Annotated in this window: 200 protein-coding genes, 2 tRNA genes and 1 riboswitch (2 of these 203 cut by a window edge); of the genes, 113 read left to right on the forward strand and 89 right to left on the reverse strand. The window is 59.3% G+C overall.

Annotation, left to right across the window (positions count from 1 at the left end; all coding sequences use genetic code 11):
* From IPP95_13990 to IPP95_14030, 9 genes are all read left to right on the forward strand, one after another.
* Positions 1 to 1408, forward strand: partial view of a sodium:solute symporter family protein gene (locus IPP95_13990; protein ID QQS72262.1) — the 3' portion only. 62 nt of this gene lie to the left of the window's left edge; only the last 1408 of its 1470 coding nucleotides appear in the window; its start codon lies off the left edge, out of view; the stop codon is at positions 1406 to 1408.
* Positions 1398 to 1829, forward strand: a complete 432-nt coding sequence (locus tag IPP95_13995) for a GNAT family N-acetyltransferase (protein ID QQS72263.1) — start codon at positions 1398 to 1400, stop codon at positions 1827 to 1829. The genes IPP95_13990 and IPP95_13995 overlap by 11 nt, the downstream gene beginning before the upstream one ends.
* Entirely contained in the window at positions 1826 to 2020 is a 195-nt protein-coding gene (locus tag IPP95_14000) for a hypothetical protein (GenBank protein QQS72264.1), read from the forward strand. The genes IPP95_13995 and IPP95_14000 overlap by 4 nt, the downstream gene beginning before the upstream one ends.
* Positions 2020 to 2964 carry an amidohydrolase gene (locus tag IPP95_14005; GenBank protein ID QQS72265.1) on the forward strand — a complete coding sequence of 315 codons (945 nt, stop codon included), beginning with the start codon at positions 2020 to 2022 and terminating at the stop codon, positions 2962 to 2964. Before IPP95_14000 ends, IPP95_14005 begins: the two co-directional genes overlap by 1 nt.
* On the forward strand, positions 2964 to 4124 hold the full coding sequence (gene alr, locus IPP95_14010; GenBank protein ID QQS72266.1) for an alanine racemase: 1161 nt from the start codon (positions 2964 to 2966) through the stop codon (positions 4122 to 4124). Before IPP95_14005 ends, alr begins: the two co-directional genes overlap by 1 nt.
* A 2-nt stretch (positions 4125 to 4126) precedes the next feature.
* Entirely contained in the window at positions 4127 to 5197 is a 1071-nt protein-coding gene (locus IPP95_14015; protein ID QQS72267.1) for an alanine/ornithine racemase family PLP-dependent enzyme, read from the forward strand.
* A gap of 211 nt (positions 5198 to 5408) precedes the next feature.
* Positions 5409 to 6533, forward strand: coding sequence for an HRDC domain-containing protein (locus IPP95_14020; protein QQS72268.1), 1125 nt, complete (start codon positions 5409 to 5411; stop codon positions 6531 to 6533).
* A gap of 111 nt (positions 6534 to 6644) precedes the next feature.
* Complete coding sequence (locus IPP95_14025) at positions 6645 to 7448, forward strand: sulfite exporter TauE/SafE family protein (protein QQS72269.1); 804 nt, start codon at positions 6645 to 6647, stop codon at positions 7446 to 7448.
* Positions 7449 to 7518: 70 nt separating this feature from the next.
* Positions 7519 to 8931 (forward strand): MBL fold metallo-hydrolase, encoded by a 1413-nt coding sequence (locus tag IPP95_14030; GenBank protein ID QQS72270.1) that lies wholly within the window; start codon positions 7519 to 7521, stop codon positions 8929 to 8931.
* Between the two features lie 72 nt (positions 8932 to 9003).
* On the opposite strand, the gene IPP95_14035 is transcribed toward IPP95_14030, so the two are convergent.
* Positions 9004 to 9651, reverse strand: a complete 648-nt coding sequence (locus IPP95_14035; protein ID QQS72271.1) for a peroxiredoxin — start codon at positions 9649 to 9651, stop codon at positions 9004 to 9006.
* A 151-nt stretch (positions 9652 to 9802) separates the two neighbouring features.
* Between IPP95_14035 and IPP95_14040 the strand changes: the two genes are divergently transcribed.
* Genes IPP95_14040 through trxA form a run of 5 tightly spaced genes read left to right on the forward strand, consistent with a single transcriptional unit; the run spans position 9803 to position 11059 of the window.
* Positions 9803 to 10003 carry a DUF2892 domain-containing protein gene (locus IPP95_14040; protein QQS72272.1) on the forward strand — a complete coding sequence of 67 codons (201 nt, stop codon included), beginning with the start codon at positions 9803 to 9805 and terminating at the stop codon, positions 10001 to 10003.
* A complete protein-coding gene (locus IPP95_14045) occupies positions 10000 to 10209 on the forward strand; it encodes a hypothetical protein (protein QQS72273.1) in 210 nt (69 codons plus the stop codon). The genes IPP95_14040 and IPP95_14045 overlap by 4 nt, the downstream gene beginning before the upstream one ends.
* Positions 10210 to 10515 carry a rhodanese-like domain-containing protein gene (locus tag IPP95_14050; GenBank protein QQS72274.1) on the forward strand — a complete coding sequence of 102 codons (306 nt, stop codon included), beginning with the start codon at positions 10210 to 10212 and terminating at the stop codon, positions 10513 to 10515.
* Positions 10515 to 10751, forward strand: a complete 237-nt coding sequence (locus IPP95_14055; protein QQS72275.1) for a hypothetical protein — start codon at positions 10515 to 10517, stop codon at positions 10749 to 10751. Before IPP95_14050 ends, IPP95_14055 begins: the two co-directional genes overlap by 1 nt.
* 2 nt (positions 10752 to 10753) lie before the next feature.
* Positions 10754 to 11059: a thioredoxin gene (trxA, locus tag IPP95_14060; protein QQS72276.1), complete on the forward strand. Its 306-nt coding sequence runs from the start codon at positions 10754 to 10756 to the stop codon at positions 11057 to 11059.
* A gap of 100 nt (positions 11060 to 11159) precedes the next feature.
* On the opposite strand, the gene IPP95_14065 is transcribed toward trxA, so the two are convergent.
* Positions 11160 to 11804, reverse strand: a complete 645-nt coding sequence (locus IPP95_14065) for a Crp/Fnr family transcriptional regulator (protein ID QQS72277.1) — start codon at positions 11802 to 11804, stop codon at positions 11160 to 11162.
* Positions 11805 to 11831: 27 nt separating this feature from the next.
* Positions 11832 to 12239: a DUF983 domain-containing protein gene (locus tag IPP95_14070; GenBank protein ID QQS72278.1), complete on the reverse strand. Its 408-nt coding sequence runs from the start codon at positions 12237 to 12239 to the stop codon at positions 11832 to 11834.
* Between the two features lie 60 nt (positions 12240 to 12299).
* Between IPP95_14070 and IPP95_14075 the strand changes: the two genes are divergently transcribed.
* From IPP95_14075 to IPP95_14115, 9 genes are all read left to right on the forward strand, one after another.
* On the forward strand, positions 12300 to 12920 hold the full coding sequence (locus tag IPP95_14075) for a hypothetical protein (GenBank protein QQS72279.1): 621 nt from the start codon (positions 12300 to 12302) through the stop codon (positions 12918 to 12920).
* Positions 12921 to 12923: 3 nt separating this feature from the next.
* Entirely contained in the window at positions 12924 to 13793 is an 870-nt protein-coding gene (locus IPP95_14080; protein QQS72280.1) for a hypothetical protein, read from the forward strand.
* 140 nt (positions 13794 to 13933) lie between these two features.
* Positions 13934 to 15235 (forward strand): kynureninase, encoded by a 1302-nt coding sequence (kynU, locus tag IPP95_14085; protein QQS72281.1) that lies wholly within the window; start codon positions 13934 to 13936, stop codon positions 15233 to 15235.
* A gap of 120 nt (positions 15236 to 15355) precedes the next feature.
* On the forward strand, positions 15356 to 16711 hold the full coding sequence (locus tag IPP95_14090; protein ID QQS72282.1) for an FAD-dependent monooxygenase: 1356 nt from the start codon (positions 15356 to 15358) through the stop codon (positions 16709 to 16711).
* A gap of 96 nt (positions 16712 to 16807) precedes the next feature.
* A complete protein-coding gene (locus tag IPP95_14095; GenBank protein QQS72283.1) occupies positions 16808 to 17104 on the forward strand; it encodes a hypothetical protein in 297 nt (98 codons plus the stop codon).
* Positions 17101 to 17400: a type II toxin-antitoxin system RelE/ParE family toxin gene (locus IPP95_14100; protein QQS72284.1), complete on the forward strand. Its 300-nt coding sequence runs from the start codon at positions 17101 to 17103 to the stop codon at positions 17398 to 17400. Before IPP95_14095 ends, IPP95_14100 begins: the two co-directional genes overlap by 4 nt.
* A gap of 352 nt (positions 17401 to 17752) precedes the next feature.
* Positions 17753 to 18370, forward strand: coding sequence for a transposase (locus IPP95_14105; protein ID QQS72285.1), 618 nt, complete (start codon positions 17753 to 17755; stop codon positions 18368 to 18370).
* A complete protein-coding gene (locus IPP95_14110) occupies positions 18367 to 18789 on the forward strand; it encodes an IS110 family transposase (GenBank protein QQS72286.1) in 423 nt (140 codons plus the stop codon). The genes IPP95_14105 and IPP95_14110 overlap by 4 nt, the downstream gene beginning before the upstream one ends.
* Before the next feature lie 178 nt (positions 18790 to 18967).
* Positions 18968 to 19816, forward strand: a complete 849-nt coding sequence (locus tag IPP95_14115; protein QQS72287.1) for a hypothetical protein — start codon at positions 18968 to 18970, stop codon at positions 19814 to 19816.
* Between the two features lie 41 nt (positions 19817 to 19857).
* Here IPP95_14115 and IPP95_14120 read toward each other — a convergent pair whose 3' ends face one another.
* Both IPP95_14120 and IPP95_14125 read right to left on the reverse strand, forming a co-directional pair.
* Entirely contained in the window at positions 19858 to 20106 is a 249-nt protein-coding gene (locus tag IPP95_14120) for a DUF2132 domain-containing protein (protein ID QQS72288.1), read from the reverse strand.
* A gap of 750 nt (positions 20107 to 20856) precedes the next feature.
* On the reverse strand, positions 20857 to 21717 hold the full coding sequence (locus IPP95_14125; GenBank protein ID QQS72289.1) for a transglutaminase domain-containing protein: 861 nt from the start codon (positions 21715 to 21717) through the stop codon (positions 20857 to 20859).
* Positions 21718 to 22123: 406 nt separating this feature from the next.
* On the opposite strand from IPP95_14125, the gene IPP95_14130 reads away from it, so the two are divergent.
* Positions 22124 to 23122, forward strand: coding sequence for an IS110 family transposase (locus tag IPP95_14130; GenBank protein QQS72290.1), 999 nt, complete (start codon positions 22124 to 22126; stop codon positions 23120 to 23122).
* 30 nt (positions 23123 to 23152) lie between these two features.
* Here IPP95_14130 and IPP95_14135 read toward each other — a convergent pair whose 3' ends face one another.
* Positions 23153 to 23788, reverse strand: a complete 636-nt coding sequence (locus IPP95_14135) for an MBL fold metallo-hydrolase (GenBank protein QQS72291.1) — start codon at positions 23786 to 23788, stop codon at positions 23153 to 23155.
* Between the two features lie 83 nt (positions 23789 to 23871).
* Here IPP95_14135 and IPP95_14140 point away from each other — a divergent pair, with 83 nt between their 5' ends.
* Positions 23872 to 27087: a PD40 domain-containing protein gene (locus IPP95_14140; protein QQS72292.1), complete on the forward strand. Its 3216-nt coding sequence runs from the start codon at positions 23872 to 23874 to the stop codon at positions 27085 to 27087.
* Positions 27088 to 27090: 3 nt separating this feature from the next.
* On the forward strand, positions 27091 to 28329 hold the full coding sequence (locus tag IPP95_14145) for an amidohydrolase (protein ID QQS72293.1): 1239 nt from the start codon (positions 27091 to 27093) through the stop codon (positions 28327 to 28329).
* 217 nt (positions 28330 to 28546) lie between these two features.
* Here the strand turns inward: IPP95_14145 and recQ are convergent, their stop codons facing one another.
* Entirely contained in the window at positions 28547 to 30736 is a 2190-nt protein-coding gene (gene recQ / locus IPP95_14150; protein ID QQS72294.1) for a DNA helicase RecQ, read from the reverse strand.
* Positions 30737 to 30951: 215 nt separating this feature from the next.
* On the opposite strand from recQ, the gene tatC reads away from it, so the two are divergent.
* The 4 genes from tatC (at position 30952) to IPP95_14170 (ending at position 35694) form a co-directional block, all read left to right on the forward strand.
* The gene (tatC, locus tag IPP95_14155) at positions 30952 to 31785 is read left to right on the forward strand and encodes a twin-arginine translocase subunit TatC (protein ID QQS72295.1); all 834 of its coding nucleotides are present in this window, start codon (positions 30952 to 30954) and stop codon (positions 31783 to 31785) included.
* Between the two features lie 23 nt (positions 31786 to 31808).
* On the forward strand, positions 31809 to 34286 hold the full coding sequence (locus IPP95_14160; protein QQS72296.1) for a carboxypeptidase-like regulatory domain-containing protein: 2478 nt from the start codon (positions 31809 to 31811) through the stop codon (positions 34284 to 34286).
* The gene (gene lptB, locus IPP95_14165) at positions 34287 to 35030 is read left to right on the forward strand and encodes an LPS export ABC transporter ATP-binding protein (protein QQS72297.1); all 744 of its coding nucleotides are present in this window, start codon (positions 34287 to 34289) and stop codon (positions 35028 to 35030) included.
* 76 nt (positions 35031 to 35106) lie between these two features.
* Positions 35107 to 35694: a nicotinamide mononucleotide transporter gene (locus tag IPP95_14170; protein ID QQS72298.1), complete on the forward strand. Its 588-nt coding sequence runs from the start codon at positions 35107 to 35109 to the stop codon at positions 35692 to 35694.
* Here the strand turns inward: IPP95_14170 and IPP95_14175 are convergent.
* Positions 35684 to 37528 (reverse strand): T9SS type A sorting domain-containing protein, encoded by a 1845-nt coding sequence (locus IPP95_14175; protein ID QQS72299.1) that lies wholly within the window; start codon positions 37526 to 37528, stop codon positions 35684 to 35686. The genes IPP95_14170 and IPP95_14175 overlap by 11 nt on opposite strands.
* Positions 37529 to 37606: 78 nt before the next feature.
* Between IPP95_14175 and IPP95_14180 the strand changes: the two genes are divergently transcribed.
* Positions 37607 to 38125 (forward strand): ATP-binding protein, encoded by a 519-nt coding sequence (locus IPP95_14180; GenBank protein ID QQS72300.1) that lies wholly within the window; start codon positions 37607 to 37609, stop codon positions 38123 to 38125.
* Between the two features lie 21 nt (positions 38126 to 38146).
* Positions 38147 to 38237, forward strand: a riboswitch (TPP riboswitch).
* Positions 38238 to 38273: 36 nt separating this feature from the next.
* Positions 38274 to 40658: a TonB-dependent receptor gene (locus IPP95_14185; GenBank protein QQS72301.1), complete on the forward strand. Its 2385-nt coding sequence runs from the start codon at positions 38274 to 38276 to the stop codon at positions 40656 to 40658.
* A gap of 126 nt (positions 40659 to 40784) precedes the next feature.
* Here IPP95_14185 and IPP95_14190 read toward each other — a convergent pair whose 3' ends face one another.
* Positions 40785 to 41525 (reverse strand): geranylgeranylglyceryl/heptaprenylglyceryl phosphate synthase, encoded by a 741-nt coding sequence (locus IPP95_14190; protein ID QQS72302.1) that lies wholly within the window; start codon positions 41523 to 41525, stop codon positions 40785 to 40787.
* A gap of 178 nt (positions 41526 to 41703) precedes the next feature.
* On the opposite strand from IPP95_14190, the gene IPP95_14195 reads away from it, so the two are divergent.
* Positions 41704 to 43017 carry an adenosylhomocysteinase gene (locus IPP95_14195; protein ID QQS72303.1) on the forward strand — a complete coding sequence of 438 codons (1314 nt, stop codon included), beginning with the start codon at positions 41704 to 41706 and terminating at the stop codon, positions 43015 to 43017.
* Positions 43018 to 43353: 336 nt separating this feature from the next.
* Here the strand turns inward: IPP95_14195 and IPP95_14200 are convergent, their stop codons facing one another.
* Positions 43354 to 43872, reverse strand: a complete 519-nt coding sequence (locus IPP95_14200; GenBank protein QQS72304.1) for a hypothetical protein — start codon at positions 43870 to 43872, stop codon at positions 43354 to 43356.
* Here IPP95_14200 and IPP95_14205 point away from each other — a divergent pair.
* The 6 genes from IPP95_14205 to IPP95_14230 all read left to right on the forward strand — a co-directional run bounded on the left by IPP95_14205 (position 43871) and on the right by IPP95_14230 (position 54403).
* Positions 43871 to 44170, forward strand: coding sequence for a hypothetical protein (locus IPP95_14205; GenBank protein QQS72305.1), 300 nt, complete (start codon positions 43871 to 43873; stop codon positions 44168 to 44170). The two genes, IPP95_14200 and IPP95_14205, sit on opposite strands and share 2 nt — an antisense overlap.
* 255 nt (positions 44171 to 44425) lie before the next feature.
* Positions 44426 to 48133, forward strand: coding sequence for a carboxypeptidase regulatory-like domain-containing protein (locus IPP95_14210; protein ID QQS72306.1), 3708 nt, complete (start codon positions 44426 to 44428; stop codon positions 48131 to 48133).
* Between the two features lie 24 nt (positions 48134 to 48157).
* The gene (locus IPP95_14215; protein QQS72307.1) at positions 48158 to 52351 is read left to right on the forward strand and encodes a T9SS C-terminal target domain-containing protein; all 4194 of its coding nucleotides are present in this window, start codon (positions 48158 to 48160) and stop codon (positions 52349 to 52351) included.
* Between the two features lie 36 nt (positions 52352 to 52387).
* Complete coding sequence (locus tag IPP95_14220; protein ID QQS72308.1) at positions 52388 to 53437, forward strand: PorV/PorQ family protein; 1050 nt, start codon at positions 52388 to 52390, stop codon at positions 53435 to 53437.
* A 103-nt stretch (positions 53438 to 53540) separates the two neighbouring features.
* On the forward strand, positions 53541 to 54014 hold the full coding sequence (gene greA, locus IPP95_14225; GenBank protein QQS72309.1) for a transcription elongation factor GreA: 474 nt from the start codon (positions 53541 to 53543) through the stop codon (positions 54012 to 54014).
* The gene (locus tag IPP95_14230; GenBank protein QQS72310.1) at positions 54014 to 54403 is read left to right on the forward strand and encodes an HIT family protein; all 390 of its coding nucleotides are present in this window, start codon (positions 54014 to 54016) and stop codon (positions 54401 to 54403) included. The genes greA and IPP95_14230 overlap by 1 nt, the downstream gene beginning before the upstream one ends.
* Positions 54404 to 54588: 185 nt before the next feature.
* On the opposite strand, the gene ruvC is transcribed toward IPP95_14230, so the two are convergent.
* On the reverse strand, positions 54589 to 55113 hold the full coding sequence (gene ruvC / locus IPP95_14235) for a crossover junction endodeoxyribonuclease RuvC (protein QQS74282.1): 525 nt from the start codon (positions 55111 to 55113) through the stop codon (positions 54589 to 54591).
* A gap of 97 nt (positions 55114 to 55210) precedes the next feature.
* Here ruvC and IPP95_14240 point away from each other — a divergent pair, with 97 nt between their 5' ends.
* Positions 55211 to 56173: a flippase-like domain-containing protein gene (locus tag IPP95_14240; GenBank protein ID QQS72311.1), complete on the forward strand. Its 963-nt coding sequence runs from the start codon at positions 55211 to 55213 to the stop codon at positions 56171 to 56173.
* A complete protein-coding gene (locus IPP95_14245) occupies positions 56170 to 57333 on the forward strand; it encodes a glycosyltransferase (protein QQS72312.1) in 1164 nt (387 codons plus the stop codon). Before IPP95_14240 ends, IPP95_14245 begins: the two co-directional genes overlap by 4 nt.
* Before the next feature lie 96 nt (positions 57334 to 57429).
* On the opposite strand, the gene IPP95_14250 is transcribed toward IPP95_14245, so the two are convergent.
* Positions 57430 to 57816: a DUF3127 domain-containing protein gene (locus IPP95_14250; GenBank protein QQS72313.1), complete on the reverse strand. Its 387-nt coding sequence runs from the start codon at positions 57814 to 57816 to the stop codon at positions 57430 to 57432.
* 32 nt (positions 57817 to 57848) lie between these two features.
* On the reverse strand, positions 57849 to 58745 hold the full coding sequence (locus IPP95_14255; GenBank protein QQS72314.1) for a flavin reductase family protein: 897 nt from the start codon (positions 58743 to 58745) through the stop codon (positions 57849 to 57851).
* A 103-nt stretch (positions 58746 to 58848) separates the two neighbouring features.
* On the opposite strand from IPP95_14255, the gene IPP95_14260 reads away from it, so the two are divergent.
* The 5 genes from IPP95_14260 to IPP95_14280 all read left to right on the forward strand — a co-directional run bounded on the left by IPP95_14260 (position 58849) and on the right by IPP95_14280 (position 63807).
* Positions 58849 to 58930, forward strand: a tRNA-Leu gene (locus tag IPP95_14260).
* A gap of 105 nt (positions 58931 to 59035) precedes the next feature.
* Complete coding sequence (gene tig, locus IPP95_14265; protein QQS72315.1) at positions 59036 to 60391, forward strand: trigger factor; 1356 nt, start codon at positions 59036 to 59038, stop codon at positions 60389 to 60391.
* Between the two features lie 156 nt (positions 60392 to 60547).
* A complete protein-coding gene (gene clpP / locus IPP95_14270) occupies positions 60548 to 61216 on the forward strand; it encodes an ATP-dependent Clp endopeptidase proteolytic subunit ClpP (protein ID QQS72316.1) in 669 nt (222 codons plus the stop codon).
* A 393-nt stretch (positions 61217 to 61609) separates the two neighbouring features.
* Positions 61610 to 62845, forward strand: coding sequence for an ATP-dependent Clp protease ATP-binding subunit ClpX (gene clpX, locus IPP95_14275; GenBank protein ID QQS72317.1), 1236 nt, complete (start codon positions 61610 to 61612; stop codon positions 62843 to 62845).
* 125 nt (positions 62846 to 62970) lie between these two features.
* Positions 62971 to 63807, forward strand: coding sequence for a DUF2911 domain-containing protein (locus tag IPP95_14280; protein ID QQS72318.1), 837 nt, complete (start codon positions 62971 to 62973; stop codon positions 63805 to 63807).
* A gap of 98 nt (positions 63808 to 63905) precedes the next feature.
* Here the strand turns inward: IPP95_14280 and IPP95_14285 are convergent, their stop codons facing one another.
* The 8 genes from IPP95_14285 to IPP95_14320 form a co-directional block, all read right to left on the reverse strand.
* Complete coding sequence (locus tag IPP95_14285) at positions 63906 to 65825, reverse strand: T9SS type A sorting domain-containing protein (protein QQS72319.1); 1920 nt, start codon at positions 65823 to 65825, stop codon at positions 63906 to 63908.
* A gap of 172 nt (positions 65826 to 65997) precedes the next feature.
* A complete protein-coding gene (locus tag IPP95_14290) occupies positions 65998 to 67911 on the reverse strand; it encodes a T9SS type A sorting domain-containing protein (GenBank protein QQS72320.1) in 1914 nt (637 codons plus the stop codon).
* A 223-nt stretch (positions 67912 to 68134) separates the two neighbouring features.
* A complete protein-coding gene (locus IPP95_14295; GenBank protein QQS72321.1) occupies positions 68135 to 69358 on the reverse strand; it encodes a T9SS type A sorting domain-containing protein in 1224 nt (407 codons plus the stop codon).
* On the reverse strand, positions 69246 to 70052 hold the full coding sequence (locus IPP95_14300; protein QQS72322.1) for a hypothetical protein: 807 nt from the start codon (positions 70050 to 70052) through the stop codon (positions 69246 to 69248). The genes IPP95_14295 and IPP95_14300 overlap by 113 nt, the downstream gene beginning before the upstream one ends.
* Before the next feature lie 315 nt (positions 70053 to 70367).
* A complete protein-coding gene (locus tag IPP95_14305; protein QQS72323.1) occupies positions 70368 to 72200 on the reverse strand; it encodes a T9SS type A sorting domain-containing protein in 1833 nt (610 codons plus the stop codon).
* 150 nt (positions 72201 to 72350) lie between these two features.
* Positions 72351 to 74075 carry a sodium:solute symporter gene (locus IPP95_14310; protein QQS72324.1) on the reverse strand — a complete coding sequence of 575 codons (1725 nt, stop codon included), beginning with the start codon at positions 74073 to 74075 and terminating at the stop codon, positions 72351 to 72353.
* A 269-nt stretch (positions 74076 to 74344) separates the two neighbouring features.
* On the reverse strand, positions 74345 to 74716 hold the full coding sequence (locus IPP95_14315; protein ID QQS72325.1) for a four helix bundle protein: 372 nt from the start codon (positions 74714 to 74716) through the stop codon (positions 74345 to 74347).
* 116 nt (positions 74717 to 74832) lie between these two features.
* On the reverse strand, positions 74833 to 77337 hold the full coding sequence (locus IPP95_14320) for a PIG-L family deacetylase (GenBank protein QQS72326.1): 2505 nt from the start codon (positions 77335 to 77337) through the stop codon (positions 74833 to 74835).
* 172 nt (positions 77338 to 77509) lie between these two features.
* Between IPP95_14320 and IPP95_14325 the strand changes: the two genes are divergently transcribed.
* Positions 77510 to 81787, forward strand: a complete 4278-nt coding sequence (locus tag IPP95_14325; protein QQS72327.1) for an FG-GAP repeat protein — start codon at positions 77510 to 77512, stop codon at positions 81785 to 81787.
* A 536-nt stretch (positions 81788 to 82323) separates the two neighbouring features.
* Here the strand turns inward: IPP95_14325 and IPP95_14330 are convergent.
* The 16 genes from IPP95_14330 to IPP95_14405 form a co-directional block, all read right to left on the reverse strand.
* Entirely contained in the window at positions 82324 to 86544 is a 4221-nt protein-coding gene (locus IPP95_14330) for a T9SS type A sorting domain-containing protein (protein QQS72328.1), read from the reverse strand.
* Between the two features lie 192 nt (positions 86545 to 86736).
* Positions 86737 to 88431: a choice-of-anchor L domain-containing protein gene (locus tag IPP95_14335; protein QQS72329.1), complete on the reverse strand. Its 1695-nt coding sequence runs from the start codon at positions 88429 to 88431 to the stop codon at positions 86737 to 86739.
* Between the two features lie 104 nt (positions 88432 to 88535).
* A complete protein-coding gene (locus IPP95_14340; GenBank protein ID QQS72330.1) occupies positions 88536 to 91148 on the reverse strand; it encodes a PKD domain-containing protein in 2613 nt (870 codons plus the stop codon).
* 42 nt (positions 91149 to 91190) lie between these two features.
* Positions 91191 to 92993, reverse strand: coding sequence for a PKD domain-containing protein (locus IPP95_14345; protein QQS72331.1), 1803 nt, complete (start codon positions 92991 to 92993; stop codon positions 91191 to 91193).
* A gap of 92 nt (positions 92994 to 93085) precedes the next feature.
* The gene (locus IPP95_14350; protein QQS72332.1) at positions 93086 to 93865 is read right to left on the reverse strand and encodes a response regulator transcription factor; all 780 of its coding nucleotides are present in this window, start codon (positions 93863 to 93865) and stop codon (positions 93086 to 93088) included.
* On the reverse strand, positions 93862 to 94953 hold the full coding sequence (locus tag IPP95_14355) for a histidine kinase (protein ID QQS72333.1): 1092 nt from the start codon (positions 94951 to 94953) through the stop codon (positions 93862 to 93864). Before IPP95_14355 ends, IPP95_14350 begins: the two co-directional genes overlap by 4 nt.
* Positions 94954 to 95384: 431 nt before the next feature.
* The gene (locus IPP95_14360) at positions 95385 to 96200 is read right to left on the reverse strand and encodes a hypothetical protein (protein ID QQS72334.1); all 816 of its coding nucleotides are present in this window, start codon (positions 96198 to 96200) and stop codon (positions 95385 to 95387) included.
* A 65-nt stretch (positions 96201 to 96265) separates the two neighbouring features.
* Positions 96266 to 96766 carry a dihydrofolate reductase gene (locus IPP95_14365; GenBank protein ID QQS72335.1) on the reverse strand — a complete coding sequence of 167 codons (501 nt, stop codon included), beginning with the start codon at positions 96764 to 96766 and terminating at the stop codon, positions 96266 to 96268.
* The gene (locus IPP95_14370) at positions 96763 to 97557 is read right to left on the reverse strand and encodes a thymidylate synthase (protein QQS72336.1); all 795 of its coding nucleotides are present in this window, start codon (positions 97555 to 97557) and stop codon (positions 96763 to 96765) included. The genes IPP95_14365 and IPP95_14370 overlap by 4 nt, the downstream gene beginning before the upstream one ends.
* 209 nt (positions 97558 to 97766) lie before the next feature.
* Entirely contained in the window at positions 97767 to 98621 is an 855-nt protein-coding gene (locus tag IPP95_14375; protein ID QQS72337.1) for a chloride channel protein, read from the reverse strand.
* Entirely contained in the window at positions 98618 to 99181 is a 564-nt protein-coding gene (locus IPP95_14380) for a chloride channel protein (GenBank protein ID QQS72338.1), read from the reverse strand. Before IPP95_14380 ends, IPP95_14375 begins: the two co-directional genes overlap by 4 nt.
* A 210-nt stretch (positions 99182 to 99391) precedes the next feature.
* Complete coding sequence (locus IPP95_14385) at positions 99392 to 100654, reverse strand: NupC/NupG family nucleoside CNT transporter (protein QQS72339.1); 1263 nt, start codon at positions 100652 to 100654, stop codon at positions 99392 to 99394.
* A gap of 333 nt (positions 100655 to 100987) precedes the next feature.
* Positions 100988 to 102106 (reverse strand): flippase-like domain-containing protein, encoded by a 1119-nt coding sequence (locus tag IPP95_14390; GenBank protein QQS72340.1) that lies wholly within the window; start codon positions 102104 to 102106, stop codon positions 100988 to 100990.
* Positions 102107 to 102164: 58 nt separating this feature from the next.
* Entirely contained in the window at positions 102165 to 102752 is a 588-nt protein-coding gene (locus tag IPP95_14395; GenBank protein QQS72341.1) for a bifunctional nuclease family protein, read from the reverse strand.
* 198 nt (positions 102753 to 102950) lie between these two features.
* Positions 102951 to 103898 carry an electron transfer flavoprotein subunit alpha/FixB family protein gene (locus tag IPP95_14400; protein ID QQS72342.1) on the reverse strand — a complete coding sequence of 316 codons (948 nt, stop codon included), beginning with the start codon at positions 103896 to 103898 and terminating at the stop codon, positions 102951 to 102953.
* Positions 103899 to 103992: 94 nt separating this feature from the next.
* The gene (locus IPP95_14405) at positions 103993 to 104733 is read right to left on the reverse strand and encodes an electron transfer flavoprotein subunit beta/FixA family protein (GenBank protein QQS72343.1); all 741 of its coding nucleotides are present in this window, start codon (positions 104731 to 104733) and stop codon (positions 103993 to 103995) included.
* A 153-nt stretch (positions 104734 to 104886) separates the two neighbouring features.
* Between IPP95_14405 and IPP95_14410 the strand changes: the two genes are divergently transcribed.
* The 6 genes from IPP95_14410 to IPP95_14435 all read left to right on the forward strand — a co-directional run bounded on the left by IPP95_14410 (position 104887) and on the right by IPP95_14435 (position 116654).
* A complete protein-coding gene (locus IPP95_14410) occupies positions 104887 to 105819 on the forward strand; it encodes a YihY/virulence factor BrkB family protein (GenBank protein ID QQS72344.1) in 933 nt (310 codons plus the stop codon).
* 130 nt (positions 105820 to 105949) lie between these two features.
* Positions 105950 to 106462 carry a hypothetical protein gene (locus IPP95_14415; GenBank protein QQS72345.1) on the forward strand — a complete coding sequence of 171 codons (513 nt, stop codon included), beginning with the start codon at positions 105950 to 105952 and terminating at the stop codon, positions 106460 to 106462.
* 758 nt (positions 106463 to 107220) lie between these two features.
* Positions 107221 to 112713, forward strand: a complete 5493-nt coding sequence (locus IPP95_14420; protein ID QQS72346.1) for a T9SS type A sorting domain-containing protein — start codon at positions 107221 to 107223, stop codon at positions 112711 to 112713.
* Between the two features lie 215 nt (positions 112714 to 112928).
* The gene (locus IPP95_14425) at positions 112929 to 113912 is read left to right on the forward strand and encodes a pyruvate dehydrogenase complex E1 component subunit beta (protein QQS72347.1); all 984 of its coding nucleotides are present in this window, start codon (positions 112929 to 112931) and stop codon (positions 113910 to 113912) included.
* Between the two features lie 187 nt (positions 113913 to 114099).
* Positions 114100 to 116325 (forward strand): sodium-translocating pyrophosphatase, encoded by a 2226-nt coding sequence (locus IPP95_14430; protein QQS72348.1) that lies wholly within the window; start codon positions 114100 to 114102, stop codon positions 116323 to 116325.
* 143 nt (positions 116326 to 116468) lie between these two features.
* A complete protein-coding gene (locus IPP95_14435; GenBank protein ID QQS72349.1) occupies positions 116469 to 116654 on the forward strand; it encodes a hypothetical protein in 186 nt (61 codons plus the stop codon).
* 338 nt (positions 116655 to 116992) lie between these two features.
* Here the strand turns inward: IPP95_14435 and IPP95_14440 are convergent, their stop codons facing one another.
* From IPP95_14440 to IPP95_14455, 4 genes are all read right to left on the reverse strand, one after another.
* The gene (locus tag IPP95_14440) at positions 116993 to 119887 is read right to left on the reverse strand and encodes a gliding motility-associated C-terminal domain-containing protein (protein QQS72350.1); all 2895 of its coding nucleotides are present in this window, start codon (positions 119885 to 119887) and stop codon (positions 116993 to 116995) included.
* Between the two features lie 129 nt (positions 119888 to 120016).
* Entirely contained in the window at positions 120017 to 120724 is a 708-nt protein-coding gene (locus IPP95_14445; GenBank protein ID QQS72351.1) for a deoxynucleoside kinase, read from the reverse strand.
* 147 nt (positions 120725 to 120871) lie between these two features.
* Complete coding sequence (locus tag IPP95_14450; GenBank protein QQS72352.1) at positions 120872 to 121651, reverse strand: hypothetical protein; 780 nt, start codon at positions 121649 to 121651, stop codon at positions 120872 to 120874.
* 23 nt (positions 121652 to 121674) lie between these two features.
* A complete protein-coding gene (locus IPP95_14455; protein ID QQS74283.1) occupies positions 121675 to 123156 on the reverse strand; it encodes a GH3 auxin-responsive promoter family protein in 1482 nt (493 codons plus the stop codon).
* 55 nt (positions 123157 to 123211) lie between these two features.
* On the opposite strand from IPP95_14455, the gene IPP95_14460 reads away from it, so the two are divergent.
* On the forward strand, positions 123212 to 124057 hold the full coding sequence (locus IPP95_14460; GenBank protein QQS72353.1) for a DUF2797 domain-containing protein: 846 nt from the start codon (positions 123212 to 123214) through the stop codon (positions 124055 to 124057).
* Positions 124058 to 124208: 151 nt separating this feature from the next.
* Here IPP95_14460 and sppA read toward each other — a convergent pair whose 3' ends face one another.
* Positions 124209 to 126032: a signal peptide peptidase SppA gene (sppA, locus tag IPP95_14465; GenBank protein ID QQS72354.1), complete on the reverse strand. Its 1824-nt coding sequence runs from the start codon at positions 126030 to 126032 to the stop codon at positions 124209 to 124211.
* Positions 126033 to 126368: 336 nt separating this feature from the next.
* The gene (locus IPP95_14470; GenBank protein QQS72355.1) at positions 126369 to 127613 is read right to left on the reverse strand and encodes a metallophosphoesterase; all 1245 of its coding nucleotides are present in this window, start codon (positions 127611 to 127613) and stop codon (positions 126369 to 126371) included.
* An 80-nt stretch (positions 127614 to 127693) separates the two neighbouring features.
* On the opposite strand from IPP95_14470, the gene IPP95_14475 reads away from it, so the two are divergent.
* The 8 genes from IPP95_14475 (at position 127694) to IPP95_14510 (ending at position 137608) form a co-directional block, all read left to right on the forward strand.
* On the forward strand, positions 127694 to 129157 hold the full coding sequence (locus IPP95_14475) for a hypothetical protein (GenBank protein ID QQS72356.1): 1464 nt from the start codon (positions 127694 to 127696) through the stop codon (positions 129155 to 129157).
* A gap of 9 nt (positions 129158 to 129166) precedes the next feature.
* Positions 129167 to 129877, forward strand: coding sequence for a hypothetical protein (locus IPP95_14480; GenBank protein ID QQS72357.1), 711 nt, complete (start codon positions 129167 to 129169; stop codon positions 129875 to 129877).
* Positions 129878 to 130051: 174 nt separating this feature from the next.
* A complete protein-coding gene (locus tag IPP95_14485) occupies positions 130052 to 130909 on the forward strand; it encodes a polysaccharide deacetylase family protein (GenBank protein QQS72358.1) in 858 nt (285 codons plus the stop codon).
* Positions 130906 to 131976: a glycosyltransferase family 4 protein gene (locus IPP95_14490; protein QQS72359.1), complete on the forward strand. Its 1071-nt coding sequence runs from the start codon at positions 130906 to 130908 to the stop codon at positions 131974 to 131976. The genes IPP95_14485 and IPP95_14490 overlap by 4 nt, the downstream gene beginning before the upstream one ends.
* Entirely contained in the window at positions 131969 to 133108 is a 1140-nt protein-coding gene (locus IPP95_14495; GenBank protein ID QQS72360.1) for a glycosyltransferase family 4 protein, read from the forward strand. Before IPP95_14490 ends, IPP95_14495 begins: the two co-directional genes overlap by 8 nt.
* Positions 133105 to 133740, forward strand: a complete 636-nt coding sequence (gene wcaF, locus IPP95_14500; protein ID QQS72361.1) for a colanic acid biosynthesis acetyltransferase WcaF — start codon at positions 133105 to 133107, stop codon at positions 133738 to 133740. The genes IPP95_14495 and wcaF overlap by 4 nt, the downstream gene beginning before the upstream one ends.
* On the forward strand, positions 133737 to 134504 hold the full coding sequence (locus IPP95_14505) for a glycosyltransferase (protein QQS72362.1): 768 nt from the start codon (positions 133737 to 133739) through the stop codon (positions 134502 to 134504). Before wcaF ends, IPP95_14505 begins: the two co-directional genes overlap by 4 nt.
* A gap of 179 nt (positions 134505 to 134683) precedes the next feature.
* A complete protein-coding gene (locus IPP95_14510; GenBank protein QQS72363.1) occupies positions 134684 to 137608 on the forward strand; it encodes an insulinase family protein in 2925 nt (974 codons plus the stop codon).
* Positions 137609 to 137707: 99 nt separating this feature from the next.
* Here IPP95_14510 and IPP95_14515 read toward each other — a convergent pair whose 3' ends face one another.
* From IPP95_14515 to IPP95_14610, 20 genes are all read right to left on the reverse strand, one after another.
* Positions 137708 to 138055: an MmcQ/YjbR family DNA-binding protein gene (locus tag IPP95_14515; protein ID QQS72364.1), complete on the reverse strand. Its 348-nt coding sequence runs from the start codon at positions 138053 to 138055 to the stop codon at positions 137708 to 137710.
* Between the two features lie 44 nt (positions 138056 to 138099).
* Complete coding sequence (locus IPP95_14520; GenBank protein ID QQS72365.1) at positions 138100 to 139059, reverse strand: MCE family protein; 960 nt, start codon at positions 139057 to 139059, stop codon at positions 138100 to 138102.
* A gap of 2 nt (positions 139060 to 139061) precedes the next feature.
* Entirely contained in the window at positions 139062 to 139841 is a 780-nt protein-coding gene (locus tag IPP95_14525; protein ID QQS72366.1) for an ATP-binding cassette domain-containing protein, read from the reverse strand.
* The gene (locus tag IPP95_14530; GenBank protein QQS74284.1) at positions 139841 to 140593 is read right to left on the reverse strand and encodes an ABC transporter permease; all 753 of its coding nucleotides are present in this window, start codon (positions 140591 to 140593) and stop codon (positions 139841 to 139843) included. Before IPP95_14530 ends, IPP95_14525 begins: the two co-directional genes overlap by 1 nt.
* 123 nt (positions 140594 to 140716) lie before the next feature.
* Positions 140717 to 141568, reverse strand: a complete 852-nt coding sequence (locus IPP95_14535; GenBank protein ID QQS72367.1) for a lamin tail domain-containing protein — start codon at positions 141566 to 141568, stop codon at positions 140717 to 140719.
* Between the two features lie 131 nt (positions 141569 to 141699).
* Positions 141700 to 143316, reverse strand: coding sequence for an adenine deaminase (gene ade / locus IPP95_14540; protein QQS72368.1), 1617 nt, complete (start codon positions 143314 to 143316; stop codon positions 141700 to 141702).
* A gap of 145 nt (positions 143317 to 143461) precedes the next feature.
* Positions 143462 to 144010, reverse strand: a complete 549-nt coding sequence (locus IPP95_14545; GenBank protein QQS72369.1) for a transposase — start codon at positions 144008 to 144010, stop codon at positions 143462 to 143464.
* Between the two features lie 166 nt (positions 144011 to 144176).
* A complete protein-coding gene (locus IPP95_14550; GenBank protein ID QQS74285.1) occupies positions 144177 to 144761 on the reverse strand; it encodes a TIGR00730 family Rossman fold protein in 585 nt (194 codons plus the stop codon).
* Between the two features lie 71 nt (positions 144762 to 144832).
* Entirely contained in the window at positions 144833 to 145639 is an 807-nt protein-coding gene (locus tag IPP95_14555) for an SDR family oxidoreductase (protein ID QQS72370.1), read from the reverse strand.
* A gap of 143 nt (positions 145640 to 145782) precedes the next feature.
* Positions 145783 to 147378 carry a T9SS type A sorting domain-containing protein gene (locus IPP95_14560; GenBank protein ID QQS72371.1) on the reverse strand — a complete coding sequence of 532 codons (1596 nt, stop codon included), beginning with the start codon at positions 147376 to 147378 and terminating at the stop codon, positions 145783 to 145785.
* A 115-nt stretch (positions 147379 to 147493) separates the two neighbouring features.
* Positions 147494 to 148228 carry an acyl-CoA desaturase gene (locus IPP95_14565; protein QQS72372.1) on the reverse strand — a complete coding sequence of 245 codons (735 nt, stop codon included), beginning with the start codon at positions 148226 to 148228 and terminating at the stop codon, positions 147494 to 147496.
* A 331-nt stretch (positions 148229 to 148559) separates the two neighbouring features.
* On the reverse strand, positions 148560 to 149687 hold the full coding sequence (gene dnaJ / locus IPP95_14570; protein QQS72373.1) for a molecular chaperone DnaJ: 1128 nt from the start codon (positions 149685 to 149687) through the stop codon (positions 148560 to 148562).
* A gap of 87 nt (positions 149688 to 149774) precedes the next feature.
* Complete coding sequence (locus IPP95_14575; protein ID QQS72374.1) at positions 149775 to 150383, reverse strand: nucleotide exchange factor GrpE; 609 nt, start codon at positions 150381 to 150383, stop codon at positions 149775 to 149777.
* A 152-nt stretch (positions 150384 to 150535) separates the two neighbouring features.
* Complete coding sequence (locus tag IPP95_14580; GenBank protein ID QQS72375.1) at positions 150536 to 151102, reverse strand: TlpA family protein disulfide reductase; 567 nt, start codon at positions 151100 to 151102, stop codon at positions 150536 to 150538.
* A 76-nt stretch (positions 151103 to 151178) separates the two neighbouring features.
* Positions 151179 to 151808: a TlpA family protein disulfide reductase gene (locus IPP95_14585; GenBank protein QQS72376.1), complete on the reverse strand. Its 630-nt coding sequence runs from the start codon at positions 151806 to 151808 to the stop codon at positions 151179 to 151181.
* 187 nt (positions 151809 to 151995) lie between these two features.
* The gene (gene murA, locus IPP95_14590) at positions 151996 to 153303 is read right to left on the reverse strand and encodes a UDP-N-acetylglucosamine 1-carboxyvinyltransferase (GenBank protein QQS72377.1); all 1308 of its coding nucleotides are present in this window, start codon (positions 153301 to 153303) and stop codon (positions 151996 to 151998) included.
* Positions 153304 to 153393: 90 nt separating this feature from the next.
* A complete protein-coding gene (locus tag IPP95_14595; protein ID QQS72378.1) occupies positions 153394 to 153684 on the reverse strand; it encodes a hypothetical protein in 291 nt (96 codons plus the stop codon).
* 522 nt (positions 153685 to 154206) lie between these two features.
* The gene (locus IPP95_14600) at positions 154207 to 154887 is read right to left on the reverse strand and encodes a DUF4290 domain-containing protein (protein QQS72379.1); all 681 of its coding nucleotides are present in this window, start codon (positions 154885 to 154887) and stop codon (positions 154207 to 154209) included.
* Between the two features lie 142 nt (positions 154888 to 155029).
* A complete protein-coding gene (locus IPP95_14605) occupies positions 155030 to 157438 on the reverse strand; it encodes a UvrD-helicase domain-containing protein (GenBank protein ID QQS72380.1) in 2409 nt (802 codons plus the stop codon).
* Between the two features lie 227 nt (positions 157439 to 157665).
* Positions 157666 to 158664: a Fic family protein gene (locus tag IPP95_14610; protein ID QQS72381.1), complete on the reverse strand. Its 999-nt coding sequence runs from the start codon at positions 158662 to 158664 to the stop codon at positions 157666 to 157668.
* 273 nt (positions 158665 to 158937) lie between these two features.
* On the opposite strand from IPP95_14610, the gene IPP95_14615 reads away from it, so the two are divergent.
* The 35 genes from IPP95_14615 to eno all read left to right on the forward strand — a co-directional run bounded on the left by IPP95_14615 (position 158938) and on the right by eno (position 179987).
* Positions 158938 to 159327 (forward strand): 30S ribosomal protein S12, encoded by a 390-nt coding sequence (locus IPP95_14615; protein QQS72382.1) that lies wholly within the window; start codon positions 158938 to 158940, stop codon positions 159325 to 159327.
* Positions 159328 to 159345: 18 nt separating this feature from the next.
* On the forward strand, positions 159346 to 159810 hold the full coding sequence (gene rpsG / locus IPP95_14620) for a 30S ribosomal protein S7 (protein QQS72383.1): 465 nt from the start codon (positions 159346 to 159348) through the stop codon (positions 159808 to 159810).
* Between the two features lie 25 nt (positions 159811 to 159835).
* Positions 159836 to 161941 (forward strand): elongation factor G, encoded by a 2106-nt coding sequence (gene fusA / locus IPP95_14625; protein ID QQS72384.1) that lies wholly within the window; start codon positions 159836 to 159838, stop codon positions 161939 to 161941.
* Between the two features lie 15 nt (positions 161942 to 161956).
* Positions 161957 to 162262, forward strand: a complete 306-nt coding sequence (gene rpsJ / locus IPP95_14630; protein QQS72385.1) for a 30S ribosomal protein S10 — start codon at positions 161957 to 161959, stop codon at positions 162260 to 162262.
* Positions 162263 to 162345: 83 nt separating this feature from the next.
* Positions 162346 to 162963 (forward strand): 50S ribosomal protein L3, encoded by a 618-nt coding sequence (rplC, locus tag IPP95_14635; GenBank protein QQS72386.1) that lies wholly within the window; start codon positions 162346 to 162348, stop codon positions 162961 to 162963.
* Position 162964: 1 nt separating this feature from the next.
* Positions 162965 to 163603: a 50S ribosomal protein L4 gene (gene rplD / locus IPP95_14640; GenBank protein QQS72387.1), complete on the forward strand. Its 639-nt coding sequence runs from the start codon at positions 162965 to 162967 to the stop codon at positions 163601 to 163603.
* Positions 163600 to 163893, forward strand: a complete 294-nt coding sequence (gene rplW, locus IPP95_14645) for a 50S ribosomal protein L23 (protein QQS72388.1) — start codon at positions 163600 to 163602, stop codon at positions 163891 to 163893. The genes rplD and rplW overlap by 4 nt, the downstream gene beginning before the upstream one ends.
* Before the next feature lie 20 nt (positions 163894 to 163913).
* A complete protein-coding gene (gene rplB / locus IPP95_14650; protein ID QQS72389.1) occupies positions 163914 to 164750 on the forward strand; it encodes a 50S ribosomal protein L2 in 837 nt (278 codons plus the stop codon).
* A gap of 14 nt (positions 164751 to 164764) precedes the next feature.
* Positions 164765 to 165034, forward strand: a complete 270-nt coding sequence (rpsS, locus tag IPP95_14655) for a 30S ribosomal protein S19 (GenBank protein QQS72390.1) — start codon at positions 164765 to 164767, stop codon at positions 165032 to 165034.
* A gap of 1 nt (position 165035) precedes the next feature.
* Complete coding sequence (gene rplV / locus IPP95_14660; protein ID QQS72391.1) at positions 165036 to 165452, forward strand: 50S ribosomal protein L22; 417 nt, start codon at positions 165036 to 165038, stop codon at positions 165450 to 165452.
* On the forward strand, positions 165452 to 166324 hold the full coding sequence (gene rpsC / locus IPP95_14665) for a 30S ribosomal protein S3 (GenBank protein QQS72392.1): 873 nt from the start codon (positions 165452 to 165454) through the stop codon (positions 166322 to 166324). The genes rplV and rpsC overlap by 1 nt, the downstream gene beginning before the upstream one ends.
* A gap of 5 nt (positions 166325 to 166329) precedes the next feature.
* On the forward strand, positions 166330 to 166752 hold the full coding sequence (gene rplP, locus IPP95_14670; GenBank protein ID QQS72393.1) for a 50S ribosomal protein L16: 423 nt from the start codon (positions 166330 to 166332) through the stop codon (positions 166750 to 166752).
* A gap of 9 nt (positions 166753 to 166761) precedes the next feature.
* Positions 166762 to 166974, forward strand: coding sequence for a 50S ribosomal protein L29 (gene rpmC / locus IPP95_14675; protein ID QQS72394.1), 213 nt, complete (start codon positions 166762 to 166764; stop codon positions 166972 to 166974).
* Complete coding sequence (gene rpsQ, locus IPP95_14680) at positions 166971 to 167267, forward strand: 30S ribosomal protein S17 (GenBank protein ID QQS72395.1); 297 nt, start codon at positions 166971 to 166973, stop codon at positions 167265 to 167267. Before rpmC ends, rpsQ begins: the two co-directional genes overlap by 4 nt.
* A gap of 19 nt (positions 167268 to 167286) precedes the next feature.
* On the forward strand, positions 167287 to 167655 hold the full coding sequence (gene rplN, locus IPP95_14685; protein QQS72396.1) for a 50S ribosomal protein L14: 369 nt from the start codon (positions 167287 to 167289) through the stop codon (positions 167653 to 167655).
* 40 nt (positions 167656 to 167695) lie between these two features.
* Entirely contained in the window at positions 167696 to 168025 is a 330-nt protein-coding gene (gene rplX, locus IPP95_14690) for a 50S ribosomal protein L24 (protein ID QQS72397.1), read from the forward strand.
* Positions 168025 to 168576 carry a 50S ribosomal protein L5 gene (rplE, locus tag IPP95_14695; protein QQS72398.1) on the forward strand — a complete coding sequence of 184 codons (552 nt, stop codon included), beginning with the start codon at positions 168025 to 168027 and terminating at the stop codon, positions 168574 to 168576. Before rplX ends, rplE begins: the two co-directional genes overlap by 1 nt.
* A 38-nt stretch (positions 168577 to 168614) precedes the next feature.
* On the forward strand, positions 168615 to 168884 hold the full coding sequence (rpsN, locus tag IPP95_14700) for a 30S ribosomal protein S14 (protein QQS72399.1): 270 nt from the start codon (positions 168615 to 168617) through the stop codon (positions 168882 to 168884).
* A gap of 70 nt (positions 168885 to 168954) precedes the next feature.
* Complete coding sequence (gene rpsH, locus IPP95_14705) at positions 168955 to 169350, forward strand: 30S ribosomal protein S8 (GenBank protein QQS72400.1); 396 nt, start codon at positions 168955 to 168957, stop codon at positions 169348 to 169350.
* Between the two features lie 14 nt (positions 169351 to 169364).
* Entirely contained in the window at positions 169365 to 169919 is a 555-nt protein-coding gene (gene rplF, locus IPP95_14710) for a 50S ribosomal protein L6 (protein QQS72401.1), read from the forward strand.
* An 8-nt stretch (positions 169920 to 169927) separates the two neighbouring features.
* Positions 169928 to 170281: a 50S ribosomal protein L18 gene (locus tag IPP95_14715; GenBank protein ID QQS72402.1), complete on the forward strand. Its 354-nt coding sequence runs from the start codon at positions 169928 to 169930 to the stop codon at positions 170279 to 170281.
* A 16-nt stretch (positions 170282 to 170297) separates the two neighbouring features.
* Entirely contained in the window at positions 170298 to 170816 is a 519-nt protein-coding gene (gene rpsE / locus IPP95_14720; GenBank protein ID QQS72403.1) for a 30S ribosomal protein S5, read from the forward strand.
* A 4-nt stretch (positions 170817 to 170820) separates the two neighbouring features.
* Positions 170821 to 171000 (forward strand): 50S ribosomal protein L30, encoded by a 180-nt coding sequence (rpmD, locus tag IPP95_14725; protein QQS72404.1) that lies wholly within the window; start codon positions 170821 to 170823, stop codon positions 170998 to 171000.
* Between the two features lie 20 nt (positions 171001 to 171020).
* Positions 171021 to 171482, forward strand: a complete 462-nt coding sequence (rplO, locus tag IPP95_14730) for a 50S ribosomal protein L15 (GenBank protein QQS72405.1) — start codon at positions 171021 to 171023, stop codon at positions 171480 to 171482.
* Entirely contained in the window at positions 171479 to 172807 is a 1329-nt protein-coding gene (secY, locus tag IPP95_14735) for a preprotein translocase subunit SecY (GenBank protein QQS72406.1), read from the forward strand. Before rplO ends, secY begins: the two co-directional genes overlap by 4 nt.
* A 1-nt stretch (position 172808) precedes the next feature.
* Complete coding sequence (gene map / locus IPP95_14740; GenBank protein QQS72407.1) at positions 172809 to 173609, forward strand: type I methionyl aminopeptidase; 801 nt, start codon at positions 172809 to 172811, stop codon at positions 173607 to 173609.
* Between the two features lie 69 nt (positions 173610 to 173678).
* On the forward strand, positions 173679 to 173900 hold the full coding sequence (gene infA, locus IPP95_14745; protein QQS72408.1) for a translation initiation factor IF-1: 222 nt from the start codon (positions 173679 to 173681) through the stop codon (positions 173898 to 173900).
* A gap of 25 nt (positions 173901 to 173925) precedes the next feature.
* Positions 173926 to 174042, forward strand: coding sequence for a 50S ribosomal protein L36 (gene rpmJ / locus IPP95_14750; protein QQS72409.1), 117 nt, complete (start codon positions 173926 to 173928; stop codon positions 174040 to 174042).
* A gap of 13 nt (positions 174043 to 174055) precedes the next feature.
* Positions 174056 to 174433 carry a 30S ribosomal protein S13 gene (rpsM, locus tag IPP95_14755; GenBank protein QQS72410.1) on the forward strand — a complete coding sequence of 126 codons (378 nt, stop codon included), beginning with the start codon at positions 174056 to 174058 and terminating at the stop codon, positions 174431 to 174433.
* 44 nt (positions 174434 to 174477) lie between these two features.
* Entirely contained in the window at positions 174478 to 174885 is a 408-nt protein-coding gene (gene rpsK, locus IPP95_14760; protein QQS72411.1) for a 30S ribosomal protein S11, read from the forward strand.
* Positions 174886 to 175020: 135 nt separating this feature from the next.
* Complete coding sequence (gene rpsD / locus IPP95_14765) at positions 175021 to 175629, forward strand: 30S ribosomal protein S4 (GenBank protein QQS72412.1); 609 nt, start codon at positions 175021 to 175023, stop codon at positions 175627 to 175629.
* Positions 175630 to 175656: 27 nt separating this feature from the next.
* On the forward strand, positions 175657 to 176682 hold the full coding sequence (locus tag IPP95_14770; GenBank protein QQS72413.1) for a DNA-directed RNA polymerase subunit alpha: 1026 nt from the start codon (positions 175657 to 175659) through the stop codon (positions 176680 to 176682).
* A 67-nt stretch (positions 176683 to 176749) separates the two neighbouring features.
* A complete protein-coding gene (rplQ, locus tag IPP95_14775) occupies positions 176750 to 177262 on the forward strand; it encodes a 50S ribosomal protein L17 (protein QQS72414.1) in 513 nt (170 codons plus the stop codon).
* A gap of 103 nt (positions 177263 to 177365) precedes the next feature.
* Positions 177366 to 178523 carry a glutamine-hydrolyzing carbamoyl-phosphate synthase small subunit gene (gene carA / locus IPP95_14780; protein QQS72415.1) on the forward strand — a complete coding sequence of 386 codons (1158 nt, stop codon included), beginning with the start codon at positions 177366 to 177368 and terminating at the stop codon, positions 178521 to 178523.
* 177 nt (positions 178524 to 178700) lie between these two features.
* Positions 178701 to 179987, forward strand: coding sequence for a phosphopyruvate hydratase (gene eno, locus IPP95_14785; protein ID QQS72416.1), 1287 nt, complete (start codon positions 178701 to 178703; stop codon positions 179985 to 179987).
* Between the two features lie 6 nt (positions 179988 to 179993).
* Here the strand turns inward: eno and IPP95_14790 are convergent, their stop codons facing one another.
* Together IPP95_14790 and IPP95_14795 are read right to left on the reverse strand one after the other, a co-directional pair.
* Positions 179994 to 180260 (reverse strand): hypothetical protein, encoded by a 267-nt coding sequence (locus tag IPP95_14790; protein ID QQS72417.1) that lies wholly within the window; start codon positions 180258 to 180260, stop codon positions 179994 to 179996.
* 177 nt (positions 180261 to 180437) lie between these two features.
* The gene (locus tag IPP95_14795; protein QQS72418.1) at positions 180438 to 182825 is read right to left on the reverse strand and encodes a M1 family metallopeptidase; all 2388 of its coding nucleotides are present in this window, start codon (positions 182823 to 182825) and stop codon (positions 180438 to 180440) included.
* Between the two features lie 130 nt (positions 182826 to 182955).
* On the opposite strand from IPP95_14795, the gene IPP95_14800 reads away from it, so the two are divergent.
* Positions 182956 to 184494, forward strand: a complete 1539-nt coding sequence (locus IPP95_14800) for a hypothetical protein (protein QQS72419.1) — start codon at positions 182956 to 182958, stop codon at positions 184492 to 184494.
* 25 nt (positions 184495 to 184519) lie between these two features.
* Here IPP95_14800 and IPP95_14805 read toward each other — a convergent pair whose 3' ends face one another.
* From IPP95_14805 to IPP95_14870, 14 genes are all read right to left on the reverse strand, one after another.
* The gene (locus tag IPP95_14805) at positions 184520 to 186439 is read right to left on the reverse strand and encodes an OmpA family protein (GenBank protein ID QQS72420.1); all 1920 of its coding nucleotides are present in this window, start codon (positions 186437 to 186439) and stop codon (positions 184520 to 184522) included.
* Complete coding sequence (locus IPP95_14810) at positions 186439 to 187371, reverse strand: type IX secretion system membrane protein PorP/SprF (protein ID QQS72421.1); 933 nt, start codon at positions 187369 to 187371, stop codon at positions 186439 to 186441. Before IPP95_14810 ends, IPP95_14805 begins: the two co-directional genes overlap by 1 nt.
* A gap of 19 nt (positions 187372 to 187390) precedes the next feature.
* Positions 187391 to 196768 carry a choice-of-anchor L domain-containing protein gene (locus IPP95_14815; GenBank protein ID QQS72422.1) on the reverse strand — a complete coding sequence of 3126 codons (9378 nt, stop codon included), beginning with the start codon at positions 196766 to 196768 and terminating at the stop codon, positions 187391 to 187393.
* Between the two features lie 20 nt (positions 196769 to 196788).
* Positions 196789 to 197142: a hypothetical protein gene (locus tag IPP95_14820; protein ID QQS72423.1), complete on the reverse strand. Its 354-nt coding sequence runs from the start codon at positions 197140 to 197142 to the stop codon at positions 196789 to 196791.
* A gap of 189 nt (positions 197143 to 197331) precedes the next feature.
* Positions 197332 to 198081, reverse strand: a complete 750-nt coding sequence (gene rlmB / locus IPP95_14825; protein QQS72424.1) for a 23S rRNA (guanosine(2251)-2'-O)-methyltransferase RlmB — start codon at positions 198079 to 198081, stop codon at positions 197332 to 197334.
* A gap of 126 nt (positions 198082 to 198207) precedes the next feature.
* Complete coding sequence (locus IPP95_14830; protein QQS72425.1) at positions 198208 to 199488, reverse strand: GWxTD domain-containing protein; 1281 nt, start codon at positions 199486 to 199488, stop codon at positions 198208 to 198210.
* Entirely contained in the window at positions 199485 to 200804 is a 1320-nt protein-coding gene (gene rmuC, locus IPP95_14835; protein QQS72426.1) for a DNA recombination protein RmuC, read from the reverse strand. The genes IPP95_14830 and rmuC overlap by 4 nt, the downstream gene beginning before the upstream one ends.
* A gap of 137 nt (positions 200805 to 200941) precedes the next feature.
* The gene (locus IPP95_14840; GenBank protein QQS74286.1) at positions 200942 to 201445 is read right to left on the reverse strand and encodes a L,D-transpeptidase; all 504 of its coding nucleotides are present in this window, start codon (positions 201443 to 201445) and stop codon (positions 200942 to 200944) included.
* 291 nt (positions 201446 to 201736) lie between these two features.
* Positions 201737 to 203431, reverse strand: a complete 1695-nt coding sequence (locus tag IPP95_14845; protein ID QQS72427.1) for a hypothetical protein — start codon at positions 203429 to 203431, stop codon at positions 201737 to 201739.
* Positions 203431 to 204132, reverse strand: coding sequence for a uracil-DNA glycosylase (ung, locus tag IPP95_14850; protein QQS72428.1), 702 nt, complete (start codon positions 204130 to 204132; stop codon positions 203431 to 203433). The genes IPP95_14845 and ung overlap by 1 nt, the downstream gene beginning before the upstream one ends.
* Positions 204133 to 204422: 290 nt before the next feature.
* Complete coding sequence (locus IPP95_14855; GenBank protein ID QQS72429.1) at positions 204423 to 204830, reverse strand: OsmC family protein; 408 nt, start codon at positions 204828 to 204830, stop codon at positions 204423 to 204425.
* A 436-nt stretch (positions 204831 to 205266) separates the two neighbouring features.
* Positions 205267 to 205512: a transposase gene (locus IPP95_14860; protein ID QQS72430.1), complete on the reverse strand. Its 246-nt coding sequence runs from the start codon at positions 205510 to 205512 to the stop codon at positions 205267 to 205269.
* Between the two features lie 79 nt (positions 205513 to 205591).
* On the reverse strand, positions 205592 to 205894 hold the full coding sequence (locus IPP95_14865; protein QQS72431.1) for a hypothetical protein: 303 nt from the start codon (positions 205892 to 205894) through the stop codon (positions 205592 to 205594).
* Between the two features lie 55 nt (positions 205895 to 205949).
* On the reverse strand, positions 205950 to 206417 hold the full coding sequence (locus IPP95_14870) for a transposase (GenBank protein QQS72432.1): 468 nt from the start codon (positions 206415 to 206417) through the stop codon (positions 205950 to 205952).
* Between the two features lie 91 nt (positions 206418 to 206508).
* Between IPP95_14870 and IPP95_14875 the strand changes: the two genes are divergently transcribed.
* Genes IPP95_14875 through IPP95_14890 form a run of 4 tightly spaced genes read left to right on the forward strand, consistent with a single transcriptional unit; the run spans position 206509 to position 207548 of the window.
* Positions 206509 to 206754, forward strand: coding sequence for a transposase (locus IPP95_14875; protein ID QQS72433.1), 246 nt, complete (start codon positions 206509 to 206511; stop codon positions 206752 to 206754).
* A gap of 8 nt (positions 206755 to 206762) precedes the next feature.
* Positions 206763 to 207119 carry a transposase gene (locus IPP95_14880; GenBank protein QQS72434.1) on the forward strand — a complete coding sequence of 119 codons (357 nt, stop codon included), beginning with the start codon at positions 206763 to 206765 and terminating at the stop codon, positions 207117 to 207119.
* Positions 207120 to 207126: 7 nt separating this feature from the next.
* The gene (locus tag IPP95_14885; GenBank protein ID QQS72435.1) at positions 207127 to 207282 is read left to right on the forward strand and encodes a transposase; all 156 of its coding nucleotides are present in this window, start codon (positions 207127 to 207129) and stop codon (positions 207280 to 207282) included.
* A complete protein-coding gene (locus tag IPP95_14890) occupies positions 207249 to 207548 on the forward strand; it encodes a transposase (protein ID QQS74287.1) in 300 nt (99 codons plus the stop codon). Before IPP95_14885 ends, IPP95_14890 begins: the two co-directional genes overlap by 34 nt.
* Here the strand turns inward: IPP95_14890 and IPP95_14895 are convergent.
* Together IPP95_14895 and IPP95_14900 are read right to left on the reverse strand one after the other, a co-directional pair.
* Positions 207536 to 209059 carry a T9SS type A sorting domain-containing protein gene (locus tag IPP95_14895; protein ID QQS72436.1) on the reverse strand — a complete coding sequence of 508 codons (1524 nt, stop codon included), beginning with the start codon at positions 209057 to 209059 and terminating at the stop codon, positions 207536 to 207538. The two genes, IPP95_14890 and IPP95_14895, sit on opposite strands and share 13 nt — an antisense overlap.
* On the reverse strand, positions 209056 to 209361 hold the full coding sequence (locus IPP95_14900; GenBank protein QQS72437.1) for a T9SS type A sorting domain-containing protein: 306 nt from the start codon (positions 209359 to 209361) through the stop codon (positions 209056 to 209058). The genes IPP95_14895 and IPP95_14900 overlap by 4 nt, the downstream gene beginning before the upstream one ends.
* 212 nt (positions 209362 to 209573) lie before the next feature.
* On the opposite strand from IPP95_14900, the gene IPP95_14905 reads away from it, so the two are divergent.
* Genes IPP95_14905 through gap form a run of 3 tightly spaced genes read left to right on the forward strand, consistent with a single transcriptional unit; the run spans position 209574 to position 212221 of the window.
* On the forward strand, positions 209574 to 210284 hold the full coding sequence (locus IPP95_14905) for a hypothetical protein (GenBank protein QQS72438.1): 711 nt from the start codon (positions 209574 to 209576) through the stop codon (positions 210282 to 210284).
* Positions 210281 to 211156: a lipoyl synthase gene (gene lipA / locus IPP95_14910; GenBank protein QQS72439.1), complete on the forward strand. Its 876-nt coding sequence runs from the start codon at positions 210281 to 210283 to the stop codon at positions 211154 to 211156. Before IPP95_14905 ends, lipA begins: the two co-directional genes overlap by 4 nt.
* A gap of 60 nt (positions 211157 to 211216) precedes the next feature.
* Positions 211217 to 212221, forward strand: a complete 1005-nt coding sequence (gene gap, locus IPP95_14915; GenBank protein QQS72440.1) for a type I glyceraldehyde-3-phosphate dehydrogenase — start codon at positions 211217 to 211219, stop codon at positions 212219 to 212221.
* 9 nt (positions 212222 to 212230) lie between these two features.
* On the opposite strand, the gene IPP95_14920 is transcribed toward gap, so the two are convergent.
* The 6 genes from IPP95_14920 to lpxK all read right to left on the reverse strand — a co-directional run bounded on the left by IPP95_14920 (position 212231) and on the right by lpxK (position 220813).
* Entirely contained in the window at positions 212231 to 213028 is a 798-nt protein-coding gene (locus IPP95_14920; protein ID QQS72441.1) for a UDP-2,3-diacylglucosamine diphosphatase, read from the reverse strand.
* A 127-nt stretch (positions 213029 to 213155) separates the two neighbouring features.
* Complete coding sequence (locus IPP95_14925; protein QQS72442.1) at positions 213156 to 216143, reverse strand: M1 family metallopeptidase; 2988 nt, start codon at positions 216141 to 216143, stop codon at positions 213156 to 213158.
* Between the two features lie 3 nt (positions 216144 to 216146).
* Complete coding sequence (locus tag IPP95_14930) at positions 216147 to 217289, reverse strand: AhpC/TSA family protein (GenBank protein ID QQS72443.1); 1143 nt, start codon at positions 217287 to 217289, stop codon at positions 216147 to 216149.
* The gene (gatB, locus tag IPP95_14935; protein QQS74288.1) at positions 217286 to 218791 is read right to left on the reverse strand and encodes an Asp-tRNA(Asn)/Glu-tRNA(Gln) amidotransferase subunit GatB; all 1506 of its coding nucleotides are present in this window, start codon (positions 218789 to 218791) and stop codon (positions 217286 to 217288) included. The genes IPP95_14930 and gatB overlap by 4 nt, the downstream gene beginning before the upstream one ends.
* A gap of 158 nt (positions 218792 to 218949) precedes the next feature.
* Positions 218950 to 219762, reverse strand: coding sequence for a purine-nucleoside phosphorylase (locus IPP95_14940; GenBank protein QQS72444.1), 813 nt, complete (start codon positions 219760 to 219762; stop codon positions 218950 to 218952).
* On the reverse strand, positions 219734 to 220813 hold the full coding sequence (lpxK, locus tag IPP95_14945) for a tetraacyldisaccharide 4'-kinase (protein ID QQS72445.1): 1080 nt from the start codon (positions 220811 to 220813) through the stop codon (positions 219734 to 219736). Before lpxK ends, IPP95_14940 begins: the two co-directional genes overlap by 29 nt.
* A 106-nt stretch (positions 220814 to 220919) precedes the next feature.
* Between lpxK and IPP95_14950 the strand changes: the two genes are divergently transcribed.
* Together IPP95_14950 and IPP95_14955 are read left to right on the forward strand one after the other, a co-directional pair.
* Positions 220920 to 222014, forward strand: coding sequence for a Nif3-like dinuclear metal center hexameric protein (locus tag IPP95_14950; GenBank protein QQS72446.1), 1095 nt, complete (start codon positions 220920 to 220922; stop codon positions 222012 to 222014).
* Positions 222015 to 222016: 2 nt separating this feature from the next.
* Positions 222017 to 222826 (forward strand): hypothetical protein, encoded by an 810-nt coding sequence (locus IPP95_14955; protein ID QQS72447.1) that lies wholly within the window; start codon positions 222017 to 222019, stop codon positions 222824 to 222826.
* Positions 222827 to 222908: 82 nt separating this feature from the next.
* Here IPP95_14955 and IPP95_14960 read toward each other — a convergent pair whose 3' ends face one another.
* Both IPP95_14960 and IPP95_14965 read right to left on the reverse strand, forming a co-directional pair.
* A complete protein-coding gene (locus IPP95_14960; GenBank protein QQS72448.1) occupies positions 222909 to 224408 on the reverse strand; it encodes a hypothetical protein in 1500 nt (499 codons plus the stop codon).
* Between the two features lie 17 nt (positions 224409 to 224425).
* Complete coding sequence (locus IPP95_14965; GenBank protein ID QQS72449.1) at positions 224426 to 225304, reverse strand: hypothetical protein; 879 nt, start codon at positions 225302 to 225304, stop codon at positions 224426 to 224428.
* A 92-nt stretch (positions 225305 to 225396) separates the two neighbouring features.
* Here IPP95_14965 and IPP95_14970 point away from each other — a divergent pair, with 92 nt between their 5' ends.
* From IPP95_14970 to IPP95_14995, 6 genes are all read left to right on the forward strand, one after another.
* Positions 225397 to 226866: a proline--tRNA ligase gene (locus IPP95_14970; protein ID QQS72450.1), complete on the forward strand. Its 1470-nt coding sequence runs from the start codon at positions 225397 to 225399 to the stop codon at positions 226864 to 226866.
* Entirely contained in the window at positions 226866 to 227576 is a 711-nt protein-coding gene (locus IPP95_14975; GenBank protein QQS72451.1) for a hypothetical protein, read from the forward strand. Before IPP95_14970 ends, IPP95_14975 begins: the two co-directional genes overlap by 1 nt.
* A gap of 81 nt (positions 227577 to 227657) precedes the next feature.
* Positions 227658 to 227729 (forward strand) — tRNA-Glu (locus IPP95_14980).
* A gap of 336 nt (positions 227730 to 228065) precedes the next feature.
* A complete protein-coding gene (locus IPP95_14985) occupies positions 228066 to 228839 on the forward strand; it encodes a polysaccharide export protein (GenBank protein ID QQS72452.1) in 774 nt (257 codons plus the stop codon).
* A gap of 84 nt (positions 228840 to 228923) precedes the next feature.
* Positions 228924 to 229076, forward strand: a complete 153-nt coding sequence (locus tag IPP95_14990) for a hypothetical protein (protein QQS72453.1) — start codon at positions 228924 to 228926, stop codon at positions 229074 to 229076.
* A 31-nt stretch (positions 229077 to 229107) separates the two neighbouring features.
* A protein-coding gene (locus IPP95_14995; GenBank protein ID QQS72454.1) for a polysaccharide biosynthesis tyrosine autokinase crosses the window boundary here: on the forward strand, positions 229108 to 230686 show its 5' portion. Its footprint extends 485 nt past the window's final position; the window shows 1579 of its 2064 coding nt (coding positions 1–1579); its start codon is at positions 229108 to 229110; the stop codon falls past the right edge of the window.

Genomic DNA, 230686 nt, shown 5'->3' on the forward strand with positions numbered 1-230686 from the left:
GTACTTCATGCGGAAGAACACGGACCAGGAGGATTACTTCGTCGGCGGCCGGGGGATGGGCCATTGGCACATCGGGCTTAGCGTGGTGGCCACCGACGTTGGCGGCGGCTTCTCCATCGGCCTCGGCGGACTTGGATTCGTTATGGGCCTTTCCGGCGCTTGGATGCTTTTCACTGGACTGGTCGGGGCTTGGCTTGCGGCGGTGTTCCTGATCCCGCGCGTGTACGACCTTGCCCGGCGCGAGAAGTTCCTCACTTTCCCGCAGCTCATCGGGCACCACTACAACGGCCGGGCCGCGTTCGTTGCCGGCATCATCTGCGCTATCGGCTACTTGGGCTTTACCAGCTCGCAGCTGCTGGCGGGGGCGAAGCTGGCCTCCTCCGCCTTTGTCGGCCTGGACATGGGCACGGCGCTGTTGATCATGGGCGCCATCATCGTAGGCTACACGGTGATGGGCGGCATGAAGGCAGTAGTCTACACGGACACGGTGCAATGGATCGTGCTCATCGCCGGGCTTTCCTTGGTGGGCTTGCCGATGGCGTGGTATGCCGTGGGCGGTTGGGAAGGCATCCATGCCTCGGTGACGCCGGAGCAGCTTTCACTGACCAACGTGGGGCCGGTAACGCTCATCAATTGGATGGTCACCATCGTGCCGATCTGGTTCGTGGGGATGACGCTCTACCAACGGATCTATGCCAGTCGCAGCGAGCGATCCGCCAAGAAAGCGTGGTACATCGCGGGCTTCCTGGAGTGGCCGCTGATGGCCTTCATGGGCGTTGCGCTCGGCTTGCTGGGCCGTGTGGCCGCTGATCAAGGGCTGCTGGTGCACCTGATAGGCGGCGATGTCAACACCATGGACCCCGAGCTGGGCCTGCCCCTCTTGCTGCGCGCGGTGCTGCCCGTAGGATTCCTCGGTCTCGTGCTCGCGGCCTACTTCTCCGCCATTCTCAGCACAGCGGACAGCTGCTTGATGGCCGCCAGCGGGAACGTGCTCACCGACATCGTGGGCCGCTTGCGGAAGAAGGAGCAAACCACCGAACAAGTGCTGAGGTTCTCGCAAGTGCTCACGCTGGCCTTGGGCATTTTGGCCATGGTGATCGCAGCGAACATGGAGAACGTGCTGAGCCTGATGCTTGCCTCATACGCCTTCATGGTGAGCGGTTTGTTGGTGCCGTTACTCGCCGCCGTCTTCCTTGGGAAACGGAATGCCAACGCGGCTTTGGCAGCCATGATCGGCGGTGGCCTCACCACCATTCTGCTCGGCAACCTGCCGATCGACCTTCCGCTGGGGCTCGACCCTAACGTTTTTGGGATCACCACTTCCGCGATCCTCTTTTTCATCACCGACCGCCTGTTCCCCGCCAGTACCTTGCAGGCTGTCCCGACACCTCTTCGCAATGAACATTGAACTCCACACCCCGGAGAAACCGGCCGACGAGGCCACGCTCAAGGACATTTCTTCTTTTCTGGTGAAGCATTTGGAGCGCTTCGGCGACCCTGAGGAGCACATCCGCATGGCCATGACTTATTCCCTCGACCCCGTACGCGGCGGCTTCGTGGTGGTCGGCCGGGATGAAGGCCAGATCATCGGCGCGGTGGTGGTGAACGACACGAAGATGGGCGGATACATCCCGCAGAACATCCTGGTCTACATCGCTGTGGATGCTTCACAACGCGGCAAGGGCATCGGCCGGAAGTTGATGCAGGCGGCCATCGACAAGGCTACCGGCGGCATCGCGCTGCACGTGGAGCCGGACAATCCCGCCAAAAAGCTGTACGAATCGCTCGGCTTCACCAATAAGTACCTTGAAATGCGCCTGCAGCAATGAGCACCGCCATCGACCTCAAAGCCTTCCGCCGCGACCTGCACGCGCACCCGGAAATTTCCGGTGAAGAGAAGGAGACAGCCAAGCGTGTACTCGCCGTGCTGAATACCCTGAAACCGGACGCACTGCTGACGGAAGTGGGCGGCACGGGCATCCTGGCCACGTTCGGTACGGACGAAAAGGTCCGCAGGTGATGGTGCGCTGTGAGCTGGACGCCTTACCGATCCAGGAGGTGAACACCTTCGGACACAAGTCCGTGAACAAAGGCGTATCGCACAAGTGCGGGCACGACGGGCATGCGACGATCTTGACCGGGCTGGCAGAAAAACTTGCTGCGAAAAGGCCGGCAAAAGGACGTGTCCACTTACTCTATCAACCTGCGGAAGAGAACGGCGCCGGTGCCGCTGCCGTGCTGAAGGACCCGCGCATGCAGGACAAGCACTTCGACCTCGTGCTCGCGCTGCACAACCTACCGGGCTACAAGCTGGGCAGCACCGTGGTGCGCAAAGGGGCATTCACCGCCAGCGTAAGCAGCATGGTGATCGCTTTGGAAGGCCGCACGTCCCATGCCGCTGAGCCGGAGCATGGCAACAATCCTGCACTGGCTGTGGCCGAGATCCTTACCGGCGCGCTCGCACTGCAACACAACGTGCCCACGGAGGACGGCCTGCGCGTGGTCACGGTGGTGCATGTCAACCTCGGCACCAAGGACTATGGGATCTCCGCCGGAAGCGCCGAGGTACACCTCACCGTCCGCTGCTGGACCGACGCCGAACTGAAGAAGCTCGAACAGGACATCGAGGACCTTTCCCGTCAGGTGGCGAAGAAGCACAAGCTGGGCGTGGACATCAGCTATTGCTTCACGTTCAAGGCCAACCAGAATGATGATGCCGCCGCAGACCTGGTGAAGGCAGCGGTCAACTCCACCGGCCATGAATTGATCGGTCGCGACCACCCGTTCAAATGGGGCGAGGACTTCGGGCTGTTCACCGCGAAATACAAAGGCTGCATGTTCGGCTTGGGCTCCGGAGAGGACATGCCCGCGCTGCACAACCCGGACTACGATTTTCCCGACGAGCTGACCCCGCACGGGGTTGAACTCTTCGAAACGGCGGTGCGTTCCTTCCTGAAGGGCTGATGTTCAACGTTTCCACCATAGAGCTCAGTGCAGAGGCGCTACGGAATAACTTGGCGTTCATCCGCAAGGTCATAGGACCCGGCACGAAACTGTGCAGCGTGGTGAAGGGCAACGCTTACGGCCATGGCATCGGTACGTTCACGGCCATGGCCCAACGCTTGGGCGCGGAAATGTTCGCGGTGTATTCCGCTTCGGAAGCCTACGAGCTGAAGAAGCACTTGACGAACGGTGCGGAGATCTACATCATGGGCGACGCGGACGGCAATGCGCTGGACTGGGCCGTGGAGCATGACATTGCCTTCAATGTCTTTGAGTCGAACCGGCTTTCACAGGCTATTCATTCCGCCAAAGCACAAGGCAAAAGCGCCCGGATACACATCGAAATAGAGACCGGCATGCACCGTACCGGCTTCACCGTCGGCGATCTTCCCGCCGTGCTGGAGCGGTGCCGCAGCCATTCGGACGCGATCGAGATCAAGGGTATCTGCTCGCATTTGGCGGGCGCGGAAAGCCAAGCCAACCGCTTGCGTATCGATGCCCAGAAGGCCCGGTTCCGCGAAGCGATCGCCATCGCTGAGCTGCACGGACAGTCAATCGGGCTTCGCCACTTGGCCTGCTCGGCGGCCATCCTCAATGAGCCGGACACTTTGTATGACATGGCCCGCGTGGGCATTCTGCACTATGGCTTCTGGCCGAACAAAGAGACATGGGACCGCTACTCCAAAGCGCATGGCTTCACCGAAGACCCGCTGATGCGCGTGATCCGTTGGTGGAGCCGGGTGATGTCCGTGTCCACCGTGCCCGCTGGCGGCTTCGTGGGCTACGGGAACGATTTCCAGGCACAGAAGGAAACGCGCATCGCGACCATCCCCATGGGCTATGCCTACGGCTATTCGCGCAGTCTCAGCAACACCGGCCATGTATTGATCCGCGGCAGGAAGGCGCCCGTGCGCGGCATCGTGAACATGAACTGCATCACCGTGGACGTCACCGGCATCGAGGGCGTGGAGAAGGGCGATGAGGCCGTGCTGATCGGCACACAGGACGGCAACAGCATCAGCGTCGCCTCCTTCGGCGATCTCAGCGACCAGTTGAACTATGAACTGTTGACCCGGCTTCCTCACTCCATCCCGCGCGTGGTGGTGGAAAAACACCTTTGAATATGGCCTTCCTCGAACTCTATCGCGACAAGCTCCGGCACAACCACCGCTTCCTGTCCAAGCTCTTCAAGGAGAACGGTATTGAATGGGGTATTGTCACCAAGCTGCTCTGCGGCAACGAAACGTTCATCAAAGAAGTGGTGGCACTGGGCGAGAACGAGTTCCATGATACGCGCATCAGCAACCTGCGCATGGTGAAAAAACTCGCGCCAAATTCGCAGACCGTCTACATCAAACCGCCCGCCAAGCGCGGCATTCCCAACCTCGTGCGCTTCGCCGACGTCAGCTTCAACAGCGACCTCTCCACCATCAAGGCGTTGAGCGCCGAGGCCGTGAAGCAGGGCCGCACCCACAAGGTGATCATCATGGTGGAGATGGGCGACCTCCGCGAAGGCGTGATGGGTGACAGCTTGGTGGATTTTTACGCGCAGGTGTTCCAGCTTCCCAACATCGCCATCGTGGGCTTGGGCACCAACCTCAACTGCCTCAACGGCATCATGCCCACGCAGGACAAGCTGATCCAGCTTGGCCTGTACAAGCAGCTCATCGAGACGAAGTTCAACAAGAAGATCCCTTGGATCACCGGCGGTACCAGCGTCACCATACCGTTGCTGTTGAAGAAGCAGTTGCCCAAGGGCATGAACCATTTCCGCATCGGCGAGGCGCTGTTCTTCGGCAAGGACCTCTTCACCGACGGGATGATCAAGGGCATGCGCAACGACGTCTTCAAGCTGCACGCGGAAGTGATCGAGCTCTATGAAAAGCCCATGACGCCTACCGGCGAGCAGCGCACCAACGTGGCCGGCGTGAAGCCTGAAGTGAAGGAAAGCGACATCGGCCGGACGGCCTTCCGCGCCATCATCGACATCGGCCTGCTGGACGTGGATCCCAAAAACCTGACCCCGCTGACCAAGGGTGTCACCATCATCGAAGCCAGCTCGGACATGCTCGTGCTGGACTTGGACCACAACGAGGCCAAGTTGCATGTTGGAGACCTTATCTCCTTCAGTCTCAATTACATGGGAGCGCTGGGCATCATGAACTCCAAATACATTGACAAGGTGGTGAAGTAGTGTTGAAAGCTGAAAGTTGAAGGCTGAAACTGGAAACGGGAGCAGCAGTGGTACAGTTGGCAGACGGCAGTGGCAGTTGGCAGTGGCAGTCGTCCTATCACCTATCACTTATCACCAGCCATCGATCACCAGTCCCTATGCCTCAGCGGGTTATCTTTTCTGTCGGATCGCACTGTCCACTTGCCCTCGGATGCCTTCCTTTGCAGGCTACATGGAGGAAGCCCCGCTCATAGCCACCCCCGGCCCGTTCAATGACCTGATGGGTAGGCTGGTCAGCGAGTCCTGCATCGCATTGGACACTGAGGCGAGCAGCTTCCACCGGTTCCATGAACGCATCGGCCTGATCCAGCTTTCCGACCGAAGCGATACTTGGCTGTTGGATCCCATGGCCCTGCACGAAGTGCCGAAGCTGGGTGACATCCTCGGCTCGGAGTCCAACGAGATCGTGATCCACGATGCCGATTTCGACCTGCGGTTGCTGAAGCGCATGTACGGCTTCCACGTCCGCAAGATCTTCGACACGCTGATCGCCGCGGAACTGATCAACGAACCCGAACTGGGCTTGGCGTCGTTGATGCTGAAGTACTTCGACATCAAGTTGGACAAGCGCTTCCAGAAGGCGGATTGGTGCAAGCGCCCGCTCACCCGCGATATGCTCAACTATGCCGCCATGGACACCCGCAACTTGATCGCCCTGCGCGACCGCTTGGCAGAACAGTTGATGGCGAAAGGGCGCTGGGAATGGGCCATGGAGGAATTCGGCCTGCTCACCGAAGTGCCCTTCCAGGAAAAGGAGGACCATACGCCGGGCTTCCTGCGGATCAAAGGGGCCAAGGCGCTGAAGCCAAGGGAATTGGCAGTGCTGAAGGAGCTGCAGGATTGGCGTGTTTCCGTGGCATCCCAACTGGACCGTGCCTCGTTCATGGTCCTGGGGAACGATGTGATGCTCGCGCTGGCGAAAGAACCGGTGACCTCGATCGAAGCATTGTCCAAACTGAAGGGGGTAGGGCCTTCCACAGTTGACAAGTACGGCAGGGACATCCTCGCGGCGATCGACAAAGGGATGAGCACGCCCAAGGAGCAGTGGCCGCGCATGGAGCGCCCCAAGCGCTTTCCCCGCGACCCTAAATTGGAGGACTCCGTGAAGCGGATGAAGGCCGTCCGGGACAAGCTGGCCTTGGACCATGAGCTGCGCCCCGGCATCATCGCGGCCAATCAACTGCTTTTGGACATGGGAAGGGCCCGGCCAACGAACATCGACGAATTGCTGGCGATCCCAGGTCTTCGCCGCTATCAGGCGCGGGAATTCGGCCCGGCACTGCTTGCCGTATTGTGAGCGCCTTCTTCTGGACGGTATGAGTTGTCACCGTTGGGTGCGGTGCAGGTCGGTAGTTTTGCGGGCGATGATGGACCACGGCATTCGGATCGAACGATCCGGCTTACACGTATGAGCTGGGAGTTGCTCGGTTATGCCGGAGCGGTGCTCATGGGCCTTTCACTCGGCCTGCTCGGCGGTGGCGGTTCGATCCTCACCGTGCCGATCCTCGTTTACCTGTTCGGCCAAGATCCCGTCACGGCCACGGGTCTGTCGCTCTTCATCGTGGGGACCACCAGCGCTGCCGGTTTATTCTCGCATCACAAGCAGGGGAATATCGAGTGGCGCACGGCAGGGGTGTTCGGCGCGGCCTCCATCCTTAGCGTCTTCATCACCCGGCGCTGGTTGGTGCCTGCCTTGCCGGACCCCTTGATCCATGTGGGTGCTGTGGAAGTCGGCAAGGGCACCGCGATCCTCGGCTTGTTCGCCATTGTGATGCTGATCTCCGCATGGTCGATGATCCGCGGAAGGAAATCCATAACACCCGGGTCGAACGGCAAGCGGCACCTGCCCTCGCTGCTGCTCATCGGCCTCCTCGTGGGCTTGCTCACCGGTGTGCTCGGGGCGGGCGGCGGTTTCCTCATCGTCCCTTCCTTGGTGCTGCTCGCCGGCGTGGACATGAAGCGCGCCATCGGCACTTCGCTGCTCCTCATCACCGTGAACTCGTACATCGGCTTCCTCGGCGACCGGCGCGTCCATTTGGCGGACTATTCGACGATCCTGCTGCCATTCTTGGCACTGGCCATCATCGGCATCGTTCTTGGGAGCCAACTCTCCAAGCGCATGGGCAATGCGAAACTCCGGCCGACGTTCGGCTGGTTCGTGCTGGCCATGGGCACATATATCATCATACGCGAACTTTATGCGCTCGCCTGAAGACGGGAGCGCATAAAGTTGTACGGGCGCGAGATCTCGCGCCCCATCGATCCAGAAAAAGAAGCAGAACATGAAAATCGAACAGATCTACACCGGATGCCTCGCACAAGGGGCCTACTACATCGAGAGCAACGGCGAAGCGGCCGTGATCGACCCGCTGCGTGAATCACAACCTTACATCGACCGTGCCGAGAAGAGCGGCGCGATGATCAAGTACGTGCTGGAGACGCACTTCCATGCTGACTTTGTGAGCGGCCACGTGGACCTCGCCAAGCGCACCGGGGCCACCATCATCTACGGCCCCAATGCCAACCCCGACTTCACCGCACACATCGCGAAGGACGGCGAGGAACTGAAGGTAGGTAAGGTCACCATCAAGGTGTTGCACACGCCGGGGCACACCATGGAAAGCACCACCTATCTGCTGCTGGATGAGAGCGGGAAGCCGCATTGCATCTTCAGCGGGGACACGCTCTTCATCGGCGATGTGGGCCGCCCCGACCTGGCGCAGAAAATGGGCAGCCTCACCATGGAGGACCTCGCCGGCCACCTCTATGATTCCTTGCACACCAAGATCATGACCCTGCCGGACGACGTGATCGTCTATCCGGCGCACGGCGCGGGCAGTGCTTGCGGCAAGAACATGAGCAAGGAGACCTGGGACACCTTGGGCAACCAGAAGAAGGTGAACTATGCGCTGAAGGCCGCGACGAAAGAGCAGTTCATCAAGGAGGTCACCGACGGGATCATGCCGCCACCGGCCTACTTCCCGCAGAACGTGGCGATGAACAAGGGTGCGATCCCCAGCCTGGAGACCGTGAAGGAGAAAGGTCTCCGTGCGCTGACGCCCGACCAAGTGGAGCTGATCGTGGAGAGCGAAGGCGCCTTGGTGCTGGACACCCGCGATGCCCAGGTTTTCAAGGATGGATTTGTGCCGCGCAGCATCAGCATCGGCTTGCGGGGCGACTTCGCACCTTGGGTCGGCGCGATGATCCCCGATGTGAAGCATCCGCTGGTGGTGGTGACCGATGCAGGCGGCGAGGACGAGGTGGTAACGCGCCTGGCCAGGGTGGGTTATGACAATGTGCTGGGCTTCCTCAAGGGCGGCATCAGCGCATGGAAGAACGCCGGGCGTGATGTGGATTCCCTGGAGAGCATTTCCGCGGAAGAATTCGCAAAGCGCATGAGCGCGGACAAACTGAACGTGTTCGATGTGCGCAAGCAAGGCGAATGGGACGGGGAACATCTGGAGCACGCCAAGCATGCCTCCCTGCAGTTCCTGAACGATCACTTGGCCGACTTCAGCAAGACGGAACCCAACTACCTGCATTGCGCCGGTGGCTACCGGAGCATGATCGCGGCATCCGTGCTCAAGGCACGCGGCTATCACAACGTGGTGGAGATCGCCGGTGGTTTTGAAGGGATCAAGAAGACAGGCTTGCCGATCACCGAATTCGTTTGTCCAAGCACGCTTGCGAAATAGCCTGTCGAACGTTAGCAGCATACAATGAAAAGGGCGGCCCGTGGGCCGCCCTTTTCCATAATGCCCGATCGCTCAGGCCAATTCCTTCTTCGCTAAGTAGAAGTCGACCAGCTCGATGTTCTTCTCCCCCAGTCGCGCATCCAGATCCTTCAAGGTCTTTGGTGGGGACAAGATCACTTTATCGCCCTTCCTCCAGTTCAGCGGCATGGCGGTGCCGGGGTTAGCATCGACGGCCTGCATCGCCTCCAACACGCGCTTGATCTCGTCCATGTTGCGCCCCACGTTCAGCGGGTAGTACATGATCAAGCGGATGATGCCTTTCGGGTCGATGAAGAACACGGCCCGCACCGCAGAGGTGTTGCTGGCGTTCTCGTGCAGCATGCCATAGAGGTTCGCCACCTTCATGTCGATGTCCGCGATGATGGGGAAGTCCATGAAGACACCGGTCTTCTCGCGCACGTTCTGCACCCAGGCCACATGGCTGTGGATGCTGTCGATGCTTTCGCCGATCAGTTTCGTATTGTGCTCCGCGAACCACTTCTTCTCTTTGGCAAAGCCGGAAAGCTCCGTGGTGCATACGGGCGTGAAATCCGCCGGGTGTGAGAAGAGGATGGCCCAGCTATCCTTGATGTACTCGCTGAAGCGCAGGGGACCTGTCGTGGTCAACGCTTCGAAATCCGGGGCTTGGTCGCCGATCCTCGGCATGCTCGTTCCTTCCATTTTTCTGTTGGGTTTTAGGTTCAGTACAAAGAGACGCAAGACCGTTCAACTAGCAGGTGACATCCCTCACCGGGGCCCTTTGTTCCCGTGTGATGATCCTCACATTGGGAACCACGGCCGGTCCTGACCTTTGCATTGACCTAGAACGAAGATGAAAAACAATATGGGAGGGATGGACCGAACGGTCCGCATCATCGTGGCGCTTGTGATCGGGGTGCTCACCTACTTGGGGGTGCTCCATGGAATACTGGCGATCATTCTGCTGTTGCTCGCCACGGTCTTCGTGCTCACCAGCTTTGTGGGCTTTTGCCCGCTATATGCGCTCTTCGGTATCAGTACCTGCAAGAAATGAAGCGCATCTGGTTGCTCACCACTATCGGTGTCATCCTCGGTGCCGTAGCCGGTTGGTTCTACTGGAGCCAATGGGGATGCATCGCGGGCTGCTCGATCACGGGCAGCCCGGTGAACAGTACACTGTATGGCGCGTTCATGGGCGGACTGCTCGTGAATTCGGTCAGGAAGGAGAAGAAAAACGAACAACCAAAAAACAACAACTGAATGTTCCGCACACTTTTCGGAATGGGTCCCAAGGTGGACCTGAAAGAGATCAAGAGCAACGGGGCGACGATCCTGGACGTCCGCACCACGGGTGAATTCGCAGGAGGCCATGTGAAGGGCTCCATCAACATCCCGCTGGACAGGCTCCAGGGACAGCTGAAAAAACTGCCCAAGGGCAAGCCCGTGATCGCTTGCTGCCTCAGCGGGGCGCGCAGCGGTAGTGCGGTCTCCATCCTGAAGTCGGAGGGATACGAGGCCTACAACGGAGGTGGCTGGTCCGGTCTGGATCGCGAGCTCAATAGCTGATGAAGGACCTGCTGAGCAACTGGAACTTCGCCCGCTTGCTGCGCTTGGTGCTTGCCGGGGCGTTCCTCGGGGCAGCGGTCTCCAGCGGCGAATGGGTCGCCTATGTTGTCGCGGCGGTATTCGGCTTGCAAGCCATCCTCAACGTGGGCTGCTGCGGTACCTCATGTGCAGCCCCGCCGGCGGACCGGAAGACCGGGAACATTGTTCAGGAAGTGGATTACGAAGAATTGCATTGACGATGGCTGAAAAAACAGGCTTCAAGGAATTGATCAACGGCGACAAGCCCGTGGTCGTGGATTTTTTTGCCGAATGGTGCGGGCCGTGCAAGACGATGAAGCCCATCCTCGACGCGTTCAAGGGTGAAGTGGGCGACAAAGCGGTGGTGATCAAGGTGGACATCGATAAGAACCCTGCGGCGGCCCAGGCATACAAGGTGCGTGGCGTGCCCACGTTGGCGATCTTCAAGAAAGGACAGGTGGTGTGGAGGCAGAGCGGCGTGATGAGCGCAGCGCAGATGCAGGAGGCGCTGCGCCCATTCCTGTGAGGTCGGACCGGACAGGTGGCGTGGACAGGATTGCAGGATTTACAGGATCTGACCCGCCGAACGGCGGGAGGTGATCAGCTCCGAAGTTGCCGCCCGGACTCTATTCGGTCACTCCAAGTCGACCATTTGGGAGCGGCTCTCCCACCGCGGTAAGGTGTACTTCGATCACCCCGCGTGAAAGCGTCACCATCCCACGTCGCTGCAACTGTTGTAGCAGGCGCGTCACCACTTCGCGTGGTGAGCCGAGTTCCTGCGCAATGTCCTGATGCGTGGCCTTCAACGCGGTGTTCCCCGTGGCCTGCACACGTTTCACAAGGTAGTCCCAGAGCTGTTCGTCCATTTTGAGGAAGGCCAATTTTTCAATGGTCTCCAACAGCTCCCCGAAGCGTTGTGCCTGCGCCGCGCCCACGTACCGGCGCCATTCCGGATAGACCATCCATTCGTCGGCATAGCGCGCGGGGATCATCAGCAGCTCGGCTTCCTCCTCCACCACGGCCATGACGGCGCTGGTCTTCCGGGCTTCACAGCAGGTCAGTGAAAGTGAGCAGGTCTCGCCCGGCATGATGTGGTAGAGGAAGCGCTCCTTGCCCTCCTCGTCCTGTGCAAGGATCCGCAGGCTTCCCTTTTCCACGATCGGTATTTGGGTAATGACGTCCCCAACGTTCATGATCACCGCGCCGACGGGGAATGAACGCCGCACGGCCACGCTGTCGAATGCCTCCTTCAATGCCTGCTCCATGAACATGGACGCAAGGTACAGATCGACCGGGGATCAACCTTCAGACCGTCCGGGTTTCTCCTTTACCACGCCCGGACCCTTGTACTCGAAGAACATGTTGGCCCACGTGATCTTGCTGAGCGCGTAGAACAGTGGTGCGCCGAGAAACAGCACCATGCCGATCAGTCCAATTTGCCAGTGCAATGCAAGGTCCGGCGCCAACACTTGAATAGCCACCCAGATGCTCACGGCCACCGCCACGGTGATGGCATAGGAAACATACATGGCCCCGAAGTAGAAGCCCGGCTCTATACTGTACTTGCGCTGGCAAGCGGGGCACCGCTCCAACAGGTCGCCGGCGCGCCTCAGGTTATACGGATGGGCCACGAAGAATTGGCCCTCATGGCAGAAGGGGCACTTGAAGTTGAGGATGCTATAGAGCTTGGTGACTTTCCATTCCATGCTGCAAAGATCGCATAAGGCAACGCGCTTCCGCCGGTTTGCACCAACTTCGCGCTCCACATGCGCATCCTTCTGCCCGCCTTCCTGCTGCTTTTGATGTCCGGCGTTCAAGCACAGGACAAGATCAGCCTGATGAACGGGCAGGTGCTGGAGGGCAAGGTGATCGGACAGAGCACCTTGGAGATCCGCTACTTGGTGCCGAAAAGGCACAAGATGGTGGAGCGCTCCGAGCCCACCAGCAGTGTTTTCAGCGTCACCGACAGCTTGGGCGATGAGAAGGTATGGTACTTCAAGGACACCCTTTTCGGCAACGACTATACCATACCGGAAATGCGCTGGTTCATGAACGGGGAGCGGGATGCGCGGAAGGGCTACAGGCCCATCCTGCCCATGCTTGGTGGCTTTGCGCTCGGTGCAGGTCTTACCATGGCCTTGGACCTCGAGGTGAACTCGTTGATCATCCCTCCGGTTTATGCCGGCATCATGGCATGGCCCCGCGTTTACGTCACCCGCGGCTCCATCTCGGACCCGAACATGGAGGGCGACCCTGTATATGCAACAGGCTACAGCGCTGCGGGGCGGCCCAAGCGAGTGGTGCGCAGCCTGCTTTCCACGGCCGTGGGCGTCGTGTTCGGCTTGGCGATGAACCGCTATGTGATCAACCCCGCGCAGAACCGGTAGGCTATGAGGGGCGAGGTCCGCAACCCGGTGTTGCAGTGGCTGATCTATGGCCATGTCTGGGTAGCCCTCGCGGTCGCGGCACAGATCCTATGGACCACGATGTTCCTGCACGAGGGAGCGCTCGCACAGCGCTATGCCTTGGCGGCTTTTCTTGGCTCGTTCACCGCATACGGGGTGATGCGCTTGGCGCGGATCAAGGGGCCTGAGGGCGAGGAATATGCGAACCTGATCTGGTACCGCTCCAACAAGATGGTGATGAACGTGCTGGTGGGCCTGTGCGGTATCGCGGCGTTCCTCTTGCTGTGGCCGCTGTGGTCGAAGATCTGGCAGATGATGGTCCCGGCCGTGGTGCTGACGTTCTTCTATGTCACGCCGTTCACCTCCTCCAAGGGCATCGGTATCGGCCTGCGCATGGTGCCCTTCCTGAAGGCCCTGCTGATCGCCGGGCTGTGGGCCATCGTCACCGTGGCCATACCGCTGCATCTCGATCCGGTAGGTTTCACCGGTTTCACCGTGATCGCGCTCACCTGCATGCGCGTGCCGCTGATCCTCTCCCTGGCCATCCTCTTCGACGTCCGCGACCAGGCCAGCGACGATCCCGCCCTGCGCACCGTGCCCATCGTTTTCGGCACCCGGGCGGCGAAAGGCATCGCGCTGTTCTTCCTGCTGTGCTCCGCAGCGTTCGAGGTGATCTTCCTGCGCGGCCTCGGCTACATGACGGCCTCGTGGGTGATCCTGATCGGCTATACGTTCGGGGTGGTGCTCACCGTGCGCGCCAAACCCGAGCGTGACGCGTTCTACTACGCCATCCTCGTGGACGGTGTGATGATCGCCGTACCGCTGTGCGCATGGGCGGGGGTGATGCTGGGGTGAAGGACGACCACGAAGGACACCAAGCGTTGAACGTACAGTCGGCAGTTGGCAGTGGCAGTCGGCAGTAGGATTTCATCTTTGTGTCCTTCGTGTCCTTAGTGGTAGAAACCAAACGATGCCCGCTACATTCGCAGCACCCCATGACGCTTCCCGAAAATACCGTAGCCTCCGCCCGCCAATGGGACGCAGAGGATCCGCTCCGTGCCTTCCGCAGTGAATTCCTTATCCCGCAAGACAACGGAAAAGATGCTGTCTACTTCACCGGAAACTCGCTCGGCTTGCAGCCCAAGGGGGCAGAAGCCGCGCTGAAGCAGGAGCTGGAGGATTGGGCGCGTTTCGGTGTGGAAGGCCACTTCGAGGCGAAGCATCCTTGGTACAGTTACCACGAAGAACTCACGGATGGCGCTGCGAAAGTTGTCGGCGCGCGCACTGAGGAGGTGGTGATGATGAACCAGCTCACGAGCAACTTGCACTTCCTGCTCGTCAGCTTCTACCGGCCGAAGGGAAAGCGCGTGAAAATCCTCACTGAGCAGCGTCCCTTTCCGAGCGACACTTACGCGCTGGCCTCACAGATCGCCTTCCACGGCCTCGATCCGAAGCAGCATCTCGTGGAGGTGCAGCCGCGCAAAGGCGAGCACATCTTGCGCACGGAGGATATCCTCGCGAAGATCGATGAGCTGGGCGATGAGCTGGCCTTGGTGCTGATCGGCGGCGTGCAGTTCTACACGGGCCAGGCGTTCGCACTGGAAGCTATCACTGCCAAAGCGCATGAGTTGGGTGCCATCGCAGGCTTCGACCTGGCGCATGCCGCAGGCAACATGCCGGTGCAACTGCACGACTGGAACGTGGACTTCGCCTGCTGGTGTACCTACAAATACCTCAACAGCGGTCCGGGCAGCGTGGGCGGCGCGTTCATACATGAGCGCCATCTGAAGGCCGATCTTCCGCGCTTCGCAGGTTGGTGGGGCCACGACAAGAACACACGCTTCCAGATGGGGCCGGAGTTCAGTCCGATGCCGACCGCGGAAGGCTGGCAGGTGAGCAACGCAGCGGTCTTCAACATGGCGATCCACCGTGTTTCATTGGAGCAGTTCGGTCGTGCGGGGATGCAGCGCTTGCGCGCGAAGGCGTTGCTCTTAACGGGCTATGCCGAAGCCATCATCCAAGGCATCAACAAAATGCACAACGTCCAACTGGAGATCATCACGCCAAGTGATCCGGAACAGCGCGGATGTCAATTGTCCATCTTCGCACACGGCATGGGCAAGGACCTCTTTGATAAACTCACCGCGCAAGGAATTTCCTTGGATTGGCGAGAACCGAACGCTTCGGCCCCGCTCAGCGCGGGTGTGATCCGCATTGCGCCGGTGCCGATGTACAACAGCTTCGAGGACGTTTGGCGGTTCGGGGAAGCATTGGGATCACTGATGAAAGAGCGGTGATCTCTGACCATCTCAGATCTGCGTATATCAAAACGATCAGCGTCATCCGCGTTCCAAACGCCAAATTCAAATCAGCGTAGATCAGCTCTTTCAGCGTCATCTGCGTTCTATTCACCAGCAATGAAGAACATCACCATCGTCGGCGGCGGATTGGTAGGTAGCCTGCTCGCCGTGCTCATGGCCAAGCGGGGCCACAAAGTGGATGTCTACGAGCGGCGTAGCGACCCCCGCACCGCCGACCAGTACGCGGGCCGCTCCATCAACCTCGTGGTGAGCCATCGCGGATGGACGGCCTTGCGCGTAGCGGGCATCGATGAGCGTATCCGCGAGATCACGGTGCCGGTTTATGCCCGGATGACGCACGATCCGCAAGGCAAGACCAACCGACTGCCGTACAGCATCGAGAACAAGGCCATTTACTCAGTGAGCCGTGGGGAACTGAACAACCGCCTGCTGTCCGAAGCGGAGCGGATACCGGGCGTTACGCTGCATTTCGGCTATCGCTGCGATGACGTGGACCTGGATAACGCAAATTGCACCTTCAGCCGGAAAGGGGAGGAGCCGAAGACCGTGAAGGCCGACGTGGTGCTGGGCTGCGACGGCGCGTTCAGCGCGGTGCGGGCCAAGATGCAATACGGCCGCTTCAACTACAGCCAGGAATACATCGAGCACGATTACAAAGAGATCGCCTTCCCCGCCGGGCCGGACGGCAGCCCGCTGATGGACCCGCAATGCCTGCACATCTGGCCGCGCCGCTACTACATGCTCATGGGCTTGGCCAATCAGGACGGCGGCTTCACAGGTACGCTCTTCATGCCGCACAACGCCGGTCCCGAGGCACCCGACGCCGGTTTCGACAAGGTGCGCACCGAGGCCGAGGCTGATCGTTTCCTGAAGCAGCACTTCCCGGATGCCTACGCGCTGATCCCGGATATGACGCAGCAGTACATGCGCCATCCGCAGAGTACGCTGGTGGTCATCCGCTGCAGCCCGTGGACGCACGGTTCCACGGCCGCCCTCTTCGGCGATGCCGCCCACGCCATGGTGCCTTTTTACGGCGAAGGGATGAACGCCGGCTATGAGGATTGCAAAGTGCTGAACGATCTGCTGGATGAACACGGCGACGACAACTGGGGCGCGGTGCTCCACGCCTATGACCAGCATCGCGTAGCGAACGGCCACGCTATCGCGGACCTCAGCCTGCGCAACTTCACGGAGATGCGCGACCTCGTCGCCGACCCGAGGTTCATCCTCCGGAAGAAGATCGAAGGTCGCATCCAGGCCAAGCACCCGGACCAGTGGCTGCCGCTGTACACACAAGTGAAATTCACCGACATCCCCTATGTGGATGCGCTGCGTGAAGGCCAGCGGCATGACCGCATCATGGAGGAAGTACTGGCGATGCCGGGTATTGAAAGCAAGTGGGAAAGCGAGGAGGTGGAGCGGAAGGCGCTGGAGTTGTTGAAGCGGGTTTGAACAGCATGGACACGAATGTGAGGAGAATGTGCCTGCCAAGAGCGAAACAGTCTGCCTAACTTTGAGCGACCCCCCGGACCGATGACAACTGCCGCGTTGAAGAAGAAGATCAAAGCCCTTGTGGACAAGGAGACCAATGAAAAGAAATTGGTGAAAGTCCATTCCACGCTTGTGCAGGAAACAAAGGCCGAAGCGGTCAAAAGGCGCATGTTGGAGGTAGCGAAAGAATCGGAACGCGATATCAAGGCCGGGCGGACCATGGGCATTGATGAGTTGCACGAAGACATGGAGCGGTACATCACTGAGATCTACTCCGGTAAACAAGGAAAAGTAGCTGCAGCGCGGAGGCCAAAAGCACAGCGCAGTCGCAGCACCAAAACAGACCCGCAGTGAATGTTGTTCTCACTGTTGCAGCGCGAGGTCGATTTCGCGAAGCGCTAAAGTTCTCTCGCGGATACATGACCGCGAGAGAGGCTCGCAAGGTGAATGCGGAAGTGAGGAAGGCTTTGAGGTATTTGGAAGGGCATCCGGTTTGGGGGGCCACGGAGGACTTGATGGGTGGTTCCCGGTATCGGTATCGACGGATCATTGTCGGGCACATCAAGATAATCTATCGGGTTGGGCGCACCATCATTCACGTCACCGACATCTTCGACAGCCGTCAAGACCCCGGCAAAATGAAGGGCTGAGTGCCTGCAATCCATGCATCAGTAGGGTCTCGCTAACAGGCTTCTCTGACAGATAGCGGACCCTTTTATGTTTGCCGAAGTGAAGACGACGGAGTTCTCCGTTCAGTCCGATCCGGGTGGTTACATTGATGTTCATACATGATGTGCCGCCTCGGCGTGTAAGGCCATGGGACCCTAGGTGAGCACTCCGCTACACCGTGACGCAGGAATGGCCTGCACGCTTGGCATCTTCAAGAGAAGGAACAGTACTTAAGGCCGAGCGATCGAGCCCGAATAAAGTAAAAGGAATTTCGATAGGGAGATGGGTGACATGTCGTGGATCCGTTCGATCACAGTTCAAACCCCCAACACGATGAAAGTACAATGCGTAGGAGTAGACATCGCCAAAAATGACTTCAAAGTGGCCTTTGCCACCAAAGGAGAAGATAACAAGCTGTCCTGTACCACGGCGAAGAAGTTCGACAATGCGAAGACAGGCTTCAACCAACTGGTGAGATGGGCAACCAGTGAGATGGACAAAAATGCACCATTGGTGTTCCTGATGGAGGCCACAGGAGTGTATCATGAAAAGCTGGCACATCACCTTCATCGTCTTAGCAAGCAGGTGCATGTAGTGCTGCCCAACAAATTCAAGCACTTCGCAGCAAGCCTGAATTCGAAGTCGAAGACCGATGCGATCGATGCCAAGTTGTTGGCCCGCTTCGGTGTGGAGCGAGAGCATCGGCCATGGAATCCGGCTGAACTCGTCATCAAGCGGATGCGCGATTTCAGTCGCTACCGGGTACAGCTACAAGAACAGAAGACGGCCATCACCAACATCCTTCATAGCAAGGATTATGCGCATGGTGTACCAGCGGATATCAAGAAGAGCAGCAAGAAGGTCATTGCCGTGCTGGAAAAGGAAATCGCGATACTCAGTAAGGAAATGGAGAAAGTGGTGAAGAGCGATCCGAAATTGAAGCCAAGGTGAACAAACTTCGCACCATTCCGGGATGCGGCATCACCACAGTGGCGGCCATAGTGGCGGAGACCAACGGGTTCAAAGAGTTCAAAAGCGCCAAGCAGCTCACCAGCTATGCTGGCTACGACATCGTACACAATGAATCGGGCACATCAGTGCTAAGCAAGACGCGTATCTCCAAGAAGGGCAACAGGTACATGCGCCACCACATGCACATGCCCGCCTTGAGCGCATCCAAGCACATTCCCGAGTTCAAAGCGTTGAAAGAGCGCATTAAGGCCAAAACGGGGATACCGATGAAGGCGCAGGTGGCCGTCCAGCGTAAACTACTGATCCTGATGTACACCCTCTGGAAAAACGACTTGGTCTATGAGAAGGACTACCACCAAAAAGGTAGCCCGGAACAATGCCCAGGCTACACAGGATAGTGCTTTGCAGCAACTTCCTTTGGAGGTTTAAAGATAGTTGAAAATAAATCGACAGGACACTTGCATGTTAACACAGTACCTGCGTCCACGGGGTCCGACCGCCCTTCACAACCCTTCGTTGACACTTCCCACCGCATTCCCACGTTCTAAGGGCATGCCCCGTACTTCCTTTGGAACGATGAACCGCGCCCTCACCATCGCCTTCGGCTTCCTCTTCGCCAACTCGCTCTGCGCGCAGGGCATCTATGGCCGCAAGAGACCGGAGATCTTCCCCACAGACGGCAAGATGCGGCGCGGCGGCTTTTACTTCGCACCAGGCATCACCTATACGCTGACGCGCTTCAAGGACAAGGAGGAGACGGTCTTCAGCAACGGCGACACCAGCTACACCGCTCTTTTCGACCCCAACGGAAAGATCGGGCTCTACTTAGAAGCCGGTTGGTTCGTCTCCACGCGCGATCCGATCATTCTCGACTACTGGGATTTCGGGCTGGCCTACAAGCAGCTCAAAGGCACCGAGGATTTCACCGGCACCTTGATCCGCGGTGACAGCATCGGCATACTTGCCGGAAGTGGCGCCTTCAACGACCAGCATCTCACCGCACATGTCAATGCCAACAAACTCTTTCAAACACGGGACTACCAGTTCGTGCAGCTCAGCCTCGGCGCGAACCTGGACTGGCGCTTCGGCACCGGCCGCAGCTACACCGCCGACCTCACCGCGCTGAACCGCTGGGCCTTCCCACCGGATCTCATTGGGCAGGTGCATGTGAAGGTGGGCTACGGCTTCAAGCTCACCAAGCGATTGATGATCATCCCCGCACTCGAAACGCCGGTCTTCAGCATCACGCCGGAGGACGGCGGCAACTTCGGCAAGATGCAATGGTTCAGCAGCACCTACCGCCCGCTGATCCTCAGCGTGCGCTTCCTCTTCCTGCGCTACCCCAAAGGCTTTGACTGTGTGCCGGTGAAGAACAATGCCTTCGAGAAGAGCAAGGTGGTGAACCCGAGCTACGAGCGGAAGTAGACGAGGTTGCCTGCGGGATGGCGGGCATGGCTCACCAGCTTTTACCGTTCCCTTCTCCCCCTCAGTTCCAGATAAAGCGCTTCAACCTTGTCCCTGGCCCATGGTGTTTTCCGCAAGAACGTAAGGCTGGACTTTATCGAAGGGTCACTTTTGAAACAGTTGACGTTGACCTTGGCTGCCATGCTCTCCCAGCCATAGTGTTCCACCAAGACCTCTAGGATATCGGCCAGCTTTACCCCGTGCAGTGGGTTATTGGGTTGTTCTTTCCGTGGAGTGGGTTCGTTGTCCATTGCTGTGTCAATCAATTCGCCTTATCGCTCCCGCAAGTCTTCCCGGCTAACAAAGCTTTGGCTCGGTACGGATAGCCGGGGCGACTTGTGGGTACTGCACAACGCTTCATCCATACTTCTCCGTGAAGTCTTCGGACTTCACACCATCAAGTCCTTTAAGCGAGGGTGCTCAACGCTTCATGCTTGCGCTCCGAAGTTAATTCCGCGCGGCAGTCTGAAGACTGCTGGAAGCTTCTGTGCCATTATCGGCCTCCTGAGACCAGAACCACAAGTCGCCCCGGCCTGTAGCGTTCAGGAGCTCACTTTATCGTTTGGCCGGGAAGACTTGCGGGAGCGCGGGGAGGCAGATTCTTTGTCCATTGGTTTGGCGATCATTCCTTTCAAGACTCGTGAGAGCAGAACCACAAGTCCCATCGCTCCCGCAAGTCTTCCCGGCTAACAAGCCTTTGCGCTCAACAAGGATAGCCGGGGCGACTTGTGGGTACTGCACAATGCTTTCATCCAGACTTCTCTGTGAAGTCTTCGGACTTCACACCAGCACGTCCTACCAGCACGTCCTTAGATCGAAGTTGCTCAACGCTTCCTGCTTGCGCTCCGAAGTTAATTCCGCGCGGCAGTCTGAAGACTGCTGGAAGCTTCTGTGCCATTATCGGCCTCCTGAGACCAGAACCACAAGTCGCCCCGGCCTGTGGTGTTCAGGAGCCCACTTTATCGTTGGGCCGGGAAGACTTGCGGGAGCGTCGGGTTGCTTTAGTTATGAGGTAGCGATTTTGTAATATCAATGGTCTCCTTCAAATTTATTGGATCCCCCATATATCGATAGGTGTAAAAGTATCCATTTCTCAATATTTTATCATTTCGTACATCAGATATTTGGATGTACATATTTTTCAACTTGTCAAACTTTATGGATTGGTACGGTGTAGGGTCAAATCTTATCCATCCATATTCATTCGTATATGCTTCGGCCCAAGCATGTCTTGGGTTAGACCCATATTCGGTTAGGAACCCATATACCACACGTGCTGGAATATCATTCGCTCTGCATAATGATACGAATAAGTCTGAAAATCCGGAACAATCACTTCTTTTTGTTTCAAGGGCATTAAGTGCCCCGTTATCTGTATTCGTGTATTGAGTATATTTTACTTCATTCAGGGTGAATTTATATATATTCTTTATCGTCCTTATTTTGGTTTTGGATAGAAGGAGATTTGCTGTAGTTTTAATTTGGGCACTATCCTTTTCTAAATATTTTTCACTGATCAAATAATCCTCTAAAGGATAGCTGTTTAGTGTGATCGATTTATCTATTTTGGCCATTTTAAGATCGAACTCGTAAATATCAACTGTAGTATTTATTTCAATGTATTTTTTAGCGGAAAGTGAATCGATGGTGAATATGGCGTATTCATTGTCGTTATTGCGAATAATCGTATCCGGTTGAGGGGCATATTCTGTCTTAATTACTTTTTGAGCCTTGTCAATGGTTTTTGGAATCAAAACAGTAAGCTCAGCTTTAATAGTGGTTTCTGTTGATGAGATCTCATATTTCATTTTTAATACTGCAGTACGCCTTTCCTGCGCATAACCAGAAATGCTACTGGTCAAGATATAAATTAGAACTAGGATGTATCTCATCAATGTGGGTTTCGTCAAAATTGCACTGGGCTGTTGGGTCGTACCTGTTATGCGGATTATTCTCGGGCTTGATCCGTGATTGGAGTGAGTTCCATTGCGATTTTGGGACACGTAAAGCTATGCCATTGCTTCTCACCCCAAAACTCGCGCGACTCTAGACTTGCACCGATAGATCACTGAAGAGGACTGAGCGGGACATCAGGTGAACCAGCTCGCGCGAGAGGTTTACGGCCTATGACGCTTATCGGGACCTGTTGTCTCCTCGGACCTGAGGCTCGAATAGAATTTGAGGCTTCCAGGCCTGTTAGAGTCATCAAGCACAGGGTCCTTTGCTCAGCCCCTCCAGGATCATTGGTCAAACCCAAATCTAATGGAGATGAAGTATGTTGGAATTGATGTGAGCCAGGACCATCTGGACTTCGCCTTGCTCAACAGCGAAGGCGATCATGTGGAAAGCGCCCGGGTGCGCAATGATGAACGGGCCATCACCAAGCTGGTGAATGCTTGGATCAGGAAGTGGAAGTTGGACCTCCCGCAGAGTTTGTTCTGTCTGGAACCCACAGGTCATTATTCACACTTGCTTTTGACCGTACTGGTCGATCTGCAAGTGCCGGTCTGGCTTGCGCATCCGATGAACATCAAGCAGGGAATGGGCATCGCACGTGGCAAGAACGACGAGATCGATGCGGTGCGTATCGCTCAGTACGCGCGCAGGTTCCGTGACCAAGCGCGCATGTTCACCGCCGATCACTTGCGCATGAGCAAGCTCAAGCAGCTCCTGATGAAACGTCGGCAACTGGTGGAAAGCAAGGTCAAGCTGAAGATCCAACTTGGGAACGTGAACCGGCACATGCACAAAGACCTGCGCAAGACCTTCAATCAGTTGGACCAGGCGCAGATCCGCACGATCGACAGGTTGCTGAAGAAAGTGGAGTTCATGATCGCCGAGGAGATCAACGCGGATCCTCAGGTCAAGCACCAGTATGACCTGATCAGCTCCGTGCCCGGCGTTGGTCCTGTTCTGGCCTCCAACCTTCTCGCCTTGACAGATGCTTTTTCAAGGTTCTCGACGCCGCGACAACTCGCCTGTCACGCAGGAGCGGCACCTTTTGAAAGCACATCGGGTTCCAGCGTACGCGGGAGAACCCGCACATCCCGAAAGGCGAATGCAGGACTGAAAAGCTTGTTGCACATGGCAGCACTGGTCGCCATCCGCAATGATGCGGAACTAGGCACATACTACAAGCGGAAGGTTGCGGAGGGAAAGCCCAAGCTGTGTGTGATCAACGCTGTCCGTGGCAAGATCGTCCATCGCGTCTGTGCCGTCCTGCGCAAGGATCATCTGTACGAGAAAAGACCCTTGCTTTTGTCATAGAATAAGCGTCCACGCTCGTGCGCTTCCACCTCACCCCCGCACAAAAGGATTCATCCTCTTCTCCTCCCCGATCGTAGTCTCTGGCCCATGGCCACTGTAAACTACGACGTCATCGCCCAAAGGATAGAACTCCTCCCGGATGCTTTTCAGCAGTGTATCCATATCGCCGCCGGGCAGGTCGGTGCGGCCGATGCTGCGGTGGAAGAGCACGTCGCCGCCCAGTAGGAATTGCTGCTTCGGGTTGTAGAAGGCCACATGCCCGGGGGCGTGGCCGGGCACGAAGAGCACGTCCAAGTGTTCCTTGCCCAAGGTGATCACCTGTCCCTCTTCCAAAAATGCTTTCGGCGCGGGCACGGGTTCGCAGGCCACGCCGAACATGGCGCCTTGCTGCACCGCCAGTTCCAAGATCGGCAGGTCCTTGCGGTGTACTTCCGTCAGCAGGCCGTAGCGCTCCTTCAGCCAGGCGCAGCCCATCACGTGGTCGATGTGGGCGTGGGTGAGCAGTACGCGCGTGGGCCGCACGATGTTATCCGCTAACCACGTTTCCAGCTCCCGTTGCTCGTTCTTGTCAGAGCATCCGGGGTCGATGATGATACCTTCACCTGCCGCGTGCAGCACGTAGGTGTTCTCCTGGAACGGATTGAAAGTGAATTTTTTGATGTGCATGCCTGCGGAAAAAGCGTGAACTTCGCGACTCCCACAAAAGTACCCCACACCCGCCGTGAACCGCCTATCCCGCTTCCTGATCCTTGTCGTTCGCGGCCCTGCTTGCCGTGGACGGCAGCGCCCAGTTCTACAACGGCAGCCAGCAGCAGTTCGGCAAGAACCGTGTGCAGTACAAGGATTTTCTTTGGTCGAGCTACCGCTTCCCGGAGATCGAGACCTACTTCTACAAGGAAGGCCGCGACGTGGCGAAGTACGTCTCCATCAGCGCCATGCGGAACAAGCAGGACCTGGAGAAGTTCTTCGACTACTCCATCGACGAGCGGGTGCAGTTCGTGGTGTACAATTCGCAGAGTGATTTCCGCCAGAGCAACATCGGCATCACGGATGATGAGCAGTACAACATCGGCGGCGTTACGCGGATCGTGGGCACCAAGGTGTTCGTGTACAACGAGGGCGACCGGGCACTGCTGGACCGGCAGGTGCGCTCCGGCGTGGCGCAGGTGATCTTGGACCAGATGATGTTCGGCGGCAACTGGCGCCAAGTGCTGAAGAACAGCACCCTGATGAACCTGCCGACGTGGTACACCAAAGGCCTGGTAGGCTATTGCGGCGGCCCTTGGAGCGCTACGGACGAGGGGCGTGTGCGGGACGGTGTGATCAGCGGGCGGTACGATAAGTTCAACCGCTTGGAAGGAGAGGATGCCGAGCTCGCCGGGCAGGCGCTTTGGAGCTATGTGGCCGATGTTTACGGTCCGGCGGTGATCCCGAACATCCTGTACATGACGCGGGTGAGCCGCAATCCGGACAGCGGCTTCATGTACGTGCTGGGCGTCTCGCTGAAGACCCTCACGGACGAGTGCTTCGGGCATTACCGGGCGCGCTTCACAGAGCAGGATCTGCAACGCAAAGCCATCGCATTGGACGAGCTGCATGTGAAGACCAAGAAATCCCGCACCTATTCCCAGTTCAAGCTGAGCCCGGACGGTAGCCGAGCGGCCTGGGTGAGCAATGAGCTGGGCCAATACAAAGTGTGGCTGTACGACTTCGGGACGAAGAAGGTGAAGAAGATCGCGAAGGGCGAGAAGAAGATCGACCGGATCATCGACACAAGCTACCCGGTGCTGGCGTGGCACCCCACGGGCAGCGCGCTCACTTGGACCACCGAACGCAAAGGCGAGCTTTACCTGAACACCTACACCACGGAGGATAAGAAGATCACGCGGAAGCCGGTGTTCATGTTGGACAAGATCCTCAGCATGAGCTACAGCGCGGACGGGCGCAACATGATCTTCAGCGGGGTGCGTGAAGGACGCACGGACCTCTACCTCTACTACGTGATCGGGAACCGGCAGGAGCAGCTCACGGACGACCAGTTCGATGACCTGGACCCGGCCTTCGCCGATGATGGACGTTCGGTCATCTTCAGCAGTGACCGGACCGACGACACCCTTCGGGCCAATGCCGAACCGCAGTGGTGGGAGACCTCGAAGGACATCTTCCGGTACGACCTGGCCGACCGTTCCAACCTGTTGACGCGCCTTACGAACACGCCGGGGGTGAACGAGCGGCAACCGGCCATGTATGACAGCACGAGCTACACCTGGCTCAGCGATGCGAACAAGCTGCAGGACCGCTGGGTGGCCCATTACGACAGTACGGTGAGCGCCGTGGACACCACCATCCACTACCGCTACTTCACCGTGGCCGAGCGGGCCTCCGACAACAAGCGTGGCATTCTGGAGCAGGACGTGAATGCTTCCCGCGGACGGTACTCGGAGCTGAACTACAGCCATGGGAAGTACCATTTCCACATCGGCTCCACGGCCGAGCGCAAACCGACGGAGGGTGGATCCGACGGGACAGGGCCGGGCGGCAAGAAGGATCAGGTACCGGGTTCGGTAACGGATGACATGAGCACCGTGGTGAAAGTGGATGTACCGGCGCCGGTGGACACGGGGGCCAACGCGGTGGACATCGGGAACTATCGTTTCAGTGATGAGGCCGCTGCCCCGGAACGCAAGGAAAGCACCGCCGAAACGCAGGAGGTGCCCACCATCGGGCTGCCCACTGTGGCCGCGGACAGCGCACGGATCACCACGTTACAATTCCCGGAACAGCGGAACTACAACGTGAACTTCTCCACGGACGAGGTACTGACGCAGTTGGACAACAGCTATGATTCGCAATTCTACCAGCCGTTGATCGGGCCGGATGCGCTCAACCCCGGCCTCAGCGGATTGACCAAGATGGCCATCAGCGACCTCTTCGAGGATTACAAGATCGTCGGCGGCTTCCGCTTGGCGCTGGACCTGAACAACAACGCCTACATGCTCAAATTCTCCAACCTCCGCAGACGGTTGGACAAGGAGATGATCTTCCAACGGCAGGCGACACAGGGCCTGAGCAACCTCGGCGTGGTGAAGTTGCACACGCACATGGCCACCTACCGCGTGTCCTGGCCGTTCAGTGAGCTGGCGTCACTCCGGGGATCCGTCACCTATCGGAACGACCGGTACGTGACGCAGAGCATCGACCAGTTCTCCCGTGCTGAGCCGAACGTGAACGACCAGACGGCGAGCGCGAAGCTGGAATACGTGTACGACAGCAGCCGGCCCCGCGGGCTCAATCTCTACACGGGCTGGAAGGCGAAGGTGTTCGGTGAGTACTACAAGCAGCCCGATGGCGCGAAGACCGACATGCAGGTGCTGGGCTTCGACATCCGCAACGGGATGACCATCCACCGCGACTTCATCTGGGTGAACCGCTTGGCGGGTTCCACCTCGTTGGGCAGCAGGAAGGTGGTCTTCTTCATGGGCGGGGTGGACAACTGGCTCTTCGCGAAGACGGACTATAGCATCCCCATCGATTTCACGCAGAACTACTACTACCAGAGCCTTGCGGTGCCCATGCGGGGCTTCTACTACAACGCCCGCAACGGAAGCGCCTTCGCCGTGCTGAACTCCGAGCTGCGCTTTCCGGTGTTCCGCTACCTGCTGGACCGCCCCCTGCGCAGTGACTTCCTCCAGAACTTCCAGGTGGTGGCCTTCGGCGATGCGGGTTCCGCATGGACCGGCAACGACCCGTACTCGGAGGACAATTTTTTCAACCGGCAGGTGATCCAGCGCAATCCGCTCACCATCACCATCCGCAACCAGCGGGAGCCCATCATCTACAGCTACGGCTTCGGGGTGCGGGCGCGTTTGCTCGGCTACTTCATGCGCGGCGATTGGGCCTGGGGCGTGGACGACGGCGTGATCCAGAAAGGGATCTTCCAGTTCTCCCTCAGCTTGGATATCTGAGCCATGGCGGAAGCGGACGAACGGTCCATCACAGCGGAGCGGATCAAGGCGCTCATACAGGCGTGCCACATGGACACGGTCGCCGTGCGGCGCCATCTCCATGCCCACCCGGAGCTGAGTTTCCAGGAACATGCCACGGGTGCGTACATCGCCGAACGTTTGGAGGCGCTGGGGATCGAAGTCCGGAAGGGTATCGCGGGCACGGGCGTGATCGGGGTGGTGAAGGGGGCCGGGCCGGGGAAGGTGATCTGCCTGCGCGCGGACATCGATGCCTTGCCGATCCAGGAGACGGGCGAAGTGCCCTACCGCTCACAGAACCCCGGAGTGATGCACGCTTGCGGCCACGATGCACACACCGCCATGGTGTTGGCGGCCGGGGGCATCCTACATGAGCTGAGGGCGGAATGGAATGGAACGGTATTGCTGCTGTTCCAGCCGGGAGAGGAGAAGATCCCCGGCGGTGCATCCTTGGTGTTGAAGGAGGGCGCGCTGAAAGACCCAGTGCCATCATCCATTCTCGGCCAGCATGTCACGCCGGAGTTGGAGGTGGGCAAGGTGGGCTTCCATGCCGGGCCGTTCATGGCCAGCAGCGATGAACTGTACGTGACCGTGAAAGGGAAAGGAGGACACGCGGCGATGCCGGAGAAGTTGATCGACCCGATCATGATCGCCGCGCGCTTGCTGATCGCGCTGAAGGAGGAATTTGAGCGCTACCGCAAGGACCGGCCCTTGGTGCTGGCGTTCGGTCGGGTGATCGCCGAAGGAGCCACCAACGTGGTTCCGGACGAGGTGCGCATTTCGGGCACCCTGCGCACTTTCGACGAAAATTTGCGCGCGGAATTGCACGAATGGCTCCCACGCTGGTCGAACGACTTCTGCGCTACGCATGGCGGCACCTGCGACTTCGAGGTGCGGCGCGGATATCCTGTTGTCGTGAATGACAAGGCCCTGACCGCGCGGATGCGGAAAGCCGCGGAGGAATTCCTCGGTGCGGAGCACGTGGTGGACATGCCCCGCCGCATGGGCAGCGAGGATTTTGCCTTCTACACACAGGTAATGCCCGGCAGTTTCCACCGCTTGGGCACCGGCAACCCGAAGACGGGGCCGGCGAAAGGCCTGCACACCCCTGATTTTAATATCGCTGAGGAGGCTATGGCTATTGGGGTTGGAGTGATGGTCTTTGGGGCGTTGGGGGAGCTAAGCCCTCATCCCCCGGCCCCTTCTCCCGGGGAGAAGGGGTGACGCCACCTGCTTGTGCGGTGCTGCTTGTGTACGGTGGTACGCTTTGCGCGTAGCGCAATTGCGCCAAAGGTGCGGTCCGATACATATCGGACCGCGCACGCCATGCCTCCGGCATGCACGCCTCGCGCTACAAGCGCGGGCGGACTCCCATCAAAAGGAAATGCGGCCACAGCGCTTAAAACGCTGGGCCGCACTCCTGACAACTGACAACGGACAACTAGTTCGCCACCTCGCTCATGAATTTCAGGCGCATCAGGCGTAGTTCCTCCTCACTGTAGTCGCCGTCAAATTCCTTGGCGGCCTCGTCTATGCTGTCGTTTTCGGCGGTGCGGAAGTAGTCCATGATCTCTTCTTGGGCATCCTCTTCGACCACATCGTCGAGGTGGTAGTTGATGTCCAGCTTGGTGCCGCTCATCACGATGGTCTCCATCTCGTCCAGGAGCGCATCCATGCTTAGGCCCTTGGCCTTGGCGATGGACTCCAAGGAAAGGCGCTTGTCGATGTTCTGGATGATGTGGACCTTGTTGCTGCTCTTCTTCATCACCGAGCGGACCACGGTCTCGTCGGCGCGTTCGATCTCGTTCTCCTCCACGTAGTCGGCGATCAGTTCCACGAAGGGCGTGCCGTACTTCTGTGCCTTGCCCGGGCCTACGCCGCTGATCAAGGTCAATTCCTCCAAGGTGATCGGGTAGCGCACGGTCATTTCCTCCAACGCAGGGTCCTGGAAGATCACGTAGGGTGCCAATTTGTTCTTCTTGGCCATTGTATGGCGCAGTTCCTTGAGCATCTTCATCAGGCGCTCGTCCGCAGCCCCGCCGCCTTTGCCATTCACCACGATGTCATCGTCCGGTGTGTCATCGGTCTCGATCTCGCGTTCCTTCGTGAAGGTGATGGACACGGGCTTCTTCAGGAATTTCTTCCCCTCTTCGGTGAGGCTGAGGTTGCCGTAGCTCTCGATGTCCTTGTGCAGATAGCCGCCCACGTTGGCTTGGCGCACCACGGCCATCCAGTGCTGTGATTCGTGCTCGCTTCCGGAGCCGTAGGCCTTGAGCTTGTCGCCCTTGTAGTTCTTGATCTCGCTGGTCTCGTTGCCGGTGAGCAGGTCGCAGATAAAGCGGGCGCGGTGGCGCTCCTTGCTCTCTTTCACCGCGTTGAGCACGAGCACGAGGTCGTCCTTGGCCTCAAAGTGATCCTTGGGGTTGTTGCAGTTGTCGCAGGCACCGCAGTTGTCGCCCGGCAGCTGCTCCCCGAAATAGTGGAGCAGGTACTTGCGGCGGCACATGCCGGTCTCGGCATAGCTCACGGTGTCGGCCAGGAGCTGCCTGCCGATCTCCTGTTCCGCAACAGGCTTGCCTTGGAGGAATTTCTCCAGTTTCTCGATGTCCTTGTAGCTGTAGAAGGTGATGCACTTGCCTTCACCGCCGTCGCGGCCTGCCCGCCCGGTCTCTTGGTAGTAACTCTCCAAGCTCTTGGGCACGTCGTGGTGGATCACGAAGCGGACATCGGGCTTGTCGATGCCCATGCCGAAGGCGATGGTGGCCACGATCACGTCCACGTCCTCCATCAGGAAGCGGTCCTGGTGGCTGGCGCGCTGGGAAGCGTCCATGCCGGCATGGTAGGGGAGCGCCTTGATGCCGTTCACCACGAGGGTCTCGGCGATCTCCTCCACTTTCTTGCGGCTGAGGCAATAGATGATGCCGCTGCGGCCGGAGTGCTGTTTCACGAAGCGGATGATCTCGCGGGCCACGTCCTTCTTGGGTCGGACCTCATAGTAGAGGTTGGGCCGGTTGAAGGAATCCTTGTAGGTGGTGGCCTCGGGGATATCGAGGTTCTTGAGGATGTCCTCCTGCACCTTTTCGGTGGCCGTGGCGGTGAGCGCGATCATGGGCACGCGCTTGATCTCATTGAAGATGGTCCGCAACCGGCGGTATTCCGGTCGGAAGTCATGCCCCCATTCACTGATGCAATGGGCCTCGTCGATGGCGAAGAAGCTGATCTGTATATCGGTGAGGAACTCCACGTTCTCCTTCTTGGTGAGGGATTCCGGCGCCACGTATAGGAGCTTGGTGATGCCCGCGCGGATGTCGTTCTTCACTTGTGCGGCCTCATTGCGGGTGAGGGAGCTGTTGAGGAAGTGCGCCACGCCGTTCTCGCCACCGAACCCACGCAGCAGGTCCACTTGGTTCTTCATCAAGGCGATCAGGGGGCTCACCACGATGGCGGTGCCCTCGCTCATCAGGGCGGGGAGCTGGTAGCAAAGGCTTTTGCCGCCGCCGGTGGGCATGATCACGAAGGTGTCCTTGCGGTCCAGAACACTTTGCACGATGGCTTCCTGATCGCCCTTGAAGGCGGTGAAGCCGAAAAATTGTTCCAAGGCTTCCTTGGGAGAGAGATCGACGTTCGTCATTAGTAGGTTATGCGGCGGAGCGTGCCGCAATAGGTTTATTGCTTAAAAGTAGGTCGATCGGGGGAACTTTCCGCTCAATCTTAACAACCCGTTGGAAAGCTGAAGGTGCCACTTGCCCGAACTCCTTAGCCCCCCGTTGAAAACCCGCCAAGGCATCCCGGACGGTGGGGATGGTCCCTTCTATCTTTGGCGCGGCCTTCTTTGGCCCTCGTTTTATGACCGAACCAAGGAAGGAGCTCACGTTCCTGGAACATTTGGAGGAGTTGCGTTGGACCTTGGTGCGGTCCGCGGCGGCGGTGGTGGCCTGCACGGTCCTTGCCTTCATTTACAAGGATTTCGTTTTCGACACCTTGATCCTGGCCCCGCAGCGCCCGGACTTCATCACCTATCGGCTCTTCTGCCAACTGTCCATCAAGTTCGGGCTGGACCGGTCCTTTTGTGCGGACAATACCGGCTTCACCCTGATGAACACCACCATGGGCGGCCAGTTCTTGGTACATATCATGGTCTCGTTCACCGCAGGTATCATCATCGCGTTCCCCTATGTTCTCTGGGAGGTGTGGCGCTTTGTGAAACCAGGCCTGGGCGGAGGGGAAAAACTGGCCGTGCGGGGCGTGGTCTTCTTCGCCACCCTGCTTTTCCTGCTCGGCGTGGCCTTCGGCTATTATGTGCTGGCCCCCATGAGCATTCAGTTCCTTGGCACTTACAAAGTGAGCGCATCGGTGCCCAACATAGTGGACCTCAACAGTTACATCGGCACCATCACCTCCCTTACGCTATGGACCGGTCTGGTGTTCGAGCTGCCCATGATCGTTTATTTCCTGGCACGCACAGGCTTGGTGGGCCCGGAATTTCTGCGCACCTACCGTCGCCATGCCTACGTGGCGATCCTCATCATCGGTGCCATCATCACCCCGCCTGATGTGACAAGCCAGTTGTTGGTCTCCCTGCCGCTGATGGCGCTTTACGAGGCCAGCATCTTTTTGGCCGCACGGACGCGAAGGGGCATGGAACGGGCGGAAAGGGCAAAGTCGATCGGGGGGCGATGAGGGGCCGGGCGATCCACACCACCATGCGCCTGATCGCGCTATTGTCGGGACTCGTGGTCCTGCAGGCCGCCATTGCGCAGACGACGCGCATTTCGGGCACCGTCACCGATGCGAACACGGGGGAGCCGCTTCCGTTCGTCAACATCAGTTTCATCGACAGCCGCGTGGCCACGAACTCGGACTTTGACGGCCATTACGCACTGGAGACCTACTACGCCACCGACAGCATCAAGGCGGGCAGTGTGGGCTATGTCCCGTTCACGGCCAAGGTGAAGCGGGACGTGGCACAGACCATCGACATCAAGATGCGGCCGAGCACGGCCGAGCTCAAGTCCGTAACGGTGACCTATGCGGGCAATCCGGCCTTTCCCATTCTGCGCAGGCTCATCGCCAATAAACCGGTGAACAACCGTGAAAAGCTGGGAGCATATCAGTACGATGCGTACAACAAGGTGGAGTTTGACATCAACAACATCACCGAGGATTTCGAGAAGAAGAAGCTCTTCAAGGACTTCGCGTTCATTTTCGACCACGTGGACACCACGGGCGGCAAGCGGTTCCTGCCCATCTTCATGACCGAAACGCTGAGCGAGGTGTATTACCGGCAACAACCCAAGGTGCGTCGCGAGCTGATCCATGGCTCCAAGACCAGCGGCGTGGAGAATGAGAGCATCTCCATGTTCATGGGGGACATGTACCAGAACGTGAACATCTACGACAACTTCCTGGTGATCTTCGGGAAGAACTTCATCAGTCCCATCGCCGACGGCGGAAAGGGTTTCTACGACTACCACCTGCTGGACAGCAACTGGGTGGGCAACAACTGGTGCTACAAGATCGCTTTCAAGCCAAAGCGGGTGCAGGAACTTGCCTTCACCGGTGAGATGCTGGTGAACGACACCAGCTACGCCGTGCGCAACATCGAGGCCAGCATTGCTCCGGGCGCCAACCTGAACTTCGTGCAGAGCTTCTCGGTGAAGCAGGAATACAGCGAGGTGAAGCCGGAGGTATGGATGCTGACGCACGACCAGTTGGTGGTGGACCTGAACATCATCCGTGACCGGGGCAAGCCCAACAAGCATGCCGTCCAAGGCTTCTATGGCAGGCGCACCGCCAGCTATCGTGATTTCGTGATCAACAAGCCCCGGCCGGACGAGTTCTACAAGGGCGCCGATGAGGTGGTGATGGACATTGATCCGCTGAGCGAAGGCGCCGCGTACTGGGATGAGAACCGGCACGAGAACCTCACGAAGCAGGAGCTGGCCATCTACCACATGGTGGACACGATGAAGACCATTCCGAGATTCCGGACGTACGTGGACCTTGTGACCACGGCGGTCACGGGCTATTACACCAAGGGCAAGATCGATATCGGGCCTTACTTCACCACCTACAGCTTCAACCCCATCGAGGGCAACCGCTTCCGCATCGGTGGGCGCACGAGCAGCGAATTCAGCACCCGGACCGAGTTCAATGCTTACACGGCGTACGGCACACTGGATCGGCGCCTCAAGTTCGGTGTCGGCGGCAAGACCTTCGTGAGCAAGACCTCACGGCAGATCGTGGAGCTGAGCTACAAACAGGATGTGGAGCAGTTGGGCGAAAGCGTGAACGCTTTCCGGCAGGACAACATCCTCAGCAGCGTCTTCCGGCGGACGCCCAACACGAAGCTCACCCTCGTGGAGGAGTCCAGGGCGAGCTACATGAGGGAGTGGTTCACCGGGCTGGACAACACGGTGATGCTCCGCTACCGTTCGCTTTATCCCTTGGGCGACCTGGAGTACCTGAAGCCCGGGGTCAACGGGGAGCCCGATGGGAAGATCAATGCCATTCATACCGCGGAGATCAGTCTGAACACGCGCTTCGCCTACAAGGAGAAATACATCAGCGGCGACTTCGCCCGGGTGAGCTTGGGCACGGATTACCCCACGGTGGAATTGCACCTGGCCATGGGGCTGCCCAAGCTCGCCCACAGTGAATACGGCTATCAAAAGGTGGTGGCGCACGTCTATCAACGCCTGCAGCTCGGTGCTTTGGGCTGGACCCGTATCAACGCGGAGGCCGGCCAAGCTTGGGGGGCCTTGCCCTACCCGCTGCTCATCCTGCACAGCGGCAACGAGACGTTCTACTATGACGATCTCGCATTCAATACCATGAACTATTTCGAGTTCATCAGCGACCGTTATGCACAGCTTTTCGTGGAGCATCATTTTGAAGGCTTGATCTTCAACCGTATCCCGCTGCTGCGCCGCTTGAAATGGCGTGAGGTAGTGGCCGGCAAGGCTGTGGTCGGCTCTTTGGACCGGGAGAAGCACGAAAAGGAGATGCTCTTGGTCCCGGGCATATACTCCTTGAATGACGGGCCTTATGTGGAGGTCAGCGCCGGGGTGGAGAACATCCTGAAGATGCTGAGCGTGGAGGGGGTATGGCGTTTGCGGTACAACGACCATCCGGGCACCCGGGCTTTCGCCCTACGTTTGAAGCTCTTCATCAACTTCTAGATGATCTTACGCGCTGAGCACATCGTGAAACGCTACAAACGCCGCACCGTTGTGGGCGGCGTGAGCGTGCAGGTGGAACAGGGCGAGATCGTGGGCCTGTTGGGGCCGAACGGCGCCGGGAAGACCACGAGCTTCTACATGATCGTGGGCTTAGTGAAGCCCAATGAGGGGCGTGTCTTCCTCGATGGTGACGACATTACGGACCTGCCGATGTACAAGCGGGCGCAGAAAGGCATCGGCTATCTGCCACAGGAGGCCAGCGTGTTCCGCAAGCTCTCTGTGGAGGACAACATCAAGGCCATCCTGGAGATGACCAAGCTGTCCAAGGCCGAGCAGCACCGGAAGCTGGAATCACTCCTGGATGAATTCGGCCTCGGCCACGTCCGCAAGAACATGGGCGACGTGCTCAGCGGCGGCGAACGCAGGCGTACGGAGATCGCGCGGGCCTTGGCCACCGAGCCGAAGTTCATTCTCTTGGACGAACCCTTCGCTGGCGTGGATCCCATCGCGGTGGAGGACATCCAGGGCATCGTATCACAATTGAAAAAACGCAACATCGGCGTGCTCATCACCGACCACAACGTGCAGGAGACGCTCAGCATCACGGACCGGGCCTACCTGCTTTTCGAAGGCAAGATCCTGAAGCAGGGAACTGCCGAGGAGCTCGCAGCGGACGAGCAGGTGCGGAAGGTTTATCTGGGGCAGAATTTCGTCTTGCGTAGAGCTGCAAGTCGTGAGTCTTGAGTCCGGAGTCTTGAGTCGGGAGTCCAACTTGGACAGACTCCCGACTCAAGACTAACAGACTCCCGACTTTCAATTAATGTCAACCATCACACTCTCCCTCTTAGAATGGACCGCCGTGGTGCTCAATGTCGGCTTCACGCTGTGCATCGCCTATGAGAAGCGCATCGGTTGGGCACTGGGATTCGCGGCAGGCGTGATCGGCGTGGGGCTGTATGCGCTGGCGCAGACCTGGGCCATGGCCTCGCTGAACGTGTACTACGTGGTGATGGCGGTCTACGGCTGGTGGAGTTGGGGCAAGGGCGATACGGAGAACGGTATCCGCACACAGTCCTATTGGGTCCATGCCGTGCTGGTGCCAGTGGGCGTGCTGGTGAGCTACGCGATGTCCATACTGCTTGTGCAGTACCTGAATGGTCGTTTCCCGCAGCTCGATGCGTTCGTCACCGTGTTCAGCTTCATCGCCACGTGGATGATGGCCCGCAAGCTGATCGCCAACTGGGTCTATTTCATCGTGACGGACAGCGTGGCGATCTACCTCAACTGGCGCATCGGTTACATGGGCTACACCTTGCTGAACGCGATGTACCTCGTGCTCTCGGTGATCGGTCTCATCAAATGGAGCAAGCTCTTGGTGAAGCAGCGGGTAGGTTCCCTCAATTCTTGACGAACGGTTGTGCCCGTACACGGCCGCTCCCTACGGCTCTCAACGTGTATGGACCGTTCGCCAACTGTTTGACATCCAAGGTGACCGTGCCGCCACGCAGGGGGTGTGTGAGCACTGTCCGACCCTGTGCATCCACTATTTCCAGGATGACATGTTCGGAAGGTCCATAGAGCGTCACGGTGAGCCGGTCGTGCGCGGGATTCGGGAAGAGCGCTATTCCAACGTTCTCCTGTAGTTCGTTCATGCCGGAGGTAAGGATCGTTTCTGCCACGTATTGAACGGTGTCGGCAACATTCTGGGTGAACTCACCTCCGGCATACAGTCCGATCGCGTCGGAAATGAAAGGGTTCGCGGCCAGTGCGTTCACTGGGCCGTTGAAGTAGGCCAAAGGCTCAAAGCTGTCGGGTGCGCCGGAAAAGCGCGCGAGGTGGAATCCGTTGATCATGCCTTGGAACATGCCGAAGGAGCCGCCCATGAACACATCGCCACCATTGAGCAACAACGCACGTACTTCCGGTGGGCCGGGCGCGGGTGAAACATAATCCACCAGGTTCGGCATCAATTGCTCCCAGTCCGATGCGTTCGCGCCGATCCGGGCCAACCCGAACAGCGGTGCGATGTTCGCGAGCATGGCGCCGCCCGCGTACAGTGTGCCCTCAACGTCCAGCAATGCACGCACCGTACCGTCAAGTCCGCCGCCTAATTGATGCCAACCCGTGTTGCCAAGAATGGCGACATGGTCGGCCTGCAGCACCGGGTCGCCGATCTCAACACCGGTGAATTCGCCACCGGCCACCAGTTTTCCATCATGCGTTCCGAGGCAACGGATCGGCGCGTAGAAATTTCCTGGTATCGGTTGCCACATCAACCCCGTACGACGCATCACGTATTCGTCCGCCCCTGCAAAGCCTTGGGTCTCGCCCGCTGCGTAAAGCGTATCGTTCAGCTCATGCAGCGCGAAGATCACGGGCATCTTCCCCTGGAACACGATGGAATACTCCCATTGCGTGCCGTTCCATTGCGCCAGATCGTTGATCCCGTTGATGTTGTACCCGCCGAGGTAGATGTCCTCGCCGTGTACCTCACCGCAGGTGATCGTGCCTGAAACGCCGTTCCCCAATGGGCTGTAGCTGGCCCCGTTCCATATCGCGACATTGTTGACGGCAACTCCGCCGGCCTGGGAGAACTCACCGGCCAGCAATACATTACCGTTCGAGAGGCCCAAGAGCACCTGCACGATCCCGTTCGTGCCGCCCCCGGGAGCTGTCCATTGGGTGCTAGGCGGATATCCCGGCTGGATCCATGCCAGCTCATCCTCCGTGAAGCCCTCCTGCACCGCCCACTGCAGCACGTCCGCGCGCTTCATGTCGTGCACGTATGCGAGGTTCATCTCCTCGCTGATGCTTTCCGCAAGGTCGCGGTGGCCGCTTTCGATCATCAATTGGCCCACGGCGCACGCCGTGCCGTGCGGATCGATGAAGACCGGGTTCCGGTACGGCAGCACATGGTTCCGGGGGAACAGGCCGCGGTCGGCGTATTTCTCAAGGTCGTTCAGCAATACGGCGCGTTTTGTTGCCGCATCGGCGGAAAGGCCTTCCGGTGAATGTGCACGCAGGTAGCCGGCGACGAGATGAAGGTGACGCGTGATCCGCTCCGCCTCGTTGGTGAAATGCACCGGCTCCGTATCGCTCGCCAGCACCGGGCCGGCCTCGGCCCATTGAGCGTTCACCTCCAACATGTGGCGGTGAAGCGGGGCCTCGGTCTGAGGGGCTAATTGTGCCTGTGCCACAAGTGCGAGGGAGAGTGAAAGGGAAAGGGTCAGGATGTTTTTCATGGTAGTGCGGGTTGTCGTTCTGGATGAAGACGCGTGTCACGCATCATCTGCTGCCTGCAAGCGAAGTTACTTTGCCCCATGCGTAAAGTGGTGGTCACCGGAGCGGAGTGCAGTGGCAAGTCCACCTTGTCCGAGGACTTGGCCAAGCATTACCGGGTGCCGTGGGTTCCGGAGATGGCGCGTGAATACCTTGATGCCTTGGATCGCCCCTATGATGAAAGTGACCTTCTGAAGATCGCCGAGCTCCAGTTGCGCGCGGAGGAGGAAAGGGCCGCTAGGGATCTATCGGTCCCTTCGTTGCTCGTGTGCGATACCGACTTGATCACCATCCGCATCTGGGGTGAGGAGAAGTATGGCCGTAGTGATCCGTGGATCGTGCAGCAGACCATGGACCGCCCGTATGATCTTTGGCTCCTATGCCGTCCGGAAATTCCGTGGATCTACGACCCGCAACGCGAAAATCCGCAAGACCGGGGCCGGCTTTTCGCGGTGTATGAAACGACGTTGAAGGCGTTGGGAAAACCGTATGTGATCATTGAAGGTGGAAGGGAAGAGCGGTTACGTCGATCGATCGCCGCGATGCAGAAGATGATATGAGGGATCATTGTAGTTTTGTCCCGTCATGCATCGGGGTGCCCCAAAAGGGCTGAGATCAAACCCGTAGAACCTGGGCAGGTAATGCTGCCAAGGGACCGCGCCGGAACCCCGGAGCACCTCCTTGCCAGACATAAGATCACGGAGGACGATGAAGAAGCTTTTCTCGGTCTGGGTTTCGGTGATGTTGGTGAACATGGCGTTCGCCCAAGTGAAATTGAACGGAACGGTACATGATGTCGAAGGTGTACCGGTGCCGTTCGCCAGCGTGTTGCTTGGCGATCAGGGATCGCTCGCCCCCACGGATGCCCAAGGTGCGTTCCACGCGAGCGGCCTTTTTACCGGCGAGTTGCGCATACGCGTTTCCGGTGTCGGCTTCGTTCCGATGGATACTGTGGTCCTGTTGAACCCGGTCGACAATTACGTGCTTCTTACGCTTGCACGAAGCACCGTCCAGCTTTCCGCCGCCGAGGTCACCGCGTTGCGTGCCGGCGACCGTGCGCCTTTTGCCAAGAGCACCTTGAGCGCTGAGGACATTGCCAAGATCAATACCGGTGCGGACCTGCCGTACCTGCTGGACATGCAGCCCAGTGTAGTGGTGGGCAGCGATGGCGGCACCGGCATTGGCTATACGAACATGCGGATCCGCGGAAGTGATGCCACGCGCACCAACATCACGCTCAACGGCGTGCCTTTCAACGATGCCGAGAGCCAGGGCGCTTTCTTAGTGAACCTGCCGGACCTTGCCACCAGTGCGGAGGACATCGAGGTCCAGCGTGGCGTGGGCACCAGTACCAACGGCCCGGGAGCGTTCGGTGCGAGTGTGAATTTGCGCACCACTTCCGTGAAGCGCGAGGCTTGGGGTTTGATCGATGTCGGCGGCGGATCCTACAACACGCAACGCTATTCCGTCAGCGCTGGAACCGGCTTGATCGGGGACAAGTTCAGCCTCGACATGCGCCTTTCGTCCATCACCAGCGACGGCTACATCGACCGCGCCAGCGCAGACCTGAAGAGCTATTTCCTGCAAGGCGCATGGGTGGGGAAGACGCGCTCGCTACGCTTCATCACCTTCCGCGGAAAGGAAGTGACCTATCAGGCATGGGACGGTGTGCCGGGCGACGTGATCGACACCAACAGAACGTACAACGGCTTCGCTTACGACAACCAGGTGGACCACTATGACCAGACGCACTACCAATTGCTCTTCGATCAAACGTTGGGTGCGAACACCACGCTGAACGTGACGTTGTTCCGGGTGCTCGGCGCGGGCTACTACGAGCAGTACAGGCGCGATGATGACCTGGCCACCTATGGCATCGCACCGGCGGTGATCAACGGGGACAGCATCAGCACCACGGACATCATCCGGCGGCGCTGGCTGGCCAATACGCTCACCGGTGCGAACCTCAGCGCGGACATCAAGCTGGGTGCGCATCAATTGATACTTGGCGGCAGCTACAGTGATTATCGCGGTGAACACTTTGGCGAAGTGATCTGGGCGCGCTACGCCGGGAACACGGACATACGCGATCGCTACTACGACAACAAAGCCAAGAAGACCGATGCCAACGGCTTCGCAAAACTGACCTATGCGCTGAACACCAAGGTCGACCTCTATGGCGACGTGCAGCTCCGCAACGTGGGTTACAACTTCCTCGGCTTCAACAATGACCTGTACAACGTGACGCAGCAAGTGGACTACACTTTCTTCAACCCCAAAGCCGGGCTGCTCTGGCGTGTCGGAGAAGGCGGAAAAGCATACGCATCCTTCTCCGTGGCCAACCGCGAACCGAACCGTGATGACCTCGAAGAGACCACGCCAAGCAGCCGTCCCAGTCCGGAGCGTCTCTTCGATTACGAGCTAGGCTACGAGCGCCGCGCCGGTCGCTGGAATGCGGGCATCAATGCCTACTACATGGACTACACCGACCAGCTCGTGCTCACCGGTGAACTGAATGATGTGGGCGCTGCCCTGCGCACCAACGTGCCAGAGAGCTACCGGGCAGGGGTGGAGCTGATGTTCGCCGCACAGATCGCCAAGGCGCTGACGTGGAAGGCCAATGCCACCTTCAGTATGAACAAGGTCCGCAACTACACCGAATATGTGGACGATTGGGACAACGGCGGCCAGGTCGCGGTGCATAATGCTTCCAGCGATCTCGCGTATTCACCCAGCAGCATCGCGGCAAGCGAGCTCAGCGTACGCGTTTGGGAGAAGGCCAAGAAAGGTCGCGCGGAGCTCACCCTTGTCACCAAGTGCGTGGGACAACAATATTTGGACAACAGCGCCAGCAGTGAACGCATGCTGGATGCATACGTGGTGAATGATCTCCGCGCCAATGTCTCGTTGTTCAGTTTGAAAGGCACTAAGAGCGTGGACTTCAACCTGACCGTGCGCAACATCTTCAGCGAGCATTACGAGAGCAACGGCTGGGTCTATAGCTACATCAGCGAGGACCGCAGGCAGGAGCAGGTGGGGCTATTTCCGCAGGCACCGATCAATGTACTGGGCAGGGTTAGCGTGCGGTTTTGAAAGAGCGGTGGCTGCTTGGATCAGCGTTCATCTGCGTTTATCCACGGTTCAACATTGAAGAAGCTATCTGGATCAACCTCGCATTCTCCGCGCCTCTGCGCCTCAGCGGCCAGAACTGTGCGCTCTTTACCCATGCACCGCTTCGCTCATGGCGAAGATGTGCTCCGGGTCCTGCTCGAAGGCTGTTCCCACCACCAGTACGTCCGCTCCAGCCTCGCACAAAGCCTGCGCGGTTTTCACGTCACGGATGCCTCCCCCGATGATGATCGGTAGCTCCACGCTCTTGCGGACCGCGGCGATCATTTCCGGTGAGACCGTGCGTTGGGCCCCGCTGCCGGTATCCATATAGATGGTGCGCAGTCCCAGCAATTCGCCGGCGATGGCCGTGGCCGCAGCGATGCCCGACTTGTCGTGCGGAATGGGCACGGTCTGGCTCACATAGCTCACGGTGGTGGGTTTGCCGCCGTCCACAAGCATGTAACCAGTGGGAATGGCCTCGATGCCCATTGCGCGGATGGTGGGCGCGGCCGTGACATGGTGACCGATCAACAGCTCCGGATTCCGTCCGCTGATGAGGCTGAGAAAAAGCACCGCATCGGCGTGCTTGCTCAGTTGTGCCGGGCTGCCGGGGAAAAGCACCACGGGCCGGTCGCCCCATTGTTTCACCAATTGCACGCAGCGGTCGAAGGCTGCCGAGGTAAGCAGGCTTCCGCCCACGAAGATCAGGTCGGCCTTGGCCATGCAGGCATTCTGCACGGTTTGTTCCAACCGGGCTTCGTCCGCACCGAAGTCGGGGTCGACCAGCACGGCGAGCATCTTCCGCCCACTGGCCTTTGCCGCTCCGATCAGGTCGATCACGTTGCCCATGCCGCGAACTTAGACAAGGAACGCGGAAAGGATAGAACGCAGATGACGCTGAAAGAGTGGATCCACGATGATCGGATGGATACTTTCATTGACAGCATCCGTGACCATCAGCCCTTTCTGCGTCATCTGCGTTCCATCAGACTTAATTACCTTTGCACTCCTTTTGAAAACACGGAACATGCCCCAGACCCAAGAACAGCTCAAGTACAAAGTGAAGGACATCGCGCTCGCCGAATGGGGGCGCAAGGAGATCGAACTGGCCGAGGCCGAGATGCCCGGACTGATGGCCCTCCGCACTCAGTACAAAGGCAAGAACCCGCTGAAGGGCGCGCGCATTGCGGGCTGCCTGCACATGACCATCCAGACCGCCGTGTTGATCGAGACCCTCGTGGACCTCGGCGCGCAGGTAAGCTGGAGCAGCTGCAACATCTTCAGCACGCAGGACCACGCCGCCGCTGCCATCGCTAAAGCGGGCATTCCGGTGTTCGCTTGGAAGGGTCTCAACGAAAAGGACTTCGACTGGTGCATCGAGCAGACCATCTTCGCTTTCGAGGGCGGCGAGCCGCTGAACATGATCCTCGACGACGGTGGCGACCTCACCAACATGGTCTTCGACAAGTTCCCCGAGCTGACCAAGAACATCAAGGGCCTCAGCGAAGAGACCACCACCGGTGTTCACCGCCTGAAGGAGCGCCAGAAGAACGGCACCTTGGTCATGCCCGCGATCAACGTGAACGATAGCGTTACCAAGAGCAAGTTCGACAACAAGTACGGCTGCAAGGAAAGCGCAGTGGACGCCATCCGCCGCGCAACCGACGTGATGATGGCCGGTAAAGTGGCCGTGGTCGCAGGTTACGGCGATGTGGGCAAAGGCACCGCAGCTTCCCTGAAGGGAGCAGGCGCGCGCGTGATCGTCACCGAGATCGACCCCATCTGCGCATTGCAGGCCGCCATGGACGGATTCGAAGTGAAGAAAATGGCCAACGCCGCACCGCGTGCGGACATCATCATCACCACCACCGGTAACCGCGACATCATCCGCGGCGAGCATTTCGAGGCGATGAAGGACAAGACCATCGTCTGCAACATCGGCCACTTCGACAATGAGATCGATATGGCTTGGATGAACAAAAACCACGGCAGCACCAAGGTGGAGATCAAGCCGCAGGTGGACAAATACACTGTGAATGGCAAGGACATCCTCATCCTCGCGGAAGGCCGCTTGGTGAATCTCGGCTGTGCCACCGGCCACCCCAGCTTCGTGATGAGCAACAGTTTCACCAACCAGACCCTCGCCCAACTGGAGTTGTGGAACAACAGCGGGAAGTACGAGAACAAGGTGTACGTGTTGCCGAAGCTTCTCGATGAGATGGTGGCCAAACTGCACTTAGCCAAGATCGGCGTGGAGCTGGAGGAGCTCACCGATGTACAGGCCAAGTATATCGACGTGCCGAAGAACGGCCCGTTCAAGACGGACGACTACCGGTACTGAGTAGTTGTCGGTTGTCGGTTGTCAGTTGACAGGAGTGCGGCCCAGTGTTCAATACGCTGGGGCCGCACTTCGTTTTGTGTCCGCTCGCGCTTGTAGCGCGAAGCGTGCGAGCGCAATTGCGCAACACGACAGAAGGCATGGCCACACGTCCCCCCGCGAATTGCATTACCTCTGCGCAGTAGCTACGCGAGACATTCAGCGGAACGTGCAGAGAGCACCAGCACAGGAATGCCCACCGCGCAAGCAGGTGGAGTCACCCCTCTCCCTGGGAGAGGGGAAGGGGTGAGGGCTTGAGAACGTCTGACAACGAACAACGAACAACTTAACCCCAAAGGGTCAGTTGAAGATGTGAAGGTTGGTACCGTTGAAGGTGGTATGGTACTGCTTCAACCCGAGCGAAGCCGGGCCTTGGACGATACCGCCGTCCATCAGGAGAAAGGCACTGCCACAATGGTCCGTGGAAACGGTATCCCGGGCGATCACTTGACTATCATCCACGTAGACCCTGCACAGGTCCTCCGGGCGGTAGGTGCAATGCCGGTCCAAAGCGGTGAACTCGTCCGGGCTCTTTCGGTATACGATCAACCCCTCGGAGCCCCCGTTGATGTATAACCAACCGCCCGTGACCGCGAGCGCATTGTAGGCAGGCAGGTTCACGTTGATGTTGATGTCCACATTGACGAGCGGGACATCCACCTTCTTTTCCTTCTTGCATCCCGGTGCAAAGAGGGCTGCGGAAAGGGCGAGCAACACAAGGTGAAATGCCTTCATCAACAAGAGATCGTGCGTGCATAACGACGCGGCGCGAAGGTAGGTATGCGTGCCCGGCACGAAATTGGCGGCCGCTCCGGACATGAAACGCAGGATCCTCCGCCTCATCACCGTTCTCCTTCTGGTATTGGCCGCAGCGCCTGTGGTCCATGCGCAGGAAGGCATCAGCAAGAAGAAGCAGGACAAGATCCAGCGGGACAAGAAGAAGAATGATGTCAAGGAGGTGAAGAAGGAGGAGAAGCGCATTGCGAAGAAGCATCTGGCGAACCAGGGCAAAGCCACCCGCAAGCGGATGAAGCGCCACAAGCGCCGGGCCGATAAGCAAGGCAACAGCGGCCATCGGGACCCCTTTCTGCGCAGGCTTTTCGGCTCAAAGCACTAGCTTCTGACCTGTATATCCGCGCTCCGATCTGGTAGCGCGGTTTGATGGTTTTTGGGACTTCATGGGCATACCTTGCTACCGCATCAACGGTCAAGGTAATTCCCAATGAACCCTAATATCCAGCGCAAGGCAAATGTCGCTTCTCGCGATTTCCCGCGCCCATCAACGGGTTCCGACGGTTTGCGCATTCGAGGACTTTTCTATCTTTACGCCCCCTCGTTGCCTATCTTAAAAGAACGTAACACCCAACCGTTGATGCTGAGAAGATTATGCTCGGCCGCTGTCATCGTCATTTGCAGTGCGCTCGGTCTGAATGCCCAAGTGGGCTCAGGAACCCTCCAAGGCACCGTCAAGGACAAGAAGTCGGCGGAACCCCTACCATTTGTGTCCATCGTGTTGGAGAACCGGGGTGCCAAGGTGGCCTCAGGCCAGTCCGACTTCGACGGCAACTATAAGATCAGTCCGATCGAACCGGGCACCTATGACGTCACCGTGAGCTACGTGGGCTATCAGCCCACCAAGGTCACCGGCGTGGTGGTGAACAGCAACAAGATCACCTTTCAGGATTTCGACCTCAATAGCGGGGTGGAACTTTCCGATGTGGAGGTGATCCGTTACAAGGTGCCCCTGATCGATAAGGACGGCGGTGCATCGGGGACCACCGTGACCAGGGACCAGATCGCCAAAATGCCGACACGCTCGGCCAGTGCGATCGCCACGACAGTGGCGGGGGCAAGCACGGCGGGTACCGGTGGCGGCATCAGCATCCGGGGCGCACGTTCGGAGAACACCTATTACTATATAGACGGTGTGAAGGTCCCGGCAGGTGCGGGCATCGGCCTGCCCAAGAGCGCCATTGAGGAAGTTCAGGTGATCACCGGCGGTGTGCCCGCCAGTTACGGTGACGTTACCGGGGGCTTGGTGAACATCACCACGCGCGGACCCAGCCGCAGCTTCTTCGGGGGCGTGGAATATCTTACCTCCGGTTACAAGACCGGTCCGGATATCACGGACATCACCGGATTGGACAAGTATGCCTTCAATCAGCTGGAGGCGAGCCTGTCAGGCCCCTTGTTCTTCAAGAAGGACAGCCTCGGTAATAAGGAGAAGCCGTTGTTGGGCTTTTTCTTCAGCGGGCAGGCAACGGACGTGGTGGACGGCGGCCCGCTCTGGGGGGGCGACCTCCGCGTGAAGCCGGGGGTCCGGGACCAGTTGCTGAGCACGCCCTACCGCGTGGTGAACGTGGCGGGCAATCCCGTGGTGCGCTATAATTCGGACTATCTGCGTGCCGATGACGTGGAGCGGATCGATACCCGCCAGAACGCCAGGAACAGGAGCGCGCTCGCTTCCGGCAAGATCGACATCACCACCACGCCCACCATCAACCTGTCCGTGGGCGGGTCCATGGACCTGAGCAACAACCAGAGCTTCAACCGGAACAACTCCCTGCTCAACGCGGAGAACAATACCGAATTCCACAACAGCACATGGCGCACCTTCCTGCGCTTCACTCAGCGCTTCAACAGCAAGGAGGAAAGTGCTGAGGACCACGGTAAAGGAGGTATCAAGAACGCGTATTACAGCATTCAGCTCGACTACTCCCGGTTCAGCCAGAAAAGCGAGAGTGAGTCCCATGGCGACAATTTGTTCGATTATGGCTACCTCGGGAAGTACACCACCGACCGCGTGCCCACCTACAACCAGCTCAGCGGCAAGCAGACGGGCTTCATGGACACCCAGGTCCACTTCACGCCTTCGGACCAGAACCCCGATGCTGCGGCCTTCCCGGAACAGTATTTCTCACTTTTCCCCGAAGGGTCGCAGTTCTACCAGAATTTCCTCAACGTTCAACAGAACGGTGGCCTGTTGAACGGCCAGGTGCCCGGGAGCGTGTATAACCTCTGGAACAACGTAGGCGGACTGAGCAATCAATATTCAAGCTACCAGTCCGATCAAGCACGGGTATCAGCGACCGGTGCGGCGGATATCGGCAAGCACGCCGTGAGCATAGGTGTGGAGTACGAGCAGCTTACCCAGCGCTCCTATGTACTGGCGCCGGTCGGGCTTTGGACCCGTGCACGCGCGCTCACCAACTTCCACTTGCGGGAGCTGGACAGAAGTGACTCCACCATCGTGCAGGGCCCGTTCGGTGTGATCTACACCAACTACAGCCGCTTGGTCGGTGATGACCAGACGGTGTTCGACTACAACTTGCGGCAAGCCCTCGGCCTCGACCCGCGCGGCAAGGACTTCATCGATGTGGACGCCTTGGACCCTTCTGTGTTCTCCCTGGACATGTTCTCACCGGACGAACTGATCCAGGACGGGAACGGAGGCATGATCAACAGCTACTACGGTTATGACTACACCGGCAAGAAATTGAAGAGCCGCCCCAGCTTCTCCGATTTCTTCAATGATTTCAAGCTGATCGGCAACGATTCCTCCTACACGCGCTTGCAAGCGCCGTTCCAGCCGATCTACGTGGCCGGCTACGTCATGGACAAGTTCGCCTTTGACGACATCATCTTCAACGTGGGCGTCCGCGTGGACCGGTATGATGCCAACCAGAACGTGCTGAAGGATCCCTATCTCTGGCGCCCGGCCTACAAGGCAGGCGATGGGCAGGTGCAGGACCTGTACAACGGCAATAACCCACGACCGAGCAACATCGGCGACGACTACGTGGTGTACGTGAACAACAGCGCCGATCCCACGGCCATCGTGGGCTATCGGGACGGTGACAACTGGTACAACGCACAGGGTGAGACCGTGGTGGACCCCTCCGTTCTGCGCCAATCGGACGGCATCCAGCCTTATCTGGTAGACTACAATAACGACCCGGCCGGCAGCCTGACCGGCTCGAAATTGCGTCAGGAGGCCTTTGAGGTATACAACCCGAAAGTGAACGTGATGCCCCGCATCGCCTTCTCGTTCCCCATCAGTGATGAGGCCGTCTTCTTCGCGCACTATGACATCCTCACCCAACGTCCCACGGGCTTCAGCCGGTTGGACCTCTTAGGCTATGCGTATATCGAGAACACGGGGAACATCCTGACCAATCCCAACTTGAAGCCCACCAAGACGATCGACTATGAGCTGGGCTTCCAACAGGTGCTCAGCAAGTCCTCCTCGCTGAAGCTCTCCGCCTACTACCGTGAGCTGCGTGACCAGATCCAAGTGCGGAACGTGGCCCAGGCCTGGCCCACCACCTACCGCACATACGACAACGTGGACTTCGGCAACGTCATCGGCTTCACCACCACCTATGACCTGCGCCGCACCAAGAACGTCTGGTTGCGCGCCAGCTACACCCTGCAGTTCGCCAAGGGCACCGGCTCCGACCCCAACACGACGCTCTCCCTGATCAACGCCAACCAGCCCAATTTGCGCACCATCTTCCCGCTCAGCTTCGACCAGCGCCACCGCTTCCAAGGCACCGTGGACTTCCGCTACGGCGAGGGCAGCGACTACAATGGCCCGATGCTCTTCGGCAAGAAGATCTTCCAGCGCACGGGCATCAACGTGGTGGCGGACCTCGGCAGCGGTACGCCGTACAGCCGTTCGTCCCGGGTATACAACGAGGGCGAGGGCAGCGGGACCTATCTCTTGGACGGCTCGCTCAACGGGGCCAACCTGCCGTGGCAGTTCAACACCAGCCTGGTGGTGGACCGCGACATCCCGCTGGTGTTCGGCAAGGATAAGGGTGACAAGGCCAAGCGCACCAACCTGAACATCTATCTGCTGGTCAGCAATGTGTTCAACACCCAGGTGATCACGAACGTTTACCGCGCCACCGGTGCGGCGGATGACGACGGCTTCTTGGCCTCCTCCGAATATGCGAGCTACATCGCCTCCAAGAATGATCCCCAGAGCTACAGTGACCTTTACGCACTGAAAGTGGATTCCCCTTACAACTACGGAGCGCCGCGTACCATCCGACTGGGCGCACGCTTCGATTTCTGATCCCACACTGAAAGGCCCGATACCATGAACACGCTTCGCACCACCTCCTTGATCCTCGCCATGCTGGGCGCCGCCGCGCTTTCCGCACGTGAGGTGCCCGGGCTTCCCGAACTGCACGCCAGTGGCTCAGCCAATGAATCCGGACGGGCGGCGCCATGTTCCCCCGCCACCGCCTCCAATGAGCTGGACCTGAACAATGTACGCGCCCGGATCGAGACCGGTGGCAACATGTGGGAGGACCGGACAGGTTCCTCCGGACCGGCATACGAGGTGCCCAAGACACCGGATAAAACAGGCCCCAATGCGCTATTTGCGGGTGCCTTGTGGATGGGCGGCCTCTCGCCGGACAACACGCTGAAGCTGGCCGCCGTGCGCTTCCGCCAAATAGGCAACGACTATTGGCCCGGCCCGCTCACCGCGTATGACACCTTGACCGGCGAAGGGGATGCCTCCGTGGACGGTACCGTCTGCACCGCGTTTGACAAGACCTGGAAGACCATGCGCAACGATGCCCAGATGCAGGATGCCTACTTCCGCTGCTTGGCCGATCCCTTGTGCGATGCGAGCATCGATTTCCAAGGCTACTCCGTCCCCGGTTACTTCTTTGACTGGCCCGCCCATGGCGACGTGTCCAAGGGGCAGGACTATCACTTGGCCCCATTTTATGATTCGCCATACAGTGAGCAGGACGTGTATGACCCGGAGAACGGGGACTATCCCGGATACGATCTGGCCGGCGTGATCGATTGCAAGGCGAAGCGCCGTGAGGACGCGATCCCGCTCTTTGGCGACCAGAACATCTGGTGGGTGTTCAACGACAAGGGCAATACGCACACCGAGTCGGGCGGGCAGCCCATCGGCATGGAGATCCGTGCCCAGGCCTTCGCCTTCAGCACCAACGACGAGGTGAACAACATGACCTTCTACAACTACGTGTTGATCAACCAAGGCACACAGACGCTCACCCAGACCTACTTCGGCCAATGGGTGGACGTGGATCTCGGCGGCGCGAACGACGATTACGTGGGTTGCGACGTGGAGCGCGGCCTTGGCTATGGCTACAACGGGGACCCCGTGGACGCCGATGCCAACGGCCATCCGGGCTACGGCGGACCGAACCCGCCCCCTCCCGCCGTGGGCGTTGACTTCTTTGAGGGACCCTACCAGGATTACGACGGCTTGGACAATCCCTTGACCACCAACTGCCAGAATGCCCGCGATTCCTTGGGCATCCCCTATGCCGGCATCGGTATCGGATATGGGGACAGCGTTCCGGACAACGAGCGCTACGGGATGCGTGCCTTCGTGTACCACAACAATGCCGGTGGAGCACAAGGCGATCCCAACAACGCGGGCCAGTACTATAACTATTTGAAGGCGATCTGGGGCGACAACACCCTGATGACCTTTGGAGGGAGCGGCTATAGCAGTTCGGGCGGTGGGACACGCTCGTATTACATGTTCCCGGGCACATCCGATCCCTTGGGTTGGGGTACCGATTGCACGCCCCAGCCGCTGTGGGACGAAGTATCCGCAGGTAATGCCCCCGAGGACCGTCGCTTTATCCAGAGCGCTGGACCCTTCACGTTGGAACCCGGTGCGTATAACAACATCACCGTTGGGGTGGTGTGGGCACGTGCCTCCAGCGGGGATGTGCAGGCCAGCGTGAACCTGATGCGCAAGGCGGACGACAAGGCCCAATCGCTTTTTGACAACTGCTTCCGCATCCTCAACGGGCCGGACGCCCCGGAACTGACCATCCAGGAACTGGACCGTGAGCTGATCCTCTACGTGACCAATCCGCTGGGAAGCAACAACTACAATGAGGAATATGTCGAGATCGATGCCACCATCCCGCCGACCAGCGAGGTGACCACCTATGAGATCGATTCCTTGTTCGATGATAACGGGAATTATGTGGGGGTCTTCCAAGTGCCCACGGGTACCTCCACGCAGAACAACGACCGGATCTACCGCTTCCAAGGCTACCAGATCTTCCAGGTGAAGGATGCGACGGTATCCCCGGACGAGCTCGGTAACACGGACAAGGCCCGCTTGGTCGCCCAGGTGGACATTGAGGACGGCATCACCCAACTGATCAATTGGGAACAGGACGCGGAAGTGAACCTTCCCATTCCGAAGGAAAAGGTCTTCGGCGGTGACAGCGGCGTGGTCCATTCCTTCCGGATCCTCAAGGATGAGTTCTCCACCACGGACCCCACGCTGAAGAACTTCCAGACCTACCACTACATGGCCCTTGCCTACGGTTACAACCAGTATCAGCCTTACGATCCGGCGACGCTCACGGGCCAGCCCTATCCGTATCTCGCAGGCCGTAAGTCGCCCACGGGCTCCATCCGGTCCTACGCGGGCATTCCGCACAAGCCCAGTGTGGAGAACGGCGGTACGGTGCTGAACGCACAGTATGGCGACGGTTTCGTCATCACCCGCCTCGAAGGGCAGGGCAATGGTGGCAATGAGGTGGCCGTGGCAACCTCTTCCCTGAACGAGATCGTGAATTCCACGATCGGTCGTGTGGACGAGATCAAGTATCAAAAGGGACTGGCCCCCGTGGATGTGAAGGTGGTGGACCCCTTGAAGGTGCCATTGGGCAACTTTGAACTTTGGGTAAAGGACACCACCACGGTGCCTTTACCGAACCATCCGGAGCAATATCCGCGCTTGGAGGACGCTAGCTGGATGCTGGTGCGGCTTAGCGATTCGCCCACGGACGCGGACACCGTACGGTCCACGCGTGCCATCCAACTCCCTAACGAGCAGCTGATCCCCCAGTGGGGCATCTCGGTCTCGATCACGCAGACCGGCTTTAGCCTTGGTGAGAAGTACGCCGATCCGGTCGGCAGCTTGAAGGAGCCGAGCGGTACGGACTGGTACGCGGGTATCCCGGATCAGGAGGGTGAACTGGTCCAGAACTGGATCCGATCGGGCAATGCGATCACCGACATCACGCTCAATTACCCGGACTACAACAATGTGGACCCTGAACAGAGGTACGAGCGTGTGCTTGGCGGCACATGGGCACCGTGGGCGCTGGTGGGCCGTAATGCGTTCCAACCGGGTTCGGAGGAATCTTCCATCAGAAACCAACAGCTCAGTTCTTCGATCAGTGACATCCCCAGCTTACAGGTGGTGATCACCCCGGACAAGAGCAAATGGAGCCGGTGCATCGTGGTGGAGCAAAGTGATTCCGCAGCATATACCAGCCCGGCCAATGTGAAGAAGTTGTACATGCGCCCCCAGGCCAGCGTGGACAAGAACGGCCTTACGGCGACGGATCCGGGTGCCAACGTGGACGAGGCGAACCTGGTGGACCCTATTGGGATGAGCTGGTTCCCTGGCTATGCAGTGGACATGGAGACCGGGGAGCGCCTGAACGTCTTCTTCGGTGAGAACAGCTTCACCGGCGGCGGTATCGGCAGGGACATGCTGTGGAACCCCAGCGACCAGCTGTACAGCCAGAACGGCAGTACCATGTTCGGAGGGTCCCATTGGATCTATGTCTGCAGGAATGTGCGGAGGGTCACCTCCACTGCCTTCTTGGCGAATAACAGGATGCCGCAATACGATCAATGCGCCTTCGCCCGTGAAAAGATGGTCGGGAACATCACTTCCTCGGTCGCTGAAGTGTACAGGGGCGTGGCCTGGGTGGGATCCGCACTGCTCACTGAGGGTATGCATATGAACACACCGCAGGAAGGACTGGTGCCGTCCGAGCTCCGCCTTCGGATGGGTGTGAACAAGCCCTACAATGTCTACGGCCAGCCATTTACCGCTTATGTACCGGAGGTCGTTCCGGTACGCAATGGAGGCTTGCCGCTCTATACGTTCAGCACGGGCGAGTCCACAGCGCTAACGAACGTTACCGATGTGGGCAAGGAAGGCCTGGACCTGATCGGCGTGGTACCGAATCCCTACTATGCCTACAGCGGGTATGAGACCACCCGCTTGGACAACCGGGTGAAGTTCATCAACCTGCCGAAGACCTGCACCATCAGTATCTATACAGTAAGTGGGACGCTGGTGCGCAAGTACAGGAAGGACAATGAACTCACCTATCTGGATTGGGACCTGAAGAACAACTACAACGTCCCCATAGCCGGCGGCACATACTTGTGCCACATCGAGGCCCCTGGCCTGGGCGAGCGGGTCATCAAATGGTTCGGCGTGATCAGGCCCGTCGATCTCCAGAATTTCTAAGTCATCACACTTGGTACAATGTTGAACAGCATGAGGATGAACATTACTGGAGCGCGGATGATGGCGGGCATCGGCTTGGCCTTGATCGCCGGCAGTGCCATGGCGGGCAACCCGGACCGTGTCGGTTCCGCAGGCGCTACGCAACTGTTGGTGAACCCATGGGCCCGCAGCAACGGCTGGTCACTGGCCAACACATCGACCCTGCGAGGGGCCGAGGGCATGTTCGGCAACGTGGCCGGTCTGGCCCATGTGCGCAAGACCGAGGTGCTGTTCACCAGTACGCGATGGCTTGAGGGCAGCGGGGTGAAGATCAACGCAGTGGGTTTCGGGCAGAAGCTCGGGGAGAGCGGCGTGATCGGCCTCACTGCCAGCACTTTTTCTTTCGGTGATATCCCGGTGACCACCGTGGACCAGCCGGAGGGTGGCTTGGGCACGTTCAGTCCTTCGCAGTCCAACATCGGCTTGGCCTATGCAAAAGCCTTCTCCAACAGCATTTTCGGAGGTTTGCTCGTGCGCGTGGTATCGGAATCCATCGCCAACGTGCGCACATCCGGCGTCTGTTTCGATGCGGGCATCCAGTACGTCACCGGGCCCACGGAGAACATTCACTTCGGCATTGCACTGAAGAACGTGGGGCCCGCCATGAGGTTCAGTGGGGACGGCCTCGCCGTGCAAGGTCTGTTGGTCGCGGGCGACCATACCCTCACGTTGGAGCAGCGCTCGGCCCAATTCGAGCTGCCCTCGATGATGAACATCGGTGCCGCCTACGACTTCAACATCTCCGAACTCCATCGGTTCACCCTCGCGGGCACCTTCATTTCCAACTCCTTCACCAAGGACCAGTTCGTGCTGGGCGCGGAATATGCCTTCAAAAAAATGCTCCATGTGCGTGGCGGTTATCTCTATGAGAAGGACGTGACCGACAAAGAGCAGCGTGAAACGGTGTTCACCGGCCCAAGTGGTGGCATCAGCCTGGACTTCCCCTTCGGCAGCGAGAAGAAGAGCGTGATCGCCATCGACTATGGCTATCGCGCCACCAACCCGTTCAGCGGGGTCCACAGCATCGGTATTCGATTGAGCCTATAAGGCCCGGAAATACTACCTTTGAAAAAGGACCCGACGGGTCCTTTTTCAGTGTGAGCACCTATCAAGCCTTTCAATGCCTTCCGCCTGGCCACGGCGGACCAAAATGAGCACGATCGCCTATTACACCGAAGAGGGTCTGAAGAAACTTCAGGATGAACTGCATCACCTGAAAACGGTAGACCGGCCCCACATCAGTAAACAGATCGCGGAAGCCCGTGACAAGGGAGACCTGAGCGAGAACGCGGAATACCATGCGGCCAAGGAGGACCAAGGCTTGTTGGAAGCCCGCATCGCCAAGATGGAAGAGGTACTGGCAAGCGCCCGCGTGATCGATCCGGACCAAGTGGACACCGACAAGGTGTACATTCATTGCACCGTCAAGGTGCGCCAATCGGGCGGCAAGATGGAGCGCTCCTTCACATTGGTCGCCGAAAGCGAGGCGGACCTGAAGACCGGCAAGATCAGCGTGAACTCGCCGATCGGAAAAGGTCTGCTGGGCAAGAAGGTCGGCGAGGAGGCGGAGATCGTTACGCCCAATGGCGTAACGAAGTTCGAGGTCATGGAAATTTCCCGCTGATGGCCAGTATTTTCACACGGATCATTCAGGGTGAGATCCCCTGCCACAAGGTGGGCGAGGACGACCGCTACCTCGCGTTCCTGGACATCAACCCGTTGCGGGAGGGCCATTCCTTGGTGATCCCGAAGCTGGAAGTGGACAAGTTCTTTGATCTCCCGCAGGACGTCCTTGCGGGCATCATGCCTTTCGCCCAAGGTGTGGCAAAGCGCATTGCCGCCGTGGTGCCCTGCGACCGTATCGGGGTGAGCGTGGTGGGGCTGGAAGTACCGCATGCACATGTACATCTCATCCCTATCGATTCCATCTACGACATGGATTTCTCCAAGCCGAAGGTGAAGATGACGAACGAGGAGTTCGCAGCCTTGGCCGAGCGGATCCGAAACGCTTGACGATCCACGGCGCTACAAGCGCCAACCTCGCCGGGCCGCGCTTCAAGCGCGGCCCGGCTTGCGAGCTTTGTACGACCAACGTCGTTGCGCTCGTTGCGAACGTTGCGGTAGAAAAACATCGAAACCATGGCGCTGCAAGCACCTACCTCGCTGGTACCGCGCTTCATGCGCGGACCGGTTTGTGATCACTTCTTCACCCGTTCCGGGTTGTTCCGGATGAAGCTGCCCCAGTCACTGGTGCCGCGTGATGCGCTGCGGGCCGTGGGCCTGGCAACGGAGCCCTGTGAAAAGTGATGGCACACGGCCACGGCGATGGCGTCCGTGGCGTCCGTGCTTTTCGGCAGTTCCGGGATGCCCAGGATGCTGACCAGCATGGCCGCCACCTGTTCCTTGGTGGCGTTGCCGTTGCCGGTAATGCTCTGCTTCACCCGCTTGGGTGCGTATTCCACCACGGCGAGCTCGCGGTGCAGCGCGGCCGCGATCGCCACGCCTTGCGCACGGCCCAACTTCAGCATGCTCTGTACGTTCTTGCCGAAGAACTGCGCTTCGATCGCCAGTTCGTCCGGATGGTGCTTGTCGATGATGGCGAGGACGTGCCGGAAGATGGACCGCAGTTTCAACGTGTGATCGTCCGACGTTTCGAAGCGTATGGCATCGGCCTCCAGCAACGTCACCTTGCCGCCTTCCACCAACAGTACGCCGAAGCCCATCACGGTGGTGCCGGGATCAATGCCGAGGATGATCCTTTCGGTGGGCCGCCCGCCCCGGCTACTTTTGGTCGCTTGCGTATCCACTTTTTTCCGCTGAATGTCGCGCCGAACGCTGTTGCTTGTCCGCTGGGGGATCTTCCTCGCCGCCTGCGCGTTCCTGTTCTTGCGTCTGTCGGCCGACCAAAGTACGCACGCGCTTTGGGGTGAATGGCGCAATGCGGTGGATGTGGCGGCTTGGCCGGTCTGGGGGGTGATGTTCGCCATGGCCGTGTTGAACTGGGGCATCGAGGCGGCGAAGTGGCGTTGGCTGGTCGCGCATCTTGAGCGGATGAGCCTGGGGCGAGCGTTCGCGGCCACGTTGGCGGGCACCACCGTCGGCCTCATCACACCGAACCGGACAGGTGAATTCCTGGGCAGGGTGCTCTTTCTCGCACCGGAACACCGGTGGCAGGGCGGCTTCGCGACGGTGCTGGGCAGCATCGCGCAGTTCGTCACCACGTTGCTAATAGGTGGTGCGGCCTTTGTGATCTGGTGGGAGCGCACGCCGATGGTGGCCGACGTTGGCCCCATGTGGGGCGTTGTGATCGTGGTACTGGTGGCGGCAGTGGCGGGAGGGGCGTTGGTGCTCTTCTTCCGGCCGCGGCTCTTGCGGCAGTTGATCAAGGTGGTCCCGCTGTTGCGCCGGATGGAGGGCGCGGCGGCCGTGCTGGAGGATTATGCCGTACGGGAACTGATGCTGGTTTTCGGGATGAGCATTGCGCGGTATCTGGTTTTTGCCGCGCAGTACGTCCTCATGCTGGTGGTTCTCGCCGGGATCCCATGGCAGGAAGCCTTGGTCGTAGTGCCGGTGATCTATTTGGTGACCACCTTGGTGCCCACGATGATGTTGACCGACCTGGGCGTGCGTGGATCGGCTTCGGTGGCGCTGCTTACTCCCGTGGGCGGCTCACCGGCAGTGGTGCTGCTGGCATCCTTCGGCGTGTGGGCGGTGAACATCGCAATGCCAGCGCTGGTGGGCGGGGTGATCCTCCTGGTGGCACGTATCCGGACCCGGCGATGAGCGCGTTCCTTCTGCACTGCCTCATCGCGTTTTTCGCGGCCCTTGTCTTTGCCCTTGTGCTGGGTAGTTGGAAGGAAGTATTCGAGGCGGCCCGAAGTGAGGGACCGACCTCGGCGAAAGTTTTGCCGCCTAGGCAAGTGAGCCTGATCGTGCCTGCTCGCGATGCGGCCGGAACGTTGGTACCATTGCTTCAGGACCTGCACGCCCAGCGTTACCCCAAGGATCTCTTGGAGGTGCTGGTGGTGGATGATCACAGCAGCGATGGCACGGCGATGACGGTCAGGGGTATGATGCGGGCCTGGCCTCAGCTGCGGTTGATCACATCCACGGGGGAAGGCAAGAAGGCGGCAATCGCCCAAGGAGTTGCGGAGGCGCGCGGGGAGTGGATGGTGCTCACCGATGCGGACGCGCGTTGTAGCCCCCTGCGTGTGGCGCACATCATGCACAAAGTCCAAGTGGCCGGTCCGGACATGCTGATCCTTCCCGTGGAGACAATTGGGGAGAGCGGCTTCATCCAGCGTGTGCAGGCGGACGAGCAAACAGCATTGCTGGGCGTGGCAGCGGGAACGGCCTTGGGTGGCGCGCCCGTGCTGGTGAACGGCGCGAACATGGCGTTCAGCAAGGCAGCGTTCATGGCAGTGGGCGGATATGAAGGCGACCACTGGGCGAGCGGCGACGACATTTTCCTAATGCGGCGAATGCTGAAAGCGCGCCGCAACGTGCGCTATCTGCTCGATCCCGAAGTCGTGGTGTCCGTAAAGGCGGAACCGATGTTCGGCGCGTTCTGGCGGCAACGCCTGCGCTGGGCCGGCAAGATGCGCGGGGTAGGTGGCGCGGGTGGCTGGGCCGCGCTGGCCGGCATGCTGTTGCCGTGGTTCCTGCTCTACGTGTCCTGTTCCTTCAATTTAAATGAAATGATGGTACAACGGCCCATCGCCTGCGTGCTGTTGCTCGCCTCGGCATGGATGCTGTGGCTGCTTCCGGTGCTGGCCCTGACGCGAGCGGTAAGACGTTTCCTACACACCGCGGACGACCATCGGCCAGTACGCGGCGCAGACTTCTCGACCTTCGTGTCACTCGTTGCCTTCACGGTCTATGCGCCCATCATCGCGGTGGTGTCGCTTTTCATCAGGCCGAAGTGGAAGGGGAGGAGGACATGAAGGACCGGCCACTGAGGCGCCGGGACGCCGAGAATGCGGAGGAACATGTCTTCCTCCGCGTTCTCCGCGCCCTCCGCGGTTAAAACCTCACTACGCTTAGAAAGGCAGGTCGTCCTCGCCGTCCGCCGGGGGCATATCGGCCATGCTGGGCGGGGGAGGGGCGGCAATTCCACTGGCGCGCGCGGCGGGTGCGGCCGCACCCACCTTCTCGATGCGGTCGCCCTTCAGGCTGAGAAAGTGCTTGGTCACGCCGTCCTTGCCGGTCCACTCACGGCCGCTTATGAATGCGGTAACGGTCACCTGGTCGCCCGGGGCGTAGGGGTCCAGCATGCCCGTCTTGTCCTGGGTGAACTCCACGGGGATGTGCTCCGGGTAGTTGCCGGATTGTTCGGTGATCACGAGTTCGCGTTTGCTGAATTTCTCGCTGATCTGTTGGGTCTTGCCGACAACCTTCACGGTGCCGTTGATGGTGACTGATGCCATGGTCGTTCCGCCTGTTGCGGCGTGTCTGTTGGTTAGCGTTCGTTGAATGCGAGAAGCGTTTTCCACGCCTCCTCCTTGTGTGCTTCTTGGATGAGCTGCTTCGCTTTGGTGTGCAAGGCCCGTTCCAGCCCGGATGGATCGTCCTCCAGGCTGATGAACAGGTCGGCCAGCTCGGTGAGCTTGTATTCGTTCACGGCCGTCTCGTCAGGGATGGTGCGCACGCTGCCGAGGCAGCCGAGGTCATTCCCGGAGAGGATGGTGCTGTGGCGTACGGATGCGGGCAATGCGTCCACCCCCACGCCGAAATCCTTGTTGGGCTGCGTCAATTCGAACAGCGCATCGCCGTGCGCACGGCAATAGAAGAAACCGCCCATGCGGCCCACGAGGTCGATCCTCCGCTGGTCGATCTTACCGTGTGCGTCCAGCACTGCCTCGTCGATGTGGATCAGCACGATCTCACAGATAACGAGGTTGCCTGCGGCGCCGCCGGTACCGGTCTCGATCACCTGCTGCACCTTGCACTCGAACTGCACGGGGCTTTCCTTCACCCGGAAGGGGCGCACCTTTTCGGAAGCGAGCGGCGTGAAGCCTGCTTTGGCGAACTCGTCAACGCCTTCGGGAAACTCCCCGCTGGCGACGGAGGCCTGCTGCACCATGGCGTAGGTCACCACGTTGATCACCACTTCGGGCACGGCCTTCACATTGTGGTAGGTGTGCTTGGTGGTGTTGTCGCGGCCGCGCCGTGCCGGGCTGAAGATGGCCATCGGCGGGTTGGCGCCGAAGATGTTGAAGAAGCTGAACGGGCTCAGGTTCGGCCTGCCGTCAGCGTCGATGGTGCTGGCCAGCGCGATTGGCCGGGGGCCTACCGCTCCCACCAAATAGCCGTGCAGTTCGGGGATGGGGGTGTCGGAGGGGTCGGCGCGCTTCATGGATCTCTTTTCCGCAAGGTCCGCGAAGGTAATCCTCCGGTCGGAACGGGTTATCTTTGCCGCCCTTCAGCAGGGTGCGATCACTTCAAACCCCGCCCAACGGACGGACGTGGCGGAATTGGTAGACGCGCTGGTCTTAGGAGCCAGTACCGTAAGGTGTGGGGGTTCGAGTCCCCCCGTCCGTACTAAGGTGGGTAACCCGGCTGAGGGAGGAATGAGCGATGCGTGGGCATCATGGAACATGAACAACAAGTGGGCGATCCCAAGAACGCCCGGCCAATACGGACACGATGAACATTGAACGCGAAGAGACCGGCACCCTCACCGCCACCATCAAGCTGAAACTGGATCCCACTGATTATGCGCCCGCAGTGGACAAAGTCCTGAAGGAACAACGCAAGACGGCCGCATGGCCCGGTTTCCGCCCGGGGCAGGTGCCCATGAGCATCGTCAAGAAGCGCATCGGCAAGAGCGTACTGGTGAACGAGGTGGAGCGCTTGATCGATGTGAACCTGCGCAACTACATCCAGGAGAACAAGATGCGCGTGCTCGGCCAGCCGCTGCCGCGGACCGATGAGGCGAAGGCCAACGACTGGGACCAGCCCGGCGAATTCAACTTCCTGTACGAGGTTGGCATGGCGCCTTCCTTCGATGTGGAGATGAGCGAAAAGCTCGGCGTGGAAATGCCCGTCGTTGACGTGGATGATGCCCTGTTGGACAAGGAGATCGCGGACATGCGCCGTCGTTACGGCAGCCTGAGCGATGCGGAGATGGCAGGAGCTACTGACATGGTGATCGGCGACCTTATTGAGCAGGACGAAAACGGTGAGATCAAGCCCGGTGGCCTGATGAACCGCACCACCATCACCTTGGAAGAGCTGGCGGACGAGGCCACACGCGCCCTCTTCACCGGTAAAGCCGTGGGTGATGCCTTGCAGGTGGACCCGCAAAAGGTGAGCAAGGACCATGACGACCTGGCCAAGATGCTGGGGACGGACCACTCAGCCGTGCATTACCTGCAAGGGAACATGCTGTTCCGCATCGCGGAGATCAAGCGGCTGGAACCCGCGGAGATCGGCCCCGCACTGTTCGACCGCGTGTTCGGACAAGGTGCCGTAGCGGATGAGACCGCCTTCCGTGCCAAGGTGAAGGAAGGGCTGGAAGGAATGTTCAGCCGGGACAGCGAGCGCGTGTTCAAGCGTTTGGTGATGCGGAAGCTGGCGGAGGACGCCAAGATCGAACTGCCGGACAACTTCCTGAAGCGCTGGATCTCCGCCACAAGTGAAAAGCCCATCACCCCGGAAGAGTTGGAGAGCGGCTACGAAGGCTATGCGGAAGGCCTGCGCAAGCAGTTGCTGGAGGACCGTATCGTGGAGAAATACGGTTTGGAGGCGAAGGGCGAGGAGCTGAACGAGTTCGCCAAGCGCTATGTCGCGGACCAGTTCGCGCAGTACGGCATGCCCGCACCGGAAGGGGACAAGCTCCAGGAAATGGCGGGGCGCATGCTCGGCGAGCAGGAGCAGATCAAGAAAATGCGTGACGCCATCGTGGACCAGAAGCTCACCGCGCACTTCAAGGCCATGCTCAGCCCCAAGGAGAATAGGCTGGCGTTCGATGACTTTGTAAACTTGGCACGGAAGGCTTGAAAAGCTGAAAGTGGAACAACTCGGTTGCAGTTGGCAGTGGCAGTCGGCAGTCGTCCTATCACCGTTCACTCTTCACCAATCACCCCTCACATCTGCGCAGATCCCCTCTTTCCGCGTCATCCGCGTTCCATTCAACACACATCCAAGACACACACCATGATCCCCCAGGACGAATTCAAGAAGTACGCGGTAAAGCACCGCAACATCACGAGCACCACGTTGGAGAGCTACATCACGGCCTCCATGACGCCGTACATCATCGAGGAACGTCAGCTGAACGTGGCGCAGATGGACGTGTTCAGCCGCCTGATGATGGACCGCATCATCTTCCTCGGCACCGGCATCAATGACCAGGTGGCGAACATCATCCAGGCGCAGCTCCTGTTCCTGGAAAGCGTCGATCCGAAGAAGGACATCCAGATCTACCTCAACAGCCCAGGCGGAGGTGTGTACGCGGGCCTCGGCATCTACGACACCATGCAGTACATCGTGCCGGACGTGGCCACGATCTGCACCGGCATGGCGGCGTCCATGGGCGCGGTGTTGTTATGCGCCGGTGCCAAGGGCAAGCGCAGTGCCTTGAGACATGCCCGGGTGATGATCCACCAGCCCATGGGCGGCGCCGAAGGGCAGGCCGTGGACATGGAGATCACCGTGCGCGAGATCCTGAAGTTGAAGAAAGAGCTGTACGACATCATCAGCCAGCACAGCGGCCAGACCTTCGATCGCGTCTCCAAGGACGGCGACCGCGACTACTGGATGATCGCGGAGGAGGCCAAGGAGTACGGCATGATCGACGAGCTTCTCGTGCGCAATCCGAAGTAGTGCGAGCGTAACGTTCCATAAGTGAACAGTGAAGGCCATCCGCGGATGGCCTTCACTGTTCTGTGCGATCCGCGCGATGGACCGCACTACAGGGCTATCGGGGCTTTTTCCCGCACCTGACGACGCTTGTGCGTGAATACGAAATGAACCACGGATGCACACGGATGGGCACGGATCAAATTAAGACTGCCTATCATCGTCACCATTCTGATAGCAACACGGATACTGGCTATCCGTGTTTATCTGTGTGCATCCGTGGTTGAAGAATTCATTTGAAGGCGCGCCCAACGGACGCGCATAAGACCCGATGGCATGGATCGTAATGGCACTCCCCGGCAAGGATCCGTATCTTCGCACTTCCCATCGCCGTACAACGGCACGCCACCATCTACCATGGAAAAGAAAGACATCAAATGCTCGTTCTGCGGGCGCGATAAGCAGGATACGAACGTCCTGATCGCCGGCATCACCGGCCATATCTGCGACAATTGCATCGCCCAGGCGCAGAACATCATCGCCGAGGAGCTCAACCAACGGGACCGGACGGAGCTGGAGGGGAACCTGGTGCTGCAGAAGCCTTCGGAGATCAAGAGCTACCTGGACGAATACGTCATCGGGCAGGACGAGGCGAAGAAGGTGCTGAGCGTAGCGGTGTACAACCACTACAAGCGGTTGATGCAGAAGGTGGTGCCCAACGATGACGTGGAGATCGAGAAAAGCAACATCATCCTCGTTGGCGAGACCGGGACCGGCAAGACGCTGCTGGCGAAGACCATCGCCAAGATGCTCAACGTGCCCTTCGCCATCGCCGACGCCACCGTGCTGACCGAGGCGGGCTATGTGGGCGAGGACGTGGAGAGCATCCTCAGCCGCTTGCTCCAAGCTGCGGACTATGATGTAAGCAAGGCGGAGCGCGGTATCGTCTTCATTGATGAGATCGACAAGATCAGCCGCAAGAGCGACAGTGCCAGCATCACCCGCGACGTCAGCGGCGAAGGCGTGCAACAAGCGCTCCTGAAATTGCTCGAGGGTTCCATTGTCAACGTCCCGCCACAAGGCGGACGCAAACATCCGGAACAGAAGCTCATACAGGTGGACACACGCAAGATCCTCTTTGTCTGTGGCGGGGCCTTCGACGGTATCCAGAAGATCATTGCGCGCCGGGTAAAGAGCAGCGCTGTGGGATACAGCGCCAGCAAGGCGGCCCGGATCAGCGATGACAACCTGCTGCAGTACGTGGGGCCCACGGACCTGCGTGCGTTCGGTCTCATCCCCGAGCTGATCGGCCGATTCCCCGTGCTCTCCTACTTGGACCCATTGGACCGTGAGAGCCTGCGCCGGATCCTCACCGAACCGAAGAACGCCTTGGTGAAGCAGTACATCAAGCTCTTCGAGATGGACCGGGTGAAGATCTCCTTCGACAAGAAGGTCCTTGACTTCATCGTGGAGCGCGCCATTGACTATAAGCTTGGCGCCCGCGGCCTGCGCAGTATCTGCGAGGCCATCATGACCGATGCGATGTACGAGGTGCCCAGCACCAACGACCGCCCCTCTGAGCTGCGCATCACGTTGAGCTATGCCCGCGAGAAGTTCGAGCACTCGCGCATGAGCCAGCTGAAGGTGGCCTGAGAGGTCCAAAGGAAAGGGTGGCCAATGTCCGCTGCCGGATACGCCGATAGCAAGGGGTATGGGGCAGTGGGATGCGGCTCCTGCGATAGACCTTATCTTCGTGCAATACCCAAACCCCCTTTTCAATGAACCGTTTTCTTCTTCCGGTGGCCGCTGTCGCCATCAGTTTTTCCGCTGTCGCCCAAGACCTTCCAAAAGCCAGCCCGCAAGGCGAGGTGGAGCAGGTGGTCGGCCTCACCAAAGTGGAGGTTGAATACTCCCGTCCCAGTGTCCGTGGCCGTGAGATCTTCGGTGGGCTTCTGCCCTTTGATCAGCTGTGGCGGCTCGGTGCCAATGCGAACACCACCTTCGAGGTGAACAGCCCCGTCATCATCGAGGGGGAAAAGTTGGATAAGGGCAAGTACTCCATGTTCGCGATCCCCGGTAAGGAAAGCTGGGTGATCCTCTTCAACAAGAACACCGAGCTCTGGGGCGAGGGAGATCACAAGGATGAAGAGGACGTGCTGAAGGTGAAGGCCAAGGTGGAACCCGGCGAGTTCACGGAAACGCTTACCATTTCCTTTGATGAGGTGAAGGACGACAAGGCACGGATGGACATCCGTTGGGAGAAGTCCCGTGTGAGCTTTTGGATCACCGCCGATGCTACAGAGCAGGCCATCGCCAACATCAAGGAGGCCATGGCAAAGTCCGACATCAAGGCCGGCACTTACAGTAGCTGCGCCCGCTTTGCGGTGGACCGCGGCATCATGACGAAGGAGTCCTTGGAATGGGCACAAAAGTCAGTTGCCATGGACGCGAAGTACTATTCGCTGCACACCTTGGCATTGGCACAGGCTGCCAACGGCATGAAGAAAGAGGCCATCGCCACTGCCGAGAAGAGCATAGAAGCTTCCAAGAAGGCAGGTAGCGATGCGTATGTCCAATTGAACGAGGCCAAGATCAAGGAGTGGTCCTCGAAATAGTTCCGTTGTTTCCGGGGGATCCCCTCCGTTAAAGAGAAAGCCCCTGTTTCCATCCGGAAACAGGGGCTTTCTCTTTAACGGGCCTTGCGCTTTGCGACCTACTGCAGGGCGATGCGCTGCACCGTGTTGTTCTTGCCGTCGCTGATACGGACCGAATAGATGCCTGCCGCATTCCCGGTGAGGTCCAGCGAAGTTGAATTGCCGGTGAAGTTGGCCGTCCGCACCTTGGCCCCCAGTGCATTGAAGACCTCCACGGTCATGTTGCCGGAGGCCTCTGTGCGGATGTGGAGGAGGCCCGCGGTGGGATTCGGAGAAAGGGAAATACCTTCCAACCCGGGAAGTTCACCGATCGCATTCGGCCGATAAAACTGCGCGAGGCGCACCGCCCAAGCATTTCCATTGCTGTAGACAAAGCGGTTCTGGGCATCGATAGGGAGGTAGATCAAGCTGGCTCCGGGAGGTTGTGGTACGGTCACATCATCCGATATCGAGATGTCTTGACCAACCTCTTGGTGCAGATTTGCGGATACATAATAGGCACCGGGGCCGAGGACAAGCGGGTCGAGGAAGCTGATCGCGGCGCGCCCGCCATTGTCAAGGTCCTGCTGGGTGATCACGCGGGGATCAGACTCCACCAAAGCTGTCGGGGTCTGGCCGACCTGTACATCCGCCGTATCATAAACGGCTGCGATGAAATAACTGCCTACCTGTGTGTTCGCCCCCACCACGACCTCCACGCCGATGAAAACATTCGGGTTGAGGATTTCATAGTAGTTCATCAGACGAACATCCTGTGTGTTGTCCGCAAATGAGGTCGTCCCCACGGCTGTCAGGCTCAGGATCGAGTCCGGCAGGATACCGATCCCATCCAAACTGTACTGATCCCAGGTCGCTGCGAAGTAGCGGAACGTGGAGTTGTTTGCGGGGTTTTCATCCAGGTCGATCTGGTCGCTGGTCACCGTGAATTGGGCCGTATAGATTCCGACGGCGGGAAATGCGGGCATGGTGATAAACTCGTTCATCACGGCGGTATCCCCATGGTGCATCAGTGGGATCGAGGTGTTGGCGGAGCCTATCTCAGTCGCACTTGGGTCCAGCAGGGAAACATGTACCGTCACGTTCGTCTGGTCCATGAGCCCGAAATTGGCGATCTCCGCGCCAACGTTCACTGTGGAAGGCATTTGCGTTTCCGGTACACGCCCATATTCGATCCCATCACCGAACTGCGAGGTATAGCCATAGTTCATCACCAGATCATGGTCCGGGAACGCGGAAAGTTCCAGGTCGTCGATGGCCCAATAGTATTCCCAGCCGCCCTGCCATTGGAATTGCAAGTACACGGTGGACTGCATCGCCGCAGCGGAGGTGATGTCCACGGCCACCGACTGTGGGTTGTAGGAGAAGCGTTCACAGGGCGGATTGATATCCCCGGTGGTGAGGCAGGGGAAGGGTGCGAAGTCCGTCCAATTCGTACCGTTGGTGCTGACGCGGACCTTGCAATTTGTGCTGGCGTCCAGGTCGAACACGCCGATGGTGCTTTTCATCGTCAGCAGCACCGAGGCGCGGCCGGAGCAGTCGATGGAGGTGGTGGTGAGCTTCGTGAGGTGGTTGCTTCCGGGCGCGGCGCTGAGCCCCCGGTCCGAATTGGCCCAGAGGTAGCCGTTGGAGGCACCGGGAGCATTAAAGGTGAGGATCAACGGATGGTTGACAGCCGCGGGCGTAACGGCCGCGGGATCATCCGACCATTGGAACAACACCGGCGTCTGGCCGGTAGGCGTCATATCATCCGAAGTGGTCCAACCGGCCGGGATGCCGCCCCCGGAAAAATCCTCCGTGTAGAAGGCATCCCGTTGTCCACTTCCCGCTCCAGAAGCTGGATGGCTGGCCGGGCGGTGCGCTTCGGTCATGGTGGCCGGGTCGAAGCCTTTGTTGAAGGGGCGGGAGGTAAATTGCGTGGACTGGGCTGTGGCGGTAGCGGCGATCGCGATCGCGATGAGGGAGATGTAGCGTGTTTTCATGGGTCGGAAATTGAATACAATGTAGCATTTCATCAGGGAAATCGACGGAGATCTGCTTGGGTCTGGTTCTTCCCTGAGCAGCCAGACGAGTTCAGGCTGTCCCCGAACGAAAAACTCCCCCTCGGAACCTGTTTTCAGGACCGGGGGGAGTTCGCTTTTGGAAGCGTTCGCCTTATCTCAGCACGATGCGCTGCACGTTGTAATTGGTTCCGTCACCCACGCGCACCGTATAGATGCCCGCTACATGGCCGGAGAGGTCCAAAGAGGTCGTGGTGCCGTTGAAGTTGGTGGTCTGCACCTTGGCGCCCAATGCGTTGAACACCTCCACGGTCATGTAACCGGCGGTCTGAGTGCGTACTTGCAACGGGCCGACGGTGGGGCTGGGATACATGGCGACACCCTCCAGCCCCGGCGTTTCCTGCACGCCCACGTTCAGCTCGCTGGAGAGGCGGACACACCATGCATTGCCATTTCCTCCATAGATGTTCTGATTGTTGGCATCGACCGGGATCCAGAGCGCGCTGGCGGCGTTGGGCTGCGGGACCGTAAGGTCGTCAACGATCCGGATGTTGTTGCCCGCTTCCTGGTACATGTTCGCGGAGACGTAGTAGGCCCCGGGGGCAAGCGTGATCGGGTCCAGAAAGGAGACGGCAGGCCGTCGTCCGTTGTCCATGTCCTCTTGGGTGATCACTCGGGGGTCCGACTCCACAAAGGGTGAGGTGAGGCCAGGACTCCCGCTGACAAACACATCCGCGGTATCGTACACCGCCGCGACGAAGTAGCTGCCCGGTTGGGTCTGGGCGCTCAGATACACCTCCACCCCGGTGAAGGTCTCCTCGGTGTGGACCTCAAAGTAGTTCAGCAGGCGCACGTCCTGGGTATTGTCCGCAAAGCTGTTGGTGCCGGTAGAGGTAAGTTGCAAGGTGCTGTCCGGGACCACGCCGACGGCGTCGATGGAATAGAGGTCGTCGGTCACCTCCAAATAGCGGTTCTTGAAATTGTTCGCGGGCATGGCGTCCACCCCGATGGAATCGCTGGTCATGGTGAAGTAGGCCGTATACGGACCGACGGGCAGCGCTGATGGGAAGGTGATCACCGCGTCCGCGAGAGCGGTGTCCGTGGGAGCTATCGTGCCCAAGATGATGGTGGAGGAGCCGATCTCCACGTCGTCTGCATCCTTCAGGGAAACGTACACGGTCACATTGTTCTGGGTATTGAGGCCGTAATTGATGATGCCGGCGCCCACCTCCACCGAGTTCTGCATTTGGCCCTGTGGCACGCGGCCGTATTCATATCCGCCGCCGAACTGGGAGGTGTAACCGTAGTCCATGATCAGCTCGTTCACCGGCAACGCATTGATGTTGATATCGTCGATCTCCCAGTAGTAAGCGGAATTCGCGCCGGTCTCGGTGAAACGGATGCGGACATTGGAGGGGTCTGCGCTGATGGCGGAGGTCAGGTTGAAGGCCACTTCGGCGGAGTTGAACGTTGTGTTCGCATTGGTCCCTTGGCCGATGTCGATGCTCGTGGGCCAGGTCGTTCCACCGTCTGTGCTCACGTCCAATGACTTGGAGGGGCTGCTACCGCAGCAGAACCTGAATTGCTCTGTGAAGCGGATCTCCACCGCGACCGGACCGCTGAGGTCCATGATCGGCGAGACCAGAGAGCCGGTCAGGTCCACGCGCGGGTTGTTCGCCACCGGTGGGTCCACGGAGAAGTTCGAGTTCACCGAGTCCAGATCGAAGAGCATGAAACCGTTCGAGGCGGTCGGTGACGCGAGCGCCGTGGCATTTGCGTTATATGCACCTACCGGTTTGGTGGTGGTGTGCTTCCAAACATCACCGTTTATCCCGGAGACGGTCCAAGCGCCTATGCCATTGTTGCCGACGAGGCCATTGGCGAAGTCCTCGTTGAACAGCACGTCACGCTGGCCATCCATCTGTGCGGAAGAATGATGGGCCTGCGGTCGGCATCGCTCTTCGGGCTGGAGCTGGTACAGGGTCGGGGATTGCGTCCCCCCTTTTTGTTGGGCATGCACACCTGCGGCGATCATGGCAACGGTCGCAATAGAGCAAAGTCTTTTCATGATAAAGGTTTCAGGTTTTCAGTGAGGGTGTACAGTAGAAAGGGATGTGAACCACCCCTCTGTCAAAGGTAGGCCCGGAACAGCGGGCCCGGACAATGTTCCGGGCCTGTCCCTTGACCTTTCCAAGGCCAAGGCATGAGTGCCTGCTCTTATGTTTTGGGGTAAAGAAAAATCCCCCTTCGGCCACCACGGCCGAAGGGGGATCAATTCCGTCAATGTGGGTTTACTTCAGCAAAATGCGCTGGATGTTGAAGTTGGTCCCATCACCTACACGGACCGTGTAGATGCCCGCTGCATTGCCGGAGAGGTCCAGATCGGTCATCGTACCGGTGAAGTTGGCGGTCTGCACCTGGGCACCTAATGCGTTGAACACCTCCACGGACATCTTCCCGGCGGTCGTCGCTTGTACATGGAGCGGGCCGGAGGTGGGGCTGGGGTACATGGTGATGCCGTCCAGGCCCGGTGCTTCCTGCACCCCTACGTTAAGCTCGCTGGAGAGGCGGATGCAGAATGCGTTGCCGTTGCTATAGGTGTTCTGGTTCTGGTCGTCGATCGGGATGTAGATCATGCTGGCGTCCCAAGGTTGGGGCACCGTCACGTCGTCCAGAATGGACAGGTCGTTGCCACCCTCCTGGTAGAGGTTGGCGGAGACGTAGTATGCACCGGGGTTGAGCGTGATGGCATCCAAGAAGGAGACCGATGCGAGGCGGCTGTTATAGTCGGCCTGCGTGATCACGCGGGGGTCCGACTCCACCAAAGGTGTAGGGTTGTTGCCGTTGCCCGTCATCACGTCCGCCGTGTCGTACACGGCCGCGATGAAGTAGCTGCCGGGTGCCGACTGAGTGGCCATGCGGATCTCCACACCATAGAAGGTGGTCGTGGACTCAATGATGAAGAGGTTCATCAGCCGCACGTCCTGGGTGTTGTCCGTGAAGCTGCTCGTGCCGAGCCGGGTGAGGGCCAGGATGTCGTTGGGCACCACGTTGTAGGCGTCCAAGGCATACAGGTCGTTGGTCACCTCGAAGTAGCGATTCTGTGCGTTGTTGTTCGGGTTCGCGTCCACACCGATGGAGTCGCTGGTCATGGTGAAGTAGGCGGTATACTTCCCAACGGGCAGGGGGAAGGGCACGGTCATTTGCGCATCGGCGATCATCGTGTCCGTGGTATTGATCGTACCCAAGTTGATGGTGGAGGCCCCCACTTCCGTGTTGGTCGCATCATCCTTCAAGGAAACGTATACCGTTACGTTGTTCTGGGTGGTACCGCCGTAGTTGATGATGCCGGCACCCACGTTCACCGTGCTCTGGATCTGGCTTTGTGGAATACGGCCGTACTCATAGCCCTCGCCGAACTGGGCGGTATAGCCGTAGTCCATGATCAGCTCGTTCTCGGGCAGGGCACTGATGCTGATGTCGTCGATCTCCCCAGTAGTATGCGGAGATGTCACCGCCCTGGGTGAAGCGTAGCCGGACTTGGCTGCGGTCGCCACTTCCGAGGGCAGGGGTCAGGTTGACGGCGACCTCGGCGGTGGTGAATTCGATGTTGTAGCTCAAGCCCTGGTCGATATCGAGGCTGTTGGGCCAGGTTTGACCGCCGTCCAGGCTCACGTCCAGTGTTTGGCCGGAACCGGTATTGGCGCAGCAGAAGCGGTATTGCTCGTAGAAGCGGATCTCCACGGCGGAAGGCCCGCTCAGGTCCATGATCGGCGAGATCAGGGAACCGCTTACGGAGACACGGGGACTGATCGCCACCGGGGGGGTCACGCCGAAGTTCGTGTTCACGGAATCCGAGTTGAAAAGCATGAAGCCGTTCGCGGCGCTCGGTGAGGTGATGATCTCAGAGACCACGGTATACGCACCTACTGGGCCGGTGGTGGTATAGCGCCACACATCGCCGTTGGTCCCGGTGAGGGTCCATGCGCCAAGGCCGCCATTGTTGCCGGCAAAGCCATTAGCAAAGTCCTCGGTGAACAGCACTTCGCGCTGGCCGTCCAGTTGGGCGGCAGGATGATGCATCAGGCCATGCACGGGCTGGTTGGGCTGGAACTGGTCCAGTGTGGGGAGCGGTGACCTCCCGCTGTGTTGCGCGGACGCGCCGACAGCGATGAAGGCAACGGTCGCAATAGAGCAAAGTCTTTTCATGGTATTGGATTGTTGGGTTTTTCGTGGATGTTGGAGAAGGAGCGAAAGTAGGCAACTTTCCCTTCCATAAGGATAGCGCAAAGTGCTATCGTGTCTTATTCGATCTTCGAGGCCAATTGTCCGATGCTGTGTCGGACCCTGCGTGAGGGTAGGTGTCCTCTCCTTTTTGGAAGGAAGGGGACACCTTCATCTATCGAGGCAACCCTCTCCGACCCTCAAATTGATCCGGGTTATATACGACCGGGGCATGGGATAAAAGAAAAGCTCCCCCTCGGCAACGATGGCCAAGGGGGAGCATGATCTCTTAGCGGATGCTTACTTCAGCACAACGCGCTGCATGTTGAAGTTGGTGCCGTCGCCGATGCGGACGGTGTACATGCCTGCCGCGTTACCGGCGAGGTTCAAGGTGGTTGCGGTGCCGGTGAAGCTGGAGGTCATCACCTTCTCGCCCAGCGCGTTGAACACTTCCACGGTCATGTTGCCGGGGGTCTCCGCACGCACTTCCAACGGGCCTGTGGTGGGGCTGGGGTACATGGTGATGCCCTTCAGACTTGGTGAATCCTGCACGCCCACGTTCAGCAGGCTGGAGAGGCGGACGGCCCATGCGGTGCCATTGCCTCCATAAAGGAATTGGCTCTGGTCATCGACGGGGATCCACAGCATGCTTGCAATGGCGGGCTGGGGTACTGTTTCGTCGTCAATGATCCGCATGTCATTGCCACCCTCTTGGTACATGTTGGCGGAGACAAAATAGGCACCGGGACCGAGTGTGATGGGGTTGAGGAAGGATACTGCTGCCAATTGTCCGTTGTCCATGTCGGCCTGCTCGATCAAACGGGGGTCCGATTCCACCAAGGGGGAAGTGAGGTCGGCGGTGTTTGCAAGTACATCGGCGGTGTCATACACGGCCGCGATGAAATAGCTGCCCGGGACTGTGGAGCCGCTCAAGTAAACCTCCACGCCGTAGAAGATGGTCGTGTTGGGCACCTCGAAATAGTTCAGCAGGCGCACGTCCTGGGTGTTGTCGGTGAAGCTGTTGGTGCCGACGGAGGACAGGCTCAGCATGTCGTCCGGGATCACGTCCAGCCCGTCCAAGGAGTACAGGTCCGAGGTGACGGCAAAATAGCGGTTCCTGGAGTTGTCGTTCACGTTCTCATCCATACCGATCTGGTCGCTGTTCATGGTAAAATAGGCCGTGTAGGTGCCTAAGGCCAAAGCGGGACTGAAAGTGAGGGGAGTTTCGAACACGGCGGTATCTCCGTTAACCATCAAGGCTACTACGTCGCTGGTGGCACTGGCAACCTCCATGTCGCTCTCATCGCGTACGGAGACGGAAACACTCACGTTGGTCTGGTCCTCTGCGCCGAAGTTGATCACCGCTGCGCCTGCGTCCATGGTGGTGGGCATTTGGCTGGCGGGGACGCGGGCATACTCATAGCCTCCGCCGAACTGTGCCGTGTAGCCGTAGTCCATGATCAGGTCATGTTCCGGAAGGGTGATGATGGCAACGTCATCGATCATCCATGCATAGTCGCAACCACCTTCGTAACGGAAGCGGAAGTAAGCATTGGCCTGACCACCGATGGCAGCGGACAGGTTGATCGACATGACTTGAGGATTCGCCGTTGTGCTATTGCCGCCAATGTCATTGATCTGCATGGGTGTCCAAGGACCCATGTCCGAGGTGCTGGTCTCCACATAGCACATGCCTTGGAATTCGCGGTAGTATTGCTCGAATTGGAGCACTACGCCGGAATAGCTTGACAGATCAATGGGGTTGGCCGTCCGGATCCAGGCGTTCTGGCTGCCACCACAAAGCAGGTCGGAATCGAACAGGGCAAAGCCGTTGGCCGCCGAGGTGGATTCGATGGTGCCGATCGTGTAAGCCCCGGTGGATCCCGTGGTGCCGATCACCCAGTTCTCGTTGTTGGGGTCGCTGATGTTCCCGATGACCCATGTGGAGGGATCGGAGAAATCATCGGACCAGATCAGGTCGCGGTCCGCGGAGTAGGCGGGTTGGACGTGATGGGCAGGTTGCTCCGTCATGCGCTGCTTCAGCACGCGCGTGCGGGAACTTTCTTGTGACTGTGCCGAAGCTGTGCCCGCGATCAGGGACAGTGCCAAGGCCGAAACGTAGAGTTTGTTCATTGGTGAGTTTGGTTTTCTATTGGGTTAACGGGTGCTAAGGTAAGCGATCGAAGCCTTTCGGGACCCGCTTATGCGAGCAACGGCGCGTATCGATCGCCCAACGGGTACTATGGAACAACGGAGACCTTGAATAAGTTCGCTCCGAGCGGCTCAGGCCGGTGCTTTTCCGTTTGTAGGGGGGCCTTCCGGGGGCAGGATCATCTGCAACACCACCGCTAGCACCACCGTGATGGCGGGCGCGATCAGGTTGTACCATAAAAAGGCGACCTCCAGCTTGGAGAAATGCAGTACCAGAATGGCGGCCTGCGCCACCAATGCCGCTATGAACACCGCCTTGCCTTGCACGCGTTTGAAGAAGAACGCCACCAAGAAGATGCCGAGGATGGTGCCATAGAAGAGGGAGCCCAGGATATTCACCGCCTGGATGAGGTTTCCGAACTGCGCGGCCACCCCTGCGAAGGCCATGGCCAAGGCGCCATAGAGGATGGTGGCCCAACGCGTGGCCGTCACCTGCTGGTCCCCGGTCCATTCCCGCTGGATCACGTCCACGGTGGTGGTGCTCGCCAAGGCGTTCAATTCAGCACTGGTGGTGCTCATGGTGGCGCTCAGCATTACGGCCAGCAACAGGCCGATCAGCCCGGAAGGCAAGTGCGACATGGCGAAGGAGAGGAAGATGTGGTCGTCGTCACGCGGTTCTTCCTGCGGTGCCACCCGGGTGATGAGCGATTTGACCACCGTGCGCAAGGAGTCGTCCGAGGCCCGGATGGTGTTCAGGGCTGCACCTGCCGTGGCGATCCGGGCCTCATCGCCGGCCCGTACGGCGTTCAACAGCGTGGCCGAGCGGGTTTCGATCACGGCGGTGTTGGCCAGATGCAGCTTCTCGATACGGCGCGTTTGTTCCGCGGCCGGGCTGTTGTGCAGGACCTCGAGGTTGTGTTCGTTCCAATGCACGGGCGCTGCGTGGAAAAGGTAGAAGACGAACACCAGCACGCCGCTCAACAGCACGATGAACTGGAAGGGGATCTTGATCAGACCGTTGAACATCATGCCCAGTTTGGCCTGGCCGGCGGTGCGTCCGCTGAGGTAGCGGCCCACTTGGCTCTGGTCGGTGCCGAAATAGGAGAGTTGCAAAAAGAATCCGCCCAGGATGCCGGTCCACAGGGTGTACCGGTCGTTCGCATTGAACTCCGTGGAGATGATGTTCATGTGCCCCATGGCCCCGGCCATCTTCAGGCTTTCCGTGAACGTCATGCCGGCCTGTCCGCCGGGGAGCGGTTGGGAGAGGTAGTGGACCACGATCCCGAAGGTGACGGCCAGGCCGATGAAGATCACCGCCATCTGCTGTGTCTGTGTGGCGCTTACGGCTTTGGCCCCGCCGGTGGTGGTGTACAGGATCACCAGGCCGGTGATGGCAAAGGTCCAAGCGAAAGGGATGTGCAGCACCGTGCTGAGGATGATCGAAGGCGCATAGATCGTGATGCCTGCGGCGAAGCTGCGCTGCACCAGGAAGAGGGAAGCGGTGAGGAGGCGCATGCGGCGGTCGAAGCGCCTGCCGATGAACTCATAAGCGGTGTACACTTTCCACTTGTAGTACATCGGGATGAACACCACGCAGATCACCACCATGGCCAAGGGCAGGCCGAAGTAGAACTGGATGAAGCGCATGCCGTCCAGGTACCCTTGGCCGGGCGTGCTCAGGAAGGTGACGGCGCTAAGCTGCGTGGCCACTACGCCGAAGCCAACGGCCCACCAGCGGCTGTTGTTCCCCGCGCGCAGATAGTCCTCCCGGGAATGCTCATTCCGCGTCCGCCAGGTGCCATATCCGGCAATGAACACCAACGTGCCGACCAGCACGATCCAGTCCAGCGCGCTCATGAAAAATGCACGGTCAGCCAATACATGAGCACGATCTCCACCGCGAGCACGATCACCAACAGGGCGTAGACATTGCGCCAGGTGCGGAGAAAGGGCGGGCGGTCATCGGACATGAGAGACAGTGGCGAGATGGAAGTTTATGTTGAACTAGAAATGTAGAATGTAGAATTCAGAATGTGGAATGATCAACGAGCATCCTCAGGCCGTTGATCATCTTTTCGAGTTCAGCGCGAACATCCACCCCGATCATGTTTCCGGTCGAACAGTGCTTATTTGTCTTTGCGGTTCCGCTCGGCCGTTTTAACGCTTGCCGCGAAGATCGCGACCAGCTCTACGCTTTCATTAAGAAGCCAAGCATTCTCCTTCTTGGAAAAGTCCATGAGTTCGGCCTTTGCCTGGATCCGCATGTTGTTACGTGATTCTCGCAATTCCTTCAAGGCCAATCTCATTTTGTGGATGAAGTCCGCAGTGGATTCGGAACCTTGGACCTCCCCATAGTGCAAGGCCGGTGCCGTTCCACTTCGCAGCAATTGCTTCGCCAAATGATTACCGGCCACTGATCTCGGCATCTTGTCCGTGTAGAGCACGATCTGTGCTCCGAATTCCACGCACCGATCATCCAAGTCATATTTCCTTTCCATGGTTCAAGTGTTTTTCGCAAGCTACCGCTGTTTATGGATCCCGTCGGCAGTGACGTGTCTCCGATACACGCCATTCTACATTCTGCATTCTACATTCTGAATTCTACATTCCCTTTTCATTGGGCACTCCTCCGCGATATCAAATTAGCGAATAGCCGGTACGCTCCCGGCACACCCGTCGGCAACTGACGGAAAAAGCTGATCCCGGTGTACACGAACCGTCCTTTGCCATAGTCGCAGGTGACAAGCGCGCCGTCGAGCTGTTTTTCGCCGGGGTCGCTCCAGCCGATCAGCGGAGTATAGTGCGGGTCGAGGTCGCCAAGGAAGTAGAGGCCGCGCTCCTGCACCCAATCGTCGAAGTCCTTCAGTGTGATCTTGTTCGGCGTGTTCAGCAGCGGGTTCTTCGGGTCTAAGAAGGTGGGTGTTGCTTCTTCCACGGTCACGCGGTCGCGGGTGATGGCGAAGGGATAGGGGCCGATCGAGGGGCCGGGCAGCACCATGTCCTTGCTGAGCGTGGTGTACTGGTCCACCAAGGTGCCGCCGTTCTTCACATATTCCATCAGGACGGGGTTCAACTCCTTCAAGGCATGGGTGACATTGTACGCCCTGATGCCGGTGACGATGGCGTCATACTTCGATAGGGACTGCAACGTCGCCGTGGCGGGGTCGATCAGGTCCACGGTGAGGCCGAGCTGCTCCAATGCTTGTGGGACATCATCGCCCGCGCCCATGATGTAGCCGATGTGCTGGGCGTTCACCTTCACATCGATGGGGACCGCGCAGAACGTGGCCTTGGTATACCAGGACCGCTTGGGGATGTGATCGTAGCCGATGATGCGCCGGGTGAGGTCGGTGGGGCCGGGATGACCTACGTCCATGCGCAGGTAGGGCAGGGTGTTCCGGGTGGCACCTTCAGGAACCACGCGGAGGCTTGCGCCGATGCGCTGGTCCTGCTTCAGCGGGCCGAGCTGTTGGCGCGCCGGGGTGAACTCCCAATCGGCGACACGCTCGCCGATCAGCTCGGCATGGGTGAGGTCGGTATAGGCTTCGACCCCTAGATGCGCCACCGTCGTGGTGTCCTTCACCATCAGGACATACGGACTGGCGAAGAGTGAGACGGGCGGCACCACCTCGCAGGTCTGCACCTGCTCCCCTTTCAACCGGTCCACGAACCCATATAGCACAGGCGCAATGCCTTTGACCTCCGTGCCGCCCGCAATGCGCAGGGTGTAGGGCACCTCCAGTTCGGGCGGAGTGATGGCCTTGCCGATGAGCGTGGGGTCCGCGATGTGGAAGAGGTTGCCGTGCGGCAGGGCAAGCCAGAAGGGCTGGTCCGGTGTCAAGGGTGCTTTCAGGCCCACGGGCAAGGTGAACGGCGCGTTGTCCGCAAGCGCGACCGCATTTCCGTCAGGTTTCACGAACTGGACCGGTGATGCACTGCGCGTGAGGACGTTCAAGGCCACCTTTACGGAGTCGCCGGTCACTACTTGGGGCGCATCGGACAAGGCCTCCACCACCGTGCCGGTGACGTCCAGTAGCAGTTCGTTCACGCGCTTCCGGGTGAGGTCCTTCCAGTCGGACGGGGGCAAGGCGTCCACTGCGGAAGCCACGCGGCCCAACGCTTCCACGCTTTTCTCCGGTGCCCGCAGATCATACCCGGCGAGCAATGCGTCCACTGCGGTGGCCACGGCCTCGCCGCCCGGGACCCGTTCCCAGGTCATGTCGATCCCGTCGAAGATGTCGTCGCTTTTCGGGCGGTCGCCGAGGTCGAAGTGCAGGTATTCCATCTGCTGGCCGCGCGTCTCCGCCGCACCGAAGCCTTGGCTCTTGTGCATGCTGCGGCTGCGGCCCGCGAGTTCGGTATAGCTCAGGCCCAGCAAGGGGTCGAAGCCGCCGACGTCCACGGGGTACCAGTCCTTGTTCCGCTCGGCGATGTCCGCCAGATCTTTTTTCCACCAAGTGCTTCCGTTGAAATAAAGGCGGCGCGGCTGCCACACCGTGAGGCCTTGTTCCAATTGCTCAGGGAAGGCCTCGGGGTCGCCCGCCATATCGAAGGCTTCATGGGCGAGTATCGCGCTGGCCTCGTGGTGTCCATGACCGGCCTCGTTCGTGGGCGGGAAGCGCGTGATGATGACGTCCGGCCGGAAGGTGCGGATCACGCGCACAACGTCGCTGAGCACTTCATCGTGCCCCCATTTCTCAAAACTCTCCTTGGCGTTCTTGCTGTACCCGAAGTCGCTGGCACGGGTGAAGAACTGCTCGCCACCATCAATGCGGCGCGCGGCCAAAAGCTCCTCGGTGCGTATGATGCCGAGCGCATCGCCGAGCTCGGGGCCCAGCAGGTCCTGCCCACCATCGCCGCGGGTGAGGCTGAGGTAGCCTGTGCGCACCTTCTTGCCGTTGGAGAGCCAGGCGATCAGCTTGGTGTTCTCATCATCCGGATGGGCGGCGATGTAGAGCACCGCGCCGACCATGGGCAGCTTCTCCATATCGTGCAGGATATGTGCGGCGTCCGGTTCGTTCGCGGGGCGCTGGGCGAAGGTGTTCTGAAAAAGTCCGGAGAAGGGGAAGGCGAGCGCCACGGCCAATAGGCGTGCCGTGCTGGATACATTGGATAACATGCGCCGAAGGTAGCAGCCGTGTGTGTTGACCGGCTTTTGTCATCCAGGCTCTCGCACCTTCCCTCTATTGTTGCACCAGCTTGAACGTTCCGCCCCGTCTTGTCACAAAGGAAGAAGTGTAGCAGCTACCTTGGTTTCAGAAATGGTCAAGTCCACGGATGTTCGATGCTCAATGGGACGAAGCGTCGCATTCACCATACTTGGTTTGGCATTGGGGTTTTGCTTGACCACCAATGGTTTGGGTCAATATGACTATTCGGGAGGGGGAAGCACCGATGTTGGTGCGGACCGGAAGGGGCCGCTCAAAGGGGTAGCGGCCCCCATGGTCACCGGCTCAACGGGTTATGCGATCCTTGGGGCGAACGGGGCGTTCCATAGCTTCAATGAGGCGCAGGGCATCCGGGTCACCTATCGTGGAGCCGGTTTTGATGTCTTCGTGGAAAAGGGGAACGCGCCCCGCCGGGCCTCTTTCACACTGGCAGGGATCGGTCGCGGAGGCGCGGAGCTTGTGCCAACGGCAGCATTGTCGGAGGTGGTGGAGGGGAGCCGTTTGGAAATCGACCACGGTCCGTTCCGGATGCTTTATCAGAACGACATCCATGGTATGCGGCACGATCTGGTGGTGATGACCGGACCGGAAGGGAATGGCCCGTTGGAAGCACGATTGCGGATAACGGGTGACCTGTTGGCCGTGCAGAAGACCAAGGACGAACTGGTGTTCACCGCATTCGATGAGCGGACCATGGCACTTTCCCCGGTTCTCCGCTATAGTGGCCTTCATGCTTGGGATGCGGAAGGGCATGTACTTCCCTCCAGCATGGCGTTGAGCGGGGATCAGCTGGTCTTATCGGTGCAGGATGAAAACGCCGTCTATCCGGTCACCATCGACCCCATATCCACAACGGCCGATCTGGAACTGGCAGGCGGCCAACTGGGAGAATCCTTCGGGTACAGCGTAGCCACGGCGGGCGATGTGAACGGCGATGGATATAGCGACATCATCGTGGGTGCGCCTCACTGGGACCTTCCGTCCACGGATGCGGGCAGGGCGATGATCTTTCTGGGTTCCGCCACAGGCATCGCCAGCACACCGGCATGGACGGTACAGGGTACGGCCGCGAACGCACGGTTCGGCTTCAGTGTCTCTTCAGCGGGGGACCTCAACGGTGATGGCATCAGTGACGTGGTGGTCGGGGCACCGGGGCAAGACGGGCATGGGGCGGCCTTCGCTTATTTCGGGTCGGCCCCCTCAGGGCCGGGAACGGTTGCCGCAGTTGTATGGACCGGCGATGCGCAGGCCGCTTGCGAGTTCGGGCACGCCGTGGCCTTGGCCGGTGATGTGAACGGTGACGGCTACAGCGATGTGCTTGTGGGGGTTCCTTTGTATGACGTCCCTCCCAGTGGTTCGAATCAGGGCAAGGCCTATTGCTACCACGGGAATACGTTGGCATTGGGGTGGACCGCCAATGGCACGACTTCAAATGCGCAGTTCGGCTTCAGCGTGGCGGGGGCCGGCGACCTGAACGGTGATGGTATCAGCGACGTTGCCATCGGTGCACCTTTCCAGCCGAAAATCCCCACCTCCAATAACGGCACCGTGTACGTTTACCAAGGCAATAACGGAAGTGGTTTGAGCGTGGCATTCAACGGCTCGCGGACCGGGGGAGGGTCTGCCAATCTGGGTTACAGCCTTTCCAGCGCCGGGGATATGAACGGCGATGGATTTGCGGACCTCCTTATCGGTGCACCCGGGGTAGGTGCCGGGAACGGGGTGGCCTACGTCTATTTGGGAACCGGGGTGGGGACCGGTTTGATCGTGGGTGCCAGCATCTCCGTCGCCGGTTTGTCCGGGGAGCGATTGGGCCAAGCCGTTTCCTTGGCAGGGGACGTGAACGGAGATGGGTACGCTGACGTGATTGTGGGAAGCCCGAACCATGCAGGCAACAAGGGAAGGGTTCAGGTATTCCGCGGTAGCTCACCGTTGTTGTTGGATGCGGCACATCTCCTGTGGTCCAGCGTAGGTCTGGTGGCCGGGGATCACCTCGGGGCGGCCGTGCATACCGCCGGTGACGCGAACGGCGATGGCATCAGTGATCTGCTGGTCGCCGCACCGGAAGGGGGCGGAACCGGTGTTGTCAGTGTCTTTCATGGCGGTACGGACCTGCTGCCAAGTACGTGTCAATGGTCACAGTTGGGCATGCAGACAAATGGGTATTTGGGTAGTTCAGTCTCTTCCGCAGGCGATGTGAACGGCGATGGTTATAGTGATGTGATCATCGGCGCGCCCAGTGGCGTGAGCGGTGTCTTCGGCAAAGCCATGTTGTACTTGGGGTCGGCCACCGGTTTGTCAGGCGCCCCGGCATGGACCGGTACCGGGGAGAACATGGAAGATCTCTATGGGTATGTGGTAGCATCCGCTGGTGACGTGAACGGCGATGGATATGGGGATGTCCTCGTGGGGGCACCGGGATACCCGAACTATACCTGGCGCGGTAAGCTGTACCTCTACCTCGGCTCTCCATCGGGACTCTCGGCGGCACCTGCTTGGACAAAGACCGGCGAGAACGTGGAGGACCGTTTCGGGTACAGTGCGTCCAGTGCCGGCGACGTGAACGGCGACGGGTACAGCGATGTGCTCGTTGGCGCATACATGTTCGGCGAGCCCACGGACCATGGGAAGGTTTATGTGTTCAACGGATCTTCGACCGGGTTGCCTTCCGTCGCCAACTGGACGGCAATGGGCACTCCCCAATCATTCTTCGGGTCCAGCGTTTCCACCGCCGGGGATGTCAATGGGGACGGTTATGATGATTTGATCGTGGGTGCACCCCTGCATGATGTGACCGCAAATGACAACCAGGGCGGTGCTTTCCTCTACAACGGTTCACCCTCCGGGCCTTCCGCGTCACCGTCCTGGTCCGCCTATGGTGCGCATTCGGGCTCCCAGTTCGGAGTATGCGTCTCCTACGCGGGGGATGTGAACGGGGATGGGTACAGCGATGTGATCGTGGGTGAGTATTTCTATACGAATGGCGTGAACACGCACACGGGCCGTGCCTATGTTTTCCAGGGATCCCCGTTCAGCGGCTTATCGGCCGTCGCCAACACCATTATCGAAGGGACCCAACTGGATGGGCAAATGGGTATCTCGGTCTGTGCGGCGGGTGATGTTAACGGTGACGGCTTCGGCGATGTGATCGTGGGGGCGCATCTTCAATCGATGTTCTACCTGAACCAGGGGATGGCCAGTGTACACCTCGGTTCGGCGGCCGGTACCTCGGCCACGGCGGCATGGTCGGTCTATGGGACCGGTACGGGATCAAGATTCGGGTCCGGGGTGGCCCTGGCCGGTGATGTCAACGGCGACGGGTACAGTGACGTGATCGTCGGGGCCGATAGACAGACAGCCGCAAACGGAGGGGGCGCCTTTGTTTTCCAAGGGAACGTTGCGCGTTCAATTCCGATGCCAACCTACCAATACCGCGGTGACCTTGTCACTCCGGTGCGCACCAACAACGGCACCTTCGATCCCGGTTGTGCCTGGGGGATCGGCCAGTTGGCCCGTTCCTCCATGGGCCGCTCCAAGATGAAATTGGTGTGGCAGTTCGTTGGCCACGGGCCAGCGGTCCCCACGTCCCCTTTCAATAACAACAGTACGGCCTTCACTGGCGAGGACGCCGTCTGGACCGATAGCGGTCTGTCGGGTACGCTGCTCAAGGAAAGCCTGGCCACCCCGGGCACGACCACGAGCCACCCTGCATGGCGCGCACGTGTGCGGCACCATCCGTCCACCGCACTGGACGGCAGGTCCTTCGGGCGTTGGTTCTCCCAAGGGGTCCATGACCTCCAGGTCCCCAGCATCAAGACGGAGCTGGCAGGCTGCGGCCCATTGCCGGTCACGTTGGTCAGTTCCTCCGTGGAATGTTCGGACGGGAATGTGGTCATTGAATGGGCTACGGCATCGGAGCAGGATTGCGCGGACTTCACTGTGCTGCGCTCCCGGGACGGTCAGGAGTGGGAAGCGGTAGGCCAGGTCCCCTGTAGCGGCAACTCTTCGCACTTCCTGCAATACCGCTTCGTGGACCGCGCTCCCGTGGGCGGGGGCGTTTCCTACTACCGCCTGGACCAATATGACATCAATGGCACGGTGGACCATTATCCGGCCATGGTGCTTGAACCGTGCGCGGATATGTTCGTCACCGCTTGGCCCAATCCTTTTCAGGATGAACTCTTCATCGGCTTGAAAACCGACTTCATGGAAGATGAAACGATCCTTGCGACTGTGCGGGACCTCACGGGTCGGATCGTGTTGGAGCGGACGGTGGAGCTGTCCAACTGGCCCGTGGGGCGCATCGGTGGCTTGCTAAGCTTGCCTCAGGGGCCGTATGTGATGGAGTTGCGTTCCTCGTTGCGTGGAAGGCTCGGCCAAGTGCGGGCGATCCGGATGTGAACAGCGCCTTCGTTGCGACGATCTCAGCTACACCTGCTGCGGCCCCCAGGGGGGCTCCGGGACCCAGAGCAATTCCATGAATGATCCGCTGGGATGGATGTCCGCTCGTCCCATCGCAGGACCCACTATATGTCAGAGATGCCGGTCGGCATGGTCAGATACGTATCATACCAATTCGCATTACAAAATGACCCGAAGCTGTACGAACCCCTGAGCCTTGACACGGTTACGTGCCAGATCTCCGCAACCGCAGTCGGATTAGCTGATGTGCGAGATTAGCTGATTAGCTGTTGGTCGCTCCACGCAACGCTATCAGCTAAACCTTTCGACAATGAACATTCGAAAGCAGATGGAAAGCTGGGGCTGAGATTCGCGAAAGGATCAGGTTATCTTCTATTGCGAATTGGTATCCGTCCTACGGAGACGGTAATGACCACATCCATAGATAGCAAAAAGCCCCCCGTTTCCGGAGGGGCTTTTGCGTTGTGTGTATCCCGCTCAGCGATCTCCCGAAGGGGACCCCAGAGGTTCCGTACTTACCGGATAATGCTCAACCGCTGGACGGTCTTCTGTCCGTTGACGGTGATGTTCACCATGTACACTCCGCTGGCGATGTCGCTCGGCAGGTCGAGGATGGTGGTGAAGCGCTCACCGCTGTTCCCGAACTCCTTGGCGAAGACCTGCTTGCCGTAGATGTCCTGGATGTCCACCGTGATGTTCTGGTCCGCGTCCTGGATACCATCGATGCTCAGATTGACCTGACTTTCACGCACCGGGTTCGGCCACATCGTCGCCGTTCCAGTGGCTTGTGCCATGCTGGCCTCGGGGCGGGGGTTGCCGTTGTTGATGGTGATCGTACAGGTCTGGCCGCAGAAGCCGCTGTAGGTGGCGCCCACTTTCACGTTCACTTGCACGCTGTAGGTGGAGCCGTTGACCATCGGCGGACGGTTGTTCCACTTCAACTGCAGGATGTAGGTGCTGCGGATGAAGGTCTCATCGTAGCCCTCGCTGGGGATGAAGATGCGGAACTGGTACTCCGTCGCACCCACCACCGGCGTGGCATAGATGAAGCTGTTGTTGGTGTTGAAGGCGCGTTCCTCGCCGCAGGAGTGCCCGTAGGTGGGCGCACTGATCAACTCCGTGCAAGGCAATGACGAGCCCAGGCCCACCTCGCAGCCACCACCGAAGTGTGCGCTTGCCAGCGATCCGGAACCATCGTTGCGCACGCGGACGAAGTACTTCACGCCGGGCGTTAGCGGGCTCGTCTGCATTTGATTGAAGCGCACCCAGTTCGTCGGTACCGCGATGCGGCGGATGAAGCCGGCGTCCGGATCGGAGAACTCGAACTGGTAGCTAGTAGCTCCCGGCGCGTTGTTGCAGTACACCTTGCTGTTCATGGTGAAGTCGAAGATGCCGCAGGACTTGGCCGCCGTGTGTGAGTTCCCAACAGGCAGACAGAAGCTGTGCTCCGCGTAGCCAGCGTAGGCCGGGGTGAGCGAAGGCGAATCAAACCCGTTGGCGAAGTCATCGCCCAGCAGCACCCTGCCGCTGGTGGACTTGAGCTGCCAATTACCGTTGTTGATGCCGTCGCCGTAGCCGTCCATCAGCCTGAAGCCATAGCAGGTGTTCTCCGGCGCGGCTCCCAGACAGACGGTCTCGCTCACCAGCATGTGCTCTTGAGCGGCTGTAGGCCCGCCCGAAGCGATCACTGCGTTGCTCGCGTCTGTGATCTCCCAGGTGGTCTCTGTCGGGTTGTAGTCGGTGTTGATCGCCACCACCACTTGGTTGCCCGTGCAGGTGAAGTAGGTCCATTCCACCGTGGTGGCGCCTTCGTCGGCACCGTCCTGGATGAAATAGACGGTCTGCTCAACACCGGTCCCGTTCATCCACAAGTAGTCGGTGGCTCCGGCCGCACAGTATAGTTCGTTCGCTCCGGGGCAGGAGATTCCATAGGCGATGCGTACCTGTCCGAGGTAAGGACCCACCGGGGTACTTGCGAAATAGATGCCGTAGCCCGGTTCCACAACGTAGGACATGATCAGATCACCGCCGGTATTGCCGGCACTGCAAACGGAGATGTCGTCATTGGTGCCGGTGGTGTTGATCCCCAACGCACCGGTCGTCCCGCTGAGGGCGATCACGCGGGAGCAGTCATCACCGTTGAAGATGGTGAAGGTGGAAGCCGTACCGTTCGGGCCGTAGTTGCCGCTGCCGCAATCATTCCGCACATAGACGTCATACGGCACGTCCATGCTGAGGCCGCTCAAGGAAGTACTTGTTCCGCTCACGGCCATTACTGTGCCGCCATTGGCTGTGGCACCCGTTCCCGGCGTGAACCCCGCAAGCCCGTATTCCACGATCACGTTACCGCTGCACGATGCTGACCAGCTCATGTTGGCATTGGTACCTGTGTTCACTGTGCTCACGGCCACGCCGCTAATGGTGGCGCAGAAGGGACCTGAAGCAGGGGTGTAGGAATAGTATTCAGCTTCAAAGATTGCGCCCGTAGTATTGTGCGTTGCTAAGAGGTAGACCCGTTCCGTGTTGCAGTTGGTGTTCGTCCAGGAGAAGATGGCATCGTCCCAAGGGCCGTACGGAATGACGTTCGGTCCAGCATCAAGATAACCGCCGCCCGAAGCGGATGCCAGACATATGTTTCCGGGACAGCTACCACCATAGGCAATGCTCACTTTGTAGCCGCTGCACCATGGCCCCAGCGTGAGGGTGGCACCCGGCTCCACGTCATGGAAGAGCACAATATCCTTGCCCGTAAGGCTGGCAAAGCAGGCCGAGCTGCTGTAGTTCGGGTTGGCCCCGACAGTTGTACCGAGGGTGGAATACGAATCGCTCATCACCGGCAGGCCCAAGGTCGCAATGTCGATGGCATTGCTACAGAGATCGCCATCCACGATACCGAATGCCGCAGGCGCGGAATTCTCGCTGTAGTCGTTGCCTCCACAATCCTGACGAACATACACTTCGTAGTTGCCATTGGCGAGGCCTGAGATCGTTGCGGGCGAGCTTGCGGAAGTGACCACGGTTCCGCCACTGGCGGTGGCACCGGTCCCGGGTGTGAAGCCGGTGGTGCCGTACTCAATGATGTAAGTACCTGTGCAGGCAGAGCACGTCCAGTCCACATCGACCGTACCCGCTCCCGTAACGGTGGCACCCACGGCCAAGGGCTTGGCGCAGGTGGGGGCGGGCAGGATCCGAAAATTGTCCGCTCCGATGTCGTTCCCATTGGCATAGGGGCCGGCCGTTCCCTTTAAGCGGATCACTGTTTGGGCGGAAGTGGAGCCTATGGTGTATTCCTTGGTGACCCATGCGGTAGCACCGATATTGTTGAGCGGTGCGCCCAATGATGTGAAACTGGTACCTCCATTCTGGGAAACAAGGACTTCGAGGGTGCCGTTCCCGTATGCGTTGATGTATTCGAAACGCAGCAGCTCAGCGCCGGTTCCGGCGGACATGTCGATATGGTAATCAAGGTTGCCTACGACCGACCCGCCTTCGCGGCTATGGAACCGGGCTGTGGGTGCTATCGCACCGTTCTCGAACGTGAAGAAGCCACCGAATGTGTTGGCCCAGCCGGCCGATGCGCCTTGGTCATTGCGGCGCCAAGTACCCGGACCATACGCAGGAGAGTTCGTCCAGTAGTTGTTTGCGCTGGAAGGAACGTCGGTGGTGCTGCACCGGTCCCCCCATGAAGAGAAATCTTCCGTGATCTGTGCGCCGCTGAACACCTGGTAGGAAGATGCCGGAGTGGATACGGTGATTTCCACCGGGGTGCTGGCCACGGTGCTGGAGCCTACGCTGCAGGTCACTTCGCAGCGGAACCACGTGGTGGTGAGCAGCGCGCCGGTGGTATAGGTCGGTGTCGCCGGGCCCACATTGGTCCACGGTGCTAACCCGTCTGGGCTGGATTGCCACTGATAGCTGACACCGCTGCCGGAGGTGGCGTTCTGAATGCTCAGGTTGGAGGTCACGCCAGGGCATCCGGATGTAGTGCTCGCCAAGGTGTTGCCCGGAGCGGGCGGGGGAGTGCAGGGTGATGGCGGGCTGAACGTGTATACGCTTCCATCGCCCGGCCAGACGCCGCCACCCGCAGGGTTGGTCGTGCTAGCAACTGGCCCCGGACGGATGTTGACATAGTTCGTGCTGACAGCACCGCCAATGGCGATCAGGTCGTCGCTAAAGCCGTTTTCCCCCACGCCATATCGGAACTCCATCAGGTTACTGCCTTCATAGAGCCATACCTGATAGGTGCTGTTGGCAGTGGCATCGTTGTAGTTGGTCCCCACGTTCCATTGGATGACGCGGATCTGAGAAGGAGGACTGCCTACAAGGGTTGTTGAAATACTTCCTGTGGCAGTGGTGCCATCGGCACTGTATGGAAGGATGGCGGGCTCATTGCCCGGATTGGGCAGGTTGTAGATCGAATAGGCGCTTACCTGGGTACTCCCTAAACGCATGCACCCATTGGAACTCACGGAGAATTGTGTGTAGTTGATCCCTTCGTAAACGAATGTGAAACCGATGTTGGTGACCGCGGATGCGGCGTCATCTTGGCCAGAGCCGACCAGGACGGTGGACCCGCTCATGGGATCCAGTGAACCGCCCGCACTGTTAGCGAAGGAGTAGAGGGTCACGTTCTGGGCGCTCACCGAGGCCAGCAGGCCCACAGCGGCTAAGGTTGCCAACCCCGTCCGCCAACGTTGGCGCGCAGGGCGGTTGCGGAACGAGTAACGGGTGTTCATGTGAAGTTGGGTTTGGTTGATGAATGTGTTCGTGGTCAACTAAGTGTGGACGCAGCCGTAGCAAAGTATCCGTTTGGAACTTCGGAGGGCCTGCGGACGGGGCGGATAGTTCGCATTGGTGCGGAAGCTGGCGATGGCGACGTGTTGGAAGATGCCGGTCCGATATGGGGCTTCAAAATGCACACTTCGGGCTCACCTGCGCCCATTGCTGAGAATGGTTAAAGATCCCGTGAGGCGCTGGGCGGTCCGGCCATCGATCACCTCGTAGAAGTACGTTCCGTCCGGAAGCCCGGCCCCCCGCCAGTTGTTGGCGTAGTTGGCCGAGCTGAACACCATATTGCCCCAGCGGTTGAACACCTTCACCGAACTGCCGCTCCGGTAGAGCCCATTGATCACCCACGCATCGTTGAGGCCATCCGCGTTCGGGGTGATCACGTTGGGGATCACGATGTCACAACCGGAGTTCACGTGGACCTCCAGACTTGCGGATTCCGGGCACTGGTCCGTGGCCGTAACGGTGTACGTGGCATTTTCGAGACCGGGAACATGAATAGGGCTGCCCAGGCCTGCATTTCCCCAGTCCAGTGAGACCTCGCCAAGTCCGCCAAATACGGATGCGCTCATTGGAACACTGTCCGTTCCGCATTGCAGATAAAGATCCTCGGCGGTGATCTCCATGGGTGTGTAGTCCATGATGATCAAGGACACGGAGTCGGTCAGCGTCGATCCACAAGTCGAGGTCCATGTCGCGTTGATCGTCAGCAGCTCATCGCCTTCAGTAGCCTGGTCCCTGATCGCAGTGATCGGGAAGGTGACGTTGGTGGAGCCGTCCGGAATGATCACTTGAGCAACGCTACCGGCAAGGTCGTCCGCCGTGATGCCGGTGCCGCTGTATGTCAACTGGATGTCTGCATCACCTTCTGTCGAGGGCCGCTCCACCGTGACAATGGCCTCACCGCAGCCTTCCGTCAAAGTCCCGTCGTTCAGGGGGGTGGCCACCGAGACGGAAAGGGAGCCGGAGGATGAGAAGCTGCCCCCTTCGATGAAGACGGCCGAGTCCAGGCTGCTGTCACCGGCATGCGCGATGGCGATCTTGATGTGGTAGACCTGCCCGCATTGCACGGCTGCGCGGGCCCGGATCGGAACGGTGAAGCCGTCGAGCTCTACCGTGGTGGTGGGGTTGAAGGGATTCGGTTCAGGGTTATTGACGTAGTAGATGCTGTTGGACTGCCAGTCGGGGTCGGATGCGGCACAGACGTATGCCCCACCCCCTAGCACACCGGGTGTGCCACTGTTCACCGTATTTATGGCGACGGGAACCTGCGTGCCGGGCAACACGCCGAGGTTGACGGCATTGTTGGTGAACGGCCCATTGATCCCCGGGCCGCTGAGGAAGAAGCCGAACACATCATTGAACTGCGAACAGACATACTCCGGGTATTCCTCCGAGCCGAAGACGAAGCGGAAACTGATCGAATCACCGGTGGGGATGAAATCGAATTCCAATACGGCCACGCAATGTTGCATGGTTTCGATGAAGGCCAGGTCAGGGTCGGGTGTGTTCACGGGGAAAGCCGGAGGCACTGTCAGGCTGGTGTTCATGTTGGGGCCGACCACCTCCGGCACTTGGCCGGTGGCCAGGACCACGCCGTTGGCCAAGCCCAAGTTCGAGGTGCCGGCGAATGAACCGATCTGATCATGGATGGTATTGGCCGGTTGCCCGTTGAATGTCACATTGCTCACCGTGACACCCTGCCCGACAAGGATGGAATTCACCAGTTCGTTAGGCGTGAGGTTGTTCTGGACCGCCAGTTGGGCACGTGTGGCACCGATGAAAAGCAAACAGCCGGAGAGCAACGATACGGTTTGGAGCTGGGAGCGGTTCATGATTTCGGTCACGGGGATCGATTGCGTTCCCAATGATCGCGATTCCGATCGTTGCGGACCCTCTGGATGGGATGGGCCGTTCAACAAGTTGCCGGTCCGTGACCTCAGCGCAATACGGTGACCTTGCCCGTAAAGGCCCTACTGATCCCATCCACCGAACTGCGGACGTGCAGCTTCCAGGTGTACACGTCGGTCTTGGGTTCGGCTCCTTTCACCGTGCCATCCCAACCGGCCTCCATTTCTGCGGTATGGAAGATCTCGGTGCCCCAGCGGTCGAAGACGCTGAAGTCGTAATCGCGCCTGTCGGTGTCCTTGATCACGGGAAGGAAGAGGTCGTTGGTCCGATCGCTGTTCGGGGTGAAGGCGTTGGGGACGTAGACACTGAACACGCCATCGATCTCCACCGTACGTTCAATAGTGTCGGTGCATCCGAAGAGGTTGGTCACGATCAGTTCCACGGGATAGGTCCCGGCTTCCTCCCTCGGGAAAGTGACGATGACCTCCTCGTCACTGGACTGGGAAGGCATCCCTTGTGTGAATGACCAGGCCAAGCCGATCGCGTCATCGCTTGACTGGTCTTGGAATTCAATTTCCGTATGATAGAGATCGGTAGGCTGCGGCCCGAATGAGAAATTCGCGACGGGGGAGGGATCCACATGCACCAAGTGATACAGGGTGGTATCGCCTTCGCAGCCTGCGGGCGAAGTGACGTTGAGGGAAACGGTATAGGTCCCGGGTTCCAGGTACGCATGCGCCGCCCCGCATAAGGACGATGAACCACCATCACCGAATTGCCAGAAGCAACCACCGATCATCCCTGGATCGGTGGTGTTGGTGAACTGCACGTCCAAGGGGGCGCATCCGCTGTCCGGCTCAACGAAAAAGGTCACGACCGGCAAGCCGTATGCTGTGACCGCATTAGTCGCCGTGTAGGTGGCGCTGCACCCGAGCGTGTTGGTCATGGTGAGCGATACGGAATAGATGCCAGGAACATCGTAGAGCCCATCCGCATTAGTGGTGGTATCAGTCTGGCCGTTGCCGAGGTCCCAGAAAGCGGATTGATGGTCCGCGTCCGGTGTTTGGTTGTCAAAGCGGACACTGAGGGGCACGCAGCCGTTGTCCGGGGAGTAAGAGAAGGCCGGTTCCGGGGTGGATAGGATCTGGATGAGGTGGGACATGGTGACATCATCGGTGCATCCGAAGCTGTTGGATACGACAAGCATCACATTGTAAGTACCGGGCGTTGAATAGGCATGGCTGGCCGGGCTGGGATCACTTGATATCGCCCCATCGCCGAAAGACCAAGTGCACGTATAGCTGCCCGCTGGTTGACTGGTATCGGTAAACACCACGGGCAGGCCTACGCAGCCGATTGTAGTGTCCGGAGTGAAGGAGGCGATCGGGGTCGGGTGTACGGTTATGAGGCCTTGGAATAGGCTATCGGTAGTGCATCCTTGGGCAGAGGTCACTGTAAGGCGGACATCGTACGTTCCGGGAAGCGTATAGGTATGGGGCACCGAATTCGCCGCTGACGTGGTGCCATCGCCAAGATCCCACAGAACGGATCCGTTCAATGCCGGGTCGGTGAGGTTGTTCAGCACCACATTGAGCGGGGCGCAACCTGAGGTCGGTGTGGAACTGGCCAATGGTTCTGGAAATTCCACCAATACTTCTTTTTGGACCAATGCACAGGAGCCATCGGCACGGGTCACTCGGATGGCATACGTGCCACCACCCAGCCCCAAAGCGGACGCATCGAGTATTGGACCCGTTTGTCCGACAATGGCCACGCCATCCAAGTACCATTGGTAAGAGTTCTGCGGTGCTTGGTACGGTGCCGCAGTAAGCACCAGGTCATTGGTACACGGATATCCCGCACTTGTAATTGCCACCTCGGCGTTCACCAAACTCATGTCGTCGATGAAGAAATAAGGCTCGCTGGAACCCCACATGTTGTAATCCTGTGGAATGGGACAAGCCGGTCCGAACATGATGGATCCCACATTGAAGGGTGCCTCAAAGGTGATGGACAAGTTCTGCCATGCATTGGAAGGGATGTAGGTCACCGTGGCAAGCTGGGTGTATCCGAGCACCGTGGGACAATACTGGGCCGGCATCGGGTTACCCCACACGGGGTCGTACATGGTATAGGGAAGAGGCGGGCAGGTGTCTAAACCGTATATAGCCATTTGGAGAGGACCGAAATTGATCGGCAAGGTGCCGTTCATGCCGAACTGCATGCGCACCGCTGCCAAGTTGAACCCCAGCTCATAGGTCTGCCCGGCAACCATCGGTGTGGCAAGGCATTGGGTCAGGAATTCATAGGATTCGCCGCCCGGCCAGGTATGCACCACTATACCGGCCACGGCGTTGCCATCCGGTACGGGTTGCGGGATCATAGGGGGAAAGAAGCCGCACGGATTGAAATAGTCGGCAGTGGCGGAGATCTGGTAATCCTCCCAACCCGTCGCACAATTTAGGTAGTTACCTTGGTTCGTACCGGGGTTGCCCGGGCAGCAGGAATGATCCTCGAACGACCCGTTCGTGATCAGATTGACCGAGGGAGGCAGCAGCGTACATGGACAGCCCGTGGTGTCGTTCAGGTCCACCAAGCCATTGCCGTCATCGTCTATGCCGTTGTCACAGATCTCCTGTGCGGTCAGCAGCAGCCCGGAGCACACCGCCAGCAACGTGAGGACGATGCGGGTTCGGAGCACTCCGGGCCATTTGCTGCTATGTCCGGCACAAGAGGTCATGGATCAATGGGCCACCATCACACGCAAGGGGTAAGTGTTTCCGTTGGTAAGGACCACGTGCGCCACATAGGCTCCGTCAGGAAGGTCTTGTACCGGCACGTTCACCTGTGCATGGTCCTGGGCCTGCAGGATGCGCACGATGCGGCCTTGACTGTCCGCCAAGCGGATCATCTGCATTGGCCTGGGAGCCTTTATCGTGAAAGCATCGTTTGCGGGAGAGGGGAAGATCACCGGGGTGTTCCCACCTGCATTCAGGTCTTCGATCCCTACGGAGATGGACACGGTGTGGCAACTATTGGCCGTGGTGGACTCCGATCCGCAGGATCCCGTTATCGTCAGGCAAACGGTATACTGGCCGTTGGCGGCATAAGTGTGGCTTGGGGATTCCTCCGTACTCGTGGACCCATCACCGAAAGACCAACTATAGCTGGCCGCATTGGTGCTGGTATTGGTAAAGTTCCAGACATAATCGTTGCCGTTACTGTCCATGTTGAACGCTGCGATCACTTGGCAGCACGGATCATAGCTGCCAACGGCCATGGCCTCCTGGCCCACGATCCAGGGATACATATTGAAACCCGAGCCGCTCAGGCTGGTGAAGGGAGCCACCGTGGCGGTCTGGTTGGTCCACTGGAGGTCCAGGTTGATATTGTGGCAAGCGGCATGGCCTTGGGCATCGGTGCGGATCAGGATGCCCTGCCAATCAATCGGGCCAGAGCCATAGCTGTCGGTGAACCCAAGGATGGAATAGCCGCCACCGGCCATGGGAATGATGGACAGCGGGTTGTCCGAGCCGGCCGCTCCATAGAGATTGGACCATAAGAGAGTGCCATCCGCACTGAATTGCCCCCAAAGCATTTCATAGCCGCCTAGACCTCCGGTAATGTACTGCGGGTCAGCCACCCAGGTCACGCCACCGTTCGGTGCCGGGGCGATATCCACTACCTCGATCCCCTGCTCGAGCACTCGGGTCCAGATATGTTGTCCGGTGGAGGAGATCTTGGTCAGGAAGGCGTTCACGTTCCCTGGGAAATAGCCCAGCGAGCGACCACCGACATAGAGGTCCCCGTTACTGGATTCCATTACGCAATAGGCCTCGTCCACCCCGTTGCCGCTGCTGATGCTGCGCGCCCACATCTCATTGCCCAACGCATCGGTGCGCACCAAGTAGCCGGAGGGTGAATAGCCCGTGCTCAAGCTGTCCCCATAACCCACCATGGCAAAGCCTCCATCGGCCAGTTCCGTGGCCTTGTAGGCCCAATCCCAACCGGGGCTCCCATAATAGCGCGACCATTGCACCTCCCCCAACGTGTTGAGCTTGGTGAGCTGCATGTCGTACAAGTTGCCGCCTGCATCCGTGCGTCCTCCGGCAATGAAGCCGTCACTGGTAGCGGTGAGCGTGTGGAGTGCATTGGACCCACCACCGACATCCATGCGCTTGGCACTGAGCAGTGTGCCATCCAGGTCGATGTGCATGATGATCCCATCGCGGCTATTGGTGCCTGTACCCAGGGCATAGCCCACTACCACAATGCCATCCGGACCTGCGGCGATGCAGTTGCCATAGAGTCCCTCATCCACGAAGTAGGGGTATTTGAACGTCCATTCGTGCTCTCCTGTGGGCGAGATGCGCGTCACCTGTATGTCGCCTTCGTTCTCATTGGCCAGTACAAAGTGCCCCTCGCTGTCCACGGCCACGCCATGGAGGCCAAGGGCACCGGGTATGGTGAATACCCGTTCCATGGGGTCCTGCGCGAAGGCGAGTGAACCTATACAAAGGAATAACGGGAGTAGTGTCTTGCGCATGTGATTCGTTCTTGTTTCATGCAAAGGAAAGGAAGCGGGACCAAAGGCGGATATTCGCTCGTCCCAGCCCGAACGGACCGCCCCATCCTCACTTATTTCCGGGCGCGCTCCGTGAGCAGTTTGGCCACATGCTCCTTATAGCTGCGTCCGCTCAAGAGATGCTTTCCGTTGCTCATGGTGAAGGTGAACTCATTGTTGCCGCTGTAACGGGTGCTCAGCACATGGGCCATGTTCACCATGAAGCTCCGGTGGATCCGTACGAAATCAACGGGGTCCAATTCCGTTTCCACCATGTTCATGGTCATGCGCAGCAGGTAATGCCGGGCTTCGGTCTGAAGTACCAGATAGTTGCCCTCGGCCCGGATCCAGAGCAGGTCCTTCACCGGTATCCGGTACTCCCTGCCCTTTTCCCTGATCACATACTCCTGCGTGAACTCCTTCCGGGTGTTCAGATGGTCCTGCACTAGGTCCAGCATACGGTCCGTAAGGCGTTTGTTCTCCCGCATTTCCATGAAGTCCTTGGCGCGGGCCAAGGAGATATGGAAGCGGTCATCATCGTAGGGTTTCAGCAGATAATCCACGGCGCTCACGTTGAAGGCCTTCAGCGCATACCGGTCGTGCGCGGTGACGAAGATCACGAAAGGGGAGATGCCCGGGGCGAATTTCGCGATGACATCGAAGCCGGTCAATTGTGGCATCTGTATGTCCAGGAAAATGAGGTCCACGGGTTCTTTGCGGAGCACTTCCAAGGCCTCGATGCCGTTACGGCACTCAGCCACTATGCGGATGTCCGGATCGGTGCCTAGCAACCGCACCACACGGGACCGGGCGGCGGGCTCATCATCCACTACGATAGTACGGATGTTCTTCATGGGATCGTGCTTTCACGGGTCTCGTAAGGCATTGTAATGGAGACCTGGAAACCATGACCATCCTCCGACCGGACCTGAAATTTCCCCTTCGGCCCATGCAGCAGCGTGATCCGCTCCTTCACATTGCGAAGACCGATACCGCCGTTGGAAAGGACTTTGGAAACGTCCGGGCAGCCCTTCCCGTTATCGCTTACCTCCAAGTGGATGAGATCATGGTCACGCCGCGCGGCGATGGTGATGCAAACCTCGTCGCTCGTGGCGTCCAAACCATGCTTGATCGAGTTTTCCACTAAAGGCTGGAGCAGCATTCCGGGCACCATGGCGTTCTGGCATTCGGAAGGGATGTCATAGCGCACCTGAAGCCGGTCCTTGAAGCGGATCGTTTCGATGTCGAGGTAATTCCCGACATAGTCCACCTCGTGGATCAAGGGGACTGTCTCGTGCCGCTCTTCATCCAGCGTGGTGCGGAGCAATTGGCCCAAGCGTGAAAGAACCGTGCGGGCACTCTTGTTGTCCACGTCCATCAGGGCGCTGACGGTGTTCAGTGTGTTGAATAGGAAGTGGGGTTGAAGTTGCTTCTTGAGGGAAAGCAACTGGGTGGTCTGGAGCTCGTTCTGAAGTTGGAGGACCCGAGTACGCTCGGCCCGGACCTGCCGACGTGACTCTGTGTACATCAATAGGACCAGCAATAGCCAGTACTCCATTAAGCGTTGTACAATGCCTCCGGGCAGACTGAGCAGCACCCCATTGAGCATTTCCGGCCGCCAGGGCATCCGGCCGCTTTCATGCAGCACGAGTATGTACATGATGTTCGTGAAGGTCTCGTGGAATGAACAGAGCACCAGGCCAAGGCCGAAATGGAACAGGATGGGCCTCCACAGCGGGCGCGCATTCAAAGGCCAGCGCTTGGCCCAGCGGTTCACCAAAGGCAGCACCAACGCCCATGTGAAGAAATTGAGGAACGGGATCGGGGCCTGGATCCACCAGTCAAACCGGAAGATGTGCGTGCCCAGCTCCGTACGGCCGATGAAGGATGTGAACACGAAAAGAACGGAAAGCAAGCCCGCCGCGAGGAACACGGTGCGCATCGGGATGGGTGAACTTCCGATGTACGAGCGAACACTGGACCATATCCTCATCTTGAGGCTGGTCTTGCTCCGGTAGGCCCCCTCATTTTCAAGGAATGGGGAATACCCGTGGTGGGACGGTGATCCATACCGCCAATCTAATGAACTCCCGGCACTCCCGTGGTCAGAGCCCGTTTCAGGGGTTGTGTTACCCATGTTCGGCTTTCAAATGTTCGGGCACGTTCGGTCAGGTGCGGATTAAAGCCAAAGTATCCCCCGTTGGGCTTTTCCCATGGGATGGATTGGACGAGCCGTGGATAAAGTGATGGATCCCGGACGATCGTTCCTTTCAGCAACCCTGGGCGGTGTTGGTGCAGGGTGGCCCGGTGACCACATAAAAAGTGAACGGCCCCTCCGCATGGAAGAGCCGTTCACAAGAATATCGGGAAAGGTCAACCGATCGTCACGGTGAAGGTATATCCGCTCACCGAAACGGTGAATGTCCCGTCACAGGTGCCGTTGCCATAGTCGATGGTGCGCGTGGGCAGGTCCTGCGGGGTGAGCGTCAGGGTGCCTTGCGTGATGTAGGGGCATCCCCAGTTGACATGCAGCGCATTGGTGATCGCCATCGTGTAGGGCAGGCCGTTGCGGTTCACGCCATTGCCGGTGCCGGTGATCGTGTAGGCATCGTCCGTCCATGTCATCGGGGTATCGCTGCCGCCGGTCCATGTGCGTACCCGTTGGGAATGATGTGTCGCGGTCCAGCTGCCGTCGGGTGCCGTGATCGTACCGTCCACCGTCACATTGAAGTACGGTTGGTGGGCGGTGTTCTCGCCCATGTTCGTCACGGTCTTGCTGCCTTCCACATGGTGGTCGTTCACGTAGTAGTTCTGCGGGGTGATGGTGATCACGGTGCCCGGGTCGCCATATGCTCCAGTGAAGGTAACGAACAGGACCCCGCGCCGCATGCGCCCGTTCAATGCCGTGCAATTCGTACTGCCGAAATCAACGGTCATGGTATGCGGCATGGCGCCCAGGTCGATCGTCACGGTGGGCGCACAGGGATCATCCGTATCGCGAAGCCCTTCGTCGGTAGCCGCCCCGTCCACCTGCTGCATCATGTCGTTGAAGTAATCGTCCGCCGTGGCGTTGTCCTGCGCCGTGGTATAGTCAAAGGACAATTGTGCGGGCTCCTCCTTCTCCTTCCTGCACCCGGCCAGCGCCAAGAGCACGATCGCTGTCCATGCAACATGTTTCAGGTCTTTCATCGGGATCCTCGGTTTTATACGGTTTTGACTTACTAACGCTTCAATGGTTTGATCCGTCTGTGGGATCACTTTTGAAGCACCGCGAACGTGAAGGCGTACTTGTGCCGCTCGTCCGCCTTGTGCTTCTCGCTCCATACCTCCTTCCAGCCCTTGCCGATCTTGGGGAAGACGACATCGCCTTCCGGCTTGGCGTGGACCGTGGTGAGGTAAAGCCGGTCCACGAGGCCTTTTTTGAAGGCGTCGGCATAAAGCTGGCCCCCACCGATCAGGAAGACCTCCTTCACTTCGGCTTTCCGGGCGATCTTCAGGGCATCTTCCAAGGAATGGCAGACGATGGCTCCGGGTGCCTCGTAGTCCTCCCCGCGCGTCACCACGATGTTCACGCGGTCACGCAAGGGGCGGAAGCGCACGGGGATGCTCTCATAGTTCTTGCGCCCGCTGATCACATGATGGTTCAGGGTGGTGCGCTGGAAGAACTTCATATCGTCCGGCAGGTCCCAGGGCAGCCCGCCCTTGTTGCCGATCATGCCGTTCTCGGCCACGGCGGCTATGACGCTGATGATCATACGGAGACGGTGGCTTTGATGTGTGGATGGGGATCGTAGTCCGAGAGCGTGAAGTGCTCGAAACGGAATCCGAAGATGTCCTTCACGGAAGGGTCGATGTGCAGTGCGGGTAATGAGCGTGGCTCACGCGTGAGCTGCAGTTCCGCCTGTTCCAGGTGGTTCAGGTAGAGATGGACGTCGCCAAAGCTGTGGACGAACTCCCCAGGTTCCAGCCCGCATACCTGAGCCACCATCAACGTGAGCAGCGCGTAGCTGGCGATGTTGAAGGGCACGCCTAAGAAGGTGTCCGCACTGCGCTGGTACAGCTGACAGGAAAGTTTTCCGTCCGCCACGAAGAACTGGAACAGGCAGTGGCAGGGCGGCAGCGCCATGCGGTCCACGTCGGCGGGGTTCCACGCGGTCACGATCAAGCGGCGGCTGTTGGGGTTATTCTTGATCATCTCCACCACGTTGGCGATCTGGTCGATCTGGCCACCGCTCGGCGTGGGCCAGTGGCGCCATTGGTAGCCGTAGACCGGGCCGAGGTTTCCATCGGCATCGGCCCATTCGTCCCAGATCTTCACGCCGTTCTCCTGTAGGTACTTGATGTTGGTGTCGCCTTGCAGGAACCAGAGCAGTTCGTGAATGATGCTCTTCAGGTGCAGCTTCTTGGTGGTGAGCATCGGGAATCCGTCGGCCAGATCGAAGCGCATCTGGTAGCCGAAGCAGCTCAACGTGCCGGTGCCGGTGCGATCGCCTTTGCGCGCACCGTTCTTCAGGATGTGGCGGAGCAGGTCGTGGTATTGTTCCATTGAATGTGCGAAATTACCTACCACAAGGGCAATGAGTTTTTAACTGCGGACCGTGCTCCGCCGAAGCGGCTACGCCCAGGCGAGGAACGCGGAGAGCGCAGAGAGGGATAACCGCAACGAGCGCAACGAAATACCGGGAAATTTGCGGAACGCGTTGCATCTCTCTGTGTCCTCTGTGACTCTGTGGTGGAACATTCAAGGCTCAAGGCTCACGACTCTTCCCCAGAAAACCTCCTCTTCAACCCGGGCACCGAGGCGATCAACCGGTCCTTCATCCGCTGGTAGAAGGGCTTGTCATCGATGGCATGCGCGATGATGGATGCGATCATGGCCGCGTACATCAGTTGGAGGATGGCACTGTGGCGGTCGGTCATTTCCAGGATGATGATGGCGCTGGTGAAGGGCGAGCGCGTGATGCCGGTGAGGAAGGCGCACATACCGCCGAGCACGAGGATGTTCAGCTGGCCGCGGTCCACGCCGAACCAATGGCCAAAGAGGCCGCCGATGGCCGCGCCCGATGAAAGTGCCGGGCCGAAGAGCATACCTGCGGCGCCGCTGCCCGTAGAGACAATGGAGCCGAGCAGGCGGCCCGCCACATCCTTGATGGACGGCTCCGGCGCGGCACTGAAGAGGTATTGGTCCAATAGTGCCTCACCGCTTCCCAGCGACATGGGGCCGAAGGCTCGGACCACGCAGGCGAAGGTCAGCGCGCAGAGCAGCACGAAGACGCCTTGGGCCACGGTGCCACGGATCGCGCGGCGGATCTTGTCCAGCAGCAGCACGCCTTTTCCGCTGAGAACGCCCATGGCCCCGGCCACCGCACTGATGACAAGCAGGGTGTACATGAACGACGGCCCCACCCGTTCCAGCTTCGGATAGCCCAGCAGCAAATAGGGCCCTAGGAGCCATTGTGCGGTCATGCCGCTGATGATCACGGAGCTGAGCACGGCCGTGCGGAATTTGCCGATGTGTGAGCGCGTGAGTTCCTCCATGGCGAAGACGATGCCGCCCAGAGGGGTGTTGAAGGCCGCGCTGAGCCCGGCCGCACCGCCGGTGACCATCATGATGCGCGGCTCACTTTGGGCCAGAAGGGGGGGAGCAGCTTATGCACTACGCGGTACACGCTGCCAGCGATCTGGAGAATGGGGCCTTCGCGTCCGATCGCGCCACCGCCACCCACCATGGCGAGCGTAGTGGCCATGCGCACGAAGATGATCCGGACGTTGAGGAAACGCCAGCTACCATCGCCCGCCTCCTCATCATCCGCCACCTCCGCCGCCGCGATCAATTGCGGCACGCCACTACCGCCGGCCATGGGAGAGAAGCGGAGTACCAGCCACCAGCTCACCAAGAACGCCACCGGCGCGGTGAAGAAGATCCAGTTCGGATGCGCGGTGATCAGCGCCACGTTCCGTTCTTCCACCCACATGAACAACTTGGTGAAACCCACGGCCACGAGCGCGGTGGTGACCGCCGCAACCTGATAGGGCAGGGCCAGCATCCACAGCTCATTCAGGTGGCTGCCCAAGGAAGATCTGCGCATTCGGGCCGGCCAAGCACGCAGCCCGGCGCGGATGCGCGTGCCCCAGCTTTCCCCGGCCGATCTGTGCGTGCCCTTTTTCACGGGGCAAGGTTAGTGCTGTGCCAAGGGCGATGGCGGGCAATGCCGCGGTGTTCATCAACAACGCATTGCGGATCGCGGGCTGCGACAACGTCGCAACAGATCCTATCGATCCTGTCAAAAGGACTATAAGCTCAGGGTCCGCTTCGCGAGACCCTGAGAGGGATCTGCGCGGATCCGCTCTTTCAGCGTCATCTGCGTTCCATCCAACGATCACATCAAGATCCCTGCGATCGTGGCGCTCATGTAGCTGGCCAACGTTCCGCAGAGCAGCGCCTTCAAGCCCAAGCGGGCGAGGTCGCCGCGCCGCTCGGGCGCCAGCTCGCCGATGCCGCCGATCTGCATGCCCACGCTGCTGAAGTTCGCGAAGCCGCAGATGGCGACCGAGACGATCAACAGGCCCTTCTCCGAGACGATGGGCACACCGCGCGTGGTGAGGTTCTGGAAAGCGACGAACTCGTTGATGGTGAGTTTCTGCCCCAGCAGTGTGGCCACGTTGGCGACATCGGCGGAAGGCACGCCCATCGCCCAGGCCATGGGGTAGAAGATCTTGCCGAAGATCCAGTCGAGGGAAAGATCGAGGTTCGGGCTGAAAAGATGGCCAATATGCACCAGGCCATAGTCGATCAAGGCGATGAGGGCGATGAAGCCGATGAGCATGGCGATCACGTTCATGGCGATGCGGAAACCGTCGCCGGCACCATGGCTGATGGCGTCCACGATGTTGATGTAGGGGCTTTTTACTTCCAGTTTCACATTGCCCATGGTCTGGCTTTCCTCGGTCTCGGGCCACACGATCTTGCTGATCACCAGCGCGCCCGGTGCGGCCATGAGGCTGGCCGCGATCAGCTTCGGCGCGAGGTCCATGCCGGCCTGTGCGCCCATGGCCACGTAAACCACGAGAATGCTTCCAGCGATGCACGCGAGGCTGCCGGTCATGCTGGCCAGCAGCTCGCTTTTGGTCATTCCCGCGAGGTAAGGACGGATCATCACTTGGGCTTCCACCTGGCCCACGAAGGCGCTGGCCACGTTGCTCAACGCTTCGGCGCCGCTCACGCGCATCACCCAGTTCATGGCCTTGGCGATCACGGACACCACCTTCTGCATGAGGCCCACGTGATAGAGCACGGCCACGATGATGCAGACCAGGATAATGGTGGCGGTGATGTTGAAGGCGAACACGAAGCCGCCGTGGGTGTAGTTGGCGATGGTGCCGTCGAACTGTTGCACGGCGATGCCGCCATACACGAAAGAGGCACCTTGGCGGGCGAACTCCTCGATCTTCTGCATGCCGTGGCCCATGCCTTGGAAGAAGCGCGTGACCGGCGGGATCTTCAACACCAGCACGGCGATGAGCAGCTGCAGGCTGAGCCCGCTGATCACCGTCCGGTAGTTGATCCGCTTGCGGTTGTTACTGGCAAGAAAGGCGATGCCCAAGATGAGCGCTACGCCGAAAAGACCTTGGAATCGTTCCATGGTGGGTGGGAAAGGCGGTCAATGTAGGAGGAACGGAGCAAAAAACGAGAAAATCGGATGATCTCTGGCCTCCGGGATACCCATGGTCCTACACCGTCGCGCCCCGGCACCTACCGGGGCCGGGTCAGGCCCGGAATGACATTTGTTCTTGGGGTTGGTGCTCAAAAGCCCCGCTCAGCGCGGCTTTTTGAGCACCAACCCTCCCGTGGTTGTCACCCCGGCCCCCGAGCCGGGGGCGCGAAAGGGCTGCCAGCGATCGTCCAATGACCAGTTCCAACACGGTCTCACACAGTGGTTCGGCCCATATCGGAGCTTGATGAGGAGGTACTCGCTTCACTTGGCCCCCGTTTCCGGCGCAGCGTTCCGTTCCGATGGATGTACCAGCGGGGTGATCACATTCCTGCGCACCCAGCGCGGTAGCAATATGGCGCCGATGAGGATGTACGGGTAATAGCTCAGCAACCGCCACAGCAGCGCGATCGCCGGGGCAAGGCCCGGTGCCACGTACATGCCGAGGAAATCATTGAAGATGAACTCGGCCAGTCCGCTACCGCCGGGTGTGGGGCTCAGCAGCACGATGATCCCCATCACCACCTGCTTGGCATACACCACCAGGTCGCTGAAGTGGCTGCCGTCCGGGAAGGCGTGGAGGATGCAGTTCACGATGCTGTAACGCGCGGACCAACTGATGAAGGTGGTGAGCAGCGCGGGCCACCAATAGCTCCAATCGCGGTGCTTCAGCCCTTTGGCGGCAACGATAAGCTGGTCGCCAGTGGTCACCGCCGAGCGTCGCCAGCGCCGCAGGACGGGGGCGGAGAAGATGCCCACTAAGGCGCGCTTCACGAAGACCGGGTTCACGAAGAGGGCATAGGCCACGAACAGCTTGTAGGCCAGGATGATGAAGTACACGGTCCAGAAGGCAAAGAATAAGCTACTGCCGAGGAAGGTGCCGGTGAACTCGGTGCCTTGGAACAGTTCGGACCTGCCCACGAGGAAGTAGACCAAAGGGGCCATCACGGCTAAGAAGATGCCGTCCAGGAAGGAGGTGAAGGTGATGACGGTGATGCTGGAACCGGTGTCGATGCCCTCGCGGGTGAGGAACCAGATGGCGAAAAAGAAGCCACCGCCGATCATTCCGGGGGCCAAGGCGCTGGCGAACTCCCAGAGCATGATCACCACGAATGCCCGGAACCAGTCCAGTTTGCGGTCCGTGAGGTGGCGGATCCGGAGCATGTACATCCAGTCGCGCACCACGAGGCTCAGCAGCGCCATCCCCATCCAGAATGTGGTGTTCCAGGTCCAGCGCACTTGTTGCAGGGCGCCGAGGTCGGCCGTGCGCCAGATCAGAATAGCGGTGATGCCCAAGCCGATCACCACAGGCATCAGCATCTTGGCGAGGCTGAAGCGGCGCAGGATATCCTCGTGTGCCGGAGTGGTTTGGGGAGTGGCCATTGCGCTTGCGGCGTCGGCCTACCGGCGGCGGGAGGACCCGCCGGCGCAGACCCGTCGGTCAATTGGTACCTTCTCTGCGTTTGAGCTCGTCCCGCAATTTGCTGGCGCCCTCGTAATCCTCGGCGTCTATCGCCTCTTGAAGCATTTGCCGCAGGTCCTCGGGGCTTGCCGTCCGGATGTTCTTGGTCTCCTGTGCAGCTTCGGCGGCTGCGGCCGGTTCGCTCTCCTCCTCACCTTCATCCATCTTCAGCCCTGCGGCCGAAAGGATGAACTCATAGGTGTGGATCGGGCACTGGAACCGCAGGGCCAAGGCGATGGCATCGCTGCTGCGGGCATCGATCTCCACGGTCTTCCCGTTCTGGTCCAGCACGAGCTTGGCGTGGAAGATGCCCTCCACCAGGTCGTTGATCACCACTTCGGTGACGGTGATGTTCAACTGGTCGCAGAAGCTTTTGAAGAGATCGTGGGTGAGCGGGCGCGCGGGGCGGATGTTCTCCACTTGGATCGCGATGGCTTGTGCCTCCACGCCACCGATGATGATGGGCAACCGCCGGTCGCCGTGCAGTTCCGAGAGGATCAGCGCATAGGCCCCCGCGTGGGTGTGGCTGTACGTGATGCGTAGAAACTTCAGCTCGACCTTTTCCATGGATCCGTTGCGGGGCGGTGAAGTTAGGGGAAGAGGGGCTTCGGGATCCAGTTGTCGGTTGTCAGTTGTCCGTTGTCAGGGCTCTTGGCCAGTTCATCCGGAGCATTGAGTTCATCACTTCCTGCCGCTGTGCGCCGCAAGCGCGCGAATGGACAAGCCACGTCGTAGGGAAGTCGGGTCCGGCCTGACAACGGGCAACTACCGCTCAGCGTTCAGCTTCTTGGCGGCCTCGATCAGCTTGGGCAGTACCTCAAAGGCGTCACCCACGATACCATAGTCCGCGGCTTTGAAGAAGGGTGCCTCGGGATCGGTGTTGATCACGGCGATCACCTTGCTGCCGTTCACGCCGGCCAAGTGCTGGATGGCCCCGCTGATGCCGATGGCGATGTAGAGGTTGGGGCGGATGGCCAGGCCGGTCTGGCCAACATGCTCGTGGTGCGGGCGCCAATCCATGTCCGCCACGGGACGGCTACAGGCGGTGGCGGCGTGCAGTTCCTTGGCCAGTTCCTCCACCATGCCCCAGTTCTCCGGGCCTTTCATGCCGCGCCCGGCGCTCACCACCACTTCCGCTTCGGGAAGGGGGATGCCCTCGCCGGCCTTGCGGGTCTCCTTCACCGTGACCTTGGCCGCGCCGAGGTCGCCGCTGTATTCCTCCACGACGGCACTGCCTGAAGCGGCTTCCACCGGGATGCTGTTCGGCAGCACGCTCACCACTTTCACCGGCGTCTTCAGCTCCACCCAGGCCTGGGCCTTGCCGCTGAATACGTTGCGCTTGATCAAGCCTTGCTCGTTCGGCAGAGTGATGGCACCGGCCACTTCTCCCGCGTTCAACTTGGCACCAACGCGCGGTGCCACGGCCTTGCCGGTGTCGTCATGGCTGAAGATGATCCACTTCGCGCCCTCCTTGCCGGCCACATCGGCCACTAGGCGCGTGAGCTGCTGGCTGTCCGCATCCCCGATGGAGCGGGCCACCACCACCTTGTTCGCGTCCAGCGCGGCCAACCGGTCCGCCGGAGCGTCGCCGAAGGTCACCAAGGTGAGGGAGGTGCCTTCTTTCGCGGCGATCTTGCGGCCATAGGTCAAGGTCTCCAGGGCGTTCTTCGCCACTTTTTCACCACGGGTGTCTGCAAATACGATCACGCTCATTTTGTTTCCTTTTAGTGTGTCGCCCCGATGGGTCGACGCTACAAGTGCTTTTAATTGATTTCTCCGCGTCTCGGCGCCTCTGCGGCCTTCTTTCTTAGATCACCTTCGCCTCGGTGTGCAGCAGTTCGATCAGCTTCCCGGCCTCTTCCACCGGGATCATCTTTACGGCCTGCTTTGGCGGAGGTAGTTCAAATTTCACGGTAGTGCTGAGCGCTTCGGCCGGTGCGGCGGGCACCACTTGCAGTGGCTTGGTACGGGCCGCCATGATGCCGCGCATGTTCGGGATGCGTTGCTCGGCCATGCCTTTGGCGCAGCTTACCACTAACGGCAGGGCGCATTCCACCACTTCCACATCGCCGCGCACGTCCCGCTCGGCCGTGGCTTTCCCGTCGGCCACGTCCAGTTTGCTTGCCAAGGAGATAAGGGGAAGGTCCAGCAGTTCGGCCAACATCGGCCCTACTTGGCTGCCGTTGTGGTCGATCGTTTCTTTTCCGGCCAAGATCAGGTCGTATCCCTTGTCCTTGGCGAAGGCGGCCACCTGAGCGGCCACGTCATGCCCGTCCTTGGGTGCGGTGTCGATGCGCACGGCATCGTCCGCGCCGATGGCCAAGGCTTTGCGGATGGTGGGCTCGGTCTCCACGCCGCCCACGTTGATCGCGGTGACATTGCCGCCTTGAGCCTCCTTCAATTCGAGCCCCCGCACCAAGGCGTACCACTCGTCGTAGGGGTTCACGATGAACTGCACGCCACTGGTGTCATAGGCGGTGTTGTCGTTGGTGAAGGCGATGCGTGCCGTGGTGTCCGGCACATGGCTGATGAGCACAAGGATCTTCATGGGTATGCGATGGAATTGGGCGGCAAACTTAACCATCCGCTTTCCGACGCGATGGGCTTGGTCACCTTGGCACTGGATCTTCGCCTGATATTTGGAGCCTGTATATGTCGGGTTCACCGGCATGTGAACATCAAGACCGTCCCATCTTGCATCATGAAGAAAGTGATCAAGGACATCCTCCACTTTGCCAAGCGCATGATCGTGGAGTATGGTCGTGACAACACCTTCGACCTGGGCGCCTCCCTGGCGTATTACACCATCTTCTCCATCGTGCCACTGCTGGTGGTGGTGGTGGCGGTCAGCGGCATCGTCACCGGGCCCGAAGCGGTGCGCGGCGAGGTCTTCGGCCAGATCAGCGGGCTGGTGGGGGCGGAGACGGCCCGGACCGTGCAGGAAATGATGGGTTCCGCCTACATCAGCGGCAAAGGCTGGATGGCCACGGTGATCGGCCTCATCACCCTCTTCATCGGTGCCACCGGCATCTTTAATTCCTTGAGGAATTCATTGAACCGCATGTGGGAGGTCCAGCCCGATCCGAAAAATTCCGTGGTCCACTTCTTCGTCTCTCGGCTGCTGTCCTTCTCCTTCGTGATGGGCCTGGGCTTTCTGCTCATCGTCACCTTCGCGCTCAATGCCTTGGTGAGCGGCTTCTCCGAGCGGCTGGGCCACCACATGCCGGAGCTGGGCGCGCAGCTTCTCCAGGTGGTCTCCTTCTCCATCACTTTCATCGTGAGCACGCTGGTCTTTGCCTGCATCTTCAAGTTCCTGCCCGCAGCGAAGATCGCCTGGCGGGACGTTCTCCCCGGCGCGGTGTTCACCACGGCGCTCTTCGTGCTGGGCGAGCTCATCATCGGCCTCTATTTCGATTCCACCGAGCCGGCCTCCGCCTTCGGGGCCGCGGCTGGCCTCATCTCCTTGCTTATCTGGACCTTCTACAGCTCGCAGACCTTCTTCTTCGGCGCCGAGTTCGTCTATGTGTGGTGCGAGGTGAAGGGAAGGCCCATACAGCCCGCCACCGATGCGGTGAAGGTGGTGCGGCAGGTGGTGAAGGTGGTGGTGCCTGAGAGGTCGGAAATGGTGAAGTAGAGTTGGGAAGGGGTGGTGCAGGCCCCCGCCGCCAACCCTGGTCGGTGCAATTGCGTAGAACGCCAAGGCCCCCAAAGGCCGAGGCATGAAAACAGCAGCATTTTTCCGGAATTCCTTCCTCCTTTTGCCGATGGCGGCGCTAGCACTTGCTGGCTGCAGCAAACCACAGGAAGAGGAGATCATTCCCGAGACCACGCTGGAGATGAACTACCCGGCGATCCCCTTCACCATTGACTCGGCAGATGTGGCCGGTGGCCAATTCGAAATGGATCTGGACATCGATGCCAATGTGCTGGGGCAAGTGCTCGCCGCCAACCAGTATTCGCTGGCACAGCTGACGCAGTTCAAGTTCACCAAGGCGAACCTGTTCCTCACCAGCCCCGTCACGGGCAATTACAACGCCATGCACGCGGTAACGCTGCAGGTGGCGGTGGACCAGAGCCCGCCGTTGACCGTGGCCGGTATGAACCCGGTTCCCAACGGGGCGCAGACGCTCCTGCTGCACATGGGCGACGTGAACGTGCTGGACCTGATGAAGAGCAGCAATGTGCACTTCGTCTTCAAAGTGCAATTGGACGGCCCCTTGCCCGCGATGAGTTCGCACAGCCTGGTGCTCGGTGCCAAGGTGGGGGTGGGGCTGTAAGGCTAGTGAAGGCGGGGCAATTACCGGAGGCTCCTGATGATGTAAGAATGCAATAGCCCCTGCGGATCATCCGCAGGGGCTATTGCATTAGGCTGGTGCGGGAGCATTTCACGGTCACATAGAACAGGGCGGAAGATTGGCCCCTGTCCTAGTGTCCCGCCTGTTTTCTTGTTCCTCGCACTGACATTGCTCAATGCAATTGTCCAATCGCAGATCGACTTTAGCCAAGGATCCGATGGCTGCGATGATGCCGCATATTGTATTGGTTGGACAGTCTCCGGTGGTGAGCCAGATCGATCGGTCCCACGGCATCGAAAACGGAGGGGCTTTTGGCATCATCGTCCATAGAGGAACGTTAATGCCAAGACCACCAAACGCTTATTGGTATAACATTGTATGGCTAAATGAATTTATACGAACCTGCCGCGTGCTACATCGACGAACCCGTGCTTGGTGCCGATCTACTGATCTGATGCTCTTAAAATTAGTTTTCAACACCCATTGACCGGATCGAAATACCACCATAACATTGTACTCCCAAGTGTTCTTCTCTTTTTTAGTCGTTACAAGCCCTCTCTTCAACGGTCTAAACTGACGATCCAGCGACGTCGCTAACCTGCCTCTTTCCTCCAGCAGGCCCCCACACCCAGTACTCTTCATCCTCCTTGGTGCCCATCAAGCGCCATTTCACCCCCGGTCCGCCTTGCCCTGATCGTATTGCCTGCTAACACTCTGAATTCACAAACACCCCTGATCCCATGAAAAGTCGAAAACCCTTGATCTCGCCCCGCCCGATCTATCGGCTTGGCAAAATGGCCCTGCTGGCCTCAGCCCTCACTTTTGGCTTGGCAGCTCGGGCGCAGGTTGCCACCATGTACACCTTCGCTCAATCCAGCGGAACCTATACGGCCATCACCACTGGCGGAGGGGCCACCGCCCTGTCCGTAACGACTTGGGATGACCAGGTGGTGAACCTGACCGGGTTGCCGAACTTCACCTTCAATGGGACCAGCTATACGGCACTGAACGTGAACATGAACGGGTACATCACCTTCGGGGCCACGGCACCCAGTGGCACGGGTTACACGCCCATCTCGGCCACCACCGGCTATGCTGGCGCGATCTCCGCGTTCGGGCGTGACCTGATCAACAATGGGGTCCAGGTCTACTCTCAAATAGTGGGAAGCGAAACGATCATCCAGTGGAACAATGCACGTCGGTACAGTGGCGGAGCGATCACCGGGGATGTGCTCAACTTCCAGATAAGGCTGAACAACACCACAGGGGCGATCAGTATCGTCTATGGTACATGCACTGCCACGAATGCAACCGCTTATACCTGTCAAGTGGGTCTACGGGGTGCGACCAACGCGGATTACAACAACCGCACTACGGCGACGAACTGGGCAACGACCACGGCCGGAGGAGCCAATAGTTCGACCGTGACGAGTTCCAATACGATCATGCCCGCTTCCGGCTTGAAGTTCACCTGGGCCCCCCCTTCTCCTACCATCGCCTACACGGCGTTGGCGCCCACGTGCTCCGGTAGTGCGCGAACGCTTTCTGCGGCCATTACCGACCCGGACGGTGTGCCTACAGCAGGCGCCGGGCTTCCGGTGCTCTATTGGAAGATCAACGCCGGGGCCTACACACCTGCCACCGGGACCTTCATCAGCGGCAGCCAGTACGACTTCAGCTTCGGAGCAGGCGTAGGTAGTGGTGATGTAGTGTCTTACTACATCGTAGCCCAGGACAACCTGGGGACCGCCAATGCATTTCCAAAAGCAGGCACAGGTGGTTATACATCGAGCCCCCCCGCATCAGGTACACCTCCGACAACACCAAGCAGCTATGCGATCCAGAACACCCTGGCAGGAGGCACCTACACCGTTGGTAGTGGCGGAGCTTATGCGACTTTGACGGCTGCGGTTGCAGCGTACAACACTTCGTGCTTGGGCGGCCCGGTGACTTTCAGCCTGATCAGTGCTACGTATCCGAGCGAGACCTACCCGGTCACGATCAACGGGAACGCGGATGCCAATGCGGTCAATACATTGACGATCAAACCGGCGGTAGGCGTATCGCCTGCGTTCAGCGGGAACAACATCAACGGTATTCTGCGCTTGAACGGAGCGGATTACGTGACCATTGACGGGTCCAATGCGGTTGCTGGGACCACACGGGACCTGACGATCACCAACACGAACACGGGTGCGTCTGCCACGGTATGGTTGAACAGTGTGAACGCGGGCAATGGTGCGACCAACAACACGGTGAAGAATTGCACGATCTTCGGATATTCCGCGACGACAAGCTTGGCTGCTTTGATCAGCAGCGGAGCGACCATGGGTAATGCGGCGGAAACGGCCAATACCGGGAATACCTACCAGAACAACGCCTTCTCTCGCGCCCAATACGGTATCGGCGTTGTAGGCCCTGCGACCATGGAGACCGGTACCGTGATCACGGGCAACACCATCGGCAGCACCATTGCGGCAGACAAGATCGGATACCGTGGCATGTTCATTTCCAACCAACAAGGCGTGCTCGCCAACAATAACCTGATCGACGGGGTAACTACTTCCACTACGAGTAATTCGGTCGGCATCATCGTTGTCGGCTTGTCTTCGGGTGGTTCGATCATCGGCAACCAGGTCAGGAACGTTGCCAATACGAACACCGGGGGATACGGGTCTGACGGGATCTATCTGGGTGCGACCAGCACCGCTTCGGGTCTGACGATCGCGAACAACTTCGTTTCCGGTGTCACCGGGTACGGGTATACTTCTATCGGTATCGGCGACAATGGTTACGGGATCGCCGTGGTATCCGGAGGGGGCTACAACATCTGGTACAATACAGTATCGATGAATGTGAACCAGACCTCGGGCACCTACCAATCAGCTGCGTTGTGGATCAACAGTGCTTTGACCGCTGGTTCGCTGGATGTGCGCAACAACATCTTCGCCAGTTCGCAAACAACCGGGACCCAGCGCTACGCTGTTTACTGCGGAAGCGCCAACACCGTCTTCAGCGCGATCAACTACAACGATTACGCGACCGTTGGGGCGAACCTGGGTTACCTCGGAAGCAACCAGGCGAACCTTCCAGCGATGGTGGCCGGTTTCGGCGGCAACGCGAATTCCCTGAATATCACTCCGGTCTTCACCTCGGCGACGGACCTGCACTTGATACCGGCATCCAATACGTCCTTGAACAACCAAGGGACGTACATCGCGACCGTGACCACAGACATTGACGGTGCCACGCGTGATGTGTCCACTCCTGATATGGGTGCGGATGAGTTCGCTGCGGTTTGCTTCCAGGCGACCGGAACGGCCTCGGCGGTCAATGCCGGTTGTGATACGTACCAGATCCAGGTCAACATCACCGGGACAGGCGATTCGCCCGGTGGTCTTGTGGACATCCAAGTTGATGGGGTCGACGTGGTGAACAATGCGAACGTTGCTGGAAGCCCTTATGTACTGGCGCCGCTCTATTTGAACGGCTCTACGCACACAGTGACCCTACAGCATTTGGGCAACGCTCTTTGTGATCTTATGATGCCATCGACCACCTCTAACGTGAGCTGCGATGACAATAACCCCACCACAACGGACGCTTGTGTGAGCAATGCATGCACACACACGCCGATCCCCTGTGACGATGGCGACCCCTGCACGATCAATGATGTGCTGGTGCAGAGCAGTACGACCCAGAACTTCGATGGTGTCACGATCCCGGCGCTGCCATTTGATTGGGTCAGTCACGTGCCGGTCGGGACTGGTGCACAGTGGGCGACAACGAATAGCTTCTTTGATGTTTTCCAGAGCGTGACCACGGATAACCCCGGATCGGTCTCCGAACAAGACCTGACGACACCCACCATCGGGATCGTAACGGCCAGCGCACAACTCACTTTCAAGCATCGTTGGGCTTTTGAATCAAGCACGTTACCCGCTACTTATGACGGAGGCGTTCTGGAGATCAGCATAAACGGAGGGGCCTTCACGGACATCGTGACTGCCGGCGGTTCGTTTGTTACCGGTGGATACAACAGCACGGTCAGCAACTCGTTTAGCAACCCGCTGGGTGGTCGGAACGCATGGGGCAATAACTCCGGCGGAGTCTTCATCACCACCACGGTGAACCTGCCCGCTGCTGCGGCTGGTCAACCGATCAAATTGCGTTGGCGTTTCGGTAGTGACAGTTCAGGCGCTGGCACCGGCTGGTGGATAGACACCTTCAGCGTGACCGAAATCGCCTGCCAAGGCACGCCCATCGCAGCCCCAACGGCGAGCATCAGTGGCGGTGGCACCGTCTGTAGCATCGATCCGTTGCCCAACGTGGTGTTCACCTTCACGGGTATGGCACCCTACACCTTCACCTACACCGGTCCTGGTGGCCATACGGAGACGAACTGGCCGACCACGACCTACACCATCACCAATGCTGCCGTGGGAACGTATACGGTCACTGCACTTAGCGTGAACGGTGGCTGCAACGGTTCGAGCTTGGGCACCCCGGTCGCTGTATCCGTGCAAGCCGCACCGAACGCTGGCACAGGCAGCAGTGTGACTTATTGCTCCAGCAGCGCCATGAACGATATGGCCTTGGCCATTACGGGTGCTGGCGGTGGCGGATCCTGGAGCCCTGCCGGGCCGAACTACGATGCCACGACCATGAGCCCGGGCACCTACACCTACACCGTGACCGCCATTTCACCATGCGCGGTGAACGCGACCGCGCAAGTGGTGGTGAGCGAACAGGCTCCCCCGGATGCCGGTTCAAATTCCTCCTTCGTGACGTGCAATGGCGCTGCTCCCTTCAGCCTATTGGCCCTGCTCGGTGGCAGTCCACAGGGCGGTGGTTCCTGGATAGGCCCCGACCCTGTTGTGAGCGACATGTACGACCCCTCCACCATGGATCCCGGTACCTACACCTATACGGTGGTGGGCGTCCCGCCCTGCTCGGGCAGTGCTTCAGCTTCCGTAGTGGTCAGCGAGAGCGGCAACCAAGTGGTGCTGCGTATCAACACCGACGGCAACGCTAGCGAGATCAGCTGGGTGATCAAAGATGCCGCCAACGCCACGGTGGCCTCCGGCAGCCCGGTGGGCAACAACCAGCAGGTGGATGAAACACTCTGCCTGAGCAATGCCAATGGAGACTGTTACACCTTGAACCTCATGGACAGCAATGGTAACGGCATCACGGGCGGCGGCTGGGAACTGCGCACCACCGACGGCAAAGTGCTGCTGGGCGATGCCTTCCCCAACGGGGCTGATTCACCTTCCCTCACTCCGGCCTACGCGGGCTACACGGGGCACAGCTTCTGCCTGCCTCCGGGCCCGGCCAAGATCGCGAACAAATCCTGCGGCATCTTCAACTTCAGCATGAACAGCTACGTGTATTGCAGCAATGTGGCCGGAGCGGGCAGCTACCAGTTCGAGTTCTCCAACCCCGATGCGGGCTACCTCCGCCGGATCGCGGTGAACACCAACAAGGTGCGCTTCAACCAGATGAACACCAGCCCGCTGACGCCCGGCGTGAAGTACTTCGTCCGTGTCCGCACCGACAACGCCGGCCCCTTGGCCAGCGCACACTTTGGCACCGGCTGCGAGGTGGGCATTACGTCCACGGTGCCTTGCACGGAGCTGATCAGCGCGCCTACATACGGGCACTCCTGCAACGAGAACCGCACCTTCAACACCAACAACAGCTTCATCTATGCCACGCCGGTGGTGGGCGCGACTGAGTACCAGTTCCGCATCTTCATCCCCAGCGAGGGCTACGATGAGACCTTCATCCGCAGCACCTACATCCTGCAGTTGAAGTGGAACAACCATCCTCCGATGGTCAACGGCTCCACCTACAGCGTGCAAGTGAACGTGAAAGTGGGCACGGAATACAGCGGCTTCTGCGGCAATACCTGCACGATCACCATCGACAACGGCGCCCGCCCGGATGCCAGCATGGAGCAGGCCAATGGAACAGCGACGATGTGGCCGAACCCGGTGCGTGAAAGCCAGGTGAACCTGAGCATCGACGGTATCCAGGACGCTGACCAACAGATCACGGTGGACATTCAGGACATCTATGGTAAGCAGGTCTTCGCCAAGGCGTTCGGGAACAGCGGTGAGCGCTTCACCACCATCCTCGACCTGCCGAGCGACATCGCCAGCGGAGTGTACATGGTGAACATCACCGTCAACGGACAGAAGACCGTCCAGCGGTTGAGCATCATCAAGTAACCGACATACCAACAAACGCCGAAGGGCCGCCTCATTTGAGGCGGCCCTTCGTGCTTGTGAAGCAATGGTTCCACGTAACTGAGGTGGTTGCCCTCACTTGTGCGATCGGGGCTCTTTCCGTCCGTCCACACATGCAGTTCCCATGGTCCATGTCCGCACCCGTCCGGTCCCATCGGTCGGTGGGCTAACTTTGCGGCCCATTTGATCCACGATCCATGCGTACCGTACAATTTCGAGAGGCCCTGAACGAGGCGATGAGCGAGGAGATGCGCCGTGACCCGAACGTATTCCTCATGGGCGAGGAGGTGGCGGAATACAACGGTGCCTACAAGGTGAGCAAGGGCATGCTGGAGGAGTTCGGCGCCAAGCGGGTGATCGACACGCCCATCGCGGAACTCGGCTTCACCGGCATCGCGGTGGGGGCGGCCATGAACGGGCTACGGCCGATCGTGGAGTACATGACCTGGAATTTCGCGGTGCTGGCCAGCGACCAGATCATCAACTCGGCGGCCAAGATGCTGCAGATGAGCGGCGGGCAGTTCCACATGCCCATCACCTTCCGTGGTGGCAACGGCAGCGCGGGCCAGTTGGCGGCCACCCACAGCCAGAGCTACGAGAGCTTCTACGCCAACATCCCCGGCCTTAAGGTGATCACGCCGAGCAACCCGTACGATGCCAAAGGCCTGCTGAAGGCCGCGATCCGCGATGACGACCCCGTGCTTTTCATGGAAAGCGAGCGCATGTACGGCGACAAGGGCGAGATCCCCGACGGTGAATACCTGCTGCCCATCGGTGTGGCGGACGTCAAGCGCCCCGGTACGGACGCTACCATCGTGAGCTTCGGCAAGATGATGAAGGTTGCCTTGGAAGCTGCGGAGGAGCTGGCCAAGGACGGCATCTCATGCGAGGTGATCGACCTGCGCACCATCCGTCCGTTGGACCTGGCCACGATCATCACATCGGTGAAGAAGACCAACCGCTTAGTGGTGGTCGATGAGAACTTCCCTTATGGCAGCATCGCCAGTGAGATCGCCTTCCGTGTGCAGCGCCATGCGTTCGACCATTTGGACGCCCCGGTTGTGCGGGTGAACCAGGCCGATACGCCGCTGCCCTTCGCCCCGAACCTCATCGATGAGTCCTTGCCCAGTGTGAAACGGGTGGTGGAGGCGGTGAAGAGCGTTTCGTACGCGAAGGCGTAACGGGATCCGGGCAGGGTGCGCTATTCCCCAGAGGTCCATGTCGGGGTGACCCTCCGTGGCTCCCGGTGACCCATGCAGATCCCCTCTTTCAGCGTCATCAGCGTTCCATTCCCCGCATTCGGCTATTTTCGCGCCCCCCGCGAGCGGGGATACCTCACAAAGAAGACACAAAAGCAAGCAGACGGAAATGGGAATTGAATTGATGTACTACATCCCGGTGATGGGCCTGATCGGCCTGGCGGTGATGATCGGCAAGGCGCTGTGGGTAAGCAAACAGGACGCCGGTGACGCGAACATGCAGGAACTGGCGGGCTACATCGCCCGCGGTGCAAGCGCCTTCCTGAAAGCCGAGTGGAAGGTGTTGGGCGTCTTCGCGGCCATTGCGGCCGTGTTGTTGGCCTGGAGCGGTACGCTCCATGAGAACAGCGACTGGGTGATCGCGATCGCCTTTTTGATCGGTGCCTTCTTCAGTGCTTTTGCGGGGTGGATCGGCATGAGCATCGCCACCAAGGCCAACGTGCGTACCACGCAAGCCGCTCGCACCAGCCTCAAGAAAGCGTTGCAAGTCTCCTTCAACGGAGGTGCCGTAATGGGTCTCGGTGTCGCGGGCCTCGCCGTGGTCGGTTTGAGCACGCTCTTTATCGTGTTCCTCGGTATGTACGTGACCGATGGCGATGCGAACGGCCAACAGATGATGAAGTGCCTGGAGGTGCTGGCGGGCTTCAGCCTCGGTGCCGAGAGCATCGCGCTCTTCGCCCGCGTGGGCGGTGGCATCTATACCAAAGCGGCCGACGTAGGCGCTGACCTCGTGGGCAAGGTGGAAGCCGGTATCCCTGAGGACGATGCGCGTAACCCGGCGACCATCGCCGATAACGTGGGTGATAACGTAGGTGACGTGGCCGGCATGGGTGCCGACCTCTTCGGTAGCTACGTGGCTACGATGCTCGCCACCATGGTGCTCGGCCGCGAAGTGGTGAGCGCCGACAACTTTGGCGGTATGGCCCCGATCCTGCTGCCCATGGTGATCGCCGGTCTTGGCGTCCTCTACAGCATCGTTGGCACCTTGTTCGTGAAGATCAACAAGGACAGCGACAGCGTGATGAAGGCCTTGAACCTGGGCAACTGGGGCTCCATGGTCCTCGTGGCCATTTCCAGCTACTTCCTCGTGCACTGGATGCTTCCGGACACCATGCAGTTCGTGCGGAACGGAGTCTCTGTTGAGCTAACGAGCATGAACGTGTTCTATGCCATCATCCTCGGCTTGGTCGTGGGAACGCTGATGAGCATGGTCACCGAATACTACACCAGCATGGGCCGTCGTCCGGTGGACAGCATTGTGCAGAAAAGCGGGACTGGCCATGGTACGAACGTGATCGGTGGTCTGGCCATGGGCATGGAAAGCACCGTGCTCCCCATCCTGATCCTCGCTTCAGGGATCTGGGGTTCCTTCGAGTTGGCAGGTATGTACGGCGTTGCGATCGCAGCGGCGGGCATGATGGCCACCACCGCCATGCAGCTCGCGATCGACGCCTTCGGTCCGATCGCCGATAACGCGGGCGGCATCGCTGAAATGAGCGGATTGCCCAAGGAAGTGCGCGAGCGCACGGATAACCTCGACGCCGTGGGCAACACCACCGCTGCGACCGGAAAGGGCTTCGCCATCGCTTCCGCAGCCTTGACCGCGCTGGCGCTCTTCGCCGCGTACGTCGGCATGTCCGGCATCACGGGCATCGACATCTACAAGGCCGATGTGCTGGCGATGTTGTTCGTCGGTGGCATGATCCCCTTCTTCTTCAGCAGCCTCGCGATCAGCGCGGTGGGCAAGGCCGCCATGGACATGGTGAAGGAGGTGCGTCGCCAGTTCCGCGAGATCCCCGGTATCATGGAGGGCACCGCCAAGCCGGAGTATGAGAAGTGCGTGGCCATCAGCACCAAGGCGTCGATCCGCGAGATGATCGCTCCGGGCGCCTTGGCATTGCTTTCACCGATCCTCGTCGGCTTCCTCGCCGGACCTGAGGCGTTGGGCGGATTGCTCGCCGGGATCACGGTGAGCGGTGTGCTCATGGGCATGTTCCAGAACAACGCCGGTGGTGCTTGGGACAACGCCAAGAAGAGCTTCGAGAAAGGCGTGATGATCGATGGTGTGGAGTTCAAGAAGGGCAGCGAGCCGCACAAGGCCGCTGTGACCGGTGATACCGTTGGTGATCCGTTCAAGGACACTTCAGGTCCATCCATGAACATCCTCATCAAGTTGACCTCCATCGTGGCCCTGATCATCGCTCCGCACATCAACGAGGGTGGGCATGATGCCGCCCCGATGCACCAGGACCACGAAGGGCACGATCACAGTGCGTTACCGGCCGAGCAAGCCCCGATCACCGCTGCGACGCTTTCACTCAACGATCGGTTCTGATCTCGCTTCACATCAAGAAGCCCCGACGGTCCTTGGATCATCGGGGCTTTTCATTTGCCGGTATATCCACAATACGCTTGACCCACATGGACCACTATCAGTATTCCGACAAGGAGTTCTTGGAACGGTTCCTTTCGTGTGAAATGGATCCCCGACTGTTCGATCACGAGGCACACCTCCGTCCCGGTTGGTTATTGATCCGCCAGCACGGAGTGGACGGCGCTGCCGAGATCTTGTGCGGGTCCATTGAGCGATTTGATCGCATGTTCGACAAGGGGATCAAGTTCGACCGGGCCATCACCCTAGTGTGCCAACCCGTAAGTTCCTGAACTGTCTTCACCTCCCTTTCTCCCTTCTGCGGCGTTGGAACATTTCGCCGTAGCTACCGCTACGCCGGGCATGTTCCGCCTTGCATAAGGAAGAAATTGAGGCAAAGCTTTAGTCCACCAACTTACGGGTTAGCACACTAGCATCCGCTCATTTGCTCGCCGATCTCATGGCCGGATCCTCTGCGATCGACTTCCCGGCCTTTCTCAACGAGTTTCCTCGGCTACGCACGCATTTCCGCGAAATGCTGGATAGTGCGGATCGCACGAATACGTGATATGCCTTGCATAAAGAAGAGATCGAGGCAAAGCCTTGGTACACCAACTTGCGGGTTGGCACACTAGCGGATCAAGGTCACCGTACCCGTCACCTCCTTGCGTTCCTGATAGAGGAGTTGATAGTCGACCCGATACACGTACACCCCGGTCGGTGAAGGCTTGCCTCCATGGCTGCCGTCCCAAGGTTTGAAGGGGTCGGTGGAGGTGTAAACGAGTTCACCCCACCGGTCGAACACCTTCACCGAGAAGTCCTTCGGCAGGCACTCACCTGGCCAGCCCCAAGTGTCGTTGACCCCGTCGCCATCAGGCGTGAACGCGGAAGGGATCCACACGCTACAGGAGTCGCTGCAGTCCGGCACACGGATCATCCGCTCCACGGTGACCACACCACAACTGAGCGTGGCTTGGAGCGTGACGAGCGTGGGTTCATCCGTGGTGAAGCGTACAAGGGGATCGCTGCCCAGCGCATTGGGGGCGGCACCGCTGAAGTTCCACGTGGCGCTCACCACAGCTGAATCCGCCAACACCGTGAATTGCACAGGTTCCTGCATGCATCCGGCATCATACCGGAAGTCGGCTTCACAGAGGCATTCGACGTTGATGATCGAAGCGACCGCATCGTCCGTGCAACCGTACGCATCGGTCACAGCCACGGTGTAGGTGCCGGGATCATGAACGGTGGCCGGATCGGACAGGGGTTGGCCATCATATGTGTAGATGGCGTCCATGCCGTTCACAGGGAATACCGCGCTCAGGTCCACCGTCTGCCATGGACAGAGTGTGAAGAATTGGTCCTCTCCCAAGTCGGGGGCCGTGTGGACCGTCAAGGCCACCATGGCCGTATCGGTACAGCCGGAAGCGTTGGTGACCACAAGTTGGTAGTTGCCCGTTGCATTCACCACCACGGGATCAGCGACAGAGTTTCCGCCCACGGTCCAAGAGCCGGATGCACCCGTTGGAGCGAATTGAGCTGTAAGGTCGTACGTGGTACCACCACAGATCGAGGCGGTCACATCAGGGCCCAATGCGGGCGATGGGTCGAAGCTCAACGCAACGGTGGCGCTGGCCGAGCAGCCTGCCGCGTTTGTCACGGTCAAAAGGTATGTGCCGCTGGTCGTAACGGAGGTCGGGTCCGCTACGGTGGTCCCGCCCGCCTCCCACAGGGAGGTATTCGCGCCGGTCGCATAGAAGGTGGTCAGGTCCACCGCATTTCCATCGCATACCGATATCGTTTGATCGGCCCCAAGGACGGGGTTCGTGGAGATGGTCACGCTTACCAAGGCGGAATCGCTACAGCCGTTCGGATCTGTGGCAACGAGCATGAACGTGCCACCCCCATCGACCGAAACGGGATCCGGAACGGCGATCCCGGAAAGGGTCCATGCAGTGGTGAGCCCTGTGGTAGGAAAGAACGTGGTGAGGTCGACGGTCCCATCCTCGCAGGCCGAAGCCGAGGCATCCGGCCCAAGTGCCGGTGCAGGGTTGACATTGACGCTGACGAATGCGGAGTCGGCACAGGCCAAGGCGTTCGATGCGATCAATCGATACGTACCTGCGGCGCTCACCGATGTGGGATCGATGACAGGAGCACCGGAAAGCGACCATGTGGAAGTAAGGCCTGTGGTGGTGTACAAAGTGGTCAGATCGATCGTTGCATTGCTGCACAGCGCCAAGGTCTGGTCCGCGCCCAACGGTGCCATCGGCTCCACCGAAAGGGTGACATCCGCTTGGTCCGCGCAACCATTGCTGTTCGTGGCTGAGAGCGTATAAACACCGGCGTCGGTGGCTGCCGTGGGAGTGGCGAACGGTAGACCACCGAAGGTCCACACCGCAGTAAGTCCGGTGACATCGTACAAGCTCGTGAGGTCCAAGCTGCCGCCTGGACAAACGCTGACACTTTCATCCGGTCCCAGGATCGCTGCCGCGTTGATGTTGAGCGTGACCAACGCGGTGTCGTTGCAGCCACCGGCTGTTTCCCCGATCACCTGATAGGTCCCCGGAACAGTGGCAGCGGCCGCGGTGGCTCCGGTGATGGGCGCGCCATCAAGCGACCACACTGGCGTTACCCCCGTCAAGTTGAATAAGGCGGTCAGGTCCACGGGGTCCGGGCCGCAATGGTCCACCACTTGGTCCGCGCCGATCGGTGTTGGGCTGGAAGCGATGATCACGAATTCGGCCCAATAGGAACAGCCGTCCCACATATCATAGGCATCGATCCAATAATTCCCGGGCGCGCTCACGGCCGTCGGATCCGTTACCGGACTACCTCCGAGCGTGATGTTATACGAATACCCAGAGTTGTATGCCGTGTAGTACCCGAGTATGTCGAAGGTCCCACCTGCGCAAATGGTCGCATTGTCAAACGGGATGTAGCCCGGGCAGGGTGGAGGGGCGGAGAAGGCCATGGTGAAGCCGCCGTTGCCCGATGATCCGTCGAACCAACCGGGTATCCAAATTCCTCCGGTCCCTGTGCCGTTGTTCACGCAAGAAGTGTCGATCACGGTGATGGTCCACGTGCCATCGGCGTTCTCTCCATCGAATACGCTGAACGATCCGCCCTGTGCGGTCCATGATCCGGTGAATGGCGCTGTGCCGGTCGTGATCGAGGGATACCAGTCGTACTCGAATACGGTGTTCGTATAGTTCTGCCCACCGGCGCCGTTGAATTCGGAAAGGAGCAGCTCGGTGCCTGCCGGTGAGGTCATGAAGATCTGCAGGGTCTGTGGATGGTTGCTCGTGATGTTCATCAGGAGCTGGTTCAGCGAATAGGACCATGGTGTGCCTGGTTGTGCGAGCCAACCCATTCCACTGACGTTGGCCGTGAAGATGCTGGTGTCGCACAGTGGAATGGGACCGCTGGTGAAGGGGATGACCGTCACCTGAGCGGTGCTGCGTTCGGACAGCCCCATCATGATCAACAGGAAAAGACCGGAACGCACGAAAAAGGAACAAGGCATGGAGAGGATTATTTCTTGGAAGGAACAATGGAACAGCCTCCGCACGCAATAGACGACCCGTGACCGATGGTGGTTGTCTGGATCTCAGGAAATAAACTTCAAGATGGAGCGACGGGCGCGACCCTCACCTCACTTCTTCTTCGCTGCCTTCTTCGCCGTCTTTTTCACGGCCTTGGCCTTGCCGACGCCATTGGTCGCGCCTTTGGGAGCCTCCTTGTCCATCGGGAATAGCCCGTGGATCTCGGCATCGATGGAGTTGATGATCTTTCCGAGGTCCTCCGGATTCGTGTGGAAGGAATTCTCGTCCACGTCGATCACCAGCACTTTTCCTTTGTCGTAGGTGGTGATCCACGCCTCGTAGCGTTCATGCAGGCGCTTGAGGTAGTCGATGCTGATGCTGCTCTCGTAGTCACGGCCTCGCTCCGCGATCTGGTTCACCAGATTGGGTACGCTGGCGCGGAGATAGATCATCAGGTCCGGCGGGGTCACGGCACCGTCCATGTTCTTGAACAGGCGGAAGTAGTTCTCGAAATCACGCGTGGTCATCAGGCCCATGGCGTGGAGGTTGGGCGCGAAGATGTAGGCGTCCTCATAGATCGTGCGGTCCTGCACCACGTTGCGTCCGCTGCGGCGGATCTCCAGCAACTGCTCGAAGCGCGAATTGAGGAAGAAGATCTGGAGGTTGAAGCTCCAGCGCTGCATGTCCTTATAGAAGTCGAACAGGTACGGGTTGTTGTCCACGGCCTCCTCGAGGCGGTCCCACTGGTAGTGTTTGGCCAGAAGTTTCGTGAGGGTGGTCTTACCTGATCCGATGTTTCCTGCGATGGCGATATGCATGTTGGAGTTGTCTCTACTGGTGGGAAGATCGCGAAAATACCCCCTTCGGCGTGAGAGGAGGCCCAATGTGGAAAAGTGTTTCTGAAATCGTGCCCTATCAAGGATGAGCACGAGTTTTGAACATACGGACTGCGTGGGATCTGCGGCTCATTGCCCGATGCCCACCACCAGCACCCGGCCCGGCAGCAGGCGGTAGAGGAGACCTTGCTCGATCCGCGCATCCAGCACGGGCAAGGGGTCCGTGGTGGTAGGCCAAGCCACGGTATCCGTTGTGAACGCGCGCATGTCATACCGGTTCAGCAGGCCGTTCTCCACGTACCAGATGAAGCCGTCGCGCACCTGGATGCGCTCTGTGCCGAATATGGGCAGGTTCCGGATAAAACTGCCGAACAGGTCGAAGACCATCACGCCGTGTTCGGGGTCCACCAGGTAGAGACGGTCATCGGCCTCTTCCATATAAGTGGGCTGCGGGGTGAAGGACAGGAGCTGGTCAAGTCGGCCGGTATTGGCCACGGGGCGGAGTTGTGCATCCACCCGCATCAGCGCAAGCTCTCGTTCATCGAAGAACCAGATGCGGCCCTGCACGCTCATGCAGGCCAGTGTCACTTGAGGGAATCCGTTCCGGGAAAGGTCGAGTACTGAGCCCTGCACGCTGAGCGTATTGTCCAACATGGCCAACTGTCCTTGTGCACGGGAGAAGATGAGCGGCTTCAGCGAGGAGAAGGCGTCGATGCGGGAGATCGCTCCGAAGGTGTTCAGGCTGTTGTGCGCCACATGCCGGCCGTGCGGATCGTAGAGGTCCAGGTCGTTCCCGCGCAAGGTGTACAGATTGCCGAGCTCGTCCGTGGTGAAGCGGTCCATGGCCCCTTCCACGGCCCAGCGCACCGTGTCGGCCTGGGCCCATGTGGCGGTCAGAGGCACGGACATCAAGACCGCGGCAAAAAAGGGCTTCATACCGGCTCGTTCTGCAACAACTGGTCCAATAGTGTGCGGTCATTGCAGAGCCGGGGCACCTTGTTCTGTCCGCCCAATTTACCCCGCTCTTTCAGCCATCTGTGGAAGGTGTCCTTTTGCACCGCGTGCACGATGGGCCGCCGGAGCACCATGCCCGTGCTGCGCTTGGCATCGTAGTCACTATTGAGCCCGCGCATGGTCTCATCCAGCACGGTAATGAAGTGCTCCATGTCTTCCGGGGCCGCCTCGAACTCGATCATCCATTCGTGGCAGCCTCGGGCCTCGGCATCCATGTAGACCGGACCGGCCGTGTATTCGCGCACCACACTGCCTGTGGCGGCACAGGCCGCCTGGATGCCACGGTCCGCGTTCTCCACGATCAGTTCCTCGCCGAAGGCATTGATGAAGCTCTTGGTCCTGCCGCTCACTTGGATGCGGTAGGGCGCAGTGTGCGTGAAGTGGACGGTATCCCCCGGCATGTAACGCCACAGCCCGGCGTTGGTGCTGATCACCACTGCGTATTCCCGGTCCTTCTGAACTTCATGGAGCAGCTTGGTCTGCGGCTGCTCCCGGTGCAATTCCTCCACCGGGATGAACTCGAAGAAGATGCCATAGTCCAGCATCAGCAGCAGGTCGTCGGCACCATGCACGTCGGTGATGCCGAAAAAACCTTCGCTGGCGTTGTAGGTCTCCAGGTAGTTCACCTCAGCGGAGGGGAAGAGCTTTTTATACTGCTCGCGATAGGGCCGGAAGCTCACGCCACCGTGCATGAACAGCTCCAGGTTCGGCCATACCTCCATGATGTCCTTCTTGCCGGTGAGCTCGAGCACGCGCTTCAACACCACCATCGTCCAAGAGGGCACGCCGGCAATGCTGCGCACGTCCTCACGCATGGTCTCGCGGGCCATGCGTTCCACCTTTTCTTCCCAATTCTCCATCAGTGCCGTTTCGATCACCGGTGTGCGGCGCACCTCCACCCAAATAGGCAGGTTGCGGATGATGATGGCGCTGAGGTCGCCGGAATAGGCGTCGTTGCGGACCGGTTCCGAGGCGCTGCTGCCGCCCACCACCATGGTCATGCCCTGGTAAAGCTTGCTTTGCGGACGCATGGCGAAGTGCAGCGCCAGCAGGTCCTTGCCCCCCTTGTAGTGGCATTCCTCCAAGGCCTCGCGGCTCACGGGGATGTACTTGCTCTTGGCGTTGGTGGTACCGCTGCTCTTGGCGAACCACTTGATGTCCGTGGGCCAAAGGAGGTTTTGCTCGCCCTTGCGCATGCGGTCAACCCAGGGCTTCACATGAGTATAGTCCTGAAGGGGTACGCGCTGGCGGAATTCATCAGGCGTTTGGATGCTGGAATAGTCATACTGCCTGCCCCACGTGGTATAGCGCGCGGACTGGATCAGCCCATGGAAGACCTCCAACTGGGCCTCATGCGGGTGGTCGCGGAACAGCTCGATCTGCTGCAGCCGCTTTTTCATCAGGAAGGAGAACAGCGCGTTGACGGGCATGGTTAGGTTGGGGCGCTCTACTTTCGTGCGGAAGGTAATACCGGACCGGAAAATGGATGGATCGCCCTTGCGGAAAATGCTCGCCGACCTCGATGAGGACAAGGAAAACGGCAGTGGTCATGTAACGTATGCACTGCACCTTGCGACCGGCACCATACCGTTGGAGGGCTTCATCGCGAATGAATTCACGTTGCGCTTTACCGGGGCGAAAACATGCATCTCCTGTGGGAAGCGCGTGAAGAAGTTTTACGGACAGGGCACCTGCTACCCATGTTTCCGCGATGCCCCTGAGGCCAGCCCCTGCATCATCCGGCCGGAGCTGTGTTGCGCCCATCTCGGTGAGGGGCGCGATGTGCAATGGGAGCTCGACCACCACATGCAGGAGCACATCGTGTACCTGTCCTACACCGGGAACCTGAAGGTCGGTGTAACGCGCAGCACCCAAGTGCCGGTGCGTTGGATCGATCAGGGGGCAGTTCTGGCCGTACCCATTGCGCGGGTGCCGTATCGGCAGTTGGCGGGAGCCATCGAAGTCGATCTGAAGCGCTTGTTCTCCGACCGGACGGACTGGCGAAAAATGCTTCGACCGATCGGCCCCGGTGAGGGTGAAGGCGATTTGGAAGAGGCCCGGGCGAAAGCGATCGCACAGGCGGACCCCACCTCGGCCAAGTACATGCTTCCGGAAGAGCCGTTGGTCCACCTCCAGTATCCCTTGCCACCGGTACCGCCCAAGCTCGTGAGCGTTCAATTGGACAAGCTCCCGGAGATCTCGGGCCGGTTGCTCGGCATCAAGGGCCAGTACTTGGTCTGGAGCGATGGACGAGTGCTGAACGTGCGCAACCACACCGGATTTCATGTGGAAGTGGGGTAGATCCACACGGCTCTCCGCTTCAGGACCCTGAACACGGAAATATCCAGCTCATCTGTAACCTTCCCCAAAACCCCGCCGTTATATTGCTCGGGTTTGGATTTTGGGTTATGGGTGGAAGGGTCCGGCGAAAGCCGGGCCCTTCCTTTTTCCCTTAATGGATGTCCATCTCGAAAGGCATCCGGGCCTGTATGCCTGTGATGGTGCGCACTTTGCGCACGGCCTCGAAGCGGTGCAGCAGTTCCACATCATCCCCGAAGGCTTCCTTAGCTACCCAAGTGCGCGCCTGAACGTTCAGGCTTTCCTTCAGTTGCTCAAAGAAGTCCTTTTGCTCGGGATAGCCCACGGTGCGGTATTCGCCTTCGCCCAGATCGGCCAGCTTGGCGGCTTCTGCGGTGGCGGCCTCCAACCCGCCCATTTCATCCACCAGTCCGATACGCTTGGCGTCCGTGCCGGTCCAAACACGGCCCTGCCCGATGCTGTCCACGGCGGCCACCTCCATGTGGCGGCCTTCCGCAACACGCTGGGTGAAGGTGGAGTAGAAGTTGTCGATGAAGCCTTGGATGATGCCCTTCTCGTCCGCAGTGAGCGGGCGGGTCACGGTGAGCATGCCGGCGTACTTGTGCGTCTGCACCCCGTCAAAGGTGAGGCCGAGCTTGTCGTTGAAGAAGCCCTGCATGTTGGGGATCATGCCGAAGACGCCGATGCTGCCTGTGATGGTGGTGGGCTCCGCGAAGATCTTGTCCGCCGCGCAGCTGATGTAGTAGCCGCCGCTGGCCGCCACGTCGCCCATGCTCACCACCACGGGCTTCACCGCCTTGGCCAGCATCACCTCGCGCCAGATCACGTCGCTGGCCAAACCGCTTCCGCCGGGGCTGTTCACGCGCAGCACGATGGCCTTCACCGTGCTGTCCTCACGGGCCTTGCGGATGGCCTCGCTGAGGGTGGTGCCGCCTATACTGCCGTCCTCGCCATCGCCGTCCACGATGTCGCCCTGAGCGTATACCACGGCCACCTTTGGCTTTTTCCAAGAAGAGATTTCGCTTGCGTCCTTCTCCGGCTTTGCCTTGGCCACATAGGCCTTGGTGTATTTGTTCAGGTCCACAAAATTGATGTCCTTGCCAATATCCAGATTCATGCGTTCCTTGATGCCGGCAAGCACCTCGTCGCGGTACACGAGGCTGTCTACCAGGCCGGTGGTCACGGCGTCCTGGGCCTTGCGCACCATCATGTTCTCGGCGATGGCGTTCAGCTTGGCGGTGTCCAGTTGGCGCAGCGCTCCCACCTCGGTGATGTAGTTGCCCCAGATCCCGTCCAGTAACCGGGTGACCTGCATCTTGTTCGCCGGGCTCATGTCCTTGCGGGTGAAGGCTTCGCCGAAACTCTTGAACTTGTTGTCGCTGCCGCGGATGAACTGGATCTCGATGCCGAGCTTCTCGAAGAGGCCCGTGTAAAACATCATCTCACTGCGCAGCCCCCGGAAGTCGAGGTCGCCCTGCGGCACCATGTAGACCTTGTCCGCGACACTGGCCAGGTAATAGCTCTTTTGCGTGTATGTGTCGGCGAAGGCCACCACGGGCTTCCCGCTTTCCGCTTTGAAGGCGATCAGTTTGTCGCGGATCTCCTTTACGGTGGTAAACCCGGCGTTCACCATGCCCAGGTCCAGGAACACGCCCTTGATGCGGTCGTCCTTCTTGGCCTTTTCGATGTCGTCCAATATGTCGTTCAGCCCGAGCTTGCCCATGCCCTTGAAAGGGCCGAAGTCCAAGCTGAAAGGTTCCTTGGCGCCACGGTCCACCACCACCTGGTCCAAGCTGATGCGCAAAACAGAGTTCGAGGATACGGAGGGAGCCTTCCCCTCCATGCTGAAGGCACTGCCCAAGGCGGCCAGTGAGCCGATAAAGAGAACGATGAGCACGATGCCGATGAGCAGGGAGCCCAGCATCGAGGCGAGCATGAACTTCAAAAACTGGCGCATGGGAATGGGGTTTTTATTATCGGGATCAAAATTAGACGTATGGTAAGGTGGCTTTACGCACGATCACATGGGCGGCAAGTGCCTGTGGTGAACGGGGGAATAAACCGCAACGCACGCAACGAAAAGCCTAAAGCCAGTACTGGCATTTCAGGGACGCAATGCGGATTTTCCTTGACAACGCCACCGTGATCCACGTTGCGCGCGTTGCGTGCATTGCGGTAGTCCACCTGTTGCGTTTCAGTGCCGCAGGCACGTCTTTGCGTTCTTCGTGCCCTCAGACTACCGGAGGCGGCTCCTTCTCTTTGCGTCCATTGCGCCCTTTGCGGTAAAAAGCAACTACGCACACTCCAACGTCAGCTCCGTGATCTCCGGCGGCATCCCCACGCGGCCCGGGAATCCGAGGAAACCGAAGCCGCGGTTCACATAAAGCTGAAGGCCTTGTTTCTTGTACAGGCCGGCCCACTCCTCGTAGATCCATTGCGCGGGGCTGTAGGTGTGCCCGGCGATGGTGATGCCGAACTGCGCGCCGTGGGTGTGGCCGGCCAGCATCAGGTCGATGCCCGTGGCCCTCACCTGCGCGTCCCAGTGCGTGGGGTCGTGGCTCATCAGCAGGCGGAACTGCGAGGGGTCCGTACCATCGACGGCCTTGGCGAGGTTGCCGTATTGCTGGAAGCGCGTGCCCCAGTTCTGCACACCGATCAAGGTGAAGCGCTCGCCGTCCCGCTCGATCGGGAGGTGCTCGTCCAGCAGCAGACGAAAGCCCATGGTGCGGTGGTGGGCCTTCAGTTGTTCCAGGTTCGCGGCCTTGGCGGCGGCGCTGGACCAGCTGGAATAGTCGCCGTAGTCGTGGTTGCCGAGGATGGAAAATTTCCCGATCGAAGCCTTGAGACCACTTAGTTTTTCGAGCCAAGGCTCGGCCTCTTCGGCGAAATTGTTCACCAGGTCGCCGGTGAAGAGGATGAGGTCCGGCCGTTGTTCATTGATCAGGTCGATGCCGTGCTGCACCACCTCGGTGTCCGTGCTGAAGCTGCCGAGGTGCATATCGCTGATCTGCACGATGCGCAAGCCGTCGAAGGCCTTGGGCAGGTTGCGTGCCTTCACCTTCACCTGGGCCACATTGAAGTTGCGCCAGCCGCGGGTAAGCCCGTACAGCACGCCCGCGAAGGGGATCGCGGCGAGCGCAAGCCCGATCTTGGAGAGGAAACGGATCCGGCCGCCGTCCCCGGTCCCGTCCCCAGCACCCGGAGCCAGTTTGGACCAAGCCAAGCGGCCCAGCTCCAGCACGTCCTCCAGCCCATGGAAGAGGATGATCACCAGCTTCGGCAACAGCAACAGCACGAAGATGCCGATCACGGAATAGAGGAAAGCGTGGTTGTGCGAAGAGCGTAGTTCCTGCATGCGGAACCCACCGAAAGCGATCACCGCCAGCATGCCGATGCTCACCGCCCAGTAGGAGATGCGCGCTACGCGCTGCACCGCCGCGCTCCACTGGCCGATAGCGGTATGGATGCCGCGCCAAGCGTACCAGTCGAGGAGGAAGAGGACGAGGAGGATGAGGAGGATGCGGGGGAGGGTGGACATGGGGGCGAAGGTCGGGAAGGGTGAGAGTGTTTACTCACAATTCGACCGCTTCTGATCATTTCGATACATTTAGCCGGAAAATGCGTGAATCTCAAACATCTCATTTTGGGCTGGTCCTGGCATTCGCAGGATTGCTTTGGGCAACAGTTGCTGATGGGCAAATTACTTGGCGGAAGACTTATGGTGGGTTCGGGATCGACGTCGGACATAGCATTAAACAGACTTTGGACGGTGGTTATTTGGCACTCGGGACCACGGGGAGTTTTGGATTAGGCTCCAGTGATTTCTATCTGGTTAAGTTAGATGCTGATGGAAACCGTGAATGGTCATCAACTTATGGAACTCCGAGTATTGAACAGGGTTGGAGTATTGCACAAGGAGTAAATGGGTATGCACTAGCGGGTTTTACCTCTGGAATCGGCGGTGGGTATGATGGGATGGTGGTCTTGATAGACGATCAAGGGGTGGAGCAATGGCGCCGAACGTACGGTTCAATTGATTGGGACTTTATCTATGCTGTCGCGGCATATTCAGATGGATATTATTTGGCCGGACAAACCTTCTCAGGCGCAGAAAATGGGGAGGAGTGGTTGATACGGGCGGATCTGAATGGAGATACAATATGGACTCGAACGTTTGGTACATCTTATGGTGATGTTGCACGTGATGTCAAAACAACGTCGGACGGGGGATGCATTGTTAGTGGGACAATTGGTACGGTAGACGGCACAACAGATGCGATCCTCACGAAATTTAGTTCATCTGGCGATGAAGAGTGGTATGCAGTCCTCGGAGGGTTGTCCAACGAGATTGGCTACGGTGTGACACCCACCAATGATGGTGGTTACGTCTTAGGAGGAACTACAGAGAGCTTCTCCCAGAACAAGGAAATGTTCCTTTCCAAGGTAGATGCGGACGGGACATTTCTTTGGTCTCAGCATATTGGGCAAATTGCGGATTGGGAAGGCCGACAAGTTGGCGAACGAGATGATGGAAGCTTAATGTTGGTCGGATATACTGAAGCCTATGGAGGTGGTGGAAAAGATGCGTACCTGCTTTTTACTGATTCAGCCGGAGACTTCCTTTTCGGAAGGACTTTTGGTGGAGAGAATAATGATGAAGGATGGGCCTTTGACCGGACTTTTGATGGAGGAGTGGTCGTTGTCGGCGGCAATAAAAGCTCAGGCCCTGGAATTGAAGGAATGTACGTCATCAAAAGCGATGATCAGGGTATGACCCCAGATCCCACGGATTACTCCTATTTCGACCCCCTCCCCGTCCTCGAACTGACCAAGCCGACAGGCGCAACGATTTCACCAACACTTATTTCCTCCGGCCAAGAGATGCATATCAAAACCCAAGGCCGTGGCACCGCACTGGCACGCATCAGTGACATGCGTGGCGCAACTCAAGTGCTGCTTCCCATAGAGACAGGCACAAGGACTTCCATTCGGATCCCCGACCTCGCACCAGGTCCATACCTCATTTCGGTCGAACAGAAGGGTCAAGCCCCCGTTGTGGCGAAATTCCTTGTGATGCAATAGGGAATCCCCATGTCCCTTGAAACCACCCTCGTCCCTTGGCTGCTCGGCCTCCATGCCACGGCTGGCGGTATCGCGCTGGTGGTGGCGCCCATGGCCATGGTGACGAACAAGGGCGGCAATTGGCACCGGCGTTGGGGCAAGACCTTTTTCTACGGCATGATCGTGGTCTGTGCTACGGCGATCATCCTGGGCATCCTGCATCCGAAGAAGTTCTGGCTGGCGCTGGTGGCGGTGTTCAGCTTTTATCTGGTCGCGTCGGGCTATCGTTCCCTCTACCTGAAGCAGTTGCACAAAGGCCTGCGACCGGCGCGGATCGACCTGACATTGCACGGGATCGCGGCCGTAGTGAACGGAGGATTGCTGATCTGGGGTTTGGCGCATCTCATCTTGGGAAGTATCAATTCGCAAGCGGTGCTGTTCACGGTGTTCGGCCTCATCGGCACGCTCATGGTGGTGAACGGTTTCATGAGATTTTATCGGAGGCGGCATGACAAGCGTGAATGGCTGTACGGTCACATGGCCGGCTTCCTCGGAGGTTACATCGCCACGGTGTCCGCGTTCAGTGTGGTGAACCTCACCATGGTCAAGCCGATATGGTTGGCATGGCTTTGGCCCACGATCATCGGCGTGCCCTTGATCTTCTTCTTGACCTGGCGGCTGAAACGGCGCTTCGCGAAAGGGGAGCGGCTGCGGAACTTCGCGGATGTGCGGATCAAGTGAAGAGCTTAACCGCAACGGCGCATCGATGCATCGAACCCGCCACGTAAGAATATTGGACAGTGCCGTCGGCCCTGACAACTGACAACTTTCAACGGACAACTAAAGGCCGATCTCCTCAGCGTTCTCCGCACCCCCTGCGGTTCATCCCCTCCAACGGTTTACTTTGCAGTACCCATGCACAAGTCCGTTTTTTCCGTCGACGTGGAGGAGTGGTTCCACATCCTTGACGTGCCTTCCACGCCCGCGTTGGCGGAATGGGGCGCGTTGGAATCACGGGTGGAGAAAAGCTTTCGTTCCATGCTGGAGGTTTTCGCCGAGAAGCAGGTGCGCACCACGCTCTTCTTTCTGGCGTGGGTGGTGGAGCGTTATCCGCACTTGGTGCGTGAGGCCGTGGCAGGCGGGCACGAGATCGCTTCACATGGATACGCGCATGAACTGGTGTACCGGCAGGACCGCACGACCTTCTCCGCCGATATCAGCAAAGCGAAGGACATCATCGAGCAGGCCGCGGGATCGGCCGTGCGGGGCTATCGTGCTCCGGGCTTTTCCGTGACCGAGGGAACGCCCTGGTTCTTCGACGCCGTTGCCGAGGCGGGGTACACCTACGATTCATCCGTCTTCCCCGGCGAACGCGGCCATGGCGGGCTACCGGGGGCGTTGGCCATTCCACATTTGGTGAACACGTCAGAAGGTGACCTGGTGGAATTCCCGATCTCGCTCTCCTCCATGTTCGGCAAGCCCATGTATTTCTTCGGGGGCGGCTACCTGCGTTTCTTCCCGTATCGGCTCATGCTGTCAAAGGCGAAGGCGGTGCTGAAGGAAGAGCGGCCGGTGGTTTTCTACCTCCATCCGCGCGAGGTGGACCCGGGGCATCCACGCTTGCCGATGAGCGCCAAGCGTAATTTCATGACCTACCACAATTTGCGCAGCACTATGCCGAAAATGCGGCGGCTCTTCGAGGATCTGCCCATGACCACCTTCGGGGATATCGTGGATGCCGGCACGGCCGCCTTCCCCCGCGCACCGCGATGAAGAAGGTGCTCTTCCTCTACACCGAAACGGCGCCCTACTTCATGGCGAGCGTGGAGCGGTTGGTGAAGGACCACGGCGTGGAGGCGCACATCGTGCGCTGGCCCGTGAACAAGGAAGCACCTTTCGAGATGAAGGTGGCCAATGGCATCACGGTGCATGAGCGGAGCGACTTTAACGACACTTCGCTGCGGCGCTTCGCGAACAACCTCGCCCCGGACATCATCCTCGCCAGCGGCTGGGTGGACAAGACCTACTTGCAGGTTTGCCGCGATGCCCGCAAGCGCGGCGTGCCCACGGTGATGTGCAGCGACACGGCATGGCGCGGCGGCTTGAAACAGTGGGCCGCGGTGGGTGCGGCGCGTCTTTGGCTTCACCGCACTTTCAGCCATGCGTGGGTAACGGGTGAGGCGCAGGCGATGTATGCGGAATACCTAGGCTTCAAGCGGGACCGCATCAAGCGCGGTTTCTACACCGCCGATCTGGACCGGTTCGCGTCGCTGGTGAAGCAGTTCGGGGTGAAGAAATCAGCGAAATTCCCCCATCGGTTTCTCTGTGTAGCACGCTACATCCCCAGCAAGGGCCATCAGTACATGGTGGAGGCCTTCGCGGAGCTGTGCGATGCGGACCAGGCCGGTGATTGGGAGCTGTGGTGCATCGGCACGGGAGAGCTGCATCCGTTGGCACACGAGCATCCGCGCATCAAGCACATCGGATTCGTGCAGGCGGACGAAGTGTGGAAGTACATGGAACAGAGCGGCGTCTTCATCTTGCCCAGCCTGTATGAGCCGTGGGGCGTGGTGGTGCATGAGCACGCGGCCGCCGGTTTCCCGCTGGTGTTGAGCGATGCCGTCGGCGCGCGCCACCGTTTTCTGAAGGAAGGCGGTAACGGCCATTGTTTCATCGCGGGCAATAAGGCCAGTTTGAAGAAGACCTTCCGCGAGGTGATCGCCACATCGGACGCGGAGCTGGTGGCCATGGGCCTTCGCAGCACTGAACTCGCCATGGACTGGGGCCCGAAAGAGTGGGCCGCGACGGTGATGGACCTGATCGGCGATCGCAATGGATAGGCCGAAGGTGCTCGTCTTTATCGACTGGTACCTGCCGGGCTACAAGGCCGGTGGGCCCGTGCGCAGCTTGGCCAACCTTGTGGATCATTTGCGTGGACGCGTCGACTTCCACATCGTGACGCGCAACACGGAATACACGGAAAGCACGCCCTATCCGGGCATTGAGCCGGACCGTTGGACCGCATTGCCCGGAGGCGAAAAGGTGTGGTACGCTTCGCAAGCAGGCACTTCACGTCAGGCATGGAAGCGGATCTTGAAAGAAGGCGGATGGGACGTGGTCTACCTCAACGGGCTGTACTCCTGGTGGTACAACATCCTGCCGCTCTGGCTTTCGCGGACGATGAAACTGCGGCGTGTAGTGGCGGTGCGCGGTATGCTGGCCAGTGGTGCGATGCAGCACGGAGCATTGAAAAAGCTGCTGTTCCTCTCGTTCGCGCGCATGGTGGACTTGTACAAAGGCGTGCTGTTTCAAGCTACGAACGAGGAGGAGGCGAAGGATGTCCGGATGCACATCCTGAAGCATGCCGAAGTGGCCGTCGTGCCGAACTTGTCCCGCCAAGTGGCCGCCGAACGGGTGCCGATCAGCAAGGAAGCCGGTGCGGTGAAATTGGTGAGCGTAGCGCGGATCGCGGTGGAGAAGAACACGCTGCTGGCGATCGAAAGCTTGCGGAACGTGAAGGGCAAGGTGCAGTTCGATCTATACGGTCCTATTTATGATCAAGCCTATTGGGCAAAGTGCCAAGAAGCCATTGCGGTCTTGCCCGCGCAAGTAAAAGTGGAGTGGAAGAACACGTTGCCGCCGGAAGAAGTACCGGGGATCTTGGCGGCGCACCATGCGCTCTTCATGCCTAGCGCCGGGGAGAACTTCGGGCACACCATGTTGGAGGCGCTTTCCGCCGGGCGGCCCTTGCTCATCAGCGACCGCACGCCATGGCGCAGGTTGGAAAGTGAGCAAGCAGGCTGGGACCTGCCGTTGGATCGGCCGGAGGGCTTCACCGAAGCCGTGGAGCGGCTTTGCGGGATGGATCAAGAAGCATATGATCGATGGTCGCTAGGTGCGTTCGAGCGCGGGGCGCGATATTTGGCCGATGTCACGCCGGTCGAGGCGAGCATCAAGTTGCTTTCACCATGACGGAAGTACGCCCCACTGTTGACCTAAGCCGCTTCGACAACTCGGATTTCCCCTTGGGTGCCGGGATCATCAAGCGTACGCTTTGGTACTTCGTGAACGCTTTGTTCTTCATCAGCCCGCTGTTCCCGTTCCGCTCGCCAAAACCGATGCTGTTGCGGCTTTTCGGGGCGAAAGTGGGCAAGGGCGTGGTGATCCATCCGGGCGTCAACATCAAGTTCCCGTGGAAGCTCAGCATCGGTGACCATGTATGGATCGGCCAGCGGGCATGGCTGGACAACATCGATCAACTCACCATCCACAGCAACGTGGTGATCAGCCAAGGGGCCATGCTGATCCTCGGTAGCCATGATTATAAGAAGGTGGATTACCCGACGCTGGCCGGCCCGGTGATACTGGAGGAAGGCAGTTGGGTAGGGGCCGGGGCCATGGTGTTGGGCGGCGTAACGATGAGGAGCCATGCGCTTTTGGCCGCAGGCAGCGTGACAGGCAGGTCGCTCAGGGCCTACACGATCTACCGGGGGAATCCCGCCATGCCGGTGCGTGACCGCGTCATGGCCGGTGAAGCTCCCCATGAGCCCGATATCGCCGCAGAAGAGGCCAAGCTGGGCAATGCCCCATCGGACGAGGCATGAAGGTCTCCGTGATCACCGTGTGCTACAATGCCGTTGCGCAGATCGATGAGACGATCCGCAGCGTGATGGTGCAGGACCATGTGGACATTGAGCACATCGTGATCGACGGAGGCAGCACCGATGGCACACAGGACAAGATCGAGCGCTATTCCGAGTGCATCGCACACTACGTCAGCGAGAAGGACGACGGCGTGTACGACGCCATGAACAAGGGCCTGCGGCTTGCTACCGGCGAAGTGGTGGCCTTCGTGAACGCGGGCGACATGATGGCCACGCGCAACACGGTGAGCTACATGGTGCGCGCCTTCGAGGAAGGCGACTTCGACGTGATCTATGGGGATGCCCTGATGGTGGACCCGGACGACATCACCCAAGTGAAGCGGTTTTGGAAAGGAGGGGAGTACGATCGCGAGAACTTCCGAAAGGGCTGGATGCCTCCGCACTTGGGCACCTACATCCGCAGGAGCGCCTACGACCGGTTCGGCCTGTTCAACACGGAGCTGGAGGTAAGCGCCGATTACGAATTGATGTTCCGCTTTCTGTACAAGCACCGGCTGCGGGCGCGCTACGTGCCGAAAGTGCTGGTGCGGTTCAGGCTCGGAGGCGTGAGCAACCGTTCACTCGCGCATATCTGGCGCGCCAATGTGGAGGTATACCGGGCGTGGAAATTGAACGGTGAGGCCGTTTCACCGCTCATCATTTTGCGGAAGCCTTTGGCCAAAGTGATGCAGATGATCCGGCGGGGCCCGGAACCGCAAGGATGATCGGGGTAGTCTGTTCCTTGTGATCCCGGCGGTTGATCCCACATGCCGGAAAGGCATCCGATGGCTTGGTCAAAGCCGATGCCCGCATGTTGTTCCGGGGAAATCCCACCTTCGGCCGGAACACTACATTTAGACCGGAACTTGCAAAGCCCGAATCACCCAACCCGATCCACCCAAAGATGAAACTTCGAACGTTGTCCTTCGCGCTGCTTGGCGCAGCACTGTCCTTCTCCGCCAACGCGCAGAAGAAGTACACCTACACATCCGTTCCGAACGACCCGATGCAGGTCCGCATCTATACCCTGGACAATGGGTTGAAGGTGTACTTGTCGCAGAACAAGGACGAGCCACGCATCCAGACCAACATCGTGGTACGCGCGGGCAGCAAATACGACCCGAGCACGGCAACCGGCCTCGCGCACTATTTGGAACATATGCTTTTCAAGGGCACAAACGAGATCGCCACGCTGGACTGGGCCACTGAGAGTGCCTACCTGGACCAGATCTCCGACCTGTATGAAAAGCGGCGTAACACCACCGATGAGGCGGAGCGGGCCATGATCTATGCCAAGATCGACAGCCTCAGTAACGTGGCCGCCAAGTATGCCGCGCCGAACGAGTACGATAAAATGATCAGTTCCATCGGGGCCAAGGGCACCAATGCGTACACCAGCACGGAGCAAACGGTCTACGTGAACGACATCCCCACCAATGCCCAAGAGAAATGGATGATGATCGAGTCCGTGCGCTTCCAGGACCTCGTGCTGCGGCTTTTCCATACCGAGCTGGAGACCGTGTTCGAGGAATTCAACCGCGGTCAGGACAACGACTACCGCAAGGTGAGCGAGGCGATGAACCGCGAGATGTATAAGAAGCACCCGTATGGAACACAGACCACCATCGGGACCGGCGAGGACCTGAAGAACCCCAGCATGGTGAAGATCCACCAGTATTTCGATACCTACTATGTGCCCAACAACATGGCTGTCGTCATGGCTGGCGACATCAACTACGACAGCACCATTGCCATGGTGGACAAGTACTTCGGCTCGTGGAAATCCAAGCCGGTGCCCGCTTTCACCTTCACACCTGAAGACCCCATTCTCAAAAGCGACACGCTAAGCGTCCGGGGGCCAATGGCCGCATCAGTGAGCATGGGCTGGCGTTTTGGCGGCACCAAGTCCAAGGACCCCATTATGCTCGACCTGATCTCGGGTATTATGAGCAATGGGCAGGCCGGCCTGATCGACCTGAACTTGAAGCAGCAACAGAAAGTACTGGACGCCTACGCCTATTCCGGCGAGCAGACCGACTATTCCGAGTTCAGCATGGGGGCGAACCCCAAGCAGGGGCAATCACTGGAAGAAGTGCGGGACCTGCTCTTGGGCGAACTGGACAAGCTGAAGAAAGGTGAGTTCGAGGACTGGCTCATTCCCGCTGTGATCAACGACAAACGCCAGCAACAGATCCGCTATTGGAACGAGCGCAACAACCTGCGCGCTGCTGCGCTCACCGATGCGTTCATCCTGGGCAAGGATTGGAAGGACGTGGTGGGCTACTTCGACCGCATGGCGAAGATCACCAGATCGGAAGTGGTCGCTTTCGCCAAGGCGAACTTCAACCATGACGATGTCACGGTCTTCAAGCGCACCGGCGAGGACAGCACCGTGTTCCATGTGGAGAAACCGAAGATCACCCCGCTGGACATCAACCGTGGCGAGCAGAGTGAATGGTTCAAGCGCTGGTCCAAGGTGCCCGAGGCACGCCTGCAACCGCAGTTCGTGGACTACAAGACCGCGATCACGCGGCGCACGCTGTCCAATGACATTCCGCTGGCCATCATCCCCAATACCAGCAACGACCTGTTCACGCTCACGCAGATCCTGGACCTCGGCGACTATGACGACCCGAAGTTGAAGATGGCCGTGAACTACCTGCCCTACCTCGGCACGGCGACCCTCAGCGCGGAAGACCTGCAGAAGGAGTTCTTCAAACTGGGCTTGCGGTTCAGCGTGGGTGCCGGGCAGGACCGCGTCTATGTGTCGCTCACCGGGCTGGAAGAGAACATGGCAAAAGGCCTGAAACTGCTGGAAAGCCTGCTCGCTGATCCAAAGCCGAACGAAGAGGCGTTGGGTGAACTGGTGAAGGACGAACTCCAGGAGCGCAGCGACAACGTGAAGGACAAGAACAACATCCTCTACCGCGGCATGCTGAACTATGCGCGCTATGGCGAGCGTTCACCGTTGCGTAACATCCTTGCGGCGGAACAGCTGAAGGCGGTGACACCGGCCGAGCTCATTGACCTCATCAAGGGCATCAGCACCCACCAGCACCGTTTCTTCTACTACGGCAAGAAAACGCCGGACGCAGTGGTCGCGTTGCTGAACGCGGAGCACAAGACCCCCGCCACATTGGCCACATGGCCGCAGCCCAAGCCGTACGTGGAATTGGCGACGGACAAGGACCAGGTGTACTACGTGGATTACGACATGGTGCAGACCGAGCTGATGCTGATGTCCAAAGGGGCGCAGTTCAATGCGGACAACATGCCCTACTCCAACCTGTTCAATGAATACTTCGGCTCCGGCCTGTCCAGCATCGTGTTCCAGGAGATCCGGGAGAGCAAGGCGCTCGCCTATTCCGCCTATGCGGCCTTTACCATGCCCGGCAAAAAGGAGGAAGCAAGCTACGTGCGCGCCTACGTGGGTACACAGGCGGACAAGCTGGGTGATGCCGAAACGGCATTGAGCGCCTTGATGAACGATATGCCCGCGGACGAGAAGATGTTCGCAGGAAGCCGCGAGGCCGCTTTGAAGAAGATCGAATCAAGCCGCACCACCAAGGAAGCGATCTATTGGAGCTGGGAATCCGCACAGCGCCGGGGCTTGGACGAGGATGTCAACAGGATCATCTACCCCAAGATCCAGCAGAGCGATCTGGCAGGCCTGAAGGCGTTCTTCGATGCCAACATCAAGGGTAAGCACTACACCTACATGGCCATCGGTAAGGACGGGGCCTTGGACATGGAGGCCCTCAAGAAGCTCGGCCCGGTCCGGAAGTTGACGATCAAGGAACTGTTCGGCTACGACGGGACGGAGGAGTAAGGAGGATCGATCTTGAACACGGAACGGCGGGCAGTGGGGTCCGCCGTTCCGTGTTCTCAGGGTTGCTGTCGATCCCTGTTGCGTTCCGCGTTGATCCCTTCAGGACCTCGGCGGTACCTGCCGCGTGGGCAGGATCCACTTGGGTGCCACATTGCGCCAGGCCAGGTCCGTAGCATAGCGGAACAGCCGTTCATTGCAATAGGCCATGAACACATTCGTCCATCCGTGCTGGCCCCATTTGTTGGGCACCGGCGCAAAGGCATCCGGATATTCCCCGCTGAATTCAGCTTGCTGCATCGGGGTCAGTTTCAACACCGTGCGACCTTCATCCAGCCACAGGGTCAAGTAGATCTTCTTCTTCACGCTGTAGCTGGGCCGGCCATGATGTTCCTTCTCGGCGGTGCCGGGCATGTCCAGGGCCATCTCACGGGCGGTCTCGAAGTCCATGCTGGGAAGTTAGTGCGTTGCCGCATGTCTCATCTGACCGTTGTTCACTTACCCTTTTCCTTCTCCTTGAAATACTTCCGGAAGAACCAGTTCCGTTGCAGTGCGCGCAGGTCCTCGTTGAGCAGCGTGGCACCGGTGTCCAGCCGGGTGAGGGTGCGTCGCAGGTTGTCGGCCATGGCCGTATCGGCCGTCAGGGCATGCACGAGCCCGTGGGGTGAGTTCAACTGTCGGCTGAAACGACCGAGCTCATTGCTGGCGGTTTGGATCGAGTCGCTGATGGAAGCAAGGTTGGCGACCACTTGGCGCACCTGGGCTTCTGCGGAAGTATCGCTCACCAGTGCGCCCAAGGCCCCCTTGCCCGAGCGCACATCATGGAGCATGGCCTGAAGGCTCGCGGTCGCACCCCGTGCGTGCTCCGAGGCGACCCGAAGCTCCGCCATGGCCCCGGCCAGGTCCTGCGCGAAGAGCGTGTCCACCAGCAGGTCCACCGCATTGCCCGGCGTGTTCAGCTTGGTGGCGAGGATGCGCACCTGCCCGGTGATCACTTCCAGGTCCCGGCCGCTCCGGCCTACCGAGTTCAGCAGTTCGTCCGTGTCCATCTCAACCCGCGTGGTGAGCACCGTGCCCTCCGTTACCGGGGAAGCGGCGGGGATGCCCGGCACCAAGTTCACCAACCGGTTGCCCATCAACCCGTCATTCCCCAAGGAGGCCACCGCACTGGTGCGGATGTTCCCGGCGTCAGCCGACCGGATCTTCAATTCTACCAGCACCGCCGTATCGTTGAGGATGGAGATGCGGTCCACCGTGCCCACGTTCACGCCCATGTAGCGCACATTGTTCCCGGGCCTCAGACCGCCCGCTTGGCGGAACACGGCCTGCACGCCCATGGTGCTGGAGAAGAGGTTCTTCTTGGCACCGATCAGGTAAAACGACACCATCACGAGAATGAGGCTGGCCAAAACGAAAAAGCCGAGCCGGAGCGGGTTCTTGTTCTTGTTGCTCATGACTACATGAAGATGAAGAATTTTTTCACGAGGGGGTCCTTGGATGCATGGAACTCATCGAACGTCCCTTCCAAGTAGTTGCGCCCCTCATGGAGCATTGCGATGCGGTTGGCGGCAAGACGGGCCACATGCATGTCATGCGAGATGATGATGCTGCTGGTGCCATAGGTCCGTTGCAGCTTCAGGATCAGCTCCACGATCTCCATCCCGGTGATCGGGTCCAGGCCGCTGGTCGGTTCGTCGTAGAGCACGATCTCCGGCTTCAGGATCAAGGTCCGCGCCAGAGCGATCCGGCGCTGCATGCCTCCGGAAAGCTCGGCAGGGTAGAGGCTCCGGGTATGCGCCAAGCCGACGGCCTCCAGCATTTCCGTCACCAGGCCCTCCACCTCGCCGGGCGTGGTGGCCATCCAGTGGCGGCGGAGGGGGAAGCGGAGGTTCTCCTCCACGGTCATCGAATCGTACAGGGCGCTGCTCTGGAAGAGAAAGCCGATCTTCACCCGCAGGTGGTCCAGCTCTTCCTGCCCCAAGGCCAGCACGTCCTGGCCGAGCACTTCGATGCTACCTCCTGTGGGCATCAGCAGGCGTACGATGCACTTGATCAATACGCTCTTGCCGCTGCCGCTCTTGCCCAGCACCATCACATTCTCGCCCCGGTACAGGTCCAGGTCAAAACCGCGCAACACCTTGTTGTCGCCGAAAGCGAGTTCGAGCCCGCGCAAGGACAGGACCTTCTCCGCCGATCTGCGGCTTGCTGGACGTTCATCCACCTGAGCCTGTTCCATCAGTTGAGCCCTAAGATGTCAGTGACCTGCACAGCGAGCAGGTCGATGATGAAGATCATCAACGAGGCCATCACAACCGCGCCATGTGCGCTTCGGCCCACGCCCTCCGTGCCTTTGGCCGTGGTGAAGCCTTTGTAACAGCCCACTGCGCCCACGATGAAGCCGAAGAAGAAACTCTTGATGAGGGATGGGAGGACATCCCCCAATTCCAGTGTGTCGAAAACCTGCCGGTAAAAGAGCTGCCAGCTCACGGGGTCCTTCATGTTCACACCTACCCAGGAGGCACCGATGGCGATGCCGTCGGCGAGGATCACCAGCAGGGGCAACATCAGGGTGGTGCTCCAGATCCGCGTCACGGCCAAGTAGCGGAAGGGGTTGGTGCCGCTCACCTCCATGGCGTCGATCTGTTCGGTCACCTTCATGCTGCCGAGCTCGGCGCCCATGCCGCTGCCGATCTTGCCCGCGCAGATCAACGCCGTGATCACGGGCACGATCTCGCGTACCACGCTTACCGCCACCATCGCCGGAAGCATGCTCTCCGCACCGAAGCGTGCCAAGGTCGGCCGGCTTTGCACGGTGAGCACCAGGCCCATGATGAACGCGGTGATCGCTACCAGCGCAAAGGAGCCGTTGCCGTTCAGCACGCATTGGCGGACGAACTCACGCCACTCGAAGCGCCGATGGAAGGCATTGCGGAAAAAGCGGCCCATGAAGGAGGAGATCCCGCTGACCTCCAACAAGAACGCCTTCATGGGGCTGTGCCCGGAGCCATTCATCGGTGCAAGATAATCCTACGGTGCCAGCCGATCTTGGAATGCCGGTCCATCCTCCCGCGACCGCGACGGCATGCTAGGAAGAGCTTCCACGGACACCGGTCACGGAAGCACCACGCGCTTGGCCTTCGTACCCATGGCCCCGGAAACCCGGACGATCAGCATGCGGCCTTGCAAGCCTCCGGTGTTCCAGGCCCATGCGGCCTTGCCGAAAGCGGTCATGCTGTGCGAGGCCAGCAACGCGCCGTCCACGGAGAACACGTCGAAGGTCACCTTTCCCGAAGCAGGAGCAAGGGCCATGAGCACGCGGTTCCCGGCGGGATCGGCCATGACTGAATAGGTCTCCGTTGATGTAAGTTCAGTTATGGCGGTGGTGGCGCAATCCAAGGTGTCGCCGACGTTCGTAGCGCCGGGGGTCGAGCACATCAGCACGAAGTCCGTGTTGTTGTCGCCGAAGTCCACACCGTCAGGAAAGCGGCCGATGCTTCTATTCTCGCTCACATTGTCATCGGCCGCGGTGGTGCCGTCCCCTTCCGCATAGCCCGCCAAGGTGCCTTCATAGCTAAGGCGGTCCACGAAAGAGCTGTCGCTGCGGAGGATCAATGCGATGGCATCGGTGGCGCCGTTCTGGATGGCGTTCGTGGCCGGTGTAAGCTGGTCATCGCAACCTGCGGTCGGGTCGCCGCACAAGGTGAAATAGGCACCGGGCGCGAGCATCGGCCAAGAATCGGAGAAGTAGGACTTGTAGACCACGCCACTGCCGCTGCTGCCGTTCACCATCAAAATGGCAATGGTGGACAGGTCGACGGCATCTGCCCCGGTGTTCTTCAGTTCGAGGTACTCTGCGGCATCACTTCCCAATTGGTCGTAATCCACCTCGTTGATCACCAGTTGGCTGAAGGTGGGAAGACTGATCGATGCAGCGAGGAGAAGAAAGGTGTAGCGTTGGGCCATGGTGCGAGGTTCTGTGGTGCGTTGATCTGAGCGGAAAGATACCCTGCACAACAGGGTTCATGCAAACATTCAACGCATTTTCACATTTTGGGATGAACCGGTTTCCGGATACCGAAACCCCATTGCACCGCCTAAACCAACCGGAAGGCGTCCCCGTCGAACAATCCGAGGTCGCTCATCTTCAGGTGCGGGATCACCAGCAGCGCCATGAAGCTCAACGTCATGTAAGGCGCACCGAGCATGGAACCCAGCACCTTCGCCTGCGCGTCGATCTTCGAATAGGCCTGGGCCACCTCGTAGGCGTCGGCATCGGTCATGATCCCGGCCACCGGCAACGGTAGGATGTTCTTGGTATCGCCGTCCGCCAAGCTCACCCCGCCGCGCGCTTCGATCACCAAGTTGATGGCCTTGCAGAGGTCGTCATCGTTGGTGCCCACGGCCACGATGTTGTGGCTGTCATGCGCCACGCTGCCCGCGATGGCCCCTCGCTTCAGCCCGAAGTTCTTGATCCAGCCGATCGCGGGCTTCGTGTCCTTGTAGCGGTTCACCACGGCGATCTTCAACAGGTCGCGTGAAGGATCCGCCATGAATTGATCGTTCTCCACCTTGCCCGGCATCAGCTCTTTCCCCGTGATCAATTGCCCGTCCAGCGCCGTGATCACCAGTAGCTCGTCGTTGGTCGCCGGCACGGCAAAATCCTGTGGCGTTTTGGTCGTGCAATGAAATCGGTTCGGCCGTTCCTCCTTTACCGAGGGGATCAGACTCTTGCCATTTTCCGCCACCAGCACACCATCGAGGTAGGTGCAGCGCACGCGGAAGTTCACGAGATCCTCCACCACGATCAGGTCCGCCGGGTCGCCTTCGCACAGCCTACCGATGGGCAGCTTGTAGTGCTCCACCGGGTTCACGCAGGCTGCCTGCAGCACGTTGTAGATGTCGATGCCTTTGGCCACGGCCCGCACGCAAAGCACATTGATGTGGTTCTCCACCAAGCTGTCCGGATGCTTGTCGTCGCTGCAGAACATCATCTCATCAGGATGATCGCGCAACAGGTCGATCAGCGCCTCGAAGTTCTTCGCGGCACTGCCCTCGCGGATCAGGATCTTCATGCCGTGTTTCAGCTTGTCCTGCGCCTCTTCCGAGGTGAAGCACTCATGGTCGGTGCTGATACCTGCGGCGATGTAGCGCCGGGCATCCTCACCGCGCAGGCCGGGTGCATGGCCGTCCACGGGCTTCCCGAGGCGGTGCGCATGCGCGATCTTTTTCATCACCTCCGCATCGCCGTGCAGCACGCCGGGGAAGTTCATCATCTCGCTGAGGTAAAGCACCTCCGGCTTCTCCAACAACGCGCCTACTTGTGCGGCATCGATAGCGTCACCGGCGGTCTCGAACACGGTGGCGGGCACGCAGCTCGGCGCACCGAAGTAGAAATGGAACGGCGTTTTCTTGCCGTTGGCGATCATGAACTCCACGCCCTCCACGCCCAGCACATTGCCGATCTCGTGCGGGTCGCTCACCGTGGCCACCGTACCGTGCGTCACCGCCAAGCGTGCGAATTCGCTCGGGATCAGCATGCTGCTTTCCACATGCACGTGCGCATCCACAAAGCCCGGCAGGATGAAGCCCTGCACGGGTTCGCTCAATTCCGAGATGCGGGCGATCCGCCCGTCCTCGATCACCACCTCCGCTGCGTACATGCGGCGGGCAGGAATGTCGACGAGGTTACCCTTGATGGATGTTTTGGTCATCGGGTGCAAAGTAAAGATGCGGAAGGGTTAACGTCTTTGCGCCAAAGGCGCGGACCTCGCTCGCCACGCGCTGCAAGCGCGGGCGGGCAGCGCGGGCAGCGCGGGCAGCCGGACCAAGCGAGGTAGGCGCTTGTAGCGCCAAGAGTCAGATCATCTCAATATCCACAAGCCCTTTCTCCTCGGTGTAATAATCACGTGCCGAGCTGAAGCGATAATGTTCCGGCAGGTCCACCAATCCGTTCCGGACCGGGTTGTTATGGATGTAGTCGATCTTTTGTTGGAGGAAATCCATGGAGAAGATGTCCATGGCGTGGCTTCCGTCCTGCCAGAGCTTGTAATTATCGGTACGCTTTGTCTTACGTGCGGTGAACGCCATCCGGTCTAACAGCCACTCACGGCGGCTTTCAGGTCCGGTCTCAATGCTCTTCCGCACTGCATTGGAAGTATGCCGTTTGAAGTCGCGGATCAGGTCGCCCATCTTCTTTCCTTCTTCCGCATAGGCCACCATATGAATGTGATTGCTCATCACCACCCAAGCATACACGATCAGTCCTTTGTTGCGGATGCAGTAGTTCAAGCTGTCCACCAGTAATTGACGATGCGCCAAGCGTGTGAAGACATCCATCCAGTCGACCACGGTGAACGTGAGGAAATACAGGTCGTTCGGATGGCGAATGGCATAGCGATCACCCATGAGGTGAAGATAGGTCGTTTCGTTGCGCCACAGGCGCGCACCTCGCACGCCTCGCGCTACAAGCCCGGGCGGGCAGCGTCACGAACGCCGGTCCGCGCTTGCAGCGCGGACCAAGCGAGGTCGGCGCTTTCAGCGCCATCTGCATTATAGTTCAACGAACTCCCGCTCAGACCTGGTCCAGATCCGAGATCCACTTCTTCTCCGGACCAGGTTCATACGCTTCCATCTTAGCCAACAGGCCGTCCACCGCGCTGTCGATCATGATCAGGTCGCGGTTCCGCTGCTTCAGCAAACCCTTGCTCACCATGTGATCGAGCTGGGCCATCAGCGGATCATAGAAGCCGTTCACGTTCAAGACGCCGATGGGCTTTTGATGGAGGCCGAGCTGCGCCCAGGTCACCACCTCGAAGAGTTCCTCCAGTGTGCCGAAGCCTCCGGGCATGGCAATGAACGCATCGCCCAGCTCGAACATCTTGGTCTTCCGCTCGTGCATGTTCTCCACGATGAGGAGCTGCGTCAACCCCTCATGCGCCACCTCCTTGATCGACAGGAAGCGGGGAAGGATGCCGATGACCTCACTGCCCTGTGCCAGTGCGGCATCGGCAATACAGCCCATGAGGCCGACCTTTGCTCCGCCATAGATCAGCCGCGCTCCTCGCGATGCGATCGTGGCACCCAATGCCTTGGCGGAAACGAGGAATTCGGGATCATGGCCTGCACTGGAACCGCAGAATACAACGATGCTCTTCATCATTCTGGGGGAAAAGTACGGATGCGGGATCGTTGTGGACGTGGCGTTGCAAGCGCGAACGGGAGTAGATCCTATTTCTTGCGACCAACGAAATGCTCCATTGTCTTATAGATCCCCAACACGCTACCAGTGAACCAGTCAAAAACAGCGATGGGCAGTATTGCTTGGAAGAACCGGGTGACCCTGTAGATATAGCCAGGGATCGTCACCATCGTTTTATTCCGCTCTATGGCTTTTACGATCGTAAGCGCTGCGGCCTCGGGTTCGAGGATCGGGATCCTCGACCGCACGCCCTCGAACATGCCCGTATGGATGTAATACGGCATGATGGTAGTGACATGCACGTCCTTCTTCATCTGCTTCATTTCCAATCGCAAGCTGTCCGACCAGCCGATCACAGCCCATTTGCTGGCGGCGTACACCGACATCTTCGGATTTGAGATCAGCCCTCCGGAGGATGCGATATTACAGATGTGCCCAGCGTTTTGAGCGAGCATGCCATCCAGGAACGCCTTCGCGACATACATGGATCCAGCCACGTTGATGTTCAGGGTATGCGCAATGTCTGCGGCTGTGTGTTCGTGGAAGAACTTGCCGACGATGATCCCAGCGCTGTTGATCACCACGTCAACCACACCTGTCTCCTGCTTCACTCTTTGGGCGGTTTCTTGTACTTGCTCAACATTGGACACATCGACTTTGAAGCCAAAGACCTCGCCTTGGTTAGAAAATTCGGATATGGTTTTATCAATGCTGGCTTGGTCAATATCCCAGATGACCACCTTGGCTTGGCGCTCCAGCATGAGGCGGGCCATGATCTTGCCGATGCCGGAGGCTCCACCGGTGATCATGACGACTTTTCCGCTTAGGTCCTTCATGTAGGGGTAAGGGTGCTAACGGATCAAAGCTATGGCGTGTTACTTGGCCATGCAGTGGCTTTGGTTCAGAGCCGGTGTTAGTGGTAGTTGTTTTTATGGAATGCTTATCCGCGCATGCAACTAACATCGCATGGCAGGTGCGATCAACGTACGATACGGATCGTCTGGTGGCGGTCTTGAGCCTTTAGTTCCAATAGATATCCACCCGGTGCCAGGTCCTGCACTTCGCTTGTCATTTGCAGGTTACCTGCCGGCTGACGAGCCGAGAATATTTTCTTGACCAGACGGCCGCTGATATCCAACAGGTTCAACTCCAAGTGACCGGCAACAGGGTTGTTCATTGTGATCTGGAGATGAGCTCCATCTGAAAGGAACGTTGCTGATAGCTGCTGCTGATCACCGGTCTGATCACGGATCCCCGTCGCGCCGTCCGCGACCAACAGTACGCGGAAAACACGCGCAGCGGCGGAACTCTGCGTACCCGTATTGATGAAGAAGATGTTCGCCGCGCTGCTTTCTATGCCACCTACGATATGGCCGGCCAATACCGTGTCGCTTTGCAATTGGTCCAGGTCGATAATATCATTGAAAAGCCGCGGGACCGAGGGCTCGAGGATGAACTCAGCGCCTGCTCCGAGCAATGCGGGCATGTTCCCGATCGCCGTCTCGGTCATGGTCCCGTTGCCTCTTCGTTCCACACGGCTGATCGTATTCACAAAGGGGACGTTGATGTCGTCCAGCAGCTGGTTGTTGGCATCGAAAAAGAAACGCCCGATACCGCCGAAGAACACCGTGTTCATGCTGTTCAGCGAAGTGGAATGGGCGGCCATGTGCGCAGTGTGGTACTGGTTCAGCAATTGCTCGAAGACCGGTACGACCGTGTAGCTATTGGCCGTAATGTCCACGGTGTTCAGCCAAGGGATGTCGCTGGCATATTGGAACACCCCGCTGAACGCCGTTAAGCCTTGCGTGCCATCGGGAAAGATCTGCGATGCCATGTTGAGGTCACGCCGATGCAGGTTCGCGGTATCGATCGTTTCGGTGAAGTTCACCAAACTCAATGTTGTGCCATCATCGTCGATCTCGAAACGACGGATGGCATTGGTATATTCCTGAACGAAGCCCGGGCCGAAGTCAGGTCCCATCGGATTATATCGACCCATGAACCGTTGGCCACCGACCAGATGGAATATGTCGTTCAACACGCCAACGTAGCCGCCCGTTACGGCCAGGCGCGTGTCGGAAAGCTGGCGGAAGTGGGGGACCATGGACGAGTTGTTCTTGATCGCCGAGATCGTTCCTGCAACATCCACGGCGGTCAACTTACCATGTGTGATGTGGTCGTTCGCCGTTGCGGAAAACCCGTATCCGCCGATGATGTAAAGCGTGTTCCCGCGTTGTTCGAACTCCATGTTGGTACATTGGAGCTGCTCGAAAATGGCTGTGGGCAAGGTCGATAAGGGTGCGCTCCAGATCTCCTGGTTTGACGGGTTCACCACATAGACCGTTGTGTTGTTGAAGGTTGCCTGAAAGGCCGCGAAAGGTTGACGTTGATGCAAACCTTCAGTGCGGCCACCGATCAAAAGCCACTCGCCATTGTGCTGGCCCCATGCGAAGGAATGTAGCCCTGGCATGTCGGGAATAGCGACTTCCTGAAGAACGACGTGACGATCGCCGATGTCTTGTGCACTCGCGCCAAGTACGAGGAAGAATGACAGGAAAAAAGTGGAAGCGCGCATGAGGACCAAGTTGTTTGCGCCAAGGTCCGTCGTTCTTCGATCCCGCTCTGTGACAATGGTCACATGGTTCTTGGATCGCCTGCATGCGACCACCGCGCTTCGCGCACCGTGCACCTCATGCTTCCACCTTCCGCAAGCGCACCACCCCCACCTTATTCAACACCCAGATCACCGGCCAAGTGGGATCGAACTCCCACCAGTGCGTGCCGAAGTTGGCGCGGGCGGCGTGGGTGTGGTGGTTGTTGTGCAGCCCTTCGCCCATCATGATCACATCCAGCGGCATCAGGTTCTTGCTGGTGTTGTCGGTGGGGTAGTTCACGTAGCCGTAGCGGTGCGCATACCAGTTGATGATCATGCCGTGCAACGGGCCCATCACGAACTGCAAGGGGAGGAGCAACCACTGCCACCACGCCGTAGCGAAGGCGAAGTAGAACGCGGTATACAGCAGTCCCCAAGCGATGCGCGAGATCCAGCTTTCGCCGATGCGCTCCATCGTCTTCCAGTGCGGCAGGTCGCGGGTGAAGCGGGCTTCGGGATGTTCCGTGCCATAGAGCAGGCCGTTGTAGTGGCCTGCGGTCTTCAGCATCATCTTGAAGGGATTCTCGTCGTACTTCGGTGAGTGCGGGTCCTGTTCGGTATCGGCGTAGGCGTGGTGTGCGCGGTGCATCATGCCGTACACGGCGGGGTTGAGGTAGCTGCTGCCCTGCGCGATCCAAGTCAGGACATGGAACGCCTTCTCCCAGAAGGGGCTCATGGTGAACATGCGGTGCGCCGAGTAGCGGTGCAGGTAGAACGTCTGCACAAAAAGCGAGAGGTACCAGTGGGCAACAAAGAAGAGGACGATGATCATTTTGGGGATACAAAGGTACCGTGCCGTATGGAACGCAGATGACGCTGAAAGGGCTGATCACCGCTGAGAATGCGCTTGAAGTGGTGGGGAAAGGGGACCGATCACCGATCACTAACCACCGACCACTACCTCCAATTTGAGCCGTGAGCCGTGAGCCTCAAGCTTCAAGCCGCAAGCTCTGCACCCACAGGCTTGTGGCTTGAAGCTTATGGCTTTACAGTGTGCGTAGGCAGTACCTATTACTCAGTACCCAATACCCTGTACAAGAAACGTCATCCCCGATAACCCCTCTGTGCTCTCTGTGCCGCTGTGGTGAACGAAGCTCTCACACTCACGTCGCGAACATCTCCCGCACCCGCTCGAAGAAGCCCTTGTCCTTTCCGGTGGGGTGTGGCTGCATGCCGGGGCTGTCGCGCAGTTTTTCCAGGGCCTTCTTCTCGTCCTTGTTCAGGTCGGAGGGTGTCCACACCATCACGTGTACGAAGAGGTCGCCGTGGCCGTGGCGGTTGATGCTGGGCAGGCCTTTGTTCTTCAGGCGCAGGATGTGGTTGCACTGGGTGCCCGGTTCGATCTTCATCTTGGCCTTTCCGCTCACAAGCGGCACCTCAATGCTCGTGCCCAAGGCCGCATCGATCATGGTGATGAAGGCCTCGTAGTGCAGGTTGTTGCCGTCGCGTTTCAGCTCGGGATGGTCCTCTTCCTCGATCACCACCAAGAGGTCGCCGGGGATGCCGCCTGCCGGGGCTTCATTGCCCATGCCGCTTAGGTTGAGCTGCATGCCTTCCTCCACGCCGGCCGGGATCTTTACGTTCACCACGTTCTCCTCGCGGATCAATCCGTTGGCATCGCTGCCCGGGGCACGTTTGCTGATGGTCTGGCCCATGCCGCCGCAGGTGGGGCAGGCGGTCACGGTCTGCATTTGGCCCAGGAAAGTGCTTTGGACGCGGTGTACCTGCCCTTGGCCTTTACAGGTGGAACACGTGGCATACTCGGTGCCTTTCGGACGCACGAGTTTCTGCAACTTCAGCTGCTTCTCCACACCGTCGTTGATCTCGGCCAAAGTCAGCTTCATGCGCACGCGCAGGTTGCTGCCCTTCACAGTACGGCGTTGTTGGCCCCCCCCGAACCCGCCGAACCCGCCGCCGCCACTGAAGCCACCGCCGAAGATGTCGCCGAACTGGGAGAAGATGTCGTCCATGTTCATCCCGCCGCCTTGGAAGCCCCCACCTCCCATGCCGGCACCTGTATGACCGAAGCGGTCGAAACGGGCTTTCTTCTCGGGGTCGCTCAGGGTCTCGTACGCACCGGCAGCCTCCTTGAAGCGGTCTTCGGCGGTGTGGTCGCCGGGGTTTTTGTCCGGATGGTGCTTGATGGCCAGCTTGCGGTAGGCCTTCTTGATCTCGTCCGCGCCGGCGTTGCGGCCAACGCCCAGCACTTCGTACGGGTCCTTTTTGCTCATTGGTGGTCGTTATCGGGGCCTGTATGGGCGGTGCATGCATCGCCCATACAAGCCCCTACGCCAAGGTGGTTGTAGGGGCGCGACACGTCACGCACCTACAACCACCTTGGCGTGGCGCAATACTTTGTCGTTCAGGGTGTAACCGCTTTCCACCTCCTCCAGCACCTTGCCCTTCATCTTGCTGTCCGGGGAAGGCACTTGGCTGATGGCCTCGTGCAATTCCGGGTCGAAGGGCTGCCCCTTGGCTTGCATCGGCTTCAGGCCATGGGCCAATAGGATGTTGGCGAACTTTTGGCGGATCAGCTCGAAGCCCTGTTTCACCGCATTGATGTCGTTGACCTCGGTGTTGTGGGCAATGGCGCGTTCCATGTCGTCCAGCACGGGCAGGATGCTCATGATGGTATCGGCACCGGCGCTCATCAAGAGGTCCATGCGCTCCTTGGCGGTCCGCTTGCGGAAGTTGTCGAACTCGGCGTGCAGGCGCACAAATTTGTCATGCAGGGCATCGTGTTCCGTGCGCAGGGCGTCGAGTTCCGCCCGTAGGGTTTCACTCTCGTAGCTCTCGCCGGTGCCATCATCGCCCATGGCGCGTTCGGCGGCGGCCTCACTGGCTTTGCTCAATTGGCTCGCAGCGTGCTCTTGGGCATCGCTTTCACGGGTGCGCTCCTCGGGGCCGACTTCTGGTCGTTCCGACATGGTTTTCTTGGATTTGCGGAATGGATTGCGCACGGGACAAGTTCAGTGCCGTTCCGTCAAGGGCGGCCATTGCGGCGCGAAGATGGGACAGATCGACAGGATCAAGGGGCTGCGAAGGACAATTCCGCAGGAAGGCATGGATCGGGGAGGGCTCAGAAGCTCTTCACGAACGGGTCCAGCGCCTTGTCGAGCTGGTCGCCCCGGAGGTTCTTGGCCACGATGATCCCTTTCGGGTCGATCAGGAAGTTCATGGGGATCGAGTTGACACCGTAGATGCGTGCACCTGCGGAACTCCATGCGCCCAAGTCGCTCACATGGTTGGGCCAAGCCAGTTTGTCCTGTTCAATGGCGTGTTTCCATGCTGAGCGGCTCTTGTCCAAGCTTACGCCGTACACGGTGAAGCCTTTGGCATCCTTGAACTTGGCCTTGCTATACTTGTCATAGGCACGCACCACGTTGGGGTTTTCCCGGCGGCAGGGGCCGCACCAGCTGGCCCAGAAGTCCAGTAGCACGTATTGACCTTTCAGGGAAGACAGCGTGATCACTTTGGTGCTGTCCGGGTTGTAATAGGCCAGTTCCGGGGCTTTGTCGCCGATGGCCGTGCCGTCCTTGACCGGTCCGCCCTCGTCCATGCGTGAGGTAAAACCGAAAACGGCCAGCAAGGCCACACTGGCCACTAGGGCGATACGTGTCTTTGTCATCACGGAGGAGAGGTTCATGGTGCGAATTTAAGGTGCGCTGGAGGCGGCATCGCATCCATCATCGTGCCGGAATGGGAAAGTCGACCGGAGCGGTTCACCTTTTTTCTTTCCGCTTCCTTTTGCGTTCCGCCTTGGCCTCTTCCTTTTCCGCTTTGGATTTCTGCTTCTCCATTTCGGCGATCTTGGCGGGATCGCGCTCCAGCAAAGCGTTTAGGGCATGGTCCAGGTCATCGCCGTGGACGTCCATGGCGATCACTTTCCCTTGGGCGTCAATGAGCACGTTGGTCGGGATGAAGCGCACCTGGTAGGTGTTGGCGGCGCTGTTGATCCCGCTTTCCACCGCGCCCACATGCCAAGGCCAGTCCAATTGGTCCTGCTCGATCGCCTTCTTCCAAGCGTCTCCGCCACCGGCACGGTCCAAGCTCACGCTGAAGACGCGAAAGCCGCTGGCATCGGTGAAGAGGCTGTCCTTGTAGGCGTGATAGGTTGCACGCACGTGCGGGTTCTCCATGCGGCAGGGCCGGCACCAACTGGCCCAGAAGTCCAGCAGCACGATATGCCCGCGAAGGTCCGAAAGGCGCAGGGTGTCGCCTGCGGGGTCGGGCATGGCGATGTCCGGGGCCTGTTGCCCCACAGTGATGCCGCTAAGCCGTTCCTGGGCATGCGCCGTGTGGAAGGCGATAGTGCCGAGAACGACAAGGCAGGTGATGAATGAAAATTTCATGGGGCGAAGATCGTGTTCAAGGTGATGCGCTGATTTATTGAGTTCATGGAAGGGGTGGAGGTAAGGGAAGTCATGGACGAGATGGTGGAAAAGGAAGATGAGGTCTACATAGCTCCGTTCCACCTTTACACCCCTTACACCCCTTACCTCCCTTACCTCCCTTACCCCCGTTACCTCTGCGCCCTCTTCATGGCAGCCGTTCGATCTTCGCACCGATAGCGTTGAGCCGCTCCGCGATGCGCTGGTAGCCCCGGTCCACCTGCTCGATGTTGTGGATAACGCTGGTGCCCTCAGCGCTGAGCGCGGCGATCAACAGGGAGACCCCCGCACGGATGTCCGGGCTGGTCATGGTGATACCGCGTAAGGGCTGTCCAAAATCGTGGCCGTTCACCTGCACGCGGTGGGGGTCGCAGAGGGTGATCTGCGCGCCCATTTCGATCAGTTTGTCCACGAAGAACAGGCGGCTCTCGAACATCTTCTGGTGGATCAGCACGCTGCCCTTCGCCTGCGTGGCGGTGACGATCATTATGCTGATGAGGTCGGGCGTGAAGCCGGGCCACGGCGCATCGCTGATGTTCATGAGGCTGCCGTCGATGAAGCGGGTGATGGCGTAGTGGTCCTGCGCGGGGATGTGGATGTCGTCGCCTTTGCGTTCCACTTGAATGCCCAACCGCCGGAAGGTGTCGGGAATGACGCCGAGATGCTCATACCCCGTGTCCTTGATGGTGATGGCACTGCGGGTGAGGGCGGCCATGCCGATGAAGGAGCCGATCTCGATCATGTCGGGGAGCAGGCGATGCTCCGTGCCACCGAGTTCATTCACGCCATCGATGTGGAGCAGATTGCTGCCGATGCCCTGGATCTTGGCGCCCATGCGCACGAGCATGCTGCACAATTGCTGCAGGTACGGCTCGCAGGCGGCGTTGAAGATGGTGGTGCGGCCTTCGGCAAGCACGGCGGCCATTACGATGTTCGCGGTACCGGTCACGCTGGCTTCGTCCAACAACATGTAGGCGCCTTTCAGCCGTTTCGCCTCCGCCTTGAAGAAGCCTTCCTTAGCATCGTAGTTGAAGGTTGCCCCCAGCTTTTCGAAGCCGATGAAGTGCGTGTCCAACCGGCGCCTGCCGATCTTGTCGCCGCCCGGTGTGGGGATGTAGCCGCTGCCGAAACGGGCGAGTGAAGGTCCCACTACCATCACACTGCCGCGCAACCCGCCGCCCATCTGCTTGAACTCGGGCCGCAGGAAAAATTCCAGGTCTACGGTCTTCGCTTGGAAGCGCCAATCGCCTTCGCCGAGCTTTTCCACCTCCACGCCCATGGCGCGCAGCAGGTCGATCATCTTGTTCACGTCCACAATATCCGGCACATTACTGATCCTTACCGGCTCGCTTGTTAACAGCACGGCACACAATACTTGCAGCGCTTCATTTTTCGCGCCTTGCGGAATTAGCTCACCACTGAGGCGATGGCCTCCTTCGATCTTGAAACTTCCCATGTTGCGAAACAAGGAAGGGAAGGGGCGTATCCGGCGTAGCAAGCGGGAATGCTTTCAACAAGTGGATGTAGGTGACGGAGGAATGCCCGGTCAGACCCGCCAGCGATATTGGAATGTCAAATACAAGGAGTAGTCGCGGGTCATGAGCCCGAACTCACGGTCGGTGATCGAATAGCACGGGACCATTCCCGAAAGCTCCAAGGCAAGATCGGAATGGTCCAAATGCCAGATCCGCCCGCCGCCGGCAAGGAGAGGGATGTACGTGCTGTGCGATGAAAAGTCAAAATGACGTTGCTCCCCGGAATACTTGTATGTCAACTCGCCCTCGGATCGACGTCGGTCGATGCCGAACCCGGAGGCCACTTTCCAATACCATTCCATGGATCTTTGTCGGTGGTTGAACGTTCGTTGAAAGCCGAGGGAAATGGAGACATGACTTTCGTGCGCGTTGATCCGCCAAGTTGAAGAGGTGGTATCTCCGATGGCCAGATTCCGGGGACCCTGTACATAGATGAAATGGTCGACGTGGGGAATGTGATAAGCCCCATCGGCGGTCCAGTAGTTCCGCTTCTGTGGACTATACGTCGCACTTGCGCCGATCCCGTAAGCGATATAACGTGGTGAGCCCCGGAACAACGCCAAGTCCGCTCGCGGCCCAATTGTCCATTGACCCAATGCCGGTGCAATGAAGCATAGTAGTGAAAGGTAAAAAAGCCCGAACCTGAACATGGCTATTGGAACGGCAACCGCTCCGAGCCTATTGCTTCACAAGTGCTATCTCCGTTCAGAAAGACCTCTTCTATCCTCAGTAAAGGTCTCTCAAACAGATCTCCAGCCGAAGCGATCGCAGCAAAGGCATTCCATCATCTGATTCTTTGATCATCTGATCGACGCATTGGGAACCTAGTACCGCTTCTTATTCCGGTTGCGGTAGCGCTTCTTATTTCCACCACCACCACTGTTGTTCTTGTGGCGTTTGCGCACAGGGTCCACGGCATTCTTGGGCCCGTTCCTTTGGGCCTGGAGCAATGCATCGGTACTGGCCAGCTGCTGTTCCGGTTCCAGCTTCAACTCGCCTTTCCCGAGGTCGGCGAGGTCCTTCAATATCGCGCCGTCGCCCACGCTGTCGCGGTTCCAAGTAAGGAACTGCTTCTTCATCTGGTTGGCGATCATCAGCGTGAAGGCCGCCTTTTCCGGGCCTTCCTCCATCGCGGCGCACTGCTCGATCATGCGTTCCACCAGCTTGCCATAGTGCCCGAAGCGGATCGTGGTCTTGGGATAGGCCACTGGCTGTGGCTTGGACTTAAGGCCTTCCGCGGTGGGCACGGGGTAGGGGCTGTCCACATCGAGGGCGAAGCCGGCCATCACATGCATGTGGTCCCAGAACGTGCGGTCACTGTTCTCATTGCTGCGCAGCTGCGGGTTCAGCTTGCCGATGGTCTGCACGATGGCGCGGGCCATGCGGGTGCGCTTCTCCTTGTCCTCCTCCTCCATGCAAAGCTCCACCATGCGTTGCACATAGCGTCCGTACTCGGGAATGATCAAGTGGTTACGCTGGGTGTTGTAGTCGAATGCGAAGCTCATGCGGGAAGAAGTCGGGTGGGCCGGTAAAGATTCAATAGGCGCGTCCGTTAGGGAGGGCCAAGGTCCGATAGGCATCGGACGTGGTGGGCCAAATGTAGGGGAATAGGGCGAATAGTTCTCAGCGCCTCGGCGTCTCTGCGTCCTAATTCAACACCTTCAATTTCGCGAAGCGCAACAACAGCTGCTTCTGCCCGGCACTGGGGAAGAAGATCGTGGCCTTCTGGTCCGGTGGTGCACCTTCCACCTTCACCACTTTGCCCTTACCGAACCGGGCATGTTCCACGGTGACGCCCTCTTGGATGTCGGCAGCAACGGCTTCGCCCAATGTGCTTGTTGCTTCCAAAGGTGAGCCCGAGGTGGAGATCTTCTTCAGGTTCCGCTTCATAGGCGGAGGTGCCGCGCTTGTGGCAGCAGGGCGGCTACGTTCCTGAATTGGTGCTCTGCGCGCAGGGGCGGTTGAAGCCGGGCGTTCGGTAAAACCGTTCCGCTCAGCGAAGGAAGGCCCCCGGCTGCTCCGATAGGCATCGGAGCTCGGCATCTCGTGACGTGTCGGGAGTTCCAAGTACTTCTTGTCGATCTCCTGCAAGAACCGGCTCGGCTCGGCGCTCTGGAGCGTGCCCCATTTGTAGCGGCTGGTCGCATAGCTCAGCGTGGCGCGTTTCTCCGCGCGTGTGATCGCCACGTAGAACAAGCGGCGCTCTTCTTCCAAGTCGGCGCGGCTTTGCACGGCCATCATGTTCGGGAAGAGGTTTTCCTCCAGACCAACGACATAAACGTACGGGAACTCCAAGCCCTTTGCGCTGTGAACGGTCATCAGGCTCACACGGTCCTGGTCGTTCGGGTCGTTGTTGTCGGCGTCGGTGAGCAGCGCCACATCGATGAGGAAATCCGGCAGGGTGCGCAGCGTCTGCTCGCCATCGGCCAGCGTTTCGGGATCCACACCCGGTTCAGCGGCCCCTGAGCCTGTCGAAGGGTCGCTGAACTCCTTCATGCCGTTCAGCAGACCTTGGATGTTCTCGTAGCGGCTCACGCCCTCTGGGGTCTTGTCCGCGAAGAGGTCCTGCAACAGGCCGGTGGTGCGTGCGATGTACTCGCCGAGGGCGTATGCACTTTGCGTCTCCAGCATCGTCTGGAAACTACGGATCATCATCACGAACTGCGCGATCTTCTTCTTCAAGCCTTCGTGCAGGCCCACTTCTCCGAGATGGTCATGGATGATGTCCCAGATGCTCTTGTCGTGCTGGTTCGCGGTCACCATCAGCTTTTCGATGGTGCTCTGCCCGATGCCGCGCGCCGGATAGTTGATCACACGCTTCAAGGCCTCCTCGTCGTTGGGATTGCAGGTGAGGCGGAAGTAGGCGATGAGGTCCTTCACCTCCTTGCGCTGGTAGAAGCTGAGGCCGCCGTAGATGCGGTAGGGGATGTTCATCTTCCGCAGCGCTTCCTCCATGCTGCGGCTCTGCGCGTTGGTGCGGTAGAGGATCGCGAAGCCGTGGTTCGGCACCTGCTCGTGCATCTTGGTGCTGAAGATGTCGTTCGCCACGAAGCGGCCTTCCTCGTTGTCGCTCACGCTGCGGACCACCGGCAAAGGCGTGCCTTCCTCGTTGGCCGTCCACACGGTCTTATCGAGACGCTCGCGGTTCTTCTCGATCAGGCTGTTCGCCGCGTTCACGATGTTCTTCGTGCTGCGGTAGTTCTGCTCCAGTTTGAAGACCTGGTGCTCCGGGTAGTCCTTCTTGAAGTTGAGGATGTTCTGGATGTTCGCCCCGCGGAAGGCATAGATGCTCTGGCTGTCGTCGCCCACCACGGTGAGGTTCTGGTGCCGTGCCGCAAGGGTGCGCACGATGTTGTACTGCGCGAGGTTGGTGTCCTGGTACTCGTCCACGAGGATGTACTGGAAGCGCTGCTGGTACTTCAGCATCACGTCCGGGTGGTCGCGGAAGAGGATGTTGGTGAGGAAGAGCAGGTCGTCGAAATCCATGGTGCCGGCGCGGAAACAGCGTGCGGCATACTGCTGGTAGATCAGGCCGATCTGCGGGCGCATGTTGGCGGCGTCGCTGCTCATCAGCTCCACGTTCTCCAAGTAGTCCCTCGGCCCGATGAGGTTGTTCTTCGCGATGCTGATGCGCCCATGCACCAAGTTGGCTTTGTAGAGCTTCTCGTCCAGATTGAATTCCTTCACGATCGTGCGGATCAGCGAGCGACTGTCGTCACTGTCATATATGGTGAAGTCCTTCGGATAGCCCAGCTTGTCGGCCTCGGCGCGGAGGATGCGTGCGAAAACACTGTGGAAGGTGCCCATCCAGAGACTTTGCGCCTCGCCGCCGGGCACCAGCTTGGCGATGCGTTCCTTCATGCTCTTCGCCGCCTTGTTGGTGAAGGTGAGCGCGAGGATGCGGAAGGCATCCACGTCTTTGGTGAGGAGGTGTGCGATCCGTACGGTGAGCACGCGGGTCTTGCCGCTGCCGGCCCCTGCGATCACCATGGTGGGGCCTTCGGTGGCCTCCACGGCGGCGAGCTGGGCGGGGTTCAGCCCTTTCAAATGATCCATGTGCCGCCAAAGTTAGCGGGCAGGACGGGGTGGGGAAGGGATGTTGAAAAGGTGCGGTCTTCGCTTTGTGTTAGTCATAAGGTGCGCTTTCCGAGCGATCTTGCGAAAGCGGAATATTCCGGCGACCTATACAGGCCGTAACCTCTCGCTATTGATCGAACTGCTATTGTAATGTCCGCAACCCGTTGGAAAGTTGGAGCGATGATGCGTGCCGTGCTTCCGCACGACTAACCGTGCTTCCGGGTCCCGGGCGCCCGGTACCAAGCCACCCTTCCGGTCCCGGTGCGCATGATCGATCCGGCATCGACCGCATCCGCCAGGTCTCTGCTAGCTGTTGCGGTGGAAAGCTCGGGGAAGGCGTTGCGGTAATCCTTTCGGGTAAAACGTCCCCGGTCACTGCCCGAAATGAAAGTGGAGATGCGGTCAGGTCCTGTCAGCACTGGCCGTTCGCGAGTGAGCAACTCGTGCAGAGCCTCATCGATCCGCTCCATCATATAGGTAATGAAAACGCCGCAGTCCTCCTGGCGGTCGGCATGTTCCATGGCGGCGTAGTATCCGTTGCGGCCGCGTTGGATGAAGCCTTCCAACGGGAGGTAAGCGAACACGGGCCATTGCCGCATCAACATCAGCTTTTGCCAGAGCCGCGCGATACGGCCGTTCCCTGCGGTGAAGGGGCGGAGGTTGATCAGGCCGTAGTGCAGCACACAGCTGGTGATCAACATGGGGGCCTCGTCATTCTCCGCGAAATGCAGCAACTGTTCCACCTGACTGGAGATGTTGCCACCGGCCGCTTTGCGGGTCCCCGGCCGGTCACCGTAGATCACCTCCATGGCCCCGGTGCGGTATTGGCCGGGGTCCAGCGCCAGCCCGTGCATCAGCTCGCCGTGGGCGTGCCTGAGGTCATGGCCCATAAAGGGGTCCAGCGTGGGAAGGAGGTCATAGAGGCGGATGGTGTTCAGGACTTCCAGCACGGCCGAGCTGGAGGTATGCGGCATATGGCCGTCCAACAGCTCCGCAATGGACCTCCGGTCCAATGGATTGTCCTCCAAGGCTAGGGTGGCGTGTATGGTGCTGACCCGGTGGGCCCGCTTCAGCAGGGGAGAGGGGTGGTGAAGATGGGCGGCACGCACCTCGCCGAGCCGCTCGGAGATGGAGGCCAAGAGGGACAGGGTCTGCGGCGTGAGGGAATAGGTGGTCGGGTACACAATAGTATCAAATGATACCATCAAAGGTAGCGTTTTGTCTGAATATTGCGAAGTTTCATAGGGATATGAACAGCTCGGGCAGATCAGTTTGTTTGGTGTAAAGTGCTGTATAACAGACACATAAGATGAGGTAAGAGCGGTCAATCAGGACTGAATGCCACTTTTTCACGGTTGCGCTTGAAACATTTTACCCCCCTCCCCTTGGTCGTCTGGGGGAAACCGCTACATTTGCAGCCCGAATTTTGCCGGAGGAAATGGGCAAAATCGTTGATAAACAGGACGAAACGGAGCTTCATGCCAACCATTCAACAGCTGATCCGCAAAGGCCGCAAGGTCCCCACCGTCAAGAGCAAGTCCATTGCCTTGACCCAGTGCCCCCAACGCCGCGGCGTATGCACCAAGGTGTACACGACCACCCCGAAGAAGCCGAATTCCGCACTTCGCAAGGTGGCCAAGGTGCGCCTCTCCAACAAGATGGAGGTGATCGCCTACATCGGTGGAGAGGGCCACAACCTGCAGGAGCACAGCATCGTGCTGGTGCGCGGTGGCAGGGTGAAGGACCTTCCCGGTGTGAAATACCACATCGTTCGCGGTGTGTTGGACACCAGCGGGGTAGAGGGCCGGAACCAGCGCCGCAGCAAGTACGGCACCAAGCGCAAAAAGGCAGGCGCCGCCAAAAAGTAACGGTCTACACTCAGAACGATGCGTAAGAAAGCAGCCAAGCACAACACGCTCCCCGACCCGAAGTTCGGTCAGGTGCAGGTGACCAAGTTCGTGAACAACCTGATGTACGACGGCAAGAAGAGCAAGTCGTTCGACATCTTCTACAGTGCCATCGATATGGTGGCTGAAAAGACCGGCGAGGACGGCATGGATACTTTCCGCAAGGCCATCCAGAACGTCACCCCGCAAGTGGAGGTGCGCAGCCGTCGCGTTGGCGGGGCGAACTTCCAGATCCCCCAGCCGGTGCGTGAGAGCCGCAAGGAGAGCTTGGCAATGAAGTGGTTGATCGGTTACAGCCGCAAGCGCAACGAGCGCAGCATGGAGCAAAGGCTCGCCAACGAGATCATGGCCGCCGCCAAAGAAGAGGGTGCGGCTTTCAAGAAGAAAGAGGAAGTACACAAGATGGCCGAGGCCAACAAGGCGTTCAGCCACTTCCGCTTCTAAACACAGCAGACCCCCAGGACCCCACATGGCCCGCGACCTCAGATACACGCGCAACATCGGCATCATGGCGCACATCGATGCCGGCAAGACGACCACGTCGGAGCGCATTCTTTATTACACAGGCCTCACGCACAAGATCGGGGAGGTGCATGATGGCGCGGCCACCATGGACTGGATGGCGCAGGAGCAGGAGCGTGGCATCACGATCACCAGCGCTGCCACCACCACCGCCTGGAAATACCGCGGCAACGAGTACAAGATCAACCTGATCGACACCCCGGGCCACGTGGACTTCACCGTGGAGGTGGAGCGCAGCCTGCGCGTACTGGACGGTGCCGTGGCGCTGTTCTGCGCCGTTGGTGGCGTGGAGCCCCAGAGCGAGACCGTGTGGCGCCAGGCCAATAAGTACAAAGTGCCCCGCATCGGCTTCGTCAACAAGATGGACCGCAGCGGTGCGGACTTCTTCAAAGTAGTGGCCCAGATCAAGAGCCGCCTCGGTGCGAACCCGGTGCCTTTGCAAGTGCCCATCGGCGCCGAAGCGGGTTTCCTTGGCGTGGTCGACCTGGTGAATAACCACGGCATGGTCTGGAACGAGGCCGACCAAGGCATGACCTGGTCGGAAGTCCCCATTCCTGAAGACCTGAAGGACACCGTGAAGGAGTGGCGCGACAAGTTGATCGAAGCCGTCGCCGAAAGCGACGACAAGTTGATGGAGAAGTACTTCGCTGATCCGGACAGCTTGACGGAGGCGGAGATCATGAACGCCATCCGCATCAGTACCATCAACATGAGCATCACGCCGATCCTCTGCGGGTCAGCGTTCAAGAACAAGGGCGTGCAGACCATGCTCGACGCCGTGATGGCCTATCTGCCCAGCCCCATGGACATTGAGGCTGTTACCGGCACCGACCCTGACACGGGCGAGGAGCTGTTGCGGAAGCCTAGCGTTACCGAGCCGATGGCCTCTTTGGCGTTCAAGATCGCCACGGACCCCTTCGTGGGCCGATTGGCCTTCTTCCGCTGTTACAGTGGCAAGGTGGACGCGGGCAGCTATGTGCAGAACATGCGCACGGGCAAGAAGGAGCGCATCAGCCGCATTTTCCAAATGCACTCCAACAAGCAGAACCCCGTGGACGTCATCGAAGCCGGTGACATCGGCGCGGCCGTCGGTTTCAAGGATATCCGTACCGGTGACACGCTGTGCGACGAGAGCAAGCAGATCATCCTCGAGAGCATGAGCTTCCCCGAGCCGGTGATCGGTATCGCCATCGAACCCAAGACCCAGGCCGACCTGGACAAGATGGGACAGGCGTTGGCCAAACTGGCCGAGGAAGATCCGACCTTCAAGGTGAATACCGATGAGGAGACAGGCCAGACCGTGATCAACGGTATGGGCGAACTGCACTTGGAGATCTTGGTGGACCGTATGAAGCGCGAGTTCAAGGTGGAACTCAACCAAGGTGCCCCCCAAGTGAAATACAAGGAGGCCATCACCGGAACGGTGGAGCACCGGGAACTGTACAAGAAACAGACCGGTGGCCGAGGCAAATTCGCGGACATCCACGTGCGCATCGAGCCACAGACGGACCCCGCCAAGATCGGCTTGGAGTTCGTCGATTCCATCAAGGGTGGATCCATCCCCAAGGAATTCATCCCCTCGGTGCAGAAGGGCTTTGCGAATTCGTTGCAGAACGGTGTGTTGGCAGGGTACCCCATCGAGAGCATGAAGGTGACCTTGTACGACGGAAGCTTCCACAACGTGGACTCCGACGCACTGAGCTTTGAGATCGCTGCGAAGAGCGCCTTCCGTTCGGCGGTGCCCAAAGCCAAGCCGATCCTGCTCGAGCCGATCATGAAGATCGAGGTGATCACGCCCGAGGAGAACATGGGCGACATCGTCGGCGACCTCAACCGTCGTCGCGGACAGATCCAAGGCATGGAGGACCGTAGCGGCGCAAAGGCGATCAAGGGCACGGTGCCTTTGAGCGAGATGTTCGGCTACGTCACTTCCCTGCGTACCCTGAGTTCCGGCCGTGCCAGCAGCACCATGGAGTTCAGCCACTATGAGCAGGCTCCCAATAACATCACCGAAGCCGTTTTGGCCAAGGTCCGTGGTAAAGTTTCAGCATAAGTCGACCCTTAAGTGATGACCCAAAAGATCAGGATCAAGCTGCGGTCTTACGATCACAACCTCGTCGACAAGAGCGCCGAGAAGATCGTGAAGACGGTGAAGAGCACGGGTGCCGTCGTCAGCGGCCCCATCCCGTTGCCCACGCACAAGCGTATTTTCACGGTGCTGCGTTCGCCGCACGTGAACAAGACGGCTCGGGAGCAATTCCAACTGTGCAGTTACAAGCGGCTGATGGACATATACAGCTCCAGCAGCAAAACCATCGATGCGCTGATGAAACTGGAACTCCCCAGTGGCGTGGACGTGGAGATCAAGGTCTGACCGTAGAAAGATACGCGGAGCGCTACGATAGATAGACAGCAAGTGCAAGGGCGGTGGAAGCATCGCCCCCAACAAAAAGAAAAATGAGCGGATTGATCGGAAAAAAGGTCGGGATGACCAGCCTCTATGACACGGAGGGCAACCTGTTGGGTTGCACCGTGCTTGAGGCCGGCCCCTGCGTGGTGACCCACGTGAAGACCATTGAAAAGGACGGCTACAATGCCGTTCAGCTGGCCTATGGCGAGCGTGGCGAGAAGAACGCCACTTCCGCGGCCATCGGCCACTTTAAGAAAGCTGGCACCACGCCCAAGGTGAAGAGCCATGAGTTCAAGGAGTTCACCGAAGAGTTGAAACTGGGCGACAAAGTGGACACCGACATCTTCCTGGAAGGTGGCTTTGTCACAGTCACCTCCGCTAGCAAGGGTAAAGGTTTCCAAGGTGTGGTGAAGCGCCACGGCTTCAGCGGTGTTGGCGAAGCCACCCACGGCCAGCACGACCGTTCACGCGCTCCCGGTTCATTGGGCGGCTCGTCCTACCCGGCGCGCGTGTTCAAGGGCCTGCGCATGGCAGGTCGCATGGGCGGCAACAAGATCACCACGGAGAACCTCCGAGTGGTGAAGATCGACAAGGAAAGAAACCTCATGGTCGTTCATGGCTCCATTCCCGGGCCCAAGGGCGGAATTGTGATCATCTGGAAGTAAGATGGAACTCGATATCCACAGCGCGGACGGAAAGTCCACCGGCAAGAAGGCCAAACTGAACGATGCGGTTTTCGGTGTTGAGCCGAACGACCACGCCATCTGGCTGGACGTAAAACAGCACTTGGCGAACCGTCGTCAGGGCACCTCCAAGACCTTGGAGAAGAGCGAGCTTAGCGGTTCCACCCGCAAGCTGCACCGGCAGAAGGGGACTGGCGGAGCCCGAAAGGGTTCCATCAAGAGTCCCTTGTTGAAGGGCGGTGCCCGCGTGTTCGGCCCAAAGCCCCGTGACTACCACTTCAAACTGAACAAGAAGGTGAAGGACCTGGCCCGCCGCAGCGCCCTCACGCACAAGGCCAAGAACGGCACCATCACCGTGCTGGACGGCAGTGGCATGGACAGCACGAAGACCAAGGTCTACGCCGGCATGCTGAAGGCGTTCAACCTCACCGGCCGCAAGGCCTTGGTGGTGTTGGCGACAAAGAACGACAACGTGCTGCTCGGCACCCGGAACATCCAGGGCGCCCGCGTGGTGGTCGCCAGCGAGTTGAACACCTACGACATCATGAACGCCAATAGGGTGTTGATCGCTGCCGACGCGATCGCCCCGTTGGAATCCACCCTCAGCAAGCAAGCGCAATGAGCAGCATCATCATCCGCCCCCTCATCACCGAGAAGATGACCGCCCAAAGCGAGAACGAAGGCCGCTACGGCTTCGTTGTCGACCGCAAGAGCAACAAGGTCGAGATCCGCGCCGCGGTGGAAAAGGAATTCAATGTGAAGGTCACCGGCGTGCGCACGATGATCGTGCGCGGCAAGGATCGCACGCGCTATACGAAGACCAACATCCTGCGTGGCAGTACCAGCACTTGGAAGAAGGCCATCGTCACCTTGGAAAAAGGTGAGACCATCGACCTCTACAGCAATCTCTGACCCTCGAACAAGCGAAGATCATGGGCATCCGTAAAATGAACCCCGTTACCGCTGGCACCCGTCACAAGGTGGCCATCGATTTCGAGGAGATCACCACCAATATCCCCGAAGCGAGCCTGCTCCGTGGGCGCGCGAACAAGAGCGGCGGCCGGAACAACTCGGGCAAGATGACCATGCGCTACATCGGCGGTGGTCACAAGCAGCGCTATCGGGTGATCGATACCAAGCGCGACAAGGTGGGCATCGCCGGCGTGGTGAAGACCATCGAGTACGATCCGAACCGTAGCTCCCGCATCGCTCTGGTGTTCTACCCGGACGGCGAGAAGCGTTACATGCTCGCACCTGCCGGCCTGAAAGTGGGCCAGGTGGTGGTGAGCGGCAAGGGCGCTCCCCCGGAAGTGGGCAATGCGCTCCCATTGAGCGATATCCCCTTGGGTACCTTGGTGCACAACGTTGAGCTCCAGCCCGGCAAGGGAGGCTCCTTCGCACGCAGCGCGGGCACCTTCGCCCAGCTGAATGCCCGTGAAGGCCGCTATGCCACCCTGAAGATGCCGAGCGGCGAGGTCCGCATGGTGTTGGTGAGCTGCATGGCCACAGTGGGTACCGTGGGTAATTCCGAGCACATGCTGCAGCGCAGCGGTAAGGCTGGCCGCACCCGTTGGCAGGGCCGTCGACCGCGCGTACGTCCCGTGGTGATGAACCCCGTCGATCACCCGATGGGTGGTGGCGAAGGCCGGGCTTCCGGCGGTCATCCGCGCAGCCGCAACGGCCTTCTGGCCAAAGGCAAAAAGACACGGGCACCCAAGCGTATCTCCAACAAGTTCATTATTCAGCGGGCCAACCACAAGAAAGCCTGATCACCCGATAGCAGATGAGCCGTTCACTCAAGAAGCCCCCGTTCGTCCACTACAAGTTGGCGAAGCGCGTTACCGAAATGCAACAGGCCGGCAAGAAGACCGTCCTGAAGACCTGGTCGCGCCCCAGCACCATTACCCCGGAGTTCGTGGGGTTGACCTTCGCCGTCCACAACGGGAACAAGTTCATCCCGGTGTACGTCACCGAGAACATGGTGGGCCACAAACTGGGGGAGTTCGCCCCGACGCGTACCTACCGTGGTCACGCCGGCAACAACAGAAAGTAACATGGGATCGCGCAAGAAAATAGCCGCTGATAAGCGGAAGGAGGCCAAGAAGGACGTTGCGGTGGCCAGCCTCCGCAAGGTTCCCACCAGCCCGCGCAAGATGCGCCAGGTGGCGGACAACATCCGCGGCGTGGAAGTGGAGAAGGCGCTGGGCCTGCTGCGCTTCAGCACCCGCCACGCCAGCAAGCCGTTGGAAAAGCTCTTGATGAGCGCCATCGCCAACTGGGAAGCGAAGAACGAGAAGAAGGCCGGAGACACCAAGCTGGTCGTGAAGACGGTGATGGTGGACGAAAGCACCGGGTTGAAGCGTATGCTGCCCGCACCTCAGGGCCGCGCCTACCGCATGGTAAAGCGCAGCAACCACGTGACCTTGATCGTGGACACCGCACCGGAGGAAACCGCCGAGAACAAAGCATAATGGGACAAAAAGCAAACCCGATCGGCCAACGCCTGGGCCTCATCAAGGGCTGGGACAGCAACTGGTACGGCGGCGATAATTACGCCGATAAACTGGTGGAGGACGAGAAGATCCGTCAATACCTCATGGCCCGCTTGAAAAAGGCGAGCGTCTCCCGCATCATCATCGAGCGCACCTTGAAGCTGGTGACCGTGACGATCAACACGGCACGCCCTGGTGTCATCATCGGTCGTGGCGGTTCCGAGGTGGACAAGTTGCGCGAGGAGCTGAAGAAGTTCACCGGCAAGGACGTCCAGATCAACATTTTCGAGATCAAGCGCCCCGAGCTCGACGCCCGTTTGGTGGCCGACAGCATCGCCCGCCAATTGGAGGGCCGCATCAGCTTCCGTCGCGCCATGAAGATGAGCGTGGCCAGCACGATGCGCATGGGCGCTGAAGGCATCAAAGTGCAGGTGAGCGGCCGCTTGAACGGCGCCGAGATCGCCCGTACCGAGAAATACCGCGAAGGCCGTGTGCCGTTGCACACCCTGCGTGCCGACATCGACTTCGCCATCACCGAGGCGCACACCAAGATGGGACGCATCGGGGTGAAGTGCTGGATCATGCGTGGCGAGGTCTACGGCAAGCGTGACCTGAGCCCGAACCAAGGACAAGTGAAAGGACCCGGCGGCATGCGCATGGGCCCTGGCAACGATCGTCGCGGTGGTGAACGTCGTGGCCCAGGAGGTCCCGGTGGAGGAGAGCGTCGTGGAGGTGGTGGTGAGCGTCGTGGCCCAGGTGGTCCCGGCGGTGAGCGTCGCGGCCCTGGTGGTCCCGGCGGCGAGCGTCGCGGCCCAGGTGGAAATCGTGGAGGTAATCGTCCTAACAACTAAGAACCATGTTGCAACCTAAGCGCAGTCGGCGCCGCAATATGCACAAGGGCCGCATGAAGGGCGAGTCCCAACGCGGTCACCGCGTGGCACTCGGATCCTTCGGCCTCAAAGCGATGGAGAGCGTATGGCTCACCGGACGCCAGATCGAATCCGCCCGTGTGGCCCTGACCCGCCACATGAAGCGTGAAGGGCAAGTGTGGATCAAGGTCTTCCCGGACAAGCCGGTGACCAGCAAGCCCGCAGAGGTTCGGATGGGTAAGGGCAAAGGCGCATTGGACCACTGGGTGGCCGTGACGCGTGCCGGGAAGATCATCTTCGAGATCGACGGCGTGCCCGTTGAGACCGCGAAGGAGGCTCTCCGCCTGGCTGCCCAAAAGCTGCCGATCCGCACGAAGTTCGTGACGCGTGAAGATTTTGACGGTCAATAAGCTACCGTGATGAAGAAGAAAAAACAGGAATTGAAGGACCTTACGCCGCTGGAACTGCAGGATAAGCTGCAGACCGAGCAGGACGCTTTGGGCAAGCTGCGCTTCAACCATGCGGTAAGCCCCGTGGAAAGCCCGGCCCAACTGCGCGCAACTCGCAAGAGCGTTGCCAGGATCCTTACCGAGATGCGCCGTCGCGAGATCGCCAACACCGCCCAAGCATGAGCACCGAAAGCACAGAGACCACCACGGCCCAGGAGGCCGGCACCCGGAACCTCCGGAAGGAGCGTGTGGGCATCGTCACCAGTGACAAGATGAACAAGAGCATCACCGTCACCGTGGAGCGTCGCGTTATGCACCCGAAGTACGGGAAGTTCGTGAAGCTCTCCAGCAAGTTCATGGCGCACGACGAAAAGGGTGATGCACACGTGGGCGACACCGTCCGCATCGCCGAGACGCGCCCGATGAGCAAATTGAAGCGCTGGCGTTTGGTGGAAGTGGTTGAACGAGCCAAGTAAGTTAAGACCGAGCAGAACCATGATCCAACAGGAATCCCGGCTTTCAGTGGCCGATAATAGCGGAGCCCGCGAAGTGCTCGTGATCCGCGTGCTTGGCGGCACCGCGCGCCGCTATGCCCGCATCGGGGACACCGTGGTGGTCACCATCAAGAACGCGCTGCCGAACAGCGGTGCCAAGAAGGGGACCGTGAGCAAGGCCGTGGTGGTGCGCACCCGTAAGGAGACGCGCCGCAAGGACGGCAGCTACATCCGCTTCGATGACAACGCGGTAGTGCTGCTGGACGCCGGCGGCGAAATGCGGGGCACCCGCATCTTCGGCCCCGTGGCCCGCGAGCTGCGCGAGAAGAAGTTCATGAAGATCATCTCACTGGCACCGGAAGTACTCTAGTATCAGAAACGCAAGGGCGATGAATGCATCGCCCCAACAGATGCAACAGAAGACACACATCAAGAAAGGCGACATGGTAAAGGTGCTCGCCGGCGAGGACCGCGCCAAGCAGGGCCGCGTGCTCGATGTTGACCGCAGCCACGGCACCGCGCTGGTGGAAGGCCTGCGCATCAATAAAAAGCACAGCAAGCCCACCACGGCCACTCCCCAGGGAGGCATCGTGGAGAAGGAGGGGCCCATCCACATCAGCAACCTGATGCTGATCGACGCGAAGACCGGTGAGCCGGGTCGCGTAGGCCGTAAGGAAGGAAAGGACGGGAAGCTGGAACGCTTCGTGAAAGTGAAGAACAAGAAAACCGCGAAGAAGTGATGAGCACTTACGCACCCCGCCTCCGGGCGAAGTACAAGAATGAGGTCGTTCCCGGCCTGCTGAAGGAGTTCAACTACAAGAGCCCCATGCAGGTGCCGCGCATCGTTAAGATCGCGGTGAACCAAGGTCTTGGGATCGCCGTTGGTGACAAGAAGATCGTGGACAATGCCGTGGAGGAGATGACCCTGATCACCGGTCAGCGTGCCCAAGCGACGATCTCGCGCAAGGACATCAGCAACTTCAAACTTCGTAAGGGCATGCCTATCGGGGCACGCGTCACCTTGCGCGGTGCGAAAATGTACGACTTCCTGGACCGGTTGATCGCGGTGGCCCTTCCCCGGACACGTGACTTCCGCGGGGTGAAGGCCTCCGGCTTCGACGGTCGCGGCAACTTCACCTTCGGCGTGAAGGAGCAGATCATCTTCCCGGAGATCGACATCGACAAGACCCCCAGGATCCAAGGCATGGACATCACCATAGTGACCACCGCGAAGACCGACGCGGAGGCCAAAGCCCTCATGGCAGCGTTCGGGTTCCCCTTCACCAAATAGTGTACGGGCGATGCGTGCATCGCCCAAACTGAAAGACAATGGCAAAAGAATCAATGAAGGCCCGCGAGCGTAAGCGCGCCAAGATGGTGGAGAAGTACGCCGCCAAGCGTGCCGCGCTGAAAGCTGCGGGCGATTGGGACGGCTTGCAGAAGCTTCCCGCCAACAGCAGCAAAGTGCGCATGCACAATCGCTGTCAGCTTACCGGCCGTCCAAAGGGCTACATCCGGCTCTTCGGCATCAGCCGCAACGTGTTCCGCAACATGGCCTTGGACGGCAAGATCCCGGGCGTAACCAAGAGCAGCTGGTAAGACAGACCCCATCGTGAGAGATAGCGCCGGAAAGTAAGGGCGCGAGATCTCGCGCCCCAACGAAAAGAAAATGACAACAGATCCCATCGCCGACTACCTCACCCGCTTGCGGAACGCCATCATGGCGCGCAAGAAAGTGGTGGAGATCCCTGCCAGCGGCCTGAAGAAGGACATCACCCGCATCCTGTACGACAAAGGATACATCCTCAGCTACAAGACGGAGGAGGATGGTAAGCAGGGCCTGATCAAGATCGCTTTGAAGTACGGCCCCGACCGCCGCAGCGCCATCCAGGAGCTGAAGCGCGTAAGCAGCCCCGGACTGCGCCAGTACACGGACGCGACCAAGTTGCCCCGCGTTCTCAACGGCCTGGGCGTGGCCATCATCAGCACCAGCAAAGGTGTGATCACCGACAAGGAAGCGCGCACGCTCGGCGTGGGCGGGGAGGTGATCTGCTACGTCAGCTAAAGAAAGACCAGACCATGAGCCGCATAGGAAAAGAACCGATCCAGATCCCCGCAGGGGTGGAAGTGGGCATCAGCGACAAGAACGTCGTGACGGTGAAGGGCCCCAAGGGCAGCCTGACCCAGACCTTGGACCCGGCGATCAAAGTGACCCAGGAGGCCGGTGTGCTGACCTTCAGCCGCCCCACGGACCTCAAGCACCATCGTTCCATGCATGGCCTTTACAGGGCCTTGGTGGCCAATATGGTGGAGGGCGTGACCAAGGGCTTCAAGACACAGCAGGAACTGGTGGGCGTGGGTTACCGCGCCACCGCGAAGGGCCAGCAGTTGCAGTTGTCCCTCGGCTTCTCCCACAACGTCGTGTTCGAGCTCCCCTCGGAGATCTCGGTGACCGCCGTGCAGGAGAAAGGAAAGAACCCCATCGTGACGATGGAAAGCATTGACAAGCAGGTGTTGGGCGCAGTTGCGGCCAAGATCCGCAGCCTGCGCAAGCCGGAACCTTACAAAGGCAAGGGCGTTCGTTTCGTAGGTGAGAACATCCGCCGCAAGGCCGGTAAAGCCGCAGGCAAATAACATCGACCATGGCATTCAGCAAGACCGCGCGCCGCGCACGCATCAAGACCAGCATCCGCAACACCGTCCGGGGCACCTCCGAACGTCCGCGCCTCACTGTTTTCCGCAGCAATTCGGAGATCTATGCACAGTTGATCGACGACGAACAGGGCCGTACCTTGGCGAGCGCCGGCAGCCTGAAGGACAAGAGCGCCCACAAAGCGCCCGGCACCGAACAGGCCAAGATCGTAGGCAAGTCGATCGGCGAGAAGGCCAAGGCGGCCGGTATCGAGAAGGTCGTCTTCGACCGCAATGGTTACCTGTATCATGGACGAGTGAAGGCGTTGGCCGACGCCGCCCGCGAAGCCGGTCTCAATTTCTGAACCCCATACACGCAGCATGTCAGACTTCAATTCCAAAACGGTTAAGAGCAGCGACCTTGAGCTGAAGGACACGGTGGTACACCTCAACCGGGTGACCAAAGTGACCAAAGGGGGACGCACCTTCACCTTTGCTGCCATCGTGGTGGTGGGCGACGGGAACGGTGTGGTCGGCCACGGCCTTGGAAAATCCAAAGAGGTGCAGGAGGCAATTGCCAAGGGTATCGACGACGCGAAGAAGAACCTCGTGAAGATCCCGCTCCGCAATGGTACCATCCCGCATGTGCAGGAGGGCCGCTACGCTGGTGCGCAGGTGCTCCTAAAGCCCGCTGCCAACGGTACGGGCGTGATCGCCGGAGGTTCCATGCGCGCAGTTCTGGAATCGGCGGGCATCACCGACGTGCTGGCCAAGAGCAAAGGGTCCAGCAACCCGCAGAACGTGGTGAAAGCGACGATCCTTGCGCTCGCAAGCCTCCGCGACGCGGCAGCAGTGGCCCGTCAACGCGGTATCGAATTGGACAAGGTTTTCAACGGATAAGATCATGAGCAAGATCATCATCACCCAGACCGGCAGCCAGATCAAGTGCCCAAAGCGTCAGAAGGACACCCTTTTAGCACTGGGCTTGGGCCGTATCGGCAAGAAGAACGAAGTGGAAGGAACCCCTCAGGTGCGCGGCATGGTATCCAAAGTGCAGCACTTGGTGAACGTGACCGAGGCCTAAGGCCTAAACAAGAAAGAGCGATGGAGGACCTGAGCAAATTGAAGCCCGCCGAAGGTGCGGTGAAAAAGGACAAGCGCATCGGCCGCGGCCAAGGCAGCGGCTATGGTGGCACCAGCGGCAAGGGCCACAAGGGCCAGAAAGCGGATACCGGCTACAACCGGCGCCGCGGCTTCGAAGGCGGCCAGACCCCTTTGGTGCGTCGCCTGCCCAAGTTCGGCTTTACGAACCCCACGCGCGTGGAGTACAAGGGCATCAACTTGGACGCCATCCAGGCCATGGCCGATAAGACGGGCGTAAAGTCCATCGACATCGCGACCATGCGCAAGAACGGCCTCGTTTCGCGCAATGACCTGGTGAAGATCTTGGGCCGTGGCGAGTTGAAAGGCGCCATCGAAGTAAAAGCCCACGCCTTCAGTGCAACGGCGAAGGCCGCCATTGAGGCGAAGGGAGGAAAAACCGAGATAGTGGATACGCGCGGATGAAGAATTTCATCGAAACGGTCAAGAACATTTGGCGGATCGAGGAGCTGCGGAACCGCATCCTCATCACGCTGGGCCTGTTGCTGGTCTACCGGATCGGAAGCTTTATCGCTCTTCCCGGAGTGGACAGTTCCCGCCTTGGCAGCGGTTCGGGTGCCGGTTCCGGCCTAGTGGACTTGTTGAGCATCTTCACAGGCGGGGCCTTCACGCGGGCAAGCATCTTCGCCTTGGGCGTGATGCCATACATCAGCGCGAGCATCATCATGCAGCTCGCGGGTATCGCGGTGCCCATGGTGCAGAAAATGCAGAAGGAGGAGAGCGGACGCCGTAAGGTCAACCAGTGGACCCGCTACATCACCATCATCATCTGTGTTTTCCAAGCACCTGGTTACTTGCTCACCTATGTGGATGCGGGCGCACGGCCCGAAGGACAGTTCTGGATGGTGACCAGTGTCATCATCCTCACGGTGGGCACCTTGTTCGTAATGTGGCTCGGTGAGCGAATTACGGAACGCGGGTTGGGCAATGGGGTATCCTTGATCATCATGATCGGCATTTTGGCACGTCTTCCGGAATCGTTCCTGCAAGAACTCATCGGCCGCACCACCGGTGGTGGCGGAATGGTGGTGATACTCTTGGAGATCGTGATCTGGTTGGCCATCATCGCCTGCAACGTCATGCTTGTGCAAGGCACGCGCCGGATACCGGTGCAATTCGCCAAGCGCGTCCAGGGCAATAAGCAGTACGGCGGGGTGCGCAACTACATCCCTTTGAAAGTGAACGCGGCGGGCGTGATGCCCATCATCTTCGCGCAGGCCATCGTGCTGGTGCCGATGTACATCTCCCAGCTGCCCATCTTCAATGGCAACCCTCCCGCGTGGTTGTTGCACTTCACCCGCTATGAGAGCTTTGCGTACAATTTCACGCTGTTCCTCATGGTGGTGGCTTTCACCTACTTCTACACGGCCATTACGGTGAACCCGAACCAATTGTCGGACGATCTGCGCCGCAACGGCGGCTTCGTGCCTGGCATCAAGCCGGGCAAGCAGACCGCGGGCTACATCGACGATCTGTTGAGCCGCATCACCTTGCCGGGGTCCATCTTCTTGGGCCTTGTTGCGATCATCCCGGCTTTCGCGGTGATGGCCGGCGTGAAGCAGGGCTTTGCGCAGTTCTTCGGCGGGACATCCCTGTTGATCATGGTGGGCGTGTTGTTGGACACGTTACAGCAGGTCGAGAGCCATTTGTTGATGAGACACTACGACGGACTTATGAAATCTGGGCGGATCAAAGGGAGGACGAGTTCCGCCTTCGGTATGGCCGGTTGAAATGACGAAGTCGGTGAACAGATTGAGTGAGGAGGAGATCGCGTTGGTGAGAGAGAGTTCTTTGCTTGTTGGTAAGACCTTGGCCGAAGTGGCCCGCATGATCGCCCCCGGGGTGACCACTGCGGCGCTCGACCAAATGGCGGAGGAGTTCATCCGCGACCATGGCGGCGTACCCGGTTTCAAAGGCCTGTACGGTTGTCCGTCCACGTTGCTGATCAGTGTGAACGAGCAGGTGGTCCATGGATTGCCAGGCGACCGTGCGTTGCAGGACGGTGACGTGGCCAGCGTGGACTGCGGCGTGCTGATGAACGAGTTCTACGGTGACAGCGCCTACACCTTTCAAGTAGGCGATGTGGCCCCGGAGGTGCGGACATTGCTGCGGGTGACGCAGGAATGCCTGGCCTTGGGGATCGAACAGGCCACGGCCAACCACCGGACAGGCGATATCGGCTACGCGATCCAGCAACATGCGGAGGCGCACGGGTACGGGATCGTCCGGGAACTGGTGGGGCACGGCGTGGGCCGCAAGCTCCATGAAGCTCCGGAAGTGCCGAACTACGGCAAGCGAGGCCATGGGGCCAAGCTGAACGAGAGCATGGTGATCGCTATCGAGCCGATGGTGAACATGGGCGTGAAGGACGTGAGCCAACTGGACGACGGTTGGACAGTAGTGACCCGCGACGGGAAACCGAGCGCCCATTTCGAGCACACTATCGCCGTCCGCAACGGCAAAGCAGAGGTCTTATCAACATTCAGCCACATCGAAAGTGTGCTGAAGGAAAGAGGAATGGCAACGGCGTGAAAGCGCCAGAGAACGAATTGTAGCGTCGACCTATCGGGTCGACAAAAAGAAGGAAAGGAAAGAAAGCGAATGAGCAGAGCAGGGAACATAGAGCAGGACGGCGTCATCAAAGAGGCGTTGAGCAATGCCATGTTCCGTGTGGAACTTGAGAACGGCCATATTATCGTGGCACATATTTCGGGCAAAATGCGGATGCACTATATCCGCATTCTTCCCGGTGACAAGGTGAAGGTGGAGATGAGCCCTTACGATCTGAGCAAGGGCCGCATCACCTTCCGGTACAAAACGTGAAGAACAGTAGAACACACCGACCCAAATGAAGATCAGGGCCTCGATCAAGAAACGTTCAGTGGATTGCAAATTGGTGCGCCGCAAGGGACGTCTGTACATCATCAACAAGAAGAACCCCAAGTTCAAGCAGCGTCAAGGCTGATAACCGAAAGAGCATGGCACGTATCGCAGGCATCGACCTCCCCAAAACTAAACGTGGCGCCATCGGGCTCACGTACATCTACGGCATCGGCCGCAGCAGCGCCCTTTCCATCCTGGAACAGGCCGGCGTGGACCCGGACATCAAGGTGAACGACTGGACCGACGACGACCAGGCGAAGATCCGTACGGTGATCAACGAGAACATCAAGGTGGAAGGTGCACTGCGCAGTGAAGTGCAGCTGAGCATCAAGCGCTTGGTGGACATCAACAGCTACCGGGGCACACGCCACCGCAATGGGCTTCCGGTCCGCGGCCAGCGCACCCGCACCAACGCACGTACCCGCAAGGGCAAGCGTAAAACGGTCGCGAACAAGAAGAAGGTAACCAAGTAGAGCCGGTAAGGGCACGAGATCTCGCGCCCCAACACTAGACACACATGGCAAAGCAAGAGAAGGGCGGCGCTGCCGCCGGTAAAAAGAAGAAGAAGAACGTGGTGGTGGAGGCCTTCGGGCAGGCACACATCCGTGCAACCTTCAATAACTTGATCATCAGCCTGACGAACAACAAGGGCGAGGTGATCAGCTGGTCCAGCGCCGGGAAGATGGGCTTTCGTGGAAGCAAGAAGAACACGCCCTATGCCGGTCAGGTGAGCGCGGAGGAAGCCGCCCGTGAGGCGTTCGACATGGGCCTTCGCAAGGTGAAGGTATTCGTGAAAGGACCTGGAGGTGGACGCGAGAGCGCCATCCGTGCCTTGCACAACAGCGGGGTGGAGGTCACCGAGATCCTAGATCTGACACCCATGCCGCATAACGGCTGTCGTCCACCCAAGAAACGCCGTGTGTAACGGCGATGCATGCATCACCCGAACACGCTGCGTAAGCAGGAGTAAGCACAAGAAAGCAGAAGCAAGTAAAACAAACGTAGGAGGCGACGAACGCACTCCGTTGTCGGTGCGCAGACCGCACCCAAAAAAGAGAAAATGGCACGTTACACAGGACCCAAGACCAGGATCGCCCGCAAATTCAAGGAGCCGATCTTCGGACCCGACAAATGGATGGAGCGCAAGCCCCATGCCCCCGGCCAGCATGGCCTCACCGCCCGCCGTCGCAAGAAGGACAGCGAGTACAGTCTTCAGCTGAACGAAAAGCAGAAGGCCAAGTACACCTATGGCATCCTCGAGCGCCAGTTCCGCAAGATGTTCCACACCGCGGCCAGCAAGAAGGGCGTGACCGGCGCGATCCTGCTGAGCCTGTGCGAGGCTCGTCTGGACAACACGGTCTTCCGTTTGGGCATCGCCCCCACGCGCCGTGCCGCCCGCCAATTGGTCGGCCACGGCCACATCACGGTGAATCAGGAGGTGGTGAACATATCGAGCTACACGCTGCGCCCGGGAGATGAAGTGGCCGTGCGCGAGCGCAGCCGCAGCCTGGAGGCCATCACCAACAGCCTTTCCACTAACACCAACCGGTTCGACTGGCTGGAGTTCAACCCGGCCGCGATGAGCGGAAAGATGATCGCCATGCCCGAACGGGCACAGATCCCGGAGAACATCCGTGAGCAGCTGATCGTCGAATTGTACTCCAAGTAAGAACCCCCCAAACAGACCGAGCAACACATGCCAATCCTAGATTTCCAAAGGCCTGACAAGGTCTCGATGATCGAAGCCGACGACAAGCACGGAATTTTCGAGTTCCGTCCATTGGAGCCCGGCTATGGCATCACCATCGGCAACTCCCTCCGCCGCATCCTGCTCAGCAGCCTGGAAGGCTTCGCCATCACCAGCCTGCGCATCGACGGTGTCGAGCATGAGTTCAGCACCATCAAGGGCGTCATCGAGGATGTCACCGAGATCGTGCTCAACCTCAAGCAGGTACGCTTCCGCCGCCAGCTTGAGGACGTGAACAACGAGAAATTCAACTTCACTGTTGGCGGTAAGGACGGCTTCACCGCCGCCGACATCGGCAAGCACACCACCGGTTTCCAAGTGCTGAACCCGGAGCTCGTGATCTGCCGCATGGAGAACAACGTGAAGCTGCACGTGGAACTCACCATCGGCAAGGGCCGCGGCTATGTGCCCGCCGAGGAGAACAAAGTGGAGGGCGCGGCCATCGGTACCATCTTCATCGATTCCATCTTCACACCCATCAAGAACGTGAAGTACAGCGTGGACAACACCCGCGTGGAACAGAAGACGGACTACGAGAAGCTCACCATCGAGCTGACCACGGACGGCAGCATCGATCCGAAAAGCGCGTTGCAGGAAGCTGCCAAGATCCTGATCCACCACTTCATGTTGTTCAGCGACGAGCGTATCACCTTGGAGATGGAGGACCGCTCCGGCATCGTGGGCGAAATGACCGCCGCCTCCAGCGAGGTCGACGACCTGGACGAGAACGGGATGCACATGCGCCAACTGCTGAAGAGCAAGCTGGTGGACATGGATCTCAGCGTCCGTGCCCTGAACTGCTTGAAAGCTGCGGACATCGAGACCCTCGGTGATCTGGTGAGCTACAACAAGAACGACCTCTTGAAGTTCCGGAACTTCGGCAAGAAGAGCCTCACTGAACTGGAGGACCTGGTGGAGAACAAGGGGCTCACCTTCGGGATGAACACCGGTAAATACAAACTGGACCGCGACTAGGTGGTAAGGGCGCGAGATCTCGCGCCCTTATCCGCGCGAGATCTCGCGCCCCAACCGAGAAAAGAAAATGAGACACGGAAACAAGAATAACGCTCTGGGGCGGAAGAAGGCCCATCGCGACAGCATGCTCAGCAACATGGCATGCTCGCTGATCGAGCACAAGCGCATCGAGACCACCCTGGCCAAGGCCAAGGCTCTGCGGATATACGTGGAGCCCTTGATCACCAAGAGCAAGGATGACAGCACGCACAGCCGACGCACGGTGTTCAGCTACCTGCGCAGCAAGGAGGCCACCGCCGCCTTGTTCCGCGACGTGGCACCGAAGATCGCCGACCGTCCGGGCGGATACACCCGGATCATCAAGCTGGGCAACCGCTTGGGGGATGCAGCCGAGCTGGCGATGATCGAGATCGTGGATTTCAACACCCTGTACTCCGCCAAGGAGAAGGCAGGCGCTGAAGTGAAGCGCACCCGTCGCAGCCGCAAGCCCGCTGCGGCCAAGCCCGCAGTGGAAAAAACAGATGCCAAGGAGGAGCCAAAAGGTGAAGCTCCGGCAGCTGAGGAGCCGAAGGCGGAATGAACATCACGTGTAAAACTATCGGGAACGGGGCGCTGAAAAGCGCCCCGTTCTTTTTTAGGACCGGTAGCTTTGCACCCGGAAAAAGGACCAAGACGAACAACGGATGTTAGTAAGCCAACGCCCCAAGGCCGTTCTCCTGCTCGAGGACGGCATGCGGTTCGAAGGGCGCGCCATCGGTGCCCGCGGAACTTCTGTCGGCGAGATCTGCTTCAACACCGGAATGACCGGCTATCAGGAGATCTTCACCGACCCTAGCTACACCGGCCAAGTGATGGTGATGGCCTCGCCTCACATCGGGAACTATGGTGTGAAGGTGGGGCTTCCCAACACCTTGGAAGGGGAGTCGGAAGGCCCGAAGGTCAGTATCGCCGGGCTTGTGGTGAAGAAGTTCAGCGAGGTATGGAGCCGACCGGGCGGCACGGGGTCCTTGGAGGAATTCCTGATCAAAGCCGGTGTTGCCGGCATCAGCGACATCGATACGCGGATGCTCGTGCGCCACATCCGCGACCACGGTGCGCAGAATGCGGTGATCGACAGCACCGGGCTGGATGATGCGGCCCTTCAGAATCGTTTGGCAGAAGCACCGGACATGGCCGGCCTGGAACTGTCGAGTACCGTATCGACACCCGCCGCATACGACGCAGGTGCCGCCGATGCCCCGAACCGCGTGGCCTTGGTGGATTTCGGGATCAAACTGAACAGTATACGTTGGTTAGTGGAGCGCGATTGCTTGGTGCGGGTCTTCCCGATGCACACGCCCGTGATGGAAATGATGGACTGGAAGCCGGACGGTTTCTTGCTCAGCAACGGGCCGGGCGATCCGGGGGCGATGCCGGACGCGGTCGAGCTTGTCAAGGATGTGGTGGCAACCGGCCTGCCGGTCTTCGGCATCTGTCTCGGCCACCAGCTGCTGGCGGAATGCCACGGCGTCGGTACGCTGAAGATGCACCACGGCCATCGAGGCATCAACCACCCCGTGCGCAACATCATCACCGGCAAGGACGAGGTGACCTCGCAGAACCACGGTTTCGTTGTGGACCGTGAGCAGGCGGAAAAGCATCCGGACATGGACGTCACGCACCTCCATCTCAACGACGGCAGCGTGGCTGGCACAAGGCTGAAAGGCAAGCCGGTATTCAGCGTGCAACATCACCCGGAAGCTGGCCCCGGGCCGTTGGATTCACAGTACCTCTTCGATGACTTCGTGGGCCTGATAAGCCGAAAGCACGAGCAAACAAAAGTCAATGTGCAACACGCTTGAGGGCGGTGCCGTTGAACGCCTTTCGTTCATGGATCGGTTGTCCGTTGTTAGTTGTCGGTTGTCAGGCATGGCCGCACAAAGCACTAGCAACCGTTTACCATTCTTCTAATTGCGAAAATCCACTTTTTCAGCGTCATCTGCGTTCCATTCAGGCTTCATCAAACCAATTTCTCCATCATGAGCGTCATCGCAAAGATCCAAGCCCGTGAGATCCTTGATTCCCGCGGCAATCCCACCATCGAGGTGGACGTGTATACTGACAGTGGCCACATCGGCCGTGCCTCCGTGCCCAGCGGTGCCAGTACCGGCGCGCATGAGGCCGTGGAACTGCGCGACGGCGACAAGAAGCGTTATGGCGGCAAAGGCGTATTGAAGGCCGTGGCCAACGTGAACGGCGCATTGAACGATGAGCTTCTCGGCGCATACGTGGGTGATCAGGCCTTGATCGACCGGGTGATGATCAGCCTGGACGGTACGCCGAACAAAGCCAACCTCGGGGCCAACGCCATCCTCGGTGTTTCGCTCGCGGTGGCCAAGGTGGCCGCCAGCGAGGCCGGTCTGCCGCTCTATCGCTACGTGGGCGGCACCAATGCCTGCACGCTTCCCGTGCCGATGATGAACATCCTCAACGGCGGCGCGCACGGAGACAACAAGGTGGACGTGCAGGAGTTCATGGTGATGCCCGTGGGCGCGAGCACTTTCGCGGAAGGCCTGCGCATGGGCGCCGAGATCTTCCATGCGCTCAAAGGCGTGCTGAAGGCCAAGAAGCTCAGCACCAACGTGGGCGATGAGGGCGGCTTCGCGCCGGACCTCAAGAGCAACGAGGACGCCTTGAAGCTCGTAGTGCAGGCCATCGAGAAGGCCGGATACAAGCCCGGCGACGACATCATGATCGCCATCGATGCCGCCAGCACTGAGTTCTACGACGCCAAAAAGCAGCGCTACGTGCTGGAAAGTACCGGCGACAGCCTCACCGCCGATGACATGATCGCGATGTGGAAGGATTGGAGCACGCGCTACCCGATCATGAGCATCGAGGACGGCATGGCGGAGGATGACGATGCCGGCTGGAAGAAGCTCACGAAGGCGTTGGGCCACAAGATCCAGCTCGTGGGCGATGACAACTTCGTCACCAACACCAAGCGGCTGGCCAAGGGGATCAAGGACGGGATCGCCAACAGCATTTTGGTGAAGGTGAACCAGATCGGCACGCTCACGGAAACCTTAGAGGCCGTGGAAATGGCGCAACGTGCGGGATACACCGCCGTGATGAGCCACCGCAGCGGCGAGACCGAGGACAATACCATCGCGGACCTTGCCGTGGCCACCAACTGCGGCATGATCAAGACCGGCAGCGCATCACGCAGCGACAGGATCGCGAAGTACAACCAGTTGCTGCGCATCGAGGAACAGTTAAGCAAGAGCGCGCGCTATCCGGGGAAGAGCTTGAAGTACGTGGGCTGAGGACGCTTACGGATCGAACTCGATATACCTGTCCAATAGCACGTGCAACTGCGCATTCTTGGCGTGGAGCAGGCGCTTTTCATCAGCAGTACGGCTGCTGTCGTGGGCTTCCATCTCGCGCTTGCTGTTGTCGTCGAAGCCGTTGTCGAAGGTCCAGAAGGCCTGATGCGGCAGGCCCGGTTGCGCAAGCAGCGTTACGGGAAGTCCACGTGGCCGCCGAAGGGGGCGCTCCGGTTCCGTAGTTATATCCACCAAATTCCTCATGCCGTTCATCGCGGCGAGGTTGAGCTTGGGCCCGATGGAAAACCAGCTTCAACTCTTGTTGATCGGGTGGCCCTGCGGGCCGCCACGCAGGGAGAGGAAGAGGTGGCATTGCGCGAAGCGGATCCCGAAGAAGAGAACAGTGAGGATGCCGCAGTATCGGAAAAGGGATTCACAACAGGAGCGGGTTCAGTGTGTGATGTGCAACGGGCCGAGGTTGACGGATGCGCCCTTCCCGGAACGGACCGAGAGGAGGACGGTCTGCGGAACCAGCTTGGAGACGTCCACGCGCGTTGACTGGGAGCGCAGCGGATGGCTGGCAATGATCCGCCCGTTCAGGTCGCGGATCAGCAGCACCGCGCCATCCAAGCTTGTATTCGGTGGTGCGGTCACAGTCACTTGGTCGGTGGCGGGATCGGGAAAGTAGCGCCATTCCTTTACGGGATCGGCGACGCTGGGCACGCTGGTAGGGAGCGACCGCCATCCGAAGGTGTAATCCCCTGCGGCAAGGCCGGATATTTCGAGCCGTGCATTGCTGTCGGTGGTGCTTCCGATATGGGTGATCGTGGTGGGCCTCGCGGTCCACGATGTACCAGCGTTTGGCCGGTAGAGGATCACCAAGCTGTCCTCGTTGAATGGAAGGCCACCTGCGAGCGACACGAGGCCCAGGTCATAGGCGGTCGGGAACCCCGGACGTCCGTCCAAGGTGAAGCGGAGGGACATGGCCGTTCCCGGTTGAATGTCGGTCTCTACGCGCCACCAACGGTCCGGTGAGACGAAGAACGCACCATTACCGGTGAGGTCCTCGTCGGCCGGTACCCAGAATTCCTCCACGCGGATATGGGTAATTGGCGGCGTGTCGGGGATGATCACGCGCACGTCGGCTTTGGGGAGGTTCCTCTGTCCGGAGGTGGAGATGGTGGCCGTGTCCACGGTGGTGGAGAGTGCCAAGCGTTCGTCATCGTTCAGGCGCACGGCCACCGGTGGGAAGGGGCAAGGCACCGTGACCGTGGAGTATTCCCCGTCAAGGTCCACTAGTTCCTGATGCGTTTCACCGGCGGCACCGATGCATGTCAATGTCACCGGCACATGGAGGAAGAAGTTCGCACCACCTCGGGTCTTCTGCCGGATGTGGACCTGCGTGTCGAACAGGCTTCCGTTCTGCACCACGGAAAAGGAATCCACCATGAAGGCCGCGCCGCCGGGCTGGAAGATCCAAGCGTTGAAAAAATCGGTGAGGTCCGTGCCCGTGGCCGCGCCAAGGCTGTCGCGCAATGCGGCGCTGCTCATGGAGGTATAGGCGTTCCGGCTGAACACTTGTTTCATCCCGGCGCTGAACAGGCTATCACCCAAGGTGGTGCGGAGCGTACGCGCGATGTCCGAACCCTTCTTGTAGCTGGTCTCGCCGTAGGTCATGTTCTGCGGAACATCGGCCAGCGCGTACCAGCCGCCGTCGCGCAGGTGCGCCGTGGCCACCACGGTATAGTGGTTGCTGCGTACGAGCGACTTGTAGGCTTCTTCGCCGTAGAGATCTTCGATGAAGAGCTTGGCGCAGAAGTCGGCGAGGCCCTCGTTCATGTACATCTCCTGCGGTCGCGCACAGGTGATGAGGTTTCCGAACCAGTGGTGTGAGAGCTCATGCGCGATGAGGTCCTCGTTTCCGAGCGTGCCGTCGGCGGCAAAATCCGGGTAGCAGATGTTGGTGGCGTGCTCCATCGCACCGGCGCTGGTGAGCACATATCCGACGCGGTTCCAGCGGTAGGGACCAAACCATCGTTCGTAGGTGTCGAAGGCGTTCTTCAAATGGGCGAAGGAGCCCCTAACTTGCGCGGTATCGCCCGGAAGCGCGGCCAGGACCACGGGGATGTCCGCGCCGGATACGCTGGGAAAGGTATCGAGCAGCGCAGTGTAATTGCCAGCGGCCACCGAGGCTAAGTAGGAGGGGATCGGCTCCTCGATCCGCCAGTGGCTGATGCGTTCGCCGCCTCCGAGGTCCGTCATTTCCACCAGCGCGCCGTTGGCGAATACGGAGCGGTTCTCATTGGTATGCACGACGAAGTCGAATGAACAGCGCTCAACGAAATTGTCGAAACAGGGGAACCAGGCACGCCCGTAGGAATGGGGCACGGCATCGAAGGCCACACCGAGATCGTATTGGTAGTTGCTCAGCGTGTAAAAGCCGCCGAAGCCGCTAGCGTCGGTCACGGGGTTGCCTTGGTAGCTTACGGTCAGGGTCAATGTGTCCTCCGGGCCATGGGGATTTTGAAGGTCCACCAGAAGCACCTCGCCGGGATGGGTGAAGGTCAACGGCGTTCCGTTCATCATCACCGAGTCCACTTGCAGCAGTAAGTCCAGGGGAAGTGTTGTTATACCGGGCACACGCGGCGTGAAGGTGATGACGGCATCGCCGCGAATGATGCCGCTGGACGTTTGGGTGAGGTCCAGTTCGATCCGGGTGTGCAGGATTTCGATGCTGTCGCTACGGGAGGCACTGCCCACCGTGCTGTCCTGTGCAGAGGCGGGAGTGCACTGGAGCGCGAGCAGGACGACGATAGGGAGCGGGCGGTAAAAGTCCATGAGGGCGAATGTACCGCACGGGCCCAGCTTCTGGCATATCCGGCAGGGGGCCGTGCCGTGATCGTGGACCACGCTATCTTTGGGCTTGTCGGTCCGCCTCCGTAACGACAACGTGTCTTGTTTTTCCACCATGAAGCCCAGCAACGAACTTTTCGACCTTATCCAGTCGCTCACCAAGTCCGAGAAGCGGTTTTTCAAGCTGCATTCGGCGCTACAGAGCGGGGAGAAGAACTACCTGCGGATCTTCGATGCGGTCGACAAACAGAAGGCGTACGATGAGGAGGCGATCAAGAAACAGTTCGCGAAGGAGACCTTCATCCGGCACTTCCCCTCGGAGAAGAACCACCTGTACAAGCTGGTGCTGAAGGCGCTGCGGGCGTACCATGCGGAATCCAGCGTGACCGGTGTGCTGAAGCAGCACATCAACAACATCGAGATCCTCTTTTCAAAGGCGCTCTACGCCGAGGCCACGAAGATCCTGCACCGGGCGAAGAAGGTGGCCGCCGACCATGAGCGGTTCTACTACTGGTTCGAGCTGTTGAGCTGGGAAAAGATGCTGATCGAGGAAGCCTACCAGAGCGGCAACTTCACCAGCGACCTGGACGCCTTGATCAAGGAGGAGGGCAAGGTGTTGTTGAAGCTCCAGAACCTGGCGGTGTACAACGTGCTCTACGCCAAGGTGAACTACGTGTTCCGAAGCGGCGGTTATGTGCGCACGGATGAGGAGCACGCCATCGTGGAGGAGATCAGTGACCATCCCCTCATCAAGGGGAAAAACACGGCGCTCAGTAATCGGGCGAGCACGATCTGCCACTATACCCAAGGTTTCTGCTTCTGGGCCAAGCGTGACTGGGCGGCGAGCTATGCGAAATTCTCACGTGTCAAGGAGATCTTGGACGGTCACCCGCTATTGCGGAAGGACCTTCCGAAACGGTACATGCGCACGCTCTATTACTTGATCCAATGCGAGATCGAGCTCGGGGACCATGCGCATGTCAAGGAGCACATCGCACATCTCCGTGACCTGCCTTCAAAGCCGGGCTTCGGGGATATCGATATCAAGCTGCTGGTGTTCAGCAACGGCTACTTGAGCGAGCTGCGTTTCCATGACCGGGCCGGGGAATTCGCAAAAGCCTTGAAGCTGGAGGAGCCGGTGGTGCAGGGGATGGCCCGTTTGGGAGCGAAGTTGCCGAAGGAATACGAGCTGGAGTTCTATTTCATGCTGTCCACCGTGAATTTCGGCGCGGGCAACATGAGCCGCTCACTGCATTGGCTGAATAAAGTGCTCAACGACCCGGAACCCGCCTTGCGCCAGGACATCTTCACCTACGCACGGTTGTTCAACCTGGTGGTACACTATGAACTTGGCAATTTCGAGCTGTTGGAATACATGGTGCGCAGCACCCAGCGCTTTCTCAGTAAGCGCCATCGGGCCTACGGCGTGGAGGCAGCGCTCATAGATCACATCAAGAAGCTGGCCCGCACCTCGTCATCGGAGGCCAAACGGACCCTCTTCATCTCCTTGCGGGACCGCTTGAACGAGCTGATGGAAGACCCCAATGAGAGCACCGTGCTGAAGTACTTCAACATCTGCGCTTGGGTGGGATCTAAAGTGGAGGGCATTCCTTTTGAGGAGGTCGTGAAGAGCGGCTCGGTCTGCCATAAGTGACCGAGCCTCCAGCTATTGCCCCCGATCACGGATGGACCGTCGTGCCGCTTTGGCCGACGGCATCCCGGGAGATGACCTTGAACTCCGTGCGCCGGTTGGCCTGATGTTCCTCCTCCGTGCATTTCACGCCGTTCACGCAGCCGTTCACGGGCATGGTCTCACCGTAGCCCATTGCGATCAACCGGTCCGGTGGCACGCCTTGGCGCTCCAAGTAGTCAACGGCGCTTCGGGCCCTTGCATCACTGAGCACGAGATTGTAGGTGTCACCGCCGCGGCTGTCGGTGTGTGAGCTGAGCTCGAAGGTGAGGCCGGGGTTGTCCATGAAGATCTTTGCCAGCTTGTTCAGTTCCATCGCCGCATCCGGGCGGATGTCCCACTTGTCGTAATCGTAATAGATGTTCGGCACAGCGATCGGTTTGTTCAGTTCCAACGGTTCCAACTGCAGATCCGCACGCAGGGTCGTGCTGAGGCCCAGACCCGCTGTGCTCGCCGGCGTGCTTTGCGCGAGCATGTCCACGTTGGTGGCCGAAACGGAATAGGCCGTGTTCGGCCTCACGTCGAAATGGAATTGCCCGCTCGCATCCGCGGTGACCTGCGTGTCCAATTTTGTGATGAGGTTGCGAAGCGTGACCAAAGATCCGGGCAAGGGCTTGCCGGTCTTGACATTGGTGATGGTCCCTTCCACGGCGAACAGGAGCGGGTGGACATTGAGCGCGTAGATCTGGTCGGACCCGGAGCGTGCGCTGCTGAGATATCCCTTGGTGCCGGTGCTGTCAAGCCAAAGGCCGAAGTCATCCCGGGTGGTGTTCACGGGGTAACCCATGTTCTTGGGTTCGCTCCAGAACTCACCTTCCTTGTGCGTTTCGAAAATATCCAGCCCGCCCATGTTCGTATGGCCGGTGCTGGAAAAATAGAGGGCATCGCCCACCACGGTGGGGAACATTTCATCGCCGGAGGTATTGATGGTGGGGCCCATGTTCACGGGCGCACCCCAGCCGGTGCCGATGTCAGTGCTGTACCACAGATCCTTGCCTCCGAGCCCACCCGGCATGTCACTGGTAAAGTACAGTGTATTCCCGTCCGTGCTCAGGGCGGGCAGGCCCACGGAATAACCTGCGCTGTTGTACCCGAACTCACGGATGTTGCCCCATCCGCCGTTTTCTTCCTTGGTGGCACGGAACATCTTCAGGTTGCTCACATTGTCATTGTCCTTCAGCAGCTTGTTCCCGTAGTAATTGCTGCGGGTGAAATAGAGGGTCTTGCCATCGGCGCTCAGTGCGGCAGAGCCCTCATGATAAGGGCCGTTCACCGCTCCTTTCAGCGGCGAAGGGATACTCGTAGCACCGTCAGCCCCTACCGCTACTTGATAGAGATCGGTGAAGGAGAGCCCGGTCCAGGGATCTTTCCTTCCGGCCGAAGCCTGCCGTTGGGCCGCGAAGATCAGCCCGCCTACAGAAGGTGTGGCGGAATAGGCCGTGGCCATTCCCGCGAACTGCAATGGCGTCACGGTATAGCGGGAGCTATCGGAATAGAACGAACGATAACCTTGGCACGCGCCGATCAGGTCCGCTGCGTCCTGGCGTTCAGGATCATCCTGCAAGGCCCGGAGGAGCATGGGTTCCGCCTTTTCGTATTCGCCCAATGCCATCATCATTCGGCCATATTGAAAAGCATCGGAGCCTGTCAGCGGGGCGATCTTTTCCGCGGCTGCAAAGTGCTCGGCGGCCTGTACCACCTTGTTCTGTTTGGCCTCGGCTTCGGCGGTGAGCAGCAGCAGGTCGCGCCCTTGTTGATGGGCCAGCGCCTTATCGAAATGCTTCTCGGCCTTGGCATAGGCCATGAGCCCCACGGCTTGTTCGCCTTTGCGCACATGGTAGTTCGCGCAGGATGCGAGCAACAGGGATGCAGCGGCAGCAAGGAGGGCAATGTGTTTGGTTGCGCGCATCAGAAGTAGCGGGGATTTTTGATCATGATCGGCTCCTTGCCCAGATCGATGCCGAGCATCACCTCATGCGAGCCGCCGTTGTAATGCCGCAGCTTCGACGTGTTCATATCGTAAGCATATCCGGCGCGGAACATGCGGTTGATCTGGAACTCCACCATGCCCACCACGGCATCGCCGGTGCGGTACCCGGCGCCTAACCAGAAGCGGTCCTTAAAGAGGACGTTCAGGTTGAGGTCCACCTCGGGAGGTGCTTGTTGCTGGTATTTGATCAGCACGCTCGGCTTGAGGTCGAAGTTGTCGTTCAGCTCGAAGACATGCCCGGCGTTCAGGTAGTAGTGCTGGGTGAAATAGTGTTCGGGCGAATTGGGAAGCTCTGATGTCACCTTGCCGTCCGCCGCGTAGATCGTGGGCACGGAGATGCCGACAAAGGACCGCTCGTTGTTCCAGTAGAGGCCGAAGCCGAACTTGCCCACGGTGGCGTTGCTGATGTTGTTCTGGTACAGCGCGTCCTGCGTGTCCCAGTAGACGAGGTCGCTGAGGTTGGCGGTATAGAAGGATAGGCCCGCTTTGAGCCCGAAGGCCAGATGCCCGTTCGTTCCGGTGCGGATGCGGTAGGCATAGTTCGCGGCCATCTCCATGTCGCGGCTCACGCCGATCATATCATGGCTGAAAGTGAAGCCCAATCCCATCTTGTTGCCCATCAGCGGGCCGTCGATACCAAGCAGGTTGGTGCGTGGTGCGCCTTCCATGCCCACCCATTGGCTGCGGTGGAGGACGGTGGCACTGGCGTAAGGGTGACTACCAGCGTACGCAGGGTTGAGGAAGAGCCCGTTGAACATGTACTGGCTGATCATCAGTTCCTGTTGCGCGGAGGCCACGTTGGCAGTGAGTGCCAACAGCGCCACGGGCAGTACGAGGCGGATGCGTTGCATGGTCGTTCTCATGGTTGGCTTACCGTCGGAGGTCCACATAGTTCTGCAGGGTGATTTCGGCGTTCAGGCGGAGGACGACGAAGTAGGTGCCGTCCGGCAGGTCCTGTCCCTGCTGGTTTTCACCGCGCCATTCGTTGGTGTAGTGCGGTTGGTCGAAGACCACGTTGCCCCAGCGGTTGTAGACGATCAGTTGATTGCCCGGATAGGCCTCGATGCCACGGACCACGAAGGTGTCGTTGTTCCCGTCGCCATTGGGCGTGAAGCCCGTGGGCATTTCCAGATCGTCCGGCTGGGTGAGGATGATGGTGAGCTGGATCGAGCAACCGTTGCTATCGGTGATCGTGACCTCGTACGTGCCGGCTGAAAGGCCGTACCGCGATGCCATTGAAGCGCCGTCGTCCCAAGCGTAGGTGTAGGGCGGCGTACCTCCGGTCACGTCCACGCTGATGGAACCGTCGGCACCATTCCATGAGCCGATGTTGTGGCCGTTCACGAAGTGGGAGAGGATGGTATCCGCGGTGATGACCTCAGGAGCCTGAACGGTGATCAGCGAATCCCATGTGCATCCGTTCCCGTCGGTGATGGAGATCCCATATTCCCCACCGGCCAGACCGGAGCGGTCCTCGTCCGCAGCGCCGTTGTCCCAGGCATAGGTGAAAGGAGCAAGGCCGGAGGTGATGGTAAGATCGATCGCACCGTCCGTTGATGCGTGGCACAGCGGGCCTGTAACTCCCGCACTGGCTTCCACACCGGGCGTGCCGGCCACGGTAGCGGTTGTGCTGGAGATGCAACCGTTGGCATCGGTCACGGTGAGCGTGTACGTTCCGGCGATCACGTTCGCCAGGTCCTCGCTTTGTTCGCCGGCGTTCCAGACGGTGCTGTACGCGGGGCTTCCACCGGTAATGGTCGCATCCACCGCACCGGTTGAAAGGCCGCAAGGTGCTGCGCTGGTGGTGGCCGCAGCGACCAAGGCGTCGGGGGCGGAAAGGGTCACGCAGTTCTGTGCGGAACATCCGTTGTCATCGGTGACGGTAAGGCAATAAGTGCCTGCCACCAGTGAATCAATGTTCATCGTGGAAGCGGTAAAGCCGTTCGGGCCGCTCCATTGCGGCGATGCCGGGTTAACGCCACCGGAGGCCATCGCACTGATCATCCCATCGTTCATGCCGAAGCAGCTGATGTTGGTGCCGGATGCGAATGTGGCAGCGGAGAGTTCAACGGTGATGGGCAGCGCTGGCACGATCGTGATACTCTGCTCGATGGTGCATCCGTTCGCATCCGTGGCGGAGAGGACGTAGGTGCCCGCAGCCAGATCGGAGAGGCTGTCCTCCACCGACGTGAAGCCGTCCGGTCCCGCCCAGTTGTAGGTGTATTCGGGACTTCCTCCGATAGCTGTGAGGTTGATCGCGCCGTCGCTGGCATCCGAGCAAGTGGTGTTGTAGCCGTTGTGGTCCACCACGCTGAAGTCCACGCCCAAGGCGCTGTCCGGCTGGGAAACGGTGATGGACAGGGAGCGTACGCACTGATTCGCATCGGTCACCACCAGCTCGTAATCGCCCGCGCCGATGTTCGAAAGGTCCTCGGTGCTGAACTGCGTGCTGTCCGGGCCGCGCCAATCGAAGGTGTAAGGGGCCGCACCTCCGGTGACGGTGGCGTTGATGCTTCCGGTAAGTGATCCGTTGCAAGCGACATCGGTGGCGGCAAGCACCGTGGTGAGAGCGCTGTCCGGTTCGATCAAGGTGATGGACGTGTCGCGCATGCAGCCGTGGTCATCGGTGATTGTGACGGCATAGGTGCCGGCCATCAATCCATTGATGTCGGGGGTGTCCGCGATGAATCCATTCGGTCCTGTCCAAGCGATGTTCAATGGTGCGAACCCGCCGCTCACGGCCAGCTCGATGGTGCCACTGCTGTCGCCGTGGCAGGGGATGTTCACGCTACCGTAGTTCGAGGCATAGAGCCCGACCGTCATGGGTGCGGCCGCGATCACTGCGGCATTGGCCGTTGCGATGCATCCCATGGCACTGGTAACGGTAACGGCATAGTCACCGCTCGCGAGCCCTGTGATATTCTCATCGATGGAGGTGAACCCGTTAGGCCCGGTCCAAGAGATATCGAATGGTCCCACGCCACCGCTCACGGTCAGGGCGATGGTGCCGTTCGCACTCAGGTCGCATTCATTGCTCGTCACCGTGAGTGCCGTGGTGAGGTTCTCCGGCGCGTTCAGCGTGAAGCTGCGGCTGGTGCTGCATCCGTTCGCATCGGTGATCGCCACGGTATAGCTGCCTGCGGTGATGTTCATCAAGTCTTCGTCGGATGCAGCAAAGCCGTTGGGGCCTGTCCAGCTGAACTGGTAGGGCGCGAGGCCGCCGGCAGCGGTGAGGTCGATGGAACCGTCGGTCCCGCCACAACCCACCTCGAAACCACCATGGTCGGAAAGCACTGCGGAGGTGGTGATGGGGGGCGGTGCGATCAGGTTCACATCCGCATTGGCCGTGCAGCCAGATGCATCGTAGATGACCACGCTATAACTGCCGGGACCCAGGTCGTGAAGCACGGTCTGTTGGGATGTAAATCCGTTCGGGCCGGTCCAGGATGTGGTGTAGCCCGGGTTTCCGCCGGTGGTGATCAGCGTGATGCTGCCGTCCGCGGCACCCGAGCAGGAGATGGCGTTGCCACTGCTATAGGACGAAGTTGTGATCGCCAGGTCAAGCGGCGCCGGTGCGACAAGGTTCACTTGGGCCACGGCGTTGCAGCCGTTGGCATCTGTGATCGTTGCGGTGTACGTGCCCGGCACCAAACCGTTGATGTCCTCGCCGGAAAAATGATAGCCGGTGGGTCCGTTCCATGTGACCTGGTAAGGAGCTGCACCACCGGTGATGTCCAGATCGATGCTGCCATCGCTGGAGTATGTGCAGCTCAGGTTGGCTCCGTTGGCGTATTCATGCGCGGTGGCGATGGCATCGATACCTGCCGGACTGGTCAGCGTGATGCTTCCGGTCGCGGAGCATCCCAAGGCGTCGGTCACGGTGATCACATACGTTCCCGCACCCACGCCGGTGAGGTTCTGCGAGATCCCGAGCGATCCGTTAGGGCCGGTCCACGAGGAGGAATAGGGAGCGGTCCCTCCGAGAATGGACGCTTCGATACTACCGTCATTGCCGCCGTTGCATGCGGGCTGTGCCGTGGTGATCAATCCGATGATGATCGGCGATGGCGCAGTGAGGGTGAAGCTTGCCGTTCCGTTGCAGCCGTTCACGTCATGCACGGTGAGACTGTACTGGCCAGATGGAAGGCCGGTGAGGTCGAGGTTGATCGAAGTGAAGCCGTTAGGGCCGGTCCAGAAATAGTTCAAGGGGCCGGTGCCGCCGCTCACGTTGGCATCGATGCTGCCATCGCTAGCATCCGCGCAGCTCACATTGTAGCCGCCACCGACGCTGCTCAGTTCGGCCGTGATGTCGAACAGGCCAGGCTCGCCGACATTGTAGCTAGTGTTATATGTGCACCCATTGTCATCCGTCACTGTCAGTGAGTATACGCCAGCGAATAGCGGTCCGATGTCCTCGGTGGTGGCGGAGAATGCGGGGAAGCCCGTCCAGAGGTAGGAGTATCCGCCTGTCCCCCCGGTCATCGTTAGGTCGACCGCACCCGTGTTGGCGCCTTGGCATGCCGCAGTGGTGATGATCGCCGTGGCCTGGATCGCGGTGGGCTGGACAATGGTCACGGAAGTACTGGCTGTGCATCCGTTGGCGTCCACTACGGTCACGGTATAAGTACCGGCGATCAAGTTGGAGATGTCCTGCGTGCTGGCAGTGAACACGTTCGGGCCGCTCCATTGATAGCTGTAGATGCCGCTGCCTCCGGAAACGGAAAGGTCCGCGGAACCGGTGTTGCCACCATTGCACATGATGTCGGTGCTTGTGCTGGTGAGCTCCAAGGGTAGCGGTGCGGTCAATGTTGCGGATGCCGTAGTTGAGCAACCGTTCGCATCGGACACGGTCGCGGTATAGCTCCCTGCCGCCAGGCCGGTGATCTGCCAGGCGCTCGAAGTGAATCCGCTTGGGCCGCTCCAGGTCACCGCGTATGGAGGCGTCCCACCCGCTGGTGTGAGAACGATCGATCCGTCCACAATCCCATTACAGCTAGTGCCGCTACCGCCGGCAAAGCTGCCTGCCACCGCAGTGGCTGAAAGCACGGGAGGAGCGACCAATGTCGTGATGGCGACCACCGAGCAGCCATTGTCATCCGTCAAGGTCAGTGTATATGTGCCTGCCGCAAGCCCGGTGATATCCGCAGTGCTGGCGGTAAAGCCGCCGGGTCCGGTCCATGCGAAGGAATACGGAGGCGTTCCTCCGCTGTAGGTGGTGTTGATCACACCGTCCGAGGAACCGTTACAGCTGATGTCGTAGCCGCTGTGGTCCTTGTTGGAGAATGTGTAAACGCTCAGTGACGAGGGAGCCGTGAGGGTCTGGCTGGATAGTGCGGAGCAACCATTGTCATCAGTGAGGATGAGGTTGTATGTGCCTGCCGCGAGACCATTGATGTTCGCTGTGGTCGCATTGTAGCCGTTGGGTCCGCTCCAGTCGTACTGGTAAGGTGCCGTTCCGCCGGAAGCGGTGAGCTGGATCGAACCGTCCGTGGAGTTGTTGCAAGCGACGGGGCTGAGCGTTGCATTGAAGCTGAAGGTGCCGGGCTCGGTCACATCGAAGGGTTGATCGATCGAGCATCCGTTGGCATCGGTGATGACCACCATGTAGACGCCTGCACCGATCATGTTCAGGTCCTGCGTACCGGCCGTGAAACTGCCCGGACCGCTCCATTGATAGGAGTAGGGTGCAACACCGCCTGCTGCGGTCATGTCGATCGAACCATCGCTGGCACCGTGGCAAATAGCGGAGTGAACGTTGGCGGTCGCGGTGATCAGGGGCGGTGCTACCAAGGTGATCGTCGTGTCGACCTGGCAACCATGCCCATCCCCGATGATAAGCTGGTAGGTACCTGCGGAAAGACCCGTGGGATCCTGCATATTGAAGGTGCCGCCCATGCCATCCTGCCACGAATAGGCGTAATTCGGGGTACCGCCCGTCACGGTGACGTCAATGCTCCCATCGCTGTTCCCCGGGCAACTGACATGCGCTCCACCGGGAAATGTGAAGGGCACGTACGTCAAGGCCAGCGGTGCCGCAGGTCCATCGATGGAGACCGGGAATGCCAGCGTCTGCGTGCATCCGTTCGCATCGGCAATGGTGGCCACATAGTTGCCTGTCGCCAGGCCCGTCGCCGTGGAGCCGGTCTGCACCGGGCTGGTGTTCCACGTGATGTTGTAGTTGCCGCTGCCCCCGGTCACCACAATGGAGATGGATCCGTCGTTATCGCCGAAGCAGGTGACGTAGTGCCGGTTCGCCACGGTTGCCGCAAGAGGCTGTTGGGGCTGCGTGATGATCACGTTCCGCGAAGTGGTGCATCCCGCGGCATCCGTCACGGTCACGATGAAGGTGCCGGCGACCAATCCGGTCGCAGTGGGGCCGTTGGTCTGCGGGCTGGTGTTCCACGTGTAGGTGTATGGTGCCGTTCCTCCCGTTGCCTGGGCCGTGGCCGCACCGGTGTTGCTGCCATGGCACAGAACGTTGGTGATGCTCGGCGGAAGGATGGCCAACGCTGCAATAGGCCCGCCCACGGTCATGGTAGCGGTGGTGGTGCAACCATTGGCGTCGGTCACGGACACGGTATAGCTGCCCGCGCTCAGGCCGGTCGACGTGGCCGCATGCTGTGCGGGGTTGGTGTTCCAAGTATAGGAGTATGGTGAACGACCGCCGGTGACGTGCACGGTGGCCTGCCCGGTGGCGCTGCCGAAACAGCTTGCAGGCGAGGTGCCGCCATTGGTCGCGGTCAAGGCGAAGGGCTGGGTGATCTCAGCGACTTGGTCGGTCATGCAACCGTTCGCGTCCGTGATGGCCAGCTGGTAGGTGCCGGCGCTCAATCCCGTGAGATCGGTCTGGGCGGAACTGAAACCGGAAGGCCCGGTCCATGCCGTCGTATAGGGTGCGTTCCCTCCGGAGATCTGCGCGGTGATGCTGCCGTTGCTGCCGCCGTTGCACGAAATAGAGGTTCCACCGAAGTTGCTCAGCGTGGTCTGCACAGCGATGGGCGGAGGAGCCAGCAGCGTCACATCAAGGTCGGTGCTGCAGCCGTTATCATCGGTGATGGAAACGGAGTACGTTCCCGCCTGCAGGCCCGCGATATCCTCAGAAGCTACGTTGAAGCTGCCCGGCCCGGACCAGACAAAGGAGTAGGGAGGTACGGCACCGCTTACCGTCAGGTCGATCGCACCGTCCGTACTGTTCGGGCAGCTCACGTTCGCATTCCCGTGAACGGATGGTATTGCGCTCACGGTGAAGAGGCCCGGCTGGTTCACGTCGAAGCTGCGGGTGATGCTGCATCCGTTGCCATCGGTCACGGTCAAGGTGTAACCGCCCGCGTTCAGGGAACTGATGTCCTCCGTGTTCGCGGTAAAGCTGGCAGGTCCGGTCCAGGACCAGGAATAAGGAGTGGTTCCGCCGGAGGTGCTCACATCCACTGCGCCGCTGGCAGCGCCTTGGCAGAGTGCGGGACTGATGGTGCCGATCGCAACGAGCGGTGTGGGTTGTGCGATCGTTACTGATGCTGATGTACTGCATTGGTTCGCATCCACGATGCTGACCTGCCATGTGCCGCTGGCAAGACCGGTGGCGGATGCTCCGCTTTGCGGTGGGGTAGTGTTCCAGAGGTAGCTGTAGGGGCTGGTCCCACCAGTGACGGCGACTGTCGCACTCCCGTTGGAACCACCGGCACAGAGCACGTCGGTGCTGGCATTGATGCTTGCCGACAAACCGACAGCGGGTGCGGTGATCTCAACGCTCTGCGTAGTGGTGCAACCATGGACATCGGTCACAGTGACCGTGTAGCTTCCGGCATTCAGACCTGTTTGTGAGGCCCCGTTCCGTGCGGGCGTCGTGTTCCATGAATAGGCATAGGGGCCGCTTCCGCCGGAAGCGCTCACCGTAGCACTGCCGGTGGCTTGGCCGTGGCAGAGTATGTTCGTTTGCGCAGTGATGGCAACGGCCAAAGGCTGTGCCGGTTCAGCAATGGTCACTTGCAGTGTCGTGCCGCAACTATTGGCATCGGTGATCGTCGCCGTATAGGAGCCGCCGGATAGTCCGACCGCTGTCGTGCCTGTCTGCACAGGAGTCGTGTTCCAAGATATTCCGTAGGCGACGGTCCCGCCGCTCACGGAGATCGTCGCACTGCCATTGGCCGCGCCGAAGCAGGTCACGTCCGTCTTCGCGGTCAATTGTACGTTCAGCTGCTGCGTCGGGCCGGTGATGGTGGCCGCGGTGCTGATGACGCATCCGTATTGATCGGTGGCGATGACGGTAAATATGCCCGGCGAAAGACCGCTGGCGGTGGCGCCGGTCTGCGCGGGCACCGTGCTCCAACTGTACGTGTAGTTGGGCATGCCGCCCGTCACGTCGACCGTGGCGGAACCGTCCGCGTCATTCGCGCATGCCACGTCACTTGTTGCACTGATGGCGGCGTTCATCGGCGCGCTTTCCAGAAGCGTGGTATTGGCCGTCGCCGTGCATCCGCTCGCATCGCTCACCGCAATGGAATACGTGCCTGCGCCAAGTGTGCCGATGTCCACGGAATTGGAGATATAGCCATTGGGGCCGGTCCAATTCACCGTGTACGGGCCGGTACCTCCGGTGATGGTCGCGTCGATGCTGCCGTCATGCCCACCGCTGCAGCTGATGTTCTGGCCGAAGATCAGCAGCGACGGTGAAAGGCTCACGCTCAAAGGCGCGGGTTGGCCCACATTGAAACTCTGTGTCTTCGTGCAGGCCGCATCCGTCACGGTGACGGTATAGGTCCCTGCGGTGATGTTCGTGATGTCCTCGGTAGTGGCCGAGAAGCTGTTCGGGCCGGACCATTGGAAGCTGTACGGTGCGATGCCGCCGCCGAGGGAAATGTTGATGGCACCATTGCTCGCAGCGTTGCACAAAGGCCGTGTGGTGTTCGCGGTGATCGTCATGTCGCTCACCTTCACCGTGCATTGCAAGGTCTGCGAGCATCCTCCGTCCTGCACGGTCACCGAATATTGTTGGGTGGAGTTGGGCTGGGCGATGGGGTTGGCGATGTTGGTCGCGCTGAGGCCGTTGGCCGGGGTCCAGGTGTACTGCGTGCCGCCGGTAGCAAGGAGTTGGACTTGGCCGTTCAGGCAGATCGTGCTGATCGTTGGCTGGACCGATGCGTTCAGGGAATCCACTAGGGGAACCTCCAAGGAATCAGCGTAAACACTCGGGCAGTAGGGATTGCCAAGAATGAATAGCAGGGTCTCCAGCCCTTCCGGTATACCGTCGACGATGGGGTCGATGGGCTGATCAACATAGGATTGGTTCGCAGGGATGGTGATCGACTTCGGTGTATTGGGATCTACGGCTCCGATGGCGGCATAGTCCGTTCCATTGGTCGCCGAACCTTGCAGGTAGTATTCCAGCGTCAAAGGTTGGCTCGTCGCTTGCTGGCGCATGAAGCGTACGGAACCACTGTTGCATCCCTCGATCAAACTGTCAGCTCCGCTCTGGGTGACCAATTGCATCGTTATCGGATTGCTCTTGACCTTGGCGATGAAGACACCGGAGTCGAATTTGCGGTCGGAGGCGTCCGCCACGATCAGTTTCAAGTGATAGGTCGCACAAGGTTGCACGGTCGAGAACGCGCTCAGGCCCGTGGTGACGCCATCGTACTGGATGTGCTGGCCACCGGCGTTGTCATGGAAATAACTGGCGTTCGAACCGTTGTTGACATTGTTGATCGTCACGGCCTGGCTGGTCCCGGGAATGAGGGCGATATTCTTGTCAATGCCGATACCGGCGTCCCCGGTAATGCCCGGACCACTGATGAAGAAGCCGAAGACATCATTGTACTGTGAGCCCACCCATTCATTGTACTCCTCGGAACCGAATACGAAATCGAAGCGGAGGCTGTCGCCTGCCGGGATCACATCGAACTCGAATTTGCAGGCATCCTTCGTGGTCCGGCCGGTCACGATGTCCAGTATGCTGTTCCCGCCGTAGCCTTGGTCGAAAGTGGTGTTCTCGGCGTTGTTCGGTCCCACCGCATTGGCGATCTTCCCGGAGGTGAGCAGGATCCCTTCATCGATGCCGAGCAGCGATCCCGCGTATTGGAATTCGCCATACCCTTGGCTATTGCAGTTGATCTGCGGGTTCGAGATGGAGACCCCGGGACCGGTGATCGTCCGGGCAAGTTCCTGAAGGTCCGTTTGTGGGCTTACCGACAGCTGTGCTTGAGCGAAGCTGGTACAAGCGACAGCGATCACTGCGGTGATGAAACGGTTCATGCGATGCGTCCTGGATATGCTCATTGTCCACGTGCGGTTTCGCAAGCCGATTCGGCATCGTGCAGCGTGAGTTCAGCGGGATCGATGCGACCGATCGCAAGGACCGGCGCCAGGGCGGCGAAGACCCGGGTGCGGAGGACCTCGCGCGATGCGGTCGGTTCAGCCGAGGCGAAGACAAGAATGCCTGCAGGCACGCACGCGTAGATCACTTGTGGGTCGCCGGCATGATGGCTGAGTGAAACGAGTGAGTCACGTTCTGCACTGGTGAGCGCATCGACCCTGAGGCCGATGGTCTCTTGCGCCATCAAACCGTTGCAGGCCAGAAGGGTGAACAGGAAGAGCAGTAGGATCGGTCTGGGCATGTGGAGCCTCATGCGAAGCGTGGTTTAGCGGGCTGGTCCGGGCGGATATCAATGAACCTTGCCGGTCTATGGATGCCGCGTTATACCCGTTGAATGCCGAAAAGGTTCCTACGGGCCAAAGGCCGGGACATCTGGAGACGGTCGCTCACGAGGAGCGATCGTCTCAACGAATGAAGAGTTTGCCCTAAAGGCCGATCGCGGTCAGGCCGATCCCTTTCCCGAGCGTTGACGCAACACTTCGTGAAGCACCACGCCCGAAGCCACGCTCACGTTCAGCGAACCGAGGGTACCCGCCATACGGATGCGGACCAGCGCGTCCGCCTTGCGCAGGATGACCGGCGAGATGCCCACATCCTCAGCGCCCATCACCAGCACTACCGGGCCGGTGAGGTCGCAGTCCTCGATCAAGGTCTCCGCCTTCTCGGTCACCGCGATGATGCGCAGTCCATGTTCCCGGGCACGGTCTATGGCCACGGGTAAATTGTCCACGCGGCAAACAGGCTTCCGCAACAATGCCCCGGCACTGCTTTTCACCGCGTCACTGCCTAATCGTGCCGTCCCGGTCTTGGGTACCAGCATGCCGTGCGCCCCGAAGCATTCCGCGCTGCGGGCGATGGCGCCCATGTTCCGCACGTCGGTAACGCCGTCAAGGGCCACGAGGAGCGGGTCTTCCCCCCGGTCGTACGCCTGTGCGATCAACCCGTCGAGGTCCTGCATGGCCACTTGGCTGATGAAGGCGATCACCCCTTGATGCTCCGTGGTGGTCAAGCGGTCCAGCTTCTCCCCGGGCACCGGCTGCCAAGGCACGCCAAGCTCCCGCGCAAGGTTCTTCAAGTCGCGGATGCCATCGCCCCCCGCGTCGCGGCGGATCAGCATTTTCTCCACGTGCAGGTCGCTCCGTAGCGCCTCCATCACCGGGTGTATCCCGCAGACCAGTTCGTCTTTTCTCATGTGTCGTTCAGGTCGACCCAATGGGTCGACGTTACAGTTGCGGGCCATTCATCCCTGCACGTTCCAAGGTTATCACTTGTTCTTCTCGGCGCCTCCGCGCCTCTGCGGCATCAAACCTCATCTCGCTCAATTCTGCAAGATCCTCCCGTTCCGCCAGCTTTCAACATTTCTGTACCAGGCGCTCTTCAGCCGCGGGTCGCGTTGGAGCACCAGGTCGTTGTCACTGAAGGGTTCGTCACGTCGCATGAAGTTGAACACGAGGCTCATCAGGTTCGTCTCATCGCCGTAAACCCAGGTCTCGCTGTTGGCGTTCTTGCGGATCGTGGTCGGCGTGCCGAAGATGATGTGTACCAGCCCGCGATCGGTCTTCCAACCTTCCGCGTAGCTGGTGAAATGCCGGTTGGCGCTTTCAACACGCCCATAATAGCCTGCGATGGCCTCCCGTGCACGGTCACGGCTGCCGGCCGCGTCGGTCCAAAAGCGCTCCACTTCCTTGCGCGGGTCCGGGGAAGTGGCCAAGGCGTCCCATTCCTTTGAACTGGTGATGTAGCGCAGCGGTGCTACCATGTCCTGCGCGGTGCTGACGGTGGGATAGGCCTCGGTGGGCACGAAAACGGTATAGCCGGCCATGCTCGAGGTATCCGCTCTGAAGTGGTAGAAGCCGTTCGTTCCCACTGTGAAATTGAAAGTGCCGTCCGGCTGTACGCTGATCGTGAACGAACTTTCCGGCGGTGCGTCCAATGCCGGAGGGGCTACTTCGGCGAAGACCGGAGCGGGCAGCTTCGCCACTGGAGGGTAGTGGTCCACATGGAGCATTGCGCCGGCGTGGCTGTCGCTCTGCACCTTCAACGTGGTGCCCGGACGCACATGGTCATCGAACAGCGGGAGGTCATTGACACCTAGTGGCAGAAACTCCTGACCGCCACCCGGAGTTCCCCGGTCCACGCGGAGCATCACGGTGCTCTCCGCGTCCCGGTTCAGGTCGCGGGCGGTGATGCGCAGCACAAAGGAAGCATCCCCGACGTTCTTCAATTGCATGTTCCCGATCAGTTCCTTGTCCTCATTCGCCACCATGCTCTGGTCCTTCACGAAGGTGCTCGCACTGTCCAGCAGGTCGCGTGATCCCGGGGCGGGATAGGCCTCATAGCTCATCACAACACGGGCGTGGTACGGGCCGCCGCCACCGGTGCCCTTGTAGAGCAGGTCCGCTGTGCGCAGCTTGAAGTAGATCACGGCATGGGCGGCGTCGGGCTGGTACACGCGCGCCTCCAATCGGATCGCTGCGGCGCCCTTGCCGTAGAGATAGGCGAAATTGTCCCCGGCGGCCACGGGCACGTAGGATCTGCAGCCGGGCACACCTGCGATCACGATCACGGACAACAGCAGATGAAGAATGGTCTTTCTCATGCGTCGCGGCCTTCTTCCACCGAACGTTCGAGGAGTTTGGTGTGAATGCTCTTGTTGGTCTTCGCGCCTAATTCCTTCAGCATTTCCACTTGGCGGATGAGGTTCCCGTTCCCTTCGCTCAGTTTTCCCAATGCCTTTTCATAGCTGTCCTTGGCATCGTTCACATGCTTGCCGATGCGGCCTATGTCTTCTGTGAAGCCAACGAATTTTTCATACAGCGCGCCCGCTCTTTCCGCAATGGCCATGTGGTGCCGTGCCACGTTCTCGTTCTTCCAGAGGCCATGGATGGTGCGCAAGGTGGCCATGAGCGTGCCATGGGTCACCATCACCACTTGGCGGTCGTAGGCCTCTTGGAAGATCTCCGGACGCTCGCGCAAGGCCAAAAGGAATGCAGGCTCTATCGGCACGAACATCAGCACGAAATCCACGCTGGACAAGTCGTAGATCTTGGTGTAGTTCTTCTCGCCGAGGCCCTTTGCGTGGGCACGTATGCTTTCGGTATGTAGCTTAAGGAACTTGGCGCGTTGGGCATCGTCGGTGGCGGCGCAGTACTGCTCATAGTGGAGCAACGAGACCTTGGCATCGATGATGAGGTGCTTTTCCTCCGGGAGCATCACCACCGCGTCCGGGCGCAGGCGCGTGCCGTCGGGCAGCGTGGTGCTTTCCTGCATGCTGTATTCCTGACCCTTCACCAGGCCGGAGCTCTCCAAGACCTTGTCCAAGATCATCTCCCCCCAAGCCCCTTGGCTCTGGTGGTCGCCCTTCAATGCTTTGGTAAGGTTGTCCGCGTCCTGGCTTAAACGCTGGTTCTGTTCGACCAACTTGGCTACTTCACTCTTCAGCAGAAAGCGTTCCTTTCCCTCTTTGTCATAAGCGGTCCGCACCTGTTCCTGGAATTCCTTGATCCGTTCCTTGAAGGGGTCTAGCAGCAGTTTCAAGGTGCCTTCCTGGCGGTCGGTGAGCTGCTTACCCTTCTCTTCCATCAAGGTGTTAGCAATGTGCTTGAACTCCTTGGTCATGCGCTCGTTCAGCGATTCAAGCTCTGCCTTCTGCGTGCCCAGCTTCTCCTCCAGTCCTTCGTTACGCTGCCTTTCCGTGGCGAACGAACCGTTGATGGCGAGCAATTCCCGTTGCAGCTCCTGCATCCGTTGGTCCCGCTCCGCTAGTTGTCGGCCCAGATCCTGGCGATCGGCTTCGCGCGCATCCTGCACCAACTTCACGGCCTCAGCACCTTTGCCGCGAGACCAGAGCACCACGGCAACCGCACCGAGAATGACCCCGGCCAAGAGTCCCAGTAAAAGGCTCGTCCAAACCATGCCGCTAAGGTAGGCGGGCTTTGAAGTCGGGAGTCGTATAGTCTTGAGTCACCAGTCACCACTTACCGGTCACCGGTGATCCGGCATCGGTCGATCCCTCTGCGCCTCCGCGTCTCTGCGGCTATACACATTGTGCCTTAATTGTCCAAAATCACCACCAGCGTCCCGATGAGCACTCTGTCGAAGAGCGCGATCACATCGCTGTTGCGCATGCGGATACACCCATGCGAACTCGGCGTACCTATGGATCCCTCGTCCGCAGTGCCATGGATGTAGATGCCACGCTCCATGCTGTCCACGCTTCCTCCTTCGTTCAAGCCGGGCTCCATGCCGTCCAGCCAGAGGATGCGCGAGGTGATCAGGTCATCATTGGCGGTGCTGTCCGTGGCGATCTTGCCCGTGTATTGCCGGCCCTTGAAGATGCCGAAGGACGGCACGCCTTCACCGAATTTGCTCACCACGCGATGCAATCCCTCGGGCGTGCGGTTGCTGCTCTTCTGCGTGCCTAAGCCGTTCGTTGCGGTGGAGATCACGTATTCCGCTTTCATCTGCCCCTCCACCACGAAGTACATGCGCTGGCTCTTCACGGAGACGTAAAGGACATAGCCTTCCGATGGTGCGGCCGGATAATGCACCTGCATCCATTCGATCAGAAGATCCGCCAACGGCTGCTTTTGCGCAGAAGGGACCAAGGCCAGATCATTTGCCTGTGCCATGGTGCCGACGGTGAAAGTGGCACTACAAATACAGGCCAGCGCAAGGCGGGTGAGGCGCATCAGCTTATCAACGGTTGGAGTTGCAAAAAAGTGCCATGTCAAAGTTGGCGTTGCGCAGCTGGCAGGCCATCTGGCCCCGGATCTTCTTTTCCACAATGCATCACGATCAGGTACCATCTCACTTCGATAAGGATGACTCCGGTCATCCTGTCAGATCTAAAACAAACTCGTGAACCCGAAGTGCACTTTTCCGCCCCTCAGTTCCACCGGGTTGTTGAACTGCTTCCCAAGGGCATAGCTCAGGGAAAAGATCCCCGCCTTGGTCTCGAAGCTGGTACCCACCCCGAAGCCCAACGGGGTGTCGGTGAGCAAGGACGTACGGCTTTGATCCTCCCACCAGCCTTGGTCCACGAACACGAAAAAGTTGCTGTTCTCCTCGAAGAGAAAACGGTATTCAGCAGTAGCGATCGCATACGAGGAGGCATAGATCCCGGCCTCGTCCACACCGCGTTGCGTTTTGATGCCGCCGATCCGGTAGAGCTCATTGGAGTATAGCCGATCGTTCACCATGCTACCGCCCTGTCCCGCCAGCTTCACGGTGCTGCGCCTTCCTATGGGGATGAACCAGCTGACCTTGCCGTTCAGCTCGTACTGGACACTGCGGTGGTCGGTGGCCGCGGTGTCGCTGAAGGTGGCGGTGGAACTGCGCTTGTTGCCTACCGAGCCCTCCAGGTCCACTCCGATACCCTTGCGGGGATTGAACCGGTAGTCATAGCGTTCGCGCAGTACGCCGATGCCGTAGGCCGTCAGCTTCACGTCCGCCAGGCCCGGTGTATAGAACAGTTGCTGGCCCAATCGCTGGCTGTTCTTGTTGTTCACGAACACACGCACCTTGTCGCCACGGCTCATCAGGTATTCGATCGCTGCCCGGTAGGTCACTTCCAGAAAGGTGGTGTCCCGCTTGAAGAGCGTCAGGCCGAGGTCCGCGCCGAAGGGTGTGTTGAACGCGAACGGATAGTTGAAGCCCACCTTGAGGTTCTGTGTGCGGTCCTGCAGGCTGCGCCAGCTCAGGTCAATGGCTTCGCCGTGGTGCAGGGCATTGCGAAGTTTGAGGTCCAGGTCCCCGGTGAAATGGACCTTTCCTGTGATCGCGTCCTGCGCCACGCCCAAGATCCCGTTGAAGTTGCTTGCCCGTTTCGCGTCCAAGAAGAGGTAAAGCTTGGTCTGCTCCGGTGAAAAGAGCAGGTATGCAGGTTGCTTCCGGGCCACGAAGGGAAGTTCGCGCGTCCGAGTATCCAAGCCACGCACCAACGTTTCATTGTACGCATCGCCCGGACGGATGCCGAGATGTGACTGGAGATAGCGTGCGTTCACACGGGCGGTACCGCGTACCACCACGCTATCGATGGTAACGTACCGTCCACGGTCCAAGTGTACCGTGGCCGAGAGCCCCCCATCGCCTTCCCGAAGGCTGTCCAGACCCACAACCGCGAAGGGATATCCGTGATCCTCGCATTCCTTCAGCAAACCTTCGAACAATTTCGCCACTTGCCGTGGGGTGATCGGCCGGTCCTGATAAAAGCGCTCGCGGAAGCCGGTGGAGCTGGCGATCTCCTGGGGAACGGATCCCGCCGTGAGCTGCGCCCAGCGGTACTGCGCGCCCAAGTGGAAATAGCACGTTGTCGTGTCCTTTCCCGCCACGCAACTGTCGCGTGATGCGGCGAGATAGCCTTCCGCGATCATCGCATTGCGAAGTTCGGTCGAGCGCTGGGGAACCTGGCCCACATCCAGCTTGAACGGGCCTCTCAACTTGCGGGGCAGCACCGTGTCCGCCCGCACGGAGAGCACATGCTGTTGCGCTTGGGCGGCCAGCGCGACAAAGAGAAATGGGATGACAAGGGTCCGCCACATCACAGGATCCAGGGGATCGGGCTTCCTCCCTGTGCGAGCAGGATCTCGTTCGCGGCACTGAAATGGCCGCAGCCCAAGAAGCCGCGAAACGCGGAAAGCGGGGAGGGGTGTGGCGCTTTCAGGATATAGTGCCGGTCGCTGTCGATCAACGCTTCTTTGGCCTGTGCGTGCCGCCCCCAGAGCAGGAAGATCAGCCCTGTGCGCTCCTTGGAAAGCGCGGATATGGCGGCATCGGTGAAGCGCTCCCAGCCGTGGCCATGGTGCGAGGCGGCCTCACCGGCGCGCACGGTGAGCGTGGCGTTGAGGAGCAACACGCCGTTTTCGGCCCAGTGGCTGAGGTCCCCGCCGGAAGGGGTGAAGGGGCGGATGTCCCGCTGGATCTCCTTGAAGATATTCTGCAAGGAAGGGGGAGGGGGGATCCCGGCCGGCACGGAAAAGCTGAGCCCATGCGCCTGTCCGGGACCGTGGTAGGGGTCCTGGCCGAGGATCACCACGCGCACAGCGTCGAACGGTGTGAGCTGGAAGGCGCGCAGGATATCCTTGCCGCGCGGATAAACAGCATGCGTTGCCCGTTCCTGCACCAGAAAACTCTTCAAGGCGGCGAAATACGGCGCGCTGAATTCCGTTAAGAGCTTGTCAGCCCATCCGGGATCGATGTCCGGGATCTGCGGGGCAGCAGGGGGAATAGCTCCGTTGTTCATGGGTCCGGGAAGGATCCCTCCGGGGATCGTTGAAACTTTTTAGCCGTGGTCAAGGTAATAGGGGCTAATTTTGGAAGGTAAATCCAGCATCTGAGCAACGATGAAAAAGGTCTTCAAGGTATTCGCGATCGTGGCGGTGGCCAGCATGCTCTTCAGCGCATGCAAGTCCACGCACTCCTGTCCGGCGTACGGAAAGGTGGTGAAGCCCGTCCCCGAACGCGCCAGTTGAGCGAAGACCATCGCTCCCCTTGAAGCCCGGCCTTGGTTCCGGGCTTTCTCGTTTACAGCGGTCAGTGATAGGTGAATGTGACCTCCTGCACCAGTTCTTCGCGCAGGCTTAAGGCCACCGGGCAGGTGCGTGCGGCATGCTCCAAAATGCTACGCTGCTTGTCGTCCAATTCCTTTCCGTCCAGCTCGAAATGTACCTCGATGCGCTCCACCCGGCGCGGCCCCGAGGCCATGTGCTTCACCACGCGCGCCTGAAGCCCGTTCAATTGGATGCTTCTCGCCTCGGCCGCGATGCCCATCAAGGTCATCATGCAGCAGGCGAGCGACGTGCTCATCAGGTCCGTGGGCGAGAAAGCAGCGCCTTGGCCCATGTTGTCCACAGGCGCGTCGGTGATGATCTTTTCACCACTGCGCAGGTGAACGGCCTCTGTGCGCAGGCCACCTAAGTATTTGACGTGTGCGGTATCCATGGTGCGAAGGAACGACGTGTACCCTGAATTTTGGTCAGGGGAGATCGGCCGACCCCTCAAGGCATCACCACCAACCGCCCTGTGTACGGGGGTGTCGCCGCAGGGTCACTCGCAGAGGACCCTTTTATGTTTGCCGAAGTGAAGACGACGGAGTTCTCCGTTCAGTCCGATCCGGGTGGTTACATTGATGTTCATACATGATGTGCCGCCTCGGCGTGTAAGGCCATGGGACCCTAGGTGAGCACTCCGCTACACCGTGACGCAGGGAATGGCCTGCACGCTTGGCATCTTCAAGAGAAGGAACAGTACTTAAGGCCGAGCGATCGAGCCCGAATAAAGTAAAAGGAATTTCGATAGGGAGATGGGTGACATGTCGTGGTGAGGTACTCCCCATTCACTGGACACGTTTCAGGCGTTTGTTAGTGTGAATTGGGGTTCAACAAGGTTTGGTGTCAGGGTACGGTTCCGGGTATCGGGCAGACCAAAGTAAAGGTGTGCCGGGGGTCAGTCCATCCAGGTGCTGGTGTGGTCGTTGGTGGTTGTAATAGGCGAAGTACTCGGCCAGAAGGCTGCGCAGCTCATTCCCATCGGCGGGGCTATGGCGATAGACGCATTGCTGCTTCACGCTTCTCCAAAGTCGTTCGATGAACGCATTGTCCGTAGCCTGGCCCTTGCCATCCATGCTCACCTTGATGCCTTCCTGGTCAACGCCCCGGTAAAGAGGTCGCTGGTGTATTGGCTGCCTTGGTCGGTATTGAAGATCATTGGTGCAGGATATTGCAACAGCGCACCATGCAAAGCTTCCAGACAGAAGGAGGTGTCCAAGGTGTTGCTGATCGCCAAGAGAGCACGTAGCGGCTGTGCCAGTCCATCACGGCGGTGAGATACAGGAACCCTTTGCCCATGGCGATGTAGGTGATGTCGGTGCTCCAAACATGCCCCGGAGCTTCAATCTGCACACCTCTCAACAAGTAGGGATAGACCCTATGCCCGTTGGCGGGTTTGCTCAGGTCAGGCTTGGGCGCAACGGCCTCCAAGCCCATTAGCCGAAGGAGCCTGCGCACCCGCTTTCGTTCACCCAATAGCCCTTTTCAAGCCTCAGAAAGTCGCGCATGCCGATCATCCATGGAAGCAATGCTTGGTGTACTCTTCATCCATCAAACGCATCAATTCCAAGTTCAACGCGCTTTCTCCTTTGGGCTGATAGTAAAGCTGCTGCGTGCAAGGTCCAGCGCCTGGCAGCGCTCCATGATGCTGCCTTCCTGCACGGTGGCAATGGCATGCCGCTTTTGTGCCACGCTCATCGGACTGTTTTTTTAGCAGGTCGTTCTCCATTTTCAACCTGCCGATCTCGGCGAACAACTTTTCGGGGTCGTGACCACCTGGCATGGCGGAGGACGCCGTCGGGGTCCCTTCAAAGACCCCAGCGGCGTTCTCCGCCAACTGCTTCTTCCATTGGCCGATCTGTGCTGGTGCGATCTCAAAGCGCATCGCCAGCTCTGCCATCGTATGGTTCTCCTTCACGGCCTCAAGCGCAACTTGAGCCTTGAACGCGGGAGTGAACTTCCTTCTGCTTTTTCGGGTCATCCTTGGACAAGTTTAGCCACCTTAGCTACCTGTCCAGTTTTTGGGGAGTACTACATGGATCCGTTCGATCACAGTTCAAACCCCCAACACGATGAAAGTACAATGCGTAGGAGTAGACATCGCCAAAAATGACTTCAAAGTGGCCTTTGCCACCAAAGGAGAAGATAACAAGCTGTCCTGTACCACGGCGAAGAAGTTCGACAATGCGAAGACAGGCTTCAACCAACTGGTGAGATGGGCAACCAGTGAGATGGACAAAAATGCACCATTGGTGTTCCTGATGGAGGCCACAGGAGTGTATCATGAAAAGCTGGCACATCACCTTCATCGTGCTTAAGCAAGCAGGTGCATGTAGTGCTGCCCAACAAATTCAAGCACTTCGCAGCAAGCCTGAATTCGAAGTCGAAGACCGATGCGATCGATGCCAAGTTGTTGGCCCGCTTCGGTGTGGAGCGAGAGCATCGGCCATGGAATCCGGCTGAACTCGTCATCAAGCGGATGCGCGATTTCAGTCGCTACCGGGTACAGCTACAAGAACAGAAGACGGCCATCACCAACATCCTTCATAGCAAGGATTATGCGCATGGTGTACCAGCGGATATCAAGAAGAGCAGCAAGAAGGTCATTGCCGTGCTGGAAAAGGAAATCGCGATACTCAGTAAGGAAATGGAGAAAGTGGTGAAGAGCCGATCCGGAAATTGAAGCCAAGGTGAACAAACTTCGCACCATTCCGGGATGCGGCATCACCACAGTGGCGGCCATAGTGGCGGAGACCAACGGGTTCAAAGAGTTCAAAAGCGCTAGCAGCTCACCAGCTATGCTGGCTACGACATCGTACACAATGAATCGGGCACATCAGTGCTAAGCAAGACGCGTATCTCCAAGAAGGGCAACAGGTACATGCGCCACCACATGCACATGCCCGCCTTGAGCGCATCCAAGCACATTCCCGAGTTCAAAGCGTTGAAAGAGCGCATTAAGGCCAAAACGGGGATACCGATGAAGGCGCAGGTGGCCGTCCAGCGTAAACCACCGATCCTGATGTACACCCTCTGGAAAAACGACTTGGTCTATGAGAAGGACTACCACAAAAAAGGTAGCCCGGAACAATGCCCAGGCTACACAGGATAGTGCTTTGCAGCAACTTCCTTTGGAGGTTTAAAGATAGTTGAAAATAAATCGACAGGACACTTGCATGTTAACACAGTACCTGCGTGCGCCACCCGCACCACATAAGCCCCCGGTGCCAGCGCCCCGGCGGGCAGGGTATACTGCTCCGCGCCAGCAGGCCACTCTACTTGCCACACCAAGCGCCCACTGCCATCATGGATGTACAGTTCTGTGTTTGAGAGCGGCGCTGGAGCCGAGAATACCGTGGAACCCGCGCTGGGGTTGGGCGCGATCTGTAGCGGTTGCGGTTGGTCGGCTTCCTGTTCGTGTATGCCCACGTTCAAACCATACAGCCGACTGATTAAACGCTGTGAAGTATCGTTGGTAGTGCCATCATCATAACCATGGTAAGCCCCATAGATGTAGTAGCTGCCATCCATGGCCGGGGTAATGCCCACGATGAACTTGTAAGGGTATTGTTGAAATCCATCCTCGTAGGCACCGCAACCGTTGCTGTTGAAATAGCCATCCAGCAGGTTCCCGGCGGTATCCACCATGGCAATGCCTCCGCGGGTTTCACCGTCAATTTGATCAAAGCTCCCTGTAATGGCCAATTTGTCCGGGCCTATGGGCTGGATGCCAAGTACCGATGGAGTGGCCAAGTGGTGATAGGTGGATCTGAATGCGAGGTGATTGTTGAATGTCGGATCAAGTTGACCATCGGGAAGCAACCGGATCAAGGAGAGCGTATCTGGGCTACCTACAAAGTGGTACCGCCCACCGCACACCACTTTGCCGTCTGACTGGGGATGGTAGCTGTACGTGTAACAGTAGTCGAGAAAGGGGGCATTGAAGGTGGTGTCCAAGGCACCGTCCGAATCCACCCGGAAGAGGATGGATACATTTCTCCCTTGGACCATGCCCCCACTGCCGTTGCAAATGAATTTGCCATCGGGCAATTCCTTAAAGCGGACGATCGGCCCCTCGGACTGGCGGTGGATACGGGTGGTATCCAACGAGCCATCGTTGTTCAGCCAAATGAGACTGTACCAGCCCACAAAGCCGCGCACAGAATCCCTAACCTGGTCCAAACCACTGATCAAAACCCGGCCGTCCGGGAAGACGTGGAAATCACCACCTTGAAAGATGGAATAAAGGGGCTGGTTTAATGCGTTGAAGTTGTTGTCCAAAGCACCGTCATCCAACCAAGAGCGGCGGATGCCTTGCCCATTGCCTGCATAGAAACGGTCCGCACCCCATGGAACTATCTTACCGCCCATGTACCCATAGGCTGGGAAGGTTGAGTTAACGGCGCCATCGGCAGTTAGTAAAATGCCGCCTCGAAGATCAAACTGTGAAGGGTAGTACATCGAACCGGATACGATGATCTCTCCGTCAGGTCGCTCCAGAATAGAGCCAATTCCTTGTTGTTGTATGGTCGTCCGGAAATTGGGGTCCAGATCGAACGGCTGCTGCGCGGCCGCTACCGTGGCGGCCCAGAGGGCCGCCACGGTCAGCTTCCGCAGGCTCATTGCTTCACCACCAATTTGGCGGTACCCACGGTGTTCCCGCCGTTCACCAGTTCGATGGTGTAGGTTCCCGGTGCCAAGCGGCGGGTGTCGTACACGGCTTGGCCTTCGGTGCTGGAGATCGGGATCATCTCCACCTCGCGGCCGGTGGCATCGCGTTCGGATGAATGAATTGGTCTTCCCATGGTCGGTTTTTGTTTGTTCTCAAAGCTATGGTCCGCGAAGGTGTTCAGCAAGCAGTGCTTGATCGGAATGTGCCACGGATATACAGGTCCGAGCGTATTGCGTTTCCGATAAGGGGGCATGCACGTTGAGGTGAGCCAACGGATCGTCATCATTGATCTTTTCTTCCCTGATCGGCTTCGATCTATTCTTGCCATGCTCCCGGCCTCCCAAAAGCAAAGCCACCGTCCCGCCCCATTTTCACCACCGCCGCTTCCTGCGTAGCTTTGAACTCCTTTTTAGCATGCTGCGCCACCTATCGATTCCTCTCATTTTGGGCCTCGGTTGCTCCGCCATGGCGCAAGAGTCGCAGAGCATTTACGACGATGCCTCGCGCACGCTCTATGCCCATGAGATGTACGGTGGTGCGCTGGTACATGGCGACGGCTGGGGCATCACCTTCCAATACGGCAAATACGTCACGGCCAAGAACCGTAACATGGTCGGCATCGACATCGTGTCGATGAAGCACCCCAAGGAGATCAAGAGCTTCAACCCGAACTACCAGGATGCGCGGGGCTATTTCTACGGGAAGCTCAACAGCATGATCATCATCCGGCCCACCATCGGCCGCAAGCACCGCATCGCGGAGAAGATCCGCAAGAGCGCCGTGGAGGTGAACTACGTGTGGGGCATCGGCCCTTCGCTGGGTTTGCTGAAGCCGGTCTACCTGCAGATCGGAAAGCCGGACTACCCCTACCAGACCATCGTTACGGAGCGTTACGACCCGAATGTCCATTTTGCCGATAACATTTTCGGTCGCGCCTCCTGGTTCAAGGGCGTGGGCGAGATGAAGGTCTACCCCGGGCTCTTTGGCCGCTTCGCTTTCAATTTCGAATATGCCGGTAACAACGCGGGTATCCGCGCTTTGGAGGCGGGTGTTTCCATGGATGCCTACGGGAAGAAGCTCCCGATCATGGCTGACCTGGAGGATGAGGGCATCAACAAGCAGTTTTTTCTGGAATTGTACATAGCGGTGCACTTCGGTGCGAAGAAGATAAGATGAGCGAGATCGCGGAAGGCACGGCCGTGGAACAGCCCCGCCGCAAGCCGGATTGGTTAAGGGTGAAGCTGCCCAACGGGGAGAATTTCAAGAAGGTACGGGCGATCGTGAGCGAGCATAAGCTGCACACGATCTGCCAAAGCGGCAATTGCCCCAACATGGGCGAGTGCTGGGGCGCGGGCACGGCCACCTTCATGATCCTGGGGAACATCTGCACCCGTTCCTGCGGTTTTTGCAACGTGGCCACCGGCAGGCCCGAGGAAGCGGATCCCTTCGAGCCCGCCCGCGTGGCCCGCTCCGTGGAGCTGATGGGCGTGAAGCACTGCGTGATCACCTCCGTGGACCGCGACGACATGCCGGACGGGGGCGCCAACATCTGGGCGAAGACCATCCGCTCCGTGCGCCGCCGCAGCCCGCAGACCAAGCTGGAAACGCTGGTCCCCGACTTCAAGGGGGAATGGCAGAACTTGGCCATCGTGCTGGAGGAACGTCCCGAGGTGCTCAGCCACAACGTGGAGACCGTGCGTCGCCTAACGCGTATCGTGCGCGTCCAGGCCAAGTATGACCGGAGCCTTGAAGTGCTGATGCGCTCCAAGAAATTCGGACTGCGCACCAAGAGCGGCATCATGCTCGGCCTTGGTGAGGAGGACCATGAAGTGCTGGAGACGATGGATGATCTGCACAGCGTGGGCTGTGATGTGGTCACTATCGGGCAGTACCTGCAGCCCACCAAGAATCATCTGCCGGTGGTGGAATTCGTGCATCCGGACCGCTTCGCCTTCTTCCGCGAGGAAGGCCTGAAGCGCGGCTTCCGCTTTGTGGAAAGCGGCCCGTTGGTACGCAGCAGCTACCATGCGGAAAAGCACGTTCACTGAACACGGGCGAACCATTCCACCCGCCACCTGTTCGCTCATCACAAACAAGTATTACAAGAAATGACCAAGCTTCGCATCGCCATCAATGGTTTTGGCCGGATCGGCCGCATCACCACCCGCATCCTCCTGGAGCGCAACGATGTGGAACTGGTTGCCGTGAACGATCTCACCGATACCAAGACCCTCGCACACCTCTTCAAGTACGATTCAGTACATGGTGTCTATAAGGGTGAAGTAGGGCATGACGCTGATTCGCTGCAGATCGATGGCAACGTCATTAAGGCCTTCTCCGAGAAGGACCCTTCGGCATTGCCATGGGCCAAGCTCGGCATCGATGTGGTGATCGAGTGCACGGGCCTCTTCCTCACGCGGGAGAAGGCTTCCGGGCACTTGAAGGCCGGGGCGAGAAAGGTGGTGCTCTCCGCTCCTGCAAAAGAGGAAGGGATACGCACCGTGGTCCTCGGCGTGAATGAGGATAAGCTTGATGGAAACGAGGACATCGTTTCCAACGCCTCCTGCACCACCAACTGTGCCGCACCCATGGTGCAGGTGGTCCAGGAATTGTGCGACATCGAGAGCGGCTACATCACCACGGTGCATGCTTATACCAGCGATCAACGGTTGCACGACGCCCCGCACCGGGACTTGCGCCGGTCGCGCGCGGCGGCCGTCTCCATGATCCCTACCACTACCGGTGCGGCCAAAGCCATCACCAAGATCTTCCCCGAACTGAAAGGGAAGCTCGGCGGCGCCGGGATCCGCGTGCCGGTTCCTAACGGCTCCATCACGGACCTCACCTGCCATGTGAATAGGGTGGTGACCGCTGAAGCGCTCAATGCCCGGTTCAAGGAGCTTGCCGAGGGAAAGTTGAAGGGCATCCTGCGTTACACCGAGGACCCGATCGTGAGCGTGGACATCGTGGGTGACCCTGCCAGCTGCATTCTGGACGGACTGCTCACCAGCGTGGTCGGTGGCAGCGTGAAGGTGATGGGCTGGTACGACAACGAATACGGCTTCAGCAGTCGCCTCGCCGATCTGGTGATGCTGGTGGGAAAGAAGCGCTGAGTTCCTGATCTACTTGGCTGGTCCGCCGCTCACCTGCCGATCGTCCTGCATGAGGTCGGTCTCTGAGCGCTTCATCAGGCGCATGCCGCTTTCATCGAACACGGCGTAGGTGAACCAGGTGATCCAATCGCCGAGGTTGATGTAACGGCTACCAGCGGCGACCTCCATGTCCACAGGTAGGTGCCGATGGCCGAAGATGAAGAAGTCATAATGCTCCTTCTTCAGGAGGTCCCTGCAGTATTGCACTAACCACTCCTGATCATCGCCGAGCCATTTGCGGTCGTTGTCATAGCTCTTCTTGCGGCTTCTCCCGCTCCAGAAATGCGCGATACCCAAGCCCAAGTTGGGGTGCAAACGCGCAAAGCACCATTGCATGAAGGGATTCCGAAAGATCCCCTTCATGAACTTGTATCCATGATCCCCGGGACCCAGCCCATCGCCATGACCGATGTACAGACGCTTGCCGTTCCATTCGCGGACGATAGGAAGTTGGTGCAACGTCACGCCGGTCTCCTTCGGCAAGTAGTCGAAGGCCCACATGTCGTGGTTGCCGATGTGGATGTGGACGGGGATACCGCGGTCGTGCAGCTCCGCCAGCTTGCCCAGTAGCCGGGTGAAGCCGCGTGGCACCACCTGCTTGTACTCAAACCACATGTCGAAGAGATCTCCGAGGATGTGCATCTCCGTGGCATCAAGTGCTGCCTGCTCCAAAAAGCGCACGATGCGTTTCTCCCGCGCAACGCTGCTTGCATGGTCGGGCACTCCGAGGTGGAAATCGGAGAGGAAGTAGATCTTGGAGGTAGTCATTGGTTAACCGCGGAGCACGCGGAGGGCGCAAAGAAACGCTGCCGGAGGGAGTTGAGCGCTGAAGCTCCAGCCTTGTGCCGCATTGAGATCCGCGAAGATCCCCTCTTTCAGCGTCATCTGCGTTCCATCAATGAGGCAACTTACGCAACGCCTGTGTGGGATCCAATTTCTCCAACGCCAGCACGATACGGATACGGTCCCCGAAGTTGAAGCCGCGCAGGTCCTGCTCTTTTTGGATGTCCTTCGAGAAGGCCAGCGGTACCCAGATCTCGGCGATGTCACGCCAGATCCGGATGCCAAGGCCCACTTCCCAATTGCCGCGCCAATCGGTGGTCTTGCCATCTTGGGTAATGAAGGTCACCGGCGCGGCACCGTAATTCGCAAAAGCCGTAAGCGGCAGTGCAAAGGGGAAGTCCACGTTCATGTTCAACGCCGCGATCCAGGTGTCCGAGGTGCCCAGGGCCGTCGGTGTCCGGAATCCACCTTGGTCGATGTTGAACTGCACGGCGGTATTCTGCCCAACGTATTGCCTGTCGAAATACAGGTGGTCGTAGAGCAGGTCGCTGCTGCCCCAGTACATGCGCCAGCCCATCTCGGGGCGCATCAATGAGCGGTCCTTATCCAGGAAAGTGCCTGCGAAAGCACGGAAGGAGACCCGGTGCTTCTTGGCGTCATAGATCGCGCTCCAGGTGGCGTCCAGTGAAAGACGGCTGAAGACCTCGCTGTTCAAGGATGTAACGGTGATGTCAAAGGGATTGAAGCCGGATTTCCTGGAGAAGTTCGCGCTCAGCTCATGATAGACGGACCTGCTGGTGCTGTTGATCGGCAGATCATTGGTCGGAGTGCGATAGGTCCCTTCGGCATGGTTCCACAAGATCACGCTCCGGTAGCGCAGGTAGGCTTCGGGGCCGGTGGGCTTCAGCCTCGGATCGAACTGGATGCTGGGCACTACACGTTGATACCATTGCTCCACATCACTCACGTTGTAAAGCGATGCCGCAAAGCCGGAGATGCCGATATGCACATTGCGCAGGACGCCACTTCGGAGCCGGTCCTCGTTCCACATTATCCTGGCACCTCCGGCCAGCCTTCCGCTGGAGAAGCCATAAAGAGGCGCTGCGGCCCATTCGAAACGTTGCGAGGGATACAACGTGTTGTACAGCGCCAGCCCGGCCATAAAGCCGTCGTGCGTGTTGTAGCCGATCACGGGGAACCAGAAGATGCTTCTGCGGTCTTCGCGTTCCAACCGCCCGAAGAACTTGACCGAAGGAAGGCGTGTTCTTTTCAGCAGCCCGAAGGAGCGTACCTCATCGTCACGCCGGTCAATGTCCATGGTGCGAGCGTCCACGTCGATGCGCACACGGTCCGCATTGGACCATGGCAGCGAGACGGTGTTCTTTCCATGCTCGCTGTCGATCCAAGTGGTGCCCAAGCTGTCCGTGCCGTTCCAAGCCGTGACCGGAAAGGGAAATCCTGAAACTGCGGTGGACCGATACGTGAGTTGATCCCCCTTCAGCTTCCGGGCCTTCGCGTTGGGCTTGTCCGCAGTTCCGATCAATTCCCCGAAGCACCAATTGAGATTCTTGCCGCTGGCTTTTTCATAGCTGGCCTGTACATCGGCTGGTTGTGGATGCTTCCACGCCCATTCGTTGAAATAGGCTTGGGTGCAGGAGTCGAAACGGTCGGCTCCGAGGTCATGGTAGAGCTGGTCGAAGATGAGCGCGGTCTTGGCATAGACCGTGACGCCGTAGCCTATTTCCGTGAACGCGGTGGATTTGCTCCCGGTCGGGGAGTCCCAATTCCGCCGGGCATTCAGCCGGTACAGCAGTTCGTTCTGCCGGTAGGGGATACTTTTCCCACCGGTCAGAATGCCCAAGGGGATACCTTGCACGTCGGTCGACTTCCTATTGGGATAGCGCTCGCCCAGATAGCGCTGCTCGAAGAAGCTGTTCATGCCCTCGTCCATCCACGGGTGATCACGCTCGTTGCTGGCGAGCATGCCGTAGAACCAATTGTGCCCCACTTCGTGCGCGATCACATCATCGAGCTCGTATGTAGAACTGGCGTTGCCGATGATGGTGATCATTGGATACTCCATACCGCCGCCCGCCGCGATGGTACCGTCGACAGCGGTGCAACTGGGGTAGCGGTAGTCGCCGATCCATTGGCTATACAGTCGCACGCTCTCGTTCACGTAGGTGATGGCATCGGACCACACCTCGGCATTTCTCGGGGTGAAGAGCGTCCACGTGGTCACCGTTCGGCCTGATCGTGGCAGCGTCACCTCCCCTTTGCGGACCTGGTAGCGTTTGTCCGCGAACCAGGCGAAGTCATGTACATGGTCCTGCCGGAAGCGAAGGGTCTTTGTATTGCTGCTCGAAGGAGGGAAGGCGTTCGACCGTTCAGCATTTAGCACTGCCGCGAGTGAATCCATCCAAGCTTCTTCCCCGGGGTTGTCCACAAGCATCCCCGTGGCGCCCATGACATAATTTGCGGGCAAGGTGATCGATACGTCGAAGGAGCCGAACTCCGAGTAGAACTCGCCTTGGTCAAGGAAAGGCATGGCGTGCCAACCGGTCTTGTCATAGACCGCGGGCTTGGGATACCACTGCGTGATGTAGTACGCTTGTCCGGTATGCCCCAGTCGCGAGAATTTTGCGTCGGGGACCTTCACATGGAAAGGTGTGGTGATCCTGACTTTCTCCCCTGTCACGATCGGGGCGCTCAATACAAGCCAAGCGATGTCCGGGTTGTCCGGTGCCAGTCCCCACGCCAGCTTTTGCCCTTCGCTGCGGAAGTCAAGGCTGTCGATGAAGCCGCGATCCTCCGGCTTAGCGAAGTGGAGGCTGAAGTCGTTGTGCGGATCCTTCTGCCGGCAGAGCGCGGTGTTGCGATCGCGATAAGCGTTTGGCCAGAGGTGGATCCACAAGGTGTCCAGCGCCTGTGGTGAGTTGTTCGTGTAGTCGAATTCCTCATTCGCAAAAAGCTCATGAGCGGAGTCGTTCAGCCGCACCGTGATGCGGTAGTCCACCTGCTGCTGAAAATAGTCCTGTGCGTGTGCGAAAAGTGGCGCCGCGAGCAATGCGCCCAGCATCCACGGTCGCACGGCCTGCATCACCTATTTGAAGATCTCGGCCAGCTTTGCTTCCAAGGCGGGTCCGCGCAGATTCTTCGCGAGCACCTTGCCGTCGCGGTCCACAAGCACGGTGTAGGGGATGCTGGACACGCCGTACTGCTGGGCCACCGCATTGTTCCAGAAGGCCAGGTCGCTCACGTGCTTCCATGGCAGTCCGTCCTGCTTGATCGCTCCCGTCCATGCGCTCTTGTCCTTGTCCAAGCTGACGCCGAGGATCTCGAAGCCCTTGTTGTGGAAGCGGTCGTACACCTTCTTTACGTTCGGGTTCTCCATGCGGCAGGGGCGGCACCAACTGGCCCAGAAGTCGATCAGCACCACCTTTCCGCGCAGGTCGCTCAGGGCGATCTGCTTGCCTTCCGGCGAGGCCTGAGAGAAATCGGGCGCCTCGCTGCCCACGGGGATGAGGTTGTCCAGCTTGGCCTGCTGCTCTTCTTGCAGTTGTCCGGCTTTGGCTTGTTGTTCCATGCGGTCCACTTCATCGCGGAAGCCTGCGAAGTATTCGCTGTTCGGAATGGTCTTGCGGAGTGAATCGCGCACGGCCATGAACAACGGCAGATCCTGCTGGATGTTCATCCGGTTCAACGCTGCAAGCACCGCTGGCGAGCTCATATGCGTATTGATGAAGTCCTTGGAGCGCGCCGTGAACGCATTGTTCAGTTCCATATAACGCTGCATCGCGGCAGAATCGTTGCGGTCCGCTTTCAAGCGCTCCATCAAGGGCTGGTTTTCCTTGTCGAAGGCCATGGACTCCTTGAAGTACGCATGCATGAGGCTGGTATTCACCGAGCCTTCAACGAGCTTAGGCTGCTGCAACGAATCCGTCTTGGCCTCGAACACCAGGTTCTCGGCGCTGTCCAACAGCACCACCAACATGTTCTTTCCGTCGAAATTGATCGAATAGAAGTCGAGCGGCATGGACGGCACCTTCATCACACCCTTGCCTTCCTTGTCCAGTAGCACGCTGTCCACATGCACCGGCTGGTTGGAGACGAACTTGTCCAGGTAAAGCGTCTTGCCCGCGCCACCATCGACCTGTGCGGTAATGGAGCGCGATTGCGATGTGGCGGTGCAGCCGGCCATTAATCCGGCCAGAAGTACGAGCGGTGCGAAGATCTTCATGTTCATTCTTGTTCAAGCATGCGTTTTACGGTCTCGTTCGCGGTGCGCGGGTCGGCCTTCCCTTTGGTGGCCTTCATCACCTCGCCCATGAACAGGCCGAGCAGTCCTTTGTTGCCGGCGCGGAAGGCCTCCACCTTGTCCGGAAAGCGGGCCATGGCACCACGTACGGCTTCTTCGATCACGTCGGCACCGGCATTGGTGAGCAAGCCGTTTGCCTGGGCCAGCTCTTCTGCGGTGCCGGGCTTCTCCAGCATCAACGGGAAGAGCTTCTGCGAGGCCAGCGAGTGGCTGATCTTGCCGCCCTCGACCAAGCTGACAAGCCCGGCAAGGCGTTCCGCGGATATCGGCAGCTCGGTGATCGAAAGTCCTTTCTCGTTCACCCAGGAACGGACATCGCCCATCACCCAGTTGGCGGCTTGCTTGTACGGCTTCGCACTCGCGTTGCTGGCGAGATGTGCAGTTACATCCTCATAGTAGAGCGCAGTACCCTTGTCATCCGTGAGGATCTCTGCATCATAACTGCTCAGCCCGAATTCCTTCGTGTACTTCGCCCGCAGTTCGCGCGGCAGCGGCGGCATGGTTTTTCGTACCGCTTCTTTCTTCGCCTCGCTCACTGTCAATGGCTGGATGTCCGGTTCGGGGAAGTAACGATAATCATGGGCCATCTCCTTGCTGCGCAACGAGGTGGTAATGCCTTTGGCCGCATCGAAATTGCGCGTCTCCATGCTGATCGTACCGCCCGCGTCCAACACTTCGGACTGCCGCTGCGCCTCGAATTCGATCGCGCGCTGCACGTTCTTGAAGCTGTTCATGTTCTTCACCTCGGTGCGCGTGCCGAATTCCTTGGAACCCTTGGGCCGGAGGCTGATGTTGGCGTCGCAGCGCAGGCTGCCTTCTTCCATATTGCCGTCGCAGATGTCCAGGTAGCGCACGAGACGGCGCACTTCCACTAAGTAGTCGTAGGCTTCCTGGGAAGAGCGCATCACCGGCTCGCTCACGATCTCCACCAGCGGCACGCCGGCGCGGTTCAGGTCGATCAAGGTGTTGAAGGGGTCCACGTCGTGAATGCTCTTACCCGCGTCCTCCTCCATGTGGATGCGCGTTAGCTCAATGGCTTTCTCACTGCCATCGGACATGGTGATGGTGATGGTTCCACCGGTGCAGATCGGTGTGGTATCCTGAGTGATCTGGTAGCCCTTGGGCAGATCGGGGTAGAAGTAGTTCTTGCGGGCATAGTGCATGCGCGGCGCGATGGTGCATCCACAGGCCAGCCCCAGCTTGATCGCATGGTCGATCACGGCAGCATTCGGCACCGGTAAGGTTCCGGGCAGTCCGAGCGTCACCGGACCCACCAAGGTATTGGGGCGGTCGCCGTACGCATTGGGGTCGCTGGAATACGCCTTGCTCTTGGTGAGCAGCTGCGCATGGACCTCCAGGCCCACCACCAGCTCCCATTTTTCGCTCCAATGCGGGGCGTTGATCACGGCTTCCTTGTTTTCAGGCTTCATCATCCACCGTCTCTTTTCGGTCCGGTATTAGGGCCACAAAGGTGCGACAGGTTCGGTGACTTCATCGGTCCGGACCAACACGGTCGAGACCACTTCAGACCCATATTTCAGATCAGCGGCCATCAGCCCTTTCAGCGTCATCTGCGTTCCATTCGGCTTCAGCTCCCCGCTACCATCTCCCGCATGATCAGCGTCAAGCTCGGCTCGGCCTTCTCCGCCACGCGCTGTACCATCTCGTGGGTGGTCTTCTCGATCCGGCCCTCCACGCCCATGTCGGTGATCACGCTCATGGCGAAGCATGGCAGGCCCATTTGCCGCGCGGCGATCACCTCCGGGACGGTGCTCATACCCACGGCATCACCGCCGATGATCCGCACGTAACGGTATTCCGCAGGCGTCTCCAAAGTGGGACCGGTGAGCCCGACGTAGGTGCCGGTGCGCACAAGGATGTTGTTGGCCTTGGCGATGCCTTGTGCGCGGGCGATCATGGCATGGTCGTAGGGCTCGCTCATGTCCGGGAAGCGTGGCCCGAACTCGTCGATGTTGGCACCGATCAGCGGGTTCGGGAAGAGGCAGATATGGTCGTTCAGGATCATCAGGTCGCCGGTCTCGAATCCGGCGTTCACGCCGCCGCAGGCGTTGCTGACGAACAGCCGCTTGATGCCCAGCAGCTTCATCACCCGCACGGGTAGGATCACCTCGGGCATGGTCCAACCCTCGTAGTAGTGGAATCGGCCCTGCATGGCAACCACCGGTTTTCCGCCCAGCAGGCCGAAGAGCAGCTTGCCGGGATGGCCCTGCACGGTGCTCACGGGGAATTCAGGGATGTCGGAGTACGCGATGCTGTGCTTCACATCGATCTCCTTGCCCAGTCCACTGAGGCCAGTGCCAAGGATGATGCCCGTTTCCGGAGTGAAGCCCGCAGTGGCTTTTTTCAAGTGGTCAGCGATGCGTTGGATGCGTTGCAACATGGGATCGGATCAAGGCCTCGAAGGCGTGTGGTTGATTGAGGATGACGGCGCGGATGCCGATCACTGCGATGGGAAGGTCTTCCAGCGGGCCGGAAATAAGCGCAGTGCCCAAGCGTGCCGAGTCCTTTTCCGTGGTGATCAACGTTTTTTGGCCGGTCGCGAAGCTACTGAAAACCCGCGCCACCTTGGCCTCGTCCCCGGCGGTGAAGGCATGATGGTCTCCAAAGGCCATGTGCCGAACGGTCCCGAAGAGCGATCTGACATGCGTTTCTAACGGCGTGGCGTCCGCGATGCCCGTGACCAACAGCGCGGCCGCACTGGGGCCGGTCGGCACGGTCATCGTGCTATCGATCAGTGATCGTGGATCTTCATGTTCCAAGCCACTGAAGAAGAGCTGTTGCTCGTCCCGCAGCCCCAATTCCTTCCGCCAGCGGAATTGTTCGTCCGGCGTTGGCAACGTCGGGCATTTCGTCACGATCACCGCATCGGCCTGTCGTGCGCGATGGGGCAGGTCGCGCAAGTTTCCGGCGGGCAGCAGATGGTCCTTGCTCCAAGGGCGCTGCCAAGTGGTCAGCACGATGTTCAGTCCGGCCTTGAGGGCCCGGTGTTGCAGTGCGTCATCGAGAACAACAGCACGGACATCGGGCACCCGTTGCACGATCTCCTTCACGCTGGCCACGCGGTCCGCCCCCACGAACACGTGCACGCCGCTGAACTTGCGTTTCAGCATCAAGGGTTCATCGCCCACGGCACGGGCATCATCCATGCGTTCCACTTCGGCGAAGCCCGTGCCGGTCCTTCCATAACCACGGCTCAGTGTGGCCAATGGCATTGATGGTGCATCCTTGTGTTGGTCCAGCAATGTGCGCAGCACCAGTTCCACGTGCGGGGTCTTGCCGGTGCCGCCCAAGGCGATGTTGCCGATCACGATGGTGGGAATTTCCGGGATGGTGGACCTGCATGTCCCGCTATCGAACAGACCGTGCCGTGCATGCAACACCAAGGCATAGAGCCATGAAAAGGGGAGCAATAACAGGCGGAGAGCGGACATGGCGCTCAAAGATGAGGGTTGTCTGTTGAAGACAGGGGAGTTCAGGATCTCCCATGCAAAGCCAAGTGCCCTGTGGCTTGGTACCTTGCCGACCGGAACAACGCGCATGAGGATCAAAGAAATAATTCGGGCACTGGAGCAATGGGCACCGCCTGTCCTCCAAGAGGAATATGACAACTGCGGCCTGCAAACGGGCGATCCGGAGGCAGAGGTGGGCGAGGCGCTCCTCACCTTGGATTGCACGGAAGAAGTGGTGGCCGAGGCCGTCCGGAACAAGTGCGGGCTCATAATCGCGCACCATCCGGTGATCTTCAAGGGGATCAAGTCCTTGACGGGCCGTAATGATGTGGAACGCACGCTGCTCGCCGCGATCCGCGCTAACGTGGCCATCTATGCCATCCACACCAACTTGGACAATGTGATCGACGGGGTGAACGGCGAGATCGCAGACCGCCTCGGCCTGAAACCGTTGCATGTGTTGGATCCCAAGCCGGGGCAACTGTGCAAACTGGCGGTTTTCGTGCCCCGTGAACATGCCGATACCGTGCGTGACGCCATGTTCGCCGTTGGAGCCGGGCATGTCGGCGCCTACGATGAGTGCAGCTTCAACGTGGAAGGAACGGGCACGTTCAGGGCGGGGGAGAGCGCTAGGCCTTTCGTAGGGACGAAAGGGGAGCGGCATGGCGAAGCGGAAGTGCGCGTGGAGGTGTTGTGCCCGGCCACTAGGGAGCAGGCCGTGGTGGAGGCCTTGCGGGCAGCCCATCCATACGAAGAAGTGGCCTATGACCTGTATCCGTTGGCCAACCTGCATCAGGGCATCGGAAGCGGTTTGCTTGGGGAATGGGACGAGCCGTTGGAGGAAGTGGCGTTCCTGGAAAAGCTGAAGGCAGTTTGCGGGCCACCGGCCATACGACACACCACCCTCACCGGGAAGCCCGTGAAGCGGGTGGCCCTTTGCGGCGGCTCAGGGGCCTTTCTCATCGGCAAGGCCATGGCCGCCGGGGCGGACGCCTATGTGACAGGGGACGTGAAGTACCACGAGTTTTTCCTGCCGGAAGGCCGGATGCTGCTGGCCGACATCGGGCACTTCGAGAGCGAACAATTCACCCCCCACCTGATCCAGAGCAGGTTGGCCGGAATTCTGCCTACCTTTGCGACCCGTTTATCAAAAACGGGCACCAATCCCATCCACTTTTTTTGACCATGGCAAAAAGCGCAACGAAGACCGCTGAGAAGGAGGTGAAGGCACCAAAGGCCGCAACCAAGGCCGAGAATGCCGTCGCGGGGAAACTCATCGACCTCTACCGGCTCCAGCATTTCGATTCGCTGGTGGACAAGATCCAGACCCAGCGTGGTGAACTGCCCTTGGAGGTGCAGGACCTGGAGGATGAGGTGGCCGGTCTTGAGACCCGTATGAACAAGCTGACCGAGGATCTCAAGGAAGCCGAGACCGCGGTGAGCGACAAGAACAACTTCATCAAGGATGCCAAGGCGAGCATCAAGAAGTACGAGGCCCAACAGGCCAAGGTGCGGAACAACAGGGAGTACGATTCCCTGAGCAAGGAGATCGAGTTCCAGAACCTGGAGATCCAACTTGCCGAAAAGCGCATCAAGGAGGGCAAGTACGCCATTGAGACCAAGGGCACCGTGGTGGAAGAAAGCAAGAAACTCTACAAGGAGCGGAAGAAGGACCTGGACCTGAAAAAAAAGGAACTGGACGACATAATCGCTGAGACCGAGAAGGAGGAGAAGGACCTGACCAAGAAGAGCGAGGCTGCTGCCAAAGCGATAGAAGAGCGCCTGCTGAAGGCATATCGCCGCATCCGTGGCAATGCCCGCAATGGCTTGTCGGTCGTACACATGGAGCGCGGTTCCTGCGGGGGCTGTTTCAATGCCATCCCGCCCCAGCGCCAATTGGACATCGCCAGCCACAAGAAGATCATCGTTTGTGAGCACTGTGGCCGCATCCTTGTTGACGAGTCCATCGTGGACGAGGTCAACGGGACCAAGTGATCATACTCCGATAACATTGAAAAAGCCTCCCGACAAGGAGGCTTTTTCAATATCCGGGGTCCGCACCAAGCTCTATCGTCGCTTAAGGCCGGAAGGCGAACGTGAGCATCCCGCGGCTGTCCGTCAGACGTTCAAGCACGGGGGCCACCAATGCCGGGTCGTACGGGTAGTAGTTGATGTCCCGGGTGCCATAGATACCGGTGAGGTCGATGCTCACGTGTTTCGTGCGGAAGCCCAGGCCGGCCGTGTAGCGCATATAGGAAGTGCCTTGCCGGGCATCATTATCCGCATAGGCATCGGGCCAAATGCCCCAACCTCCGCGGAAATACCAAGAACCTGAACGCCATTCCGTCCCCACGCGCACGCTATGGGTCGAACGGAAGTCGTCATGGATCGCGTCGTTCTCCGAGCTGAAATCATAGGAGCTGAGCCCGTCGATGCTTTTGTTCAGCCGGGCTTGCCGGAAATTCGTGAATCCGTAGTCGATGCTCACCAGTCCATGTTGGCCAACGATGTAGGCGGCGGAGGCCAGGACGTTCCAAGGCGTGCGCACCCTGTAGTTGAAAGCGCCGTCCGGTGAGTCCTTGATATATCGAGAATCACCATTGGTATCGGGCGTTCGGAAATTGGTGGTCATGGTATAGGAGTACGCATCGCTGAGCTGTAGCCATTTGGGACTGTGGAAGGCGAGGCCCAAGCGCAGGTGGCCGCCCACCCGGCCGATCACGCCCAACTTCAGGTCCAGACCGCTCCCGGTGGTCAAGAGCCTTTGGGTGTAGTTCAGGTCCTTCAGGTCCAGTGCAGTGTCCAAGGTGGTTTCCGAGTGTGAGGTCTCCCGCTCATAACGCACACCTACCAAGCCCAGCGTTGCGCCGATGTAGAGCCGGTCCATGTAGTTGGCGGCATAGAAGAAGTTCGTGGTATTGAGGCGCCCCGCAGTTCTGATGGAATGCTCCTGACGGGTATCGCTTCCGAACGGGATCGCACTGGTATATGAGCTGGGCAATGAATCGTTCGGATCCAGCGGGTTGATACCATAGGTTTCCCACGCAAGGTTACTGGTCCAACCATAAGCATCCGCCAATTTATTGGATGGCGTTCCATTGGCCTCGTTCACGAAACGCTGGAGAATGGTGCTCGGCACCTGTTCGCCCGCGGCATGTTCGTTCCAGTGGTAGCTGGCCTGCCGGTCGAAGGAGATCCCGAACACGCCACCACGCCAGTCCCCGCCCTTCTTGTCGGGATAGCTGAGGATGAGGGAGATGTTGTTCAAGCTGAAGCGGTTGTCGTTGTCGGAAGCACTCGTTCCGTAATAGTTCGCTTTGGCGTTGTTCACCTCGAACTGAGGTGTCAAGGAGATCTCACTGGTGTTGTATAATCCGAAGCCGGCCGGGTTGGTAGAGGCACTGCCCGGGTCCGCTCCCACGGCACCGATGGCCCCGCCCAAGGCCCAACTGCGCGCGGTCCCCCCTGGGAGCAGGTTGGAGAAGCGTAGCGCATCCTCCTCATTCTGGCCAAAGACCCCCTGTCCTCCACAGAAAAGAAGGATGCCGGTCAAAAGAAAGGAACGGAGCTGGGACATGTACATGCTGAGAATTCTTAACGGGGTCGGGGGCTGGCAATGGTGCCGCCACCACCGCCGTTAGAGCCGCCACCGGAGCGGGAAGGGCTGCTGATCCCGGAGTCCCAATTGCGGGAAGGCCGGCTGTCATTCTCCTTGTTGATTATACTGGAATTTGTACGGGGTGCGACGGTGCGCCCTGACCTGGCAGGAGTGGACCGGTCGTTGTTGTATGAAGAACTCCGCGATGGGTTGGAATCAAGTAGTCCGGCCGGATTTCGCATCATACGCGGTGCATTGGGCGCGTTGATGCTATAGGATCCGGAGGTAGTGGACGGACGGTGGGAATACGTCACGTTGCCATATCCGGTGGGTTCATAACAGCCGTAGCAGCCGCCCCATGGGCTTTGGTAGGGGCCGTAGCCGGAACCGTAGCCACCATATCCGTAGCCGTAATTGCCATAGCCGTAGTATCCGTATGGATCGTAGCCGCTCATCCAGCTATTGCCCCAGTATGGGTTATAACCGTATCCGGTGCCATATCCGGTACTGTACCCGATGCTCATGCTTCCGAACGTTGTCGGCCAGCCATAGCTGAGGCCCATGCCATAACTCGGTCCGTAGCTGCCGATGCCCGTCCCGAAGCCGAAGCGCCCATAGTTGTAGTAGTACGGGTCGTTGTAGGTCATGTCATAGTAGTCGCGATCAGCGCTATTTGCATTGTGTGACTCGGAGGGGTTGTAGTAATCATCCGAACTGCTCCGGTCCTGGGCAGAACGTTCCTCTGCAGCCTTGGCCACCATGGCCTGCCGGTCAGGAATGTCATACACGTCGTCCCTGGAGGATGCGGTTTCGCGCAACGATCCGCATGCGGAGAGCAGCAGGAGCAACGGGAGCAGGGAGGTGATGGTCTTCATGGCAATGGAGGCGTTGGTTCAAGGGGGAGCAGAGACCTTACTTTCGCCGCTCCTCAACAAGGAACAAAAATAATACCACAAAAGCGCCTCGCATGAGCGATCAACTCACCAAACGTGAAACGGACTATGCACAATGGTATAACGACCTGGTGCTGAAGGCGGACCTCGCCGAGCACAGCGACGTGCGCGGCTGCATGGTGATCAAGCCGCACGGCTATGCCATCTGGGAGAAGATGCAGGGCGCGTTGGACGCCATGTTCAAGGCCACGGGCCACGTGAACGCCTACTTCCCGCTGTTCATCCCCAAGAGTTATCTCGCCAAGGAAGCCAGTCATGTGGAAGGCTTCGCCAAAGAGTGTGCCGTTGTGACGCATTACCGCCTGAAAAGCGACCCGGTGCACGGCATCATCGTGGATCCGGAGGCGAAATTGGAGGAAGAGCTGATCGTTCGTCCCACCAGCGAGACCATCATCTGGAACACCTACCGCGGTTGGATCAAGAGCTACCGCGACCTGCCGTTGTTGATCAACCAATGGGCCAACGTGGTGCGCTGGGAGTTGCGCACGCGGCTTTTCCTGCGCACGGCCGAGTTCCTGTGGCAGGAAGGCCACACCGCCCATGCCACCCAGCAGGAGGCCGAGGAGGAAGCGCGCCGGATGCTGGACGTCTACGCCACCTTTGCCGAGGAATGGCTCGCCATGCCCGTGATCAAGGGTGTGAAAACACCGAGCGAGCGATTTGCAGGCGCGATCGACACCTATTGCATCGAAGCCTTGATGCAGGACGGCAAAGCGCTCCAAGCGGGCACCTCGCATTTCCTCGGCCAGAATTTCGCCAAGGCCTTCGACGTGCTGTTCACCAACAAGGACAACAAGCAGGAATACGTGTGGGCCAGCAGTTGGGGCGTGAGCACCCGCCTGATGGGCGCCTTGATCATGACCCACAGCGACGACCATGGTCTGGTGCTCCCACCGAAGCTGGCTCCGGTGCAGGTGGCCATCGTGCCCATCGCCAAGAACGGCGAACAGCTCGCCGCCATCGATGCCTACGTGAAACCCATGCTTGACAGCCTGCGTGCCAAGGGCATCACCGTGAAATACGACAACGACGATATACGCAAGCCGGGCTGGAAATTCGCCGAGTACGAGTTCAAGGGCTATCCAGTGCGGATCGCTGTTGGGCCACGCGACATGGAGAATGGTACCGTGGAGGTGGCCCGCCGCGACACCATGGAAAAACAAGTGATGCAGGCGGCCGACATCGCTGAAAAAGTGGAACACTTGCTGCAGGCCATCCAGGATAATCTCTATCGCAAGGCACTCACCATGCGCGAAGAGAACATGCACGTGGTGGACAGCTACGAAGAATTCAAGGACCGCATCGGGCAGGGCGGCTTCTTCCTGGCGCATTGGGACGGCACCCCCGGAACGGAAGAAAAGGTGAAGAACGAGACCAAGGCCACTATCCGCTGCATCCCCCTCACCGGGGACAAAAAGCCGGGGAAGTGCATGGTCACCGGAAATCCGAGCGCACAACGGGTCATATTCGCAAAGGCGTATTGATGGCGGAAGAAGCGAAAAAGAAGGGGAAGGACCCGAAAACGCTGATCATCGAGGTCATGGCCGGGAAATCCGGCATGAAGCAGGATGTCTATGGGAAGACCATGGAGGCCTTCACCCAACTGAAGGAGGTACTGCAGGAGCTGGCGGGCGAGCTGGGGGAGGCTGTCACGAAGAAAGATCCCCGGTTAGTTGTGGAATACACCGACCAAGGCGCGCTTTCAGCCCGGCTGAAAGCGGCGGGGGACACGGTGATCTTCACCATGCACAGCAACGTGTTCCTGCTGGACCAAAGCAACAGCCTGTGGAAGACGAGCTACCTCACCGACGACAACACGCGCGGTTACTTCGGCGTGATCAACATCTACAACTTCCTCAGTGACTCGTTCGTCTATGACCGGGAACGCGACCTCGGCTATTTAGTGGCCCGCGTTTTCCTCAACAAGGAGGGCCATTTTTTCGTGCAGGGCAAAAAGCAGCTCGGCTTTCTGTACAACGACCTGGCGGACAATGTCCTGGACCGCGACCGGATGAAGGCCCTGCTCTGCTCGGTGGTCCTTTACGTGCTGGACTTCGACCTGCTGGCGCCACCCTACGACCAAGTAAGCCAAGTGACGGTGGAGGAGATGAAGCAGATGGACGCGCATTCCATGCTCAGTACCGGCAAGCGCTTGGGCTTCCGCTTTCAGGCGGACGTGGACGACGTGACTTGATATCCGGATTTGGCCGGATCGTTAAACTGGCTATTTTTGCGCCCCCTAAGAATTGAACAAGCTCTTCGGGATTGACATCATGGCCCGTTCGTCTAGGGGTTAGGACGCGTCCCTTTCACGGATGAAACAGGGGTTCGATTCCCCTACGGGCTACGCAAGGACCGCCGGAACTTTAGCAATAGCGAGAGTTCCCGGCGGTTTTTTGTTTTCCGGTCCATCCCCTGGTCCGTTTTTACGGCGGACTCTGGCAAAGGGGCGTCCGGCGCACCCATGGTGTGCGCATGCATGGCTCCCCGGTCACGTTAGCTGATAAGGGATCGTAAAGAGACTGGTTCCAACGGCCCGCTCACCACGTCTTACCATGGGTCCGGATGCAACCCCGGTGCGATGCTGCACGTATATTTGGCCTTCCCGGAACGCGGGCATGAGCGGCGTATTCCCGATCATTCATTTCACCATAGCGGCCATTCCCTCATAAAAGAACGTTGAATGAAGTTGACGAAGACCGTGATCGCCTTCGCCGTGATGGCCCTGTTGGCATCCTGCGTGGGCAAGCGAAACATCAACTACTTGCATGACGGCTCCTTGAGCAATACCAGCAAGCTCTTCCCGAACCGGAAGTTCGAGTATCGCATCCAAGTGAACGACGTGCTCAGCATGCGGGTGCTGGGCCTTGATGACGCCAATTCACGGTTGTTCAACGTGGAGACCGTTGGTGCCAGCCTGTCCTTGAACGATGCCTCCCTGTATGTGAACGGATTCTCGGTGGACAAGGCCGGTAATATCCAGCTCCCCTCCGTGGGACGGGTCAAGGTGCAAGGGCTCACAGTGGGCGAAGCTCAGGAACTGCTTCAGAAGAAGATCAATGACTACTTCGCCAATGCCACGGTGATACTGAAGCTGGTAAGCTTCCGCGTCAGTGTGCTCGGTGAGGTGCAGCGGCCGGGCACCTACTTCGTTTACAACAACCAGATCACGTTGCTTGAGGCACTGGCACAGGCCGGCGGGCCCTCGGAGATGGGGGATAAGCGGCACGTCACGCTGATGCGCCAGAGCGATCAAGGGACCCAGGCCCTTTATCTGGACATTGGGAAGACCGATGTGCTCAGCAGCGAGTACTACTATTTACTCCCGAACGACGTGATCTATGTGCCGGCCCTTCGCGCACGTCCACAACGGATGAACCTGGAGCTGATGAGCATCCTGTTCGCCGCTATCAGCGCGACCGCCGTGGTGATCACCGTGGTGCAGAACCAGAAATGAGCAGCGGGCACAACGATTCGATCGACCTGAAGGCGATCTTCCGAAAGATCGTCGGGAAGTGGTGGCTGTTCCCTGATCGTCACCGTGATCTCGGTAGCCGCTGCCGCGTGGCATGTCAAGACCACGGCCAAGACCTACGAGGTGAACGGCGTGATGCTCACGAGCGACAAAAAGAGGAACAACTTCGGCGGTAGCAGCGAAAGAGTTCCTGAAGGGGTCCTCCTACCTCAGCAGTAGCGGGGGGCTGGAGGATGAGGTCAGCGTGTTGATGTCCTTCACCAATATATTGAACACCATCCAACAGTTGGACTTCGGGATCACGTACTACGAGGAGAAGAATTTCCTCGAGCATGAGATCTATGAGGACAAGCCATTTGTCATCCGGCTGGACACGGGGCTACAGGTCTCCGGCGCGAAGGTGCATGTGGAACCGGACTATGAGGCGGGGACCTATCGGGTATGGGCGAAGGAAAAGTTCGCGAACATGTTCAGCGCGGGCCTTCAAAAGCCCGTTGACAATTTCGTGAAGGACTATGAACTGGACAAGACGGAACGGATCGGCGAACCGTTCCGGAGCGACCACCTGAATTTCGCGATCGAGTTCAACCGTGGATACGTCATCCCAAAGGATGCGAAGTACATGTTCATTCCGGCCAGCAATCCGGACGTCGCCGCCTATTACAGGGCGAAGACCGGCACAACTCCCTTGGGTGACGAGAGCAACATCATCACCATCACTACCACGGGGCAGGACACGAAAAAGGAAAAGGACTTCGTCAATACGTTGATGCAGACCTACATCAAGAGCGAACAGGACAAACAGAACGAGAAGGGCAAAAAGACCATCGCGTTCATCGATAGCCAGTTGGACAAGTCCACCCAGAATCTGGAAACGGCGGAAGGGAACCTTCAGAACGTGCAAACCACGGCCGGCTCTCTGGTGGGCAGTGCGAGTGATCGGGGCGCGGCCGTCTTCAATGATCTGTCACGCCTCAAGGACGACCAAGGCAAGGCCCGGTCCAAGCTGGAGTACCTCAGCGAATTGATCACACACATGGGCACGGACGATGGCGGCACACCTTCGACCATCTCCGCCGCCAATGTGGGGGCACCTTCACTGAGCAACTTGATCGATAAGTATAATCAGGACGTCAACGAACTGGCTACAAAGCGCCTTACGGAACGACAGCAATCGGCACCGACCATTGCCTTGGCGCGGAAAGTGCAGACTGAGCGGAACCAGATCATTCAAAGCGCCCAGGACGCCCGGCGTGGTGCACAGCTTGATCTGGACCAGATCACGGCACGCGTGAACCAACTGGAGTATCAGCTAAATCAATTGCCACAGAGCAGCCGGCAGGTCAGTATCGCTACCCGCAAGTATGACCTCAACGCCAGCATCAACACGTACTTGATGGAAAAGCGCTACGAGGCGGAGATCGCGGTGAACTCGGACCAAGTGGACAAGTACATCATCGACCCGGCACGGGTGAAGGACGGAGGAGCAGTATCACCCAGTAAAAAGAAGGCACTGGGCATGGCCCTGGCCGTCGGCCTCTTGCTACCGCTGATCCTTGTCCTTGTGCTGGACTTCTTCAATGACCGGATCATGGATCTTGACGAGCTCAAGCGCTTGAGCCCGATCCCGGTCCTGAGCACGGTGCCGACCTCCAAACAACAACGCATCAAAGTGAACGAGGACAGGTCCGTGCTGGCCGAGGGCTTCCGTACGGCGCGCATCAACCTTCAATACCTCAATGCGAACGTGGACAGGCAGGTCGTTGGCATCACTAGTAGTTCCAGCGGCGAGGGCAAGACTTTCTGCTCGGTGAACCTGGCCACGGTGA

The organism is Flavobacteriales bacterium, assembly GCA_016700415.1.
Classification (GTDB): domain Bacteria; phylum Bacteroidota; class Bacteroidia; order Flavobacteriales_F; family PHOS-HE28; genus PHOS-HE28.

Coding starts and splice junctions, on each gene's coding strand:
- IPP95_13995 (QQS72263.1), top strand. CDS start 1,398: ATGAACATTGAACTCCACACCCCGGAGAAACCGGCCGACGAGGCCACG.
- IPP95_14000 (QQS72264.1), top strand. CDS start 1,826: ATGAGCACCGCCATCGACCTCAAAGCCTTCCGCCGCGACCTGCACGCG.
- IPP95_14005 (QQS72265.1), top strand. CDS start 2,020: ATGGTGCGCTGTGAGCTGGACGCCTTACCGATCCAGGAGGTGAACACC.
- alr (QQS72266.1), top strand. CDS start 2,964: ATGTTCAACGTTTCCACCATAGAGCTCAGTGCAGAGGCGCTACGGAAT.
- IPP95_14015 (QQS72267.1), top strand. CDS start 4,127: ATGGCCTTCCTCGAACTCTATCGCGACAAGCTCCGGCACAACCACCGC.
- IPP95_14020 (QQS72268.1), top strand. CDS start 5,409: ATGGAGGAAGCCCCGCTCATAGCCACCCCCGGCCCGTTCAATGACCTG.
- IPP95_14025 (QQS72269.1), top strand. CDS start 6,645: ATGAGCTGGGAGTTGCTCGGTTATGCCGGAGCGGTGCTCATGGGCCTT.
- IPP95_14030 (QQS72270.1), top strand. CDS start 7,519: ATGAAAATCGAACAGATCTACACCGGATGCCTCGCACAAGGGGCCTAC.
- IPP95_14035 (QQS72271.1), bottom strand. CDS start 9,651: ATGGAAGGAACGAGCATGCCGAGGATCGGCGACCAAGCCCCGGATTTC.
- IPP95_14040 (QQS72272.1), top strand. CDS start 9,803: ATGAAAAACAATATGGGAGGGATGGACCGAACGGTCCGCATCATCGTG.
- IPP95_14045 (QQS72273.1), top strand. CDS start 10,000: ATGAAGCGCATCTGGTTGCTCACCACTATCGGTGTCATCCTCGGTGCC.
- IPP95_14050 (QQS72274.1), top strand. CDS start 10,210: ATGTTCCGCACACTTTTCGGAATGGGTCCCAAGGTGGACCTGAAAGAG.
- IPP95_14055 (QQS72275.1), top strand. CDS start 10,515: ATGAAGGACCTGCTGAGCAACTGGAACTTCGCCCGCTTGCTGCGCTTG.
- trxA (QQS72276.1), top strand. CDS start 10,754: ATGGCTGAAAAAACAGGCTTCAAGGAATTGATCAACGGCGACAAGCCC.
- IPP95_14065 (QQS72277.1), bottom strand. CDS start 11,804: ATGTTCATGGAGCAGGCATTGAAGGAGGCATTCGACAGCGTGGCCGTG.
- IPP95_14070 (QQS72278.1), bottom strand. CDS start 12,239: ATGGAATGGAAAGTCACCAAGCTCTATAGCATCCTCAACTTCAAGTGC.
- IPP95_14075 (QQS72279.1), top strand. CDS start 12,300: ATGCGCATCCTTCTGCCCGCCTTCCTGCTGCTTTTGATGTCCGGCGTT.
- IPP95_14080 (QQS72280.1), top strand. CDS start 12,924: ATGAGGGGCGAGGTCCGCAACCCGGTGTTGCAGTGGCTGATCTATGGC.
- kynU (QQS72281.1), top strand. CDS start 13,934: ATGACGCTTCCCGAAAATACCGTAGCCTCCGCCCGCCAATGGGACGCA.
- IPP95_14090 (QQS72282.1), top strand. CDS start 15,356: ATGAAGAACATCACCATCGTCGGCGGCGGATTGGTAGGTAGCCTGCTC.
- IPP95_14105 (QQS72285.1), top strand. CDS start 17,753: ATGAAAGTACAATGCGTAGGAGTAGACATCGCCAAAAATGACTTCAAA.
- IPP95_14115 (QQS72287.1), top strand. CDS start 18,968: ATGAACCGCGCCCTCACCATCGCCTTCGGCTTCCTCTTCGCCAACTCG.
- IPP95_14120 (QQS72288.1), bottom strand. CDS start 20,106: ATGGACAACGAACCCACTCCACGGAAAGAACAACCCAATAACCCACTG.
- IPP95_14130 (QQS72290.1), top strand. CDS start 22,124: ATGAAGTATGTTGGAATTGATGTGAGCCAGGACCATCTGGACTTCGCC.
- IPP95_14135 (QQS72291.1), bottom strand. CDS start 23,788: ATGCACATCAAAAAATTCACTTTCAATCCGTTCCAGGAGAACACCTAC.
- IPP95_14145 (QQS72293.1), top strand. CDS start 27,091: ATGGCGGAAGCGGACGAACGGTCCATCACAGCGGAGCGGATCAAGGCG.
- recQ (QQS72294.1), bottom strand. CDS start 30,736: ATGACGAACGTCGATCTCTCTCCCAAGGAAGCCTTGGAACAATTTTTC.
- tatC (QQS72295.1), top strand. CDS start 30,952: ATGACCGAACCAAGGAAGGAGCTCACGTTCCTGGAACATTTGGAGGAG.
- IPP95_14160 (QQS72296.1), top strand. CDS start 31,809: ATGCGCCTGATCGCGCTATTGTCGGGACTCGTGGTCCTGCAGGCCGCC.
- lptB (QQS72297.1), top strand. CDS start 34,287: ATGATCTTACGCGCTGAGCACATCGTGAAACGCTACAAACGCCGCACC.
- IPP95_14170 (QQS72298.1), top strand. CDS start 35,107: ATGTCAACCATCACACTCTCCCTCTTAGAATGGACCGCCGTGGTGCTC.
- IPP95_14175 (QQS72299.1), bottom strand. CDS start 37,528: ATGAAAAACATCCTGACCCTTTCCCTTTCACTCTCCCTCGCACTTGTG.
- IPP95_14180 (QQS72300.1), top strand. CDS start 37,607: ATGCGTAAAGTGGTGGTCACCGGAGCGGAGTGCAGTGGCAAGTCCACC.
- IPP95_14185 (QQS72301.1), top strand. CDS start 38,274: ATGAAGAAGCTTTTCTCGGTCTGGGTTTCGGTGATGTTGGTGAACATG.
- IPP95_14190 (QQS72302.1), bottom strand. CDS start 41,525: ATGGGCAACGTGATCGACCTGATCGGAGCGGCAAAGGCCAGTGGGCGG.
- IPP95_14195 (QQS72303.1), top strand. CDS start 41,704: ATGCCCCAGACCCAAGAACAGCTCAAGTACAAAGTGAAGGACATCGCG.
- IPP95_14205 (QQS72305.1), top strand. CDS start 43,871: ATGAAACGCAGGATCCTCCGCCTCATCACCGTTCTCCTTCTGGTATTG.
- IPP95_14200 (QQS72304.1), bottom strand. CDS start 43,872: ATGTCCGGAGCGGCCGCCAATTTCGTGCCGGGCACGCATACCTACCTT.
- IPP95_14210 (QQS72306.1), top strand. CDS start 44,426: ATGCTGAGAAGATTATGCTCGGCCGCTGTCATCGTCATTTGCAGTGCG.
- IPP95_14215 (QQS72307.1), top strand. CDS start 48,158: ATGAACACGCTTCGCACCACCTCCTTGATCCTCGCCATGCTGGGCGCC.
- IPP95_14220 (QQS72308.1), top strand. CDS start 52,388: ATGAACATTACTGGAGCGCGGATGATGGCGGGCATCGGCTTGGCCTTG.
- greA (QQS72309.1), top strand. CDS start 53,541: ATGAGCACGATCGCCTATTACACCGAAGAGGGTCTGAAGAAACTTCAG.
- IPP95_14230 (QQS72310.1), top strand. CDS start 54,014: ATGGCCAGTATTTTCACACGGATCATTCAGGGTGAGATCCCCTGCCAC.
- ruvC (QQS74282.1), bottom strand. CDS start 55,113: ATGGGCTTCGGCGTACTGTTGGTGGAAGGCGGCAAGGTGACGTTGCTG.
- IPP95_14240 (QQS72311.1), top strand. CDS start 55,211: ATGTCGCGCCGAACGCTGTTGCTTGTCCGCTGGGGGATCTTCCTCGCC.
- IPP95_14245 (QQS72312.1), top strand. CDS start 56,170: ATGAGCGCGTTCCTTCTGCACTGCCTCATCGCGTTTTTCGCGGCCCTT.
- IPP95_14250 (QQS72313.1), bottom strand. CDS start 57,816: ATGGCATCAGTCACCATCAACGGCACCGTGAAGGTTGTCGGCAAGACC.
- IPP95_14255 (QQS72314.1), bottom strand. CDS start 58,745: ATGAAGCGCGCCGACCCCTCCGACACCCCCATCCCCGAACTGCACGGC.
- tig (QQS72315.1), top strand. CDS start 59,036: ATGAACATTGAACGCGAAGAGACCGGCACCCTCACCGCCACCATCAAG.
- clpP (QQS72316.1), top strand. CDS start 60,548: ATGATCCCCCAGGACGAATTCAAGAAGTACGCGGTAAAGCACCGCAAC.
- clpX (QQS72317.1), top strand. CDS start 61,610: ATGGAAAAGAAAGACATCAAATGCTCGTTCTGCGGGCGCGATAAGCAG.
- IPP95_14280 (QQS72318.1), top strand. CDS start 62,971: ATGAACCGTTTTCTTCTTCCGGTGGCCGCTGTCGCCATCAGTTTTTCC.
- IPP95_14285 (QQS72319.1), bottom strand. CDS start 65,825: ATGAAAACACGCTACATCTCCCTCATCGCGATCGCGATCGCCGCTACC.
- IPP95_14290 (QQS72320.1), bottom strand. CDS start 67,911: ATGAAAAGACTTTGCTCTATTGCGACCGTTGCCATGATCGCCGCAGGT.
- IPP95_14300 (QQS72322.1), bottom strand. CDS start 70,052: ATGAAAAGACTTTGCTCTATTGCGACCGTTGCCTTCATCGCTGTCGGC.
- IPP95_14305 (QQS72323.1), bottom strand. CDS start 72,200: ATGAACAAACTCTACGTTTCGGCCTTGGCACTGTCCCTGATCGCGGGC.
- IPP95_14310 (QQS72324.1), bottom strand. CDS start 74,075: ATGAGCGCGCTGGACTGGATCGTGCTGGTCGGCACGTTGGTGTTCATT.
- IPP95_14315 (QQS72325.1), bottom strand. CDS start 74,716: ATGGAAAGGAAATATGACTTGGATGATCGGTGCGTGGAATTCGGAGCA.
- IPP95_14320 (QQS72326.1), bottom strand. CDS start 77,337: ATGTTATCCAATGTATCCAGCACGGCACGCCTATTGGCCGTGGCGCTC.
- IPP95_14325 (QQS72327.1), top strand. CDS start 77,510: ATGGGACGAAGCGTCGCATTCACCATACTTGGTTTGGCATTGGGGTTT.
- IPP95_14330 (QQS72328.1), bottom strand. CDS start 86,544: ATGAACACCCGTTACTCGTTCCGCAACCGCCCTGCGCGCCAACGTTGG.
- IPP95_14335 (QQS72329.1), bottom strand. CDS start 88,431: ATGAACCGCTCCCAGCTCCAAACCGTATCGTTGCTCTCCGGCTGTTTG.
- IPP95_14345 (QQS72331.1), bottom strand. CDS start 92,993: ATGCGCAAGACACTACTCCCGTTATTCCTTTGTATAGGTTCACTCGCC.
- IPP95_14350 (QQS72332.1), bottom strand. CDS start 93,865: ATGAAGAACATCCGTACTATCGTAGTGGATGATGAGCCCGCCGCCCGG.
- IPP95_14355 (QQS72333.1), bottom strand. CDS start 94,953: ATGCGCACCGTGTTCCTCGCGGCGGGCTTGCTTTCCGTTCTTTTCGTG.
- IPP95_14360 (QQS72334.1), bottom strand. CDS start 96,200: ATGAAAGACCTGAAACATGTTGCATGGACAGCGATCGTGCTCTTGGCG.
- IPP95_14365 (QQS72335.1), bottom strand. CDS start 96,766: ATGATCATCAGCGTCATAGCCGCCGTGGCCGAGAACGGCATGATCGGC.
- IPP95_14370 (QQS72336.1), bottom strand. CDS start 97,557: ATGGAACAATACCACGACCTGCTCCGCCACATCCTGAAGAACGGTGCG.
- IPP95_14375 (QQS72337.1), bottom strand. CDS start 98,621: ATGATGGTCACCGGCGGTGCGGCCGGGCTCAGCGCGGCCTTCAACACC.
- IPP95_14385 (QQS72339.1), bottom strand. CDS start 100,654: ATGGAACGATTCCAAGGTCTTTTCGGCGTAGCGCTCATCTTGGGCATC.
- IPP95_14390 (QQS72340.1), bottom strand. CDS start 102,106: ATGGCCACTCCCCAAACCACTCCGGCACACGAGGATATCCTGCGCCGC.
- IPP95_14395 (QQS72341.1), bottom strand. CDS start 102,752: ATGGAAAAGGTCGAGCTGAAGTTTCTACGCATCACGTACAGCCACACC.
- IPP95_14400 (QQS72342.1), bottom strand. CDS start 103,898: ATGAGCGTGATCGTATTTGCAGACACCCGTGGTGAAAAAGTGGCGAAG.
- IPP95_14405 (QQS72343.1), bottom strand. CDS start 104,733: ATGAAGATCCTTGTGCTCATCAGCCATGTGCCGGACACCACGGCACGC.
- IPP95_14410 (QQS72344.1), top strand. CDS start 104,887: ATGAAGAAAGTGATCAAGGACATCCTCCACTTTGCCAAGCGCATGATC.
- IPP95_14415 (QQS72345.1), top strand. CDS start 105,950: ATGGCGGCGCTAGCACTTGCTGGCTGCAGCAAACCACAGGAAGAGGAG.
- IPP95_14420 (QQS72346.1), top strand. CDS start 107,221: ATGAAAAGTCGAAAACCCTTGATCTCGCCCCGCCCGATCTATCGGCTT.
- IPP95_14425 (QQS72347.1), top strand. CDS start 112,929: ATGCGTACCGTACAATTTCGAGAGGCCCTGAACGAGGCGATGAGCGAG.
- IPP95_14430 (QQS72348.1), top strand. CDS start 114,100: ATGGGAATTGAATTGATGTACTACATCCCGGTGATGGGCCTGATCGGC.
- IPP95_14435 (QQS72349.1), top strand. CDS start 116,469: ATGGATCCCCGACTGTTCGATCACGAGGCACACCTCCGTCCCGGTTGG.
- IPP95_14440 (QQS72350.1), bottom strand. CDS start 119,887: ATGCCTTGTTCCTTTTTCGTGCGTTCCGGTCTTTTCCTGTTGATCATG.
- IPP95_14445 (QQS72351.1), bottom strand. CDS start 120,724: ATGCATATCGCCATCGCAGGAAACATCGGATCAGGTAAGACCACCCTC.
- IPP95_14450 (QQS72352.1), bottom strand. CDS start 121,651: ATGTCCGTGCCTCTGACCGCCACATGGGCCCAGGCCGACACGGTGCGC.
- IPP95_14455 (QQS74283.1), bottom strand. CDS start 123,156: ATGAAAAAGCGGCTGCAGCAGATCGAGCTGTTCCGCGACCACCCGCAT.
- sppA (QQS72354.1), bottom strand. CDS start 126,032: ATGCGCCAGTTTTTGAAGTTCATGCTCGCCTCGATGCTGGGCTCCCTG.
- IPP95_14470 (QQS72355.1), bottom strand. CDS start 127,613: ATGTCCACCCTCCCCCGCATCCTCCTCATCCTCCTCGTCCTCTTCCTC.
- IPP95_14475 (QQS72356.1), top strand. CDS start 127,694: ATGCGTGAATCTCAAACATCTCATTTTGGGCTGGTCCTGGCATTCGCA.
- IPP95_14480 (QQS72357.1), top strand. CDS start 129,167: ATGTCCCTTGAAACCACCCTCGTCCCTTGGCTGCTCGGCCTCCATGCC.
- IPP95_14485 (QQS72358.1), top strand. CDS start 130,052: ATGCACAAGTCCGTTTTTTCCGTCGACGTGGAGGAGTGGTTCCACATC.
- IPP95_14490 (QQS72359.1), top strand. CDS start 130,906: ATGAAGAAGGTGCTCTTCCTCTACACCGAAACGGCGCCCTACTTCATG.
- IPP95_14495 (QQS72360.1), top strand. CDS start 131,969: ATGGATAGGCCGAAGGTGCTCGTCTTTATCGACTGGTACCTGCCGGGC.
- wcaF (QQS72361.1), top strand. CDS start 133,105: ATGACGGAAGTACGCCCCACTGTTGACCTAAGCCGCTTCGACAACTCG.
- IPP95_14505 (QQS72362.1), top strand. CDS start 133,737: ATGAAGGTCTCCGTGATCACCGTGTGCTACAATGCCGTTGCGCAGATC.
- IPP95_14510 (QQS72363.1), top strand. CDS start 134,684: ATGAAACTTCGAACGTTGTCCTTCGCGCTGCTTGGCGCAGCACTGTCC.
- IPP95_14515 (QQS72364.1), bottom strand. CDS start 138,055: ATGGACTTCGAGACCGCCCGTGAGATGGCCCTGGACATGCCCGGCACC.
- IPP95_14520 (QQS72365.1), bottom strand. CDS start 139,059: ATGAGCAACAAGAACAAGAACCCGCTCCGGCTCGGCTTTTTCGTTTTG.
- IPP95_14525 (QQS72366.1), bottom strand. CDS start 139,841: ATGGAACAGGCTCAGGTGGATGAACGTCCAGCAAGCCGCAGATCGGCG.
- IPP95_14530 (QQS74284.1), bottom strand. CDS start 140,593: ATGAAGGCGTTCTTGTTGGAGGTCAGCGGGATCTCCTCCTTCATGGGC.
- IPP95_14535 (QQS72367.1), bottom strand. CDS start 141,568: ATGGCCCAACGCTACACCTTTCTTCTCCTCGCTGCATCGATCAGTCTT.
- ade (QQS72368.1), bottom strand. CDS start 143,316: ATGACCAAAACATCCATCAAGGGTAACCTCGTCGACATTCCTGCCCGC.
- IPP95_14545 (QQS72369.1), bottom strand. CDS start 144,010: ATGGGTGATCGCTATGCCATTCGCCATCCGAACGACCTGTATTTCCTC.
- IPP95_14550 (QQS74285.1), bottom strand. CDS start 144,761: ATGAAGAGCATCGTTGTATTCTGCGGTTCCAGTGCAGGCCATGATCCC.
- IPP95_14555 (QQS72370.1), bottom strand. CDS start 145,639: ATGAAGGACCTAAGCGGAAAAGTCGTCATGATCACCGGTGGAGCCTCC.
- IPP95_14560 (QQS72371.1), bottom strand. CDS start 147,378: ATGCGCGCTTCCACTTTTTTCCTGTCATTCTTCCTCGTACTTGGCGCG.
- IPP95_14565 (QQS72372.1), bottom strand. CDS start 148,228: ATGATCATCGTCCTCTTCTTTGTTGCCCACTGGTACCTCTCGCTTTTT.
- dnaJ (QQS72373.1), bottom strand. CDS start 149,687: ATGAGCAAAAAGGACCCGTACGAAGTGCTGGGCGTTGGCCGCAACGCC.
- IPP95_14575 (QQS72374.1), bottom strand. CDS start 150,383: ATGTCGGAACGACCAGAAGTCGGCCCCGAGGAGCGCACCCGTGAAAGC.
- IPP95_14580 (QQS72375.1), bottom strand. CDS start 151,102: ATGAACCTCTCCTCCGTGATGACAAAGACACGTATCGCCCTAGTGGCC.
- IPP95_14585 (QQS72376.1), bottom strand. CDS start 151,808: ATGAAATTTTCATTCATCACCTGCCTTGTCGTTCTCGGCACTATCGCC.
- murA (QQS72377.1), bottom strand. CDS start 153,303: ATGGGAAGTTTCAAGATCGAAGGAGGCCATCGCCTCAGTGGTGAGCTA.
- IPP95_14595 (QQS72378.1), bottom strand. CDS start 153,684: ATGGAATGGTATTGGAAAGTGGCCTCCGGGTTCGGCATCGACCGACGT.
- IPP95_14600 (QQS72379.1), bottom strand. CDS start 154,887: ATGAGCTTCGCATTCGACTACAACACCCAGCGTAACCACTTGATCATT.
- IPP95_14605 (QQS72380.1), bottom strand. CDS start 157,438: ATGGATCATTTGAAAGGGCTGAACCCCGCCCAGCTCGCCGCCGTGGAG.
- IPP95_14610 (QQS72381.1), bottom strand. CDS start 158,664: ATGGTATCATTTGATACTATTGTGTACCCGACCACCTATTCCCTCACG.
- IPP95_14615 (QQS72382.1), top strand. CDS start 158,938: ATGCCAACCATTCAACAGCTGATCCGCAAAGGCCGCAAGGTCCCCACC.
- rpsG (QQS72383.1), top strand. CDS start 159,346: ATGCGTAAGAAAGCAGCCAAGCACAACACGCTCCCCGACCCGAAGTTC.
- fusA (QQS72384.1), top strand. CDS start 159,836: ATGGCCCGCGACCTCAGATACACGCGCAACATCGGCATCATGGCGCAC.
- rpsJ (QQS72385.1), top strand. CDS start 161,957: ATGACCCAAAAGATCAGGATCAAGCTGCGGTCTTACGATCACAACCTC.
- rplC (QQS72386.1), top strand. CDS start 162,346: ATGAGCGGATTGATCGGAAAAAAGGTCGGGATGACCAGCCTCTATGAC.
- rplD (QQS72387.1), top strand. CDS start 162,965: ATGGAACTCGATATCCACAGCGCGGACGGAAAGTCCACCGGCAAGAAG.
- rplW (QQS72388.1), top strand. CDS start 163,600: ATGAGCAGCATCATCATCCGCCCCCTCATCACCGAGAAGATGACCGCC.
- rplB (QQS72389.1), top strand. CDS start 163,914: ATGGGCATCCGTAAAATGAACCCCGTTACCGCTGGCACCCGTCACAAG.
- rpsS (QQS72390.1), top strand. CDS start 164,765: ATGAGCCGTTCACTCAAGAAGCCCCCGTTCGTCCACTACAAGTTGGCG.
- rplV (QQS72391.1), top strand. CDS start 165,036: ATGGGATCGCGCAAGAAAATAGCCGCTGATAAGCGGAAGGAGGCCAAG.
- rpsC (QQS72392.1), top strand. CDS start 165,452: ATGGGACAAAAAGCAAACCCGATCGGCCAACGCCTGGGCCTCATCAAG.
- rplP (QQS72393.1), top strand. CDS start 166,330: ATGTTGCAACCTAAGCGCAGTCGGCGCCGCAATATGCACAAGGGCCGC.
- rpmC (QQS72394.1), top strand. CDS start 166,762: ATGAAGAAGAAAAAACAGGAATTGAAGGACCTTACGCCGCTGGAACTG.
- rpsQ (QQS72395.1), top strand. CDS start 166,971: ATGAGCACCGAAAGCACAGAGACCACCACGGCCCAGGAGGCCGGCACC.
- rplN (QQS72396.1), top strand. CDS start 167,287: ATGATCCAACAGGAATCCCGGCTTTCAGTGGCCGATAATAGCGGAGCC.
- rplX (QQS72397.1), top strand. CDS start 167,696: ATGCAACAGAAGACACACATCAAGAAAGGCGACATGGTAAAGGTGCTC.
- rplE (QQS72398.1), top strand. CDS start 168,025: ATGAGCACTTACGCACCCCGCCTCCGGGCGAAGTACAAGAATGAGGTC.
- rpsN (QQS72399.1), top strand. CDS start 168,615: ATGGCAAAAGAATCAATGAAGGCCCGCGAGCGTAAGCGCGCCAAGATG.
- rpsH (QQS72400.1), top strand. CDS start 168,955: ATGACAACAGATCCCATCGCCGACTACCTCACCCGCTTGCGGAACGCC.
- rplF (QQS72401.1), top strand. CDS start 169,365: ATGAGCCGCATAGGAAAAGAACCGATCCAGATCCCCGCAGGGGTGGAA.
- IPP95_14715 (QQS72402.1), top strand. CDS start 169,928: ATGGCATTCAGCAAGACCGCGCGCCGCGCACGCATCAAGACCAGCATC.
- rpsE (QQS72403.1), top strand. CDS start 170,298: ATGTCAGACTTCAATTCCAAAACGGTTAAGAGCAGCGACCTTGAGCTG.
- rpmD (QQS72404.1), top strand. CDS start 170,821: ATGAGCAAGATCATCATCACCCAGACCGGCAGCCAGATCAAGTGCCCA.
- rplO (QQS72405.1), top strand. CDS start 171,021: ATGGAGGACCTGAGCAAATTGAAGCCCGCCGAAGGTGCGGTGAAAAAG.
- secY (QQS72406.1), top strand. CDS start 171,479: ATGAAGAATTTCATCGAAACGGTCAAGAACATTTGGCGGATCGAGGAG.
- map (QQS72407.1), top strand. CDS start 172,809: ATGACGAAGTCGGTGAACAGATTGAGTGAGGAGGAGATCGCGTTGGTG.
- infA (QQS72408.1), top strand. CDS start 173,679: ATGAGCAGAGCAGGGAACATAGAGCAGGACGGCGTCATCAAAGAGGCG.
- rpmJ (QQS72409.1), top strand. CDS start 173,926: ATGAAGATCAGGGCCTCGATCAAGAAACGTTCAGTGGATTGCAAATTG.
- rpsM (QQS72410.1), top strand. CDS start 174,056: ATGGCACGTATCGCAGGCATCGACCTCCCCAAAACTAAACGTGGCGCC.
- rpsK (QQS72411.1), top strand. CDS start 174,478: ATGGCAAAGCAAGAGAAGGGCGGCGCTGCCGCCGGTAAAAAGAAGAAG.
- rpsD (QQS72412.1), top strand. CDS start 175,021: ATGGCACGTTACACAGGACCCAAGACCAGGATCGCCCGCAAATTCAAG.
- IPP95_14770 (QQS72413.1), top strand. CDS start 175,657: ATGCCAATCCTAGATTTCCAAAGGCCTGACAAGGTCTCGATGATCGAA.
- rplQ (QQS72414.1), top strand. CDS start 176,750: ATGAGACACGGAAACAAGAATAACGCTCTGGGGCGGAAGAAGGCCCAT.
- carA (QQS72415.1), top strand. CDS start 177,366: ATGTTAGTAAGCCAACGCCCCAAGGCCGTTCTCCTGCTCGAGGACGGC.
- eno (QQS72416.1), top strand. CDS start 178,701: ATGAGCGTCATCGCAAAGATCCAAGCCCGTGAGATCCTTGATTCCCGC.
- IPP95_14790 (QQS72417.1), bottom strand. CDS start 180,260: ATGAACGGCATGAGGAATTTGGTGGATATAACTACGGAACCGGAGCGC.
- IPP95_14795 (QQS72418.1), bottom strand. CDS start 182,825: ATGGACTTTTACCGCCCGCTCCCTATCGTCGTCCTGCTCGCGCTCCAG.
- IPP95_14800 (QQS72419.1), top strand. CDS start 182,956: ATGAAGCCCAGCAACGAACTTTTCGACCTTATCCAGTCGCTCACCAAG.
- IPP95_14805 (QQS72420.1), bottom strand. CDS start 186,439: ATGCGCGCAACCAAACACATTGCCCTCCTTGCTGCCGCTGCATCCCTG.
- IPP95_14810 (QQS72421.1), bottom strand. CDS start 187,371: ATGCAACGCATCCGCCTCGTACTGCCCGTGGCGCTGTTGGCACTCACT.
- IPP95_14815 (QQS72422.1), bottom strand. CDS start 196,768: ATGAACCGTTTCATCACCGCAGTGATCGCTGTCGCTTGTACCAGCTTC.
- IPP95_14820 (QQS72423.1), bottom strand. CDS start 197,142: ATGAGGCTCCACATGCCCAGACCGATCCTACTGCTCTTCCTGTTCACC.
- rlmB (QQS72424.1), bottom strand. CDS start 198,081: ATGAGAAAAGACGAACTGGTCTGCGGGATACACCCGGTGATGGAGGCG.
- IPP95_14830 (QQS72425.1), bottom strand. CDS start 199,488: ATGAGAAAGACCATTCTTCATCTGCTGTTGTCCGTGATCGTGATCGCA.
- rmuC (QQS72426.1), bottom strand. CDS start 200,804: ATGGTTTGGACGAGCCTTTTACTGGGACTCTTGGCCGGGGTCATTCTC.
- IPP95_14840 (QQS74286.1), bottom strand. CDS start 201,445: ATGCAGGTGCATTATCCGGCCGCACCATCGGAAGGCTATGTCCTTTAC.
- IPP95_14845 (QQS72427.1), bottom strand. CDS start 203,431: ATGTGGCGGACCCTTGTCATCCCATTTCTCTTTGTCGCGCTGGCCGCC.
- ung (QQS72428.1), bottom strand. CDS start 204,132: ATGAACAACGGAGCTATTCCCCCTGCTGCCCCGCAGATCCCGGACATC.
- IPP95_14855 (QQS72429.1), bottom strand. CDS start 204,830: ATGGATACCGCACACGTCAAATACTTAGGTGGCCTGCGCACAGAGGCC.
- IPP95_14860 (QQS72430.1), bottom strand. CDS start 205,512: ATGGATGGCAAGGGCCAGGCTACGGACAATGCGTTCATCGAACGACTT.
- IPP95_14870 (QQS72432.1), bottom strand. CDS start 206,417: ATGACCCGAAAAAGCAGAAGGAAGTTCACTCCCGCGTTCAAGGCTCAA.
- IPP95_14875 (QQS72433.1), top strand. CDS start 206,509: ATGAAAGTACAATGCGTAGGAGTAGACATCGCCAAAAATGACTTCAAA.
- IPP95_14895 (QQS72436.1), bottom strand. CDS start 209,059: ATGAGCCTGCGGAAGCTGACCGTGGCGGCCCTCTGGGCCGCCACGGTA.
- IPP95_14900 (QQS72437.1), bottom strand. CDS start 209,361: ATGCCCCCTTATCGGAAACGCAATACGCTCGGACCTGTATATCCGTGG.
- IPP95_14905 (QQS72438.1), top strand. CDS start 209,574: ATGGCGCAAGAGTCGCAGAGCATTTACGACGATGCCTCGCGCACGCTC.
- lipA (QQS72439.1), top strand. CDS start 210,281: ATGAGCGAGATCGCGGAAGGCACGGCCGTGGAACAGCCCCGCCGCAAG.
- gap (QQS72440.1), top strand. CDS start 211,217: ATGACCAAGCTTCGCATCGCCATCAATGGTTTTGGCCGGATCGGCCGC.
- IPP95_14920 (QQS72441.1), bottom strand. CDS start 213,028: ATGACTACCTCCAAGATCTACTTCCTCTCCGATTTCCACCTCGGAGTG.
- IPP95_14925 (QQS72442.1), bottom strand. CDS start 216,143: ATGCAGGCCGTGCGACCGTGGATGCTGGGCGCATTGCTCGCGGCGCCA.
- IPP95_14930 (QQS72443.1), bottom strand. CDS start 217,289: ATGAACATGAAGATCTTCGCACCGCTCGTACTTCTGGCCGGATTAATG.
- gatB (QQS74288.1), bottom strand. CDS start 218,791: ATGAAGCCTGAAAACAAGGAAGCCGTGATCAACGCCCCGCATTGGAGC.
- IPP95_14940 (QQS72444.1), bottom strand. CDS start 219,762: ATGTTGCAACGCATCCAACGCATCGCTGACCACTTGAAAAAAGCCACT.
- lpxK (QQS72445.1), bottom strand. CDS start 220,813: ATGTCCGCTCTCCGCCTGTTATTGCTCCCCTTTTCATGGCTCTATGCC.
- IPP95_14950 (QQS72446.1), top strand. CDS start 220,920: ATGAGGATCAAAGAAATAATTCGGGCACTGGAGCAATGGGCACCGCCT.
- IPP95_14955 (QQS72447.1), top strand. CDS start 222,017: ATGGCAAAAAGCGCAACGAAGACCGCTGAGAAGGAGGTGAAGGCACCA.
- IPP95_14960 (QQS72448.1), bottom strand. CDS start 224,408: ATGTCCCAGCTCCGTTCCTTTCTTTTGACCGGCATCCTTCTTTTCTGT.
- IPP95_14965 (QQS72449.1), bottom strand. CDS start 225,304: ATGAAGACCATCACCTCCCTGCTCCCGTTGCTCCTGCTGCTCTCCGCA.
- IPP95_14970 (QQS72450.1), top strand. CDS start 225,397: ATGAGCGATCAACTCACCAAACGTGAAACGGACTATGCACAATGGTAT.
- IPP95_14975 (QQS72451.1), top strand. CDS start 226,866: ATGGCGGAAGAAGCGAAAAAGAAGGGGAAGGACCCGAAAACGCTGATC.
- IPP95_14985 (QQS72452.1), top strand. CDS start 228,066: ATGAAGTTGACGAAGACCGTGATCGCCTTCGCCGTGATGGCCCTGTTG.